Here is a 227044-nt window from a genome sequence, read left to right as displayed (position 1 = left end):
GGGCAGTTCATTGCGGGACCACTGTGTGCCGCGTTGCTGGCCGATTTCGGAGCTGATGTCATCAGGGTCGAGAAGCCGGAGGGGAATGCCGATCGCTTCGTTCAGCCGATGGGCGAGGGGTGGCCTGGCGGTGCGGCGTACTGGCAGGTCAATCGCAACAAGCGCTCTCTTGCCCTCGACCCTTTCGATCACGACAACCGCGCCGCGCTCGATCGGCTCCTCGGTACGGCGGACGTCGTAGTCGTGAACGCGCCGCCCGCGACGCTCTCGGCGATGGGTCTGGAGTATGAGCGCATTTCACAGCTCAACCCGCGCGTCATTCTTTCGATCTGCACGGCCTATGGCCGAAACAATCGCCTTTCCGATCTGCCGGGCTTCGATGGGATTGGCCAAGCCATGTCTGGAGCGGCGTATTTGAGCGGCGAGGCTGGTGAACCGCGCAAGAGCTATTGCCATTGGGTCGACCACATGACCGCCGCCTTTTCTGCCTTCGGGATCATGGCTGCGCTTCGCGATCGAGACAGAACGGGCAGAGGACAGATTGTGGATGCTTCGCTCATCCATACTTCGGTCTTCGCGATGGCTTCCAACCTGATCGAGGAGGACAGCCTTGGAGTCGGGCGGGTCGGAACAGCCAATCGGTCACAACTTGCGGGCCCGGCCGACATCTACCAGACCCGAGATGGCAACGTTCTGTTGCAGGTGATCGGCAAGTCGATGTTTCGCCGCTGCGCCAAGCTGGTGGGCCGGCTGGATTGGTTGGATGACCAACGCTTCGCAACGGACGAGCAAAGGGGACGAAACTCGGACGCACTGAACGCTCATATGGTAGCGTTCTGCTCGGCCCGCACCACAGATCATTGCTTGTCCGAGTTTCGCGCCGCTGGGCTTCCCTGCGCGCCAGTGAACAGCCCTGCCAAAGCCTTGAAGGATCCGGACATGGAGGCGATGCGCCTATGGACTCGCCTTCCGGTGGTCGGCGGTGTCCATCAAGCGTTGCTGGTTCAGCCGCCCGTGCGACTCTCCCGCAGCGCCGCAGGCGTGCGCGCCAGCGCGCCGCATCTGGGTGCTCACACGCCGGAAATTCTCCGCGAACTAGGGCTTGATCCGCCATCGCAAAAGGCCTTTATGAAAGGAATAACCTAGCCGATTCATTTCCCGAACGTTGCCTTGGGTGTCTGTGGCCAACTCGAAACGGAAGAAAAGCTCAGCCCAGGGCATTCCCGCCAGCTCGCTCGTGAGGGCCCTTGAGATCGTCGGCGACGCCTGGACAATCCTGATCCTCAAAGAGGCGTTCCAGGGGCGCCGGCGCTTCCACGAATTTCACGATAGCCTCCAGATCCCCCGGCAGACGCTGATGCTGAGGCTGGCCGCGCTTGCCGACAACCAGGTTCTATTTCGCAAGGCGGTCCGACATCGAACGTTGATCCAGGAGTACCATCTGACGCCCAAGGGCCTGGATCTCTATAACTTCATTGTCTCGGTGTGGGTCTGGCACCGGCGGTGGAGTGACAGGCAGCTTTTCCTGCCCGACACCTTGTACCATCGGCCGTGCGGCAGCGCGCTCAGGGCCGAGTTCATCTGTCGACAGTGTGACAAGCCCGTCGTCCGCCGCGATGTAACCTTGATAGACTCGCCAGAGCGCGGAATGGACCCGCCGCCCGGTCCGAGGCATTCCCGGGAGAACGAGAGCGCCTTCTTGAAAGGTTCGTCCGGACGGCCCGATGATCTCGTTGCGACCAGCATCGTCGGGGATCGCTGGAGCAATCTGGTGCTGTTCAGCCTGTTCCAGGGAACGAGTTCCTATTCGGACATCAAGGATACGCTCGGCATATCCTCGAACATCCTCTCGTCTCGATTGAAGAAGTTGATTGCGCTCGATCTCGTGGAAGCAGAACCGAACGGTCGGCGCGTTGTTTATCGCATTACCCCTCGCGGCGAAGACATCTACCCCATGCTGCATAGTCTGATCGATTGGGCCGATCGATGGCTGGCGGGCAGCAAGGGACCCCCTCAGATCATGATACATTGCTGCGAAGCCGTCACCGAGGCTCGTTTCGTTTGCGCCTCGTGCCGAGCGACGTTGCGGGCCTGGGATGTGACCGTCACGCGCCCGACCTGAACGCGGGCCGCCTGCCGACGTCGAGCTCGTCGAAGTCAATACCTGCATAATGAACGCACTCCCGAACGGTTCAGCGCTTCCGTGTCGTCGCGCACTTGTGCGCACTGCCGAAGCCGAGACCGCCGCACGTCTGCCCGGCGTTGGCCTATCCCTTAATTCTCATAAGTTCAGTAAAGAGACAGGTTCGCAATCCGGTCGCAGGAAGCCAAGTAATCGTAAATTGGAGATAGATTGGCATTTTTGGCTATTTGTGCGAATTCACGATGCTGCGTCAATGAGCTGATTGACAATAGGTCTAGTTATGAAAGATATATCGCTCTATCGTCAATGCCGCATCCCAAGAGGCTAGGTTCCATGAAGAACACCGTGAAATGGCCGGTCGTCGAAAAATGGGTCGAGCGGGAGAACATCTCCACCTACTGGCGGCCTTACGGGTACCCGGCGATCATGAGCGTCGCTTCGTCGGCGTTTTCGGATGCGGAGCAGATGCCTCGCTGGCGGGTGCCACAAAAGGCGATCGTCTCCACGGCGATCAATGGTGCATTCTTTACTAAGCGCGAGAACCCCAGCCAGGCACACTCGGCGAATGAAATCATTGCTTCGGCCGAGGCGTGCATCGAGCGGGGGGCTCAAATCATTCACGTTCACGCGCGCGACCAGCGGGGCTACAACGTCCTGTCGGAATCGGGCTTCAGCGACGTCCTTGCGGAATTGCGGGCGAAACACCCAAGCGTTGCATTCGATGCCTGTCTTGTCGCCGTCAACGGCGAGGAGTGCGATGATCTCAGGAAGATGCTCAAGACCGGCCTGATCGACGCCGTGCCGGTGAATACGACGGCGATCATTCTCGGCGACAATTTGTTTGTTAAGCCGCCGCACGCGATCCTCGAGAAGACGCGGTTGGTGCTCGAAGCCGGGCTCACGCCCCAGATCGCCGTCTACACTGACGCGGATGTTGATAATGCCCGGCGTTTTCTGATCGATTCCGGGTTGGTTTCTGGGCCGCTCACCTGGCTTGTGGTGCCGGGATTGCCGGGGTGCAGCCCCATGTACGACCCGCAGAGCATGATCGACGGTTATCTTCGGATCACGCGACTCATCACCCATGTCGATCCCGGTGCGACGATTGTCGCCTGCGCAGGAGGTCGTGCCAGCCTCTACCTCGCCAATCTCGCATTGTTGATGGGGCATCATGTGCGCGTGGGTTCCGAGGATACCGTCTGGAAGTGGCCCCACCGCGACGAGCTCATTCAAAGCAATGCCGAGATTTTCGAGATCGTGCGCACCATGGTCGCTGGTCTGGGGCGGGAAATCATGAGCGGCGATGAGTTCCGGAGCCTGATGCGGCCAGCCGATACTGCTTCGGCGGCGCTCGGTCAAAGCCAGGTGGGTGCCCGATAGACGAGTGTTCGCAGCACGGCAGCGCGACACTCGCTGACGTCGAAAAGCACCATTGCAGCGATGCTGGTCCGAGCCCACCGCAAGTGCAACGAAGCCTCTCCGATTTCTCGGCGTATAGCTCCAGTTTGATGAGGAAGGTCTCTCATGTTTGGCAAAACAGTCGGCGCAGCGCTGTTGTGGGTGTTTGCGGCAACCGGTGCCCATGCTGCGGAGCAGCCCGCAAAAGGGGAGATCGTCGTTGGCCAGACCATGCCCTACAGCGGGCCCGTGAGTTCTGGAGGAACGGTTGGAAAAGCTCATGCAGCATATTTCGATATGATCAATGAGAGAGGGGGCATCAACGGTCGTAAGGTGCGCCTCTTGAGCCTTGACGACGCCTTTTCTCCGCCGAAGACGGTCGAGCAGACGCGCCGCCTCATTGAGCAGGACGAAGCACTCTTGATCTTCGGATCACTTGGCACTGCGACAAATCGGGCTACGCAACGGTATTTGAACGCCAAGCGCGTGCCGCAACTGTTCCTGGCCACGGGGGCGGATACCTTCAGCGATCCGAAGACCTATCCCTACACGGTACCCGGCGTGCCGAACTACGGGGTAGAGGCCGCGGTTTTCGCCAGGCACATTTTGCAGCGGCTGCCAAACGCCAGGATTGCGATCCTTTTCCAGAATGACGACTACGGCCGTACCTATGTCTCGGCGTTCAAGGCCGCATTGGGCGACGTGGCCGACAAGATGATTGTTGCGCAAGCGGCGTACGAGGTCACTGAGCCGATGATTTCGTCGCAGATCGTAACGCTACGAGCCTCGAACGCCGACATTCTCATGAACTTCAGCCTTGGAAAGTTCACCGCTCAAGCGATTCAGCGCGTGCGCGAACTCGGCTGGAAGCCGATCCAGTTCTTGCCCTACGCTGTCTCGTCGCCGAAGGTGCTTTCGCCAGGTGGAAGTCCCGGCGAACTCGCAGGCCTGATCTCGACGGGATTTGTGAAAACGCCGTCCGATCCGGCGTGGGCGGACGACCCCGAATACAAGGACTATCTCGCCTGGATCAGGAAATACTACCCGGGTGGCGATCCGACCGATGATCTCAATGTTCTTGCCTATGTTTCTGCCGGCTTGCTCACGCATGTTCTGTCGACCGCAGGCGACGATCTGTCGCGCGAGAATCTCATTCGGATCGCTTCCAACCTCAGCGATGTAAGGGTGCCGATGCTGTTGCCTGGTATCACGGCGAACACGTCGCCCGCGAACTATCGAATATTCGAAAGGCTGCAGCTTCTGCAGTTCGATGGAACGCACTGGTCAAGGCTGATGGAACAGAACCCCGGGACGAAGCAGTAGGCGGGTCGCTGGCGCCGCCATGACGACGCACGAGTTGGACGGGGCCGCTGGGCACGCGGGCCAAAGGTCACCTCGTTAGGGGCGTTTGATAGGGTGTCAGTGCCGGCAGATCGAAAAAAGCCGGGAGGCACAGCCACTACGGACGGAATGAGATTCAGAACGACTGCTGCGGTGGCATCCATCGGCGGACGTGAAGGAGGCCGTTGGATCCGGATCGTCTAGACTGAGGGGCACCTTGATGTTCGGCCTTCCGTCCAACTCGACGAGCGAGTGTGCAGCGGCACTTTCACCATGCACGGCATGCCGCGAGGTCCATAGGATCGTGTGTTTCATCGCCGATCCACTTTTGAACGTTCCCATCCATTTCTACGTCGTTGCCGCAACGCATCGGCGATGCAGAGTGCTTGCATTCGTTGCGCTAGATCAAGGTGTTCTCCGTCATGCTGGCGTTAGTTCAGACCAGACGTTCCCAGTGAGATCAAGATTCTGCGGCCGGCTTCCCGTTGTTCACTCGGAAACAGGCATTTGGAAACAGCCCTCCACCGGCGACGAAGATCTTAGTCGTCCCAGCCCCGCATCCGCCTCCAACGTCCTCAGCACCTCTCGTTCGCGTCCATGAATGCCGCAACGAAATCGCAATGAATTGGGTGAAACGACCGTGAACAGAACGGGACTGGTGCGACTGCCACAGCGAGAAAGATCAATAACTTAGAAGATGCTCACTGCGTTCGGGACGCAGGGGTCGCAGGTTCGAATCCTGCCACTCCGACCAAGATTTCATTAGGCTTTTTGCCTTCTTTCCCGGATGCTTTCAAGGCTGACCACCGTTTCAACCACCGGAATGGTCCGGGCTTTAGCTGTGATCGCGGTCGCTGCTCCCTGCATGTAGTCGGGATGATGATGCCCGTAGTTCTCCTGCAAAACCTCGACGGACATCCCTAAGAACCCAGCAGCTTCCCAGAGGGCGGCTCCGCGCTGCATCAGCCATGTTGCAGCCGTGTGGCGGAGGGTGTGAGGGCTGACCTTCCCTGGCAGTCCGGCGAGGCGCACGGCGCTCGCGAACCCCTTCTTGACGGAGCTGATCGGCTTCCCGTTATACTCGACGAAGCACTTGGCGATGAGCTGTCGGCGCTTCCAGCGGCGCATGTGGGCCAACAGTCGGGGCGGGATCGGCGCTGGCGTCTGGCGCTTCTTCGTCGCCTTCTTGCCAATAGCCTTGCGATAGAAGATCCCGCGCTCCAGGTCGACGAACGACATGCCTTCCTCTCGGTCCGGAGAGGCCGTGGCGATGGCGCCGGCCCGCGTGCCTGTGTAGAGGCCGATCAGGATGAACCTGGCTATGTGGCGTAGCGGCCTGCGGTCAGTGTGGACCAGCGAACCCTTGTTCTGTCCGGCGTGAACCGTCTGCTTTTCTCGGTATCGCCAACAGTGCCAGATCAGCGCGGCAGCCTCCTGGCGCTCCAGCCAGCGGTCACGGCGCTCACCCTTTGAAGGCAAGCTCACCCGTACTACGCCACGATGAAGGCCTTCCTTGGCGTGGTGATTGATCGCCGCTCGAAAGGCCTCCAGGTCACGGCGTGCACCACCGGCTCTGCCACGATGCTGCACGTAAGCAGCGCAGGAACTTGAGTTGACGTCGGCGAGCATCTTCCCGCCCCAAAACTGGTTGAGGCGTTCGATCCGGGCTGCCAGATCATCGTTCTCGCTGACCGCCTCGCCGCGATCGGCAAGGTAGATCGCCAGCACGTCGGCGCAATCGATATCCTCGATGTCGCGGTGACGGCGTTCCGGCCGGTACTTGGTCGCGATGTACTCGCTCAGCGCCTGCTGCGCTTCTTTTGGCGGAGCTGTGTCACCTGGGCTTGCAACGCATCCCGTGGCGATATGCTTGCCACCGTCCTTGATGATCCAGACCGCTGACGCGATGAGCTTGCCGTCTTTCCGACGGGATGGGCGTTTCCAGAGTCGTGGTCCTTTGCTTGTACGCGGCATAGCTCTCGCATCTGTTGGATAGCTCTGAGGGTCGTGAACAATTTTCCGGCGATCAGCTCTGCGGTCAAGCGACCACGGGCGATCTCGCGGCGGAGACCTGAGACGGTCATGCCACCGTGTGGAAAGCCGAACTTAACTGCATCGTCGAGACGTAACGGGGTGTCCGCATGGATCATGCGGACTAGATCGTTCTCGGTGAAGATCGGCATCTGGCTCTGCCGATCAAACTGTGGCGCGTCGGGGCCTTGCATCAGGCGGCCTTTTCAGTTTTCGAGGGGTAATTCGAATTACCGGGGATTTTCGAAGGGGACATTTCTGTCGTGAATACAGGTGTTTTGCCGGAATTGCCGTCGTAAATTGAAATTCCCCTTTTATGGGATGCGTAAGTTGTGCTCGCGGCGGACGCGGGCGCCAGTCCCAGATCACGCCTGAGACCACCGCGGACCTCCGCCACCGCGCGGGCCTTGCCGCCGATGTTCGCGGTCGTGCCGAACCGTTTCCCGAGGATGGGACCACCGCTGCGGAAGTATCGCTTCCGCTTGTACGCGGCCTGGGGGCTGTTCTTGGTCAGGTAGTTGAACACGTTCTTGTATCGTCCGGTGTCGGTGACCTTCGTTCCATAGTCGGCCGGCTCGTTCAGGATCTGCTCCGTTCCGCCATCCCACGCCGCCATCAACTCGTCGAATTGCGCCAGCCGCTTCCGGGGAACGTGCATCAGCAAGTGCAGGTGTTCCTTCCGGCCGGTGTCAGGCTCCGATTCCCTCGTCCAGATGCTTGTGAATGGAAAGCCGTTGTCCCGGGCGAATTGGGCCAGTCGGTTTCTCCACCGCTGCCAGATCTCGATCCGCTCCACCGGCGTGCACTCGTCGATGTCGGATGGTCGGATCGTGACGAACCGGTTCATCGGCTTGGCGATAGCCCTGGAAAAATGCCATGCAGCTTCTAGGGCGCGGACAGCCCTTCCCGGGATGCTGCGGGACACCTTCCGCCTTCCGATGCGGCGCTTCGTGGTCCAGTTCTTGAAGCCCTCCTCTGTGGTGTGCACACAGTCCGCGATCAACTCCGAGGATTCTTCCACCGGCATCACTGCATCTCCACAACCGTATAAGACAGACCATCACGCCGCAGGTGGCGCTGAATGTCCTGGAGTTCGCGGAAACTGCGCAGGAACAGGGCGGCGAGCGGTGTTCCTTCTTCGGAACCTGCTCGTTTGCTGCCTTGAACTTTGAGGTTGGTGTTTGGTGTCAGAACTCGACCGGGAGCTTTGGGCCGAAATTCGTCTTTTACGAAATCGTAGTGTGGGGTCGTCTCTCGCACCGGGGGGCCTGTTCAATAAAAAAATGGTCCCGCGATGGTGCGGCGTCGGACTGCCAGAGTCCACGCCGGGGAGGGAGATCGGCCGCCTCGTCCTGCTTTTCCCCACGCGCTGAGCGTCGGTTACTCGTGTGGCCGAACAACCAGGCATTCTCAGCTTGTTTGCCAGTTACTGCGCGCCTGTGGCTAGTGCTTCCGACCGCCGTAGAGCCCGCGCGGCGCGAGGCGGTCTGGTCGAACGGAGGAGGAACGTTGCTCGCTGTTTGTTCTCAGCTTCTTCCACAGACATCTTCGCCATGGCGAGCCAGGCCGGCGAACAGCAGCGTCATAGCCAGCAGGTTGTCAGTCCTCCAGTGCGCGGTACACGGAAGCGCGACCGATCTTGAGAGCCTTGGCGATCGCAGTTGGTCCCATGCCGCTTGCCTTCAGCTCCTTGATCTTGGCGGCGTCCATCGACGCCTTCCGCCCTTTGTACACGCCGCGAGCCTTCGCATCGGCGATCCCTTCAAGCTGCCGCTCCTTCCGCAGGTTGGTCTCGAACTCTGCGAACACGCCGAGCATGTCGAGGAAGGCTTTGCCTGCCGCGGTGCTGGTGTCGATCGGCTGCTCTGTAGCTTTCAGCGAGGCGCCGCGCGCCTTCACGGTGCGGACGATGTCCTGGAGATCGCCGATGCTCCTCGCGAGCCGGTCGATCCGTGTGACCATCAGGACGTCACCGGCTCGCAGGAAATCCAGGATGGTGCGCAGTTCGTCGCGTCCTGTTGTAGAGGTGCCGCTGCGCTTCTCCGATCGGATCAGGTCGCAACCTGCAGCTCGAAGTGCGGCCTCTTGCAGCTCCAAGTTCTGGTCCGTCGTGCTCACCCTGGCGTAGCCAATCACAGTCACCGTCAGCTCCCTTTTGTCTCAGTAGGATCTAGAGTCATGAGATTGACGTCTCAGAAGTCCGAAATCAATCCTATTGAGACATAACTTTCGTCTCAGTCAGACGTCTCGCAGGGGTATACCTCAACGAGGCGTTCACTGATGCAGAAGTGTGCATCTGTGCACAGCCGTGACCAGTCGTTTACATTTCTGCCCCACAGTGCACATGATGACGAACGAAATCGGTGGGCTTGACTGATGGCTCCGAATGTCAAATTCTGCTCGTGTTCACGTTTTGATCCCAGAGGAAGAGGCCGAGCGCTTCGACGCCTATTGCCGGAGCCAGGGCTTCAAGAAGTCGACCCTGATCGTTCGCCTTATACGCGAGCATCTTGACCGCGAAAAGTTTCAGTTGCAGCGCGAGATGTTTCAAAGCTCCGCCCCGCCAGAGCGCAAGCCATGAACCCCTACCTATTGCGAAAGCCCGAGCAAATCCGCATCAAGTCGAAGCCGACCGCCGTCGATCTATTTTCAGGTGCGGGTGGCATCACTCTTGGCCTTCTGAACGCGGGCTTCGACATCGTGTTCTGTTCGGACCGCGATCAGACCTGCGCCGTCACTCATCGCCGCAACTTTCCTGACATCCCATTCGCCGAGGCGTCCGTCGAGCAGCTAAGCGGGCGCGATATACTCCGCGGTGCCGGCCTCAAGCGCGGCGAATTGGACTTGCTGATCGGCGGGCCGCCCTGCCAAGGCTTCAGCATCATAGGTCAGCGCGAAATCTGGGACGTTCGGAACGGCCTCTTTCGGGAGTTCCTGCGGCTGGCGGAGGAGCTGCGGCCCAAGTGCGTGGTAATCGAGAACGTGCCAGGTCTCGCGACGCTGGCGGACGGCGCGGTCCTTCGTCAGATCGGTGGTGCTTTCCGCGATGCTGGCTACTCGATCGATTGCGCCGAGCTTCTTGCCGCTCAGTACGGCGTGCCGCAAATGCGGTGGCGCATGTTCTTTATCGGCTGGCGCAATGATCTTGGGAAGCGCGGCGGTTTCCCGCAGCCCACGCACGGGAGGTCCGGCATTGGTGACCTGTATCCGAACAACACGATCTCCCCGGAGGACTCCGCCGGGTTTGTGACCATCCGCGAAGCACTTGCTGATCTGCCTCGCGTCCAAGCTGGTGAAATCGAAACCAGATATTCCCGAGCACCGCAGAGCCTGTACCAGGAAGCGATGCGGCGGTCCGCGCCCCAGTCGCTTGCGAACCACTATGCACCGCGGCTCTCCGATCAGAACTTGGCGCGCATCAGGGCGCTGAAACCCGGTCAGGACTGGCGTGACCTGCCACGCGAACTGCTGCCGCCGAGCATGCAGCGTGCACTCCGGAAGGACCACACAAGGCGGTTTCGGCGCATGCGCTGGGAGGGGATTGCTCGATCCATCATCACACGGTTCCGCGACCCGAAATCAGGCGAGTACATCCACCCAGAGCAGGACCGAACCATCAGCATCCGCGAGGCGTCACGCATTCAGAGCTTCCCCGACTGGTTTGTATTCGAGGGCGGTTACTCAGCTCAGTACGACCAGGTAGGGAACGCCGTGCCACCGCTGCTTGCGCGAGCTGTCGGCCTCGAAATCCGCGAGATGCTGCGGCGTCGAGGGCCAGTGCAGCAGCCACCTGTCAAGTCCCGATACCAGATCCCGACCGACCTGTTCCAGCTCGCGGCGGAGTAGGAATGGCCAAGAGCAAGTCGGACGCGGGGAATTTTGTCAGTGAGTGGTTCGGTCACCGCGTGTATCCGTCGGTGGTTTCGTCAGCACAGGCGATCGCCGATCAGAACTCGGAGCGGTGCCCCTTCCTCAGCCAGGCGACTGGGGAGGACCGTGTCTGCATCAAGAATGTCAGGTCGAGGGGCGTCTGCTCTGTCAGCTGTCCCAGCAATGGTGTGCGCCAAGACTGGCTTGTCTGTCCGTACCGTGCGCTCAGTCCTGAGATCGTTAATGGCGCCGTGCGGCGCCTGTTCGGCCTCCCTGACCAGGTAGACCCGTTCGTCACTCCGGCGGTCAATCTCGTGAAGGAGGAGGTGCGAAGCGACATCCATCAGCGTCTTGAGGCTGGGCAGCCCGTCTTCACTTACTTCGACGAGAAGATGGGAGGGGAGCTGTCGATCCCAGCGACCGACAAGTCCCCCGAGTTCGCTTTCGACGTCACGATCATCGAAATAACGCTCCAGGAGGGTGTTCCAGAGATCGGGCGCTTTGGCATCCTGGAGATCCAGACGACCGACTTCCACGGCTCCTACCAGCACGCGGTGCGAAACCTGAAGGACGGACTCAGGCTGCACAAGAGCACGTTCGCCGACACGCTACAGAAGAACCAGGGCTGGTTGTCTGACGGGATTGAGGGGCCGAACATCGCGAACGTGTTCAAGCGCACGTTCTACCAGATGATGTTCAAGTTCCAGTTGGGTCAACACGGCCGCTGCGCAGGGTGCATTCTTGCGATCCCTAAGTCCGTCTGGGACAGCTGGGACCGGCACCTTGGAAACCCGCAGGTGATCGCTGAACCTGACGGCACGTTCAGCCTCTTGAAGCCCGGTCAGACCCGGTCCGCCGAGTGTCCTGCCTGGATCTTCGTTTTTGATCCCGATGCGGCATCGGCAACGACGCCGTCGCCCATCATTGTGAACCGCACCATTGGCACGGACGCTCCATCGTTTTCGTATTGGGCTTTGGAAGTCGCACCGGAAGCGGCGGTCTCAAACATCGACGCGGAGGCCGGGTTTCTCGCCAGCCTGTCGCGGCGGATGAAGGGGGTATGGCCAGCGCTGGCCAAAGCTGCCGTCGTCGAGAAGACCACGGCGAAAGGGCGCAAAAAGAAGATGCCGATCCAGGCGCTGGAGAAGGATTCCGACTACGACAAGCCCGGTCCTGAGGCGGTGAAGTCGGATCCGCGGGACACCGACTAGTCTTGAGGCAGGGCCTTGAGCGCCTTAGCGAGACGCCTGAGGCGACTGTGGTCAGCGACTTGGCATTCCCAGACCACGAAGACTTTCCATCCGGCCGATCGCAGAACCTTGAGCGCCACAGCATCACGCGCCTGGTTACGCTTGATCTTCTCGGACCAGTAGCCGGTGTTCGATCGGACTGAGCGAGCACCTACTCGGCAGTGGGGACAGCGATGCCAGAAGCAGCCATGCACAAAGACAATCGCGCTTCTCCGCGGGAAGACCATATCCGGCTTCCCCGGTAGCTGGGCAGCGTGCAGCCGATATCGGAGACCATGGGCGTGAAGGAAACGACGCACCGCCAGCTCCGGCTTCGTGTTCTTTCCCTTGATGGCAGCCATGTTTCGGCTGCGCTGTTCGGGGCTCACGGTGTCCATCTTTTTTGGATGGCCTTCAGATCGCGTTAGGAGGCCCTAGGATCGATTTCCTGGTTTGGGGCTATCCGGCGCATGAACGAAGAGAGAACGAATGGGTGGGCTTCTAATCGCTTCTGGGCGTGCCGGACGAGACTGCCTGGACCAACCCAACCACCGATCAACCACCGAAATGGCGTGAACAGACTGGGATCATTGCGGGCCAGACGAAATGGAAATCCCTGTAGTTACACGATCTTCCGGAAAGCCCCCAACGTTCGGGACGCAGGGGTCGCAGGTTCGAATCCTGCCACTCCGACCATTCTTCCAAAAGTCGACGTTTTCCAGAGGCTTGGCGGACCGGCCGCCAGCGCCTCGGAACGCCTTATTGCAACGATTTTGGGGGCGGGTCCACGGCCGATTTAGCCGGGCAGGGCGGGCTGTGCCTCCGGCATGGCTCTAGCCCGTTTCTCGATCGCAGCTCTACAGCTTGTAAGGCGCCCTGACACCCGGATCGTCATCCGGAAAATCCCTGGTGTTGCGCGTCACGAGCAGCATGGAATGCACCTGCGCTGTTGCCCAGATCACGGCATCCGGCAATTTGATCCGATGGTTTCGACGAAGACCGACGGCACGTTCTGCGACGTGTTCATCGACGGCGATGACATCGAATCCGTTCAGAAAGTTGCGCGTCGCAGCTTCGAGATCGGGAACGGCACCTACCATGACCTCCATCCACGTAATGATGCTGACGGCTTTTTCCCTGTAGCGCCGAAGCTCCGTGCGGGCTTCGGGAACGGCATTGAGGTAGTCGACGAGGATGTTGGTGTCGAATAGCGCCTTCACCATTCGCGACGCGCTTTCGCCTGGTACTCCAGGCCATCTACTTTGCGTTTACCCCAGAGACCAAACGCATCGCCTTCGTTCTTGCCCTGCCGCTTCGCAAGATAGTCGTCGATCGCCTGACGAATGAGCGCGGCGCGCGAACGCTTTTCCTTCTTGGACAACTCGTCCAGCGCCTGAATTTGGTTGTCGCCAAGATCGACTAAGGTCCGCATTGCGACTGTCCCTTGATATATGATATCGTCTATATATATCATATCCGGGGAAGACGCTAGTCTGGTCCGCGTCTACATGCTCGCCTACCACTTGGCTCAGGTGACCGTACGCTACCGCCGCGTCACCAGCACGCCCAGCAAAAACGCCACCATCAGCGACGGCAGCGGCGCCTCGCGCACCATGCCGCGAACAATCTCCGGCCAGTGCTGCTCCGGGACGAGCCTTGGAGACCTGATCTCGGCCATCGGCGTAATGCCCCAGTCCGCGGCGAGCTCAGCGATCTCGCTCGCGGCGAGGCGCACGTCGTCACGCACGCGAAAAATCGCGGCCTCCGCGCGTTCGCGCGGGGCAAGCAACATCACCGTTGCGATCGCAGTGCGCAACGTCATCTCACCGAAACCTTGCAGCCGCACCGACTCCTCGGGGTCGGACATCATGGGAATGTTTCCTCACAGCGCGAAGTGGCGCGCGATGGTGAAGGCCATCGTTGCGCACAGGACCAGCGTGGAAACAGCGCCGGCCACACCGCGCGCGAAATGGGCTCGCGTCAGGTGCCTGGTCATGATTTTGCTCCATGCTCTTCATGGCAATGGCGCGCGCGGGCGTTGGTTCCCTGAGGCCTGTCGAATCGCCGCAACGATCGGCGCGATGGCCCTGCCTCAGGCCCCGCAACCGTCTCCGCGCACGGAGCGCAGCGCCGAGAGCAGGCCCACCAGCTCGGCCTGGCCACGGACGCCGGTCTTGGCGAAGACGCGGCGCAGATGGGTCTTCACCGTGTTCGGTGAAATCTCGAGCCGGACGGCGATGGTGGACACGGAGTGGCCGAGCGAAGCCTGCAGCGCCACCTGCGCCTCCGCCCTGGTCAGCTTGTAGGCGTCCATGATCCATTGCGGCGGCAGCGCCGTTGGCCGGGCCGGGTCGAGCATGAAGATGATCGCCGCGCTCTCGCGATCCCCGAGATCTCCGAAGCCGTCGAGCGCGCGGCCGTGCGCCGGCGTCACCAGAATGGTGATGAGGCGCCCGTCGCCCGGATGGGGAATGGCCATCGTGCCGCCGGGCGCACCAAGCAAGGCAGAACGGGTCATGCGATCGAATTGCCGTGCCGAGGCTGGCCATGTGCTTGAAAGCGTCCGGCCGCGCAGCGCCAGCGCGCCGTCATTCGTCATGGCCCGGAAGGCCTTGTTGGCAAACTGGACGTGGAGCCTGCGATCGAGCAAGGCCACGCCGGCCGAGAGATGGTCCAGAACCGCCGGCACGGCGTGAAAATCATTGTCCGGAAATAGATTTACAATTTCATTGGTGCGCATCTGGTATGCGCTCCTTTCGACGCCGCGACGTGCGGCGGGCAATGTCGCGATTAAACATCGAAATGCGCGCGCCGGCCATCGCGCCGCGTGTGCAGTCTTGGCCAAAGAACGAATAAATCCGGCCAAAGATTGCAACCGGAAGTTTAGGTGCCGTCGCTTGCCGCTTCGTTCTTCTGGAACTGCGCGCGATACCATTGCGGCGTCACGCCGAGCTGACGGACGAAGGCACGCCGCAGGCTGTGCACGGTGCCGAAGCCGCATCGTTTTGCGACAGTCTGGGCGGGAAGGTCGGTATCCTCGATCTGGCGGCGGGCCTCGTCGAGGCGGATCCGCTCGACATATTCGCGTGGTGTCTCGTGCAGTTCGTCGACGAACAGCCGGCGAAAATTCCGCTCGCTCATCCCGACATGGGCCGCAAGCGCCTCGGCGCTGAGGTCGTCAGCGAGGTGAGCCAGCGCCCATTCCTGCGCCTTGCGAAGGGCGGGAACCGCGCTGAACTGCGCCTGAAGATGCGTCGAGAATTGCGACTGCCCGCCCGGGCGCTTGAGGAACACCACCAGGCTGCGGGCCACGCGCAGCGCAAACGTCCGCCCGTGATCTTCCTCGATCAAGGCGAGCGCGAGATCGATCCCGGCCGTGATGCCCGCGGACGTGTAGGTCTGGCCGTCGCGCACGAAGATGCTGTCGATCTCGAGCGTCGTCGACGGAAAACTCTGCGCGAAAGACAGCGCAAGCGCCCAGTGCGTGGTCGCGCGCTTGCCGTCGAGAAGGCCGGACGCCGCGAGCGGAAAAGCCCCGGTGCAGATCGAGCCATACCGTCGCGCCCGGGGCGCGGCTTCGCGCAGCCACCCGATCAGGGCTGGGTCACGCAGCGCGGCGACGTGGCCATATCCGCCCGCGACCAGAAGCGTGTCGATCGGCCCGTCGAGATCGGTGAGTGCGGAGTTGGGGACGATAGAAAACCCCAGCGATGTCGTGATCGGATCGGTCGTGACGGCGGTGACGGACAGGCGGTACAGGACGCGACCGGCCAGCGCATTCGCCATGGCGAAGGCTTCCATCGGCCCGCAGACGTCCATCGCCATGATGTCCGGATAGACGAGAACGACGATTTGGCGTTCAGGGCTGGCCGATGCAGAATTGCTCATGGCTTGGTCAATTTCTGCGATGTGCGGCCATGATTCTGCAGTCAGCTTCCTGGCTCGCGCGCGAGGCCGCGCGCGCGTTCCGGGAGATGTGGCGGCTCGGAATAAACGTTCAAGATGTGGCTGGATTGTGCACAAACGATAGGCGCTCGGCTGATCCCAACCACGCCGCGCCGGCCGCAGACTTATTTGCGCAGCAAGTCCCGCAACGCAGCCGTCGCCTCGGCGCAGCGGATGTCGTCGATCTCCCGCGACAGGCTGAGCGCGCTCGATTTCAGCTCGTCGATCTTCCAGCTCTCCGGATGCTGGCTCTCGAGTTGGCTGAGCCGCTTGTTCAAATCGTCCAATCTGGACTGAAGCTGCCCGATGCTGGCGGCTCCATTCACGTTCCAAACGCGTTGTGCACGCATCGTCGTTCCCCTGCTTGTCTCACGGCGTTGTGAGCAGGGTTCGTGGCCGCAATGGGCGTTTCTTTTGGCCGGTATTAGATCGTCGGGAACCGTTGCAGATTGGCAACGAAAGTTCCGCGCTTACAGGGCGTCCGGAATGGGCCGCGAGGATGCGAAGGTGTATCTGCGAGGCCTACCAACTGCGATTTGAATGTGCACTGGAGGATGCGATGTTGCCCCTTGCTCCGTCATTGCGAACGCAGCGAAGCATCCAGCGTCTTTCCGCGGAGGGATTCTGGATTGCTTCGCTGCGCTCGCAATGACGGAGTCAAAGCCGAGAGCGCTCATCCATCCCCGTCACCCTGAGGTGGCCGCTTCTTCAGCGGCCCTCGAAGGGCGACGGCCCGGCTCCAGCGGGGCCGTGCATCCTTCGAGGCTCCCGATGGGACGCTCCGCGCCCCATCGCTCACACCTCCAGCGACAATGGCTTCGCCATTGCGCGGGGATGACGGGTCTGGCAGCGACGTCGTTGCAAACCGCCCGCCCCCAATCACAACCAAGTGTCTTTATTCGGAAACGATCATTCCCTATTATTCCGCAATGCAAAAAGCCGTCCGCCAATCCCTGCCTGCCCCCCAGCCACCCGGCCGTCCCCGGGAGTTCGACATGGACACCGCCCTCGACGGGGCGGTGCGGGTGTTTTGCGAGCGCGGCTATCATGCCACCTCGATCGGAGACCTCACCGCTGCGATGCGGCTTGCCACCGGCAGCGTCTACAAGGCGTTTCGCGACAAGCATGCCGTATTCGTCGCCGCCTTCGAGCGCTACGTAACGGTGCGCCGGGAGCAGACCCGGTGCGCTGCGGCGCGAGGTGCGAATGGCGCTGAAAAGCTGCGCAACGTGCTGCTGTCCTATGTCGAGCACTCGCAAGGCGCAGAAGGGCGGCGCGGCTGCATCGTGGTCGGCAGCGCTGTCGAGCTGTCGGCGGTCGATCCGGTCATCCGCGCGCGTGTCACGGCGCAGCTCAAGACCAACGAAAGCTTCATCGCCGGCCTCATTCGCGAGGGGCAGGCGGACGGCTCGATCCCCCGCCATGTCGAGGCCGACGACACCGCGCGGCTGATGATCTGCATCACGCAGGGTCTGCGCGTCGTCGGCAAGGCGCGGCTGCCGCTCGACGGCGAGCGCCTGGTCGGCGTCGCGATGAAGCTGCTTGCCTGAATTGTTGTCAAATTAGGAAATGATTGTTTCCTATATCTGGAGACCTTGAAGTGACGAAGATTTTGCAAGTGCCGAAGATTTCGGCAGTGTCGGAGAGTCTGGGATGACGATGAATGCCACGATCGAGGCCGCGCCCGAGAGCGATGCGGTGTCGCAACGACTGACCTTCGTGCTTGCCGCGGCCTGTGGCATGGTCGCCGCCAACATCTACTATGCCCAGCCGCTGATCGCGCCGATCAGCGCCGCGCTCGGCCTGTCGCATGCGGCCGCGGGCCTGATCGTGACCATGACGCAGATCGGCTATGGTACGGGATTGCTGTTCATCGTGCCGCTCGGCGATCTCGTCGAGAACCGCATGCTGATCTGCACCGTGATCACGCTCGGCGCCGCGGCGCTGCTTGCCGCTGCGTTCGCAACCCATGCGCTGCCGTTCCTGGTCGCGGCGCTGTTCATCGGCCTCGGCTCGGTCGCAGTTCAGATCATCATTCCCTATGCGGCCCATCTGGCGCCGGAAGCGATTCGTGGCCGCGTCGTCGGCAACGTCTCGACCGGATTGATGCTCGGCATCATGCTGGCGCGGCCGGCGTCGAGCTTCGTCACCGCGGCGCTGTCGTGGCATGCGGTGTTCTTCTGCTCGGCGGCGTTGATGATCGCGCTCGCGATCGTGCTGCGCATCACGCTGCCGAAGCGCAAGCCGGTCGCACGCATGCATTACGGTGCGCTGTTGATGTCGATGCCGCATCTGGTGCGCACCACCCTGCTGCTGCGGCGGCGCGCGCTCTACCAGGCCGGCCTGTTCGGCGCCTTCACCCTGTTCTGGACGGTGGTGCCGCTCCAGCTCGCCAGCCAATTCGACTTCACCCAGCGCGGCATTGCGCTGTTCGCGCTCGCCGGCGTGTCCGGCGTGCTTTCGGCACCGATCGCAGGCAGGCTCGCCGATCGCGGCCACAGCCGCATCGCCACGATCGCCGCGATGCTGTTCGTCGCCCTGGGCTTCCTGGCGACGCATGTCGGCGCGGCCGGATCGATGCTCAACCTCGCCTGTCTCGTCGTGGCCGCGATCGCCATCGATTTCGGTGTGCAGGGCAATGTCGTGCTGGGCTTTCGCGCCATCTTCGTGCTCGGGCACGCGCACCGCAGCCGCCTCAACGGCCTCTATATGGCGACGTTCTTCACGGCCGGCGCCGCCGGATCCGCGCTCGGCGCCTGGGCGTTCGTGCAAGGCGGCTGGACGCTGGCCTCGGCCATCGGCCTTGCGCTGCCCATAGCCAGCCTGCTCTATGCGACGACCGAATAGCGGTACGATTGTGCGCCGTGGCCCGTTTACCAAGCCTTGGATGAGGCGGCCTGGGTGATGCAATTTGCACCTCGCGGTTTCCCTGCGGCTGTAGTACTTTGGTCGCAAGCGGCCTGGTTAATGGCGGCAGGGAGGGCCTATGAGGCGTGCGGGACTGCATGGCGTACCGCGAGTACGGCCATGGTCATGGCAGGCGTTTCTGCTCGGATTTATCGTCGTCGCGGCGTCGGCTGCGCTTCAGGGCGCCTGTGTCGCACTCGGCGCAAAGCTCTATTTCGCGGCGTTCCTGCCCAGCCTGTTCGTGCTCGGCATCGTCGCGGGCGCACCGGCGGCGATGTTCGCCGCGCTGCTCACCATTCCGCTGGTATGGTGGGCGTTCATCCCGCCCTTCTTCGCGTTCACGACGCTGTCCAGTGCGAGCGCGGATTCCGTCAACCTGTTCTGCCTGCTCGCCCTGCTCGTGATCGGCCTTGCCGATCTCTGCCGCGAGACCATGACGATCACCAGTCGCGGCGGGTTGAAGTCATCCGGCAAGAAGGCGGCTACGAATTCGCAATAAACAGGTGCCGCGCGCGAGAGGCGCGTTGCGCGCGTGCAACAGTCCGGCAACCATCCACGCAGCCGGATGGCGCCGCTAACTTTTCGAAAAAGATTTGGCCGCAATTTCTCCCGCGGGAATGACGAGGGAGTTTTCGACATGAACGGCCAGATCAACGGTCACGCCATTTTTGAGAATGTGCGCCGCTATCGCGGCATCGCATCGCTCTATCGCCAGACCGCGGCGTTTCGGCCGGGCCAGCGCTGGTCACTGCTGGAGCAGGCCAGCGAGTGGGAAGCCCGCGCGCTGTCGGAGCTGGAAGCCTATTTCGCCGGCCGTGCCGACTGCGCCTCACCGCTCGCCGCCTGATCGTTAACCATCTCGATGTTCACGGGCGAACGACAGACGATGGGACCGCAGAATCCCCGAGGATGCAACCGGGAGCTCAGGTCGGCGAGCAGAACCCGTGACGACTACGGAGTTACCCCGCGGCTCGCGCGTGCTAGCAACTTGCCCAGATCTCCTTCACGACGGCCGGGACGCGCGATGACCACCTTCAACCGCATCTTCACGACAGAACGCCTGCTTCAGATCATCGTCATCCTCGCGGCGACGGTCGCAATGAAGCTGATGGGCTGAACGCCAGCGCTATCGCCCGCCGAACTCGGGCAACTCGGGCAGATAGTTCGCTCCCTCCGAGCCGAGAAAATCGAACATCGCCTGCGCCGGCGGCAGCAGCACCTTGTCGCTGCGGCGGATCACGTACCACTGCCGAACAATGGGAAGCCCTGCGACGTCGAGCACGATGAGGCGACCCTCGGCGAGCTCATGCGCCACTGTGTGGGCCGAGATGAAGGCGACGCCGAGGCCTGCAATGACCGCCTGCTTGATGGTCTCGTTGCTGCTCATCTCCATGCCGATGATCGGCTCGAGATCGGACTTCTGGAACATGCCCTCCATCAGCGTGCGGGTGCCGGATCCCGGCTCGCGGGTGAGGAAGGTCTCGTGCACGAGATCGGTCAGGCTGAGACCTCTATCCTTCTCCAGCCAGTGCCCCTTGCGAGCGACGATGATGTGCGGATTGCGCCCGAGCTGACGGACGTCGACGCTGACGTCGGCCGGTGGCCGACCCATCACGGCGAAATCGAGCTCGTAGCCGTGCATGGCCTCGCGGATCTCCTCGCGGTTGCCGACGGTGAGCTTGATCTCGATCTTCGGTGAGCGCTTGGAGAATGCCGCGATCGCATGCGGCACGAAATATTTCGCAGTCGAGACCGCGCCGAGATGCACCGTGCCGCCGGTCTTGCCCGCAAGCAGGTCGAGTGCGCCCTGGCAGTCGGCGATCGCGGCTTCGACGCGCTCGGCGAGCGACAGCACTTCCTTGCCCGCTTCCGTCAGCAGCATGCCGTCGCCGGTCCGCTGCACCAGCGGCAGGCCGGCGAGGTCCTGAAGCTGCCGCAGCTGCTGGGTCACGGCCGGCTGTGTCAGCCCGAGTTGGGTCGAGGCCGCGGTGACGCTGCCCTTGGCCGAAAGCGCCGCAAGGGAGCGCAACTGCCGGATCGTCAGATGCCGGAGCTGGGTCGCTGCATGGCTAGGGCCATTATAAGAAAATTCTTTGGCGCTCATTATGAATAGAAATTTTCCTTATTAAGCTGCCCCTGTCAATCTCCTCGTGCTGGGAATGACCGCGACCTGCCTCCGCCGGGAGGGAACTGGATGCGGCACCCACAAGGGATGGACGCAGATGACCGGGCAACTCAGGCTGGACGACCACCTTCAACGCTATTCCGAGACGGCGCCGCGTGCGTTGGCGGTTGCAGCCGCAGTCGACGCCATCGCGGCGGCGGCGATCGAGATCGCCGACCTCATCGCCACCGGTGATTTCGCGGATGCCTCGGGCCTGACCACCGGCCGTAACAGCGATGGCGATCTCCAGCGCGATCTCGACGTGCAGGCGGACGCGATCCTGCGCCGCTGCCTCAGCAAACTGCCGATCGCGGCGCTGGCGTCGGAGGAGATGCGTGAGCCCCAGATCGGCGACCGCGAAGCCAGGATCTGCGTCGCGATCGATCCGCTCGACGGCTCCTCCAACATCGATCTCAACATGACCGTCGGCACGATCTTCTCGATCCTGCCCGCGCCGGACGATCTCGCGCTCGCCTTCCATCAGCGCGGCTCGGCCCAGCTGGCGGCGGGCTTCGTCACCTACGGGCCGCAGACCTCGCTGGTGCTGACGCTCGGCGAGGGCGTGGACATCTTCACGCTCGACCGCAAGGCCGGCTGCTTCCGTCTCGCGCGCGGCGCCGTGCAGATCGCCGAGGCCTGCGAAGAATTCGCTATCAACGTCTCCAACCGCCGTCATTGGGATCCGCCGGTGCGCGCCTTCATCGACGAGTGCCTCGCCGGCGTCGACGGGCCCGCCAATCACAATTTCAACATGCGGTGGATCGGCTCGCTGGTCGCGGAGACCTATCGCATCCTCACCCGCGGCGGCGTGTTCCTGTATCCGTCCGATGCACGCCCCGGCTATGGCGACGGCCGTCTGCGGCTCACTTACGAGGCACACCCGATGGCGATGATCATCGAGCAGGCCGGTGGCTCGGCCTCGACCGGACGCGAGCGCATCCTCGACCTCGCCGCAGACAGCCTGCACCAGCGCGTACCGCTGGTCATGGGATCGAGCAACGAGGTGCGGCGCGTCGCGGAATTGCACTGCGATCCGCTGTTCGTCGCCAGCGTCTCTGCGCCGCTGTTCGCGCGGCGCGGCTTCTTCCGGCTGTGATGGAGGCAACCCATGTCCAGGAAGCATCCGATCATCTCGATCACTGGCTCCTCCGGAGCCGGCACCACCTCGGTCAAGAAGACGTTTGAGCAGATCTTCTTCCGCGAGCGCGTCGACGCCGTCTACATCGAGGGCGACGCCTTCCATCGCTACGATCGCGTCGAGATGCGCACGCAGATGGCGAACGAGGCCGAGCGCGGCAACAAGCATTTCAGCCATTTCAGCCCCGAGACCAATCTGTTCGAGGAGCTGGAGCGCGCCTTCCGCGACTACGGCGAGACCGGCACGGCGGTGACGCGGCACTACGTTCACGACGCCGAGGAGTCCGCGCTGCATGGCGTAGCACCCGGCACCTTCACCGAATGGGAGCGACTGCCGGAGAATTCGGACCTGATGTTCTACGAGGGTCTGCACGGCGCCGTCGTCACCGACAAAGTGAATGTCGCGCGCTATGCCGACCTCAAGATCGGCGTCGTGCCCGTCATCAATCTCGAATGGATCCAGAAGCTGCACCGCGACCGCAGCGCGCGCGGCTATTCGACCGAGGCCGTCACCGACACCATTCTGCGGCGGATGCCGGACTACATCCACTACATCTGCCCGCAATTCAGCGAGACCGACATCAACTTCCAGCGCGTGCCGACGGTGGACACCTCGAATCCGTTCATCGCCCGCTGGATCCCGACGCCGGACGAATCGATGGTCGTGATCCGCTTCAAGAATCCGCGCGGCATCGATTTTCCCTATCTGCTCTCGATGCTTCCGCACAGCTGGATGTCCCGTGCGAACTCCATTGTGTGTCCCGGCGCGAAACTCGATCTGGCGATGCAGCTGATCCTGACGCCGCTGATCATGCAGCTGATCGAGCGCAAGCGAAATCTGAAGTGAACGAGGGGAGGATCCGATGAACATCTCCGTCCATGCCGACGCCGACCTCACGGCCGTCACGCACAACGATCTCGCCAATGCCGTCCGCTTCCTCGCAGTCGACGCCATCGAGACCTCGCAGTCCGGTCATCCCGGCCTGCCGATGGGTATGGCCGACGTCGCGACCGTGCTGTTCTCGCGCTTCCTGAAGTTCGACTCCGCGCACCCGAACTGGCCGGACCGCGACCGTTTTGTCCTGTCGGCAGGCCATGGCTCGATGCTGCTCTACGCGTTGCTGTATCTGACCGGCGGCGATGTCAGCCTCGACGACATCAAGGCGTTCCGGCAATGGGGCTCGAAAACGCCGGGGCATCCTGAATATGGCCACACGCCGGGCGTCGAGACTACGACCGGACCGCTGGGGCAGGGGATCGCGACGGCCGTCGGCATGGCGCTCGCCGAGCGCATGGCCAACGCGCGGCATGGCGACGGCCTCGTCGATCACTTCACCTATGTGATCGCCGGCGATGGTTGCCTGATGGAAGGCATCAGCCAGGAGGCGATCTCGCTCGCCGGCCATCTTGGACTTGGCCGCCTGATCGTGCTGTTCGACGACAACGGCATCTCCATCGACGGGCCAACGTCGCTTGCGACCTCGGATGACCAGTGCGCGCGTTTCGCCGCCTCCGGCTGGTCGGTACGCCGCGTCGACGGACACGATCCCGAAGCGACTGCGCAGGCGATCGCCGAAGAACGCGAGAGCGCAAAACCGTCGCTGATCGCCTGCCGCACCATCATCGGTTATGGCGCGCCGGACCGGCAGGGCACCGAGAAGGCGCATGGCGCGCCGCTCGGCGTCGAGCAGACGGCGGCGGCGCGTCGGACGCTCGGCTGGGACTATCAGCCCTTCGTCGTGCCGATTCCCATACTGAAAGCGTGGCGGATGATCGGCCAGCGCGGGCAGGTCGAGCGTCTCGCCTGGCTCGATCGCTACGAATGCGCGACGCCTGAGCAGCGCGATCTGTTCGTTGAGGGCAGCCCGGTTGCCCTGCCGAACGCCTATGCCCGGGCTTCGGCCAAATTGCGCGAGCGCTTTGCCACCGAGCGTCCGAAGCTCGCGACGCGGCAAGCCTCGCAACAGGTGCTCGACTGCATCGCAGGGACCATCCCGGGATTTGTCGGCGGCTCCGCCGACCTGACCCATTCGAACCTGACGCATGCCAAGGGGCAGTCGCCCGTCAGGCGCGACGCGTTCGCCGGTGACTACATCCATTACGGCATCCGCGAGCACGGCATGGCGGCGGCGATGAACGGCCTCGCGCTGCATGGCGGCTTCATTCCCTATGGCGGCACATTCCTCGCCTTCTCCGATTACAGCCGGCCGGCGATCCGCCTTGCTGCCTTGATGCGGCTTCGCGTCGTCCATGTGATGACCCACGATTCCATCGGGCTCGGCGAGGATGGCCCGACGCACCAGCCGGTCGAGCATCTTGCCGCACTGCGCGTCATTCCGAACCTTCTGGTCTTCCGTCCAGCCGACGCAGTCGAGACGCTGGAAGCCTGGGACTGCGCGCTCGAAGCCAAGGATCGGCCCTCGGTGCTGTGCCTGTCCCGGCAGGCGCTCCCGACCTTCCGCAGCGATATCCGCGGCAGGAATCGGGTCGCGCGCGGCGCCTATGTGATTGTTTCACCCGATGGCGGACGCGACGTAACGCTGATGGCGACCGGCTCAGAAGTCTCGATCGCGTTGGAAGCTGCGCGCCTGCTTGCAACAGAGCATGTCCGCGCCGCGGTCGTATCCGCGCCGTGCTTCGCTCTGTTCGCAGAGCAACCGGACGATTATCGCGCCGCGGTTCTCGGCACGGCGCCGCGCGTGGGCATCGAGGCGGCCGTCGCCGGTGATTGGCATCGCTGGATCGGTGCTGAGGGCGAGTTCGTCGGGATGCGCGGCTTCGGTGCCTCGGCACCCGCGCCAGTGCTCTATCGCGAATTCGGCATCACACCGCAGAGCGTCGCGGAAGCCGCTCGGCGGGCGATTGCCCGCGCAGGCAAGCAATAACAGGAGGATTTGTCGTGGCCCGTATCACCCTTCGCCAACTGCTCGATCACGCCGCCAATCACGGCTACGCGGTGCCGGCGTTCAACATCAACAACATGGAGCAGGGCATCGCGATCATGCAGGCGGCGGCCGAGGTCGATGCGCCCGTCATCATCCAGGCCTCGCGCGGCGCCCGCAGCTATGCCGGCGATCTCATGCTCTCGCACATGATCGACGCGCTGGAGCGAACCTATCCGGACATCCCGCTCTGCATGCACCAGGACCACGGCAATGACGAAGCGACCTGCGCCTCCGCGATCGCCCATGGCTTCACCTCGGTGATGATGGACGGCTCGCTCAAGGCGGACGCCAAGACCGCGGCCGATTACGACTACAATGTCGCGATCACTCGCCGTGTCGTCGATCTCGCCCATTGGGTCGGCGCCTCCGTCGAAGGCGAGCTCGGCGTGCTCGGTTCGCTCGAGCATGGTGGCGGCGAGCAGGAGGATGGCCACGGCGTCGAGGGCAAGGTCAGCCACGACCAACTGCTCACTGATCCCGATCAGGCCGTCGACTTCGTCCGCGCCACCAAGGTCGATGCGCTCGCCGTCGCCATGGGCACCTCGCACGGCGCCTACAAGTTCAGCCGCAAGCCGGACGGCGACATTCTGGCGATGCGGGTGGTCGAGGAGATTCATCGCCGGCTGCCGAACACGCATCTGGTGATGCACGGCTCGTCCTCGGTGCCGCAGCCGCTCCAGGACATGTTCAACGAGTATGGCGGCGAGATGCCGCAGACCTGGGGCGTGCCGGTGGAGGAGATTGTTCGCGGCATCAACAGCGGCGTGCGCAAGGTCAACATCGACACCGACTGCCGCCTGGCGATGACTGCGGTGTTCCGCAAGGTCGCGACTCAAGCGCGCTCCGAATTCGACCCGCGCAAATTTCTCAAGCCCGCGATGGATGCGATGCGCGAGCTTTGCCGCGACCGCTTCGAGCAATTCGGTACCGCGGGCCACGCCAGCCAGATGAAGGTGATTCCGATGAGCGAGATGGCGCGGCGCTACCGCGCGGGCGAGCTCGATCCGGGCATCGGCACCCGCGAGCCGGTCGCGGCTTAATCATTCAGAGAGAAGAGCAGGAGAGAGCCATGAATGCACATGCTGGAACCGTCCGCGGCAAGGAGCGCTATCGCTCGGGTGTGATGGAATACAAGCGCATGGGCTATTGGGAGCCCGAGTACACGCCGAAGGACACCGACGTCATTGCGCTGTTTCGCGTCACGCCACAGGAGGGTGTCGACCCGATCGAGGCGTCGGCGGCCGTTGCCGGCGAATCCTCGACTGCGACCTGGACCGTAGTGTGGACCGATCGCTTGACCGCCGCGGAGAAATATCGCGCCAAGTGCTATCGCGTCGATCCGGTGCCGGGTACGCCGGGCTCTTATTTCGCATACATCGCCTATGACCTCGACCTGTTCGAGCCGGGCTCGATCGCCAACCTTTCGGCGTCGATCATCGGCAACGTGTTCGGCTTCAAGCCACTGAAGGCGCTGCGTCTGGAAGACATGCGCTTCCCGGTCGCCTATGTGAAGACGTTCCAGGGGCCTGCGACCGGCATCGTGGTCGAACGCGAGCGGCTCGACAAGTTCGGCCGGCCGCTGCTCGGCGCCACGGTCAAACCCAAGCTCGGTCTCTCGGGCCGCAACTACGGCCGGGTCGTCTATGAGGCACTCAAGGGCGGGCTCGACTTCACCAAGGACGACGAGAACATCAACTCACAGCCATTCATGCATTGGCGCGACCGCTTCCTCTATTGCATGGAGGCGGTGAACCGCGCCCAGGCCGCCTCCGGCGAGGTCAAGGGCACTTACCTGAACATCACCGCGGGAACGATGGAGGACATGTACGAGCGCGCGGAGTTCGCCAAGGAACTCGGCTCGTGCATCGTCATGATCGACCTCGTGATCGGCTACACCGCAATCCAGTCCATGGCCAAGTGGGCGCGCCGCAACGATATGATCCTGCATCTGCATCGCGCCGGTCACTCGACCTATACGCGGCAAAAGAGCCATGGTGTGTCGTTCCGCGTCATCGCCAAATGGATGCGGCTTGCCGGTGTCGACCACATCCATGCCGGCACGGTGGTCGGCAAGCTCGAAGGCGATCCCAACACCACGCGCGGCTATTACGACGTCTGCCGCGAAGACTTCAACCCGACCAGGCTCGAGCACGGCCTGTTCTTCGACCAGAATTGGGCGAGCCTCAACAAGATGATGCCGGTGGCCTCCGGCGGCATCCATGCCGGCCAGATGCACCAGCTGCTCGACCTGCTCGGTGAGGACGTCGTGCTGCAATTCGGCGGTGGCACCATCGGCCATCCCATGGGCATCGCGGCCGGCGCGATCGCCAACCGCGTGGCGCTGGAAGCGATGATCCTCGCCCGCAATGAGGGGCGCGACTACGTCCATGAAGGCCCGGAGATCCTGGCGAGAGCGGCCGAGACCTGCACGCCGCTGAAGGCCGCGCTCGAGGTCTGGAAGGACGTCAGCTTCAACTATCAATCCACCGATACGCCGGACTTTGTGCCGACCGCGCTGGAAACCGTTTGAGGAGACGCAACATGAAACTGACCCAGGGCTGCTTCTCGTTCCTGCCTGACTTGACCGACGACCAGATCACCAAGCAGGTGCAGTACTGCCTCGCCAACGGCTGGGCGGTGAATATCGAGTTCACCGATGATCCGCATCCCCGTAACACCTATTGGGAGATGTGGGGCCTGCCGATGTTCGATCTCCAGGACGCCGCCGGCGTGATGATGGAGCTAGCGGAGTGCCGTCGGGTCTGTGGCAACAGTTACATCCGCATCAGCGGCTTCGACTCCAGCCATGGCTGGGAGTCGGTGCGGATCTCCTTCCTCGTCAACCGCCCGCCGCAGGAGGCCGAGTTCGAGCTGGTGCGGCAGGAGGTTGGCGGCCGCGCCATCCGCTACACCACCGTGCGGAAGCCGGCCGCTCACGCTTCGCAATAGCCATTCCTCTCCGCGCGGAGCACTCCCTGCTCCGTATCCTTGGCGGACCACTGCTTCGCCGCTCCTCCCGCGGCGAAGCTCTTTTCTTCGAGGTGCCGATGCTCGACATTCCTCACGCGACCACAACCGAGCCCAACGAGACCAGTTTCGATCTCCGCAAGGAAGCCGAAGCGGCAGGGATCACCGACACGTTGCAACAGCTCGAGCAGGAATTGATTGGGCTCAGGCCAGTCAAGAACCGCGTGCGCCAGATCGCGTCACTATTGCTGATCGAGCGTATGCGGCAGCGCGCAGGGCTGGCCTCCGCGCCGCCGACGCTGCACATGTCGTTCACCGGTAATCCCGGCACCGGCAAGACCACGGTGGCGTTGCGCATGGCCAAGATCCTGCACGGCCTCGGCTTCGTGCGGCGCGGGCAGGTGATCTCGGTGACGCGCGACGATCTCGTCGGCCAGTATATCGGTCACACCGCCCCGAAGACCAAAGAGATCCTGAAGAAAGCGATGGGCGGCGTGCTGTTCATCGATGAAGCCTATTATCTGCACCGGCCAGACAATGAGCGCGACTATGGCCAAGAGGCGATCGAGATCCTGCTCCAGGTGATGGAGAACCAGCGCGAGGACCTCGTGGTGATCCTGGCGGGCTACGGCGAACGCATGACGAGCTTCTTCGCCTCCAATCCCGGCTTCCGCTCGCGGATCGCCCACCACATCGAATTCCCGGACTATGCGCAAGACGAGCTCCTCGTCATCGCCGAGCTCATGCTCCGGGAGCGCGGTTATCGGTTCTCGGCCGCCGCGCGCGAGGCGTTCGAGAAGTACATTGAGTTACGCCGGACCCAGCCGTTCTTCTCCAATGCGCGCTCGATCCGCAACGCCGTCGACCGCATCCGCCTGCGACAGGCCGATCGCCTGGTGTCCGATCTTGATCGAATGCTCGACGTCGCCGATCTCGAGACCATCGACCCGGTTGACGTTCTCGCGAGCCGCGTCTTCAGCGGCGGAGCCGACGTGCGGAGTGCCAAGCCATGAGCAGCGAGATTGTCATTGCGCCCTCGATCCTGGCAGCGGACTTCGCGTGTCTCGGCGAGGAGATCGCGGCCATCGATGCGGCCGGCGCCGACTGGATCCATTGCGACGTCATGGACGGCCACTTCGTGCCGAACATCAGTTTTGGCGCCGATATCATCAAGGCGATCCGTCCGCTGACGAAGAAGGTCTTCGACGTGCATCTGATGATAGCGCCGACCGATCCCTTTCTTGAGGCGTTTGCCAAGGCGGGCGCCGACGTCATCACGGTTCATGCCGAAGCCGGTCCGCATCTCGATCGGTCGCTTCAGGCGATCCGCGCGCTCGGTAAGAAGGCCGGTGTCAGCCTGTGCCCGGTCACGCCCGAGAGCGCGATCGACTATGTGCTCGACCGTGTCGATCTCGTGCTGGTGATGACGGTCAATCCCGGCTTCGGCGGCCAGTCCTTCCTCGAATCCCAGCTCGATAAGATCGCGCGTATTCGAACCATGATCGGCGAGCGGCCGATCCGGCTCGAAGTCGATGGCGGCGTCACGCGCGATAATGCCGCCGCGGTTGCTGCCGCGGGCGCCGATACGCTGGTGGCGGGTTCCGCCGTGTTCCGTGGCAAACGCAGCGTCGACTATGCCGGCAATATCGCGGCCATTCGCATTGCTGCGGAAGCCGGTCGGGTTCCGAAACTGCAGAATATTTCCGCGCCGTCGATGCGCGCAGGAGAAGCCGTGCGCATCCGGTAGACTACGGAGGCGCTGCGCGAGCACGTGACCCTTCTCCGGGGTCTTACGGAGAATATACCGCTAGTCGACTTTATCCTTCATGCCGGGGTAACCAACGGCGGTGAAGCCGATGTCCGATTAACGACGACGCAATGCGCTGCGACACAATCTGTGGTTCAAGGATCGCAGAGAGCGCGTGGGATGCACATTCAATATCTTCACTGGAATGCTGCCCATGGCTGGCGCGGAGCGAATGCCCTGCGCGAGCCAGCCCAACTCGTGCTTTATTTCGGCAGCCGCGAGGGGCTGACCGGTGGCGAGCGCTATCGCGAGCTGCGCGGTCGTTATCCTGACAGTCATGTCATCGGTTGCAGCACCGGCGGCCAGATCCACGGCGATGACATCCGCGATGATGGAGTGGTTGCCGTCGCCTTGCGTTTCGCGCGAACGCAGGTGATGGTGGTGAACGAAATCATTGAATCACGCGAGGCGTCGCGAGCTTGCGGCGTGCGTCTTGCTCGCCAGGTGATGGCGGCGGACCTGGCGGGGCTGTTCGTTCTGTCCGACGGGTTGGGCGTGAACGGTGCCGAGCTGCTCGCCGGTATCACCGAGGTGCTCGGGCCGGATCTGCCAGTCACGGGCGGCTTGGCCGGCGATGGCACCCGGTTCGAGCAAACATTGGTCGGGGCCGATGGCGAGCCCTTGCCGAACCGCGTCGCGGCAATCGGCTTCTATGGAACCTCCTTTCGCATCGCGCATGGTTGCGCGGCTGGCTGGGACGTGTTCGGCCCGCGGCGCAAGGTTACGAAATCGGAGGGGCCCGTGGTGGTTGAGCTCGACGGCAAGCCGCCACTGGATCTCTACACGCGCTATCTCGGCGAGGAAGAGGCCGCGGCGATGCCTGGTTCGGGCCTCGCGTTTCCGTTGCGCATTCACGACGAATCCGAGCCGGATCGGCAGATCGTGCGCTCCGTCTTTGCGGTGGATCGCAGCGCCGGAACGCTGACGTTTGCCGCCGACATTCCGGAAGGGTGTACGGCGCAATTGATGCGTGCCAATTTCGACAGCCTCGCTGCGGGTGCAGGCGAGGCGGGCCGGCAGGCGCGCAACGCGCTTTCCGATGGGATTGCCGGCGACAAGCTCGCGATCCTGGTGAGCTGCACCGGCCGCCGCAAGATCATGGGGCAGCGCACGCAGGACGAGCTGGACGCCGTTGCCGCCGAACTCGGCGACGATGTCGTTCGTATCGGCTTCTACTCTTATGGCGAGATCGCACCGCCCGTGGCCTCCGGCCGCTGCGAACTGCACAATCAGACCATGACCGTCACGATGATCGCGGAGGCCGCCGCTTGACCATGCATCGCCTGTTGGCACGGCAGATTCGCCAGGCGACGGACGAGTCCGGGCAGGTCGATTTGACCAGGCTCGGCGATCTCGTCAGCGCGGCCTATGAGGAGGGCGACAGCGATCGTCGGCGCACCGACCGCGCGATCAAGCTGATGATCGAGGAGCTCGAGCAGACGCACAAGCGTGCCGAGCAGGATCTGCTGCGCGCGCGCGAATTCCTCGACAGCATCATCGAGAATATCCCGATCGCGGTGTTTGCGAAGGACGCCAGGGATTCCCGCTACGTCCTGCTCAACCGCGCCGGCGAAGAATATTTCGGCATGCCCCGCCATCGGATGCTGGGCAAAACCCCTGACCAGATCTTTCCGGAGGATGTTGCCAGCGCCATCAACGAGCTGGATCGCCGCGTCGTCGACAGCGGCGGGCCGTTGATCTTGGAAGGGCATCGGCTCGAAATCGGCGTCAACGGCCATGATCGCCTGGTCAATTCCCGCAAGCTGCTGGTTCGCGACGGCAGCGGCGCGCCGCAATATCTGGTCGGCGTGATCGAGGACGTCACCGAGCGGATCACCAATGAGGCGCATATCAGCCATCTTGCACAGTATGATGCCTTGACGGACCTGCCGAACCGCAGTGCTTTCAACGCGGCGCTCGCCGAACGGCTGGAGCGAGCGCAGGAGACGTCGACCAATTTTGCAGTGCTGAGCCTGGATCTCGATCGCTTCAAGGAAGTCAACGACGTGTTCGGCCACCCCGTGGGCGACATGCTGATGCGGGCAGCCGCCGAGCGCCTTGCTGGGGAAGCCGATGGGGCCTTCGTCGCCCGCATTGGCGGCGACGAGTTCATGATCCTGATGCCGGACGACGTCCGCCGCGACGACGTCCTCTCGCTCGCCGAGCGTCTGGTCGAGGCGATCGGCAACGAACTCGAGGTCGACGACTACCTCTCCCATGTGGGCCTCAGTGTCGGCATCGCCGTCTATCCGGATGACGGCGTGGACGCGGCAACGCTGCTTGCGAACGCCGATTCCGCGCTCTATCGCGCCAAACGCGAAGGCCGGGGCAGGGTCTGCTTCTTCGAAACCGAGATGGACCGGGAGCTGCGCGACCGCAGGCTGTTGCAGCACGATCTGCGCCACGCGCTCGAGCAGAACCAGTTCCTCGTCTACTTCCAGCCGCAGGCGCGGATGGGTGGCGAGATCATCGGCTTCGAGGCGCTGCTGCGCTGGAACCATCCGACCCGGGGCTTCGTGCCGCCCGACCAGTTCATTCCGTTGGCCGAGGAGAACGGGCAGATCATCGAGATCGGCGAATGGGTGCTGCGCGAGGCCTGCCACGAGGCGGCGTCCTGGCCGAAGCCGTTGCAGGTCGCAGTCAATCTGTCGCCTGTCCAGTTCCAGGCCGGCGACCTCGAACGGTCCATCCACCAGATCCTGCTCGAAACGGGGCTGGCGCCGACCCGGCTCGAGGTCGAGATCACCGAGGGCGTGCTGATCGGCGATTTCACCCGCGCACTCAATCTGCTGCGGCGGCTGAAGGCACTCGGCATTCGTATCGCGATGGACGATTTCGGCACAGGGTATTCGTCGCTGTCCTATCTCCAGTCGTTCCCGTTCGACAAGATCAAGATCGACCGGAGCTTCATCTCCAACCTCGAGGCGACGCCGCAATCGGCCGAGATCGTCCGCGCGGTCCTGAGCCTTGCGCACGCCCTGCACATCCCGGTCGTTGCGGAAGGGGTGGAGACGGAAGAGCAGCGCGCCTTCCTGGAATACGAGGCCTGCGAGGAGATGCAGGGCTATTTCGTCGGGCGGCCCGAACCGATCGAACATTATTTCGATCTGATCGGCATCGATGTCGAGCGCCGCCGCTACGCCTAGGCCACCAGTCCACGCAGCCGAGTTCCGCGTGCAAATCGGCGCGATAGGAACCACAGTCTGGGCGCGTATTTCTCAAAAGTTAACTGCGATCGGGCGTGCAGTGCACGCAGCAAATGTTTTGCACAACCGCCATCGGCCTGACGCAAATCAGGGCAATAAGCGCTTGTGAACGCGAGGGAGGGTCTCATGGAGAACGTACGTCGTTACCGCGCGCTGGCGTCCCTCTGTCGTCAGCAGGCGGCCTATCGGCCGCTCCAGAACTGGCAACTGCTCGGCCAGGCCGAACATTTCGAACATCTCGCAGAGATCGCGCTGAAAGCCCATTACGACGCGTGCAATGCGCAACGCGAAGACGATGCCATCGCGGCCGCGGCATGGGAGAGACCCGCCGCGGCGTGAGACCCTGGCTGCAATTCTTCACGATATTGCTCGCTGAGGCATCGCGCACGGTGCGGCGTCTCCTGAGAGAACAAGGCTCCTGAGAGAACAAGGCCTGCGGCTGCTGGCCGCGGCAACTTTTCCAAGAATTAATCGCGTGGACGGGACACCGTAAGGTGGGGGCGCCCATGTTGCGTGCAGGGCGACACCTTCACCAACATGGACATTTCGACATGAAAGATCGCGTCAATTCCGACACCACCACCTCCCGCAGAATTCTGAAGCCGCGCCGGCTGGCGCTGCTCGGCACCGTGGCCGCGCTTGGCGTGGCCATGCTGGCCGCATCTCCCGCTTCAACGCAGTTCGGCGTGACCTCCCTGATTTCGCCTGCGCATGCCGCAGAGGCGGCGACGACACCGCCGGGCTTCGGCGACCTCGTCAGCAAGGTCAAACCGGCCGTCATCTCGGTGCGGGTGAAGATCGACCAGGACAGCGACAAGAGCGCGATGTTGCAACAGAACCGGATGGACCAGGACGAGGATTCCCCGTTCGACCAGTTCTCGCGGCAGTTCGGCTTCCGCTTGCCTAACGGCATGAACGGCATGCCGCGTGAACGCCACCAGATCATCACGGGCGAAGGCTCCGGCTTCTTCATCTCGGCTGACGGCTACGCCGTGACCAACAACCATGTCGTCGACCATGCGCAGTCGGTGCAGGTAACGACGGATGACGGCACGATCTACACCGCGAAGGTGGTCGGCACCGATCCGAAGACCGATCTCGCGCTGATCAAGGTTGAGGGCAAGTCGAACTTTCCGTTCGTCAAGTTCTCCGACCAGAAGCCCCGGATCGGTGACTGGGTGGTCGCGGTCGGCAATCCCTTTGGCCTCGGCGGCACGGTGACGGCCGGCATCGTCTCGGCCAGCGGCCGCGACATCGGCAACGGTCCCTATGACGACTTCATCCAGATCGATGCCCCCATCAACAAGGGCAATTCCGGCGGTCCGGCCTTCGACATGAACGGCAACGTGATCGGCGTGAACACCGCGATCTTCTCGCCCTCTGGCGGCTCGGTCGGCATCGGCTTCGACATTCCGGCCTCGACCGCGAAGCTCGTCGTCGCGCAGCTGAAGGACAAGGGCGCGGTCACTCGCGGCTGGCTCGGCGTGCAGGTGCAGCCGGTGACATCAGAGATCGCCGACAGCCTCGGCCTGAAGGCGGCACGCGGTGCGATCGTCGACAATCCCCAGGACGGCAGCCCGGCGGCGAAGGCCGGCATCGAGGCGGGCGACGTCATCACCGCCGTCAACGGCAATGCGGTCAAGGACTCCCGCGATCTCGCCCGCACCATCGCGACGCTGGCGCCGGGCACGTCCGTGAAGCTCGACATCGTCCACAAGGGCGAGAGCAAGACCGTGACGCTGGCGCTCGGCGAACTGCCGAACGAGCATCAGGCGAAGGCGGATGAAGGCAAGGCGCAGCCGGGTGCCGGCACGCCGCACCTCGGCCTTAGCCTGGCGCCGGCCGGCGATGTCCAGGGCGCAGGCCAGAAGGGCGTCGTCGTCACCGAGGTCGATCCGCAAGGACCGGCCGCGCAGCGCGGCATCCAGACCGGCGACGTCATCCTCAATGTCGGCGGCAAGGCCGTCGCCAATGTCGGCGACGTTCGCTCCGAGCTGGCGCAGGCCAAATCGTCCGGCAAGCACAGCGTGCTGTTGCAGGTGAAAAGCGCGGAGGCGACCCGGTTCGTCGCGGTACCGCTGGCGTAAGTCCCGCGGCTTCGACGGCAAATTCACAAGGCGGCCTGCGGGCCGCCTTTTTCGTGCGCGCCTGCGAGATACCCACAGGCGATCGATAACATTCTCGTTAACGGCAGCAATGATGACTGGTTCGTCCGAAAAAGCCGCGTTCGCTCGTCAGACTTCGAAGGCGCATGCTTGCGCGTTGGCGGCAATGAGGCCGGCAGGGCGAATTGCAGGCGTGGAACTTCGGACGTCCGGCCGCTTTATGGAACCGGCCGGTGGTCCCGCATTGATCGGTGCCGACATGGATCGATTAAAGCTCTCGCTGAGATACGCGCTACTTGTGACGCCGCTCGTTCTGGCGACCGGAAGTGCCATGGGGCGCGATGACGGCCGCTACGCCGACTCGCCGCTGAAGCCCTGGTTTGACAGCCTGCGCAGCCATCTCGGTCCGTGCTGCTCGGATGCCGATGGATTTGCCGTTTCGGATCCCGATTGGGAATCGCACAACGGGCACTATCGGGTGCGGCTCGACGGGCAGTGGGTGGATGTGCCTGACGACGCCGTCATCACCGAGCCGAACCGCGCCGGTCGCACCATGGTTTGGCCGGTCAAGACAGCGTTCGGCATTTCGATCCGCTGCTTCATGCCGGGCACCATGATCTGACGCCGGTCAGGTCACCGCTTGGCGGATTTCCGCTTCGAGCTCTTCTTCTTCTTCTTCTTCTTCTTGGTGGCCTTTTTCTTGGACGTCTTTCGCTTCGACGCCTTCTTCGGGACCTTCTTGCCCTTCTTGCGCGCCTCCGAGAGGCCGATCGCAATCGCCTGCTTGCGGCTCTTCACGCGCCCGCCGCGACCGCCCGGTCCGCTTTTGGCGGTGCCTTTCTTGTAACGGCGCATCTCGCGCTCGACATCACTGCCGGAGCTGCGCGAGTACCGGCGCTTCTTTGCCTTGCGTGCCATCAACTCTCTCCCGTGATCTGGGGAAAGAACCGTAATGCTTACATAACGTTCCAAGAGTGCCGGCCGCGCTCCCTAGAAGGAGTTCGCGAGTTCGATCTCCGCCTCCAGCACCTGGATACGGCGCGCGGCTTCGGAAGAGGACAGACCCCGATTGTATTGCGCGGGCTGGTAGGCCTCTTCACTGAGCCGCTTCAACCGCAGCCCCTGCGCCCGGGTCATCTGCTCGACGAGAAAAGCCTTGGCGTCGTATTTACCTTGAACCTGCATGTCCACTCTCCGTTCTGAATTCGTGGCTTGACTATACGTTCTTATTTTGTTCTAACAAGCCATGGACAACAGAATTAATGAAATTCGACGCAAAATCAGCGCCTTGAGGCTGGAAATGGCCGATGTCGAGGCGTCCGTGCGCGACCTCGTCGACCGCGATCGCGACTGCACCGAAAAAGCCCTGGCGCAGATGGATCTGCGCCGGAAAATCAACCTGCTGATCGCCGAATGGAAGGCCGCGGGTGGCTGCGATGTCCTGCCAGACGTCCGCCACCGGGTGCGTCTTCGCCTGGTGAAGAGCGATAGCCAGCTGGCACGCGCAACCGCGCGCCGCTGAGGCGTTAGAAACACACGGCGGATGGAGGCGTGCGGTGGAGGAAGACCCGGACGCCTACCGGATTCTGAAGTTGCGTGCCGAGATCCTCGAACTGGGCTCCGCGATCCGGCAATTGCAGCGCGAGGGCCTCGACGATGCCACCGCCCAGCTTTTGATCGCGCGCAAGCGGGCGCAGCTTGACTATCTCGTGAAGACGAATTCCGTCAGCCGCCGCCTTAACATCACTGACATCCGACGCAGCTAAAGCGGTCGCGCAACGCGACATGCCCGAGCCCGTCAATGCCGGATGCCGAAATGGCCGCCCTGCTGTGGGCGGTTCTCGATGAGATCTGCGCCGACCTTGCTCCGTCCGAGGCGGCGACGCGCCAACGCGTTGCCGCAAGACTGAGTGATCTTGTTCGGGCGGGGCACTGCTCGGTCGACGATCTGAAGCGGGCCGGTCGGGATGCTCTGATCCGCGCACCGACCATGTGGCCTTGAGAATGTTCGAGCCCGAAGCAAAAGGCCCCGCGTTCGCGGGGCCTGAGCTTCTGGCGAGCTTACTTGGTGTTGCTCGGGGCGCTCTTGTTGTTCGACATGGTGCCGCCCTGGTCTGAACCGGGACCGGAGCCGCCCTGGCCGGAGGCATCGCTGCCCTTGGACTTCATATTAGCGCCCGTCGTGGTCTGCGACATAGAGGAGTGGTGCTTCTTGTGCGACTTGGCCTGCGCGGCGAACGGGGCTGCGGCAAGGCCGGTTGCCAGCATCACGGCGAGAGCGAGCTTGATCGTTTTCATGCGGGGGAACTCCCTGAGTTGAATTGACGCAGGCAGCCAACCGCCAATCGCCGCAGGAGTTCCGAACAAAGCGGCGCATGCATTTCATGCGCGCTTCAAGATTCCTTGTCCTCGTTGAGGATGAACACGATGCCGGTCAGCGCTGCACCGATTGCAAACGTCGTCACCAACGTGACGACAAAGACCAAGAAGGCCCCACTTCCGCCGTGGTTGAGCAATTCCGCGACCGCAGGATTGGCCAGGATGAGCGCAAGCGTGAAGGCAAGACCGAGTGCCGCGCCCATCATCGCATGCGTCATCAGCTTGATGACACCGGTAGGAGAGATCAGCTTTGGCGTCTTTTTTACACGCATGGAACTGCCGCTCGATCTGGCATTCAAACGCGGGCGACGATCGCCGGTTCCATCCCGCATGAACGAATTGTCATCACCCGCTTCATCCGACGTTCATGCCCAGCTTGCGAGGATATACGCCATCAACACGGGAACATTCGATATGGGCAAGGTAGTCTTTCTCTATCGCTCGCTGGCCTACCGCAACGCCGCGGCCGACATGTTGCGCAAGGCGCGCAAGCTGCCGCGCGGGGCCGAGCGCAGCGCGGCCCGCCGCTACGCGACGGCGCTGCGTGATCTCGCAGAAACCGAAGCCTGGCTCGAAGGGCGCGTTGCCGGTGAATCCCGGCCGATGCCACGAATGAGAGTGGCTGCGTCGCGCTAACCCAACGCGCGCTGGAGTTCAGGGGAGGTGCTGGCCTCGAATTTGTCCTGCGCTGCCGGTGTGGTCGCTCCCTTGCGCGTCAACGGCACCTCGAGGCGGCACAACAGGCCCTCGGCGCGCCAATCGAATTGCGCCTGTCCGCCGAGCTGGGATTCGACACTGGCCAGCAGGCTTCTCGTCCCGAAGCCACGCGACTTCGGCGTCCTGACCAGCGGGCCGCCGGTTTCCTCCCAGGTCAATGTCAGGAGTTCGTTCTCGGCCTGCCAGCCGATCGCGAGCCGCCCCGATCGTGCCGAGAGCGCGCCATACTTCGCCGAATTGGTGAAGAGCTCGTGCAGCGCCAGCGCCAGCGTCTGGGCCGTCGCCGGCAGCAATTGCACTTCTGGCCCCGCAAGCTTGATCTGTCCGCCGAGCGAATAGGGCGCAAGCTCTTCCTCGATCAGCTTGGAGAGCTCTGCACCCTGCCAGCTCGACAGTGACAGAATGGTGTGCACGCGCGCGAGCGCATTGATGCGCCCCTCGACGGCGTTGACGTAGGCCTTGACCTCGTCGGCGCGGGTGAGGCGCACGATCGACTGCGCCAACGCCAGCGCATTCTTGGCGCGATGATCGACCTCCCGCGCCAGAAGGTTCTGCCGTTCCTCGGCGCGCTTGCGTTCGGTAATGTCGACGGTGACACCGCTGACCCGCACCACGCGGCCGGCGTGGTCCACGGTTGCGGCTGCCGTGCCCACGCACCAGCGCACCTCACCATCGGGCCGGCTGACGCGAAATTCTCCCTCGTAGGCGTGCGCGCCGGTATTGAACGCGGCAATCGCCTGGTCGAACTGGTCGACGTCATCCGGGTGCAGCAGCGCCTGGATGTTGGCCGAGGTGACGTTGAAGGACTCCGGCGTCACGCCGAAGATGCGGTACTGGCCTTCGTCCCACATCCAGTCGCCGTTGACCCAATCCCAATCCCAGGATCCCATCTTGCCGGCGGCGATCGCCATGGTACGCCGCTCTTCGCTCTCGCGCAGCTTGGCGGTGGAATTCTCCAACTCTGCCGTGCGGGCGCGGACGCGATCCTCGAGATCCTGGTTCAGCCGCTCCAGCTCGCGCGTCTTGCGATAGAGCTCGGCAAACACCTTGACCTTGGCGCGCAGAACTTCCGGCACGACGGGGACCGGCACGTAATCGACCGCGCCCATCTCGTAGCCCCGGAGGCGGTCGATGTCGCTGACTTGAATAGCCGAGATGAAGATCATCGCGGTCTTCTGGAAACGCGGATGCTCGCGGATCATCGCCGCGAGCTCGAAGCCGTCGAGCTCGGGCATGCAGACGTCGACCAGGATCACCGCGATCTCGGTCTTGAGCAGCACCTCCAGCGCCTCGCGGCCCGACGAGGCGATTACGAGGTTCTCGCCGAGTTCCTTCAAGATCACCTCGTAGGCGAGCAGCTTGGCCGGCTGGTCGTCGACGAGGAGGATGTTGACCTTTTCGTGGTCCATTCTCGGATCCAAACTCAGCGGTGCAGCCACATGCGAATCGCAAGCAGCAATTGATCGGTATTGACGGGCTTTGCGAGGTAATCGGACGCGCCTGCCTCCAGGCATTTCTCTCGGTCGCCCTTCATCGCCTTCGCCGTCAGCGCGATGATCGGCAGGCGCAGGAAGGCCGGGTTCTCCCGGATCACGCCGATGGTCTGATAGCCATCCATCTGCGGCATCATGATGTCCATCAGCACGATGGCGATTTCCGGATTGGATTCGACCAGCGTGACCGCCTCGCGGCCGGTGGTCGCCGTCAGCACTTTCATGCCGCGCCGTTCCAGCACGCTCGACAGCGCGAAGATATTGCGGGCGTCGTCGTCGACCAGCAGCGCGGTCTTGCCGATCAAATCCTCGTCGGAACTGTTCAGCTTCTCCAGCATGCGCTGCTTCTCGACCGGGAGTTCCGTGATCACGCGGTGCAGGAACAGCGCGGTCTCGTCGAGCAGACGTTCGGGCGATTCCACGCCCTTGACCACGATGCTGCGCGCCATGGTGTGGAGCTCCGCATCCTCTTCCGCCGAGAGCTCGCGGCCGGTGAATACCACCACGGGAACGTTCGACAGCGTGTCGTCGCAGCGGATTTGCTCCAGCACCTCGAAGCCGCTCATGTCGGGCAGCCTGAGGTCGAGTACCACGCAATCGCAGGGCGCCTCGCGCAGGGTCGATAGTGCACCGGCGCCGGTGTCCGTGATCACGATCTCGATGTCGTCGTGATGCAGCAGCTCCCGGATCGACAGCTGCTCGGCCTCGTTGTCCTCGACGATCAGGAGCCGCTTGCGCCGCGGCCGCGCATATTCCTTGATCTGCGTCAGCGCAGCGGAGACGCCCTCGGTCGTCGTCGGCTTGTTGACGAAAGAGAAGGCGCCGCGCGCCAGCGCATGCTGGCGGTCCTCGTCGAGCGTGATGATCTGCACCGGAATATGGCGCGTCAGCGGGTTGTGCTTGAGCTGGCTCAGCACCGTCCAGCCGAGCATGTCGGGCAGGAACACGTCGAGCGACACGGCACGCGGTTGATACTGCTTGGCAAGCTCGAGCGCCTCCGCGCCGCGCGCGGCGACAAGGACCTTGAAGCCCTTGTCACGCGCGAGGTCGACCAGGATGCGGGCATAATGCGGATCGTCCTCGACGACCAGTAGGATGCTGTCGCCAGGTTCGAGATTGAGGCGGTCGTCGGGAAGCTGCTCGATGACGCGCTGCTGCTCCGGCGCAGTCGGCTGGAGTGCCGGCGGCTGGTTGTGCTGCGACACCGGCGCGGCGCGCGGCGCCAGCGTCGGGCCGGAATATTTCAGCGGCAGATAGAGCGTGAAGGAGGAGCCCTTGCCCGGCAAGCTGCGCAGATGGATTTCGCCGCCGAGCAGGCCTGCGAGTTCGCGGCTGATGGCAAGGCCGAGGCCGGTGCCGCCATATTTGCGGCTCGTGCCGGCGTCCGCCTGCTGGAAGGCCTCGAAGATCAGCTTCTGCTTCTCCAGGGGGATGCCGATGCCGGTATCGGACACCTCGAACGCGATCACGGCCGGCGCGGAGTTCAGCACCGGGTGATCCGTGCCCCAGCCGCCGACTGCCGCGGCGACTTTCAGGCGCACTTCGCCTTCGGCCGTGAACTTGAAGGCGTTGGAGAGCAGGTTCTTCAGCACCTGCTGCAAGCGCTTGGAGTCGGTGACGATGCTGCGTGCGAGGTTTGGATCGACGTCGATCTTGAACGACAGATTGCGGTTCTCCGCCTCGTGCCGGAACGGCCGCCCGACGGTTTCGAGCAGGTTGGCGGTCAAAATCTCCTCGGCGTCGACCGTGACCGTGCCGGACTCGATCTTGGAGAGATCGAGGATGTCGCTGATGAGGTTGAGCAGGTCGGTGCCGGCGCCGTGGATGGTGCGCGCGAACTCGACTTGCTTGCCCGTCAAATTGCCGTCCGGATTGTCGGTGAGCTGCTGTCCCAGGATCAGGATCGAGTTCAGCGGCGTCCGCAATTCGTGGCTCATATTGGCGAGGAATTCGGACTTGTACTTCGAGGTCAGCGCGAGCTCGGTCGCCTTTTCCTCGAGTGCGCGGCGGGCTTGCTCGATCTCCTGGTTCTTGCGTTCGACTTCGACGTTGCGTTCGGCGAGCTGTTGCGCCTTCTGCTCGAGCTGGTCGTTGGTCTGCTGCAATTCGCGCTGCTGGGTCTGGAGCTCGCCGGCGAGCTGTTGCGACTGCTTGAGCAGGCCCTCGGTCTGCATCGTCGCCTCGATCGAGTTGAGCACGATGCCGATGGAATCGGTGAGCTGCTCCAGGAACGTCATCTGCGAGGTCGTGAACGAGGTGAGTGAAGCGAGCTCGATCACCGCCTTGACCTGGCCCTCGAACAGCACCGGCAGCACCACGAGGTTCTTCGGCGCGACGCGGAGCAGGGCCGAGTTGATCGGCACGACGTCGGCGGGAATATCGGCGACCACGCGCGGTCGCCGGTCGAGCGCGCATTGGCCGATCAGGCCGTCGCCGATCGGCAGCACGCGCTGATAGGGATAGATGCCGTCGCCGGCATAGGAGGCGAGCAGCAGCAGCTGCGGATCGTCCTCGTTCTCGACCTGGTAGATCACGCCGGTATGCGCGTTCACCAGCGGCGACAATTCGGTCAGCAGCAGCCGGCCGACGGTGGCGAGATCGCGCTGGCCCTGGAGCATGTTGGTGAATTTGGCGAGGTTGGTCTTCAGCCAGTCCTGCTCGGTGTTCACGTCCGTCGTCAGACGGAGATTCGTGATCATGGTGTTGATGTTGTCTTTCAGCTCGGCCACTTCGCCGCGGGCATCGACCTGAATCGACCGCGTCAGGTCGCCCTTGGTCACGGCGGTCGCCACTTCCGCGATCGCGCGCACCTGCGAGGTGAGGTTGGCCGCCAGCAGGTTGACGTTGCCGGTGAGGTCCTTCCAGGTACCGGCCGCGCCGGGCACGTCAGCCTGGCCGCCGAGCCGTCCTTCGACGCCGACCTCGCGCGCCACCGACGTCACCTGATCGGCGAAGGTCGCAAGCGTCTCGGTCATGTTGTTGATGGTGTCGGCGAGCGCCGCGACCTCGCCCTTGGACTTCACGGTGAGGTTCTGCTTGAGGTCGCCGTTGGCGACCGCGGTCACGACCTTGACGATGCCGCGGACCTGTTCGGTCAGGTTCGCGGCCATGAAGTTGACGGTGTCGGTGAGGTCCTTCCAGGTGCCGGCCACGCCGGGCACCTGGGCCTGGCCACCCAGCTCGCCCTCGGTGCCGACTTCGCGCGCAACACGCGTGACTTCGCCGGCGAACGCGTTGAGCTGGTCCACCATCGTGTTGATGGTGTTCTTGAGTTCGAGGATTTCGCCCTTCACATCCACGGTGATCTTGCGCGACAAGTCGCCGCGGGCCACCGCCGTGGTGACCTCGGCGATGTTGCGGACCTGCGTGGTGAGGTTCGCGGCGAGGAGGTTGACGTTGTCGGTGAGGTCTTTCCAGGTGCCGCCGACGCCGGGCACGACGGCCTGACCGCCGAGCCGGCCTTCGGTGCCGACCTCGCGCGCCACGCGCGTCACTTCGGCGGCGAAGGAACGGAGCTGCTCGACCATGGTGTTCAAGGTGTCCTTGAGCAGCAGGATCTCGCCGCGCACGTCCACCGTGATCTTCTTCGACAGATCGCCGCCGGCGATCGCGGTCGCGACCTCGGCGATGTTGCGGACCTGGGCCGTCAGATTCGAGGCCATGAAGTTGACGTTGTCGGTGAGATCCTTCCATGTGCCGGCGACGCCGGGCACCTCGGCCTGGCCGCCGAGCTTGCCTTCGGTGCCGACCTCGCGCGCCACGCGCGTCACTTCGCCGGCAAACCCGTTGAGCTGGTCCACCATGGTGTTGATCGTGTTTTTCAGCTCGAGGATTTCGCCCTTCACGTCCACGGTGATCTTGCGCGACAAGTCGCCGCGCGCCACGGCGGTCGTCACTTCGGCGATATTGCGGACCTGGGCGGTGAGATTACCCGCCATCGAGTTGACGCTGTCGGTCAAATCCTTCCACGTGCCGGCGACGCCGGGCACGTTGGCCTGACCGCCGAGGCGGCCTTCGGTGCCGACCTCGCGCGCCACGCGCGTCACCTCGCCCGCGAAGCGGTTGAGCTGGTCGACCATGGTGTTGAGGGTGTCTTTGAGCTGCAGGATCTCGCCGCGCACGTCCACCGTGATCTTGCGCGAGAGGTCACCGCCGGCGATCGCGGTCGCGACCTCGGCGATGTTGCGGACCTGGGCGGTGAGGTTGCCCGCCATCGAATTGACGTTGTCGGTCAAGTCCTTCCAGGTGCCGGCGACGCCCGGCACCTGGGCCTGGCCGCCGAGCTTGCCTTCGGTGCCGACCTCGCGCGCCACGCGCGTCACTTCGCCGGCGAAGGCGTTGAGCTGGTCGACCATGGTGTTGAGCGTCTCCTTCAGCTGAAGGATTTCGCCCGACACGTTGACCGTGATCTTCTTCGACAAGTCGCCCTTGGCGACCGCGGTCGCGACTTCGGCGATGTTGCGAACCTGGCCGGTCAGGTTCGAGGCCATCGAGTTGACCGAGTCGGTCAAGTCCTTCCAGGTGCCGGCGACGCCGCGCACCTGGGCCTGACCGCCGAGCTTGCCTTCGGTGCCGACCTCGCGCGCGACGCGCGTGACTTCGCCGGCGAAAGCGTTGAGCTGGTCCACCATGGTGTTGATGGTGTCCTTCAGCTCGAGGATTTCGCCGCGCACGTCCACGGTGATCTTTTTCGACAAGTCACCGCCCGCGACCGCCGTCGTCACCTCGGCGATGTTGCGAACCTGTGCGGTCAGGTTCGACGCCATCGAGTTGACGCTTTCGGTGAGGTCCTTCCACGTGCCGGCGACGCCGAGCACATTGGCCTGGCCGCCGAGCCGGCCTTCGGTGCCGACCTCGCGCGCCACGCGCGTGACTTCGCCGGCAAAGGCGTTGAGCTGGTCGACCATCGTGTTGAGCGTTTCCTTCAGCTGAAGGATCTCGCCCGAGACGTTCACGGTGATCTTCTTCGACAAGTCGCCGCCGGCGATCGCGGTGGCGACGTCGGCGATGTTGCGGACCTGGGCGGTCAGGTTCGACGCCATGAAGTTGACGTTGTCGGTGAGGTCCTTCCAGGTGCCGGCGACGCCGGGCACCTGCGCCTGGCCGCCGAGCTTGCCTTCGGTGCCGACTTCGCGCGCCACGCGCGTCACCTCGGAGGCGAAGGAGTTGAGCTGGTCCACCATGGTGTTGATGGTGTCCTTCAGCTCCAGGATCTCGCCGCGCACGTCAACCGTGATCTTGCGGGACAAGTCGCCGCGCGCCACGGCCGTGGTCACGTTGGCGATGTTGCGAACCTGCGCGGTGAGGTTGCCGCACATCGCGTTGACGGAGTCCGTCAGATCCTTCCAGGTGCCGGCGACGCCGGGCACGATGGCCTGGCCGCCGAGTTTGCCGTCGGTGCCGACCTCGCGCGCCACGCGCGTCACTTCGGAGGCGAAGGAGCGCAGCTGGTCCACCATCGTGTTGATGGCTTCCTTGAGCTGAAGGATCTCGCCGCGGACGTCGACCGTGATCTTCTTGGACAGGTCGCCGTTAGCGACCGCGATCGTCACCTCGGCGATGTTGCGAACCTGGTTGGTCAGGTTGTTCGCCATCGAGTTGACGCTCTCGGTCAGGTCTTTCCAGACGCCGGTCACTTCCGGCACCTGGGCCTGGCCGCCGAGCTTGCCCTCGGTGCCGACCTCGCGCGCGACACGCGTCACCTCGGAGGTGAACACGCCGAGCTGCTTGATCATGGTGTTGACGATGGTCGCCGATTGCAGGAATTCGCCGCGGAGCGGGCGGCCCTCGACGTCGAGCTTGACGGTATCGAGCAAGTCGCCCTGCGCCACGGCCGCGACCGCGCGGGTCACCTCGCGCGTCGGCCATAGCAGGTCGTCGATCAGCGTGTTGACGGAGCCTTCCATGTCGGCCCAGGAGCCAGCGGCGAGGCCGAACTTCACGCGCTGGCGGGTCTTGCCCTCGCGGCCCACCACCTGGCCGACCAGTTCGAGCTGCTGCGCCATGCGCTGGTTGGCGGCGATGATTTCATTGAGGGTGTCGGCGATCTTGCCGTCGATCCCGAGATAGTCGCCGCTCATGCGCACCGAAAAGTCGCCGCTGCGCATGGCCTGAAGCGCGAGCAGCAATTCTGGTCGGGAATCCGAATCCGACATACCATTGGGTTTTGGTTTTGGGACGCGACGACCGGAGCGTGATGCTGTTCCGGGATCGAGGTCGCTCATACTGATTCCCCCGCAGGCGCCTTCCGAATCCGTGGCAGGACGCATTGGTCAAAATAGAGCGTCTGCCGAATCGCAAATCAAGCACCAAGGTTGCGGCGCGAGGAAATGGAACCTGCTTAGCTCAGCCCGACCACACCAACCGCGGGCAAGCCGATTGGTTCCATCCGGTTCCGAAAAAAAGCGCACCTCACGTTTGGCGGAGTCAATTTGGCGTTCCGACAAATGGCTCCGAGGAACGGAGGTCAAGCCCTGTTGTTAGCCCTCGCCGATACAGGGAGAGCGCTATGAAAGCCGGCATTGCCGTCTTTTTTCTCACATTCCTAACCGCAGGTTCCGCGTTGGCGCAGGGCGGCTCCACCGGGCGCGGTGCCGTGACCGGCGATCCCGCCGCAAGCTCCGCCACCCCGCAGGCGGGTTCGCAGACCACTGGGACGGCCCCCAGGTCAAACCCGAGCGGCAGCGGTACCTCGACCTCGGGTGGCAAGGATGCCAACGGCGATGCCGGTCGGGACAAGATGCCCGGCAGCGATCGCACCGTGCGGCCGCTGGAGCAGCAGCATCATCCGGAGGACAAGTAAGGCCGCTATCTATCGGCCATGATGCGCTCCGCGTCTTTCAGCTGCGCGCGCAGGGCCGGCAGGTGCTCGCGCGCGAAGGCGGCGAGGGCTGGGTTATCAGGCGTCCTCAGATAGCGATCGAGCAAGGCGATCGTGATTTCGTATTCGGGTATTTGCGCCGCGTAGAAACTCCTGACATAGGCTGGCCCATCCGTCTCATCGGGCTGGGCGAGGCTGGTGCCGGTTGTTGTCTTGGTGATCCGCGGCTCGGCGCCGATCGTATCTTGAATCTCTTTGAGCGCCTTGTCGCGCTTGGCTGCCTCTTCGGCGCGCAGGGCGGCGAGGTTCTTGACCTCCGCATTGCCTTTCAGGTCGGTGCTCTCCAGCAGATTCTGCTGGAAGCCACTAAAGGCGTAGAGGCCGCTGATGACGTCGGTGGCGTCAGGTGCGCGGTCATTGCGGATGTCCTCGCTGGTGCTGTCGGCAAGCGCAGCGGTGCTGATGAACGCCAGGAGAATCGCGACAAATATCCGCATGGAATATTCAATGACCGATGGCGCGCGAAGTTCCGGAGAAGGTTACGATCCCTTGAAGGTTACGATCCCTTAAGGGCGGTTGCGGGTCGGGAGTTCCGTGCCCACGTTTGGTCCATGAAACAGTCTGACATCTTCAGGGACAACGCCGAGAACTGCCTGCAATTGGCCGAGCGTTCGGAAGGGCGACCCGCCTATAATCGCTATTCGCGCATGGCCGACGCCTGGACGGCATTGGCGAAAGAGCAGGACTGGCTCGATGGCGAGATCCCACCCGTCATGGTCCGCGTCCTGCAAAATTGAGATGCCTCACCGCTCTCCTTCGTGACTGCGTGTGTGAGGCCACTCACGGTGTGAGCAAAACCAAGCGGCAATTATCCGGGAACAGTCGATCGGGTTTATTTTCCGACTCCAGAAGGAGGTTTTGCGATGGCTCCACGTCTGGCACTTCTCTCGCTCATTCTCGCCTTTGGCGTCTCGGTTGCGTTCGCGACGGTGACGACAGTCCGGAAGGTGCATCAGGAAAATGCATCGGTTGCGGTGCATGCGGCGCATAGCTAGCGCGGCGCATCTCTGCACGTTCGGAACATTTGACGCGCCGGAGCGTAAGCGCTCCGAGGCATCGGAACAGGCGAGAGAACAGCATGGCACATTCCGACCAAGGCATCGTCAAAGACCAGCGCGCGGAAGAGCAGCCGCGCGACAAGCAGCGTGCGCAGGCCGTGCACAAGACGAACGAGAAGGGCTCTCCGTCGCGTGAAGCGACGCGCGATCCCAAGCTGAACGATAACAGCAAGACTCCGGGCTCCGGCATGACACCGGATGACTCAGGCACCGCGCCGAGCGGCTAACGACGCGAGGAACGAATGCTCACACGATGAGTCGACTGATTGCTTCCGGTTGACATGCCCCCGGTGCTCCGGAAGCAATCTCCAAGGACGGCCCCGGCACCCCAATTGCCGGGGTCGTTTTGCTTGGCGAGGCCTCTGATCAGTCCGCGCTTCCGCCTTTGGGGTCGCCCTGAGTGTGCCCGTTGGGCCGCGGCCGAACTCGCCGAAGCTGCTCGACTTCACGCCTGCTGCCGCATCAATGTCCGCTGCCGCCAGCCCGAACTTGAGGAGTTCGCGGACCGCCGCGGCGCGCGTCGGCATGCGATGCTTGAACCGGAAATCATCAATAAAAAAACTCGATAAAAATCAAATGGTTACGATTTGAAACGACTCTCGCCGGAACGCATTCTAAAGGAAAGGGAGATTGGTCATGACGGACAAGGTCAGATTACCCCGCAAGCTTTCCGAAGAGCCGGAACCGCCCAAGCCGGTGCGCCCGAGCCATCAGAAAGTCATCGAGCAAGTCGAGCGCTGGGCCAACAGCCCGGGCCTGCAACCCCCGAGGACGGACGATACGAAGACGATCTGAGCCGCACACATTCGAATAGCGTTTGGACGCGCAAAAGTCGCGGTTCGAACATGAACTCGCGAGCCTGCCCGGCACATTAACGCGGCGCTTGTGCTCATTGCGTGCTTTGGAACGATCGTCTCCAGGCCCGGTTGGTCCATACGTTGCCTGAGTGGAGAATCGAAATGTTGAATCAAAGCGAACTAGATCGCGCCGAGATGGGCCGACTGATCGGCAGCGACAAGGTCGAGGGAACGTCGGTCTACGGCGCCGACCGCAACAAGATCGGCTCGATCGAGCGCGTGATGATCGACAAGGTCAGCGGCAAGGTGTCCTACGCCGTGCTCGGCTTCGGCGGATTTTTGGGTCTCGGCAACGATCATTATCCGTTGCCCTGGCAGTCGCTGAAATACGACACCGAGCTCGGTGGCTATGTCACCGGGATCACCGCCAAGGCGCTCGAAGGCGCGCCGAAATACGGCGAGCGCAGCGATTGGAATTGGGGCGATGACGCCGCCACGCGCAGCATCAACGCCTATTACGGCGTTCCCTTCGCTTGACGCGTGACAGACAGAAGGAGATCCGATGAGCCAGGAAAAGCCCAACGACGATCCCCGGCATCAGAATGACTGGGGATCGCACGCCCAAACGGATAAGCCCTGGAAAGGCAATCCGGAGAAGGAGCAGAAGTCCGGCGCGAAAAAGTCTGATCTGGAGAAGTGGCACGAAACCAAGACACACTGAAATGCGCTGACACGTCAATCGAGACCGGCGCGGTACGCAACATACCGCGCTTCTTTTTTGAGCGGCGCAATCACGAAATGGCAGCGGCTCGTTCGAAGCCGGAACCATGCTTTGGCGCTGCGGTTAGGCTCGCGGTGCACAAGCTTGCTACTGCCGATTGAGTGACGAGAAAGGTGTTCACCGTGGATGCTCAGACACGGGAGCGTGAGCCGTCCGCGGAGCAACCGCAGAGGGCCAAGGAAGCTCCAAAGACTTCTCCTGATCAGACAAGCGAGAGCAAGGACCAGCCGAAGAAGCCGGCTCCGTCGCTGCGTGAGCGCCTTGCCGAACACTGGCTGCTCGCGACCGTCGGCGCCATTGCGCTGATCGCAGCGCTGGTCGGAGGTCTGCTCTATTGGCTGGAGGTCCGTCACTACGAATCCACCGACGACGCTTTCGTCGCCGCGCGCAGCTTTTCCGTGGCATCGAAGGTCGGCGGCTATGTGACCGATGTCCCAGTCACGGACAACCAGCACGTCAAGGCGGGCGATCTCTTGGCCAAGATTGACGAGCGCGACTATCGCATCGCCGTCGATCAGGCTGCGGCGCAGGTCGAGGTCTCGAAGGCCAACATCGCCAATGTCGAGGCGCAGATCGTCTCCCAGCAGGAGCAGATCAAGCAGGCCCAGGCGCAGCTCGATCAGGCGCAGGCCCAACTCAAGTTCTCGCAGGAAGAGTTCAATCGCGCCGAGGATTTGGTCGAGAAGGGCGCAGGCACCGTGCAGCGTCAGCAGCAGACGCGCTCCGATCTTCAGGCGCAGCAAGCCAACACCGAGCGCGCCAAAACCGCGGTGACGGCTGCGCAGGTCGGCATCAAGACGCTGCAGGCACAGCTCGAAGGCGCCAAGGCGCAACTCCAGCAGTCGCAGGCGCAACTCGATCAGGCGAAGCTGAATTTGCAATACACCAGCGTCGTCGCGGCGCAGTCGGGCCGCGTCGTCAAGCTCTCGGGCGCCAAGGGGACGTTCGTGACCGCGGGCCAGAGCCTGATGATGTTCGTGCCCGATGAGGTCTGGATCGTCGCCAACTACAAGGAGACCCAGCTTGCCGACATGAGGCCCGGCCAGCCGGTGGAGATCCGCATCGATGCCTATCCCGGACGCAAGCTGACGGGCCATGTCGATTCCGTGCAGCCGGGCTCCGGCACCGCCTTCAGCCTGCTGCCGGCGGAAAATGCCACCGGCAATTACGTCAAGGTGGTGCAGCGCGTGCCGGTGAAGATCGTGGTCGACAACTGGCCGGCCGATCTGCCGGTCGGTCCCGGCATGTCGGTCGTGCCCTGGACCAAGGTGCGATGACTGATGTCGCGCAGGGCGGCGCATCCGCCGGAGGCTGGTCACCGGAACGCTCGGCGGCCGGCGGGCACAATCCCTATCTGATCGCAATTGTGGTTTCGATCGCGACCTTCATGGAGGTTCTCGACACCACGATTGCCAACGTCGCGCTGCGCAATATCGCCGGCGGGCTCGCCGCCGGTCTCGACGAGGCGACCTACGTCATCACCAGCTACCTCGTCGCCAACGCCATCGTGCTGTCGATTTCGGGCTGGCTGTCGACGGTGATCGGCCGCAAGCGCTTTTACATGATCTGCGTTGCGACCTTTGCTCTGGCATCGCTGTTGTGCGGCCTCGCCTGGAATTTGCAGTCGCTGGTGCTGTTCCGCATCCTTCAAGGCCTCGGCGGCGGCGGCATGGCGACCAGCGAGCAGGCGATTCTGGCCGACTCCTTTCCGCCGCAGAAGCGCGGTCAGGCCTTTGCCATCTATGGCGTGGCTGTTGTGGTTGCCCCCGTGATCGGCCCGACGCTCGGCGGCTGGATCACCGACACTTATTCCTGGCATTGGGTGTTTTTTATCAACGTCCCGATGGGCATGCTGTCGCTGTTCCTGGTGGGCACATTGGTCAAGGAGCCGTCGGGTGCGGAAGAGGAGAGGGCGAGGCTTCTGAGCAAAGGGCTGCGCGTCGATTACATCGGCTTTCTGCTGGTCGCGGTCGGGCTCGGCTCGCTCGAATACGTGCTCGATGAGGGCCAGCGCAACGACTGGTTCGGATCGAACGTGATCGTCACGTTTGCGCTGCTTTCGGCGGTCTCGCTGCTCGCGCTGATCCCGTGGGAGCTGACGCGCGAGGAGCCGATCATCGACCTCCGCCTGCTTGGCCGCCGCCAGTTCGCCGCCTGCTTCCTGGTCATGCTCGGCACCGGCGCCGTGCTGATCTCGACCACGCAGCTCCTGCCGCAACTGCTCCAGACCGAGCTGAACTACACGGCGATGCTGGCCGGTCTCGCATTGTCGCCTGGCGGCATTGCGACGCTGATGCTGATGCCGGTGGTCGGCCGTCTCGTCAGCATGGTGCAGCCGAAATATCTCATCATGTTCGGTGCAACCGTCGTCGCCTTCTCGATGTGGCACCTCACCGGGCTGACCGGGGACATCACTTACGGCTATGCGGCGATGGCGCGCATTTTCCTTGCGATTGGTTTGCCGTTCCTGTTCCTGCCGGTCACGACCGCGTCTTATGACGGCTTGCCGCCGGACAAGACCAACCAGGGCTCCGCACTGATCAACGTCGCCCGCAACATCGGCGGCTCGATGGGGGTCGCACTGGCACAGACTGTTCTGGCGCAGCGTCAGCAATTCCATCAGAGCCGCCTGATCGAGCACGCCGCGCCGTCCGATCTCGGCTACCAGCAGGCCATCGACACGATGACGCGCTTCTTCCAGGCCCAGGGCTCGAATGCGAGCGACGCCGCCTCGCAGGCGGTCGCCTGGGTCGGCCGCACCTTGCAGCAGCAGGTCGACTTCCTCGCCTATATCGACGTGTTCTGGACGCTCGCCATCATCGCGGTGCTGATGATCCCGACGGCGGCCGTGCTGCGCCCGATCGATCTCGGTGCGCCGCCGCGGGGGCATTGAGGAGATCCTGCACCAATCCTAACCAGCGTCGTCCCGGCCTAGTGCGCAATTGCGCACTAGGCCGGGACGACATTGGAGATAGGACATCCCGGTCGGCGAGAAATGGTGACCGCGGCGCAAAAGTCCGGCTAGACTGGGCCCCAATACCCAAGCAAAGCTGAAGCAAAATTCCGGGAGGATATGTAAGTGAAGACCGCGATCACCGAGCTGTTCGGCATCGAGCACCCCATCATCCAGGGCGGCATGCATTTCGTCGGCTTTGCGGAGCTTGCCGCCGCCGTCTCCAATGCCGGCGGGCTCGGCATCATCACCGGCCTGACGCAGAAGACCCCGGAGCTGCTCGCCAGGGAGATCGCGCGCTGCCGCGACATGACCGACAAGCCGTTCGGCGTGAACCTCACCTTCCTGCCGGCCTTCTCGGCGCCGCCTTATCCGGAATACATCGCGGCCATCGTCGAGGGCGGCATCAAAGCCGTGGAGACCGCGGGCCGCAGCCCGGAAGCATACATGGCCGCGCTGAAGGCCGCCGGCATCAAGGTGATCCACAAATGCACCTCGGTGCGTCACTCGCTGAAGGCCGAGCGGATCGGCTGCGACGCCGTCAGCGTTGACGGCTTCGAGTGCGGCGGTCATCCCGGCGAGGACGACATTCCGAACATGATCCTGCTGCCGCGCGCGGCGGAGGAATTGAAGATCCCGTTCGTGGCCTCCGGCGGCATGGCCAACGGGCGCAGCCTGGTCGCGGCGCTGTCGCTGGGCGCGGCCGGCATGAACATGGGCACGCGCTTCATTGCCACCAAGGAAGCGCCTGTCCATGAGAACGTCAAGAACGCGCTGGTTGCGGCGACTGAGCTCGACACCCGCCTGATCATGCGGAGCTTACGCAACACCGAGCGCGTCTTGAAGAATGCCAATGTCGATCGACTGCTCGAGATCGAGCGCGAGAAGGGTGGCAAGCTCACCATCGACGACATTCACGACCAGGTCGCAGGTGTTTACCCCAAGATCATGCTGGACGGGCAGATGGATGCGGGCGCCTGGAGCTGCGGCATGGTCGCAGGCCTCATCCACGACATTCCGACCTGCAAGGAACTCGTCGATCGCATCATGACCGAGGCGGAACAAATCATCCGCAGCCGGCTTATGGGGTTCCTGGATGGGACGGGTGCGACGCGAAAGGTCGCCTGACACCGCCGAACTCCTTAACCACGGCGGCATCTGGCCGCTGGAATTGCGCGCGACGCCTCCTAAATAAAGGTAAATTACCCTTTAATAAATCAATTTCAGGAGGCGTCCGTGGTCCTGAAGAGCGTTCCTTTTGCCGTTGCAATTGCCCTCGTGCTCGCATGGGGCGGCTTTGCACGCGCTGACGACTACAAGCCTGACGACTATCTCAGCCTCGATCTCTCCAAGGCCGTGCTGTCGCCGAAGCGGCTCGGGCCGGAGACGCAGTTCGCGCCGGTTGCATTGGAGGCGAAGGGCGGCAACGAGGCGCAAGCCCGTGCCGCGCCGATGGATGTGCCGAAGAAGGTCGCTGCCGAACGCGTGCACGTGTCCCAGCCGAAAGTCGCACATGCGAAGATCGCTCATGCGAAGATCGCGCACGCGAAGAGCACCCAGCCGCGTGGCGCAGCCCGCACGAAGCTCGCGCATCGTCACGGCAATCCGCTCGACGCACAGGCGATGGACACCCGCATCCAGACCTGGCCGTGCCGTTCAGGCGGCATCTGTAACTGGAAGCGCTAGGAGCAGCGCCGCGGTCGCTTCACCTCGCCCCGCTTGCGGGGAGAGGTCGGAATCCGCGCGAAGCGTGGATTCCGGGTGAGGGGGACTCTCCACGAGTCTAACTCTTACCCGTCTTGTGGAGACTCCCCCTCACCCCAATCCTCTCAGCGCGAGCGAAGCTCGTCGCGGCGCCGCACGCGGGGCCAGGGAACGCACCTGCACTGTGGCTGCGCCAGAGTAGTCCGGGCCCGTCATCCCCGCGTCGCAAAACCGTAGGCGCGGAGTCAAGAAACCGTAAGCCGGGAGTCAAACGGCGCAGGCACCTTCCGTCGCGATTCGACGAAGGTTTCCCGAATGGCAGCGCTCCGCGCTTCGCGCGCATGGACCCGGCGACAGTTTTTGGTCCGCTCCACGTCCAGTCTTGCCATCGCCACGCTCGCCAAGCCCCGCATCAGCCGCGCCGCCGACCGCCCGCAGATCGCGGGCGGGATTCAGTCCGGCGATGTCTCGGACGGCTCCGCCATGATCTGGGCGCGCGCCGACCGGCCCGCGCGGATGCAGGTGGAATGCTCGACCGTCGAGAGCTTCAAGACCATCATCGCGTCAGCTTCGCGCGATGCTTTGCCTGATACGGATTTCACATCAAAGCTGCAGCTCGACAACCTTCCGGCCGGTCAGAACATCTTCTATCGCGTCCGGTTCGACGACATCGCGACCGGCATCTCCGGCGAAAGCCGCGTCGGCCATTTCCGCACCGCGCCGCTTGCCGGCCAGTCGATCTCATTCCTGTGGTCTGGCGACGTCGCGGGGCAGGGCTGGGGCATCGACATCTCGCGCGGCGGCTATCGCAGCTATCGCACCATGCTCGACAACAGCCCGGATTTCTTCATCCACTCCGGCGATCACATCTATGCCGACTGTACGATCCCGTCCGAGCAGAAGCTGCCGAACGGCGAGATCTGGCGCAACCTTGTAACCGAGGAGAAGTCCGAGGTCGCCCACACGCTGGCGCAGTTCCGCGGCAACTACAAATACAACCATCTCGACGAGAATTTTCGCGCCTTCCACGCGCAAGTGCCGATGTTTGCGCAATGGGACGATCACGAGGTGACCAACGATTGGTCGCCGACGGGCAGCTATGACGGGGCCGGTTACGAGGACGACGGCACGCCGCGTCTGGTCGCGCGCGCTCGCCGTGCGTTCTTCGACTTCATGCCGATCCGGGAGATTGGCGCGCGCCAAGGCCGCATCTATCGCAAGATCGCTTATGGTCCGCTGCTCGATGTCTTCATGATCGACATGCGCAGCTACCGCGACGAGACCTGGAATAAGGGCGACGATCATCGCGGCTGGATTCTGGGCGCCGAGCAGCTCGCCTGGCTGAAGCGGGAGTTGGCCGCCTCTCGCGCGACCTGGAAGGTGATCGCGGCCGATTTGCCGATCGGCCTGATCAGCCTCGATGCCGTCGCGCTCGGCGATGGTCCGCCCGACCGGCGCGAGCACGAGATCGCCGATCTGCTCGCCTCGATCAAGCGCGCCGGAATCCGCAACCTCGTCTGGCTCACCGCCGACATGCACTACACCGCCGCGCATTATTACGATCCCAACAAGGCGCAATTCAGCGATTTCGATCCGTTCTGGGAATTCGTCTCCGGTCCCCTCCATGCCGGCAGCTGGGGCCCGGGCGAGCTCGACGACACTTTCGGTCCAGTCGCGATGTACCGGAACGGCTGCAGCGAGGCGCAGGGCGAGAACCTCGCGCCCTGCTTCGGCTTGCAGTTCTTCGGCAAGGTCGACATCGATGGCGTGAGCGGCGTGATGACCGTGACCTTGAAGGACGTCGACAACCGCGACCTCTGGTCGGTCGATCTCGTGCCGCAGCCGCAGGTGCGTCCTGCAAGGGTCGCGCAGCATTCGTGAGGGGCGGCGGGCTCCGCCTCTCCCGCTTGCGGGAGAGGCCGACACGCCCCGGGCGATGCGAAGCATCGTCCCGCGCGTGGCGGGTGAGGGTTCTTTCCTCTTGGGGATTGTCCCGTTGCGGAGACACCCTCTCCCTAACCCTCTCCCGCAAGCGGGAGAGGGAGCACGCCTCCCTTGTGGCAACGATCAAACCCAATCGCACCTAACCCGATCTTGATTGGCCGCCGCGCGGCTTCCGCGCTATGGTGTCCCTTCCCGCCACCTCTTTTCCATCACCGAAAAGTCTGCTCACGCGGCATCGCCGCGCGCAGCCGGCGGGCTGAAATATCTCAGGAGCCTGTGCAATGGACAATTTGAAAACACAGGGCATCAGCATGCCCAAGCTCGGCCTCGGCACTTTCCGCATGCAGGGCGATGTCTGCCGCGAAGCGGTCGAGAGCGCGCTGTCGATCGGCTATCGCCACATCGATACCGCCGAAATGTATGGCAACGAGGAGGCGATCGGCGCCGCGCTGGCGGCGGCCTCCGTGCCGCGTGGCGAGCTGCATGTCACGACCAAGGTCTGGCACGAGAATCTGATGCCGGATGCGATCCGTCGCGCCTTCGATACCAGCCTGAAGAAGCTCGGGCTCGACCATGTCGATCTCTATCTCGTGCACTGGCCGTCGAGATCGGCGAACTGGGGCGCTGTGTTCGAGACCCTGATGAAGCTGAAGCAGGAGGGGCGTACGCGGGCGATCGGCGTTGCCAATTTCACCACGGCGCTGCTCAAGATCGCGGTCGAGGACGTCAAGGCGCCGATCGCCTGCAACCAGATCGAATATCATGCGATGCTGGACCAATCGAAGGTGTTGGCCTATCTCAGGACGAAGTCGATCCCGCTGGTTGCGTATTGCCCGCTTGCGCAGGGACGTGTTGCCTCGGATCCGGTGCTGGCCGAGGTCGGCGCGAAGCACAATGCGAGCGCCGCGCAAGTGGCGTTGAAATGGCTGCTCGACCAGGATGGCGTCGCGGCGATTCCGAAGGCGTCACGCCGCGAGAGCCAGCAGGCCAATCTGGATGCGCTGAAGATCACGCTGGAAGATGCCGACCGCAACACAATCGCAGCGCTGCCGAAAGACAGGCGCTGCGTCAATCCCGGCTTCGCGCCGGCTTGGGATTAGAGCTTTTTTCCGTTCCGATAGAATCGGAACGGAAGCTCTAGATTCTTGTTTTGACGCCGTTTTCTTCACGCGAACCGGTATCCACTTCGCTCGAAAACGCTCTAAGGCGTTTATTCATAAAGGCGCCGATGTCGGCCTTCGGGGGCAAGCGGAAATCTCATGCCTTGATCAGAGCATGAGGGCTTGTGACCCGAAGCCGGCGATCCAGGTTCAGCATCCAGCGGGTGCACTGCCCCGACATCAGGCTGAGACCAACGCACCATCTTAACGTGCTCTTGGAACGCATGGATTGATCCTTCGTTAGTCGACCCGAAGGACCGGGGTTTTCACGGGGGTTATTGTCCGTTCGATGAATAAGGAGCGGGAAAAGCGGATCCTGGAAGAGCGCCTTGAGCGCTGCCGGCAGCTCTCCAAGGACTTTCCGGATGGTCTGACCGCAGAGCACCTGCGCCAGATCGAAGCCGCTCTCGTCGACGACCTCAGAGCCCTAGAACAGCACTAACGCGCCCCCGTCTCTACTGGAACAAAGGGGGGTATCACGCGTTGCCGCGCTGCTCTCGAAAGTGACGCGGTAAACTGGGTCGCCCTTGCTCGGCGACGGAAGCTTGAGGCAACTGAAGCAGATGCTTCGTATCCGAATCGTGATAGCGGATCGCCGTCCGATCGTGCTGCAGGGTTTCGCGCCGCTATTTGCTGCGGAGAGTGACTTCGAGATCGTCGCATCTTGCAATAACGGGGCCGACTGCCTCGAGGCAGTTCGGAGGTTGACGCCAGATGTCGCGCTTGTCGAGGACGGATTTTCCGACGTGACGGCGTCTGAGATGCTCGCCGCCGTCAATACCGAAAACCTTCGCACACGACTGGTCTTCTACACCGCATCTATTGCGCAGGGCGATCTCGCTGCCGCCATTGCAACGGGTGCCTGCGCCGGGATTCCGATGCGCGAGGAGCCCGAAGCCTTGATGCAGTCCCTCCGGCTGGTGGCACCGACCGCGGACCGGGTGGCTGCCGGCAAGGCAAGCCATGGCACTTGTGACGACAATGGGCTGACGGCGCTGACGGATATGGAGCGCAAGATCATGCGTCTGGTCGCCTGCGGTATGTCCAACAAGGAGATTGCGCGGCAGCTCAAGGTCACCACAGGCACCATCAACGCGCAAGTCGATCATATCTCTGCACGGCTTGAGATCAAAAGCCGCCGGGAGCTCGCGACGTTTGCTCTGTCGCGCCTGTACGGCGGAGTCGGGGCGCTTGCAGCTCTGATTTGGGCCGCACTGGATGACGTTCAACCCGCAAGCGCGGGCGCAGCTGATCATGCGCATACCGATCCCGTAACGGTATTAGCCGCAGACGGTCGTGGCGAGGTCTTGACGATCAAAATCACTCTCCAGAAGACGACGGCTGTTCCGGGCAAAACGGCCAAAGCTGTTGGCAAGGCCGGCTGCTTTGAGAATTCTGCAGTTGACAGTCCAACGCGGGCCAGCAAGCTCTTTGAACCCCGCACTGATATTGCCGCCAGCACGATCACATCGCTGATGCCCACCGCTCCAAGGCTCAGCTTGAGCAGCTTTGGCTCGTTCGTATTGATGGCGATCGGGGTTTCGATTTACGAATTCCTCGCGAGCCCCGCGCAGGCGTTCACTTTTCCCGATAGCTCGAGCGATTTCTTTGCATCGGATGGCGCAAACGCGACCAGCGAATTTGCCGCCTTCAATATGGCTGGTGGCGTCGATGCGAACCTCAATGGCTTCGATGCCCTGGCCTGGCTTATTTCCGAACCGCACAGGGAATCATTCGCCTTCGAGATCGATCGAGGCGATAGCGTCGGCAGAGGCGACGAACTTCTGATCACTGATGCAGCCGCGAACGAGGATAGCGCTACGGGCAGCGGCAACCTTCACGTTGGAGCCGGTACCGTCGACGCTCTGATCGGTCATGGCGGCTTCGAACAACCGGACGGAACGGGCACGCCCAGGGATACGGAACCCGGCACAACACAGGCAACCGAAGCAGATGGGCCCAATCATGAGCAATTGCAGCCTGATTTCCACCTCTCGGAAGAGGGCGTTGCGAAGGGCGGCCCGCATGCCGGTCAAGAGCCGCCGGGACACGATCCCACTCAAAGGCAGTCGCAGCGTGACTTGCATGTTTCGGAGGAAGGCGCCACAAAAGGCAAGCCGCATGCCGAACACGAGCCGCCGGGACAGGATCCCACTCAAAGGCAATCGCAGCGTGATACGCATGTTTCCGAGGAAGGCCATGCAAAAGGCAAGACGCATGCCGGACACGAGCCTCCGGGGCACGAATCCAACCGTGGACAATTGCATCGCGATGTAGACGCTTCAAAGCACGCCCCACCGGGTAGCCATGCCAGCTCCGACAAATCGCAACCCGACTTGCACAAGGCGCCTTTAAACGCTTTGGAAAATCAGCATGCGGGGCCGAGCGAGAATGCCCGTGGCAACAACCAAGCTGCCGATGACTCCGGACCGACGCACAGGGCAACGGCGCCCGAGCTCGGAGATTCCTTTCATTTCAGGAATGGCATGGCAGAGGCTAGGCATTCGGATCATCTTGAGCCTAGCCAGAGACCACATGCTAATGGGGATGGGCTGCACAATGCCGGGCATCCTGAACTTGCGCTGATCCAGTTTGAAGACCTGATTGGCCCCTCACACGCCGAGCAAGTCGTCGGTGATCACGCAGTCAGTGTCGAGCACCATCCGACGCTTGATCTGTTGATCTAGTCTAGTGGCTGCACTCCTCCGGTACACCGGCATCGGTACTCGGGTTCGAGCGTTCTGCCAGCTGTTTGCCAGTGCCCCAATAGCCGACGTCGATCGATGAACGCAAAGAAATGGCCCCGTGAGGGGCCATTTCCATATTGCGTTGCGCATTAGTACATGTGGTGATGGCCGTGCTTGATCACCACGACACGGTCGTGATGGTGCCAGCCGCGATGCCAGCCATTGTCGCGATGCTCGCGGAATTCGGCGCGCGAACCATACGGGCCGTGATGACCGTGCTTGACCACGACGGTCTCGGCACTTGCCAGCGTCGGCGCCGCAACCGCGAGCGCACCCAGAGCGGCAACGACATAACCAAGCTTCTTCATGATGTCCTCCTCCAATGTAATGCAATTGAGAACGGCGCATTCGCGGGAACGTTCCGGAGGAACGGGAAGAGAATTCTGAATGGATATTCAGGATCAAGACTATTATTAATCGCAGCGCTGTTGTGGAGGCGTCGGCGCGCCGGTCTTAACGTATTTGCCGTCGCTGATCGTGTACTCGCCGCGCTCGCTGCGATTGTAGATCGCCCGCAGGCTGCCGTCCTTCGCAAGCAGCAATCCGAATTCGCGGGTCTGATGCAGCGACGGGAAGAACACCATCAGATTGAGCAGGCCTTCGGCGTTGACCGTGGCCGACACCACTTCGTTCTCGTCCCTGGCGTCGCCGAAATTGCGCCGGTACGTCACCCGGCCATCCTTCTGGATTTCGTAAGTCAGCAGTGCGCCCTTGTCACGATCGGGCCGGGCCGCGCAGTCGACCGCCCATGAGCCGAGCAAGCCCCATTGTTCGACTGTCGCCGCAAGCGTCTCGGCACGCGCAAAGGACGTAAACGCAATCCAAAGCACCGCCGCAATGGTCCAGCGGCTCAAACGACGCGTCATGTCCTGAACAGCCCTGCCTTGAACAATTCCAAAGTGTAGCATCCGGCGCGCAATCGTCCACGGCAGCCGCCAATCGCGCGCGAATTTGATCCGCGTCAATGAGGCCGGCTGTTTCTCCGCTAGGATGGCAATTCCGGAAGGCGAAACTGGTGAGAGCGATGCTGAACCAAGTGATGGATTTTGCGGGCGAGGTGCTGCCGGGAAGCTGTGCTGCGCCGCCTTATTCGGAGGCTGCGTTCCTGACTGAGCTGGGCGAACGCCTGAGGTCGTCACGCGCGCGTTGCGACTTGTCGCGGCGCGAACTGGCCCGCCGCTCCGGGATCTCCGAGCGCTATATCGCCCAGATCGAGGCGGGCAAGGGCAACGTCTCGATCGTCCTGCTGCTGCGGCTCGCCTCCGCGATTCACGGCAGCCAGCCACAGCCCCAGGCGGCCTAAGCGAGCCTTAGGCCCGCTTCTCCACGTTGGCGCTGCGGGCCGGCACGCCGAACTCCTTGCGGCAGACCTCGGCCAGCACCGCGACGCCCTCGCGGATCTGCTGATGCGACGGGCTCGCAAAGCACAGCCGCAGGCGCGAGGCGGAGTGGCGCTTGTTGGTCGACCATTCCGGTCCGGGATTGATCGAGACACCGGCGGCGAGCGCAGCCCGATAGAGTTTGAGCGTATCGACCTGGTCGGGCAGCTTCACCCAGAGGAAGATGCCGCCCTTGGGCTCCTCGAATTCGGCCGCGGTCCCGAACTGCTCGTTCAAGGCTTCCATCAGGGTGTCGAGCTTGGTGCGCAGCGCCTTGGTCAGCGCCGGTACGTGGCTTGCGAAATGCGGCCGGCAATAGGTGGCCAGCACCATCTGCTCCAACGCGCCGGACCCGGCATCCGTCTTCAACGCCAGCATCCGCGACATCACATCCCAGGGCGCCACGATGAAGCCGACGCGCAGCGCCGGCGCAATCGACTTCGAGAACGAGCCGATATGGATCACGCCGCCGTTTCGGCTCATCGCGTGGATCGCGGGCGGCCGCTGTCCCGACCAGACCAGGTCGGCATAGCAATCGTCCTCGAATATAGGCACGCAATATTCGGCCGATAGCTTCAGCAATTCGGCGCGACGGCTCTCCGGCATGATGCTGCCGGTCGGGTTCTGCACGGTCGGGATGGTGTAGATGTATTTCGGCCGGATGCCGCGGCCTTTCAGGTCGACCAGCGTCGAGGCGAGAGCGTCCATGCGCATGCCATCCTCGTCGAGGGGAATGCCGATGGTGTTGACACCCAACCGCGTCAGCCGTTGCAGCGATCCCTGATACGTCTCCTGCTCGACGATCACGGTGTCGCCGCGCGAAAGCAGCGTAGAGTTGACGAGATCGAGCGCCTGGAGCGAGCCGGAGACGATCATGAGATCGTCGACCGTGCAGCTGATGCCGGCATCGCGCTTCAGTTTCGTCACCAGGAATTCGCGCAGGGGCAAGTAACCCTGCGGGCCATGCGCCAGCCCGTAGGTGGCGAGCGACCGGCCTTCGCGTTGCAGGGCCTGATTGGCGGCCTCGATCAGTTCGTCCAGCGGCAGCTGCTCGGAATCGTTGTTGCCGCCGACAAAGCTGTATTTGGCGAGGCCCGTCCAGCGCGCGGAAGGGGCCGGCAGCCCTGTGGGAAACAGCGGCGCGAAATCGAAGCTGGACGTCATGGCAGCGTTCCTCGTTGTTTTTATGGAGCGGCCGGCTTGGTGCCGACCGGGCAGCGCGATTTCGATGTTGCCATCATGCCAGTGTTTTGCCCGACGCGTCAAACAAAATTCGTAAAATCCGCATCTTCGTCGCGCGTGCCGACAAGGCGTTGATTTTGCTTGCGCGGCTACTGTGCATGGGGTTGTTTTGGTGTTTTCGAGCTGCGGCCGCGACAGCACTCATTCGAAAAAGCGGCCGATCGAGGTCCTCGATCCCAGCCGCTGCTTTACTTCTTGCCGACAGTCCTGGTCGGACGGCCCTGACTGATGAAAGCGTAGTGCGCATTGGCAATGCCGCCAACCATCAAGGCCTCGACCACCGGCTCGGTGATCTCGCCTGTGGCGGCCCAATCGACGATGAAATTGGCCCCGGTCCCGCCGCGGACATCGTCGGTCGGAATGAAGATCGAGATCGTGGCGAGCGGCTTCACCGCGACCGGCACCTTCAGATAGCTCTCGACCTGTTTGCCCGCGGTGTCGAAATAGGCGATGCGCCTGACCACCAGCGGCTGGGTCTCCGAAGCATTGTGGACGCTCAGCGTCACCGAAAAATCGACCCGCAGCCTGCCCTGGCTCATCGCGACGCTGGAATAGGCCGGCACGTAGAAGCCGCCGGAGACGCTGAGATCCTCCTTCGGCATCGGGGCAAGCGAGTCGGCAAAGGTCTGCGCGAGATCGGCCTTGGGTTGGGCCGCCGTGGCCGTCGCCAGGCCAAGCGAAAAAAGCAGGCTGGCAATGAGGGGAGCGACAAATCGGATGTTGCGCATTGCTTGTTTCATCTCTGGCGCATCCTGCCCGGCCGCCGCGATCATGACTACCCTATTGTCGGGTCTTGCATAGGTCCATTCTGCACGGCCGGGGCCGGATGGCGAGACGGTTCGGCACCTTCTGCGAGTCGCGGCCGCGCTTATATGGCTGGTATTTCCGGTGCAAGGTATTTCCGTAGCAAGCCTTGGCCCGGGAGCCCGGCCGGCCCGCAGGCATATGCGGTTGCGTCCAGGACACTAGCGCTGGGGCCGAAGTCCGGCTAAGGCGTCCGGCTAAGCCTTCGGCCCATAACCGATAGAGATTGGGAAATGCCCGATACCGTTCAGGAAGTTTTGCAGGCCTTTGCCCGGGGCGAGCTCGTCGTCGTGACCGATGACGAGGATCGCGAGGGCGAGGGCGATCTCATCGTCGCCGCCTCATTCTGCACGGCGGAAAAGATGGCCTTCATCATCCGCCACACCTCCGGCATCGTTTGTGCGCCGATCACGACCGAGGACGCGCGCCGGCTGCGGCTCGACCCGATGGTCGCCCACAACGACTCCGCCCACACCACCGCTTTCACGGTGTCGATCGACTACAAGCCCGACGGCGGCACCGGCATCTCGGCCGAGGAGCGCGCCTCCTGCTGCCGCGCGTTGTCCAATCCCAATGCCGGCGCCAACGACTTCGCCCGGCCCGGCCACATCTTCCCGCTGATCGCCAAGGATGGCGGCGTGCTGCTGCGCTCCGGTCATACCGAAGCCGCGGTCGATCTCTGCAAGCTCTCGGGCCTGCCGCCGGTCGGCGTCATCAGCGAGCTGATGAACGACGACGGCAGTGTGATGAAAGGCGAGCAGGTCGCTCGCTTCGCCACCCAGCACAAGCTCAAGCACGTCACCATTGCGGACATGATCGCCTACCGCCAGGCGCGCGAAAAGCTGATCGAACGGGTCTCGACCTTCACCACCGAAAGCCCGATCGGACCGCTTCAGGGCTATGCCTACCGCTCGCCGTTCGATTCCATCGCCCATGTCGCCTTCGTCTATAACGGCGTCGGTGACGGCAAGAACGTGCTGACGCGCTTCCACAAGCCGAACATCGTCAAGGACATCTTCACCGGCCACAAGCGCATGGCCGCCGTGCTCGAGCATTTCAGGAAATCCGGGTGCGGCGTGCTGGTGTACTTGCGCGATGGCGCAGCCGGTGTCCCCGTGGCGGCGCTGCCGGACGAAACGGCGACGGAGGCCGACCGCAACCGCCAGTGGCGCGAGGTCGGCGTCGGCGCGCAGATCCTGCGCGATCTCGGCGTCACCTCGATCCGCCATCTCACCTCGTCGGTGCACGACTACAAGGGCCTCTCGGGCTTCGGCATCGAGATCGTCGCCAACGAGCAGCTCGAGGCCTGACAATGTCACTCGGGTTCGCGCCGATGCGCGCACCGGAATGACCGAAACCAGGATGCAATTGCACTTGTTGCCGCGGCGCTTTAGTTTGTCGGGCAAATTTTGACGGAACCAGACCCGAAAGGACGTTTCATGAGCGTGCGCCCTCAGACCAAGGACAAGCCGGCTTCGGCTTCCTTCCAGTGGGACGATCCGTTCCTGCTCGACGAGCAGCTGACCGAAGACGAGCGCATGGTGCGCGACACCGCGCGCGCCTACGCCCAGGACAAGCTGCTGCCGCGCGTCACCAAGGCCTATCTCGAAGAGACGACCGACCGCGAGATATTCAACGAGATGGGCGAGCTCGGCCTGATCGGCATCACGCTGCCGGAGGAATATGGCTGCGCCAACGCGAGCTATGTGGCTTACGGCCTCGTCGCCCGCGAGATCGAGCGGGTCGATTCCGGCTATCGTTCGATGAACTCGGTGCAGTCCTCGCTGGTGATGTACCCGATCTATGCCTATGGCGACGAGAACCAGCGCAAGAAATACCTGCCGAAGCTCGCCAGCGGCGAGTGGGTCGGCTGCTTCGGTCTGACCGAGCCGGACGCCGGCTCCGACCCGGCCGGCATGAAGACCCGCGCGGAGAAGGTCTCGGACGGCTATCGCCTGACCGGCAGCAAGATGTGGATCTCGAACGCGCCGATCGCCGACGTGTTCGTGGTCTGGGCCAAGTCGGCCGAGCACGACAACCAGATCCGCGGCTTCGTGCTGGAGAAGGGCATGAAGGGCCTCTCCGCGCCGAAGATCGGCGGCAAGCTCTCGCTGCGTGCCTCGATCACCGGCGAGGTCGTGATGGACGGCGTCGTGGTTCCGGAAGACGCACTGCTGCCCAACGTCTCCGGCCTCAAGGGCCCGTTCGGCTGTCTCAACCGCGCCCGCTACGGCATCTCCTGGGGCGCGCTCGGCGCCGCCGAGGACTGCATGCACCGCGCCCGCCAGTACACGCTCGACCGCAAGCAGTTCGGCAAGCCGCTCGCCGCGACCCAGCTCGTGCAGAAGAAGCTCGCCGATATGCAGACCGAGATTGCGCTGGGCCTCCAGGGTAGCTTGCGCGTCGGCCGCCTGATGGACGAGGGCAAATTCGCCCCCGAGATGATCTCGATCATGAAGCGCAACAATTGCGGCAAGGCGCTCGACATCGCTCGCGTCGCGCGCGACATGCATGGCGGCAACGGCATCTCGATCGAATACCACGTGATGCGCCACGTCCATAACCTCGAGACCGTCAACACCTACGAGGGTACTCACGACGTCCACGCCCTGATCCTGGGCCGCGCGATCACGGGCATTCAGGCGTTTTTCTGAGCTGTACGGATGACGGCAGAGAGTGTGGCGGTACGTACAGGAAGTGCCATGTCCGACAACGACGACGTCCCGTTCAACCGCAACTTTCCGCTCAAGGCAGGTGTCGTCGAAGAGGTCCGGCCCGGCGTGCGGCGGGTGCTCTGTAATAATCCGAGCCCCTTCACCTTCACCGGCACGGTCAGCTACATCGTCGGCACCGGCAACGTCGCCATCATCGATCCCGGTCCGGACGACGAGGCTCATGCAGCCGCACTGCTCGACGCCGTGCGTGGCGAGACGGTGAGCCACATCTTCGTCACCCACACCCACCGCGACCACTCGCCGAACACCGCGCGGATCAAGCAGGCGACCGCCGCGCCTGTTTATGCCGAGGGTCCGCACCGCGCCTCGCGCCCGCGCTTCGAGAGCGAGAAGCACAATCCGGAATCCGGCGCCGACCGCGATTTTGCGCCCGACATCAGGATCGCGGATGGCGACGTCGTCGAAGGCGCTGGCTGGCGGCTCGAGGCCGTGGCAACGCCCGGTCATACCGCCAATCACTTTGCCTTTGCTTGGCCCGAGCGAAAATTCAACTTCGTCGGCGATCACGTGATGGGCTGGTCGACCTCGATCGTGGCTCCGCCCGACGGCTCGATGATCGACTACATGGAGTCGCTCGACCGGCTCGCCGTGCGCGAGGAGGATCTGTATTTCTCCGGCCATGGCCCGGAAATCCCCGACGGTCCGCGCTTCGTGCGCTTCCTGATCCGCCACCGCAAGGCGCGCGAAGCCTCGATCCTGCACCGCCTCGCCAAGGGCGAGGCCGACATTCCGACCATGGTGCGTGCGATCTATATCGGCATCGATCCCAGGCTGACGACTGCTGCCGGCTATTCCGTGCTGGCGCATCTGGAAGATCTGGTCGCGCGCGGCATTGTCGCGACCGACGGCGATCCCGTGATTGGCGGGACCTACCGGATGGCGGACGCCTAGCCCACGCTACTTCTTCACCGTCTTCGCGGGCGCCTTTGGCGGCGCCACCGGGGTCTTCTTCACCGGCTTCAGCGCATCCGCGTCGGCTGCCGTGTTGAGATCGTCGATGAATTTGGTCACGCGTGCGGCGTTGCTGCCGAGGTCGCTCTCGAAATAGCGCGAGGCGGAGCGGATATCGACCCGGGAATCGTCGCCGTCAGGCACGACCCTGATCGAGATGTCCTCGCGAAAGCCCATGATCGGCGTGCGCGCCACCGCCTCGATGCGGCCGATGCGGCGCGGCGCCTGCGGCTCGCGTTCGTCGATGACGGTCCATTTGCGTTTGATGACGAGCTGGCGCGCGATCGCATAGGCGCGGTTGACCGGGATCTCGAGCTCGATCGGCTCGATGTCGGGATAGAACTGCCGCTGCTGCTCGGCCGAATAGAGGCCGGCATAAACAGCGGTGTTGGTGCCGTCGCCGGTGCGCAGGCGCGACAGTGCGTCGAAGCGCGGCGGGTCGATCGGGTCGGTGGTGATGTCATGGATCTTCGGAAGCTTGCGGTATTGCAGGCCTTGATAAGCAGGATAGCCGAGAATCGCCCCGTCGATCAGGAAGGCGAGCAGGATGCGCGCCATGCCGCGCGAGCCGTTCTGCCAGATCGCGGCAAAGCCGGCGAGGCCGAACAGGATGGAAAGGCCGGCAATCGCGAGCCCGCCGAAGAAGGTGGCCAGCGCCGGCTTCATCTCCAGGAAATCGAAGCGGACGATGATGATCGACACGACCACCGCCACCACCGCAAACACGGCCAGATTGCGCGCCCAGCTCGCGAGGCTGGACACGGGCTCCGACTGATAGGGAGCGGAAAACCTGCGGGCCATAGTGCTCGATCACCGATTGGGTCGCCGGCTGTCGGGTCCGATGGCGACGGGAATAAGCTGACCTAGCGCATTTTTCGAGCCGCTGTGAAGCGGTTTATCCGTCGGTAGACCGCGACGTACCGCCGGTAGCGATTGGTATCCGGTGTGCCGCAACCGCGAAAAAAGGGGGGCGCCGGTGAGCGCTCCCCAGTTTTTTCGATCATGTGCGCTGGACGTGAGTGTTAGTGTGTGACCAGCGGGCAGGCCGAGTCGGACAGCTTGCCGAACGCCTCATCGCCCGACATGGTCTGAACGAGCTTGTAGTAATCCCAAGGGTTCTTGGATTCGTCGGGTTTCTTGACCTGCATGATGTACATCTCGTGTTCCATCAGGCCATCGGCGCGGATCTTGCCGTTGCTGGTGAACATGTCGTCGATCTTCATCTTTTTGAGTTCGGCCATCACCTTGTCGGAGTCGGTGGTGCCGGCAGCCTTGACCGCGTTGAGATAGGTCATGGTGGCCGAATAATAGCCCGCCTGATTCATGGTTGGCTCGCGCTTCGTCTTCTCGTAATAGCGCTTGGCGAAGGCGCGGGTCTTGTCGTTGAGATCCCAGTACCAGCCGGTGGTAAGATAGAGGCCCTGTGCAGTCTTGAGCCCGAGGCTGTGAATGTCGCTGATGAAGGCGAGCAACGCAGCGGGCTTCATCGTCTTGGCGATGCCGAACTCGTCGGCGGCCTTGATCGAGTTGGTGAAGTCGTTGCCGGCGTTGGCGAGCCCCAGCACCTGGGCGCCGGAGTTCTGAGCCTGGAGCAGATAGCTGGAGAAGTCGGACGTCGAGAGCGGGACGCGCACGGCGCCGACGACCTTGCCGCCGTTGGCTTCGACGACCTTCGAGGCGGCTTCCTGCAACTGCGTGCCGAAGGCGTAGTCGGCGGTGAGGAAGAACCAGGTCTTGCCGCCTTGCTTCACCATGGTCTTTGCTGTGCCGTTGCCGAGCGAGGTCGTGTCGTAGACATAGTGCACGGTGTAGGGGGTGCAGTCCTTGCCGGTGAGCGACGCGCCGGCGGCGCCGATCGCGATGAATGGAATCTTCTTCTCCTTGGCGACATTGTTCATCGCTAGGCTGACCCCGGTATTCGATCCGCCGAGAATCATCGTGACGTTGTCTCGGTCGGCCCATTCGCGGAATTTCTGGGCGCCGACGTCAGGCTTGTTTTGGTGGTCGGTCTCCATGAACTCGATCTTGTTGCCCAGTACGCTGCCGCCAAAATCGTCGATCGCCATCTTGGCGGCTGTGACGCCACCCGGTCCGATCACGTCGGCGTAAAGCCCGGACATGTCATCGATGTCGCCAATCACGACTTTGTTATTGGCCGCGTGCGCGGCCGTGGCTGCGATTGACGCAGCAAGCAGCCAGGGAATCGTCGTAACCGAAATGAATTTCATCTGGAGCGTTCCTCGTTGTTCTGAAGTTCGGCGCGAAATTAGGGAGAGGATGCGCCGGCTCCAATTGGTCTTTCGTCGCGCTGGCCCAAACAAAAATCCGGCCCCCTGGAAAGGGCCGGATTGGGAGGTCTCGCGCGGTCTCGGGAGCTACGCCGCCGCGTTCGGGAAGCGATATTCCCTGAACTGGTCGCGCAGCGCGGTCTTCAGGATCTTGCCGGTCGCGGTGTGCGGGATGCCGTCGACGAAGGCGACGTCGTCGGGCATCCACCATTTGGCGATCTTGCCGTCCATATACTTCAGGATGTCGTCGCGCGTGGCCTGCTGGCCTTGCTTGAGCTGCACGATCAGCAGCGGCCGCTCGTCCCATTTGGGGTGGAAGACGCCGATCACGGCGGCCTCCGCCACGGCCGGGTGGCCGACCGCGAGGTTCTCGAGATCGATCGAGGAGATCCATTCGCCGCCGGACTTGATCACGTCCTTGGACCGGTCGGTGATGTGCATGTAGCCGTCCTCGTCGATGGTCGCGACGTCGCCGGTATCGAAGAAGCCGTCTTCGTCGAGGATGTCGGTATCGAGACGGAAATAGGCCTTGGCGACGGCGGGGCCGGAGACTTTCAGGCGGCCAAAAGTCTTGCCGTCCCAGGGCAACTCCTTGCCGGAATCGTCGGTGATCTTCATCTCGACCGCAAAGGGCGCATAGCCCTGCATCTGAAGCACGTCGAGCCGCTGCTCGCCGGTCGCATCCTGGAACGGCGGCTTCAGCGCCGAGACGCTGCCGATCGGGCTCATCTCGGTCATGCCCCATGCGTGGCGGACGTTCGAGCCCATGTCGAGGAAGGCCTTGATCATCGAGCGTGGCATCGCCGAGCCGCCGCAGATCACCATCTTCAGGTCCGGCAGCTTCAGGTTATTTGCCGTCATGTGCTGGAGCAGCATCAGCCACACCGTCGGCACGCCGGCGGTGTGCGTCACCTTCTCGGTCGAGAGCAACTCGTAGACCGAGGCGCCGTCGAGCTTGGGTCCGGGCATCACCAGCTTGGTGCCCTGCGAGGGCGCGGAGAAGGCGATGCCCCAGCTGTTGGCATGGAACAGCGGAACCACCGGCAACATCGTCTCGGAGGCGCTGGTGCCGAGCGCGTCGACATTGTTGGCCATCAGCGCGTGCAGCACGTTGGAGCGATGCGAATACAGCACACCCTTCGGGTCGCCCGTGGTGCCGGAGGTGTAGCACATCGCGGCCGCCGTGTTCTCGTCAAAGTCGCTCCATTTGAATTTGCCGTCGGGCTCGGCGATCCAGTCTTCGTAGGCCACGACGTTCTTCAAATTGGTCTCGGGCATATGCGTCTTGTCGGTGAGAATAACGTACCGTTCGACGCTCGGCAGCTTGTCCGCGAGCTTCTCCAGCACGGGAACAAAGGTGAGGTCGACCATCACGATGCGGTCCTGCGCATGGTTGATGATCCAGGCGATCTGCTCAGGGAAAAGGCGGGGATTGACGGTATGGCAGATGGCGCCGATGCCCATGATGCCGTACCAGACTTCGAGATGGCGCCAGGTGTTCCAGGCGATCGTGGCGACACGGTCGCCGAGCTTGATGCCGTCGCGCTCCAGCATCTGCGAGACCTTGAGCGCACGCGTGTGGATTTCGGCGTAGGTGGTGCGATGGATCGGTCCTTCGACCGATCGCGTCACGACCTCCTGCTTGCCATGAATCCTGGCGGCATGTTCGATGATCCGGTGGCAGAGCAGGGGCCAATCTTGCATCAAGCCGAGCATTCAGACGTTCCTCCGAGAAGTCGCTGGGCGCATTGTCGCTCTCAGCGCAGGGCCAAAGAATTGTCATGAGTTTTAGCCTGCCGGACTTTCGCCGCAAATGGTCTTGTCGCGGCAATATGTCCGCCGGCGCGGCAATGGTTACCGCCGGGCTCGGCCTGTCTCTTGTGCTCTCCGCCCCCGCGAATGCACGAAACTATGCTGCACCGCTCGATATCTTTGGTCTTGGCACACCACGGCCGCGCGGGAGCGTTCATTCCATCAGGATACCGCTACCAAAACCTCGCCCCGAGGAGGCCCCGAAAGCAACGGGCGAGGCCGCGCCGGAGGCCGAGGGTAAGCCTGCGCCGGACAAACCCGACGCCAGCAAGCCGGCCGAGGCTGCGCCACCTCCCGAGAAGCAGCTCTCGGCCTGCCGCCGCGCGCTGACCGAGGAGATCGCGGTCGCGCCGTCCATTCCCGATATCCACGGCCCCGGCGCCTGCGGCGGCGAGGATCTGGTGCGGCTGGAGGCGATCGTGTTGCCAGACAAGCGCAAGGTCGCGGTCAAGCCGGCGGCGATCCTCCGCTGCACCATGGCGACCGCGGTCGCCGATTGGGTGCGCACCGACATGGTGCCGCTGGCCGCAAGCCTCGGCTCGACCATCAGCGACCTCGACAATTTCGATAGCTTCGAGTGCCGCGGTCGCAACCGCATTGCTGGCGCGATGCTGTCCGAGCACGGCAAGGCCAACGCCCTCGATGTACGCGCGATCAAGCTCGCCAACGGGCAGTCGATCGGCCTGACCGACCGCACCCTGTCGCGCGACTTGCGCGAGCGCGTGCTGCATTCGGTCTGCTCGCGGTTTTCCACCGTGCTGGGGCCGGGCTCGGACTGGTACCACGAGGACCACATCCACCTTGACCTCGCGCAGCGGCGCAACGGCTATCGGATCTGTCAGTGGAGCGTCTGGGACCCCTTGCCCCAGGTCGCGCCCCTGCTGCCGGCCGAGCGTCCCGAGGAGGCGCCGCCACGCGAGGTCGCGGCCAAATCCGAGACGAAGGAAGGCGCTGAAGATCAAGGCACTGCGAAGCCTGCTGCGCCCGCAGACAGACCGGCAACAAAAAAGCGCCGGTAAAACCGGCGCTTTTGTAGGTCCTCAGATCAGGCAGCGATCAGTTGCTACCCGCCTGGCCCGTGCCGCCGCCCTGGAGCGCGAGCCGCGAATTGTAGGGCGAGTCGCCGTGCTTCGGCTCGAGCACCACGACGATGGTGCCGATCTTGACGCGGCTGTAGAGGTCGATCGCGTCCTCGTTGGTCATGCGGATGCAGCCCGAGGAGATCGAGGCGCCGATATATTCAGGCTGATTGGTGCCGTGGATGCGGAACAGCGTGTCCTTGCCGCCCGAATAGAGATACATCGCGCGCGAGCCCATCGGATTGTCCGGACCGGGCGCAACGAAGGACGGTACACCCAGGCGGGAAATCTCGCCAGGGGTCGGATGCCATGCCGGCCACTCGGTCATGCTGCCGACCTTGGCAATGCCGGACCAGGCCATGGCCTCTTCGCCGACGGTGATGCCGTAGCGGATCGCCTTGCCGCCATCCATCACATAGTAGAGATAGTGGTTGTCGGAATCGACCACGATCGAGCCTGGCAACTCCTTGCGGTGGTAGTCGACGATGGCGCGGCGGAACGGCTCCGCGACCGGGGTGTTCTCGTACCGAATCTTGGCAAGGAGTTCCTTGTCCTTCGGCTTGAAGGCTTTGGTGTCGGTCGCCTCGAAATGTGTGGCCTGCATGCAGCCCGACAGCATCAGGCCCGCGGCCAAAACACCCAGCATAACTTTCAGCGACGACATGATTTGGTTCCAATCGACAACAACAAGCTTTCGTGGAGCTTGAGCGAGCCCAAACACCACGACTCCGTTGACCCCTATTATCGTCGAAATCTGCCACAATTCCAGCGTTTCGGACCTTGTCCCGCGTTGCGAGACCTTAGGTGTGGCTTTTTTGCCGCAAGTTTTGCGGTCTTGGGGCGGATTTTGGGCAGCCGATGCCGAACTGTCGATTCCATGCCACGGTTGAGCCACGGAGCAGCCACAAATGCAAACGCTCCGTTAATGTGCTTGTCATCATCAACTTGTCAGAATCGCGCTAAGGGCTGTCATTCTGTCGCAGGCCGTCCGTTGGAGTTGTTCATGTTTTCTGTGTTCGTTCCCTCCGAATCCTCCCTGAAGAAGGCTGTTGTCGAGGATCTCGCGGCGGTGCCGGAGCACGCGGTGTGGATTGACCTGTTCAACCCGACCGCAGCCGAGGACAAGGCGGTGGAGCGGCTGTCGGGGATCGCGATCCCGACCCGGGAGGACATGCAGGAGATCGAGATCTCCAGCCGCCTTTATATCGAGAACAGCGCCCGTTACATGACGGCGACGCTGATGTGCCAATCCGATACCGACATGCCGCGGACCACGGCAGTGACCTTCATTCTCGGCGACCATCGCCTGGTGACGGTGCGCTACGACCAGCCCAAGCCCTTCGCCCTGGTCGAGGCCAAGCTGGCCCGCTCCTGCGCCCCTGCGATCACTGGCGAGATGGTGCTGATGGAATTGCTGGACGCCGTGATCGACCGCTGCGCTGACATTCTGGAACGCTGCGGCATGGAAATCGACCAGGTTTCGCATGACATCTTCGAGCCCGAGAGCGAGCGTCACGGCCACGCCAAGCAATACTCGCAGATTCTGATCTCGATCGGCCGCAAGGGCGATTTGACCTCGAAGGTTCGCGAGAGCCTGGTGTCGATCGGCCGCGTCGTCACCTTCCTCTCGGCGATCGTCGAGGGCGTGAAATGGTCGAAGGACATGCGCGAACAGCTCAAGACGATGCAGCGCGACGTCGTCTCGCTGACCGACCACGCTTCCTATCTCTCCAGCAAGATCACCTTCGTGCTCGACGCCATGCTCGGCGTCGTCAATCTGGAGCAGAATAACATCATCAAGCTGTTTTCGGTCATGGCGGTTGTCCTGATGCCGCCGACGCTGATCGCCTCGATCTACGGCATGAACTTCAAGGCGATGCCGGAGCTCGAATGGGAGCACGGCTATCCCTACGCGATCGTGCTGATGGTGTTCGCCGCGATCGTTCCGTACTGGATCTTCAAGTGGAAGAAGTGGCTCTGAGCCGGCCTGCGCTCCGAAAATAGTGACCGAGACCTTACGCCGGTCGCAGAGACGGGGCTGATGGTGTCGCAGAATAGATCGCCATTGCGGCTGCGCCGTGATGTGTGTGCCGTGCCCCAATTCCTCCGGTAAAATTTGAGCGGTGGGCTGAACGTTTGCGCGAAACTTGTCTGCGATAAGCAATGCGTAGCCGCGAGGAAAAGCCATGGTTGAGAAACACATAACGACGCCCCGTAACGTCATCGATCTGACGAGCTATCGTCAAATCGTGGCGAGCGGCAAGGCGCCGTCGTTGTCGGCACGCATGTGCCGGCACTGTGGTGCTCCGCTGCTCGACGGCGAGAACGACGACGACTGCTCGAGTGCATTCGACGCAGCTGCTTCACGGCTGCGCGAACGGTCGCGTCGGATTCGAGTCGATTGAGGAGTGGAAGGAAGGGCGGGCGGTCCAGTCTTGCGGCGGCGTTGTCTGGATCGCCTTGCTTCCTTAGCGCAACATATCCAATTTAGTCATTGCGAGGAGCGAAGCGACGAAGCAATCCAGACTGTCTCTGTGGAGGCAGTCTGGATTGCTTTGCCTCGCTCGCAATGACGCTTGCGGCTAGACGTGCTGGCCGCCGTTGATATGGATCTCGGCGCCGTTGACGTAAGAACTGGTGTCCGTGCACAGCACATAGATGATCTTTGCGACCTCGTCGGGCGTGCCGAGCCGGTGCATCGGGATCTGCTGCTCCACGATCTTCTCGGTGCCCGGCGACAGGATCGAGGTGTCGATCTCGCCCGGCGCGATCGCGTTGACGCGCACGCCGACGCGGCCGAAGTCGGAGGCCATTTCGCGTGTGAGCGAAGCCAACGCGGCCTTGGAGGTCGCATAGGCGGCGCCCGCGAACGGATGCACGCGCGAGCCCGCGATCGAGGTGACGTTCACCACCGAGCCCTTGGCCGCCTTCAATTCCTCGATCAAGCCGCGCGCGATCATGATCGGCGCGAAGAAGTTGACATGGAAGACATGCGTCCAGGTGTCGAGGTCGGTGTCGACCGAGCCGAGCCTGGAGCCGCCCGGCCCCTTCGGCGAGATCGCGGCGTTGTTGACCAGCGCATGCAGCATGCCGCCTTCGAGGCGGTTGCGGATGTCGGAGATCGCGCGCGAAGTATCCGCGGGATTGCCGAGGTCGACCTGGATGTGATCCTCCGGGCCTGCATCCCACGGACAGTCTTCGGGGAAGGCATGCCGCGAGCACGTGATCACACGCCAGCCCGCCGACGAGAAGCGAATCACCGTGGCGTGGCCGATACCGCGGCTCGCTCCGGTCAGGAGCAGCGTGCGGCGCGGCGCATTGGACGAATGCGGCATGGACATCTTTCAGGTCGGCCCAAAGATCGAGGCAAAGATCGAGACAAGGCTCAAGGATACATCCGCGTCTTGGACCATGGTTGGCCGGGCGCGTCACGACGAAATTCAATGCGGTCGTGCAGGCGGAATGGGCGGTCGTGCCAGAACTCGATGCGCGCCGGCGTGATACGCCAGCCGCTCCAGCCCGGCGGTCGCGGCACCTCGCCGATGACGTGCTTGGCTGCGACCTTGGCGATGGCCTGCTCGAAGGCGAAGCGGCTCTCCAGCTCTTGCGACTGCTTGCTCGCCCAGGCGCCGATCTGCGCCTGCTTGGGGCGGGTGGCGAAATAGGCGTCGGCCTCGGCATCGGTCACCGGCGTCACGTTGCCGCGGATGCGGACCTGTCGGCGCAGCGACTTCCAGTGGAAAAGTAACGCCGCCTTAGGATTTGCGGCGAGTTCGCGGCCCTTCTGGCTCGCGATGTGGCTGTAGAACACGAAACCCTCGGTATCGAAGCCCTTCATCAGCACCATGCGCACGTCGGGCAGCCCATCCGGATCGACGGTTGCGAGCGCCATCGCGTTGGGATCATTCGGCTCGCTCTTGATCGCCTCGTTCAGCCAGGCCTCGAACAGCGCAAAAGGCTCGTCGGCAGCGGTGAAATCACCGGATGTTAAGGGTGTCTGGTGTTTCATCGAGGTCGTGTCGGTCATGTCTGGAGTCCGAATTGCGTCCCGCGGCCCAAAGCGCGCTGTTGTCTGCTACTGCCCTATATAGGGTATGGCGACGCGTTGGCCTATCGGCGATGCGGCTGTCGGGCCTTGCCGTGACGATGATTCTGATCGGGCTCGGCGCTGGCGGCTGCAGTCTGTCTCGCACGGACGCCTACGCCCAGGCCGACGACAGCGACCTCACCGGTTCGATCGCTCGGCCTGCGAGGGAAGCCGCACCGACCGAGTCTGATCTCGCCTTCGCCCGCAACGCCGCCTCCGACGTGCTGAGCATGGGCGACAAGGATGCCAGCCAGCACTGGGAGAATCCGGAAACCGGCGCGCGCGGCTCGGTGACGCCGATCGCGCAATCCTACGCCGCCGAGGACGGTCGCAAGTGCCGCGACTTCCTGGCGAGCTACGTCAACGGGGCGACCGAAAGCTGGCTCCAAGGCGCCGGCTGCCAAAGCAGCCGTGGCCGTTGGGAGATTCATACGCTAAAGCCGTGGCGGAGCTGAGCATGATCTGGGAACCAGTTTTCCGATAAGATTGTGCCAGAATCGTAATTGGTCGCTTCACCCGACTAGTTGCAAAAATACCACTCTCCCCCCACATGAGGCTCAGGTGGGGTGGGAGCCCTTTGAACATTTGGATTTCCCAGGATTGGAATTCCCGAGAGGAGACGTGACGGATGCGCGACCCCTATGAGGTCTTGGGGGTGCCGCGGAGCGCCAGCGCTGCCGCGATCAAGAGCGCCTATCGCAAGCTGGCCAAGAAGCATCATCCCGACAACAACAAGGGTGATGCCAAAGCCGCCGAGCGCTTCTCCGAGATCAATTCGGCCAACGAGATCATCGGCGACGAGGACAAGCGCAAGCAGTTCGACCGCGGCGAGATCGATGCCGAGGGCAAACCGCGCTTCCAGGGCTTTCCTGGCGGCGGTGGGCCGCGCGGGCGCGCGGGCGCGGGTCCCGGCGGCTTCGAGAGCTATACGTTCCGAAGCGGCGGGGCAGGCCCCGGCCAGGGCGCCGGCGCTTTCGAGGACATCCTCAACAGCATGTTCGGCGGCGCGGCGCGCGGCGCGCGGCCTGGGGCCGGCGGCAATCCCCAGTTCGAGTTCGACACCGGCGGGATCGGGCTCGATCTCGACGTCAACGTCGCCATGTCCGTGTCGTTGGAAGAGGCGGTCAAGGGTGGCGAGAAGCGCGTCCGGCTGCCGAATGGCAAGGAACTCAACGTCAAGATTCCGGCGGGTGTCGTCGAAGGCCAGCAGATCCGGCTACGGGGGCAGGGCGAGAGCGCGCAGGGCCATCCGCCCGGCGATCTCCTGATCACCATCGGCATCGCGCCGCATCCGTTCTTCAAGGTCGAGGGGGCTGATCTCAGGATCGACTTGCCGGTTACGCTTTACGAAGCTGTGCTCGGCGGCAAGGTCCGCGTGCCCACGCTCGGCAATGCGGTGGAATTGTCGGTCCCGAAGAACACCTCCAGCGGGCGCACCTTCCGCCTCAAAGGCAAGGGATTGTCGAAATCCGGCGGAACCGGGGATCTCTTCGTCACCATCAGGATTATACTACCGGACGGGAACGACGCCGAGCTTGAGGCATTGATGGAAAAGTGGCGGGACCAGCATCCCTACAATCCACGTAGCGGGCTTGGTTAGGGCGAGATCGAACTGAAGGGGTTCTCCTAAAGGCCTAGCGCATCTCCCAACGGATGATGCTCATCATACACGTGAAGCGTGGTAGCGCTTCGACGCTCGACGCGTCGGCTGTCCGGCGGACAGCCGATAAAAAGGTGCGGCCTCGAGAGGGGGACCAGCGCGGTACCAAAAACCCCAATCGAGGCCGCCCGCGTCGATCGGCGGATCGAACGCCGCTCATATTCGCGTGATCACCCGGTGCGATAATGAGACGCACACATGTCTTGATTCCAAATTTTCAATGTCGGAATCGAGGCACTGCGTTTGTGCGGTTGTCTAACCGCCGTGTTTCTCTGCCTGGTCGTAGACGGCCTGCGCCACTTTGGTCAGCCGGTCACGGTCGCTGCCGCCGCCGCTGACGACGTAGCCGACGCCGCGGTCGGCCCAGAACAGCGCGCCGTCCTTGTCCTCCTTGGCGTAGCGCATCTGTGTTGCGTCGCTTTCGGTCTTGGCGGTGTAGATGGTGTAGCGCTCGCCCGAGGCGCCCTCATACATCAGGAAGGACGCAGGCCCATTCGGCCCCGGCAGCAGCCGGCCGCCGACGAGTTTCAGCCCGCTCGCCTCCAGATTGGGCGCGAACACGGTCCAGCCGCAGCGCCTGGTCAGCCAGGCCTGGAGATGGTCGCGCTCGTTGCCGCCGACCTCGACGGGATGGCGGACCTCGACGACATAGAGGCGGTGGGCGTCGAGCGCGTCCGTCGTAAAGCTCTGGAAGGTCGAGGGCGCGTTGGCGGCGCCATGCGCGACCCAGCCGGCCGCGCCGCCGGCGACGAAGGCCACCAGCGTAGCCGCGACCGCGCCGTAGAGCCATTGCCGCGGACGGCGCTCGAGCCGCTCGAGCTCCAGCCGGGCCGGCACCGGCTCCTGGGCAACAGAGTCGTAACGCGCGTGCAGCATCTCGGCCATGGTACGCCAGGATTGCACCCGCTCGGCATCATCAGGGTGGGTGGCCAGCCAGGCCTCGATGTCGGTGCGGCGCTCGGCCGGCAGCTCGCCATCGACATAGGCGTGCAGCTCGTCTTCGGTCACGGGAATATTGCGGTCGTTCATATCGGTCGTCTCTGGCTCTGCGGCCCAAAAAATCTTACGCGGTTCACCTGCGCTGCTTCTGTCTCCGTGCAGGAGACGCGGCATGCGCGATGCATCAATCTTGCCATCATTTCACCCGTCTGAGCGCCGGGCGCTGACCCTCCAGCGACGCTTTAACGTGGGCTCTCGCCCGCGCCAGGCGGGACATGACGGTGCCGATCGGCACGCCCTGGATGTCGGCGACCTCGCGGTAGCTCATGTCCTCCAGCATCACCAGCAGCAGCACCGAGCGTTGCTCCTCGACCAGCGTCGAGAGCGCCCTCTCGATGTCGCGCCCTTCAGCCTCCGTCCCGCTGGCATCCGGGTTGTTCTCGGTCAGCTGCATGAATTGCGGACGCCTTGCCAGCGAGCGCCGCCGGTTCTTGTTGAGGTTGGTCAGGATCGTGTAGAGCCAGCTCCTGACGTCGCCTCCGAGAAACAATCGCTCCGAACGCAACGCACGAACCAGCGTGTCCTGCACCAGATCGTCGGCCGCATCTGCGTCGCGCGTCAGCGCGCGAGCGTAGCGGCGCAACGCCGGGATCATGGCTTCCACACTCTGGCGAAACGCACTCATGCCGTCTTTGATGTCCTGCCGTTCGGCGCAAGCGCCATAATCATCATAACACCCGAACGGAACGGCTATTCCGGCGCTCGAAACAGCGTTAACGCAGCGTATTAGGACTGTACCGCAGGGGAGGGCTGGTGTACCTCCAGACCTTAACGAGAGCTACAGGACGTTCGCAGATGGCGCAGAATTCAGGTCTGATGCAGAGACTGATGCAAGGCAAGCGCGGGGTGATCCTGGGCCTTGCCAACAACCGCTCGATCGCCTGGGGCATCGCCAAGGCATGCCACGCCGCCGGCGCCGAGCTCGCCTTCACCTATCAGGGCGATGCGCTGAAGAAGCGCGTCGAGCCGCTCGCCGCCGAGATCGGCGGGCTCGTGCTCGGCCATTGCGACGTCACCGATGCCGCGACCATCGACGCGGCTTTCGCTGTGTTGCAGGAGAAGTGGGGCAAGATCGATTTTCTGGTGCATGCGATCGCTTATGGCGAGCAGCTCGACGGCCGCTATGTCGACACCACGCAGGAGAATTTTTCCAAGTCGATGCTGATCTCCTGCTATTCGTTCACGGCGGTGGCGCAGCGCGCCGAGAAACTGATGACCGACGGCGGATCGCTGATCACGCTCTCCTATTACGGCGCCGAGAAGTGGATGCCGCATTACAACGTCATGGGTGTGGCGAAGGCGGCACTCGAGGCCAGCGTGCGCTATCTCGCCGCCGATCTCGGCGAGAAGAACATTCGCGTCAATGCGATCTCCGCGGGGCCGATCAAGACGCTCGCGGCGTCGGGCATCGGCGACTTCCGCTATATCCTGAAATGGAATGAGAACAATGCGCCGATGCGGCGCAACGTCTCGACCGAGGACGTCGGCGGCAGCGCGCTGTATTTCCTCTCTGATCTCTCGCGCGGCGTCACCGGCGAGGTGCATCACGTCGATTCCGGCTATCACGTGCTCGGCATGAAACGGCCGGACGCGCCGGACATTTCGTTCGGCGGCAAGAACTGATTTTCAACCGGAATGCCCGCGCCCGCGATCTATTATCTTCGCCACGGCGAGACCGAGTGGAATGCGCTTGGGCGGCTTCAGGGCACCAGAGACATTCCGCTGAACGCGCGCGGCCGCGGCCAGGCCGAGCAGGCAGGTGGTATCTTGGCCGACCTCCTCAAGCGCGATGGTAAGGACAAGGCAGCGCTGCCCTATGTGTCCAGCCCGCTCGGCCGGGCGCGCCAGACCATGGAACTCGCGCGCGGCAGGCTTGAGCTGCCGGTGGCGGACTATGCGCTGGATGATCGCCTGCGTGAGATCGGCTACGGCGCCTGGGAAGGGCTGACGCTGGCCGAGAGCGAAGCGGCCGATCCCGAAATCTATGCCAGGCGCCTCGCCGACAAATGGACGGTCGGACCTGAGGGCGGGGAGACCTATGCCGATGTGCAGGTCCGCGTGCGCGCCTGGTACGATCAGGTCCGGACCGATACGGTCGTCGTCGCCCATGGCGGCACCTGCAGAGCCCTGATGGTCTCGCTCGGCCTGGAGACACCGGCGAGCGCCGCCGAGCTCTATATCGAGCAAGGCGCCGTCTACGTGTTCCGCGACGGTCGGCTGGACAGATATCGTTAAGCTCTGACGCTCCTTCCAGAGCAGCGGGTTTGACCCCCGGCCCCTCGCGCGTTACCACACGCCGGAACCGAGCGAGCAGCGATGTCCTTCAACACCTTCGGCCACATGTTCCGCGTCACTACCTTTGGCGAGAGCCACGGGGTGGCGATCGGCTGCGTGGTCGATGGCTGCCCGCCGATGATCCCGCTCACCGAGGCCGACATCCAGCAGGACCTCGATCGTCGCAAGCCGGGCCAGTCGCGCTTCACCACCCAGCGCCAGGAGCCGGACCAGGTCAAAATCCTGTCCGGCGTGATGGCGCACCCCGAAACCGGCGTGCAGGTGACGACGGGCACCCCGATCGGGCTCCTGATCGAGAACACCGACCAGCGCTCGAAGGACTATTCGGAGATCAAGGACAAGTTTCGCCCGGGCCATGCCGACTTCACCTATGAGGCGAAGTACGGCCTGCGCGACTACCGCGGCGGCGGCCGTTCCTCGGCGCGCGAGACCGCCACCCGCGTTGCCGCTGGCGCCATCGCGCGAAAAGTGCTGCCCGACGTCAAAGTGCGCGGCGCGCTGGTGCAGATGGGTCCGCACAAGATCGATCGCGCCAAGTGGGACTGGGACGAGGTCGCCAAGAATCCGTTCTTCTGTCCGGACAAGGACAAGGCCGCGTTCTTCGAGATCTATCTCGACGGCATCCGCAAGAGCGGCTCCTCGATCGGCGCGGTGCTCGAAATCGTTGCGGAAGGCGTGCCGGCCGGCCTCGGCGCGCCGATCTACGCGAAACTCGATTCCGATCTCGCGGGCGCCATGATGACCATCAATGCCGTGAAGGGCGTCGAGATCGGCGCCGGCTTTGGCGCGGCCGAACTCACCGGCGAAGAGAACGCCGACGAGATGCGCACCGGCAATGACGGCACGCGCTTCCTGTCCAACCACGCCGGCGGCATTCTGGGCGGCATCTCCACGGGGCAGCCGGTGGTGGTCCGCTTCGCGGTGAAGCCGACCTCGTCGATCCTGCAACCGCGTCTGACGGTCGATCGCAACGGCGCCGATACCGAGATCATGACCAAGGGCCGCCACGACCCCTGCGTCGGCATCCGCGCCGTCCCAGTCGGAGAGGCCATGATGGCCTGTGTGCTGGCGGATCACTTCATCCGGGATCGCGGGCAGGTGGGGCGATAGCGCAATCGTCTCTTCACCTCTCCCCGTCGGGGAGAGGTGAAGAACTCTTGCTTGAAGCTTTTGTGTCGCGGTACTAGCCCACCGCGCAGCTTGACGATTCCACAACTTCGTCGGCAAATGCACGCATGCGGAATTCCGAGCTCCAGCGCATCATCAACTGGCTGATCGACGGCGCCAGGTCGTCGCGGGGGTCGGCCGAGATGATTGCCGACGCCTGCGAGCAGCTGGTCGCGGCCGGCCTGCCGCTGTGGCGGTTCGGCGTCTTCATCCGCACGCTGCATCCCGAGATCTTCGGCCGCAACTTCATCTGGCGGCAGGGCGAGGAGGTCGAGATCGGCACCGTCGATTTCGAGATCCTGGATACGCCCGAATTCGCCCGCAGCCCGCTTCGCATCGTGTTCGAGGAGGGGCTGGAGGTCAGGGGGCGCATCAACGATGTCGACACCAGGCGCTTTCCGTTCCTGGAGGACATGCGCGCCGAGGGTGTCACGGATTACATCGCAACGCCGATGCGGTTTCTCGACGGCTCGATTCACGCGATCAGCTGGACCACGCGGCATCCCGGCGGCTTCAGCGATGACGACATCGCGACGATCCGTTCCATCGTGGCGCCGCTCGCGCGCGTCAGCGAGATCGTCACCCTGCGCCGCACCGCCGCGACGTTGCTCGACACCTATGTGGGAAATCGGGCCGGCGAGCGCATCCTCGGCGGCCAGATCCGCCGCGGCCACAATGACACCATGCAGGCCGCGATCTGGCTGTCGGATTTGCGCGGCTTCACCGCGCTGTCGGACCGGCTGCCGGCCGAGACGGTGGTCGAGATCCTCAATCGCTATTTCGACTGCCAGGTCACCGCGATCCGCGCCCATGGCGGCGAGGTCCTGAAGTTCATGGGCGACGGCCTGCTCGCGGTGTTCCCGATCGACGAATATGTCGGCGATGCCGCCCAAGTCTGCGTGCGTGTGCTGGAAGCGGCACGCGAGGCCCGCGCCAGCGTCGATGCGCTCGCGCATCCCGTCGGCGACGTCGTCGAGCGCTTCCGCTTCGGCGTTGCGCTGCATGTCGGCAGCATCCTCTACGGCAATATCGGCGGCGGCAACCGGCTCGACTTCACCTGCATCGGCCCCGCCGTCAATCTTGCAGCCAGGATGGAGAAGATCGCGGGTCGCCTGGGGAGGACCGTCGTCGCGTCGGAGGTCTTCGCAAGCTTCTGCCATCACGACTGGCGCGATCTCGGCGATTTTCCGATCGCCGGATTTTCCAAGGCGCAGCGTGTGTATGGGCTTGCGGAGGAGACGCCAGTGGTGATGGCGTAACGTCAAATCATGATCTCGCATGTGAAGCGATGGGCGAGCCTGGCGATCCTGTTGTGCCTGGCTGCTTGCGGATTCGTTGAGGACGCAGCGATCGATGGACCTTATCGTCTGGTCGCCATCGACACCGACGAAGACATGATGCTTTGCCGTTCTATCGAAACCCAGGGAGATTGCGTCAGCGATGGCCTTCCGGGTCCTACGGTCTTTCAGGCCGGCGCGAACGCTCAGTACATTGTGTTCGCTCGCCATCCATGTAAATTGGGAGAGGCACCGGACCGCTCTATCACGGAGTTCTACTATATCGCGCGAAAGGCAAATGAGCGGGACGTTAGTGTGCGGGTTTCCGTGAGCGGCCCTTTCAATGAATCCAAATACCAGGAGGAGAAGCGAAGGTTGCGGCTTCCGGAGTTCACCAAGGTCTTTGCCAAACTGAAGTAAATTGCGACCAGAACGCCTCGAGCGATGACTTTCAAGCAGGGTGCCCTATTCCTCCGGCTCCGTCGTGAACAGCAGCGGGTAGCCCTTGGTGCGGGCGGCGTCAGTGGCACGCGTCGCTTTGGTTTCGGCGACGTCCTTGGTGAACACTGCGACCACGCAGGCGCCCAGCTTGTGTGCGGTGATCATGACCTTGTAGGCCTGATCCTCGGTCATGCGGAATTCGGCCTTGAGGATCATCGTGACGAACTCACGCGGCGTGTAGTCGTCGTTGATCAGGATGACCTTGTGCAGCTTCGGTCGCTCGACCTTGGTTTTGGTCCGCGTTTTCGGTGTGGTGACGGTATTGTTCATCGGCTTCCCGAACGCCCGGCCCCGAGGTTTCAGCCGCGCAGCGCTCAGGGCACGGCCTTCTCACCATATTGCAGGACCTGCACCTTCTCCAAGGTGATCAACCCGCTCGACATCATGCCATCCAGGATGGGCAGGAATGCGTTGATGCTGTCCTCGCCGTCGACGATCTCGATCACCAGCGGCAGATCTTCCGACAGCCGCAGGATTTTCGAGGTGTGCATGCGGCTCGACTTGCCGAACCCCATCGGCCCGCGCAGCACCGTGGCTCCGGCGAGATGGTTTTCGCGCGCCTTCATCACGATCGCTTCGTAGAGCGGCTTACCCTCGAAATCGTCCTCCTCGCCGATGAAGATGCGGAGCAAAAGTGCCTGATGCGGAATTTGCATGGTCAACTCCTCAAGCGGTTGAGCCGGCTGGCGATCATGTGGCCGAGCCACACCGACACCAGCCAACAGATAATCGACGCGGCGATATAGCCAAGAGCGGTATATTTCATGCCGCCGTGGACCAGGCGGAAGGTTTCCAGGCTGAAGGTCGAGAATGTGGTGTAGCCGCCGCAGAAGCCGGTCATGACGAATTGCCGATGCTCGGGCCTCGCCAGCATGCGCCCGTCCGGTCCGGTCAGCGTCGCATAGAAGCCGATGATCAACGATCCCGTGGCGTTGATGAACAGCGTCGCCCAGGGAAAGCCGGGTCCGGTGTCGAGCGCGAGACCGACGAGGTAGCGCGTCAGCCCGCCGACGATGCTGCCGGCAGCAACCCAGGCATAAAGCATCGCGCCGTGCCAGCGGGCGTTGGAGGAGAGGGCGGTCATCGGCCACTAACCTCCAAGACCGTCAGCGAGAAGGAATCCGCAACTGACCGCGGCGAGGCACAGTCCAACCGAGACCACGACGTTGACAAGCGCATGGAGCTGCTCGCCGTTGCGCGCCAGGTTCAGTGTCTGCAGGCTGAACGAGGATACGGTCGTATAGCAGCCGAGGAAGCCGGTGACGGCAAACAGCCATGGCGTCGGCGCCGCGAGTATCGAGCCGGGATGCGTCGCGAGCGCGCCGAAGATGCCGATCAGGAAGGCGCCGGTGATGTTGATGGTGATGGTGCCCCAGGGAAAAGTCTCGCCCAGCCGTCGTGCGATCGCGCCGGAGACGAAATAGCGCGCGCATCCGCCGAGCATGCAGCCGATTGCAATCGAGATCACTCCGCTCAACACGTTCGATGGTCCCCTGTTGCGTCGTTCATCATCACCCCCCTGATCGGCTCTCCTGTGGCGCGATCCCGTCGCCGACGGCGAGCAGCCCCACGAGTGCGACCAGCGCGAAGCCGAGCCCTGCCAGGAACGTGCCGGCCGGGCCATAGGCGTCCCACAGCGCGCCGGCGATCACGCTCGCGGCCAGCAGCGCGAGGCCCGTGAACAGGTTGAAATAGCCGAACGCGGTGCCGCGCAGCGCCGGCGGTGCAGTATCGGCGACGAGCGCCGAGAGCAAGCCTTGCGTCAGTCCCATGTGCAGGCCCCAGAGGACGACGCCGAGCACCAGGCCGGTCAGGTTCGGCAACAGCGCGAGTGCCAAATCGGCACTCGCGAGACACACGAGACCGAACGCGAGCAGGGCGGTCCGGTTGATCCGGTCCGACAGCACGCCGGCTGGATAGGCCGAAAGCGCGTAGGCGATGTTCATGAGCACCAGCACTGCCGGCACCCACATCGCATTGAGGCCGATATTTTGTGCGCGCAGGATCAGGAAGGCCTCGCTGAAGCGGGCGAGCGTGAAGACGATTCCGACCGCGACGACGCGCCAATAGACCGGTCCGAGCTGCCGCATCGCGGCGGTGTTGAGCGGGTTACTTACAGGCTCCCTGCTCGCATCCGGTTCCGGCTCGTTCACCGCGAATGCGATCAGGCCGAAGGACAGGAAGGCCGGCAGCACGGCGACCCAGAACACGGCGACGAAATGATCCGCCGTCCACCACATCAGGCCGATCGCGACGAGCGGTCCGACAAAGGCGCCGACCGTGTCGAGCGATTGCCGCAGGCCGAAGCTCGCGCCGCGCAGGCCGGCCGGCGCGATATCGGCGATCAACGCATCGCGGGGTGCGCCGCGAATGCCCTTGCCGACGCGATCGATGAAGCGCGCCGCGACCAGCCAGCCGATGCTGGGCGCCAGCGGGAACAGGGGCTTTGTGAAGGCGGCCAGGCCATAGCCGAGGGCGGCGAGCAGCTTGCGCCGGCCGAGCCAGTCCGACAACGCGCCGGAAAAGATCTTGGTGATCGAGGCGGTCGCCTCCGCGATGCCCTCGATGAAGCCGACGGTGAGCGTGGAGGCGCCGAGCACGGTGACGAGATAGACCGGCAGCAGCGCGTGGATCATCTCGGAGGAGGTATCCATCAGCATCGAGACGAAGCCGAGCACCCAGATCCCCTTGGGCAACGACATGCGCGCAGCTTTCGGTGTTATCGTCGTCACGCCTTGTCCTTCATCTGGACTTCTCCTTGGCCTTCGTTCTCAGGCAACAAAAAACCCGCCGGCGGCGGGCTTTTCCATGCTCCCGCCAAAGGCAGAGGCTCAATCATTGCCTCACCTCGAGCAGGAGTCATCAGCCCACTACGGTCATTCGACCGCCGGGCGGTTGTCGGGGGACTCCATCCCCATCTGGACAGTCAGCCTAGCATGGAAATAGTGTCGAACAAGTGGGCGGGGGAGCATCGTCCCAAGGTCCGTCGACGCGAACGATCGCGCGTGCTCCTGCGGCACGACCATGGCGGTGCGGCGGCATTCTTGCGCAACACCGCGAATTCCCAACTCGCAATCCCTAACCCAAATGTGAAGCGCAAGCGATCTTCGCGCTTTGCGGCAAGGCGTTTGCATGTCACCATCGCGTCATACGACGGGAGACTGCGATGCGGTTGCTGTTCTCGATCGAGGCTGTGCTGGTGGCCGGCGTGCTTGCCGGAGGGGACGTCGCGGGCATCGCGGCACCAGGACCTAAACTTGACCCACCGAAATCACATCAACCGCAGCGGCAGGCGGCCGACGGCGATGCGCAGTCGGTCGATGTCGAACTGATCCTCGCGGTCGACGTCTCCTACTCCATGGACATGGACGAGCTCGCGATCCAGCGCGAGGGCTATGCGCAGGCGATCCAGTCCAAGGAGTTTCTGCAGGCGCTGAAAGCCGGCCCCAACGGCAGGATTGCGGTGACCTATTTCGAATGGGCCGCGTCCGGCGACCAGAAGATCATCATCCCCTGGCGTCTCATCGAGGGACCGGAGTCGGCGGACGCGGTTGCCGCCGAGATCATGAAGACGCCGGTCCGGCGCGCCTCGCGGACCTCGATCTCCGGCGCGATCGGATTCGCGATGCCGCTGTTCGACGAGAATCCCTATCACGGGCTTCGCCGCGTCATCGACATTTCCGGCGACGGGCCGAACAACAATGGCGGTCCGGTCACCATTGCGCGCGATGCCGCGCTCGAGAAGGGCATCGTCATCAACGGTCTGCCGATCATGGTCAAGGAGCCGTCCTATTCGACCATGGATATCGACAATCTCGATTACTACTACGAGGATTGCGTCGTCGGCGGTCCCGGCTCCTTCGTGATCGCAATCAAGGATCGCGAAAAGTTCAAGGAGGCGATCCGCACCAAGCTCTTGATGGAGGTTGCCGACCGCACGCCCGAACGTCCCGTGGTGCGCGTTGCCGACAAGGACAAGGAGCCGCGCGTGAACTGCATGATCGGCGAGAAGATCTGGTCGGATCGCTGGGGCCGCTGAGGCCCATTCCCGTTTGCGCTGTTTGCCGCATCGCGCCGTCGGTCGAAATTAACCGCCTGTTAACCATGGCGTGGCCCTAATCGCATTGTTTCTGAATGTTTCCGACGATTGTCCCCGGCGCTTGGACGCGAGCGCGCTCGTCGGACTCATTTGCCGAGCAAGCCCAAGCCGAATTCCATGGCCATCGTCACGCAAAGCACCAGCCAGATTTCGCCCGTCAACGAGCGGATGTATCACCAGAGCGCTCTGCTCGGTGAATGGAAGGGCAATTGGGCGGGCAACAACCAGCCCGTCGGCTTCAAGGTCGTGAACATCCGCGGCGCCCGGGCGCAGGTCGAGTACACCCATAACGGACACACCGAACGTGGTTTTGCCCAGATCAGCGGCGCGCTTATCACCTTCGGCTCGGTGACGGTCGGCACCAAGGACGGCAAGAACCTGGTGCTGTTGTTCTCCGCGGGCGGCGCCGGCAAGCAGACCGCGACGCTGGCGAAGCAGGCGCCGCCGGCTTCCGACAGCCGCCTGATGGGAAGCTGGGGCGGTTATTCCAGCGACAACGGCAAGAGCGCGAGCTTTCGCGTGCTCGCCGTCAACGGCAACGAAGCGCAGGTCAGCGTCACCACCGATGGCATCACCCGTCAGGGCACCGGTACCGTCTACAAGAACGTCATCATGTTCGGGCAGTCGCAGATCGCGACCGACGACGGTCAGAACGGCAAGATCATCTACCAGGTCGGCCTGAAGTCCTTTATGGTGCCGGTGACGAAATATCCGCCGGCCGATACATCCTCCTCGGTCGACGTGACGGCGTGAGCTGCTCACGGCTGCTTTCCGCTGGATTGCATCAGCGCTTGCAATTGCCGGTCGACCTCCCGCAAGACATTGCAGGCGGGCCCAAGAGCGCCATCGCCGATCAGCCGCCAAGCTTCTCTAGTTTGCTCAGCCAGATGCGGAAGCGTCAGCGGCAACTGCGCTGCTTCCAACAGCGCGCCCTTTTCATTGATGAGATAGCGCTCGTTCAGTGCGAACAGGACCTGGGCGGTGCAGGCGAGCGATCGGTAGATGCATCCGGCGACATGGTTCTGCTCGCCACGCGCGACGGCAAGCTCGGCATTCTCGATGCCGAACAGCACCTCCCATCGAAAGCGCCGGATGAAAGCATCGCGCAGTGGTTTCGGATAGGGCAGCGCAATCGATTTCAGCCGGGCGATCAGGGACTGCGGATCGTGCAGCGGTTGGCAACAGGCGATCTCGCCCATCCAGATCGCCGAGCAGAAGCCATGCGGGTGGCCCGGCTGGTAATCCATGGTGACGGTTCCGGCGCGGCAGGAGTCCATCACAGCTTCGACGGCGTCGGTGTTGCGGTAGAGCAAATCGACCTTGTGGCCGTCAACCGACAGCCACGCACCGCCGACGATCCACGGTCCCCATTCGCCGATTGGCGTCACCGCCGCGGCCGAGGGGTTGTCGGCGACCGTCTTCGCAGCCGCGAGCAGTCGTTCCGTATCGAGCGGCGCCGCCGCCGTGAAATAGAGACCGATATCGTAGTCGGATGCCGGGTGCGCGCTGCCCCGCGCTCGCGAGCCACCGAGCACGACAGCCGCGACGCCCGGCACCTCGGCAAAGGCGGATATCAGGCGCGTGAGCAAGGGATCGTGCGGCATGACCGGCGTTCGCTGCTTCTATTTCGCCGGAAGCGGCGGCAGCGGTGGCACGCTGTCGTTCGGCGCTTCGGCCTGCATCGTGATTAGCGTCATCGAAACCGCGTCGTAATAGCCGATCAGGCCGATGATATCCATGATGCCGCTTTCGCCGAATTTTTGCTGCGCGGCGCGGTAGATGTCGTCCGACACCTTCTTGTCGCGATAGAGCGCCATGGTGAGGTCGTAGAGGGCGGCCTCGTCGTCCTTCATCGCCTTCGGCCGCACGCCGACGGCGAGATCCTTGGCGACTTGCGGTTCGGGACGTCGACCGGCTTTATGCCGAGCTGTCGGGACGTGGCGCCAGGCTGCTCAACCAGCCGGAGAACCGCGACTATGCCATGCGCGATTTCGATGTCGTCGATGCCGACGGCAATCAGCTCACATTCGGGATGGGCGTCTCTGGAACCGAGTGAAGCATGCCTGCGCCGGCTCCGCTGGCATTTGCGGCATCCATCGCGTATAATTTGCGCGCTATCCTGACGGTCACCTGAATGCCCAGCTCTTTATGCTTCCGTAGTCTCGCAGCACTCTTCGCCGTGCTTTGCTTCGGCGGAACCCAGGTTCACGCGCAAGTTGCGCCGCTGCAATATTTCATACCGGGCGGACCTTTCGGCTTCGGCGGCCAGAGCTCCGATAGCTACGGCAATTTTTCGAGCTTCGATGCCGGCAGGCGCACCAACTTTGCAAACGGCTTCTTTGTCGGAGGCCAACGCGCCAACCTCAATTGGAGCGGCTTCAGCCAGACTGGACCAGCCGGCAATTTCAGCGCGCTGTCCTATGACAGCTCGCAGTTCGGCTACAACACCAAGACCGCCGGTGGGATGCCCGTGACGTTCTTTGCCGGTTTCGACACGCTGAAATACGGCAACGGCATCGGAAGCTCGATTGCGCCGCTGACTTCCAGCGCTGCACCCGGCTACGGCGCATTCGCAGGTGTCGAGTTCAAGCCGACCTCCAACCTCAGCCTTTCGTTCGGGGCCGGTTTCACCCAGCAGCAATCCGGAGGCATGGACAGCGACATCAACTCGTCGATGCTGCCCGGCGAGTCGCCGGTGTTTGGCAGCCTTCGGCGCTAAAGCCGCGTCACCAGTTCCGGGGGACGGCGCAGCGATTTCGGCAGATTCGGGCCGGTGCCGAAACGCATCACGATGTCGGGCCACCGTTGCCCAAGTCCGAGCGAGGCCGCGAATTGCCGGCGCAGCGTTGCCACCTCGACCGGCTGGTTGACGAAGGAATATTTCAGTCCCAGCGCGGTCGCCTGCAAACCGAAACGCTGGCAGGCCCGGCCGACCGCGATCCAGTGCGACGTGTCGCTACGGTCGGCGGCGAGTATGACGACGCCCGCGGAGCTTTCGAGCTCATCGCGATACTTTCTGTTTTCGCCGTCTTCGGTGAGGAAGAACCGCAGGAGCGGGCGAGCGACCCAGGCAGGCAGGGTCGGATTTCCCGAGGCAGCCGAGAACAGCCCGTCCATGGTCGCAAGCGCGTCGGCCTCGTTGAAACGCAGCCAGCTCACGAGTTCGCGCATGAAGGCCTTGTCGCGCATTTGCGCCGAATTGCCCTCGATCACATACTCGGCGACCCCCGAGATTGCACGGCGATCAGTCATCAGGATCGCAGTCACGTTCGGCTCGCGACAGGCGATATCGAGCTGGCGGAGGATCTCGGGCGTGACCGGCCGGCTGTCGAAAGTTGCCCGGGTGCATTGCCTGACGGGAATCGCTTCCGCCAGCGCCGATGCTGCCGGCGGGGCTTCCTCCAGTGCGATCACGATCCGATCGCCATCGACCACCGGATTGGCGCGCCAGCCCAGGGTGGACGCTGCGAGGACGAGGTTTTCGGCGGCGCAGCCGAGACTGACGAAGAGGTGATGATCGTCCGGATCGACGGCCGGACAGCGCCGTGTGAAGTCGGGCGCAATCGCGATCTCGTTGCTACGGGCGGAGAAAATCCACGGCTGGGTGTTGTGGCTGTTGGCCGCGAGCGTCGCAAAGCGCACGAGTTCACGATCCCTCGGCGCGGCCCGCAACGGGCCCCGCGATGTCCTTACGGCCTCGTCGTAGGTCATGGTCGCCGCTGCCGCGGCCGGGACGCCGGAGGCCGCCGCGGAAAGCCCGAGCGCGGTCGTGATGAACTGTCGTCGGTCAACCAAGCTGCCGCTCCACCTGCGATGCGCCGACACGTTTAGCGGAAACGGGGCCAGGACGATTGAGCGGAATCAAGCTTGGATGGCGCCGGCTGAACCTCGGAGTTCGCCTATCGCGTAAAGCGTGCCACCAGTTCCACATGGGGCGTATGGCGGAACTGGTCAACCGGTACGATTGTGTCGATCCTGTAGCCACCGTCGATCAACAGCCGCGCATCGCGGGCGAAGGTGGCGACGTTGCAGGACACAGCGACCACCACAGGCACCTTGCTCGCAGCGAGCTTGAGCGCCTGCGCCTGCGCGCCCTGGCGCGGGGGATCGAATACGACGGCGTCGAAATCGCGCAGCTCCGGCGGCACCAGCGGGCGGCGGAACAGGTCGCGCGGCTCCGCCTTGATCGGCCTCAGGCCCGGCGTGCGCGCTGCCTTCGCAAGCGCTGCGATGGCGCCGGCGTCATTGTCATAGGCCGTGATACGCGCCTTCTCGGCAAGCCTGAGAGCAAACGGACCGACGCCGCAGAAGAGGTCCAGAACTTCTTTGGCCTTGCCGACGCGCTCGGCGACGAGAGACGCAAGCGTCTCTTCGCCCGCGATGGTTGCCTGCAAAAACGAGCCCGGCGGCAGCGTGATCTCGGCACGGCCCATCTGCAGAATCGGCGGCAGGCGTTGCAGCACCAGCTCGCCATGCCGTGTCAGCCGCGCCAGGCGGTGCTGCTCGGCGACGCGCGACAGCGCCGTGACCAGCGGTGTCGGCAGCGGGCCGGAGCCGCGCACGTCGACATCGAGACCGTTGGCGGTGGCGGTGACCTGGATGTCCAGCGGCTTCGTCACTGGCATTTTCGACGTCAGCGGCTCGGCGAGCGCCCAGGCAGCATCGAGCGCGCCGTCGAGCGCGGGATCGAGGATCGGGCAGCGATGGATCGGGATCACGTCGTGCGAGCTCGCGGCCGAGAAGCCGACCTTCAGCACGTCATGGGTGCCGAACCTTCCGTGCAGCGTGACGCGTCTGCGCCCCGCGCCGTGCGCGTCGACCAGCGGCGCCACCTCGCAATCGATGCCGGCCTGCGCCAGTGTCTCGGCCACGATGTTGCGCTTCCAGGCGTGATACGGCTCAGTCGCCCAGTGCTGGATTGCGCAGCCGCCGCAGACGCCGAAATGCGGGCAGAACGGTTCGATGCGCTCGGGGCTTGCGATATCGACCGCGAGCAGCTTGCGGCGATCGGGATGGCTGCCCGCGACATGGTCGACCTCGACGGTCTCGCCGCGAAGCGTGTAAGGCACGTACAGCGCATCGCCCGCCGTGAGCGAGACGCCGTCGCCGCGATGGCCGACGTGATCGATCGTGACGCGCTCAACCACGGCGTGCGCCCAGGAAGAATTCGATGTTGCCGTCGCCACCCGCGATCGAGGAGGGAAACACCTCGATATCGGTGCAGCCGAGCGATGCGGCAAAGGCCGCGATGTCGTCGCAAATCGCCTGACGCACCGCGGCGTCGCGGATGATGCCCTTCTTGTTGTGTTTTCGCTCGGCTTCGAATTGCGGCTTGATCAGCGCGAGCAGGCTCATGGGTGCGGCTGCCAGCGACAGCGACGCCGGCAGCACGGCCTTGAGCGAAATAAAACTGACATCGATGACGACGACATCGGGCCGCGCCGGCAGGCGCTTGCCGTCATAGGCGCGGATGTCGGTCTCCTCCATCGACACGATCTTGGGATGACCGCGCAGCGAGGGATGCAGCTGGCTGGTGCCGACATCGATGGCGAACACCAGGCTCGCGCCGTTCGCCAGCAGCACCTCGGTGAAGCCGCCAGTGGAGGCGCCGACGTCGAGGCAGACATGGTCCTCGATTTCGATCGGGTAGCGCTCCAGCGCGCCGGCGAGCTTGACGCCGCCGCGCGAGACATAGGGGTGCGCAGGCTCGGCCCGGATCACCGCGTCCTCTGCGATCGTTTCCGATGGTTTTGCGACCTGCTTGTCGTCAGCCGTGACGAGCCCGGCCTCGATCGCCGCGCGCGCCCGCGCCCGGCTCTCGAACAGGCCGCGCTCGACCAGCAGAACATCCGCACGCTTGCGGGCAGGGGACATAATCTCTCCGAAGACGACTGAAGCGCTTATATAGCGATCAATCGCGCGGCTGCCATCCGGACGCAAGCCTCGAACGCGACGAGATCGTGCCAGACGTCGATCGGCTGCTCTGCCGGCGTCACCAGCGGGCAGCCGTGCAGCTCGAGGGCATGGATCATCATGAGATTGTCGGCGAGACCGAAATCCTCGACCGTCAGCCCCTGCGCATCGACCAGCCGGCCGTCCTCGGACGTGACGTTCATGAAACGCGTGACGCGGTCGGCATAGGTGGCGCCATCGTTGGAATAGGCCAGACAAAGCTTGCGGCGGCCGGCCATGTAGCCGAGCTCGTAGACGGTGCCGGGATCGGCGCCGGCGCCGCGGAACGGGGTGAGATTGGCGATGATGGCATCGGCCCGATCCATCATCGCCTCGTTGCCGCAAAAGATCTGCCGCGAGGCGTCTGGCGCGGTGAGGTCGATGGCGTGGTCGAGGGGATAGAGGCCGGTGAGGCCGAAACGCGCGCAGATCTCGGCCTTGCGCCGACCGATCTCAACCGCATCCGGCAGGAACACGTCAGGGCCTGCCAGATAGATTTTCATGAGGTCACGCTCTCACGTGGCTCACCCGGATCGCTTGCGCGATCCGACCTCTCCCTACGGGAGAGATAAGGGGCAGCGTCCGCCCGATCAGGCGAGCTTGACCGTCTCGGTCTTGACGTCCTTGCCGAGCGCTTCGAACACCTTGGCGACGATGCCTTTGGCGTCGAGGCCGGCGCGGCCATACATCGCCGCGGGCGTGTCGTGGTCCTGGAACACATCGGGCAGCACCATGGAGCGGAAGCGCACCAGGCCGGTGTCGAGCACGCCCTGGTCGGTCAGGTACTGCGCGACATGCGAGCCGAAGCCGCCGACCGAGCCTTCCTCGACCGTGATCAGGACGTCGTGGTCGCGGGCGAGCTTGAGCACAAGCTCGGTGTCGAGCGGCTTCATGAAGCGCGCGTCCGCAATCGAGGTGGAGAGGCCGTGGGCGGCGAGCTCGTCGGCCGCCTTCTCGCATTCGGCGAGACGCGTGCCGAAGGAGAGCAGGGCGATCTTGCTGCCCTGGCGGATCATGCGGCCCTTGCCGATTTCGAGGGGAATGCCGACCTCCGGCATCTCGATGCCGCGACCTTCGCCGCGTGGATAGCGCAGTGAGCTCGGGCGGTCGTTGATCGCGACCTGGGTCGCCACCATGTGCACCAGCTCGGCTTCGTCGGCGGCTGCCATGATCACCATGTTCGGCAGGCAGCCGAGATAGGCGTTGTCGAACGAGCCGGCATGAGTCGCGCCGTCGGCGCCGACGAGGCCGGCACGGTCGATGGCGAAGCGGACCGGCAGGTTCTGGATCGCGACGTCGTGGACGATCTGGTCGTAGCCGCGCTGGAGGAAGGTCGAGTAGATCGCGCAGAATGGCTTGTAGCCTTCGGTCGCGAGACCGGCGGCGAAGGTCACCGCATGCTGCTCGGCGATGCCGACGTCGAAGGTGCGGTCCGGGAACGCCTTGTTGAAGATATCGACGCCCGTGCCCGACGGCATCGCCGCGGTGATGGCGACGATCTTGTCGTCCTTCTCGGCTTCCTTGACGAGGCTCTGGCCGAACACGTTCTGGTAGGCCGGCGCATTCGGCTTGGCCTTGGCTTGCGTGCCGGTGGCGACGTCGAACTTGACGACGGCATGGTACTTGTCGGCGGAGGCTTCCGCCGGGCCGTAACCCTTGCCCTTCTGCGTCACGACGTGGACCAGGATCGGACCGGTCTCCATGTCGCGGACGTTCTTCAGCACCGGCAGCAGGTGATCGAGGTTATGGCCGTCGATTGGGCCGACGTAATAGAAGCCGAGCTCCTCGAACAGCGTGCCGCCGTCCATCATGAAGCCGCGGGAATATTCCTCGACGCGATTGGCGCGGTTGGCGAGGATCTTCGGCAGGCGCTTGTTGATCTGCTTGGCCGCATCGCGCAGCGTGCGATAGGTCTTGCCCGAGTAAAGGCGCGACAGATAGGCGCTCATGGCGCCGACCGGCGGCGCAATCGACATGTCGTTGTCGTTGAGGATGACGATCAGGCGCGAGTTCATCGCACCTGCGTTGTTCATGGCCTCATAGGCCATGCCCGCCGACATCGCGCCGTCACCGATTACCGCGATAACGTTGTTCTTGCCGCCGGCGAGGTCGCGCGCGACCGCCATGCCGAGGGCGGCCGAGATCGAGGTCGAGGAATGCGCGGCGCCGAACGGATCGTAATCGCTCTCGCTGCGCTTGGTGAAGCCGGACAGGCCGCCGCCGGTGCGCAGCGTGCGGATGCGGTCGCGCCGGCCGGTGAGGATCTTGTGCGGATAGGCCTGATGGCCGACGTCCCAGATCAGCCGGTCACGCGGCGTGTCGAAGACATAATGGATCGCGGTGGTGAGCTCGACCACGCCGAGGCCCGCGCCGAAGTGACCGCCGGTCACCGAAACGGCATCGATGGTCTCCTGACGCAGCTCGTCGGCGACCTGGCGAACCTGTTCGACCTTGAGCTTGCGCAGGTCGTCCGGCGTCCGGATGGTGTCGAGAAGCGGCGTTTTACTGTATTCGTTCACGGCGATTTCCAATTTGTCAGCGCCGGAAAGTCATTCCGGCGCGCGATGGGTTTGCACAATATCGGCGCAGCGCGAGTCCTTAAACCGTCGGAGCCACCTGCCTGGGGCAAAGCCCCTTCTTCAAGCTTAGGTGAGCTTAGGTGCGCTCCGGTTCAGTCTCTGTGATCCCTGTCACTTAGATCGGCTTCGTCCGTCCCAGCAATTTCATTAGCGTTTTGAAGCGCTTGTCGTCGGAAATCGGTCCCCACGCAAGGTTTACAAAAAGCCACACTCCGCGCAGCTTTACACCAAACCTAAGGCCAAAGCCAACCCGGCCGACCGATTGCGGGCATGCAGGGGCAAGCGGCGAGCCAATTGGTTAACCACGGCGCGGAAGGCGTAGTTCCAATCCCGCCCGGTTCCTCGGCCGGATTTTGGGCGCGAGGACAACCGTCTTGGCGGGATTCGATCAGTCCAAAGGTGCCGGCGAGGGAACTCGTCAAGTTCCGGCGCGCGGCCATCCGCCCCGTTAGCGGGGAAGGCGACGGGCGATCTTGCAGGTGGCCGATGCTTGAGATGGGTAGCTGTCGGCGGCGTCCTTTACTGCACGTCGAGCGGCGCGGTGCCGGTGGCCTGGCCGTTGGCGTCCGTGGTGATCTTGTCGACGCGGGCCTCGGCCTGCCGCAAAAGTTCCTCGCAACGCCGCTTCAGGGCTTCGCCGCGCTCATAGATGGTGACGGATTCCTCGAGCGGCACCTTGCCGTCCTCGAGCCGCTTCACGATCGTTTCGAGCTCCTCGATCGCGCGCTCGAAGGTGAGCCGGGAGACGTCGACTTGGGTATTTTCAGCCATATCCGTTTCCGATTGCCCGATTCTCTTGTCTTGCAAAACAGCAGAGTTTTGCGGGCGTAATGTGGCGGGTCTGTCTAAGCGCCCATCAGGGCGCTGACATGCGCCGTAACAGATTCTTTCAGTCCTTGCAGGTCGTAGCCGCCTTCGAGCACAGAAACCACGCGGCCCCCTGCGGATTTGTCGGCGAGGTCCATCAGCTTGCGCGTCACCCAGGCATAGTCCTCCGCGCGCAAATTCAGCGAGGCCAGCGGATCGCGGTAATGCGCGTCGAAGCCTGCGGAGATGATGAGGAGTTCGGGGCTGAATTCCGTCAGCCGCGGCAGGATCAGGTTCTCGAACGCGCTGCGGAATTCGGGTCCGCCGTCTTCGGAAGCCAGTGGCGCGTTGACGATGGTATCGTGGTCGCCGCGCTCGCTCTTCGCGCCGGTGCCCGGAAACAGCGGCATCTGATGTGTCGAGCAGTACATCACGGTCGGGTCCGACCAGAAGATGTCCTGGGTGCCGTTGCCATGATGGACGTCGAAATCGACGATGGCCGCGCGCTTGATGCCGAATTTGCGCTGCGCGTGGCGCGCGGCGATCGCGACATTGTCGAAGAAGCAGAAGCCCATCGGCTTGCCGATCTCGGCGTGATGGCCGGGTGGGCGCACCGCGACGAAGGCGTTGCGATGCTCGCCGTTCATCACCGCTTCGGTCGCAGCCACTGCGCCGCCGACGCCGCGCATCACCGCTTCCCACGTGCCCGGAGACATCGACGTGTCGCCGTCGACATAGACCTGCCCGCTGGTCGGCGCGATGTGGCGCAGCTCGGTGACGTAGTCCTCGTTGTGGCAGAGCGTGACGAGATCGAGATCGCCCTCCGGCGCGAGGGCGCGCGCCAGGAACTGGAAGCGCTCAACCGACAGCGCCTCCTCCACCGCACGCAGGCGGTCCGGGCGCTCGGGATGTCCCGGCGGCGTGACATGGTCGAGGCAGGCCTTGTGGGAGAGAAGGAGTGTGCTCATCAGGTCGGCCTCGCGGGGAACGAACTCTCGACGTCGCTTGGCGCATCCGGCGCCAAAACGCAATGCAAAACCCAATCTATGCGTTCCACCTGGAATGGCAAAGGGCCGTCCCGAGGCGGCCCGTTTGATCTCGATCAATTCACGCGCAGGATGCGGGTGGGCGGTAGCGGGCCGATCGGACCATGCGCTCTGAAGAAGGCAAACAAGGCGTCCGTGTCGTAACCGCCATATTGCGGCGAGGCGCCCTGTTTCGCGATCGTGAAGCCGTCGCCGCCGACGGCGAGATAATCGTTGAGGGTAACGCGATAGCCCGTGGCCGGCTCGATCGGCTGGCCGTTCAGTGTCATCTTGTCGGCCATGATGCGCTCGCCGAGCGGCTTTGATGCGTCCCAAGTGTAGCTGAACCCGATCGACACCTGGAGGATCCGCGGCCGCTTCGGATCGAGCCATTGCTGCTCCAGCATGTCCTTGAGCTGGCTGCCGGTGAGCGTCATGCTGACGAGCCGGTTGCGGAACGGCTGGCTCGCGAACAGCTCGCCATAGGACACCGCGCCATTCTCCTTCGGGGTGATGTCGGTGCGGATGCCGCCGGGATTGGTGAGCGCGATGACAGCGTTGCCATCCTTGGCGTCCCTGGTCGCGGTGAGCTGTGCATCCGCGATGACGTCGCCGAGTGCGCTTTCGCCCGCGTCGTTGGGAGTTCGCGACAGCGTTTGCGTCACCGATCCGGCCGGGCGATTGGCGATCGGCGCCGAGAGCTGGTCGTAGGCGTCGATCAGCGCGGTCTGCTCGGGATCCTTAGGCAATGACGCGTCGGCGACGATGACGTTCTCGGCCTTGGCGCTGACGATGTCGCGTGTTGTCGGATCGAGCTTGAGGTCGATCGCGGTGACGAGCGTGCCGTATTTGTCGCCGCTGGTCACCAGCCTGCCGTCGATGTCGCAAACATAGGCGCGATGGGTGTGGCCGCTGATCACGATGTCGACGGCGCGGTCGAACTTTTTCACGATGTCGACGATGGGCCCCGTGATGGCGGGGCATTCATTGTAGTCGCCCGAGGGCTCACCGCCCTGGTGGATCAGCACCACGATCGCCTCGACGCCCCGCGCCTTCAGTTGCGGCACTAGCGAGTTCACCGTCTCGGCCTCGTCGCGGAATTCGATCCCGGCAATGCCTGATGGCGAGACGATGCCGGCGGTCTCCTTCAGGGTCAGCCCGATGAAGGCAACGGGGATGCCCTCGAATTCCCTGATCTCGTAGGGCGGCAAGATGCTCTTGCCGGTCGCGGTCTCGATGGTGGAGGCGGCGAGATATTGGAATTTCGCACCGGTGAAGGGATGCGGTCCCTGGCATCCGTCCTGCGGATGGCAGCCGCCGTTCTGCATCCTGAGCAGCTCGGTCTTGCCCTCGTCGAATTCGTGGTTGCCGACCGAGGTGATCGCGAGCCCCATCATCGAGAGCGACTCGACGGAAGGCTCGTCGTGAAACATCGCCGACAGGAATGGGCTCGCCCCGATCAAATCGCCGGCGGCAACGAAGATCGTGTTCTTGTGCCCCTCGCGCAATTGCTTGACCAGCGTAGCCATGTACTCGGCGCCACCGGCCGCCACCATCACCTTCTTGCTCTTGTCCTCGGGATCGTTGATGCGGATGCCGCCCGGCGGCGGCCGGAGATTGCCGTGGAAATCGTTGATCGCGAGAATGCGCAGCTCGACGGGCGCGGCGGTCTGCGCCGCGGCGGGGAGGGTTGCGAGTGCAAGCGTGAAGGCGGTCAGGCGGAGAAGATGTCGCATGGAGCAAGATTAGTCGCTCCAGGCGAAGATTTCACGAAACTTCTGCTGTCATTCCGGGGTCGCGCTGCGCACGCTCCGGAATGACAGGGACTTGTCTACCTCTTCTTCCTATTCGCAAACGCCTTGAATGCGGCCGTCGCTTCGTCCGATTTCAGCCGCTCGCCGAACAGATGGCCTTCCTGGTCGATGCGGCGGGTGAGCTCTTCCGGCGCGGCGCGCAGTAATTTGCGCGAGGTTGCGACCGCCTCGGCCGGGAGCTTGCAGATTTCGCGCGCGACCTTGCGGGCCTCGACCTCGGTGTGCCCCGGCGACACCACGGTGTTGACGAAGCCGGCGGCGTGGGCCTCGGCGGCGGTGAAGGTGCGCCCCATCACCAGCATGGCGAAGGCGCGCTGGTAGCCCATGGTGCTCGGCATCAGCAGGCTGGCGGCGCCGACCGGAACGAGCCCGAGATTGATGTAGGGCGCGGAGAAGGTCGCCGCCGTGGAGGCGAGCACGTAGTCGCAGTGGAACAGCATCACGGTGCCCATGCCGATCGACGCGCCGTCCACGGCTGCGATGATCGGCTTGACGTTGAGCGCCAGCGAATAGAGGAATCTGACGCCATCCGACAGCGTTTCGGGGCGCGAGGCGTCGGCCTTCACGAAATCGTCGATGTCGTCGCCGGCCGTGAACACGCCGGAGCCGCCGGTGATGATCATGCAGCGGATGTCGGGATTGTTCTGCGCGGTGTCGATCGCGCGGCTCATCTCGCGGTACATGTCCTGCGTGATTGCGTTCTTCTTGCTAGGGCGGCGCAGGGTGATCACGCGCGTGGCGCGCTCCTCCGTGATGATGATGTTGCCGTTCGGCATGAACACTCCCTGCGGCCGCCGCGGCGCCTGCCGTCGGCGAGTCCTACGAGGCTCAGCCTACATGATCCGGCAGGCGTGCCAATCCTGCGGCTCGACCTTTTCGGCAGTGATACCGGTCCGATGATCGCATTCATCCGGGAACCATGGCGCGAAAGCTGCATCATATCTGCTGCGGCGTTTTGCGCGTTGCAACAATCGGCTACAATGTTTCAATTGAAAAACCGGTGGTTGTGCGGCACGATCAGTCGTCTCGTGCCATCAGGCCAATGCTGATCGATGATTGCCGCAACGGGCGTTGACGAATCCTCGCTGCATTACCGCGGCTGGCGCGTGGTGCTGGCCTGTTTCCTGATGGCCTTTTTCATGTTCGGCTTCGGCCTCTACGGCCAAGGCGTCTATCTTGCCGAGCTCCAGCGCGCCCATGGCTGGCCGGGCACGCTGGTGTCCGCAGCCAGCACCTTCTCGTTCCTGCTGAGCTCAGTCCTCGTCATCTTCACCGATGATCTGCTCGCCCGCATCGGGCTGCGGGCGCTGATCCTGTGCGGACTGTCGGCGCTGGCCGCATCGACCGCGCTGCTGGGACTGATGCAGACGCCCTGGCAGCTCTTTGTCGCCTATGCGCTGATGTCGGTCGGCTGGACCGGCATGGGCTCGGTGGTGATCGCGACGGTGCTGAACACGTGGTTCTCGCGGCGCCGCGGTCTCGCGCTCAGCCTCGCCTTCAACGGCGCCACCTTCGGCGGCATTGTCCTCGTTCCGGTTCTGCTGGCGCTGAGTGCAAGCATCGGCTTCCGCCCCGCCATGCTGGCGGCCACAATCGTGATGGTGGTGCTGGTGTTGCCGGTGGTTATTGTCTTCACCAGCTGGCCGACGCTGAATTCAGCCGGAGATGCACACCGCGATGGCAAGGCCGCGCGTCATTCGCGCCGGGCGCTGCTCGCCAACGCATCGTTCTGGACCATGGTGCTGCCGATCGCGATCGCGCTGTTGGCGCAGATGGGCTTCATCATCCACCAGGTGACGTTCCTCGAGCCGATGATCGGTCGTTACGCTGCGGGTCTCGCCGTCACCATCATGGCGGCGATGGCGGTGGTCGGGCGGTTGTCGCTCGGCCTGTTCGTCGACCGGCTCGATCCGCGGCTCGCCTGCGCGGCATCGATGACCAGCCAGGCGGCGGCGCTGTTCGTGCTGCTGCAAAGCACGAGCCCGACAGTGCTGCTCGTGTGCTGCGCCGTCTACGGTTTCTCCATCGGCAACATGATCACGTTTCCGCCCTTGATCATCCAGCGCGAGATCGGCAGCGCCGCTTTCGCGGCCGCAATGGGGTTGGGGACATCGATCAGTGGTATCGTCAGCGCGTTTGGCCCCGGCATCGTCGGCGTCGTGCGCAGCATCAGCGGCGATTACACGACGGCGTTTGCGATGTGCGTGGTGCTCGATGTCGTCGCGGCCGGAATCGTGCTGTGGCGGCCGGGGAAAAGGGCCGAGGTCACAGCTTCGTAGCCCGGATGGAGCGCAGCGTAATCCGGGATTCGTGCCACGAACGGCGACCGCCCCGGATTGCGCTTCGCTCCATCCGGGCTACGCAGGCCTCGCTTACCCCAACAGCACGGCGTCCGCCGCTGCCACCGATGCCGCGCTCTCCGTCACGGTGCGCTCGAGGGCGCCGGCCTGCACGGTGATGTTCTCGGCGAAGAAGCGCGCGAGCGAGACGTAGCGCGCGGCATCGGTGTTGCCGTCGGCCTTGGCGGCGAGCGCCTCGGACGCCAGCATGCAGCCGCCGAGCGTGGCGCCGAACTGCTGGAGATACGGCGTGGCACCGGCGAGCGCCTCGTTCGGTGCAGAGGCAACACGTTCCAGCAGCCATTTGCTGGTGCGCGTCAGGGCGTCGACCGCCTCGCGCAATTTCACGCCGGTGGTGCCGAAGCCGAGATCGTTCGAGGCCTCGACCTGCTTGACGGTGGCGGAGAGCTCGTCGAGCAGTGCCCACACCGACGCGCCGCCATTGGCCCCGAGCTTGCGGGTGACGAGGTCGATCGCCTGGATGCCGTTGGTGCCTTCGTAGATCGCGGTGATGCGGGCATCGCGATAATGCTGCGCGGCGCCGGTCTCTTCGATGAAACCCATGCCGCCATGCACCTGCACGCCGAGATAGGCGACCTCGTTGCCGATATCGGTGGAATAGCCCTTGGCCATCGGCGTCAGCAGCGCCGCGCGCGCGGCGGCATCGGCGCGGACCTTGGGGTCTTTGGCGCGCGTCGAGACGTCGATCGCGACCGCGGTCGCATAGCAGATGGTGCGTGCGGCCGCTGTCTGCGCCCGCATCCGCATCAGCATGCGCTTGACGTCCGGATGCACGAAGATCGCATCCGAGCCGTCGCCCGTTTTGCCGACGGCGCGGCCCTGCTTGCGTTCCTGCGCGTAACTCAGGGCCTGCTGATAGGCGCGATCGGCGACGCCAACGCCTTCGAGGCCGACGCCGAGGCGGGCCTGGTTCATCATCGTGAACATGCAGCGCATGCCCTGGTTCTCTTCGCCGACCAAAAAGCCGATCGCGCCGCCGTGGTCGCCCATGGTCATGGTGCAGGTGGGGGAGGCGTGCATGCCGAGCTTGTGCTCAACGCCGGAGGCAAAGATGTCGTTGCGCTGCCCCAGCGAGCCGTCGGAATTGACCATGAATTTCGGCACGAGGAACAGCGAAATCCCTTTGGTGCCGGCAGGCGCGTCCGGCAGGCGTGCCAGCACGAAATGCACGATGTTGTCGGTCATGTCGTGCTCGCCATAGGTGATGAAGATCTTCGTCCCCTTGATGCGATAGGTGCCGTCGGCCTGCCTGTCGGCACGGGTTCGCAGCGCGCCGACGTCGGAGCCGGCCTGCGACTCGGTGAGCTGCATCGTGCCGGTCCACTCGCCGGAGACGAGCTTTTCAAGATAGATCTTTTTCAGCTCCGCGCTGCCATGCGCCTCCAGCGCCTCCATTGCGGAGGCCGTCAGCAGCGGGCAGAGGCCAAAGGCGACGTTGGAGGCACTCCAGATCTCGGTGCAGGCGGCATTAATCGCGAGCGGCAGGCCCTGGCCGCCGAAATCCTCGGGGCCGGACACCGCGTTCCACCCGCCGTCGGTCCAGCGCCTGTAGGCATCCGGCCAGCCCGGCGCGGTCGTGACCTTGCCGTCGCTGAGCTTGATGCCGTGCTCGTCGCCGACCTTGTTCAGCGGCGCCAGCACGTCCGTTGCGAACTTGCCGGCTTCTTCCAGCACGGCGGCGACGATGTCGGCGTCGAAATCGCCGTAATGACCGGCCTCCACGGCGGCCTTGAGGCCGGCGCCATGGTTGAGCGACAGCAGCATGTCAGAGATCGGCGCGCGGTAGGTCATGGCTCACTCCCGAGGACAGGTTTGGCGCCGTATTCCCATGAAACGGCCGAGGTCTCAATGGGCGGGAACGAGCCGGGATCGGGGATATGATAGAGCGCGGCCGGGCGGGTCTCCGGGCCGGTGGTATTTTGCCCCTCCAGGCGGTTGAAATGCCGCGCCGCTCCCTATAGACCGACTGCGACCGGAGGGAATCTGCGGGTGCAAGTTCTTGGGGTGCCAGTTCTTGCGTCGTTCCCTTCGTCGCCTGATGGGGCGTAGCCAAGCGGTAAGGCAGCGGATTTTGATTCCGCCATTCGGAGGTTCGATCCCTCCCGCCCCAGCCAGCCAGTCTTGTAATTCGCCAAGGTCTACAACCTGCGCCGAACAGGCCCGGATGTCCGGGCCTTTCGGGCATCCTAGTTAGTCTCCGGACTCCCAGTCTCTATTTCTCTGGGCCGAAAACATTGAAAGTCTCCGGCCGAACTCCGAACAATTCCCGTTTCGCAGAGACGATTGGCGCAGACTGGTGCGAACACGACTGCCGCCCGACCTTGGCGGTCGGTGTGGGGTCGATCTCCGCTACCTACGCGACGAAATCGGGAATCCTTCACGCAGACTGCCGCACGAACTTGACACTGTGCTTAGGCCCATTCTCCTGCGGCGATTGCACAGAATTGATAATTGATCGCGTGGACCGCCGGCCCGGCGGCCAGCAGGTCCAGTTAGAGATCTTTTGAGATCCCCGGTGCCCTTGTCGCTCCAAGCCGGACCATCCCAAACTGCCGTAACGATGGTGGTCACAATGCAATCGCACACTCATCCACTCACCGGCCGCCTTGGCGCATTGGGGGAATCCTGCTCGCCGATGCCACGAGGTGGTCACTCATATTTTGAGGGCATCAAGCGGCACAGAACGTTCTTGAAGTGCGGGGCCTAGAGAACAAGCTGCGCCAGATAGGGCCGCAAATGTTCGCTAACAGATGCAAACTGATTGTCGTCAAGTAGCTGGCGCTTCTGGACCCCCACGCCGATGATATCCGCGTCATCGGTCGTGATACCAACCGCATCTTCTACGCCAAGTATCAGCTGCGCGTTTTCGGGGCGCTTCTTGACCAGGAATGAGATAATAGCGGGCAGATGCTGTCCATCTTGTCCTTGCTGATTGGGGGCATCGATTACAATCGGACAGAATGCCGACGATCCAAATTCCTTTGTCGTGTGTAAGAAAGCGTAGGAATAGGCGGTGAGACCACGCGGCCCTTCACTGCCACGAGCTAGATGCGCATTCGCGATTGAACCTGACTTGGAGCTCTCCACCCTCACATCGAGACTCATCGAAAAGCTTGTGAGACGGCTGAAGAAGAAATCGGTAATCGCGGCAGACCTCTTACGGTCAAGTGATTTGCGCATCGCAAGTTTTAGTTCCTCGATACGGGCGCTAAGCGCACCAACCTTGCTTTCAATTTGGGTCACGCGCTCTCGCAGCACGCGGCTTGCCGCATTGCGGCCCTCCGCAGCCATGACCTCTTCCAGGGTGACATCATTCTTGCGGGTTGAGAGAATCGCCCTAACACGGGAAAGCGCAGTCTCGACATCGCCTAACTCCTTCTGAGCGGCATCGATCTGCTTCTGAAGCCCGTCTTTTTGTTCTTTAGCTTGGTGGAGGATGCCGATCAGGGCTTCGGTATCTGCCGCAATGCCGAATCGTTCAGCAATATCGTTTGTGTAGTGTTCTCCGCAGGTGGGACATTCAACGTCTGCCGGATGCCCAATTGCGCTTTTAAACACTTCATCAAGTTCCGCGAGAGCCGCTTTGGCGATGTCTATCTGTGTCGTCCACAACGCGCGAGCATCGATCAATTCGGATAATTTTGTCCGGTGGGCATTCTGTTGGTTGAGCAGTTCCGAGCACTCGGCCAAGAGGCTGTTCGTCTCGGCCTCGAAATCCTTCAGGTCGAAATAAATTCCCGCCTCGGGTTGCACGGAACGAATTTGCTCCAGTGCATCTCGGAGCCCCTGAAGCTGTGCTTGCACCCCTCGAAGTTCGACGGCTAGTCGATCCCTCTCAGCCCTCGCAACGTAATAGGCGTTGGGTTTAAGACCGGAGTGATACTCGGCGAGGCTTGCATCTGAATTCGGAAGATACATCCCACGAAACGGCTTCCATGGTTCGGACCAGCTCTTATCTTGATCGATACAGAAAGGGGCGAATGCGTAAGCCGGCGGCGGGATAAGAACCTGCTCGCGCTTGTCGGTCATTAGTAGTCGAAAATCGAGAAGGTCGGCCATGAAAGGCGACAGCTCCCGAGTCACGGAGGTCGTTTGGAGGATCTTCTGCCCGGTGGCGTCGAACACCATGTAGGTGCCCGCGATTTTCATAGCGGTATATGCGTCGCCAGCCACTTCGAAATCGACCGCAGAAATAACATGCGCTTTACGCCAACTTTCGTCGATCCGATGCGGGTCGGCCCCAAATGTATCATAGAGGCTCTTTATCAGAGCCGACTTTCCGAAGCCGTTTCCCGCCGCCAGCACCGTTGCGCCCGGGCTGAACTCCATCGTGAAGGCTCGTCGCTCTCCTTGCGATAGAAGAAAGACTCTCTTGAACCTCATCGTGCGCACGTCGCTTGCCCCCGCCAATATTCAATAGCAATCGTCGTAGTCCCAACCCGCGTCGTTTATTTTCCATTCATGGCCTCAAACAATTCGACGAATATGGCGGCATCAATTTCGATTGCGTCATAACTGGATAGTTCGGACATCTGTAACTGAGCTTTGACCGTGTCGACGACCGGCAGCAGCTTGTCACATTCCATCAGGGCAGCTTCGATTGTGGCGAGAGGTTTGTTCACTATTTCGGAGAGCGTCACTGATCTCGCACTGCGATTTGTACAGCCGCGAAGATGAGTGATTGTCTGCGTCTTCAGCCTAATTCGAAATGCGATCGAACGGCCAGCATCCTTGAGTTCGTCTTCAATGATGGACCAGCTATCGAGAATGCCCCGTCTATTCTCAGCAGCAGAAATCACGTCTGCCAGATTTTTCCGAGACAGTGACTTCCGAGCATATATATCTTCAATGCTACTGTATTCCGTCGTGTCGTTTGTTCGCGCTGTAACTTCCTCAACGAGAGTGCGATATAAGGCGCTAATAGCCAGTCCGTCTGTGTTTTCGAGCATCTCGACCAACTTGCCCTTCACCATTGTGTCATAACCCGTCACGGGCACGTCAGTGCGCTCGTAGTTCAGCACGATGCTCTCGCTAGGCGACCGGGGCGCCGCAAAATCGAGGTCGAGCGCCTTAGCAAGTCTGCCTCCGGTGGGGGGCCGTCTTGTGGGGCTGAGCGGATTGCTTTGTAACAGCACTTATGGACAGCCATAAGTTCAGTACTCAGGTTGAGCGTCTCGAGGTGGTCGAGACCGGCCGTCGCCGTCATTGGACGGACGACGAGAAGCTGAAGATCGTGCTTGAGAGCATGCACGCGCCGCGGGCGATTTCGTCGACGGCGCGGCGGCACGGGATATCGCGGTCGTTGCTGCTGACGTGGCGGCGGTTGTTCGCTGCGGGTGGTGGTGGGGCTACCGAACAGCCCAAGCCGTCATTTGTGCCCGCGGTCGTGGTGAGAGCGGCAGCATCGCCGAATGCGCTACCAATACCCGCTGCCACGCGGGCGAGCGGCCGGATGGTGATCGAGCTGGGCAATGATCGCCGGATCATCGTAGATGTTGACGTCGACGCGGCCGCGTTGTCGCGGGTGCTCGGCATTCTGGAGCGCCGATGATCCCGATCGCAGCAGGCGCGCGGATCTGGATCGCGACCGGGCATACCGACATGCGCAAAGGTATGCAGGGGCTGGCGCTCCTGGTGCAGGAAGGCTTCGGACGTGATCCGTTTGCCGGGGACGTCTTCGTGTTCCGCGGTCGCGCCGGCACTTTGATTAAGGCGTTGTGGCACGACGGGATCGGTTTGTCGCTTTACACCAAGCGGCTGGACCGAGGTCGCTTCATCTGGCCTTCGGCGGTGGACGGCGTGGTGGCGTTGACCGCGGCCCAGCTTGGCTATCTGTTGGAAGCGATCGACTGGCGCAATCCGCAACACAGCTGGCGTCCGCAGAGCGCCGGATAGGCTGCGCAAAAATCCTCTGAGATTGTAAAAAGCACGCGCCAAATCGCAGCTTTTATGATTCCATTGAGGCATGGGAGACGGCCTCGAAAAGCTGCCGGACGACATTGAAGCGCTGCACGCGGCATTGCTTGCGGCGCGCGCTGAACTCGCCATCGTGCGCGCCCAGCAGTCCGACGACCAGGCGTTGATCGCGCATCTGAAGCTGCAGATCGAAAGGCTGAACCGCGATCGGCATGGTCCACGCTCGGAGCGCACCGCACGTCTGCTGGATCAGCTTGAGCTAACGCTGGAGGAACTCGAGACCTCTGCGACCGAGGACGAACTGACAGCCGAAATGGCCGCGGCGAAGACTGCGAACGGGACGGCGACCGTGGCGTCGTTCACCCGCAAGCGGCCATCGCGCAAGCCGTTCCCCGATCATCTGCCTCGTGAACGCGTGGTCGTACCGGGACCCATGGCGTGCGCCTGCTGCGGCGGGACGCGGCTGTCGAAGCTCGGCGAAGACATCACCGAGACGCTGGAGGTGGTCCCGAAATCCTGGAAGGTGATCCAGCACGTCCGGGAGAAGTTCAGCTGTCGGGACTGCGAGAAGATCAGCCAGGCGCCGGCGCCGTTCCACGTCATCGCCCGCGGCTGGGCCGGCCCGAGCTTCCTGGCGATGGTGCTGTTCGAGAAGTTTGGCCAGCACCAGCCGCTGAACCGGCAGGCCGAGCGCTACGGCTGGGAAGGCGTGCCGGTCAGCCTGTCGACGCTTGCCGACCAGGTCGGCGGCTGCACGCTCGCGCTGATGCCGCTGTTCAATCGCCTCGAAGCCCATGTGCTCGCCGCCGAGCGCTTGCACGGCGACGACACCACGGTGCCGGTTCTGGCCAAGGGCAAGACCTCGACTGGCCGGATCTGGGTCTATGTCCGGGACGACAAGCCGTTCGGCGGACAGGCCCCGCCAGGGGCTGTGTTTTACTACTCACGCGATCGCGCCGGCGAGCATCCGCAGGCGCATCTGGCGAGCTACAGCGGGATCTTCCAGGCCGACGCCTATGGCGGCTATGGCAGGCTCTACGAGGCCGGCCGCAATGCGGGTCCAATCCTGGAAGCCGCCTGCTGGGTCCACGCTCGGCGGCCGTTCTTCGTGCTGGCTGACCTGGCCGAGAACGCGCGCCGCAAGGCGCAAGGCGGCAAGAAGCCAGCGGTGATCTCGCCCCTGGCGCTTGAAGCCGTGCGCCGGATCGATGCTCTGTTCGAGATCGAGCGCGGCATCAATGGCGAGACGCAGGAACGGCGCCGGGCCGTGCGGCAGGAACTGAGCGCACCGTTGGTTGCCGATCTGGAAGGCTGGATGCGTGAGCAACGTGCCAAGCTATCGCGCGGCAACGACGTCGCCAAGGCGATGGACTACATGCTCAAGCGTTGGAGCGCGTTCACCCGCTTCCTCGACGACGGCCGTATCTGTCTATCCAACAACGCTGCAGAACGGGCGCTGCGCGGCATCGCGCTCGGCAGGAAGTCCTGGCTGTTCTGCGGCTCCGACCGCGGCGGCGACCGCGCCGCGCTGATGTACAGCCTGATCGTCACCGCCAAGATGAACGACATCGACCCGCAAGCCTGGTTGGCTGACGTTCTGGACCGCATCGCAGAGCATCCCGCCCACCGGCTCGACGAGCTTCTGCCGTGGAATTGGCGCGACACGATCCGGCGTGTCGATCAGGCCGCCTGAGTGGTCCTGCCGCGGTTCTCACCGAATGCTTACCTTAGCAATCACTTCGCTGTCCTTGGGACCAAGGCTCGCATGCGCAATGTTCCGATGGTCGCTGCTAGTCTTGGTGCCATCCGCCAGCGTGAAGCTGAAAATTGCGTTCGTTAGGAATGTGCAGCGCGTAACGGCCGATCCGAAAATGGTAGTGTGATGATACATCTTGCCAACCGGCGTGCCGGGGCTCTCGCCTTCCTTCTTGGCGAGGTTGGCAGCGGTCCATGGCTTCGACTGCTTGCCCTTGATCTGGAAGAACGCGATCTTATCGGGATCATCGGGGCCGGTGAGAATCGCGAGGTCGTCGAAATGATCAAATACGGCACGATAATCGGAGCCCGCTGCATGCCACTCTAGGACTTTGGCTAAACATACGTGCACCTGAAACGCATACCTTGCGCCTGTTCGGGGTCCCGACTTCTCGCGCGGCCTTGCTGTAACAAGCGCTGTCGCTAGCGTCATACCTTCCCCACTGCCCAAGGTTTTGCTCCCCGGCTGATGCTACTTTGCAGCCCGAGCCGCGCCAAGGGTTGTTCGTCTTCAAATGGATAACGGCAACAAGCCTTTAGGATAACTTGGATGCATCCTAAGTTCAGTCCGTGCGAACCAAAGGAACTTCACTGTGTAACACTCTCTGGGCAGAAGCGAAATTATACAGTAAAATCAACGGCGGATGGGCCGTCTTTCGCAATCCTTTCCTGGGCACCAGCAAGGCCCAGCTCTTGATAGAATTCCATAACACGCGAATCAGCGAAACCAGGCGATGCGCTGATACGTGTTGTGGGCAGATCGGCCTAAGCTGACATCGCCAGCAGCATGCCGCCCGGTCCGGCACGCAAATCCTGCTCGTAAATGAAAATTCGTCGGTGTGATAGCTGAAAACTGAAGCCGCGGCCAAGCGGCGCGTCGTCAACGATTCTGAGTAACTTGGCGTTCATGAGCTCTTGGCTGGCCACCAATTCTATCAGGTAGGTTTCACCTTCGCTTAGAAGCGGAGGGCTTACATTGACCACCGCGCTGGTCTTCAACTTGGCACGCAATGCTTTGATTGCTTGAACGCGATGCGGCATTAGGCGCTCCTGTTGTCGTAGAGCGGCTTCGCAGACTCTGTCCAATGAGCAGCCGGCCATACCCGGCCATTGTACGAAACGTGAGCTACAACAGATCCAGTATGGTCAACTATAAACGGTGCCGGCGTATTGCTGGCACCTTCACCGAATTTATCCCGTGCAGCACAGAACATCCGGGAAGCATGCTCGAATGTTGCCACCTCATAAGCGGTGTTATTGATGCACAAGAACATCACCCCGGTCCGGTCTTCGAGAAGTGCAATCCCTGTTCCAGAATAGCGAACGGCAGCTATCTCCGTTCGTTGGTTGACCTTCCTCGTCGAATTGGCGTCGCCCTCTCTCTCAGCATCCGTTCTGGTGACGTCCACCGGCCGTTTGCGCGACATGTGTGCCTCTTGATTCGCGGCGCCTGCTTCGGCGACCGGTCTGCCGTTAGCGCCTAACCAAGGCTTGCCGAGAGCAGGAAGTCGAGAGAAAACGGAGCAATCTTGTTGCTCTTTCAAGGGCATAGCGGAGAAATTTCTGCAATTGAGCTTGCAAGTGGGCCGCAAACCAGGGAAAAACGCGACGCGCGCGCCACGCCGGCTCGTTCGCCGTCAATTCCGGACCAATGGCAGAAAGTCCAAGAACAATACCCATCATTGACATCTTTGCTGGCCCAGGCGGGCTTAGCGAGGGGTTTCATTCGGTAAATTCAACGCGACACGAGGTAGACTTTTCGAGCGTACTTTCGATCGAGAAGGATCCTGTCGCGTGTGAGACGCTGCGGCTTCGCAGCTTTTTTCATCGGTTTTCTCCGGGGCGCGTTCCGGACGCGTACTACAAGTTCGTTCGTGGAGAAGTTTCACAGGAAGAGCTTCATCGATTCCCGCAATGGCACCAGGCGACGTGTCAAGTTTGGAACGCCGAATTGGGAAAGGTGCCTGCCGCTGAACTGCATATGCGGATTAGAGAGAGGTTGGGCCATGTCCAGGACTGGGTCCTGCTCGGCGGTCCACCGTGTCAAGCCTACTCTCTCGTCGGACGCGCGCGCATGACAGGTGTTGGGCATGCCGGCCGGACTAAAGGTGGCGATCTTGATTCATTGAAGCTGGATCGTCTTTCCAAATTCGCGAAGGATGTTCGTCACACGCTTTATCTCGAATATCTGAGAGTGGTGGCAGTGCACCAACCCGCAGTTTTCGTGATGGAGAATGTCAAAGGGATATTGTCGTCCAAGATATCAAAGGGCGACATGTCAGAGTTGGTATTCTCGCGCATACGGCGAGATCTTGCATCCCCTTGGGATGCTTTGGCGGAGGATCGTCTGCTACCGGAATTGGAAAAATTCAGAAGGGGCAGCAGGAAAAAGTATCGTCTGTATTCGTTCACTGTCGAGACAAGTAAGGATCCTGTATCCGACTCAGAGTTCCTTATCAGATGCGAGAAACATGGCGTCCCGCAGTCGAGACACCGCGTAGTTTTGCTGGGTGTCCGAGACGATATCCAAGGCAGACCTGCGATACTGAAGCAATACGGCACTGTTCGTGTCCGCGATGTCATTCGCGGGATGCCGGCGCTGAGAAGCGGGCTTTCGAGAGAGCAGGATAGCGCAAAATCTTGGCTCGATGCGCTGCGAGAATGTTTTCCCCGTAGTTTGCGAACTCAGGTCGCCAATAAGGGTGTGAGGAAGGTAATAACGAAGGCAATAGGCAGAAAGACGGTCAGGTCCTCTCGCGGACTGCCATTCCTTGATGCCTCCATACCGAAGGTCGAAACCAGCACGGCATTGCATCGCTGGTTGACGGACCGCAGGCTGGGCGGAATTCTCCAGCACGAATCCAGGTCACACATGAACTCCGATCTTGGGCGGTATTTATTTGCGGCAGCCAGCGCGTCTCGTATGGAACACAGTCCTAGGCTGCCCGACTGGCCGCGGTTTCTGCTGCCCAAACACCGTAATGTTGGCGGCTATCGATCTGGCCGCGGGAGGGCGGGAGGCATGTTCGTCGATCGATTCAAGGTCCAGATGTGGAGCCGGCCATCGTCAACGATAACTTCTCATATCGCAAAAGACGGACACTATTTTATTCATCCCGATCCGTTTCAGTGCCGCAGCTTGACTGTCAGGGAGGCGGCCCGGCTTCAGACGTTTCCGGATAACTACTTCTTCTGCGGAAATCGCACTCAGCAATATCATCAGGTCGGAAACGCCGTCCCCCCGTTTCTGGCGCTGCAAATGGCGGACGTGATCGCGGAGTTCTTATCAGGACAACAGTTCCGCGAGCGGTGATTCGTTGGGGAGTTATCGCCTACGGATTGGCGTTTCTGCCTCTGTATACCTAAATTATCTGCAAATGCCGGACGTTCATACCCCAGCGCAACGCAGCTACAATATGTCGCGAATTCGCGGCAAGGACACCAATCCTGAGAAAGTTGTTCGGTCGCTGCTTCGTGCCGAGGGATGCCGTTGTAGGGCCAATGTCAGGAATTTGCCGGGTAAGCCTGATCTCGTGCTGCCTTCCCTGAGGATTGCAATCTTCGTGCACGGATGCTTTTGGCACCGTCACAAGAACTGCCGGTTCACCACAAATCCAGTGTCTAACAATGAGTTCTGGATGAAAAAGTTTGCTCGCACGGTCGAGCGGGATCGCGAAAACGTCCGGGCTCTAAGAAAATCTGGCTGGAAAGTTCTTACCGTGTGGGAGTGCGCTGCAAAGCGGCGTCCTGATGAAGTGCGCAATAGATTGCTCCGCGCAATAAGTGCCAGTCGCTCGCTCAAACCAAAGTAGCAAAAGATCCTGAAAATTATGCCACTCTCAACCCCCGGTTGGTGCTATTCAATCTGAGTCTATGCGGGGGCGCTTAGGGTTGTCGACACGTTCAGTTCCTCCATCAGCTTCGGCGCTGGTCGCTTCGCTCCGCGGAGTGGGCTACTCGCTGGAAACGGCCGTCGCGGATCTGCTGGATAATTCCATTTCAGCGGGCGCGTCGAATATCGAGATTCACTGGGACTGGAACGACGGTCATCCTGTTGCGAGCCTTCTCGACGACGGCCACGGGATGACTGAAACCCAACTCGTTGAAGCTATGCGTTTTGGTGGCGTTGGGCCGGACGTCCAACGAGGCGAAGGTGATTTGGGCAGATTCGGTCTGGGTCTGAAGACGGCCTCGCTATCTCAATGTCGGCAGCTCACGGCAATATCCAAGTCCAAACCGAGGAACCCGGTTACCGCGTTCACTTGGGATATCGACCGCATTCGTCCGTCCGGAAGCGGCTGGAATTTGATCGAGGGAGATGAAGAATTTGATGGTGAGCTTTTACCAGCGCTGAAACGGGCAGCTAGTGGAACGCTCATCGTTTGGAGGAAGATCGACTTCGGCCGTAAAGTCGACAGGCCCGATCATGCAGCCTTCATGGCCGATTTGGAGCGCTTAGATCGTCACCTTGGAATGGTTTTTCACCGTTTCCTTGCCGGAGATGCGCGCAGACTGTCGATCAGAATTAATGGCAAGCGAATTGATGGCTGGGACCCCTTTCTCGAAAAGCATGAAGCGACAATTCGTAATCCCGAGCAGCCAATTCAAGGTCCGGGAGGTCGCGTTTTGGTGCGAGGGTATGTTCTTCCGCACCGTGACCGTTTCAGGAATTCGGACGAATTCGAAAGTGCAGGCGGCCCGGAAGGCTGGACTGCTCAGCAGGGTTTCTATGTCTATCGCCAGAAGCGACTGCTTTCTGCTGGAGGATGGCTTGGTCTCGGCGGAAGTCGGACCTGGACGCGCGACGAATCCAGCAGGCTCGCGCGCATCCGTGTGGACATCCCAAACAGTGCGGACCACGACTGGCGCATTGATATCCGCAAGGCCATAGCACGCCCTCCCGACGCTATCAGAAGGCGACTGCAGGGACTCGCCGAGGATATCCGGCGGAAGGCCCGAGAGGTCTTCGTTCACCGAGGGCAGTACGCTCCGCGGACGGCGGAAGGAGCGGTATCAAGAGTCTGGCAGATAAATCCAGCTGGATCGAAGCGACGCTATGTCATTCGTCCAGAACATGAGCTAATCGCGCTTTTGAAAGAGCGTCTCTCCATCGGGAATTACAAACTTCTCGAATCCCTGCTTGATCTGATTGAGAGGACCGTGCCGGTTGATCGGGTCTGGCTGGACGTAACAGAACAAGGCGTTCCTGCCGAAGAAGAAACAGACAAAAAGGAGCTGTTCAGTGCAGCCCTGTCCATGACCCGACTGATGGAAAAGGCTGGGATGACACTGCACGAGGCGACCGCGAGAGTCTCTGCAATGGACCCGTTCAACAAAGTTGAACATCTCGCAACCCAACTTACTCAGAAGTCGAGCGAGGTGCGAGAATGACGCCGATTGAGCAGACGGTTGCCTCCATGGCTCTGGTGACGCTGCGCCAGCGGCATGCCGCAAACGCCATTGGTGCTGATCAGATTCGGACTGCCGTTCAAGACTGCATGAAGCTGCTGTCACAGAGCTGGCCGGATGATGAGACTGCAAAGATCGTTGCCGATCTCGAGACCAAGCTCGTCATAAAAGTGGGCAGCGCCACTCTGCTTGTGGATAACAGAGGTCACGTGCCTTGGTACTTCGGCGATCGGAAGGCAGGTCGTCGATTCTTCAATAGATACATTGAGTATCTGAAACACGATCAAGGTTGGGCGCCCGCGGCGATAGATTCCATCGACGCCACCACCGATCTGGTTATGGAACAGCTCGAGGATCCGAACCGTGAAGGCAGCTGGGACCGAAGAGGTTTAGTTGTCGGTCACGTGCAGTCCGGTAAGACCGCCAATTATGCAGCCCTGGCAAATAAGGCCGCTGACGCCGGATTTAAGCTCATCGTCGTGCTGGCCGGAATGCACAACGCTTTGCGGCAGCAAACGCAGCGTCGTCTGGATCGAGATGTGCTGGGATACGACACTACGCCAGCGAGCGGCGGGCAGGCATACCGGGTTATTGGAGTAGGCGATTTCGACGGCAGCATTCATGCGGAACACGCCACGACCCAAGTCGTCAACGGTGATTTCAACCGGGCTTTTGCTGATAATCTGGGAATGGGAGTTCAGCAGCGGCCGGTCCTTCTGGTCGTAAAGAAAAATGCGCGAATTCTGCAGAATCTGAACACTTGGGTGAGTGAGGTTCTCAAGCGGCGCGGCGATACAGATTCACGGCCCCTTTTAATTATCGATGATGAAGCTGACCAGGCGTCCGTCGATACTGGAGAGCAGGAGTTTGACGCGAACGGACTGCCCGATCCCGACTACGAGCCCAAAAAGATCAATGGTCAGATCCGCCGCCTTCTCGTGGCCTTTTCGCGACGTGCTTACGTTGCTTACACGGCGACCCCGTTCGCAAATGTATTGATTCATGACGCCGCTGCTGCTGACGGGTTTGGCGATGATCTGTTTCCGAGAAGCTTTATTGTCAACCTTCCGACTCCATCTAATTATGTCGGCCCAGGTCTGGTATTTGGGCTCGACGGGGCCAAAGAAGAGTTGGAGACGATCGATTGCGTCCGACATGTAGATCAGGACGAAGAAAAGTGGCTTGAGCCGGGTCATAAGAAGATAGCTGTTCCGACCTACGACAGTGATTCTGGTCTTCCTCCCTCATTGGAGAAAGCAATTCTGGCGTTCATTCTCGCCTGCGCTGCCCGCTCGGCCAGAGGTCAGTCGAAGTCTCACAATTCAATGCTGATACATGTCTCGCGTTTTAAAGATGTGCACCAGCGGGTATTTGCGCAGGTCGATGGTTGGGTAAGCGGCGTCAAGCGTGTTCTCAAGTACAGAACGGGTGGCCGTCAACTATTCGATCAATTGAGGACTCTGTGGATCGAGGACTTCGAGAAAACATCGGCTGATGTACGAGCCCTTTCGGTCGGCGGATCGCTTCCGATCACTACGTGGGCAGAAATCGAGCAAGAACTTGCGAACGCTGCCGACAAAATACGAACGCAGGTCGTGAACAGCGAAATGCGAGATGCGATCGATTACGACGGCAACTCTGACGTCGGTCTAAGCATTATCGCCATAGGTGGCGATAAATTATCAAGAGGGCTCACGTTGGAGGGACTAACGGTCAGCTATTTCCTGCGTGCTTCAAAGATGTACGACAGTCTGATGCAGATGGGCCGTTGGTTTGGGTATCGACCAGGTTACATTGATCTTTGCAGGCTCTATCTTACTCCTGAGCTTGAACTGTGGTTTCGGCACGTTGCCAACGCCGCAGAGGAACTACGTGATCGCCTGGATCACATGGCGATGATCGGCTCGACCCCGGAGTCGTATGGTCTCCGAATCCAGTCGCATGAGATCATGCTGGTTACTGCGCAGAATAAGATGCATCACTCGGAGGAGTATCAGGTTTCCTTTGCCGGAGAGGGAAAGATTCAGACAGTGTTCTTTGACGACCCTGCCACCAACGGCAGAAATGCGCGTTCGGTTGTGGCATTTCTTGATCGCGCGGGTTGGGCGGCCGACCCGGAGGGAAATAAGATGAGCGGAGATGCGCTCAGAAAGTTCGGAGGGCGAAGAACGTTCTCAGGCGTGGCCGGTACCGATGTGGCATCGTTTCTTGCCGGCCTGGAATTCCACGAAGATTCACGTGACGTAAACGGTGGTCGTCTCGCCGATTACATTCGAGCGCAGCTCCTGTCTAACGAGCTGGTCAGCTGGACCGTTGTAGTGCTTCCGGGCGCAGGTGAAACCCTCAGCGTAGACGGCTGGGACTTCGTAACAGTGGAACGAGCGCCTGTATCGACGCACCCGCGGTACGTAATCAAAACGGTACTCTCGCCTCCCGACGAGGCCCTCGATCTTACGAAGGAAGAGCTTCAGCTTGCTCTTGAACTCACAAACAAGAAGCGCCTGGAAAAGAACAAGTCAGAAGCTACTGTTCCCGACGGACCTTCGATTCGAGAGGTTCGCGGCAGAGGGTCGAAAGGTGGCCTTCTCCTTCTTTATCCTCTGTCTCCTAAAAACGCCGGTCTCCCGGAAATAGACGTGCCTATCTTTGGAATCGTAGTAAGTTTCCCTGAATCCAAAAGCGCCAAGTCTGTCAAATACCGGTTCAATACCGTCGGACAGTATCAGCTGCTGGCATGAATATTGTTGCAGAACTGAACGCCAGGTGGAATGAAGCTGCGCGCACGGCTCCGAGTGGTCATGAGTGGCGCGGGGTCGCTCTCTCGGTTTACGCACCGGTACGCTTGCTGGCGGCCGTTCGCGAACCCGATGGGCATATCACGCTGCTGATCGAAGCACCCATGAGCGCGGCGCCTTCCGTAAGGCTGCGCTTCGAAACTCAGGGCCTTAGTCTGACCGAGCATAGACGCCCGGCGGAAAATGTCTTCCGTATCGCCGTTACGCTCGAACGACAGGAGCTCAAGGACGTATTTGAAGCGCTGTGTGCGGACCTTGTAGCGGTTGTGTCACCCGTCGTGACGGCGGTTGCAGCCTTTGCAGCCATGACCAAGCGACTGGAGGCGTGGCAGGCCTGCCTTCGCGTGCGAAAAGGTGGCCTGTCGCGAGAGGAACGGATTGGACTTCTCGGTGAGCTTGTGATGCTGCGGCTTTTCGCCGAGGTGGCTGGATATAATACCGCGGTCGAAGCCTGGAAGGGACCTATAGACGGAATACACGATTTCATGGCGGGCGGAGCGGCTGTTGAGGTCAAGAGCGTCTTGGGCATCGGATCCCATCTTCATATTTCGCGCTTTGACCAGCTTGAGATGACTGGATTGTCGAGTCTTACGATTAGCCGCGTGCGTTTCCGTGAGGGACAGGACGGGATAAGTCTGCCGGGCCACATCGAAGGCATTCGTCGAGAAATCGCTAACGCTTCACCGGCTGCAGTTCCGGACTTCGATAACAAACTTCTTCGCGCGGGATACCTGGATCTTGATGGGCAGCTGTACAGTTCGGCCTGTTTTGTCCAAGAGGTTCTGTACTGCTACGCGGTGGATGAGAAATTTCCCAGAATTGCGCGAGAAGACATCCCGCCTGCTGTGGTGGACGGATCTTACATCTTGGACGAAAGGGCACTTTCCAGCTTTCGACAGGGTCGCGATTATCTTTGTCAGGTTGTTCGCATGAATGTCGGAGCTGCGCATGATTGATCTCCCCTTGGAAACCTTCGCAAGGGAGCTGGCTTCCGAAGTAGATGAAGCTGTTCTGTCAGGGCAGGAGAGTCCGTATCACGAACAGGAGTTTACAAGAATTGTTCTGGATCGGCTAGCGGATGATGGCGCGCTTGAGAATCCGATTGCACTTTGGCAGGAAGGTAGCTTTGGGCGTACGGTCTACAAAATCAACGGCTATTCGATTCCCGAAGACGAGGAGCGTCTCGTATTGATCACGACGGTCTATACCGGAGAATCAATTCCCCGTGCTTTGTCTCGCGACGAAATACTGAGGGCCTGCTCGCAGGCGATGAAGTTTTACGAATGTAGCCGCAAAGGACTTCACAGGCAGATTGAGCCGGCAAATACTGATGCCAGCGATCTGGCACGGCGCATTTTCGATGCTGGAGAACGGATTGGTGTGCTGAGGGTGATCGTCATCTCGGACGGGCTGACTGGTCTGAAATCGATTGACCTCAGAGACGCCTATGATGGCACGCGGGCGATTGTTGACCTCTTTGGTATTGAGCAGCTGCACCGCATACTGGGTGAAGGTTTAACTCGGGACGATATTTCTATTGATTTGGAGGCCGATAGCCAAGCGTTGCCTTGCTTGAAGGCAACCACTGAAAGCGCCGACTATGAGGCCTATCTTACTGTCATTCCTGGAGCAGTTCTTGCCGATATCTACGAAAAATATGGTACGCGGCTTTTGGAACTGAATGTTCGTGCGTTTCTAGGCCTGCGGGGAAGGAAAAGCGTAAACGCAAACTTGCGCCAGACGATCCGCGAAGAACCAGCCCGGTTTCTTGCATACAACAATGGCATTGTTGCAACTGCGGATTCGATGGAAATCGGAGTTGCTCCGTCAGGCTTACTAGTTATCAGATCTCTGCGAGGATTTCAGATCGTGAACGGTGGGCAGACTACCGCCAGCCTCCATCGGGCGCTTCGGCAGGATAAAGCGGATCTGAGCGATATCCAGGTGCCTGCGAAGATCATCCGGGTCGGAGAAAGTGCCAATCTCGATAATATGGTTGCGGCTGTCTCTCGTTCGGCAAATAGTCAAAACACCGTTCAACCCGCCGATTTTTCCGCCAACGAGCCTTTTCATGTTGCCGTGGAAAGCCTTGCTAACAACATTTGGCTGCCGGATGGCAGCGGTCGTTGGTTTTATGAACGAGCTCGCGGAAGCTATGGAGCGGCGGAATTCGCATCATCCGCAAAAGCGGAGAGAAGCCGGCGTTTCGCACGGGAGACGCCTAAGGAACGACGTTTTTCAAAGACGGATTTGGCGAAATACCTGAACGCGTGGAATGGTGCACCGCATCTGGTAAGCTATGGAAGCCAGAAGAATTTCCAATATTTCATGCAGTCGATGAAGGAAATTCATCCCGACGGATTTTTGCCCGACGAAAATTGGTACAAGGCATTCATAGCGAAAACGATTCTGTTTCGTTCCGTGCAGAAAATAGCAAAGGCGCAGAAATTCCCCGCCTATCAGGCGAACATTGCGGCCTATTCCGTTGCGTGGCTAGCTTGGGCAGCCGAAGAAGCGATGGATTTTGACCTGATCTGGAAGAAGCAGCAGATTTCGCTCGAACTTGCGGATATGACGGCGGATTGGGTAACGAAGGCCGATGTGGCCCTTCGCAGATCCGCCGGAAACCGGATGCCAAGCGAGTGGGCCAAAAAAGAAGATTGCTGCGAGGATATGCGCGAGCGAGCTCCGCGGCTGCTAAAGCGGAGACCTCCGGAACTTGCGAGAGCTCCATAATGCGAGAGCCCGTAAGACAGGAGGTCGGTCGTCCGGCCAGAATTTTTAAGATCGAGAGATGAAAGCTCAGTGCGATACTCGACTCGGACACTAGATATTTGTAACAAATTGAACCATGCCCGCAAAGCCCGGCCATGATCGTTTTCAGGCAAATGATTGATCGGTAAGGCTAACTCGCAACGTGAATTCAGTTCGAGCGTACGCGAAGAGACCTGACAACTGAGGCGTGGTCCGGTCGAATATGCTTCGGTTTGGCCAAACCGCGCCCTGCGAGCCACGCGCCAAGATCCGAGAACTACCCGAGAGACTTCCGTTGCTCGCACCACGCTAGTGGCAGCAGCTTCGGGATCTTACTGAGTGAAACTGAACTTTCCCCGCGCAAGACGGCAGTCAGCATCTCGGGACTGAGATAGGCAAGCCTGAGGCTTTGGCGAATGACCTTTGGGTTGTAGTTTGCTGATCCCGCGAGCTCTTCGATGGAAGCGTGATTGCCGCTGGAAAGCGCGGCAAGCCATGCATGAGCTCTGATGATCGATTTCAGAAGCTTGGGATCAGATTTGACGTCGCCCGCCGCTTGTAGGACTTCCGCTCGCTCTCTTGGTTTTGCGGCCCAAGGGACATTGATCTCGCCTTTGCTGATCGAGTCGTCGTTCAACTTAATCTGAACGCTGCCGTCTGAAACGGTTACGCAGTCGACGTGGGCAAGCAGTTGTTCACCCTTCATCTCGTCTGCATTCAACTCATGGCGCACTGCTGCTTGAACGAGGCCTTATTTCCGGAGCGGAGACCCGAGTAACAGATCCGGCTTTATGAGTCCGGCCCCGCAATGCGGTGCTGGTATAGAACCGATATCGGACACCGTTCTTGCTGGAGAAGGTCGGACCCATCCGGTTGCCCTTGTCGTCAAAGAGCTTGCCTTTGAGCAAAGCGTCGCTATTCGAGAACTTCGTGCCGCGCCTGGCATTGTTGTCTGCAAGGAGCTGCTGCACTTGATCGAAAGTCTGCCGGTCGAGTATTGCGGCATGCTCTCCCTTGAACCATTTGCCGCCATGATGGATCTCTCCGAGATAGACCCGATTCTTAAGGAAGTAGGCGAGGGGACCATAGGTAAAGGGAATGCCGCCCTGGTATTTCGGATCTTTCGTCGTGCGGCGCTTGCTGACGATGCCCCTGCGGTCGAGTTCGGCGACCAGCTTTCCGAAGGAGCGATGCTCCAGATACAGCTGGAAAATCGTCCGGACCCTCTCGGCCTCGGCCTTATTGACGACGAGCTTCTTGTCCTTGGCGTCGTAGCCCAGCGGGACGGTGCCGCCGGTCCATTTGCCCTTCTTGCGCGAGGCCGCCACCTTGTCCCTGACCCGCTCCGAAGCGAGCTCTCGCTCGAACTGAGCAAAAGACAAGAGGATGTTGAGGGTGAGGCGACCCATCGACGTCGTGGTGTTGAACTGTTGTGTGACTGCCACGAATGAGACGGATCGGGCGTCGAAGGTTTCGACCAGCTTTGCGAAGTCCGCCAGCGATCGGGTTAGGCGATCAATCTTGTAGACCACGACGACATCGATCCGGCCGAGTTCGATCTCTGTGATTAACCGCTTCAGCGCGGGGCGATCGAGATTGCCGCCGGAATAGGCCGGATCGTCAAAATGGGCTGGGACTAGCTTCCAGCCTTGTGAGGCCTGACTCTTTATATAGGCCTCGCAGGCCTCTCGCTGCGCATCGAGGGAATTGAACTCTTGGTCGAGCCCGTGCTCGGTCGATTTGCGGGTGTAAACGGCACAGCGCAGCGTTCGGGGAGGACTAACCGGCATTGCCCGCACCCTCGCTACTGGACTTGGTCGACCTCAAGCCGAAGAACCGTGGCCCATTCCACTTCGTGCCAGTTATCAAGGTTGCGATCTCGGATAAACTGGCAAAAGTCTTCCCGCCGTAGGCAAACCCGTTTTCCATTACGATGACCCGGTAGGTCTGTCGGTTCCACATCCGCACGAGCTCGGACCCAGGCTTGATACGGCGGGGCAATTCCAGGCGCGCGCCAGGGTTTGCGGCTGCCGCCCTGACCAACTGATCGAGAAGTCGCCTCATCGGGGAGGGCAGACCCCCGTAAGCTCTCTCCTGAATGCGGTGAGCGATGCTCCGCCGGAGCAGGTCCGGCCCGAACGCTCTTGGCGGCTCGGACTTGAAGAGATCTCGGTAGCGCTTGCGAAGCTCGACGATTGGTGTGCCCGGCAGACGTTCCAGTTCGGCCTCGACTTCCGGGTTCAGTTTGGCGCCCGCCGGCCACGCTTGCCTCATGCGGCGGCCCCAGCTTTCGCGATACGGTAGTAACGCTGGTCGCCAACCTTCTGGGAGGTAAGCGCCAACCCGAGCTTCTTCTTCACCACGCCCGCGAAGAAACCGCGGACCGAATGAGGCTGCCAGCGCGTCGCTTTGACGACGGCATCGATCGTTGTGCCCTTGGGTTGCCGGAGCAGCACGAGGACCTTTTCCTGCTTGGAGGCTGACTTGCGGGCAGCGGGTTTGGTACCCTTGGCTGCCGCAGATTTGGCCTTCGCCATTCTGTTCTCCTGTCATCAACGACAGCATAATGTGCTGCCACTGAGACAAGCTCCGCAAACTGCGGAGCGAGAACCGAAACCGAATCCCTCAGTCCTGCGAGATGCGGTTCATCAGGCAGATGGCATCATGAAGCCGGCCGGCCTCGTAAAGCAGCTGCTCGATGTCCATCGAGACTTCGACCCCCTCGGTAACACTGCCGGCGGCGACGCAAGCCGCGGCGGCCCGCGCAATGCGCGAAGCCTCAGTCAAATTCGTGTTGATTTGCGTGATGCAGACACTGATGGCTTGATGCAGGGACGTCGTATCGGCCATAGGCCCTCCTTGTAGGACCCAGTACCGCTCCAATCGACGAAGAAGTCGAGCAGATCGCGAGCAATCATATGGCTCATTTGGGGGCCAATCGGGCATAAGATGCTCGGCCCAGAATAGCCGACCATCCTATTCGAAAGTGCGCGTCTCTCTTGGATTAAGCGCGAGCCCGGCGTTTTGGCGACTTAAGCGTTTCGCCCGCCAAAAACTCTTTGAATAGCTTCGTCGGATCAGCGTCCATTGCCCTGGCGATAGCGACAAATTCAACGAGATCGATGCGACGCTCGCCCCCTTCGTATTTAGCGACAAAAGACTGCGGCTTGCCGAGCTTTTTCGCCAGCCCATGCTGCCGGATGCCTGCTTTTTGTCGCACTGCGACAAGAAGGGCAACCAAACGGGCATATTCCGCTGATTTGAGGGACTTTTCCATGGCCGCCGGACAGAGGAATCGGCGGCAGAGAATTTGATCCCGGAAGTGGATTATCCCAAAAGCGGATAATATTAACTCTGCGCTGCGAGACTGGCCTTGCTACGCCGCTGTCTCGTGGACTTCCCGCGCGAAGGAAGCGTACTGGCCGGGCGGAGGAAATCGCTCATGACCATGCAATTGACGGAAACGAACAACCAGACGCAGACCGCCGGGCACTCGCAGGACTCAAGCCTGCGGGAGCAAGCGCTCGTCCATCTCTTTCTCGGAGAGCTTCTGGCCGAGATGTGGCGTACCCATCGGCGGGACATCGAGGTTTTGAAAGGGGAGGTCGATCGCGGCGGATACGATATTGTTTTAGAATCCAACGGCCTGATCCGGCACGTTCAGCTGAAGTCCAGCTTCATCGGCTCGAAGGTGCGGAACGTCAACGTCGGCACCAAACTTTCGACCAAACCCGGCGGTTGCGTGATCTGGCTCGAGTTCAACGCCGACACCCTGAAGATTGAACGTTACCTCTGGCTCGGCGGCGACCCGGGGCAGGCGCTGCCTGATATTGGATCCCGGATCGCGAAGCATTCAAAGTCCAACAGCGCGGGCCAAAAGACCGAACGACCGATGCATCGCGAAGTCGCGAAGAGCAGGTTTCAATCAGTCGCGAGCGTCGAAAGTCTCATACATCGGCTTTTTTATGAATAGACGGCATCTCGACGACTTCGACACCGTAGAACGCCAAGAGCTCTTCTGTGCTTTCGAACTTTTCGACGACGCCGATCGGCCTTCCGACTACATCGGGATTGGTCCAATCCTCGAACTCACCGCAAACTTCCGCGAGCATCAGGATGTTGCCCATCGCGGCGGGGTTATGCTTCAAGGCCGCCATGATGTTTCGCAAGATGACAACTTCTGCCGTCGTCATTCTCTTCTTTACGCCGTCGAGTGTCACATTGACCGTACGGCTGACATACCGCTTAAACCCTGTGATGAAGTTTTCGCCGGGCTTCTTACGTGCGCGTGGGTTGTACCTCTGTCCCTTTCGAAAGCGCGTCGACTTCGGCGGCTTGCCATAACCCACTTCATAGTCCGTACTTTGACTTGATCTTGTCTGCCTCTTCATATCGTCCTTCCTTTCGTAACCACGCTTCATAAGTCACAGGCGATTCCGGTGAACTTCTGTCAATCGGGATAATGAAATTCTTGACAGCAAGTTGGTTGGCCGCCTTTCGAAGTAAGCCGGCCTGCTGGAGCAATTTCACGAACTTCAAGAATGCCTTTGGTTTACCGTTCATCGCGTCCCGGCACAGCTCAGCCACTACGCCATCCCGCAGTGTAGCGTTGTCGCCGTTCTTGGTGCGCTGTGTGACGTCGAGCAGCTCCGTAAGACTGACCCCTTCCGGACGCTTGGGCCGCCCAAGACGATTTCCGCACTGTCCCTTGACGAACTTGTACTTGTCAGGCGGTCTTCCGTAACCGATCTCGTAATCTGAGCGCGGAGGCTTGGTCACTTCTAAACTCCCGGTTTGCACGGCGAATTTCGCCGCGAGTTCTGATTAGCATTGTGCGAAGACGGACTTCACTCACCGAAAATCGGGCCTAAAGCGATGAGTTCGCCGTAGCAGAGGGTACGACTGCCGGAATGACCGGCAACTGTTCGACCAACCTGGCCTCACTTACCTCATCGAAGGTCTCATCGAGAGGAGCGAGCCGCGCGACCTTGCCGGTGTAAGTCTGCCAACGACGAATGGCGACGTCGACGTAATGGGGATCAATCTCGATGGCGCGTGCGCGGCGGCCCGTCTTCTCCGCGGCAATCAGGATAGTTCCACTCCCGCAAAAGGGATCGAGAACGATATTGCCGCGCTTTGAGCAGTCGCGGATGGCGTCGGCGACGAGAGTCACCGGCTTGACCGTGGGGTGCATGGCCAGCTCATCCATACGACCGGGACGCATCGTATTAACACCGTCGTAGTCCCAGACATTGGTCCGATGGCGCCCGTGCTGGCCAAGTTCGAACGTGTTGATGTGAGGTGCGTCGCCGTTCTTCCACACAAAAACTAACTCGTGCTTTGACCGGTAGAAAGACCCCATACCGGCATTGCTCTTGTTCCAGATGCAGAGATTCTTGAGCTCCGAATAATGGATGTCGCCGGCGGCGAGCATTTCGCGCATGTGGCGCCAGTCCATGCAAATCTGGTGAATTGACCCGTCTACCGAATAGCGGCAGAGCAACTCGTAGACGGATGCCAAGAACCTGACGAACTGATCTTCTGTCATCTCGCCGGAGGCCATTGCGAACTCGCGATGCCTGATACTGCCCAGACCGGAAACGTGACCGTCGATCCGGACATTATAAGGCGGATCGGTGAACACGAAGGCGGCCTGCTCGTCTCCCAAAAGCAACTGGTATGACTCGGCGTTCGTCGAATCTCCGCACGCGAGGAGATGCTTTCCCAGCTGCCAGAGATCGCCTGGCCGGCTGGTCAGAGGCGTGTCTGAGGCCTCAGGGAGCTGGTTTTCGGGCTGGTCGCTTTCGTCGCCGATTCCTTCGATAATGAGGTCGGTCTCTGCCGGTTCAAATCCAGCGAGATCGACGTCAAAGCCGACATCGATGAGATTCTGTAGTTCGATCGCGAGGAGCTCCTTGTCCCAGCCGGACTTTTCCGCCAGGCGATTGTCAGCGAGCACGTAAGCGCGCTTATCTTCTTTGCTCAGATGCGACAGCCGCACGCACGGGACTGTCTTCATCTTGAGCTGCTTGGCGGCTTCGACTCGACCGTGACCTGCGATGATCTGGTCATCGTCGTCGATCAGGACGGGATTGTTGAAGCCAAAGCGCTCAATGCTCCGCGCAATCTGCTTGATCTGCTTCGGCGAATGCGTGCGAGCGTTATTCGCGTAAGGCGTGAGGCTAAGAGTAGGGCGATGTTCGAAGTTCATAAATTAGCTCCTTGAAGGCGGGTTGTTGCCGCGTTCTTAGAAGCCACGTCGTGTTGCTGAAATAACTCATCTGAAATCACTCCTTATCTAATGTGGAAGGAAACTGAAGGTCGATCTCGACATCGAAATCGTCCGATTCGACATTCTTGCCGCCATCGTAAAGTGCGCCGCTGCGCCAGGCCGAGTGGATATTCTGCAGGCTGCGCCAGTCAAGCAGAACCCCGAGTTCCTGCTTCATGTCATACGCAAGCGTTTGATACGCGCGTTCACTCGGGGACTGACCATCTGCGCCCGCCTTTTCGGCTTTGAAGTCGCCGAGAAGGCGGCGATACTTCCTGTCGAGCTGCCTCATCGTGAAGTCATGAACGGCACGTTCGTGAGGAGTGGGGGCCGGCCGGCCGCGCTTCTTCGCGGTCGGATCGGTAAGCGCGGCAATACGTTCCCGCAAACGTTCAGGAAGCGAACGACTTGTCGTGCGCTCTAGCGCGTCCAAAACATCGTTTCCGCTCAGGGTGCCGCGAAGCTGCAGTGTGCTGGAAAGGATTTCGATCGGATCTCGCTGCAAACGCTGGTGGTCGATGGGGGTCTTCATTGGTTCTTCCCATGAGAATTTCACGAGAAAACAATATCTTGCGTGTCGTTTTGATCAAGCACTGAGAGAATTGCGGTATGCGCTCACGGGAGGAAAATATGGGATTCTGCCCGCTGTCACCCCAGCGGCGATCTCGCAAAACGAATGTAGAGCCTTCCTACGAGGTCGGCGATTTTAACCATTAACTGAAGTTGCTTCGCGTGAGAGCGGCCCGGCGCGTAATGGATGTTTATGGAATGCGGCGGCTCGGGGACACTATCGGACCGAGACCGGACTTCAGACGATCCACGTGTCACTGCTGCTTATGACCCTGGCTGTGTGAAAACGCTGTGCTGCTATGATTCCCGCACTGATTCGGCGGGGGCTGGGCATGAGGCGCTTCGTTCAAGGGGCTGACCGCGGGCAATCGACTTTGTTGCCGGAATGCCTGGATGATTGGGTCGCGGACGACAATCCGGTTCGCGTGATCGACGCCTTCGTTGCGGGCCTCGATCTGGCTGAACTTGGGTTCGGCGGCGTTGAGCCTGCCGGCCCAGGTAGGCCGTCGTATCATCCGGCCGCGCTCTTAAGGCTCTACATTTACGGGTATCTCAACCGTGTGCATTCGAGCCGCCGGCTCGAGTGTGAAGCTGGCCGCAACGTCGAAGTGATGTGGCTGCTCGCCCGGCTTGCGCCCGATCACAAAACGATTGCCGATTTCCGCAAGGACAATGGTCCCGGCATCAAAAAAGTCTGCGCGCGCTTCGTCGAGGTGTGCCGCAAGATGGGATTGCTCGCGACAGCCAGCGTCGCCATCGACGGCAGCAAATTCAAAGCCGTCAACAATCGCGATAAGAACTTCACGCGCGGCAAGGTCGAGCGGCGGCGCACGCAATTGGAGGAGAGTGTTGCGCGCTATCTCGCTCAGCTCGATACCGCCGACCGGCAGGAGCCTTCGGAAGCGCTGGAATTGAAAAAGACGCGGATCAAAGAACGGCTCGAAAATCTAACGGTTGAAATGGCGAAACTCGCAGCCATTGAACAACAGGTCCTGGCGTCGCCAGATCAGCAGATATCGTTCACCGATCCCGACAGCCGTTCGATGGCCACGAGCGGCCGTGGTTCCGGTGTCGTCGGCTACAACGTGCAGACGGCGGTCGATACAGAAAACCATCTGATCGTCGCGCACGAGGTGACAACAAGCGGGTCAGACCGGTCGCAACTTGCAAACATAGCCCAGCAAGCCAAGGCCGTTCTTCAGGCCGACACGCTCGATGTTGTCGCCGATCGCGGCTACTTCAAGGGCGAAGAAATCCTGGCGTGCGAGCAATCTGGCATCACGGTGACGTTGCCAAAGCCGATGACATCGGGTGCGAAGGCTTCGGGGCGCTTCGGCAAACAGGACTTTGCCTATCTGCCGGACGAGGATGTTTATCGCTGCCCGGCCGGTGAGAAACTCAAATATTACTATACCAACGAGGAAGACGGCCAGAAGCTGCGCAACTATTGGACGAACGCCTGCAAAACCTGTCCGCTCAAATCGAAGTGCACGCCGAGCCCGCAACGCCGTATCAAGCGATGGGTACACGAGGACGTTCTCGAACGCGCGCAGGCGCGGCTCGACAAGAATCCAAGCGCCATGCGCACACGCCGCGAGACCGTCGAGCATCCATTCGGCACACTGAAGATGCGCATGGGCGCGACGCACTTCTTGTGCGTGACGCTGCCGAAAGTTGCGACCGAGATGGCGTTGTGCGTGCTCGGCTACAATCTGACACGCGTGCTGAACATCGTCGGGATGAAACCGCTGCTGGCGGCAGTGAGGGCGTGATACGGGCGCCGGCGCGCACCGTTACGGTTCATGGGGCGCGAAAGGATCCCGACGTCGCGCCAGGATGAGTTCTGGTCGAATGGCCGTAAAATCTGCCCAAATTGATCGGACTGCGGTAGCTGAGTTCGACCGCGCCGGCCGGCCGTCACGCAACAGGGTTTTTACACGACCAAGACCCAAAGCGGGCTGGCGAACTATGGCGCGTCGTCCTCGCCTTCCAGAGTTAGGCAATGATGACGCCACCAAGATGGACCGCTGTTCATGTTCCGCTTCTAGTGGCCCGTACGATGATCGTTTACCTTCGCGGTCCCGTTTCCGGTGCTGTGATCTTGGTTCTGAGCCGGCCGCGTATCCCCTAGGCCGCCTTGACCCACACAGCCACCATAGCAAGGCCCGCCGACGGTGTTGCCGATTGCCTCCTCCGGACCCCGATGATCGCGCACAACGGGCGACCCATTTGAGGCGTTCGAACCGCTGTGTCCGCCGCCGGCATAGGCCGCGGTGGTCAATGTCGCGGTGAGCAGAATGAACAAGCTTGATTTGGCAAGGAGCGAAACGGCAACCATGGTGAGGTTCCTTTTATTCATCAAAGATGCAAGACGGTATCCTGATTGGCGGGGTCGTGAAGTGACGGTGCTCACAGTTGGCCGAGCCTGCAGGCCAATTAGTCAAGCACGCATTATCGGACTTTCAATTTGAAGCTGATCGGCTCCGAGCGACGGAGCGTCGGGACCCAGTACTTGTGCTCTGATGGCTAGACGCGTGAACATGAATTTCCGCTTGTGGTCTATTCCGGTCATGCTGGGCGCGCTCTGCTGAATGTCGGCTTTCAAAGGTGAAGCGGACCTCGAGCGGGCGTCCGACGTCGCATTTTGACCGAAGCAGACCTCACCGGTGCATTCAAAAGTTGAGCATTTGGTGCAAATTCGCGCTTAGCCAGCGAGTATGCATCGGCGCGTCCGGCACGTTCCGAATTAGACTGTGGTCAAATTGGCACAGTCATCGGCGAACACACTCTTCTCAACCTTCCGGTTGATGTGGCGCGCAGGAGGTTCACCCACTTTGCTCCCCGATATTTTGGGGAGACCTTAACATGAAAAAACTTGCCCTTGTTGTCGCGGCTCTGGCATTCAGCTCCGTCGCCGCTGCGGCAGCCGACCTAGCAACTAAAGCGCGTTCGGCTGCCGTCGTCGCTTTGCCGTCCTGGACCGGCTTCTATGTCGGCATCAACGGTGGTGGCGCATTCATGTCGGATCCATCGATGTCCTACGTCGATGGCGCCATTAACGCCATTACCCCCATTACGGTGACCGGCTCAAGCAGCGCGAACGGCATTGCGGGATTTCACGCTGGCTACAATTTCCAGATGCCGAGCAGCAGCTGGTTGGTTGGCATCGAAGGCGACTGGGACTGGACTAACCTGAAGTCCAGCGCCGCGCCGGGAATCATCTGCTCGAATCTCTTTGGCATGCGCGCGCAGTGCGGTGGCGTTTCCAACCTGACCGACAACGCATTTCTGCAGACCCAGGTAAACTGGCTCGCGAGTGTGCGCGGCCGCTTAGGTTATGCGACGAGCCAGTGGCTGGTCTACGGCACCGGCGGCGTTGCCTTCGCTGATGTCCAATACACCGGGAACATCAACTGTACCGGTACCCCGGCGACCCTTTGCCCTGGTGGCGGGCAGGTCCTGCGTAGCCGGGCAAGCAATACGCGCGTAGGATTCGTCGTGGGTGCCGGCGCCGAATTCAAGCCGACGCGGAACTGGGTGGTCGGTGCGGAATATCTCTACTACCGCTTTGATGGCGATGCCTCCTCGACCGGAGGCTACACGACCGTTGCCACAGGTGCGCCGGCTCCATTCTACGAGTGCAGCGTGGCTGGCCAAAACTGCGGCAAGTTCACCTATCGTGGTTTTGACGTTCAAACGGTGCGTGCGCGCCTGAGCTACCAGTTCGACTGACAAGGCGGACGACTTAATTTCATAGTGTGAAGGCCCCCTGGCAACTAGGGCCTTTTCAGTTTTTGGGGGTGCCGTTTTTTGTTGGGCCGAAAAGTATTTCGGATGTTGGTCGGGTTCTGCCCCTTAGCGGATTAACGCGGCCCGACCGACTGTCAACTTTGACCCAAAGCGGACGTGGCGCATTTCGACGTGGTGCCAGCATCTTATGTCATGGGGAGGTCGATCTCACGCGGCTTGTAATATCAACTCGCTGACGCGGTCTGGTGCATCGAGCATGACTATGTGCCCCACGTCCGGCAGTTCAAATGTGGCCCAAGACTTGTCGCCCTTGCAGTCTGCAAGTGCCTTGTCAAAGAGCGGTTGTGGAAATTTTGGCAGGCGGACGTATGTCTTCTTCGCAATCTTTTGGAGCGCCCCGGAAACCTTGATTGGCTGGAGATAGGTGCCGACTGGATGCGGAGTAGCTTTGGATTCGACGAATGCCCGATCGCGTTCGGCAACAATAGCGTCGGTGGAAATCTTCACCAATCCGCGAACGCCTGGTTCGCCCTTGTCGATGGCCGCTTGTATGGCTTTACGAACGGCCTCGGCTGCGGTGTCCGCCGCCCTTTGTCCGTCGGCTGGAATGAAGGCATCAAGCCATACAGCCGATGAGACGCGATCGCCGACGCTTTCGAGCGCGCCGGAGCCTACGTAGCCGGCATAGGACCACGCCACAAGGCAGACGTTCTCGAGACTTTCCCATTTGATCAGGTTGACGACGTCGGCGATGTGAGTGTCCAGATTGACGTCCTTGCTCAGCAAATGCGAGCGGTCGCCCAAACCCGTGAGTGACGGAGCGAACACTTTGTGGCCGCCCTGTTCGAGCCGGTCCGCGACCCGGCGCCATATCCAGCCACCGCAAAAAGCCCCGCTGACAAGGACGAAGGTCTTTCGCACCGATTGCGCGCGGGCGGTACCGATCGCGCCGGGGGCCGCTGCTGTCACGAGACCGCCAGCGGCAGCACTGTGGAGCACGCGGCGACGTGTAATGCCACTTTTCGTCATGACAAAATTCCTATTGTTCAAAGAAGATCTGACTGTCAGCGGATGCAACCTGAAGAATATCCGCGCATCGGCTCGCGGCCAATGTGCGCTTCTGGCCCGTTGAAGGTTTCGAAGTTGCGCGGAGGCGTACGCTAAGCCCTAGCATCGCGGGCAACCGACGCAATTGACCCAAAGCTGACCACTTCTAGACCCGCCGCCAAAAGTGGGGCGGACTGTTCATTTCGATCGCGAGAAGGATAAAATGCCTTTAACCAAACCGGGCACCTGTTGATTGGGGCCCGGTGCTGGCAGCGTTTCCACGAAGAGCTTGTCTCCGTCGAGTTGGAAAGTGCGCACCTGATCGGTACCCGTCCAGATCTCATTCCACGAAACGTCCACTTTCGTCGTGAGATGGTCGCCCTCGACGGTGTAAGGGCCCGTGTATGCAAACATTGATCGCAAAAGCACCGATCGTTCCTGATCGGTCTGGGCCGGCTTTCGACCTTGACCTGTGATGATGGCCGTAAATCGTTCGGGTGTGACGATCAGATAACCGTTGGGCTTTTCGCCATAGACGTATCTCCGTTCCTTTGTCTCGATGCTCTCGACAACAAAGCTTTCCAGCTTCCACACACCGCGCAGCTTCTGTTTGGTGTCATCGCTGGCATGAGCCAGTGAGAAAGATAAAACAATGAAAAGCAATGAAACAATGACGCGCATGTCACAAGCTCCCTTATTTTGCTAGCCTTTGAAATGGTGGCACTCGCACCAGAAGATTTCGTCACCCAATCGGGTGAAACTCATGCCTGTCAAAATCGGCAAACGTCCTGTCATGTAGGAAGAGCAGCCGACCGGATTATCGGCTTGTGCCCTAGTTAGCTTTCCGCGGATCTTCATCTGGATTGAGGTACGTGATGCCGGTCGGTCCGATACCAGTGACCTGAAAGACGACTTCCTCATCCCGCGTTTCGGCAAATTGCCACGCCTTCGCTGACACGCTTGAAACCGTGCCCGCCGGAAACGCCATCAACTTCGAGTTATCTACTTTATCGCCGAGCGCAGAATAATACGTTCCCGAAATGATCGTACGGACCCGCTCGTCCGGATTGAAGTGCACGGGCACCTTGGAGTGGGCAGGTATCTTCAAGCGGAGCGTAAACAAGCCATGTGCGGCAGGGTTGCCATACAGAATAGCGATTTGTGTTCCCTTCGGCATAGATGGAATCGGGCTCCACTTGATGTCGGCGTCCGTAACGCGGACGTATCGTGCTGCCGGTTCCTGCGCCTGCGCTGCTCCGAGCGAACTGACTGCAATGAGGACACCAAAAATCAGCTTGGCGGAAAGCATTGTAGCGCTCCTGCTGGACTTGGGTCTGCGGAGACTACACCAAGACGCTGGCTTGCGCCAACCTTAAGTAGCGAAGGATTTGGAGGCACCGGCGGTTAGACGATGTGTGCTTTACTCAAACTACACCGTTGCCGGCGTCGAGCTACGCGCATTATTATTTTTGGTCGGACGAAGGTGATCAAGTCTGCCAGACTGCGGTTTCGAAACCTGCGGTATGAACGCCTGAACAACAAGGAGCGCAATTGAGCCGATGCCGCACGAAAGGCGCGTCGCGTTCCTCAAGTAAACGACCGTCGTCCTGCGATGGCGACGCGCCAAATTTGCGTTCAACTCTGTAGTTTTCGATCAACTCGCCCCAATCGGGCCATGGCTGCGAAAAAATGAGTTCGCGCCCTACTTCGCGACGAATTGCACTCGCAGGCGGCCTTTGTGATAGCCATCGGCAGGCGGCTTACCTGCCAAAGTCCCAATCGCAACGGCGAGAGCGATTGTCGTTGCCAGAAGGCGGATGACACATGGGCGATGCACGAAGAGTCTCGGCCTCGAGGTTGAACCCAGACGATAATCTTCCTTTCAACCTGCGACGAAACTATGACAGGACTTGCGTCGAATAAGCGTGGTTGCATTTCAGATGAATACAATTAGTTGGGTTTCAGCCTATTTGCGCGCCTGACCGCGCATGCTTTCTGAGCAGAAGACCCGTCGTCAGAGCGATCGGCATTCGTGAGCACCGCATTTTCAACGCTGTTCCGTTATTCGTCACCCGGTTGGGTGACGTCTTGTCGCGATCCAAAGGTTAGCCTGCTATTCGACGAGAATTTCAAATGACTCGCTTGTGGTGATTTCGTTCACACGCATACTTCGGCATAGCGCGTAAAATGCCATTCGCGCCTGCAGCTGGATTTGAGGGTTGGAAGTATTGCCGTAACGGAGGTTTTTATGCAGCCAACGGATCAAAAGGCAGCTTCCGCGTTCTCCATTCTTCGCGCACTTCCGACAGTTCCGACGACCTGCTTGCTCCTTTTCGCACTAGCGATTGTTGTTCCGTTTAGCGGCACTGCGACGGGGACTGCTTCCTGGATCGTCTTGTTCTCCGCTTTGCTCTCGAGCATCGCAGGTTTTGCGTTCTCCCCAATAGCAGGCGCATTTCTCTTCCGCACTTTAAGCGAGCCGCTTGCCGTCGTGAAGATTCTGTTGGTCGCGTCAATCGCTCAGCAGCTGTATTGCGTGTGGCGTCTGCGTGAAACAATTCGCCTGCGCGAGTGCGCTCCTTATCTCGTCGGAAGTGTGACAACCTTGCCGATCGGCCTTTATCTCCTCTGCGACACTTCCGCGTCGATCTTCCTGCCGCTCCTTGGGGCGCTCCTGATCACCTACGGGATCTTCTCGGCGCTCAAGCCGGACCTGCGCGCCGGGAGAAATCCCGTGTGGGGACGAGTCCTGTCGGGAGCATTGGGAGGCATCACCGGCGGCCTTGCCGCATTTCCCGCCGCGTTCGTTACAATGTGGTGCCTTATCCAAGGGTTCGACAAGCACCAAACGCGTTCAATCGTCCAGCCGTTCATCCTCATCAACCAGCTCTTGTCCATTTCGGTACTGATGGCAGTGAGGCCTACGCAGATTGTACCGTTCGATGCTCTTCGCTATGCGGCACCGGCCGTGTTGGGCGCATATTTCGGACTGATGATCTTCAATCGCGTGGATACGTCGACATTCAATCGCATCGTAGGGCTGTTTCTGATCGCCGCTGGGCTTGGATTTGTCAGGCCCCTATAGGGCTGGTGGAGTATTTCATGCAGAAGTTCTCATCCGATCTCGCTGCTTCAGACCGTCGCGTCGTACGCAAGTGGCGGCTGGTGGTCGTCGGCTTCTATGGATCTCTGCTGGCCATGGTGCTGATATTCGCTCTCATGTCGAGCCGGGATGTCCAGATTGCGCGCACTGGTCCGCTGTTCGAAGCTCAGGCGAAGTGATAGCACATAGTGTAAAGCGACATCCAAAGATCGCACACATGGACCGTATCCTCGACTTGATCTATGACGCTGCAGGGGAGCACGAGCTGTGGCCGGCCGTTCTCACAGCGATCGCCGATCTTACCCAGAGCGAGGGTGGAATCCTTTTCGGGCAGTCTTTAGCGGCGGAGCAGGTCTACTTCGATTTCAATGGCCGTTTAAATCAAGAGTGCAGTCGTATCTACCAGGAACGACATATGCAGAATCCCTGGTCGCTGGCGATGGAGCAGCAGCCCGTTGGACACCTTGTCCTATCAGACGAGGTCGTTGCTTTAGGCGATCTTAAGAAGTCCGGCTTCTACGATGATGTCCTGCAACCGCAGGGCATCGGCCACAACGCAATGATTGCCCTCGCTGCGAGGGATGACTTCCGTGTGGCCTTCAATATCTGCCGGAGCAAAAGCCGTGGCGAATTTGAGACCACGGAACGGAAGTTGTTGGAGGCGTTGGCACCACACTTGCGGCGATCGGTGACCTTGGGTTTTAAGCTGACGGGGTATCGTGCCCTTCGCAACGCTGCATTTGATGTGATCGATAAACTATCAGACGGCGTCGTTGTGATGGGACTTCACGGACGGGTGTTGTTTGCCAATCGAGCGGCATGTTCTCTGGAAGCCGAGGGCACGTTGAAGCTCAAGCCTTCGATCGCAACGTGGTCTCCAGCACACTCGAGACGGCTCGCAAGCCTCGTCAGATCGGCATTGGCGGGAGGGGCCGGCGGTACAGCAAGTGTGCCCTCAAGCGACCGGACGCGACTTATCACGGTGGTGGTCGTGGGTTTGCGGAGCCGGGAAGTGAGCAGCCTCAGCTGGGTGCATATTTCCGATGGTGCATGTGCCGCTTTCATAATCGACCCGCTACAGAGAGACACGGTAGGCGCACAGCAGTTGATGGATGCGTATGGATTGACAAAGGCGGAAGCGCGCGTGGCGGTCACGGCGTGTTCTGGCCGGACTACGGCAGAGGCCGGACTTGCTCTGGGTCTTTCCCCGAACACCGTAAAAACCCACCTTAGGCGTGTCTTCGCTAAGACCGACACCGGTGGGCATGCGGGACTGGCAGCTCTCCTGGCGACGCTCGGTGTTGTGAAGGCGGCCGGCAAAGAGACGACCTGAGGCTGGTGGTTTACTCGACCGAGACGATGAAAGGATGGCGCAACGCCGGGGCGTATGCAGGAAAGAGTTTCAGAGGTGCCAAGCCCCGTGATCTGCCTATCGTGCAGGCGAGCGAAGGTCTTTTCGTGATCAATCAAAGAACGGCAAGATCGCTTGGCATCGTCGTGCCTCCGGCTCTTCTGGCTCTCTCCGATGAGGCCGTTGAGTAGAATTGAGATGTCAGCTAGTGGCCCCCAAGCAGACGTCGTGAGGAATCCCAATGAACCTCTCCGCCCACACCGATACCTAACCATTGGGATCCCGGAGTAATTGGTCACCGTCACTGTCACGAAGGTGTCGTTACTGTCACGAAGTTGTCGCTCGCTGATGATCTCATTTTTCTTCAAGAGCGGCCAGGGTTGGTAGTCTCAGGATCCTTCTGCTGTCGTTGATTGCGGTTACCGATTCGGTTTTTGTTTCCACGGGACCCTGAAGATTGCAGGGCGTCTCTCGGAGTTCGCGCAGGCAGGATGGGGGCCGCGCCTCCCTCATTCACCACCCCATCGCACCAGAGGAGCAGCACAATGAACGTCAAACGGCGAATTCTTTCGTGTTCGATCAGCGCTCTCGTTACCATGGTGACTGTTCCGGCCTTTGCGGATTGCTCCGCTCTGCCGGATTTTTCGCAACTTCGTTCGGCGCTCGTCGGCGCCATCACACCCGCCAATGCGGGCCTCGGCTTCCATATGTGGGGAACGTTGGTGGCCAATGACGGCACCGTCTGCGCGGTCGCGTTCTCGGGCAGCCAAGGCACCTCGCAATGGCTGGGCAGCCGCGTGATTTCCGCGCAGAAGGCAAACACCGCGAACGACTTCAGTCTGGGTCACAACGCGACGCCTCCCGGCAGTCTGTTTCCGACCGGCCTTGCCTTGTCGACCGCTAACCTTTTCACCGCGGTGCAGCCGGGTGGCAGCCTCTACGGACTGCAGCACAGCAATCCGGTCGATACGGAAGTTGCCTACGGCAACCGTCCGCCGTTTTCTGGCAACGGGATCAGCACGGCAAACTTCAACCCCGGCCCGTCCAGCGGTTCGTCGTTCGGTACGCCGAACGATCCAATGGTTGGCCACCGCGTCGGCGGCGTGAACGTGTTCGGCGGCGGCCTCGCGCTCTACCGTAACGGAGCCAAGGTCGGCGGCGTCGGCGTCAGTGGGGATACGTCCTGTACCGATCACATGGTAGCATGGCGGGTCCGAAGTGCTCTCGGCCTAGATCAATTGCAGGGTGTCAAGGGCGTGACCACGGATCCGGCCCATCCCGACAACATCATCTTCGACATCACACCGAACGCAGACGGAACCGGCGGTACGGGCCAAGCGCCCAACGGACAAGGCGGCGTCGGCCATAGCGCTAGCGGCTTCGGCCATCCGAAGTGCCTGAACAATCCTTCGGACGCTGCCGTGGCCGGTCTTCCGCCCGTGAAGTGAGAGGCGCCGTCGCGTGGGAAGCACTTACTGTTTCCCACGCGCGAGGCGGCGTGATTTGTAACGCTTCTGACGCGCTCCGTCTTGATCGAGTGCTATTTGCAATGCGCACTGGGGTCCGGTTGTGGCCCAGGCCGTGTGAAAGTCCCGCACCTTGGGGCGCTCCGGCGCATTTCGCGGCCGCCGCGCTTCTAATTCGGTGGAACCGATCTCCTGTCATCTCAGTGGCGACCAGGAGCTGTATGCAGGCGCTGATTTGGTCGCACAGGCCGGCCTCACGCCTGCATCGCCTCCAGCAATCCGCCGACGCCCACGATCATCATCACGCGCTTCATATTGTAGGCGAGCACGTTGAGCGCCATCTCGGTGGCCACCTTTGGCAGATTTTTCGTGAGAAAGTGCGTTGCTCCCATCCAACACTTCATCGTGCCGAACGGATGCTCCACTGTCTGACGGCGGACACCCATTGCGTTGGGGTTGTGGTCGAGCCGATCCTGAACTTTTTCCAAAACAACCTCATGCTCCCAGCGTGAGATGCGGCGCTCGGGGCCGGTCGTGCACTGAGCTTTTAGCGCGCAGGTCTTGCAGGTGCTTGTCCAATAGCGGCGCAGTGTCTTTCCGTCCTCTACGTTCGCATAGTGATAAGTTAGCCGCTCGCCGGCGGGACAGCGATAAACATCGTCGGCGGCGACATAGACGAAGTCCTGTTTGCCGAAGCGGCCAGCAGCTTTGGCGCCCGAAGTCATCGGCTTCGGCAACGTCACCGTAATGTCGGCTTCCTCGCAGGCCCTGATCTCCTCTCCATCGTAATAGCCGCGATCTGCCACGACTTCGAGCGTCTCGACAGCCATCTCATCGCGAGCCTGCCTGGCCATGTTGGCGAGTTGGTGGCGGTCGGTACCCACGTTGGTCACCTCGTGAGCCACAATGAGATGATGCTGCGTATCAACTGCAATCTGCACGTTATAGCCAACGATCCCGGTGTCCTTGCCGCTTGTCGCCATCGAGCGCGCGTCAGGATCGGTTAGCGAGATTTGCTTGTCCTCGCTCTTCATCATCTCCGCATTGATCGCATTAAGACGGACGATCTCCTCCTTCAGCTTCTCGATTTTACCCTTCAACCGCTCAACCTTCGCCTCTGGCACTGCATCGCCGTGCCGATCGGCGGTCTCGAGCTGCGAGAGATAGCGGGCGATGCTCTCGTCGATCCGCTCGAGGCGCCGCTTCATCTTCGCCTCGGTGAAGTTCTTGTCCCGCGCATTGACAGCCTTGAACTTCGATCCATCGATGGCGACGCTCGCTGCAGCAAGCAGCTCAAGCTTGCGGCACAGCGCGACGAACTCGCGGCAGACCTCACGAATGGCCTTGCCATTGTCCTTGCGAAAATCCGCGATGGTCTTGAAGTCCGGCGCCAGCTGCCTGGTCAGCCAGATCATCCCGATATTGCGCTGGCATTCCCGCTCCAGACGTCGGCTCGACGGCACGCGATTGAGGTAGCCGTAGATGTAGAGCTTGAGCATCATGCCTGGATGGTAGCCGGGTCGACCGGTGTCGAGCGGCTGGACACCGACAAATCCGAGCTTGTCGAGATCGAGACAGTCGACAAACACGTCGACCGCTCGCACCGGGTTGTCCTCGGTCACATAGTCGTCGAGCGATGCCGGAAACAGTGTGCTCTGCCCGCGATCCAAGCCTTCAACAAAGCGCTTCATCAGATACCCCGCAAAATCACCGGGGATCCTAGCGAGCGAATCACAGCAAACAGAGCCTTTTCACACAGCCTGGGCCCTCAGCTGACCTAGGCTCAAAACGTCCCGACGTCTGCTTCCGGGAGGTGAGCCGACCAAAGCCGTGTCGGCGAGCAAAGGCAGCCTTTGACCCTGGCTGTGTGAAAACGCTGTGCTGCTATGATTCCCGCACTGATTCGGCGGGGGCTGGGCATGAGGCGCTTCGTTCAAGGGGCTGACCGCGGGCAATCGACTTTGTTGCCGGAATGCCTGGATGATTGGGTCGCGGACGACAATCCGGTTCGCGTGATCGACGCCTTCGTTGCGGGCCTCGATCTGGCTGAACTTGGGTTCGGCGGCGTTGAGCCTGCCGGCCCAGGTAGGCCGTCGTATCATCCGGCCGCGCTCTTAAGGCTCTACATTTACGGGTATCTCAACCGTGTGCATTCGAGCCGCCGGCTCGAGTGTGAAGCTGGCCGCAACGTCGAAGTGATGTGGCTGCTCGCCCGGCTTGCGCCCGATCACAAAACGATTGCCGATTTCCGCAAGGACAATGGTCCCGGCATCAAAAAAGTCTGCGCGCGCTTCGTCGAGGTGTGCCGCAAGATGGGATTGCTCGCGACAGCCAGCGTCGCCATCGACGGCAGCAAATTCAAAGCCGTCAACAATCGCGATAAGAACTTCACGCGCGGCAAGGTCGAGCGGCGGCGCACGCAATTGGAGGAGAGTGTTGCGCGCTATCTCGCTCAGCTCGATACCGCCGACCGGCAGGAGCCTTCGGAAGCGCTGGAATTGAAAAAGACGCGGATCAAAGAACGGCTCGAAAATCTAACGGTTGAAATGGCGAAACTCGCAGCCATTGAACAACAGGTCCTGGCGTCGCCAGATCAGCAGATATCGTTCACCGATCCCGACAGCCGTTCGATGGCCACGAGCGGCCGTGGTTCCGGTGTCGTCGGCTACAACGTGCAGACGGCGGTCGATACAGAAAACCATCTGATCGTCGCGCACGAGGTGACAACAAGCGGGTCAGACCGGTCGCAACTTGCAAACATAGCCCAGCAAGCCAAGGCCGTTCTTCAGGCCGACACGCTCGATGTTGTCGCCGATCGCGGCTACTTCAAGGGCGAAGAAATCCTGGCGTGCGAGCAATCTGGCATCACGGTGACGTTGCCAAAGCCGATGACATCGGGTGCGAAGGCTTCGGGGCGCTTCGGCAAACAGGACTTTGCCTATCTGCCGGACGAGGATGTTTATCGCTGCCCGGCCGGTGAGAAACTCAAATATTACTATACCAACGAGGAAGACGGCCAGAAGCTGCGCAACTATTGGACGAACGCCTGCAAAACCTGTCCGCTCAAATCGAAGTGCACGCCGAGCCCGCAACGCCGTATCAAGCGATGGGTACACGAGGACGTTCTCGAACGCGCGCAGGCGCGGCTCGACAAGAATCCAAGCGCCATGCGCACACGCCGCGAGACCGTCGAGCATCCATTCGGCACACTGAAGATGCGCATGGGCGCGATGCACTTCTTGTGCGTGACGCTGCCGAAAGTTGCGACCGAGATGGCGTTGTGCGTGCTCGGCTACAATCTGACACGCGTGCTGAACATCGTCGGGATGAAACCGCTGCTGGCGGCGGTGAGGGCGTGATACGGGCGCCGGCGCGCACCGTTACGGTTCATGGGGCGCGAAAGGATCCCGACGTCGCGCCAGGATGAGTTCTGGTCGAGTGGCCGTAAAATCTGCCCAAATTGATCGGACTGCGGTAGCTGAGTTCGACCGCGCCGGCCGGCCGTCATGCAACAGCGTTTTTACACGACCAAGACCCGAAGCGGACTTGCACACCAGCCCGCGTCAGCCTTGTCGCGGCCACTGATTGCGGGCAGACTAGCCGTGGCATGAGAGGGCAAATGTCATGCAGCGCCGGCTTGCAGCCATTTTAGCAGCAGATGTGGTCGGCTACAGCCGGCTGATGGGCGTCGACGAGATGGGGACCCTCAAATCCCTCAAATCGCACCGCCGCGAACTGGTCGACTGCGGCATTTCCGAGCATCGCGGCCGCATCGTGAAGACCACCGGCGACGGGATGCTGGTGGAATTTGCGAGCGTCGTGGATGCGGTCGCCTGCGCAGTCAAGATCCAGCGCAGCATGGTCGGGCGCAACGCGGGCATCGCTGTGGAACGGCAGATCGTGTTCCGAATCGGGATCAACGTCGGCGACATTATCATCGACGGGGACGATATCTTCGGCGACGGCGTCAACATCGCAGCGCGCTTGGAAACACTCTGCGAACCCGGCGGAGTATGCATATCGAGGGCGGCGAAGGACCAGATCAGGGATAAGCTGTCGATGGCCTTCGCCGATCTGGGCGAGCAGGCCGTAAAGAATATCTCGCGCGCGGTCGGCGTGTTCGGGCTCACCGCCAAGGACATCGAGGCAATTCCGGAGGCGGCGATTCCCTCGTCTGCGGAAGACACGGTGGCGGCGTCGACCGTCAGATACTAGCAGGAAATCCACTTCTCAGACCCGCGACGGCGTGCAGCTGGCCTACGCCCGCATGGGCCGGGGGCATCCGCTGGTAAAGACCGGGCACTGGATGACCCACATTGAATTCGACTTCGAAAGTCCAATTTGGCGGCATCTCTACCAGGAACTGTCCCGCGAGCACGATTTCGTCCGTTACGACGCAAGAGGAAATGGGCTTTCGGATCGTGAGGTCCCGGACGTTACATTCGAGCGGTTCGTGGACGACCTCGAAGCGGTGGTCGACGCAGCGGGCATCGAGCGGTTCGCGCTGCTCGGCATATCGCAGGGGTGCGCGGTTTCGATCGCTTGCGCGGTCCGGCATCCGGAGCGGGCTTCGCATCTAGTTCTCTACGGAGGTTACGTCGTCGGCTGGAAGAAGCGCGCTAGTACCGAGGCGGAAAAGGCGGCCGGAGATGCGATGCTGACGCTGATGCGGCTGGGATGGGGGCAGGAAAACCCAGCCTTCAGGCAGATGTTCACGTCTCAGTTCATTCCGGACGCCAGCAAGGAGCAGGCCGACTGGTTCAACGAGTTCCAACGCATCTCGAGCTCGGCCGAAGACGCCGCACGCAATCTCCTGGCGAATGGCGAAGTGGAAATAAGTTCGCTGCTGCCGCAGGTCAAGGTGCCGACCCTCGTCATGCATTGCCGCAATGATGCGAGGGTGCCGTTCGAGTCGGGTCGCCGGCTGGCCGCGGGAATTCCCGGCGCGCGCTTCGTCCCGCTCGAGGCCCAAAATGTATTCTAGTGCTCGATACCGCAAGGAAGTCGAGCGTCTGTGTTCGGTCGCGGAGGCCCAGCTTCGCCACCAACCGTTCCTGGCCGGATCGGAGTTTACAATCGCCGATATTGCGAGTTTCGGATGGCTCGTCATCCACGAACGCATTGGCATCGACCTGAAGTCGTATCCGAGCATCGATCGCTGGCTCCTGACCGTCAAGGAGCGCCCCGCTGTGCAACGCGGCATGGCCGTTCTCAAAGAGGTCAGGCCCGATCTGCAAAAGTCGGTCACGGGTTAGCTCGCGACACGTCATCAGCCGTACACGCGTCGTTCAGGTCGTCTTCAAAGCGGCTCTCGCGGCAGATCGATGCACGCAACCTGTTATTCGGCGCACAGTTGACCCCCGATCGGCACGGAAGGTTGACCCCGGCCGACACCGCCGAATTCGTCGAACTATCTCCGGAATATTCATCACATGTGGGGTCAATGTTGGGCTCTGACTCATTTCTGATGAAGTTCGCCGGCGACTGTGATTCTCCAACGGAGAATCGGCGCCATGCGGAGAGGCTTTCGAATTTCATCGCTAGTACCGAGTGGTTTGGTGTTTGACGGCGTAAGTGATTCAGAGGATTCGGTTATTCTGGCTGTCCGGTCAGAGGCTGAGGAGGCCCAGTGCCCTTTGTGCGCGACAGCTTCGCGCCGAATCCATAGCCGTTACATCCGGCACGTGGCCGATTTGCCATCCGCGGGCAGAAGGGTACGCCTCCGATTGCTCACGCGGCGCTTTACATGTGAGGTGCCGCATTGCCGCCGGCGGATCTTCGCGGAGCGGTTCGGAGAAGACCTCGTCCCACTTCGACGGCGCCGAACGGCACGGCTGGAATACATCGTCCATCACTTGGGGTTGGCGCTCGGCGGCCGGCCGGCGGCAAGCTTCGCCAAGCGGCTCATGCTGCCTGTCAGCAACGATACCTTGCTACGGGTGGTCCGCCGGCGGACAGCGATGCCGACAGATCCATTGCTTGTTGTGGGCATCGATGACTGGGCGTTCCGGAGAAACCATCGGTACGGGACGATCGTGTGCGATTTGGAGCGTCGGCGGATCGTTACCCTGCTGCCCGACAGGGAAACTGCGACCGTTCGGGCGTGGCTATCGAAGCACCCAGCGATCAACATTGTGTCGCAAGATCGCGGTGGTGGATACGGCGAGGCAGTAGCCAAGGCGCTGCCGAACGCCATCCAAGTCGCCGACCGCTGGCATCTGATGGAAAATGCGAGCGCGGCCTTCCTTGATGCGGTGCGCCGCTCCATGAACAGAATCCGAACCGCAATCGGAGCGACGACGATCAACCCCGAATTGCTGACCTGTGCGGAAAAGCTGCGCTATCAGGGCTATCTGCGGCGCCAGGACAGTCATGCCGCAATTGCGGCTCTCGTCAGCGACGGTGTGCCACTCAAGGAGATCGTCCGCCGCACAGGACATAGTCGCAATCTGGTTCGCCAAATTAGCCGCGGCGGCGGTACGGATATGTTCCGCACCCGTCAAGGCACACTTGACGGGCATCTGCCGTTCCTGGACGCGCAGTGGTCAGGCGGCTGTCGCAACGGTGCCGAACTCTGGCGCCGTTTGAAGGGACAAGGCTTCGAGGGGTCGCTGCGCGTGGTGGCGGAATGGGCAACGCGACGGCGGCGTGCCGAGACTATCAGCCATCAACAATTGCAGAAGGTCCCCGCCACCAGGACGATAGCGCAGTTGATGACGACGAAGCGCGACCACCTAACCAATGCCGAGACCGTCACGCTTGCCGTCATCGAACAAAACGTTCCTATGCTGGCCGACGCCCAAGCTCTCGTTGGCCGCTTCCACGCGATGATCCGAAAGAAGGCCGAGATGGAGCTCGAACCCTGGATTGATGAATCCAAGCGTAGCCTCATTGCCTCGTTCGCGAATGGAATCGCCAAAGATAAGGGCGCGGTGCGCGCCGCTATTACGCAACCATGGTCCAATGGCCAAGTGGAAGCTCAAATTACCAAGCTCAAGCTGGTCAAACGGCAGATGTACGGGCGCGCCAAGCTCGATCTCCTTCAGGCTAGACTGATTGGCGCGCCATAAAGACAATCACGATCATCGAATATGCGTCAGAGCCAATGTTGGAAGCCGATGGGGGGCAAAGTTCGGCGCTTGTTTACAACTTTACGAGGATACGCTCACCCGCGAGCGCCTCCGCGACTAAGGGCCCGGCGCAGCGGGGCTCGTACCACCACCAACAACAGCACTGGGCTGCGGTGCATATTTGGCCGCGAACTCCGAGCAGAGCCTGTTTCGATACTCGACAGGCAGGGACGCCAACACTGATGCGGCCGCTACCGCCCTTGCATCCCCCTTCGACTTCACGGCGAGGTAAGCGATCATTCGATGAAGTGTGAGAAAGATCGAGAAGAAATTCCGCGTGTTAACGTAAAAACAATGATTGCTTTCCAGCTTGCCAGGCCGGTCCTGTCGATGCCGCTGGACAATTGCTGTTCCCGCATCGAAGTCGGTAACGGCAAAATTGCCATCACCAAGCGGAGTAAATAAAGGAGGATTGCTGAGAAACTTGCTTTGATCAAGTTCCTGTCCACGCATAGCCCCGATCAGCGACATCCGATCCGCCATGGAAATGTTGCGGCGAACCTGAAATCCCTTCGACAGTTCAAGCGCGCAGACAACGTAGCGCGGAAGACGAGTAGATTCCATCGCCTTTCCCTGAGCAGCCGGCGTGCACAGATCCTGCCTGACGAGCTCAGCCAGATGGGCAAGCGCGATCGATACCGCAACCGCCTTCCCCTTCAAAAGCAAGGGAGCCGGATCCTTCTGACGAAGCTTGATGCCAATGTCTAACAGGTCGTCAAACTCATCGCCTGCTGCAATGTCGATCTCGAGCAGAGAAGACCAGCCGAACGGCCAAAGCCAGATCGTAGACCGCACTTTCTTGTTCGTATTCCACACAACTTCATTCAGCGTCAAATCAAGGTTCTTGGGCCTGCAGCGCAGAGGCCACATGAGATCACAGGCATCTCCAAACGACGTTATGCTTCCGGGAATGCTGCTCGCGACCGCCTGATAGCGCGGCCAGAAGTGATTTCGGCGCAGATCAAATTCATCGTTCAGAGGAAGCAGGACAAGGTTTGCCAGTTCGATTTTGGCGCCGTTGCCGCGCATCTGACGATAGGCGGAAGAGGACCAAAGAAAGTGAACCCTTGGATCAAAATCGGCAGCAGCGAAAGGTTGCGACCAGAGGTGAACGTCAAACACACAATAGATCACGCGCGCCATTTCCAGATCCCTCACAAGCGCCGCCGCATCGCGGGTAACAACCTTCTATCGGCCAACTGCAAACCATTGTCTTCCCGCACTTTGCACGATATCCTCACAGTGCTGTACAGCTGGGCGACTGCCCAAATATGCCGCCACTGCTGACCAAACCGGTCGAGCAAGGTGGCAACGATCTCCTGGGGCCGGCCGCAAGGCCGGTCCCAGCCGTTATCAGCCCACGATGAGCGGTTTGCTCCCTTCAAGATCCTTTCGCTCGGCTGCCGAACGCACGGCTTTCTCATCAAAGTACATCCAAACATTTCCGCCGGCTTTGAGACCGCCGTTTTCCGGTACCTTGACCGGATCCACCATCTCCGGTTGAATTTTCCAACGAGCTGCTTTTTTAGCGAGTTTGACGAATTCGTTCCGCGCTACCAATCCTTCCGCTTTCGACCGGCGTCTACCGATGGGCATCTTGAGCTGAAACCATCCGAGCAAGATCTTGCCACCGTCGCTTGTAGGCACCGCAAGCGAGCCGAAGAACTGCTTATTGTCCGCGGTCATCATAACAGCATCAAAATTGCCGCCGGCAGCACGCAGAGCTTTCTGAATCATCGTGGGGAGATTGTCGTTTGGTTGGACAATACGAGCGTTGCGTCTGCGATTGGCTATGCAGACTGCGATAAAAGCGAGCGCGATCGCAATGCCACACAGCGTAAGAAACGCGATCGCGCTTATATTTGACCCGATCCCTGCGAAATGCAGCTGTAAAAAAGGAAATCCGAACGCCGCCAAAAAGAACAAGAAAACCGAAATAAAAATGCTGAGTGTAACGGACTCCGTCGCACCGAGCTCAACGGTCCACTCCTTGGGGCCGAACAATCGCAAAATCATCAAAAAGAACGTGCCTGGAATGAGGTACGCCGCGAGGCGCAGCGAAACGCCGCCAACGCTTTCGGTCCCGAAAAGGCCGATGCTCACCTTCTTTTCCGAAACCAGTGCGCCGGCAGTCGCTTTTTTGTCCTTCTCAAGTGAATAACTGACGCCGAATCCTAGGTTCTCGTCTCGCTCTTGAATGCTTGAACCTGCCTGCAGGCACAATTTGTTCCGCACTAAGGTCGACCCGGGGTCAACGTTATCGAGGTCGATGGTGTCTTTCGTGGAGCACGTGCCCTTTTGATCGAGCGTCCCGATCTTCAAAAAGGAAGGACCGAATAAGCTGAGAGCCGCGTTGATTATCTTTGCGTCTGTCGCATTCTCAATCCACACGCTGAAGCTCATCGTCTGACCGGCGAGAATTTCATTGCGCTCAAGAATAACCGTCAACGCCGGCTTGCCAGGAGTATCAGCAAACGCTAAGCCGGCAAGCACACCGATCAGCAGCTGGAGGACGACGGTCCAAAACAACCCGCCGAGCCTACGAATTAGCAAAGAGCACACGTCCGGCCTCCATCTATTTCGCTGGCATGCTCCGTGGCGTGTTGACAGCATCAAATTGTTTTCTATCCAAAATTGCAAGCGCAAAATAGGCGCGCAAACGATCAGAGCTTGACGGCCGGGAACGCGCCGCAGCCCAGTTCGAGAGTCGGGATTGCTCGCGCACGCGCTTGCCGGGTGTGGCCGCCTAGATACAACTCGAAATTTTCCGTCAAGGCTTCTGCTACTGGGACTTGCCAAGGCTGCATTGGGGCCTGATCGTATCGATTGCGACGAAAATCTATTGCGAGGAAACACTTTATCGGGAGACGGATATGGCCCCTCATCCACCGCCTTGCTACGCCAATGAAGTCTTGTGGGGAAACACGTGTTACCCACGTATCGATACGTTTCGTATCGAGAAGGTCGGCGCCAACTATAAGTTTATACTAGAGGAAGTGCCCGGCGATCTGCTTCACGGTCTAGCCGACAAAGCGGGCGACCAGGCCAATTTGCACGTCAAGAAGGCGGGCCCTGGTTTTGAGGTAACGATCACCTCAATCCCGCATGGGGATGCGACCGATCTGCTCAAGCAGCTACGGCCCGATGATCCGAACCTCCAGCTGCCAGACTGAGGCATGCCATAATGTTCAATTTGTCCCTCAGGGCGAGCACGGCAGCGCTGCTCCTGACGATCCCCCTTGTCGGTTGCGGCGTTGTCCCGCCCACGCTCACAGAAGCGTGGGAGGCACAAGATGTCGGCGCGGATATGGTGCTCAAGATCAAACGCAATATCTTGTGCGAAACCATCAAGGGGATACGCAAGGTCAATCAAACCCCAACTGGCTTCGGACCGCCGATACCGCCAGACTATGGGGTTCAGCTGCAGTTGACCCTTAGCGTCGTGGAAAGCTCGGGCTTCACGCCGAACCTGACTTACAATTGTACGCTTACGAACGGATCAGAATCGGGCCTCTCGATCGGTAGGAGCTGGAGCTTAGGCCTTTCGGGAGAGCTTTCATCGACCGCAACACGAACGGATACAGCCTACTCCTACTGGAGTGTCGGCAGCATTGCGGGCCCCGGGAAGAACAAAGACATGTGCGACGAGCAAGCATGGCCTATCGAACGGGACGCCAGCTCACTTCTCGTGAAGTCGGATTTGGGTATAGCGCGGTTTCTGGAAGACCACGTAAAGGCTGCCGATCTGCTCCATTCATCAAAGCCGCAGGGCGCGAAGAAGCCTGAAAAGATCGACGTTTACAGTTACGATCTGAAGTTTGTGGTTGTCTCCAGCGGCGGCGTAACCCCTCAATTTAAGCTTATTCCGCTGTCGGGCGGCGGGACGCCGATCCTGAACCTGAACCGCTCCCGCACGCACGAGCTGCTGCTTACCTTTGGTCCAACGGGTCCCAATGGCTTCGCCCCGTCACAGATCTCGTTTTACCAGCACATCAATACTCAGCTGGGATCGACCCTTGCGCGCCGGCCTGGGCCATAGGACCAAAAAGCAGAGCGCTGCGGCGGTCGACGTGTAGGTCGGCTCGGTGAGATCAACATGGGTCTGCTGAGTGGGATCGCGCTTGTGGCCTTGAGCCACATAGCGGCCGAATCTTACGAATCGATCCAGCCAATATTTTCATAAAGCCTCACCTGAAAAAAGAACTGTTAGCGAAGCCACGCATCGGCACACGCTAGCGCGTTACGTCCGCAGCGAAGTAAACTTCCCGCAGGCCTTTGTGATGGGGCATCGATTGGAGGCTTTCCAGCGAGCGTTGAAATCGCGGGCGCCAAGCCGATGATGGTCAGCAGAAGAGCCGGAAGAGACGGTCCTTGCATGAGTCTCCTTGAGCCGTGCGAGGCACCCGGCGAACAGCTAGGCAATCAATTCGATCGCAGGTCGTTCAATTTGTTCGATGATATCTCGTCTTGCGGGACGATCGCCATCGTCGGACGGCGCCTTCGCTGTGCCCTGTTCACTGTTAACGTGTTTCCGTACCCTGTTAATCTTGAAATTTTCCCTGTTATTTGACGTAGGGAATTACAGTGGAAACGCCATTGTTCAGGCTTTTTTGGCACAGCGTCTCTTCAACAAGCCCTCTAAATCCGCTGTTTTCCCTGCAAAGATCCCTGTTTTCAGGGAATTAGCCTGGAGACAGGTGGGAGCAGCACTGCGTCGCCAGCCAGCGCCCTATCCCTCATATTGATCCGGCCCCATCGCCCAGGACGCCTGATCATGTCCGAACGCGTAGTTGCGGTTATTGACCGCGGGATTGCGATTGACCATCGGCCGTATGAGCATCGGATGCGTCGCGCTGCGCACCTCGTGCTCGACCGTGAACAGGTGCTTGCCGTTGTCGAGGTCGACGATGTCGCAGAACCGGTACTGATACTGGTTGTCCTCGCGCGAGATCAGGTCGCGCGCCAGCAGCTTGCGGTAGGGGCCGGAGAAATCGGTGATGTACATCTGCACATGGTGGCCGTCATAGTCGGGTTGCGGCCGATCGGTCTCGCGAAACAGCAGATGCTGGTCGCGGCCGGTCCTCACCGCGGCGACCTTGCCGTCGCCGTTGCGCAAAGCCGCGGGCATCCCCATGATCTCCGGATAGAAGGCGCAGATCGCTTGCGCCGATCCGGCCGGCACATCGAACTCGACATAGGGGATGCCGAGCGTGATGCGACCGAAGCGTGCTGCGTCGGGTTCATGGATCCGCATGCGGTTGCCCCACGGGCAGGTCGCCTCGACATGGTCGTTATGCTCGGCGAACGCGAAGGCCGTGCCTTCGAGCTTCTTGGCGACCGCGGCCAATCGCGCCAGCAGCGCCTCGCGGCCTTCGATGACGAGGCCGGTATGGCCGCGCAGCACCTGCGCCTTGCCATCAGGCAAATGAAACTGGCTCCGACCGGCATTGATCCACATGTTGGTGTCAGACACCATCAGATAGGGATCACGGGTCAGCCCGAGGCCGGTGACGTAGAACAGCGCGGCGAGGCGCTGATCCGGAACCGTGATGTTGACGTGCTCGAAATGGATGGCGTTGCCGAGATCTTCTGCGGATCGATCGAATTGTTGCGGCATAGGTGTGCGCTTCCGGCTGGAGGGACTGCTGGCTCCATACTAGAGCAGAATTTCCGCCAGCCGAAACGGGGGTGACCGATCACATCTCGAGAGCAAGGCCGGTTGTGGGCTGCCGCCTTGCCGCCGCACCCATTCCCTGTAATCTGCCTTGAAAGTCATAAGGAAAGAGAGCCGATGGGGGGAGTTCTGGAAGGCGTGCGCGTCCTCGATTTCGGGCGCTACATCGCCGGGCCGTATTGCGCGACATTGCTGGCCGAGTTCGGTGCCGAGGTCATTCGCGTCGAAAAGCGCGATGGCAGCGAGGATCGGTTCGTGGCGCCGGTCGGCGAAGGCGGCGAGGGTGCCCTGTTCCTCCAGGTCAACCGCAACAAGAAGTGCATCACGCTCGATCCGATGACGCCGGAGGGGCAGGAGGTGATGCGCCGGCTGGTCAAGACCGCGGACGTCGTCGTCGCCAACCTGCCGCCGCAGACGCTGCGCGCCATGAAGCTCGACTACGACTCCTTGAAGGCGATCAAACCGGACATCATCCTGACCACCGCAACCGCATTCGGCGGGCCGGGGCCTTGGTCCGACCGCGTCGGCTTCGATGGCGTAGGCCAGGTCATGTCGGGCTCGGTCTACATGACCGGCGCCGGCAATCCGCCTTACCGCGCGGCGGTGAATTGGGTCGATTTCGGCACCGCGCTGCACTGTGCCTTCGGGACGCTTGCCGCGCTGATCGAGCGCGGCAAATCCGGGCGCGGGCAGATCGTCGAAGGCGCGTTGCTGGCGACCGCGCTGTCCTTCACCAACGCCACGCTGATCGAGCAGGCCGTCATCAATGTCAATCGCGTTCCGACCGGCAATCTCGGCCAGACCGCGGCGCCCGCCGATATCTACCGAACCAAGGACGGCTGGGTGCTGTGCCAGGTTACGGGTCACCCGCTGTTCAAGCGCTGGGCCAAGCTGATGGGTGAGGAGGAGTGGTTGAACGATCCGCGCTTTGCCGACGACATCAGTCGCGGCAACAACGGCCCCGTCATCAGTGAGCGGATGGCGCGCTGGTGCGCCGAGCGCACCACGCAGGAGGCTGTCGACACGCTCGGAAGTGCGATGATTCCGACCGGGCCCGTGCTGAGCCCGCAGCAGGCGCTGGATCATCCGCACATTCGCGCCGCCGGCTTTTTGCAGGACGTCGATTATCCCGGCTTGCCAAAGCAGGCACCGGTGGCCCGCGCCGCCATCCGGCTGTCGGAAACGCCGGGTGAGATCGCGACGCGTCCGCCGACGCTCGGCGAGCATACCGATGCCGTGCTGGCCGAACTCGGCTACGACACGGCCGCGATCGTGGCGCTTCGGCAGAGCGGCATCGTCTAGTTGGATGCCTCACGTCCGGACGAATGACATCCGGGCATGACGCCGCGATCAGGCCGAGATGGCGAGGGGAATGCCGGTCTTACGCCGCGCTCGACGCCCTCGCGTTGACGCCCTTGCGCAGGGCCACCGTGTTCAGCTTGGTATTGGCGGCCTTTTCCTCGTTCAGGTTCGTCGTCAGGAAGCGCACGATCTCGTCGTGGCCGAGTTCCTCGGCCCATGCAATCAACGTCCCGTAGCGGCACATTTCGTAATGTTCGACCGCCTGCGCGTTTGCGACGATGGCGGCGTCCAGCACCGCCTTATCCTCGATCTCGCCCGCAGTCTCGTCGGCTTCCTCGATGATGCCGTCGATGGCCGGGCACTGCGTCCCGCTCGGCTCCTTGCCCAGCTTCGCGAAGGCCTTGTCGAGCCGCTCGACCTGCTTGTTGGTCTCTTCGAGATGGGTTTTGAGACCGGTCACGAGGTCCCGGTTGGTGGCCTTGTCGATCATCTTTGGCAGAGCTTTCAGGATCTGCTGCTCCGCGTAATAGATATCCTGCAGCCCATGGATCAGCAGGTCTTCCATCGATTTTATGTCTTTGGTGAACAGTCCCATGTCTGATGTCTCCGTTTTCGCAATGAATGTCATGGAACGCTTGCACGGGGCCGCAGTTCCTCTTGTCGGGCCGCGGAGAGAGTATCGACATGGTTGACGAACACTTTGCCAAGTTGCTGGGGCAGGCTGCCATGGACGTATGGGGTGATATGCCGCGCGACGTTCAGGAAGCGCTGTTCGAAACGGCGATGAAAGAGCACGCCTCGGAACGCGAGGCCTTGGCGCGCCTGTTGCACGAGCGCCATCCGCGGACGGCGCATCCTGCCAAACCTGTTCAGCCTTCCAAGCCTGCCTGAAGGTGTCGACATATGGAGCTGATGGAAGCCGAGTCCGCCTCCGAGCTTCCACGCGGGGCGCAGTGGCAATACGAGCCGAAATGGGATGGATTCCGGTGCCTGCTGATCCGCGACGGCAAGCGCGTCAGCATGCAGTCCAAGGGCGGCCGCGATCTCGTCCGCTATTTTCCGGAAGTCGCCACCGCTGCATCGGCCCTGTCCGCCGATTGCTTCATCCTTGACGGCGAGCTGATCATTCGGCTCGACCAGGGTTATTCGTTCGACGCCTTGCTTCAGCGCATTCACCCGGCCGCCAGCCGTGTGAAGCGCCTCGCCGTCGAAACTCCCGCAACCTTCATGGCTTTTGATTTGCTGCGGTCGGGAGACGCAGATCTAGCAGCACTTCAGCTCGCCAAACGGCGGTCCGCACTCGAAAAATTCTCGCGGCATCACTTCGGTCGCGGCGACCCGTTCGCGCTGTCTCCGGCGAGCCGCAACTACGCCGAGGCGAAGAAGTGGCTCCAATCCGTCGAGGCGGGCCACGATGGCGTGGTCGCAAAGCGCCTCGACCTCGCCTACCGCAGCGGCACCCGCGACGGAATGCAGAAGATCAAGTTGATGCGATCGGCCGATTGCGTGGTCGGCGGCTTCCGATATGGCGAGAAGAAGCAGGGCAGGCGAAAGCTGATCGGCTCGCTTCTTCTCGGACTTTACGATGACGCGGGGCTTCTGCATCACGTCGGCTTCACATCGGCCATCAAGACATCCGACAGGTCTGCTCTGACCGAGAAGTTCGAGAAGATCGCCAGCAGCGAAAGTTTTACCGGCAAGGCGCCGGGCGGTCCGAGCCGATGGTCCACCAAGCGGTCCGCCGAGTGGCAGGCGGTGCGTCCTGTTCATGTCGTCGAGGTTTGCTACGACCACGTCTCGGGCGGCCGGTTTCGCCACGGCACGAAAATTCTGCGCTGGCGTCCGGACAAGAAGCCGTCTCAATGCCGCCTGGATCAGCTCCAGCAGACATCGGCGAAGTTGCGGCCGCGGAAGGCACGCGAAAACGCATGATCCGTCTCCGACGACAGGCGCGGATTGGAACGAGGCACCCGGGCAAGATGTTGGAACCGGCAGATGTTCACGGAGAAATCGATGTCGAAGCCAACGGAAGATCAAATCCGCTCCCGCGCGCACGAGCTTTGGGAAGCGGCGGGCAGGCCAGAAGGGCAGCAGGACGAGTTCTGGCACAAGGCGGAGCAGGAGCTTTCCAATGATCCTGCCGCCAATGCCGAGGAGGGATCGTCGAAGTTTGTCGAATAGCGAGGTGTGTCCCGAAGTAGGGGGATACATGGTGGAGAACGATGAGGGACAGCCAATCGGACGTCGCCCGCATCCGGGATGCCGTTCACCTCTGCATTGACATGCAGAATATCTTCGCTCCTGGCGGTCTCTGGGAAACGCCATGGATGCAGAAGGTTTTGCCGACCATCGTGGCGATTACTTCGCACTATCAGGTCAGAACCATCTTTACGCGCTTTATCACGCCGCAGGACCCCGAAGATCGTCCCGGGCAATGGCAGAGCTATTTTCGGCGGTGGGAGCAGGCAACCCGCAGCCGCCTTCCGCCGGCCGCGCTCGACCTCGTGCCGGCGCTGGCGCGGTTCGTTCCTCCGGCCCGCATCATCGACAAGCCAGCCTATTCCGCGTTCAGCAACTCCGGCCTGGCGAACCTGCTGATTGACAAGAGCATCGGCACGGTGGTTATCACAGGGGCGGAGACGGACGTCTGCGTTCTGTCGACTGTGCTGAGCGCCGTCGACCTCGGCTTCAGAGTGGTCATTGTCGAGGATGCGCTTTGCAGCTCGTCCGACGTCGGGCACGATGCGCTGATGACGATGTACCGCACCCGCTTCCACGGCCAGGTGGACCTGGTGACGATGGAGGAGCTCGTAGAGTTCTGGCAAGAATAGAACAAGAATAGAAGGAAAAGAGACGTCACCTTCTGTTGACGATCACTTCGCGCGAGACGTGATCGGAGGCGTGCGTTCGCACGGCAAATCCCATATGCATGACGATCGGCGGCCGAATCGACATGAGCTCGGCGCCCGTGCAATCGACAATCTTTGACGACCAGAAACGGATGAACGTGCGGCATTCCACAAAAGTGCGCCGAGCCAAAAGCTCGCCGAACAAGAGCTCACTGACCAAGAGCGCGCCAAAAAATAGCTCGCCCAGGAAGAGCCAAGGGGCACGGCGCGCCACGATCTCGTCGTCGTCGCCGCTCGGCATGATGGCGCTGCATCTGCTAGCCCAATGGAAGGACTCCGGCCGTAGCGGTCTCGTGTTTCTCGCCGAGAGCGAGAACAGGGCGGAGCGGCTCGGCAGCGTCATTCATGCGCTGGACCAGTCCTGCGAGGTCCTGGTCTTTCCGCGGCTGAACACCCTGCCGTTCGATCAATTGGAGCCGTCGCGCGAGATCGCCGGGCGCAGAGCCTCGGTCTTGAGGCGTCTTGCCAAATCGAAGCAGCCGATCTTTCTCGTCTCGACGGCGGAAGCCGTGATGGAGCGCTTGCCGCCGCCAGCGAGCCTGTTGCGGCTGAACACGAGTTTGAAGGTCGGCGGCGCGTTCTCCGAGAGCGAGCTTCGCGTTCGTCTCGAAGCGCTGGGCTACGATCTCGATGACGAGCCGGATTATCCGGGCGGTGCGCTGTTTCACGGCCAGACCTTCGAGATTTTTCCCGCGGGCGCGCTGGGCCCGTTCCGCGTCGAGCATTCCGCGCGCGCCATCCGCCGGATCGTAGCGTTCGACCCGCAACAGCACGAGATCATCTTCGAGACCAAGGAGCTTCTCGTCGATCCCATGTCGGACCGGCTCGCCATCTCCGGTGCACGGGCCAAGCGCGCGACGCTGTTCGACTATTGCGGCAAGGCCAAATGGATCGCGGATGCCGGTGTGGCGCTGCATGCCGACGGCTGGCTGAGCACGATCGAGGAGGCCGCGGGCCGCGCGGACAGGGAGCGCGAATATCTCGGGCGGAGCGACTGGAAGCAGGCGACCCGTGGCATGAAAGTGCTGCCGCGCAATGCTCCGTTCCAGGCGACGCCGGAATTCTCCAAGCTCTCATCCGCCAGGAAGGCGCTTCGCACCTTCGTCGACGAGATCAGACGTTCAGGGGCGCGTCTGATCTTCGTCGCGGCGCAGGAGGAAGATCTGCGCGCGATGGAGCGGATGAGCGGCGTCAAGGCGGAACGCGCCGCAGATTGGGCGGCGGTGGAGAGTGCGCGCCCTCGCGATGTGGCGCTGCTCGCCGACCTTGATGCGGGCTTCGTCATTTCGGGAAAGAAGCCTGCTGTCGTCCTGACCGCGGCCGACGTGCTCGGCAGCAGGGCCCATCATCCGCAGCCGATGGCGCGAAGCTGGATCGCCGCCTTCGATCATGCCGACGTGCCGGAACAGGGCACCGTGGTCGTGCATCTCCAGCGCGGCATCGCCGTGCTCGACGGCCTGCAGACCGTGAACACCGGCGGCGGCGCATTGCGGGAGATGGTCAGGCTCTCGTTTGCTGGGGACAATGCGGTTCTGGTGCCGCCGCCCGATCTGGCGCAGATGTGGCCATACGCGGCAGAGCGCGGCAAGCTGGCGCTCGACAAGGCGGACGGCAGCACCTGGTGGGCGCGCCGCAGCGAGGCTGAGCAGGAGATTCAGGTTGCTGGCAAGGTGCTTGCCAAGCACATCAGTCAGCGCAAGCGGCGCAAGGCAGTCAAGCTGGTCCCGCCGGGCTCGGTTTACGAAAAATTCGTGGCGCGCTTCCCTTATTTCACGACCATCGATCAGGCCAAGGCCATCGACGACGTGCTGGACGATCTTGCATCCGGTCATCCGATGGACCGGGTGATTTGCGGCGACGTCGGTTTCGGCAAGACCGAGGTGGCGCTGCGGGCGGCGGCCGCCGTGGTGCTGTCCGGAAAGCAGGTGGCGATCGCGGTGCCGACGACCGTGCTGGCACGGCAGCACGTCGCGACCTTCCGCAAGCGCTTCGCTCCGTTCGATATCGAGGTCGGAAGCCTGTCGCGCGCCATTTCGTCTGCGGAGCTGCGGGAGACCAAGGAAGGCCTGCGCAGCGGCCGGATGAAAGTCGTGGTCGGCACGCAGGCGCTCAGCTCGAAGGACGTGAAATTCGATGATCTCGGCCTCGTCATCATCGACGAGGAGCAGCATTTTGGCGCCGCCGAGAAGGCAAAGCTCTCTGGGCTCGCCAAGAATGTCCATACGCTCTGGATGAGCGCCACGCCGATCCCGCGGACGCTCGCCGCGGGTCTCGCCGGCTTCAGGGATCTGAGTCTCATCGCCTCGCCCCCCGTTCACCGGCTTCCGGTCGCGACCAAGATCGCGCCGCTGTCGGATGCCGCCATCGCGTCGGCCCTGCTGCGCGAACAGCGGCGGCACGGGCAAAGCTTTCTGATCTGCCCGCGCATCCAGGATCTCGATCCGATGCTGGCGCGCGTGCAGGCGGTGGCGCCCGATCTCAAGATCGTCTGTCTGCACGGCAGATTGCCGGCCGACGAGATCGACGACCGGATGATGACCTTCGTCGAGGGCAAGGCCGACGTTCTGCTCGCGACCAACATCGTCGAGAGCGGCCTCGACATCCCGCGTGCCAACACCATCGTGGTGTGCTGGCCCGAAAAGTTTGGCCTTGCCCAGCTGCACCAGTTGCGCGGGCGCGTGGGCCGCGGCGGCATCCGCGCCTTCGCCTTTCTGCTGACGGAGTCAGCCTCGGTGCAGTCCGAAAAGCGGCTGGCCGTGCTGGAGGAGTTCAGCCGGCCGGGCGCGGGCTTCGCCATCAGCGAGCGCGACCTCGATCTCAGGGGCGCGGGCGATCTGTTCTCGGAACAGCAATCCGGCCATGTCCAGGTCTTCGGCCCCGTGCTCTACAGCCACCTCCTGAAAATGGCCTCGGAAAAGATCGATGACGGCAGGTCGATGGTGTGGGTGCCCGACCTCAATCTGCCGGTCGCGGACATGCTGCCCGCGAGCTATGTGCAATCCGCGCCCGTGCGGCTGGAGCTCTATGCCCGTGCCGCACGCTGCGCCAGCGAGGACGGTCTCGACGACCTCGAGGAGGAAACCTCGCGCCGCTTCGGTCCCCTGCCGCAGGCCGCCCGCGACTTTTTTGCGGCTGCGCGATTGAGGATGGATTGCAAGCGCAGAGGCATCGTTCGCCTCGACGTCGGGACGGAGGCGGTGGCCGCGACGTTCCTGCCGGGACGGTTGCGGAAGTCCAAAGGAAAATCCAAGGGGAAATCGTTGCAGCGTGATGGCGATCGCGTCGTCCACCACAGTCCGATGCGCGATGCCCCGTTCGACCGGGTCGAAGAGCTGTTCGATCTTCTCGACGAGACGTGATGGCGCGAACGCGGGCGGGATAATTCTCTAGTTCGCCGCCAGCGCCGTCTTGGCGACTTCGGCCATCCAGGTCGAGGCGACCGGCAGAATCGCGTCGTTGAAATCGTAGCGTGGGCCGTGCAGCTCGGCGCCGTCGCGCAAGGGACCGTTGCCGATCCAGACAAACGCGCCTGGCCGCTGCGCGAGATAGTGCGCAAAATCCTCACCCGCCATGCTCGGCGCGAGGTCGCGCCTGACCTGCGCCCGCATCTTCTCCGCCGCCATGCGCGCAAAACCGGCTTCCTCCGGCGTGTTGATGACGACGCCGACGCCCATGACAATGTCGGGCGTGACCTTGACGTCGAAACTCGTGGCGATGCCGGCGCAGATCTCGCCGATCCGCGCGAGGATGATGTCCTTCACGTCGTTGCGATGATGCCGCAGTGTGCCGCGGATTACGACCTTGCCCGCGATTTGATTGGGCGCGGTGCCGCCCTCGATCGTGCACAGCGAGAGCACGGCGGTGTCGAGCGGATCGACGCTGCGCGACACGATCGATTGCATGGCGACGATCAGGTGCCCCGCCGCCATCACCGGATCGCGCGTCAGATGCGGCATGCCGGCATGTCCCGCATGGCCCTCGATGGTGATGGTGAGGCGTCCGCCGGAGGCCATGACCACGCCGTCATGGACCGCGATCGTGCCGGCCTCGAGGCCCGGCCAGTTGTGGAAGCCGAACACGCGATCCATCGGGAAGCGCTCGAACAGCCCGGCCGCGACCATTGCGCGCGAGCCGCCATAGCCTTCCTCGGCCGGCTGGAAGATGAAGTCGACGGTGCCGCTCCAGCCGGTGTCCGCAGCGAGCAGCGCGGCGGCGCCGAGCAGCGAGGCGGTGTGCCCGTCATGCCCGCAGGCATGCATCACGCCGGGATGTTTCGAGGCGTAGGAAAGCCCGGTATCTTCGGTGATCGGCAGCGCATCCATGTCGGCGCGCAGGCCCACGCGCCCCTCAGCCGGCCCGCGCGCCAGTGTCGCGACGATGCCGTGGCCGCCGATGCCCGCCTCGAAGGGAATGCCGAGTTCGGCGAGCCGCTCCTGCACGAAGGCGGAGGTCTCCTTTTCCTGCAAGGACAATTCGGGGTGGGCGTGCAGATGCCGGCGCCACGCGGTGAGTTTCTGGTGCAGCTCAGGTGTCAAGGCGGGCGTCTCTCGCAAGGGTGTCGGCACCGCCACCATAGCGGATAATCCGCGCGCCGCATCAAGCGCCTCGGAATGCCTCGCGTGCAGCAACGCGTCCCTACGCCGCCAGCTTCGCCAGCCCCTTCCAGTCAAAGCTGATGCCATGGCCCGGCCGCGCCGGGGCCAGCGCCTTGCCGTCTTCGAGCACCAGCGGATGCTCGATATATTTGTCCAAGCCAAAGCCGTGCGCCTCCAGATAGGAGCGGTTCGGGCAGGCCGCGAGCAGATGCACGGTGATGTCGTGGGCGCCATGGCTGGTGACGGGCAGGTTGAATGCCTCCGCCAGCCGCGCGATCTTCATGAACGCGCTCACGCCACCGCAATTGGTGACGTCGGGCTCGGGATAGGACACCGCGCCTGATGTGATGTAGTTCTTGAACTCCCACAGCGAACGCAAATTCTCACCCGCCGCGATCGGCACGCCACCGGCCTGCATGATGCGGGCGTGTCCGGCGACGTCGTCAGGAATGATCGGCTCCTCGAGCCAGGTGAGATCGAACGGAACGAACGCGCGCGCGGCGCGGATCGCTTCCTCGACCGTCCATTTCATGTTGGCATCCGCCATCAGCGGAAAGCCGTCGCCGAGACGCTCTCGCATCGCCGCGACGCGCGCGACGTCGGATTTGAGGTCGGGCCGGCCGACCTTCATTTTGATGGCGCGAAAACCTTTTGCGAGATTGCCGTCGGTCTGCTTCAACAGCGCCTCGACCGGGAGATCGAGGTCGATGCCGCCGGCGTAACACGGCACGCGCGCATCGAAGCCTCCGAGCAAGCGAAATAGCGGCAAATTGGCGCGCCGCGCCTTCAAATCCCACAGGGCGATGTCGAGCGCCGACAGCGCCAGCACCGCCGGCCCGCCGCGGCCGCCATAATGCAGCCCCCACCAGACGTGATGCCAGACAGCCTCGGTGTCGTCGGCCTCGCGTCCCTCGACCAGCGGTGGGATCTCGCGCCCCAGAATATCGGCGACGGCGCCGCCATTGCGCCCCACGGTATAAGTGTAGCCCACACCTTCAGCGCCATCGGCATCGCGGATGCGGCAGGTGATCAGCTCGAACGCCGCGATCTCGCCATGGGTGGAGTCGGACAGCGTGACGGGCAGGGGGATCCGGTGGAATCCGGTCTCGATATTTGCGATGCGCGGCATGTGGCCTCCCGATTTTTCTTTTTGTTTCGTAGGGTGGGTTAGCCCTGCAGATGCGTGAAGCGCATCTGCTCGGCGTAACCCACCAACTTCGTTCTGCGGTCGCGGAAGCATGGGTTACGCCAGCGGACTGCGCTTCGCGCAGCCGCGGGCTAACCCACCCTACCGCTTACCTCACCGCATCGTCGCAAGCTGAACGGCCAGCGCACACGCGCGGTCGTATTCATCGAGATTGATCCACTCGTCGATCGTGTGCGCCTCGTTCTGGCCGGCGCCGAAGGTCACGGTCGGGACGCCGTGGCGGACCATCCAGTTGGCATCGAGACCGCCATTGGCGGTGCGGACATTCGGGGTGCCGCCGATCGCGGACACGGCCTCGACCGCGCGCTTGATGACGGGCTGGCTGTCCTTCATGCGGAACGGGTAATAATCGGTCTCGGCCTTGAACTTGACCTTGCCGGATTTGCCCTGCGCGTTCGTCACCTTCTTGGCCGCCTTTTCGAACGCGGCCTTGTATGCCTTGGTGATCTCCTTGAAGAATTTTCCGTCATGGCTGCGGCTTTCGCCGCGCACATGCACGTAATCGGTGACGACATTGGTGGCATCGCCCGCGGGGCGGCCTTCGCCGCCGGTGACGGGACCGACATTGCTGGTGCCTTGCCGCGCGCTTGCGCCTTTGCCTTTCACCACCTTGCCGAACCAGCCGCCGGCCTTCACGTCGGCGAGTGCCAGCGCCATGATCATGGTCGAGGAGATGCCGCGCTCCGGCGCGACGCCGGCATGCGAGGCGCGGCCGAAGATCTCGACGTTCCAGCGATCGGCGCCGACGGCGCCGATTACGACGTTGGAGGCCGAGCCGCCATCATAGTTGAACGCCATTACCGGCGAGCCGAGCTCGTCCAGCTTGACGTGGCGCGCGCCATAGAGCCCGCTCTCCTCGCGCACACAAAATAGAAGCGTGATCGGCGGATGGTCGAGCTTCTGCTTCTCGAGCTCGGCCGCCAAGGTCACCAGTACGCCGCAACCGCAGCGATTGTCGCCGCCGAGCGCGGTCTTGGCGTCGTTGACGATCTTGCGGCCGGATTTCTTGGGCTTGGCGCCGGCGCAGAGCGGCACGGTGTCCATATGGGTCATGAACATGATCCGCGGCTGGTTGTGCAGCGCGCCGCGGCCGGGCAGGTCGACGATGAGGTTGCCGGTCTCGGTCGGCACCGGAATGCGCGTGTTGGCATCGTCGAGCCGGATTGCCTTGGCCGGCACGCCGCTCTCCTTCAGCGCGGCGGTGAGCTCACGCCCGATCGCCGCCTCCTGTCCGGTGACGCCTTCCACGGAAAGGAAGCGCATGAGGCGGTCGGTGGCGGCTTTGGTGTCGACAGGCATGAGGTGGTCCTTTGATGCACGATGCCTGTCAGCATCCCCTGCGGCATGCCGCAGCGCAAGGCCTCAGAGTCTCCGTGCAAGCCGGACAGATCGGCACTCCCTCGACAAGCGTCTAGATTTCGAGAACCTCCTGAACGGTCTCGAAGATGTCTTCGGCGTTTCCGTCTATCCGGCCTTCCGCCCAGGCCTGGAACGCCCTGGCGTAGACGATTTTTTCCGCATCCTGATCATTCGTCGGGTTGATCTCCGCTTCGCTCTCGCTGCGCGTGACGGCCTTCGCCTCGATCGCGATCGTCGTAATCGTCGCTACGCGGCCTTCGTGTTCGTCGTAAACGGTCTTTGCAGTGCCCATGACGGCCGCTCCGTTTTGTCCAGTTGCAACAGGTGCCCTTGAATAACGGGTGATGCGAAGATGCTCGGCTTTAATCCCGGATCACAACATCGTCAAACCCGACGAAAGGCGGCTCCCTGTTCTGGCGTGGCGGCACTTGCGGGGCTATCGGGGGAGGGGGCGTGTCTCACAAACCGATCCAGGCATTGCGATGGCGCGACCATCGTTTCGGGGGACGACGATGGAACCGCGTTATCGCAAGAACCTGAACGTTGTTATTCCTTGCGTTATGACGCTTGCAGTCATGACCGGTCTGGTCGCCTACTCGCCGGTGCTCTACCGCGTATTTTGCGGCGCAACCGGATATGGGGGAACAACGCAACGAGCCTATTCAGATCCGCTGACCAGCTCCAAACGAACGGTGACAGTCGCGTTCGATGCCAATGTCGCGCCCGGGTTGCCCTGGAGGTTTGCACCCGAGCAGCGCTCCGTGCAGGTTCATCTCGGCGAGCAGAAGCTCGTCTTCTTCAGCGCCGAGAATCTGGGTGACGAGACGACGGTCGGACACGCGACGTTCAACGTCACGCCGGAAACGAGCGGCATCTACTTCAACAAGATTCAGTGCTTCTGCTTCAATGAGGAGCGGCTTGATCCGCACCAGAAGGTGGACATGCCGGTCGTGTTCTATGTCGACCCGGCCTTTGGCAAGGACGCCGACACCGAGCATGTCGACACGATCACGTTGAGCTACACCATGGGCCGCTCTCCGAGCCCGTCCGAGGCCAAGAACCTGTCGCGCTTTCTTGCCGGTGCGCCGCCCGATGCCGCCCATGGCCAGGAGCTCTTCACCCAGCGTTGCAGCGCCTGCCACGCCCCCGACAGGAATATGACCGGCCCCGAACTGGGTGGGGTGGTGGGCCGCCCGGCGGGCTCCGTCGCCGGCTACGACTATTCGCCGGCGCTCAGGACGGCCCACCTGAGCTGGACCCGGGACAAGTTGGACGACTGGCTGGCTGGCCCGCAAAAACTGTTGCCGGGAGCGAAAATGCCGGTGCGCGTGCTCGATGCGCCCTCGCGCCACGACATCATCGCTTATCTGGAGACGCTCGGTCCAAAGCATGACGCGAGCGCGCCTGCGGGCGGATCAGCGCCGGAATACTAGAGCGTTTTCGAGCGAAGTGGATGCCGGTTCGCGTCAAGAAAACGCGTCAAAACAAGAATCTAGAGCCCCGTTCCGATTCCATCGGAACGGAAAGGGCTCTAGAGCGCAGATCAATCCTCATAGCTGGCGATGACGGCATCCGCGATCACGCGCTTGGTGACGATACCGACGATGTCGTTCACGCGCGGGCGTGAGCCGCCGCGAAAGACGATCGCCGCACCGGCGCGGTGGCGACGCAGCCTGGCAAAGACGAGACTCAACAGGTCCTCGTCCCGGCAAACCACCAGCCGCCGTTCGGCGAAGGCTTCGACGAGAATGTCGGGGTTGGTGTGAGACGCGGCCCACAGGCCCGAACGCGGCGGGATAAGTCCCATGATCCGGCCGTCCCTTTCGACCACGATGGCGCGGGCGTCATCGATATCTTCCGCGGTCAGGGCCTGCTTCAGCGTCGTGCCGGCCGTGGCGACGATGAAACGCTGCTCCATGATGTCCTGGGCCTGCTTGACCAAATAGAGATTGATGTGCCGCTCCTTGGGAATGCGATGCCCGCGATGGCGCAGCTTGACGGTGTAGATCGTCTCGTTGACGAGCGCGCGCCGCACGCCGGCAGCCAGCGCGACCGCGACGATCACGGGAACGATGATCGCGTAGTCGCGGGTCATCTCGAACACCATGACGATCGCCGTCATCACGCCGCCGGTTCCGGCACCGACGATGGCCGCCATTCCGACGATGGCGGCGGAAGACGGCGTCAGCCCGGAATGCGGAAGGATCGAACTCGTCGCGGCAGCAAAAGCGGCGCCCAGGGTGGCGCCGAGGTAGAGCGACGGCGAGAAGATGCCGCCCGAGGCGCCGCAGCCGAGGCTCACGGTCGTTGCGATGAGCTTGAGTGCAAACAGCAGCGCGAGCAGGCCGGCTGTCGTCATCTTGTGGTCGAGAATGTCCTGGATGACCGAATAGCCGACGCCGTCGACGTAGGAGTGTCCGAAGGTGCGGGTGAGACCCACCATCATCAGGCCGATCACCGTCATGCCGAGAACGTTTTGGACATATTCGTTCTGCGCCAGCTTTGGAAATCCGTCCTCCATGAAAACGAGCACCCGGATGAAGGCCCAGGCCGCCACGCCGCACAACAATCCGAGCAGGACGAACGCGATCGCCTCCTGGATGTTGAACGAGGCGACCATCGGGAATTGAACGTCGGGCACGGCAAAGGCGGGGTCAGGGCCGATCAGGATGCGCCCGATCGTGGTCGCGGCCCCCGTCGCGACCACGACGGGAAGGAAAGTCCGGTTCGATACCTCCGGCAGAAGGATTTCAAGGGCGAACAAGACGCCGCCGAGCGGTGTGTTGAAGGTCGCGGCGATGCCTGCGCCGGCGCCGGCGGACAGCAGCGTGATCTTCTGCCGGGTCGAAAGTCCGAGGAACTGCGAGAAGGCCGAGCCGAGCGCCGAGCCGATTTGGATGATCGGCCCTTCGCGTCCGACGGCTGCACCGCTGCCGATCGATATCGCCGAAGCCAAAGCCTTGATCACCGCTACGGTGCCGCGAATGTTGCCGCGCTTGTAGAAGATCGCATCCATCACCTCGGGAACGCCATGGCCCTTGGCCTCCGGGGCAAAGCGCCTCACGAGAAAAACGACGATCAACCCGCCGATGATCGGCGCAAACAGGATGAGGTCGCCGAAGCGGCTGGCGCCTTCGCTGATATTGGCGTCGTACACCAGGCTCAATCGGCCATTGTAGAACAAATTGTGCACCAGCCCGATCAGGGCGCGAAACACCACGGCGCCCACGCCCGTCATCACGCCGATCACCAGCGCGAGGCCACAGAGCACGAGCAGGCTCACGCGCCGCTCCTCGGACAGCGGCTTGAGGCCGCTGGATGCAATCGGCTTGGCTGTTTCGGACATCATTGCTGCAGGCATTCGTATCACGGAAGAATGAGGGGAGGTGGGACCTCATTAGCAGGAAACTCCGCCATTCGAAAAGCGGGGTGACGCCCTTGATGGCTAATTGATGAGGCCTTTGTTCGTTTCGTGGCGGTGAGGGCCCTGGGGCTCGTCGCGCGCCGGGCTTCTGAACGAATTAGGAATTGCGGGAATGACGGCGCTCCGCCTTAGGTCTCTCCCTGCGCTTCCATCGCCGGCAATGTGCAAGCGAGGAAGATCACCACGCCCACCATCAGCGCAGCTGCCATGAACAGTAGCACCGTCGGCAGCCCCGCGAACGCCGCGACCGCGCCGGTGATCGACTGCATCAGGGCCGTGCCGAGGAAGAAGGCGAGGTTCACCGCCGCCAGCGCCCTGCCCGCGGTCTGCGCGTCGACCAGTTGCCGGCACATGCCGAACAGCAGCGGCTGAGCCGACGTCGCAAGGCCAATGAGCACGAACAGCACGAGATCATATTGCGGCGGCATGACGGGTACGCCGAACAGCCATGCAACCGCGTAACGCGGCGCGCCGAGCGCCATCAGCGCGACCAGCAGCGCCGCGACCGTGTGCGTGCCGGCCACGAGCTCACGGCGGCGGCCGACCTTGCGATCGATCAAGCCCATCAGCAGCGGGCCTGCGATCATCGCCAGCGTATACGCGCCGAGCTGGTTGCCGGCCTCGACCCGGGTCAATCCCTTGACCTGCATCAGCCATGGCCCGCCCCACAAGCCGCGCAGCACCAGCGAGGTCGCCAGCGACACCAGCGCCAGCGCGATCAGCCCGCGCAGCGGCCGCGACAGGCCGAGCCTGAGCACCTCGGTCATCTGCGACAGTGGCGAGGCATCGTCCTTGTGCTCGGCCTTCTGGTTCGGCACCAGCGCGAACACCGCAAGCGCCACCGCGATTGCGCCGAGTGCTGCGATCCAGAACCCGGCGCGCCAACCGTAGTGATCGACCACGAAGGCGAGCGGGCTCGACGACAACAGCATGCCGATATTGCCGATCGACAGGATCGCGCCCGACCACAGCCCGAAGCGGGTCGCTGACAATTGCTTGGCCGCCAGCGTCATCGGACACATCAGCATGCCCGAGGTCGCAATGCCCAGCAGCAATTGCCCGAACGCAAAGCTCGAAGGCCCCGTCGCTAAGCCGGACGCGATGGCGCCGACGATGGTGCCCGCAAGCAGGCTCAGCGACACCGGCCGCACGCCAAAACGGTCCATCGCCGCGCCGACCGGGATCTGCGAGGCCGCAAAGGCGAAATGATAGACCGAGGTGAGGCTCGCCAGCGCCTGCGGCTGCACGTGGAAATCCGCCGCCATCAGATCGAGGCTGAGCGCCGGGATCGTGCGCAGCAAGGTCGAGAGCATGTGCCCGCAGGCGAGCGCGACCAGCGCAAAGATCAGCGCGCGGGTGCCATGTCCCGCTTCATCATTGGCAACCGCACTCATCAGCGTCCCGTCCCGGCAAGGATTTTGGGTCGGGTTACATGATTGGGCGAGGCGTGCCAATGGCGGGAAGGGCAGCCCCCTTATTCCGGATTGAGGCCTTCGACGTGCGGTGACAAGCGGGCCCGCATCTCAGATCACAGCCCGAAAGACCAGATACAGGCATCCCGAGATAAGCATTGCGGCCGGCAGCGTCAGGATCCACGCCAGCACGATGTTCCTGATGGTGGCCGTTTGCAGCCCGGAGCCGTTCGCGGCCATGGTGCCGGCGACACCACTCGACAGGATGTGCGTGGTCGAAACCGGCATGCCGTAGAACTCGGCCCCCAGGATGGTGCCGGCGGCCACGATCTCGGCCGAGGCGCCTTGCGCGTAGGTCAGATGCTGCTTGCCGATGCGTTCGCCGACCGTCACGACGATTCGCCGCCAGCCGACCATGGTGCCAAGACCAAGCGCGATCGCGACCGAGACCTTGACCCAGGTCGGAATGAAGCGCGTGCCATGTTCGAGGTCGGTGCGATACTGTTTCAGAATCGCGCCGTCGGCCGCGTTGAAGCTGGCGCCGGCCTCCGGCAACAGGCGGACCGCGTCGGCCACCAGATACATGTCGTTGCGCATGTTCGCGGTGGCTGCGGCCGGGATGCGGCTGATCGAGCCATAGTTCTTGACCCCGTTGGCGATGTCATCGGACAGCGTGGCCAGCGCAGCGAACACCTCCGGGCGGTTCAAATTCCGGGTTTTCAGCGCATCACCGATCAGGCCTCGCGCGTCGCCGGGCTTGCCTTGTTGTGCACCTTGCGCATGCCCCGCGAAGACGGCCTTGGCTTTGCCGGTGACGTCGACGAACGCCGGCGTGCTCGAGTCCGGCATGGTTCGGTTCAGCGCATAGGCGGTCGGCGCCACGCCGATCAGGATCAGCATGATCAGTCCCATGCCCTTCTGGCCGTCGTTGCCGCCATGCGCAAAGGACACGCCGGTGCAGGTGAGGATCAGGATGCCGCGAATCCACCATGGCGTCTTGCCCTTGGGCTCCTCGTAGAGCTTTCGCACGGGAACGATCACCTTCAGCAGGAGCAGCAGCAGTGCGGACAGGACGAAGCCGACGACCGGGCTGAACAGCAGCGCCTTGCCAACGCTGATCGCCTGCGACCAGTCGACGCCCGACGTGGCCCGGCCTGCTGGCGCGACGAGTTGATTGGCGAGCCCGACGCCCATGATCGAGCCGATCAGGCAGTGCGAGGAACTGTTCGGGATGCCCATCGACCACGTCGCCAGATTCCAGATGATGGCGGCAATCAACAGAGCGAAGATCATGGCGTAGCCGGCGGTGCTGCCGACCTGGAGGATCAGGTCGACCGGCAGCAGCGTGATGACGCTGTAGGCGACCGCCCCGGTGGAGACGAGAACGCCGAGGAAGTTGAACACGCCCGACCAGATCACGGCCGTGAGGGGTGGCAGACTGTGGGTATAAATGACGGTCGCCACGGCATTGGCTGTGTCGTGAAAGCCGTTCACGAACTCGAAGCCGAGCGCAATCATGAGGGCGACGCCCAGAAGAAGCAGCACGCTGATCGCAAGCGGTTCGCCGACGTTGTGCGTATCCGTGAAGATGCCGTACGCGGCGTAACCGATCCCGCTGACGAGGAAGAGCAGAAACACCGCGACCACGCTCACATGCGGCTTCCGGTGCAGGTCGGGTTTGGCGGCGGTTTGCGAATCCAGCCGTGCATCGTTCAGCGCGAGATCAGACATGTGTTTTGCTCATCAGGCAGACATTCGGAATCGCTGTTCGGAGCGCAGAGTCACGCGAGAGGCTCGCACCTGTTCAAAATCACGCTCACGTGCTGGGCTCGACGCGCAAGGGCCGCAGCCGATGAAGTTGCCTGGCGGCCTTCCTCATCAGGCGGTTGGCCGCTTCGCGTTCCTGGCCGACGATGAAGCCGGACGCAAAGGCCTGGGCGCGCCGGTTCGCGCGCGGAGCTGTCAATGCGGCCTCCGCGGCCAGCTCGCGATGCGTCATGAAATCGTTCAACGATCCCAGCGCGGACTGGATCTGTTTCAAGAGATCGGAAAGGCTCGCGAGGGCCGTCTGGTCGCGATCCCGATAGAGGCTTTTGAAGAAGTCGACGGCGTAGCGGATTTTCTTCACCTTGATCCGCAGCTTGTGACGCTGCATCGGATCGAGCTGGTCGAGATGCTTGCCTTGCTTGCGCACCTTCTTGATCCGATGCTCGAGCACCGCGGCTGCATAAGGTGCAATCGACTGATCGCCCTCGGCGCGGGGCCGTCCGGTCTCGATCCACTCGAGCACGTCGATCAGCAGGCGGCGGTAGCGGGCCGAGGCAACGGCGTCGCGGGCGCGTCCGAAGGCCTCCTTGCGCTGTGCGGAGAATTTCTGGCCGAGCGCGCGCGCGCCGCGTCTGGGCACGCCGCGTCCGGCAACCGGTCGAACGCTCTCCTTCAGGAACACGTCGAGCTCCCGCGCCGGCGCAAGCTCACCGGTCAGCCATTTCAGTTCAGCCTTGATCCGCGCGGTGCCGGCTCGGGGCAGAATGTCGTCGAACAGCGAGATGGCGGCCCGCAGCCGCCGCAAACCGACTCGCATCTGATGGACCGCCTCGGAATCCTCCGCCCGCACCGCATCTGCATTCGCCGTGAAGTGACGGAAGGTCGAACGCCCGATCGTGCGGAAGGCGTCATGCGGCGAGAGCTCGTGACCAAGCGTGATCGGCTCGGCACGCTGCGCGTCCGCACCGTCCCCCGCGACAAGCTGAAAACCTCTCTCGGATTTGGAGTGCAGATCGAGTTCGGCTCCCGTTCTGCGCTCGAGATCCCGCGCCAGCCGGAACAGATCAGCCGCACGTCCGGACTTCAGTTCCAGCTCGACTTCGGCAATGGGACTGGAGCGGCGGCCGGCCCCGATTCGGCCACGGTCGACCGCGATCTCGACTCGGCTTTTCCGCACGCGCCTCGTCTGGGCCGTGCGATGCACGTCGGTCTGGAACACCGGTCTTAGCTTGCGTGGAAGTTTTTTGCTGGCGACGTCGTCGAGCGGTGTCTTCCTGGTCTTTTTGAGATCAGGCCGTTTGCCAGCGACCTCGTTCTCCCATTCGCCGCGTGTCATGCCGCCCGCGCCGCTTGCTTTCACGGTCTGGACATAGCGATCGTCGATCTTGCGGACCCGAAGCGTGAGACCATGTCGCCTGAGCTTCTGCTTATTCGTATCGTAGTAGGTCGACAGCAGCGTCTGGTCAGACCGATTGCCGCGCCCAGGTGATGCGCCATTCCGCAGCACGGAGGACAACTTTGCTGGCGTAACGTGGAATTTCAGTTCCGTTTCCGTCGTCATGGGAGGCTTCCGTTGTGGCATTCAAAGCGGTGCAACGGCGAGAAGTTCCGATGTCGACGAACATTCCAGCATGGAATCGTCGCAGGAAAAGGGAGCGTTGAAGCAGGGTTCGCCGTCATGAAAACTTCACGGAACTGGACGACCCGGCCATCACTTGGGAATCCCAGCAGAACGGCGGAGGATCATCCCTTGAGCAGCAAGAACGCGATTGCGATCGTCGTCATCGTCCTGGTGCTGGCCGGCGGCGCCATGGCGCTTTATCGTCTGGACACGGGCCAGGGTACCCGGACGAGCCCGTCGATCGCCGCCAAGACGGCGTCGGACTGAACAAGACAGCGTCGGACTGACGGCAATCCCGCGAACTGGGGCGTGCTGGCCGTTAGACTCCGTGGCCCGCACCGAAGCCGGGTTCGATTTAGCTCAAGTCGCGCAGCAAAGCCTCCGCCTCACTCAGCACGGCGCGAACAAACTTCCGTTCATCGATGGCCTCACTGGTAAAGAAGCCGTGCTTGACGGCATTGTTGTTTCCAAATGGCGCCCCCGATCCCGCTGCTCCGCCGTGCATGCGGCAACGCGTCCTGCCGCGCAGCGCCGGCGCCCGGCAGGTTTCACCGTTGCGTGTCTGCGCGCCGCAGCGCGGGCTCGCCTGCATCGGGCCGGTGTTGCGGGCGTGGCTCATGCGGTGACCGCCGCCGCGTCCGTCCGGCCCGGCTGGGCAGCAATCAGGCTCGTGTGTTGCGTGAAGTTGCCGACAACCGCCTTGCCGCCATCCTGCACCGACAAATTCTGCACCGTGATCGCACACGCACCACTGCTGCGATGACGGTTCAGGGCTTCCATCTGGGCTGCGTAGGTGCGGGCCAGCCGAGTCAGTGCGCGCGTGAGGCTCTCCTGCTGCGGCACGTCGTCGGTGCAGGCGAGGCGGCAGGCGCATCGCATCGACGCGACGTGAATGCTCACCATCTGCGCCGCCAGCATGGCCTCGAGCGAGTCCTTCGGGGCGACGCTCTTCAGCATCGAGACCATGAAGGCGAGATTGCCCTGGTCGGGCCTGCGCGCGACCACGCTGGCTTTCACCAGCTGGCTGAGCAGGCCATGCAGCGCGTCGCGGTCCACGGCGCCGAGCGCCTCGGCCAGCAGCTTTTCGCCGGTGCGCGGATCGGGATGGTCGATGACAATGCGCCTGCGGCGGAGTTTTACCTTCGGGCTCGCGATGAGGGCGGCACGATCATTGGCGGCGATGGGCATGGTTTCGTTGCTCGTCAGGGACGTCGTCATGCGATGTGTCCTTTGCCGGCGCAGGCACGAGGCCTCGCTGCGAGCGAAGCCGATTGTGCATCTGCTGAGCGGCGCTTGAGATTCTCAGATGTCGATGAGAGGTTTACGCGCACGGCCGGGTCGAGCACCCCAGACGGGGGCGGCGGTGGACACCGGCGATTGTCGCGATGATGCCATCGTGCACCTGTTTTGCCCGACGTGTCAAACGGATTTTCGGGATTCGCGAAATCGCGTTCGCGCAACTCCTTGTTCCGACTGGCGTCGGCTATCGTGCATGGGGTCGTTTTCGCGGTCTTGTCTGGATGCCGGCATTCACCTGCCGTGCGACGGAATGCCCAGCATGGCGCACACGGAAACGCGATTGCGGAATCTGATGCGGCCGCTAATCATGATTGGCGAACGTGTTGCATCGACGGCGCGTCGAACACGACACGCCGTCGACCGGTCAACAGATCAATCAGTATTTGGCAACGAGCGGGGCAAGGCCGGTGTTGAAGCGCCGTTTCACGCCGAGCATGACGGTTTGCATGTTCTGCCGGACGCTGACCGGGAACATGGGGGTGCCGGCGCATGCTGGGTTGCCGGAGCAGTTCAGGGTGTAGCCGTTCGTTCCAAAGTCGAAATAGTTGTACTCGGCCGTCAACGACAGGTTCGGCAGCAGCGCATACTCGAAGCCGCCACCGACCACGAATCCCGCCACGTCGCGCGAGCCCTTGAAATCAATCGCAAGGGCGGCGAAATCGGTCTGAGTAAACTGATGGTTGAAGTGGGCGAAGGCGGCGCCGCCCTTGGCGTAGAACAGCACGCGGTCGAAGGCGTAGCCGATGCGGCCCGTCGCGGTGGCGACGCGATCGAGCTGGGTCGTCAGCAGGAAGCCAACGGCAGCACCCGGCATCAAGGTCGCCGTGGTGTCCTTTATGTCGGCCCAGTCGAACCGGCCTTCGACGCCGACCACGAGGGCGCCGACCTGATAGTCGCAGCCGCCCTGCACGCCGGCGAGCCAGCCGCTGTTGTGATCGGCATTGAATGTCAGCCCTGCGATGGGCTGCTGCTCGTTCACCCCGCGGCCGCCGCCGCCATTGCCGCCGATATAGCAGCCGGTCCAGGAAAACGCCGGAGCCGCGGGTGCCGCCTTGTACGGCATCGACACGTCCGCCGCCATGGCAGAGGTGAACGTCAAAGCTGCAAGCGCAATGGCGCCGGAAATGGTTTTGATGGTCATGGGGGAATCTTCCTTCGACGAACGACTGAGGCTTGGAACGTGCGAGCCGGGATCGCGTCCAGGTGAACAGCTCATCACGTGAGCTGCTCGACTTGGCTACCGATTCACATTATCCGGCAGGCCACTCGGCGGCTGTAACCAGCGGGCCACAGCAGAAATAACCACCACTGCGGGTTGCGACATTTCACGGAGGCTGACGCGACAAGAAAAATCGAAAATGAAAAATCGGGGAATGTCGCTAGAGCCAAAGGATCTGCTTGCGATAGCCGAGATCGTCGAGCAGCGGCGCCGCCGGTCCCTGGTGGAATACGGCGCCGCGCTCGAGCGCGAAGACGCGATCGGCGAGCGCCAGCACGAGGTCGAGATTGTGCTCGACGATCACGATCGACATGTGTCGGCGGAGCGCATCGAACACCTTGAACAGCTCCAGCGTCACGGCCGGCGCGAGGCCCTCGAAGGGCTCGTCGAGCAGCAGCAGGCGGACATTGCCCGACATGGCGCGGGCGACCGCGACCATCTGCTGCTCGCCGCCGGACAGATAGTCGGCCGCGATGTTCATCCGCTCCTTCAGGCGCGGGAAGTAGCTGAGGATCTGTTCCTCGTCCCAGACCACGCCGTCGCTGCCGTCGGTCTTGCGCGCCAGACGCCCGAGCGCGAGGTTCTCGCGCACGGTCATGCCGGCGAACAGGCCGCGGCCCTGCGGCACATAGCCGATGCCACGGCGGGCGATGTCGGGCGCGGGAAGCCTTGCGATATCCGCGCCGCCATATTCGATGGTGCCCGATGCCGCAGGGACGAGGCCGGCAACGGTCTTGAGCAGCGTCGATTTGCCGGCGCCGTTGCGCCCGAGGAGCGCGACGATCTCGCCCTCGCGCACGTCGAGCGCGGCGTCGTTGAGGATGTGGCTCTTGCCGTAGAAGGTGTTGACGCGCTCGAGCCGCAGCACGGTCTCGTGCGCGCCGGCCTCCGCGTCGGTGCGTCGATGCTCGACGGCGGGGATGCCCTTGCCGGTATAGATCTCCTGCACGCGCAGATCGGCCCGCACTGCGCTGGGGCAGGCGGACATCAGCACCTCGCCCTGGTTCATCACGGTGACGATTTGCGAGAAGCCGAGCACGCGGTCGATGTCGTGCTCGACGATCAGCACGGGAATGTTCGCCGCGATGTTCTTGACGAGGTTCGACACCCGCTCGCGCTCGGCGGCGGCAAGGCCCGCGAGCGGTTCGTCGAGCAGCAGCACCTGCGGTTTCGAGCCGAGCGCGATGCCGAGATCGACCAGCCGCTGCCCGCCATAAGAAAGCTCGCCGCCCTCGATCGCCTCGATACCCTCGAGGCCGAGGAATTTTGTCAGCGCGGCCGTCTCGGCATGGATCTCGGGATATGCGTCGACGTCGTTCCAGATGTTGAAGCGCATGGCGCGACGCGCTTGCAGCGACAGACGCAAATTCTCGTAGATGGTCAGCCCGCGAAACAGGTTTGTGATCTGGAACGAGCGCGCCAGCCCCTGGTGACAGACGGCATTGGCCGGCACGCCGGCGATGTCGCGTCCCCTCAGGCGGATCGTACCCTGGTCGGGCGCGTAGAGGCCGGAGACGAGATTGAACAGCGTGGTCTTGCCGGCGCCGTTCGGCCCGATCAGCGCGTGGATCTCACCGGCGGCAACGGTGAGACTCGCATTCTCCACGGCGTGAATGCCGCCGAACCTTCGCGACACGCCGCTGACCTCCAGCACCGTGCCCTTCAACGCCTCCGGTCGCAGAAAGTCCGGCAGCGGCAGGCCGTCATAGATCTTGCGCCGGCTCATCGCAGCCGTCTCTTCCGCTGGCGGACGGAAGCGGCGCATGAGCAGCGAACCGATGCCGACAAGGCCGCCAGGCGAATACATCACGAAGGCCACGAAGGTGAGGCCGAACCAGAACAGCCAGTCCGACGTCCAGATCGAGAACAGCTCTCGGAACAGGATGAAGAACACCGCGCCAAGTGCGGGCCCCAACAGGCTGCGCATGCCGCCGATCACGACCATCGCCAGCAGCTCGCCGGCGAACGGCACCGAGACGGCTTCGGCGGAAACGAGATAGTTCAGGAATGCGATCAGCGCGCCGGCGACGCCGGTGACGACGGCTGAGATCACGAACACCGCGAGCTTGTAGCGCTCGACCGGATAGCCCTGAAAGCTCGCCCGCAACTGGTTCTCGCGGATCGCCACCAGCACATGCCCGAACGGCGAGCGCACCAGGCGCATCAGAACGTAGAGCACGGCCAGCCCGATCGCCGCGACCACGACGTAATAGTTGAGCGCGCTGTCGAAGCTGATGGGGCCGATGCCGCCGCGCTTCAGCCCGCCAAGCCCGTCCTCGCCCCCGGTCAGGCTCGTCCAGCGGAAAGCGGTGGTGTAGACGAGGGCGGCCAGCGCCAGCGTCAGCAGCGAGAAATAGACGCCGCGCCGGCGCAGGATCAGCATCCCGATCACGGCCGATGCGATCGCGACGACGAGCATCGATCCCAATAGCGGCAGCCAGATCTCGCCCGGGAAGAAGTGCAGCTGGATCAGGCCAGCCGCATAGGCGCCGATGCCGAACCAGGTGCTGTGGCCGAACGAGACGAGGCCGGTGTAACCGATGCAGAGATTGAGCCCCATCGCCGCGATGGCGAGGCCGAGCATCCAGGTGCCGGTGTTGAGCGACAGGCCGAGCGCGCGCAGCAGGAACGGCAGTGCGATCACCGCGACTATCGCGATCAGCAGCGGCCTCAGCCTGTCGATGGTCGAAGCATTTCTCATTCGAACTTCTCGATGCGTTCGCCGAGCAGGCCGCGCGGGCGCACCAACAGCACCACGAACATCAGGATGTAGATCGAGGCTTCGCCGGCCGCCGGCTCGAAATGAATGGCGATGCCGCGCACGACGCCGACGAGAAGCGCCGCAATGATGACGCCCCAGAAGCTGCCGAGGCCACCGATCACGACCACCACGAAGGCGATCGTCATGATGTCTGCGCCCATCGCGGGGTGCACGGTCGTGATCGGTGCGAAGAACGCCCCGCCGAGCGCCGCGAGACCGACGCCGAGCATCACGACCGCCGTCATGTAGGGCTGGAGGCGGATGCCAAGTGCTGCGACCATGTCCGGCCGCTGGATGCCGGCGCGCACCACGCGTCCGAACGAGGTCTTGTGCAGCAGCAGCCAGACGCAGACCAAAATCGCAGCCACCACGGCGAGGATCAGCAGGCGATAGCGCGAGAACAGGAAGTCGCCGACGATGACCGAGCCGCGAAAACTCTGCGGGATTTCGGTCGACACGGGTGCGGCGCCCCAGATCATGCGGATCGCCTGCTCGGCAACCATCGCCAGCCCAAAGGTCACGAGCAGGCTGAGGATCGGATCAGCCGTATAGAAACGCCGCAGGATGAAGCGCTCGAACAGGATGCCGAGCAGCGCGACCGCGAGCGGCGAGATCACCACGGCGGGGCCGAAGCCGAGGCGTTGCGTCAACTCGACGCAGACATAAGCGCCGAGCGCATAGAACGCCCCATGCGCGAGATTGACGATGCCGCCGACGGAGAAGATCAGCGACAGCCCGAGCGCGATGAGCAGGTAATAGCCCCCGAGCACGAGGCCATTCACCACCTGTTCCAGCAGGAACTCAAGCTGCATGTTGCGTCCGTTGTCTTTGATAAACAACGGCGCCGGCTTGGCCGGCGCCGTTGACGCCTATCGGCTCTACCGCGTGTGCGCGTCAGGCCTTCATCTGGCAGGGATTCTGTTCCTTGGTCGGATAGATGGTCTCCAGCGGTTCGTTCGCCGCCGGCACCGCATCGCCGAGCACCAACATGTCCCACTGGTCCTTCATCTGGTCCTTCGGCTTGACCGTGAACGGATAGGCCTCCTGCACCAGCTGGTGATCCCAGGAGCGGAAGTACGCCTTGCGTGCCTTGCCGATGTCGAACTGCGCCTGCTTCTCGAAATACGCGATCAGCTCGTTACTGTCGGTGGATTTGGTGGTGTTGATCGCTTCCGCCAGCAGCTTCAGCGTGACGTAGTCGATCCAGGCGTGGTTCTCCGGCGGCTTGCCGTATTTCTTGCTGAAGGCCGCGACGAAGGCTTTCGATGTGGGATTGTCCAGCGTGTGATACCAGACCGTCGGCCAGGTGCCGCTGAGATTGCCCGCGCCCGCGGCCCAGGCATCGCCGGTATTGAGGTTGAAGCCGACCAGCGGATAGGGGAAACCGAACTCGGCATATTGCTTGACCAGGTTTGTCACCTGGTTGCCGGCGAGATTGCAGCAGACGACGTCGGGCTTGGCCTGCCGGACCTTCAGCAGATACGGGCTGAAATCGGTGACGTCGGTTGCGATCAGCTCGTCGCCGATCAGGTTGGCGTCATGGGCGGCAAAGAAGGTCTTTGCCGCCTTCAGCAGGTCGTGGCCGAAGATGTAGTCGGCGGTGAGCGTGAAGAACTTCTTCCCCTTCACCATGCCCTTCTGCATCAGCGCGGTGCCGACCGCATTGACCATCACCGTGTTCGGGATGTCGCAGTGGAAGGAGTATTTGTTGCAATCCTTGCCGCGCAGCGCGTCCGAGCGGGCGCCGGTCGAGAAGAACACCTTCTTGTTGCGCTCGGCGACCTGCATGATGGTGAGCGAGGAGGCCGACGAGATCTCGCCGAGCAGCAGCACCGCGCCGTCCTGCTCCAGCATGCGCTGGGCCTTGGTCGCGGCGGTCGCCGGATTGATCGAGTCTTCGGAGAGCAGGTCGATCTGCTTGCCGAGAATGCCGCCGGACGCGTTGATCTCGTCGGCGGCGAGCTTCACGCCGAGCTGGGCGTAGCCGCCGATCACGCCGAGAAAGCCGGTGAGCGGTGTCAGGTGCCCGATCCTGATCTTCTCGGTCTGGGCGCGCACGATCGCCGGAAATCCCAGCGCCGAGGCGCCGGTAAACGCGGCGCTCGCCTTCAACAATGTGCGTCGGCTGTAGCGGGTCATCGTCAGGTCCTCCTCCCGGGGTGCATCGGCGGTCTCCCTTCAATCTCGGCTATGCGATATTGTGAGAGACCTTTTTTTAATGCTGGAGGATAATCCCGAACGCCGTCGCCGGTGTCAACCGGCAAAATCACCGCTTGCGCGCGAGTTAGACTTTTTTCGCAGCCGTCCTGCTCGTGGCGTCCTTCGCACCGAACTCGGCGGATAGACGATTGGCGGCAGCCAGCACGACTTGCGCGCTCGCGTGCAACGCCTGGTTGGACAGCCGCCAGATCGGGCCGGAGATGCCGAGCGCGCCGATCACCTGTCCCGTGAAATCGGTGACGGGCACGGCGACGCAGCGGACTTCGGCGTTGAATTCGCCGTCGTCGAAGGCAATTCCGGTGCGCTGCACCTCGGCGATCTCGTGCACGAGCACGTCGACATCGGTGATGGATTTGGGCGTCGACGGCTTCAACTCGGCCCGCGCGATGAAACGCTTGAGCTGCTCGGGCCGGAGCGAGGCCAGGATGATCTTGCCGAGCGCGGTGCAATGGGCCGGCCGCACGACGCCGACGCGGTCGGTCAATTGGAACGCACCGGGCCCGCTGGTGCGCGCGATGACGACGACCGCATCGCCCATCCGCACGGCAAAATGGCTGCTTTCGCTGGTCTCGCGCGAGAGATCCTCGAGCACGGGCGTTGCGACATTCACCATCTCGATCTCGTCCAGGGCGCTCGCCGCAAGCGCAAACAGGGGACGCCCGACGCGGTAGCGCTTGTTGTCCTTTTCCTGGCGGAGATAGCCGAGCGAGACCAGAGTCTTCGCCAGATGAAAAGTGGTCGAGTTGTGCAGGCCGACGAGCTTGCTCAATTCCGCAAGGCCAATCCCTTCGCGATGGCGCGCTACTTCCTCGAGGATCGAGAAGGCACGGCCCAGCGACTGGACGCCGCCGCCGCGCTGCCGGTCCTCGGCCTCGTCGCCGGCATCGGCTTGCGGCCGCGGGACCAGTTCTGCGATCGCGGCCTTGCGCGGGCTCGCCTGCTTCTCGCTGGTCTTCTCGTTCGGCTTTTCGCTGGCCTTGGGTGTGGTGCGCGGTCTCAAGGAAGAGGCCCCCTTCTCGTAGCGGTCGTGGCTCTAGTAATTGAACAGTACCATGCGTTCCTCGGTCATGTCGCGGATGGCGTAGCGCGGCCCCTCGCGGCCGATGCCGGAATCCTTGACCCCGCCATAGGCGAGCTGATCGGTCCGCCAGGTCGAAGAGCCGTTGATGATGACGCCGCCGGTGCGCAAGGCGCGCACGGCGCGAATCGCAAGCGCGGTGGAGGCGGTGAAGATGCCGGTCTGCAGCCCGAACCGGCTCTCGCTGACCGTACGAAATACGTTCTCCACATCATCATAAGGGCACAGGCTGATGACCGGCCCGAACACCTCGTCGCAGACGACCTTCATCTCGGGCTTCGCACCCGCGATCACCGTCGGCTCGATCTGCGCGCCGTGGCGCTTGCCGCCGGTCAGCACCTTGGCGCCGCCGCCTGTTGCCTCTGCGATCCAGGATTCGACGCGCCGCGCGGCGGCCTCGTCGATCAGCGTGCCGACGTCGGTTGCGGGATCGAGGGGATCGCCGAGCTTGAGCTTTCTGACCTCGGCGACGACAAGGTCGACGAACTCCTCGTAGCGGCTGCGGTGCACATAAACCGTCTGTACGGAGATGCAGCTCTGGCCGGCGAGCCGCATCGAATTGCGGGCGCAGACCGGGGCGGCATCCGCGATATTCGCGTCGGCGTGGACGATGGTGACGCCATTGCCGCCGAGCTCGAGCGCGACGCGGCGCAGGCCGGAGGCGGCCTTGATCTGGGCGCCAGCGCGCGGCGAGCCGGTGAAGGTGACGAAGTCGACGCGGGGGTCGCGGACCAGCGCCGGGCCGACGATGTCGCCGTAGAGCACGTTCAGCGCGCCCGCCGGCGTACCCGCGTCGACGAAGATTTTTGCGAGCTCGTGGATCACGCCGGGCGATTGCGGAGGCGCCTTCAGCACCAGCGCGTTGCCGGCTGCGATGGCGGGCGCGATCTTGTGGCAGGCGAGGTTGACCGGGGCGTTGAACGGCGTGATGCCGGCGATCACGCCGACCGGAAAGCGCAGCATGAAGCAGATCTTTCCGGCGCCCATGGCGCTGGCGTCGAGCGGGATGTGTTCGCCCTCGATCCGCACCGCCTCTTCCGCCGACAGCGACAGCGTATCCTGGGAGCGGACGATCTCGGCCTTGGCGTCCTTGATGGCCTTGCCGGTCTCGCGCGACATGATCTCGGCGATGCGATCGGCGCGCTCGACGAGCAGGTTGCCGGCGCGGCGAAGCAGCGTGGCCCGCTCGTATGCCGGCATGGCCGCGATGACGGATTTCGCCGCGACGGCGGCATTCAGGGCGGCGTCGAGTTCGGCGAGGCTCGAGCTCGGCGCGTGCGCGACGATGGTGGTGCGATAGGGATCGCGCACGGCATAGACGTCCCTGGCCGCGCGCCACTCGCCGCCGATCAGCATCGGAATTTCGGCGGGCGCGGCAACCGCAGCGGATGTCTCGGCGGAAATGGCGCTCATGCGGACCTCCCGGGGTGGCGACGGCGTTGGTCTTGTATCGAGGCGGGCCCGTCCACCGTCCGCGGCAATCTACCACAATATAAATTGACGTACAGCATTATGAGAAATAGGGTGCCGGCGGCTCGAGGGCGACCGGCGGCGCTGATCGCACCGATGAAGAAGACGGCGAGCCGCAGGGAGACGAGTTGATGTCGAAAAACATGCTCAATGGCGCCCAGGTCATTGTCGATTACCTGATCCAGGAGAAGGTGCCGCAGGTGTTCGGGCTCTGCGGCCACGGCAACATCCAGTTCATCGACGCGCTGTACGAGCGCTCCTCCGAAATCAAGACCATCTCCGTGCATCACGAGAGCGTCGCCGGCTTCATGGCCGACGTCTATTACCGTGTCTCCGGCAGGCCGACCGCGACCTTCACCTCCTGCGGACCAGGCTCCGCCAATCTTCCGATCTCGCTTGCGAACGCCTTCCTCGATTCCGTGCCGTTCATGGCGATTACCGGCAATGTGCCGACCAGCCAGTTCAACCGCGGCGCCTTCCAGGAGATGTATCGGCACTATCAGGCCGACTTCCCGTCGACCGTGCGCACGATGTGCAAGAAAGTGTTCCAGCCGACGCGCGGCGAGATGGTGCCGCTCGCGGTACGGCAAGCCTGGAAGACCATGGTCACCGGACGGCCGGGGCCCGTGGTGATCGACGTTCCCTTCGACGTGTTCATGGAAGCCGCCGCCGAGGAGGCGCCCAAGGTGGCCGAGTGGAGCGCCAACATCTCCAGCCGCTGCGGCGCCGATCCGGAAGGTGTCGAGAAGGCTGTCGACATGCTGCTTGCGGCCGAGCGGCCGGTGATGCTGGTCGGGCAGGGCGTGCGCTATGGCGGCGCGGCGGAGGAACTGCGCAAGCTGGCCGAGCGGCTTCAGATTCCCGTAGCGGCGTCCGCGAGCGGGCTCGGCGCGCTCGATGTCAATCATCCGCTCGCGCTTGGCCTCGTCGCGCGCGCGGGTCATTACCAGGCCAACCACGCAACCCGCCAGGCCGACGTGCTGCTCGCGCTCGGCGTTCGCTTCGACGACCGCACCTCGAGCTCATGGATTCCCGGCTATTCCTTCACCATCCCGCCGACGCGGCTGATCCACGTCGACATCGACCCCGAGGAGATCGGCCGCAACTATCCCGTTGCGCTCGGGCTGATGGCCGACGTCCGCACCTTCCTGCGCCAGGTTCATGCCGAGCTCGATCGACGGGACAACCTCTTCAAGAAAGCCGATGCCCGCAAGAAATGGCTGGCGCAGATCGACGGTTATCGCAAGGAGTGGGACAAGTTCGTCGCGCCCGGTTTCTCCGACGACACCACGCCGATCAATCCGCAGCGCGCAGCCGTCGAGATCGACAAGGCGCTGCCGGAGGATGCGATCCTCGTCTCCGATATCGGCGTGCACCACAACTGGCTGCTCGGCTTCTGCAAGCCGAAGCGGCCGGATTCGCTGATCGGCTCGATGGGCTTTGGCCCGATGGGCTTTGGCGTCGCCGGCGTGATGGGCGCGAAATTCGCGGCCCCCGATCGGCCCTGCGTGTCGGTGTGCGGCGACGGCGCCTTCTTCATGCACGCCAACGTGCTGGGCACCGCGGTCGAGTACAATCTGCCCGTGGTCTGGGTGGTCTGGAACAATTACGCCTATGCCTCGATCCGGGGCTTGCAGCGCGGCTATCTCGGCGGACGCGAGTTGGCGACCGACTTCAAGCATCCGGAAACGGGCGAGCGTTACAATCCCGATTTCGCGGCGATGGCGCGCTCCTGCGGCGTCGAAGGCGTGCGCGTCGATCGCGCCGGCGACCTCGGCGAGGCGATCCGCAAGGGCATCGCCGCCAACAAGCCCTATCTGATCGACGTCGACATCGCCGCCGACGTCAATCCGTCCGGCGCCGGCGTCTGGGAGTTGCCCGGCCTTGGCCAGAGCAAGGCCGGTATCGGAACGCGCTTCCAGCCGGGCTGATCACACGGCCCGCACATCGACAATCAACGAGATATCGGGGAGATCAGAATGATGCTCGCAGGCAAGAAGGTCGTCGTGATCGGCGGCTCCTCAGGCATTGGCCTCGCTACGGCGGAGCTGGCAAAGGCTCAAGGTGCGGACGTCGTGATCGCCTCGCGCAGCGCGGCCAAGCTTGATCCCGTCGCCCAGTTGCTGAAGGTGACGGCCATTCCTACCGACGTCACCAATGATCAGAGCATCGCAGACCTGTTCCGTCGCACCGGCCCTGTCGATCACGTCGTGCTGACGGCGGCGCAGCTCAAGACGGGCCCATTCAAGACGGTCGCGATGGACGATGTGCGCGCGACGATGGAAGCCAAGTTCTGGGGCGCCTGGCGCGTCGCGCGCGAGGCCGAGATCCGGCCCGGCGGCTCGCTGACTCTTGTCACCGGTTTCCTCAGTGTCCGGCCGCGGCCGAATTCGGCGATCATCAGCGCGGCCAATGGTGCGCTGGAATCGTTGGCCCGTGCGCTGGCGCTCGAGCTTGCGCCGGTGCGTGTGAATGCGGTCTCGCCCGGCGTGATCGACACGCCGATCCGGGCCGCGATGCCAGAGGCGGCGCGGAAGGAGATGCTGGCGAAGACGGCGGCCGCGCTGCCGGTCGGTCGCGTCGGCACGGCCGAAGATATCGCCCAGCAGATCGCGAGCTTCATGACCAACGGCTTTGCCACGGGCTCGATCGTCTATATCGACGGCGGCGCGCTGGTGAACTGATCACCCCGACCGGTGAGCAGGGATGACAGAGGAGGGAATACCGATGAGCGCGATTGGGTCGAGTGGTCAGACGGTAACTGCGTCGGCGGCAATGGACGAACCTGACGTCAGGCAGAGGATCCAGGCAGGGTTCACCGGCGGGCTCGTGGGCGGGGTCACCATCTGGATCTACGAGGCCATCGTCTGGGTTGGCGTCCAGCATCTCATGCCGATGGCCGGAATTCCGCGCAATGCCACGGGGCTGGTGTTTGGCAAGGCGGTTCAGGACAGTCTGGGCGGATTGGCCTACGTCGTCGGCACCGGAATCCATTTTTTCTTCTGCCTCGCCTGGGGCGCGGTGTTTGCCTTGGCATGGCCCTGGTTTCGGCGCCGTGGATACGAAGCGACGCTGGTCGCGATGTTCTTTGCCATCTTCGTCTGGATCGTCATGCACGCCGCGATCGCGCTCGCGACCGACAATCATCCGAACTATCTCGACCCCATGGTGATTATCGGTGGCTTCATGTCGCATTTCTTCTACACGGTGCCGCTCGCGCTGATCGTGAAGCACCGCCTTGGATGACCTGAACACGGAGGATCAGCGATGACTGCCGACAACAGCGGCGCCTTCATCCGCAACATTGCCGAGGTGCCCTGGCGCGAATTCCCCAACCATTTTGGCGGTGCGCTGTCAAAACCGCTGGTGATGCCGGAGACCGCGGGCTCGCGCCACATCGACTACCGTATCTCGATGTACCAGCCGATGGCCCATGTCGCGCGCCATCATCACAAGGTGCAGGAGCAGGTCTATCACGTGCTCGACGGCGAGGGATTGATGGAGATCGCGGGCAAGACCCATGTCGTGCGCAAGCATGACGTGATCTTCCTGCCGCCCGGTGTCGAGCACGCGATCTCGAATTCGGGGCTGACCGATCTCGTGTTCCTGGTGGTGACCTCACCGGTGACGGATGATGAGAAGCCGATCTGAAGGCTCAGCCCTCGCTGGACACGCGGCGGAGCGGGCGACCTGTCGCATGCCATCATTTTGAGGCGGCCACGAAGGAACCGGGGGTAATGCCAAGGTGAACCCGGAACTGATTGATAAGGTGGCTCTGGTCGAAAAATCCGACACTGAGTGCCGTTTCAGCCGCGCTGACGCCGCGCGCGAGAAGTGCCTTGGCTCGACGAATTCGAACCTGAGTCAGGTAACGGTGAACGGACAGGCCTGTCTCGGCGCGGAAGCTGCGCATGAAGTGATATTCGCTGAGGCCCGCGACGGCTGCTATTTCGCCGACGGTCATTGGACGGTCATGGTGCTCTTCCAGGAAGGCTACGGCATGTCTCATAGTCGCGCGCGATGAACTCCGACCCGGACGTCGTCGCGTTCGCTGGCCGTAGCGGGCAATCACGGCGCCGAATGTCTCGTAGGCTGCGCATTGTCTCTCCAGCACGTCCGTCGAGGCAGCCATCATTGTATTGGCGCGCAGAAGGTCGCGCGCGATGGTTGGATCGTGGCGCAGTACGTCGCGGCCGAAATCGATGCCGCCATGCCCGCCCAGTGCGTCTTCGGCGATCTGCTCGAGAAATCGGGCCGAGGGATAGAAGGCACAATAGTCCCATCCCTGGTCGCGTTCGACGGCCTCGCCGCGATGAACTTCGCCCGGCTGGATAATCATCACGGTGCCTGCTTCCGCAATGCCCTCGTGACGCGAGACGCGATGCCTCTGTGCTCCGCGCACGAAGGCTGCGATGGTGAACTCGGTGTGAAAATGAGCCGGATAGCTGAAGTCGAAGCACGAGGCACGTAGAAGCTCCAGCCCGTCGGTAAGGCTGGAATCCCGCCACAGCCTCATGACATCGCGCCGCCGGTTTGTCGAAGACATGCCACGAGTTCCGCTGACTTGCGCCGTTCCCGATGCGCAGGAATCTCCAATCATTGGGCTCTCACTTGTCGAAGATGCCACCTGTCTGCAGGCGGAGAGGGCTTCGAATATGACGAAGGACAGTAACGTAGCACGGCCGCTACGGCAAAAAGTAATCGGTATCCTTGGCGGCATGAGCAATCAGGCCACGGGTGAATACTACCGCATGCTCAACGAGCGGCTGAACTCCCGGCTGGGCGGTTGGGACAATGGCGAGATCATCATTGTCTCGGTCAATTTCGGTAATATCGAATATTTTGTGCGTCAGAATTTGTGGGCAGAGGCGCACAGCTATCTCCTCGAGAAGGTGGAGCGATTGGAGCGCGCCGGTGCCGACGTGATCGCATGTGTCTCGAACACCATGCACAGGGTTGTCGAGCCCATCATGGCCACCCGGCAGACGCCATTCTTTCATATCGCCGACCCAACCGCCGACGCTATTCGCAAGGCGGGCCTTCGCAAGGTTGGCCTTCTCGGCACGATGTCCGTCATGCAGTCGGATGCTCTGCGGCAGCGCTACAGTCAGCGCTACGGCATCGAACTCGTGGCGCCTTCGGACGCTGACAAGCAGATTGTCGATCGTGTCATATTTGACGAGCTGGTACGAGGCGACCTTCGAGACACTTCGAAGCGGGAGTATCTTCGGATCGTCGCAGGGCTGCGCGCCGATGGGGCGGAGGGTGTTATTCTCGGTTGTACCGAAATATTCCTGCTGATCGGCCAAAGCGATTTGCCGAATTTCCCCGTGTTCGACACGACCGAGTTGCACGTCGATGCGCTGGTCGATTTTGCGTGTTCCACGTCTGTCCCTTAGCTTCAATCGCACGCTAACCGGAAGAACGTTCACGCGATGCGAGGTGGATGGCGCGCGCCTTTGCACTCTTTCCGGCCGCGCGGGCCGCGATCATATTGCGCGCCTTGCCGTGGGTTGCGCCATTCTTGTGGAGCAGGGCAACCAGGCGCTTGCGGGCGCGGTTCGCCGAGAGCCGCGCTGCAAATTGCTCGGCCTTGCGAATGATGGTGACGACCGACGGCGTCAGATTCACCGGAACCCAGGCGACGTCCTTGGTCTTGGACAGGCTGCCGACGCCTTCGCAGGGTGCTTCGCGCGGCAGGTCGATCCGGATCGCCAAGGCTTCCGAACGCTCGGTCCAGTCTTCCGCCTTGGTGCCGGTGATGATGCGGACGTAGTCGCGGGTCTCGCGTGGCAGCTCGCTCTCCTTGGCGAGCCACTTCTGGATGCGGCCGGGGCCTGCGTTGTAGGCGGCTGCGGCGAGGCCGAGATTGCCGAAATCGTCGCGAAGCTTGCGCAGGAACTTTGCCGATGCGGGCAGCGCCTTCATGGCGTCGAAGGGATCGTCTAACCCGACTTCGGCCGCCGTCTCCGGCATGAACTGCGCCACGCCCTGGGCGCCGGCCTGGCTGACCTCGTTGGAACGAAAGCGGCTCTCTTGCCAGAGCAGGCGGGCGAAGAACGGCACGGGAATGCCGCTCTCCTCGGCCGCTTCCTTGAGCGCACGGCAGAATTGTTCGGTCGGTGAAGCCGGAGCCTGCACGGCCGTTTCGACCGCGCGCGGCGGCTCGATCGTCTCCTCGTACGATGCGCGCGCATTGGCGAGCTCGATGGCCTGCACGCTCGCGAGGAAAAGCTCGGCGAGAGGGACCAGTGAGGGAGCGCGATCGGCTTTGGGTGTGGAGCGGTCGAAGTGTGATACTTGCCAGGTCGGCTGTGAGCTGACATCGCACATCAGAATCAGGAACGCAGCACAAGCCGCGACGAGAAATCGCATCTCGGTAAAAATCCTCGAACTGTGGGGGAACGACCAGCGCGCACCGGTGACAAGGGGTTCTTAACCGTAATTGCGGCGAAGCTGCGATTCCAACGGGTCAGCCGGTGTTAGTACGGTGTTCCCGCAGCAGAAAATGCGATTTCAGGCCGCGGTTCTACGGAACGCCGGGAGAATTGCAGGCCATTGCGAAGGCTGGCCTCCTAAAATGCCGCGCGAGACCGCTTCTGTCAGAGAAGAGAAGTGGCTTGGGGACTGCGAGCCTGGCCAAAGGCCGGACCATCTGACGGGGGACTTCGGTCTCAAGATCATCGAGCTGGATATTGAGGACCTTAGGACAGTGCCGTCGGATCTGTAGAAACCGAAGCGTCCCTTTGCAGGTTCCGGCAGGTGCTTGCTGCGGATTATCCGATGTTGGCATCGTGCGCCTGTTTTGCCCGACGTGTCAACTGATCTTGCGGACCGGGCAAGACGTCATGCCAACATCCCCTGGCTACTGTGCATGGGGTTGTTTTTCCATATTTCGTCGCAGGGTGAATTCAGCGATGCCGCTTCTTCAATTCAGCCGGCGCGTCGTAAGCGATCGGCGATCCCTGTTTGAACAGGTGCGCGGCCCGGCCGTCCGGTAAACACGCGTTAAAGAATTAGCTCAAATCACCCGGCGATGAAGGCGAGCAGAGTGCCGTTGGCTTTCGCGGGCGGCACGCAGAGCGCAGCTCCGCTGCGGACGGCAGCCGAGCCCAACGCCTTTTCGGTCGCCGTGAGATCGCCGCTCACGAGCACCAGCCCCGCGCCGCCACGCTCGGAAAGGCCGGCGAGCGGTACGCCCGGATAGCGTCTGCCGAGCTGGTCCAGTGTCAGATAGACGAAGTCGGCGCGGTCGCCGCCGGAGGTCACGGTCACCGCGCCGTCGGTCTCTGCCCTCGGTTTGCGATCGATCAGCCGCGCCAGATGGGCTGCTTCCTTGGCGGGCTCGGGCGTCGCGATCAGAACCTCGCTAATCCGCTTGGCCGCATTGGCGTGTGTCATCAGTTCGGGGATCCACACCGTCTCGCGGGTCTTGTGCTGGCAGGCGAAGATGCGCACGCCGCCCGGCGCTTCTGCGGTCGGCCACATGAAGGTGCGGAATTTGGCGGCCGAGACCGTGCCGTTCGGCAGCGTCACCGGCCGTTCGAAATCGGTCGGGCCGATCGGCGTGAGGCCGCGCGCGCGGATTTCCTCGGCGCCGGCGGCGGAATCGACTGCGGTGAAGGCGATACGCTCGATGCCTTCGCCGTGCCGGTCGATGAAGGCGCGCGCGGGCGCGTTGTGTTCGGTTGCCTCAAGCACGCCGAGCAGCTCCATGTAGTCCGGGTCGAACATGATGGTGTAGTTGCCGGTGCCCATATGCGCGCTGTGGGTGCCGCGCGGCGAGAGGGTGAAGCCGAGCTGCCGGTAATTTTCGGCGGCCTTGTCGAGGTCCCGCACCATGACCACGGCGTGGTCGATACCGATGATGTTCTTGAGGGCCACAGCTATTCCTCGGGACAATTGCAAACAGATTATGAGACCGCTCGAGCGGGCGCTCGCCCTATCTACGCTGGATGGGCGCGCAAGTCATTTTCAAATCGGCGGGAGAAGCGAAATTTCATTCCGCGAAGCGCGGCATCCGCGCACGACGGCGTCAGCGATCCTGCTCGCTGATAAAGGCGGCGAGGACGGCGCGCTCCTCGCTGGTCATTTCGGTGATGTTGCCCGGCGGCATCGCATTGGACCACGCCGCCACGCGCCCGATCAGACGGATGTTGCGGTCGATGTGCTCGGGCGCGTCGAGCAAAATGCCCTTCGGCGCGGTCACGATGCCGGCCCAGACCGGCTCGGCCGCGTGGCACATGCTGCAGCGGGACATCACGATCTCCTCGACATCGGCGACCGTCGGTTGCGCCGACAGTGCGCCCGCCTTGATCTCGCGCGGGCCGGCGGCAGACAGGAAAAGGATCGCGATCACGCCCACGGCGGCGACACCCCACACCCACCACGGCGATTTGCGTCCGGCATGACCTTCGTTGAAGAAGTGGCGGATCACCGGCCCCAGCGCCAGCGCGATCGCGACGATGATCCAGTTGAAGCGCGTGGCATAGAGCAGGGGGTAGTGGTTGCTGATCATCAGCACGACGACCGGCAGTGTCAGATAATTGTTGTGGACCGACCGCTCCTTGCTGGTCTTGCCGAGCTTCGGGTCGGGCGCCTGTCCCGCGATCAGGCTGACAACGATCTTCTTCTGGTTCGGAATGATCACCGCAAAAACGTTGGCGACCATGATGGTGCCGATAAGCGCGCCGATCTGGTTGAAGGCGCCGCGGCCGCTCAGCACATGAGTGAAGGCGTAGGTCAGCGCGACCAGGAACAGATAGCCGCCAATCGCAAAGGGCAGCTCGCGCTGTGCGAGGCCGGTGCGGCAGGCGACCTCATAGAGCAGCCAGGCCAGCGCGAGGCTCGAGAGGCTGAACAGCCCGGCCTGGAGCGGCGTCAAATCGAGGATCGACTTGTCGACCAGGAACAGATCGGCGTCGAGATAGTACACCACCACCATCAGCGCGAAGCCGGACAGCCAGGTAGTGTAAGCCTCCCATTTGAACCAGGTCAGCTCGTCCGGCATCCGGGTTGGCGCCACCAGATATTTCATGATCCGGTAGAAGCCGCCGCCATGGACCTGCCAGGCCTCGCCATGCACGCCGTTCGGCAGATCGCTGTTCGGCTTGAGGCTGAGGTCGAGGGCGATGAAATAGAAGGAGCTTCCGATCCAGGCGATCGCCGCCACCACATGCAGCCAGCGCAGCAGCAGGCTCGCCCATTCCGATACGATCGATCCCCACATGATCACTCCATCAATCGCGGCATCGATGCCGCAGCTTTGATGACCGCAACCGGCGGCCGCGCCCTTACAATGTGTCGCACCGATCCGTGCTGTTTTCCAGTACGATGGGTCACGCCAAATGCACATCGTGACGGCATGAGCTGACGTGGGATTTGGCAGATAAGTCCGGGAGGAAGGCGACGTGAAGATTCATGTTTCGTACGTGATGGTGCCCATATGGCTTTTGGTCGCCTGCATCGGCGCGCAGGCCGAGCCGGTGCTGCAAGGCAAGGATGCCTATGGCAGCTGGCAGGCCGACAAGCCTGGCGTGGTCAGGCTGATCCGTCCGGAGGATCTGGCCAAGCCCGGCGCCTCGCGGTCAGTCTCCAATTCTGCGCGCGTGACGGCACGCGGCGAGATGACGCCGCAGGTGCCCCAAGGATTCAAAATCGAGCTTCTGGTTGACAGTCTGTCCGACCCGCGGGTGCTGCGTGTTGCGCCGAATGGTGACATTTTCGTCGCCGAGACTAGGCCAGGGCGCATTCGCGTGTTGCGTCTCGGCGAGGGCGCCAAGGTCGCGACGAACGAGATCTTTGCCAGCGGGCTCAACCGTCCCTTCGGCGTCGCGTTCTTCCCGAACGGCGACGATCCGCAATGGGTCTATGTCGCCAATGCGAACAGCGTCGTTCGCTTCCGGTATCGCGTCGGCGACCTCAAGGCATCCGCCAAGGCGGAGACGGTGGTTGCGAGCCTTCCGGCAGGATCGGGCCATTCCACCCGCGACATCGTGTTCACGCCGGACGGGAAGCGCATGCTGGTCTCGGTCGGCTCCGCCAGCAATGTCGGCGAAGGCATGGGGAGCCCGCCCGGCGGGCTCGAGGCCTGGTCGAAGGCGCAGCCCGTGGGCGCATCCTGGGGCTATGAAGCCGAGCGTGCGGCGGTGCTCACCTTCGATCCCGAAGGCAAGGACCGCAAGCTCTATGCCACTGGCATCCGCAATTGTGTCGGCCTCGCGATCCAGCCGCAGACGGGCCAGCCCTGGTGCTCGACCAACGAGCGCGACGGCCTTGGCGACGATCTCGTGCCCGACTATGTCACCAGCGTGAAGGAGGGCGCCTTCTACGGCTGGCCATGGTTCTACATCGGCAACAACGAAGACCCGCGCCACCCCGGCGCGCGGCCGGACCTGAAGGACAAGGTGACTGTGCCGGACGTGCTTGTGCAGCCGCACTCGGCGTCGCTCGGCATGACCTTCTATCAGGGCACGCAGTTTCCATCCGAATACCAAGGCGACGCCTTCGCCGCCGAGCATGGCTCCTGGAACCGGTCAAAGCGCACCGGCTACAAGGTGATCCGCATCCGGATGAAGGACGGCAAGCCGACCGGGGAGTATGAGGATTTCGTCACGGGCTTTGTCGTGAACGACACCCAGGTGTGGGGACGGCCGGTCGGCATCGCGGTGGCCAAGGATGGCGCGCTGCTGATCTCGGAGGATACCGGCGGCACGATCTGGCGGGTGACCAGCGTGCCGAAGTGACGCTTCACCCTCCGTGGAGGGGTCCCCTCCAGGGTAGGGTAAGCGAGGCGCTTGCTTCGCTAGCCCCGTCTCACACTCGCGCCACCATCCACCGGCAGCGTCACACCGGTGATGAAATTCGCTTCATCCGAGGCCAGGAACAGCGCCGCGTTCGCGACGTCCCACCCCGTGCCCATCTTCCTGCGCAGCGGTACTTTGCTGTCGCGTTCGGCTTCGACTTCGGCGCGGCTCTTGTGCCATTCGCGGGCGCGGGTATCGACGGCCATCGGCGTGTTCATCAGCCCGGGCAGGATGACGTTGGCGCGGATGCCGTATTCGGCGTTCTGGTAAGCGAGCTGCTCGGTGAACGCGATCATCGCCGACTTCGTCGCCTTGTAGGCGACGTAGGGATAGGTGGTGATCGCAGCCATCGAGGAGATGTTGATGATGGCCCCGCTCTTCTGCGTGCGCATGATCGGGATGACTTCCTTGGCCGCCAGGATGCAGCTCTTCAAATTGATGGCGACGACGCGGTCGAAGGCTTCCTCGGTGATTTGAAGCAGCTCGGCATCGCCGCCAGACAGGCTGACGCCGACATTGTTGTGCAGCACGTCGATCCGGCCCCAGCGCACCTGCGCCTCCGCAACCATCGCCTTGATGTCCGCGGATTTCGTGACGTCGGCCTCGAAGGCCGCGGCGGTGCCTTGCGTCGCGGCGATCATGGCGGCGGTTTCCTGCGCCGATTCGAGGTGACGATCGACGCACAGCACTTTCGCGCCCTCGCGCGCGAAAGTGAGTGCGGTGGCGCGGCCGTTGCCCATGCCTTCGCCCGGGCTCTGGCCGGCGCCCACGACGATCGCAACCTTGTCTTTCAAGCGCATGTCAGTTCACTCCCGGGATCGGGTACTGCTGGAGTACCTCTTTGTAATATGGCTCGTTGTCGATCTTCATGGTGGCGAGCACGCGCACCACGCCGCAGTAGAAGGCGATGGTGAGGACGAGATCGACCATATGCTCGTCGGAAAGATGTGTCTTGATCTCTGCGAATGTCGCGTCCGACATCGCGAGGTCACGCACCATCTCGCGGGCGCCTTTCAGGATCGCTCTTGCCAGCGGCTCGAGCTTCGACGGTTTGCCCTCGGTCTCCGCCATCAGGCCGGCGATGTCCTCGTCGGTCACGCCGAACTCCTTGCCGATCTTCACATGATGGGTGAATTCGTATTCCGATTTCTCGATCCAGCCGACCTGGAGGATCGCGAGTTCGCGCAGGCGCGGATCGAGCTTGCTCTTGAAGCGGATGTAGCCGCCGATGCCGTTGAAGGCGCGTGCCATGTCCGGCGAATTGACCAGCAGCTTGTGCAGATTGGTATTGCGCTTGAGCATGTCGCGATGTTCGGGTGCGACTTGGTCGGCCTCAAGATAGGGCAGGCGGGCCATGGTGTGTTTCCTCAGGTTCTTGTGACTCGCGTTCGGGCGCTTGCAGCGTCACGCCGCCGTCGACCACCAGCACCTGTCCGGTGATGTAGCGCGCAAAATTGCTGAGCAGGAACTTGACCGCGTGGCCGACGTCCCAGCCGGTGCCTTCGGTCTTGAGCACGGAGGCCTTGGCGCGCTGAACGCGGGCCTGTTCGCTCATGCCGCGGGCATAGACCATTGGGGTGTACATGGGCCCGGGGCAGATGCAATTGACGCGGATGTTGTCGCGGCCGTGATCGACCGCCATCGCGCGCGTGAGGCCGATGACGGCGGCTTTCGACGTCGTGTAGGTCGTGAGGCCGCGTGGCCGCAGCGCGGAGATCGAGGAGATGTTGACGATCGCGCCGCCCTTGGCGGTTTTGATCATGGCGGGGATCGCATGCTTCGAGAGCAGGAACATGGCCTCGACATTGACCTGCATGACGCGGCGGTATTGCTCGGGCGTCTCGTCAACCACGCTGCCGCGGCTGCCGATGCCGACATTGTTGTCCAGAAAATCGAGCCGGCCCCAGCGATCGAGGGCGGCCTCGACGAGCCGCTTGCAATCGCCTTCGCTGGTGACGTCGCCGTCGTGCGCCGCGGCCGTGCCGCCTTCGGTTGTGATCATCTCGACGGTGCGCTCGGCGAGTTTGAGATCCCGATCGGCCACCAGCACTTTAGCGCCGGCGCGGGTGAGCAGAATTGCTGCAGCGCGACCGTTGCCGATGCCGTCGCCCACTGCACCGCCGCCACTGATCAGCGCCACCTTGCCGGCGAGTCCGGCATCGTCCTCAGGGCCCTGCATGTCGTTTCATCCCAAATATTTTCGTGCAACTTAGCAATGGAGCGCAGGGGTGAGAAGGCCGGCCGTCCCGTGCAGATGTCATTGACATCGCACGGAATTGCATGCCGCCGCACGAGATGAGACGCGGTTGAGCGGCGATTGTCCGGGGAACCCTCTTCACGCAACTGCGTTTTGGGGCAGGGGCGTTTCTCGCGTTACGCTCACCGTCGGGGTTTCCCAATCGCCAGTGGCTTTCCAATGAATCTGCTCGATCCACAAGGGCCGGTGGCTGCCGCCAACAGCACCATCCTGGTCGATTCCGTCTTCATCATGCTTGCGATCGTGGTGCCGACGATCATCGCGATCCTGGCGTTCGCGTTCTGGTTTCGTGCCTCCAATCCGAAGGCGCGATTTCAGCCGGACTTCGTCTATTCCGGCCGCGTCGAAATGGTGGTCTGGGCGATTCCCGCGCTGACGGTCATCCTGCTCGGCGGCGTCGCCTGGATCGGATCGCATAAGCTCGATCCGGCAGCGCCCGTGCCAGGGACCGGCAGTCCGCTTCGCATCCAGGCCGTCTCGCTCGACTGGAAATGGCTCTTCATCTACCCGGATCAGCGCATCGCCACCGTCAACACGCTGACTGTGCCGGCCGGCGCCGAGCTGAATTTCCAGCTGACATCGGCGAGCGTGATGAACGTGTTCTTCATCCCGCAGCTCGGCAGCATGATCTACACCATGAACGGCATGGTGACGCGGCTGAACCTGCGCGCCGACAATGAAGGCGACTTCAAGGGTCTGTCGGCGCATTTCTCCGGTGACGGCTTTCCCGAGATGATGTTCGACGTGCACGTGGTTTCGCCGTTGGCCTTTCCAGATTGGGTCGCGACGACAGCGAAGACCGACGCCGTGCTGAACGAGGACAGCTACAAGAAGCTGATGCAGCAGTTCGTGCAGAAGGGAACGCTGACCTATCGCCTCGACGATCCCCGCCTGTTCGACCTGATCGCGACCCAGCACATTCCGCCAGGGCCCGGGCCGGAGCTGCTCTCGGATGCTGGCCGTCCGCACAGTGGAGGCCACGATGCTCGGTAAGCTCGATTGGTCGGCCATCCCGTTCGACCAGCCCATTCCGCTCATTGCCGGAGCCGTGGTGCTGATCGGGATCCTCGCCGTGCTGGCCTGGGTCGTGGTGAAGGGGCATCTGCCCTATCTTTGGCATGAATGGATCACCAGCGTCGATCACAAGCGCATCGGTGTGATGTACATCCTGCTCGCGTCGGTGATGCTGCTGCGCGGCGGCAGCGACGCCATCATGATGCGAATCCAGCAGGCCATCGCCTATCAGTCGCAGGGCTATCTGCCGCCGGAGCATTACAACCAGATCTTCTCTGCGCACGGCACCATCATGATCTTCTTCGTGGCGATGCCGTTCGTGATCGGGCTGATGAACCTGGTCGTGCCGCTCCAGCTTGGCGTACGTGACGTCGCGTTCCCGACGCTCAATTCAGTCGGTTTCTGGCTGACCGCGACCGGCGCGCTGCTGGTCAATCTCTCGCTCGTGATCGGCGAGTTTGCGCGCACCGGTTGGCTCGCCTTTCCGCCGTTATCGGAATTGTCCTACTCGCCGGGCGTCGGGGTCGATTATTACGCCTGGTCGCTCCAGATCTCCGGCGTGGGCACGCTGGTGGCCGGCATCAATCTCGTCACCACCGTGCTCAAGCTGCGCACCAAGGGCATGAACTATCTGCGCATGCCGATGTTCTGCTGGACCACGCTGGCCTCGAACCTGCTGATCGTCGCGGCGTTCCCGATTCTTACCGCCACGCTCGCAATGCTGCTGCTCGACCGATACCTCGGCTTCCACTTCTTCACCAACGAGGCCGGCGGCAACGTCATGATGTTCATGAACCTGATCTGGGCCTGGGGCCATCCGGAAGTCTATATCCTGGTGCTGCCGGCGTTCGGCATCTTCTCGGAGGTGGTGTCGACCTTCTCCGGCAAGGCGCTGTTTGGCTATCGCTCGATGGTGCTCGCCACCATGGCGATCTGCGTCATCTCCTTCATGGTCTGGCTGCACCATTTCTTCACGATGGGTGCGGGTCCCGACGTCAACGCCATCTTCGGCATCGCCAGCATGATCATCGCGATACCAACCGGGGTGAAGATCTACAACTGGTTGTTCACGATGTATGGCGGTCGCATCCGTTTTGCGACGCCGATGCTGTGGGCGGTCGGCTTCATGGTCACCTTCATCATCGGCGGCTTGACCGGCGTGCTGGTCGCGGTGCCGCCGGCCGATTTCATGCTCCACAACAGCATGTTCCTGGTGGCGCACTTCCACAACGTCATCATCGGCGGTGTGCTGTTCGGTGCCTTCGCCGGCTTCGAATACTGGTTTCCCAAGGCGTTCGGCTTCCGCCTCGACGAGCGCTGGGGCAAGCGCGCGTTCTGGTTTACCTTCACAGGCTTCTACATCACCTTCGTGCCGCTCTATGTCGCCGGCATGCTCGGCATGACACGGCGCATGCAGCACTACGACGTCGCGGCGTGGCGGCCCTGGATGATCGCGGCGGCGATTGGGATGGCCGTGCTGACGACCGGCGTGATCTGCCAGATCGTGCAGCTCGTCGTCAGCATCCGCAACCGCGAGGCACTGCGTGACCGCACCGGCGATCCCTGGGACGGCCGTTCGCTGGAGTGGGCGACCTCGTCGCCGCCGCCGGTGTTCAACTTCGCCTTCCATCCCGATGTGCGCGGCGAGGATGCCTATTGGGATCTGAAGGCGCACGCCAAGCAGCAATCGCTTGAGCATGAATCCCCAGAGTATCACGACATCGAGATGCCCCGGAATTCGCCGACGGGCTTCGTCTGCGCTTTCTTCGCCACCATCATGGGCTTTGCGCTGATCTGGCACATCTGGTGGATGGTGATCCTGGGCGGCATCGGCGCGTTCGCGACGTTCGTCGTCTTCGCCTGGCGCGACCATGACGAATACGTCATTCCGGCCGCCGAAGTCGCGCGCATCGACCGTGTCAATCTCGAGGAACGGCGCAGCCTCGTCAGCATGGCGGGGGCGGTCTGATGGCGGTGACGGCGACCTATGGCGATGCACATGCCGATCCGCATCATGTCGGCCGCGCCGCCGAGCATCCAGGGCCGGCATCAAAACGTATCGTGACGGCGTACGGTTTCTGGATATTCCTGCTCTCCGACATCGTGATGTTTTCCTGCTTCTTTGCAGCCTATGCGGTGCTGGCCGACCAGATCGCAGGCGGCCCGAAGGGCTCGGAGATATTCGACCAGCGCAACGTCGCCATCGAGACGGTCTGCCTGCTGCTCTCGAGCTTCACCTGTGGCATGGCCAGCATCGCGGCCGACGTCCGCAGCCGGTTCTGGTTCTATCTCGGCATGGCCGTGACGTGCTTGCTCGGGCTGATCTTCCTGGTCATCGAGTTCAAGGAATTCGCCGATCTCGTGTCTCGCGGTTATGGCCCGTCACGCAGCGCCTTTCTGACGTCGTTCTTCTCGCTGGTCGGATGCCACGGCCTGCACGTCTCGGCGGGCGTGTTGTGGCTCCTGACCATGATGGCCCAGGTCTTCGCAAAGGGCTTTCGCGCCGACGTCCTTCGCCGGATGATGTGCTTTGCGCTGTTCTGGCATGCGCTCGACATCATCTGGGTCGGGGTGTTTTCCGTCGTTTACCTGCTTGGGAGTGGCGTATGAGCGATCAGACCCGCGCGCGGATCGAACATGACCTCGCACCGGGCGAGGAGGAGCAACACAGTGTCGGTGAGCGGATCGTTGGCTATGTCGTTGGTCTCGGCCTCGCGTTGCTGCTCACGGCGACCTCGTTCTTCATCGCCGGAACGGATCTGGTCTGGCAACCCTCGATCCCCGTTGCGCTGATCGTGCTCGCAATTGCGCAGATGGGCGTGCATCTGGTGTTCTTCCTGCACATCACCACGGGTCCGGACAACACCAACAACGTGCTTGCGCTCGCCTTCGGCCTGCTGGTTGTCTTCCTGTTGGTTGGTGGCACCGTCTGGATCATGGGGCATTTGAATCAGAACATGCCGCCGATGGATCAGTTCATTCGGATGCACAGTTAGCGCCGCACAAAAAAGAGGAGCCGCTTGTGGTGACAAGCGGCCCAAGTCTAGGGAGGAAACGCCCGAGCAAAGACAATCCGAAGAGGATCGTCTGCCAAGGATGCGCTCGCGCAAGGCGCGTGCGCACGTTCATAAGTGCAGCAACTCGCGCAAGAGTTCAATTCCGGATCAATACTGTCTCCGGCTACCACTCACGGCTGCGTGAACCAATTGTTCACTTTGGCCGGCGGCAATTATAGGCCTTGCGGAAGCCTGAGGCCTGCGCGTCCTCCTCCGAGCAGAACCAGCGGTCCGGCTTGGTGGTCGCGGCATAGCTCGGGCAACCCCGCAGATGGTAGATGCCGATATTGCCGGTGACGCGCGCGCGCACCGCCAGCTTGCCCTTGATGCTGCAGCTCGGCGGCGCCGTCAGCTCGTCCGGAAACAGCACCGCGCGAATCTCCTTGTCGCGGTCGGAGCGGCACGCGGCGCCGAGCAGGGCGCCGTCCTTCTTGCCGGTGCGGAAGTCTTGCGGCGCAACAAAGCAGCCCTTCCAGATCCCGGCCGAGGCCGTCCTGGCGTCGGCCGCCGCCGGCTTGACGTTGGCCTTGAGGGGCTCACGCGCAATGGCAAAGCCCAGCCTGACCAATTGCTCGTTCAACGAAACCTTGTCGCCCTCGACCGTGCAGATCGCACGGTGGCGCTTGCCAAAATTCTTCTCGGGACCGACATCGTCGCAGCGCACGGGCTTTCCGCCGATCAGCTTGGTGAGCTGGTCGCGGGCCTCGATGCCGCAGCTCCAGGCATCGGCGTGGTCGTCGATACAGACCTGGTCCAGTTCGGGTGCGTCAACGCCGTCGAGCCGGTAGGTGACGTCGCCGAGCTGGATCGAATTGGCGTCCCGGACCGTCGCAGCTGCGGTCAGCGCGGCGGCAGGGCTGGTAACCCCCAGAAATCCGGACAAAGCGAGAAATAAAACGAGCGCGAAGGCGCGGGCGGCGGCAAATGAATTCTCGACGGACATAATTTCTCGCTATCGATTGCTCTAGCTCCTCGTTCCTAGCATCCGGATGGGACGATACCAATGGTCTGCGCTGTGCGAAGTGCGACATTCGCCCGCCAGCCTTTACTCGCTGGCCGGTCTGCCCCTATCGTTTGTCGGCCTTGTGAGCCGTGACGGCCGAATCGCCCGGGAAGCGGCGAGGGCGGGAGGAAGATTTTTTGATGAAAGACCCCGTGGACGTCCTGATCATCGGCGCCGGCGCCTCGGGCGCGGCGATGGCGTGGTCGCTGGCCGAGACCAAGATGCACATCCTCTGCCTGGAGCAGGGCGGCTGGATGAACCCGGCGGAATATCCGAGCACGGGCCGCGATTGGGAAGCCAAGTTCTACGGCGAGTGGTCGTCGAGCCCCAATGTCCGCGGCCGGCCCGAAGACTATCCCATCAACGACGACAATTCGCCGATCAAGGTCGTCAATTACAACGCGGTCGGCGGCTCGACGGTGATGTACACCGCACATTGGCCGCGGCTGCACCCCTCCGACTTCAAGGTCAAGACGCTCGACGGTGTCGCCGACGATTGGCCGATTGATTACGACGCGCTGACGCCGTTCTTCGAAGAAAATGACCGGATGATGGGCACGTCGGGGCTGTCAGGGGATCCGTTGTCGCCGCTGACGCATCCGCCGATGCCGCAGCAGCCGATGGGATTGTCCGGCGCCATCATCGGCAAGGCCATGAACAAGCTCGGCTGGCATTGGTGGCCGTCGGATACGACGGTCGCGACCACCGACTATGAGGGCCGGGCACGCTGCGTCAATCTCGGCCATTGCACGCCCGCCTGCGCGCAAGGCGCGAAATCCTCGACCGACATCACCTATTGGCCGCATGCCGTCCGCGCCGGCGTCGAGTTGCGCACCCACTGCCGGGTGCGCGAGATCACCACCGACGAGAACGGCATGGCCTCGGGCGTGGTCTATTACGACAAGGACGGCGTCGAGCAGTTCCAGCCGGCGCATGTCGTCATCGTCGCCTGCAACGGCGTAGGCACGCCGCGCCTGCTGCTCAACTCGGCGTCCGCGCGTTTTCCGAACGGCCTCGCCAATTCATCGGGTCTCGTCGGCAAAAACCTGATGTTCCATCCCTATGCGCAGATCTATGGCTATGTGAAAGAGCCGACCGACAGTAACCGCGCGCCGCCGACCTGCCTGTGGAGCAAGGAGTGGTATGACACCGACCTCTCGCGCGGCTTTGTGCGCGGCTACGGCGTCCAGTTCGTGCGCGGCGCCGGGCCGGTGTTCGAGGCCGTCGTCAGCGAGCAGAAGGGCATTCTGCCCTGGGGCGCGGATCATCACCGCGTGTTCCGCAAGCTCAACGGCCACCGGCTGGGATTTTCCGCGATCTGCGAGGATCTGCCGGAAGAGCACAACCAGGTCACGCTTGATCCCGTGCTGAAAGACAGCCACGGCATTCCTGCGCCGAAGATCAACTACACAATTTCCGAGAACAGCCGGAAGATGATGGACCACGCGCTCGCGCGCGGCCGGGAGGTTCTCGAGACCGCGGGTGCGACGGACATCTGCGTCAACTCGCCGATCCCGTGGGGCGGCTGGCACCTGCTCGGCACGGCGCGCATGGGCACCGACTCCGAACGCTCGGTCGTCAACGAATGGGGCCGCACGCACGACGTGAAGAATCTCTTCATCGCGGACGGCAGCATCTTCGTCACCTCCGGTGGCGTGAACCCAACGTCCACCATTCAGGCCCTCGCGCTCTACATCGCCGACCAGATGAAACAGCGCCTCGCCAATTTGTTCGACTGAGGCCGTCATGTCCACAGACCATCAACTCACGCGCGCCCAACGCGACGACCTCCGCACTATCGCCGTGATGATCGTGCCCGCCAGCGACGAGTACAAGGTGCCCGGCGCCGACGACTCCGCGATCCAGGCCGATATCCTTGCCACGCTCGGCCGCGACATCAGATTGGTGACGGCGGCGCTGGACCATCTGGCGCGCCTTGCAAGCCAGCCGCTCGCGGAGCTCGATGCCGCCAGGCGCGACGCGGTGGCGAAGGAATTTCGCAAGCACGGCGGCGCGGCTGCCGCAACGCTCGTCCGCGTGGTGCTGCAATGCTACTACCGCGACGACCGCGTACTCCGCTCGCTCGGGCTCGAGCTGCGCGCGCCATTCCCCAAGGGCTATGTGCTCCCGGACGGCGACTGGTCGCTGCTCGACCCCGTCAAGGCCAGGTCAGGCACGCTGCGGCAAGCGCCCTAGCCACCTCGGCAGCCCAGCCTTGCGCGCCCCAGGCGGGCCACTTGCGCGGGAGGGAACAGGCCACCATCTGTGTGAGCCTCAAGGACTTTTACCATGTTGGATTTCACCTCAGATGTCGTCGATGACGGATCGTCATCGCGAGCGGCGGTGGCTACCCCGGACAACGACCGGGCCTTGCTGGACGCCTATTCCAATGCCGTGATCGACGTGACCGACCGTGTCGGACCCGCGGTCGTGCGCGTCGAGACCGGGCCAAAAGTGCCGAACGGCCGCGAGCGCGGCGGGCTTGGTTCCGGCATCGTGATCTCGCCGGATGGGCTCGTGCTCACCAATAGCCACGTGGTCGGCGCATCGAAAGAAATTCGCCTGCGGGACGTCGAGGGCAACGTGGGCGACGCAAGGGTGCTCGGCGTCGATCCCGACACCGACCTCGCGTTGTTGCGCGCCAACGGCGTGCGCGACTTGCCCTATGCCGCGCTTGGCAACTCCAAGAACCTACGGCGCGGCCAGCTCGTGATCGCGATCGGCAATCCGCTGGGCTTCGAATCGACCGTGACCGCCGGCGTCGTCTCGGCGCTCGGGCGCTCGATCCGCTCGGTGAGCGGGCGCACCATCGAGGACGTGATCCAGACCGATGCCGCGCTCAACCCCGGCAATTCCGGTGGACCGCTGGTGTCGTCGAAGGCCGAGGTGATCGGCATCAACACCGCCATCATCAATGGCGCGCAAGGCATCTGCTTTGCGGTCGCGAGCAATACCGCGCAATTCGTGCTGTCGGAGATCATCCGCCACGGCTATGTCCGCCGCGCTTATATCGGCGTCGCCGGACAGACCGCACCGGTCCCGCGGCGTCACGCAGTGCTGGCCGGTGTCGAGAACAACATGGGCGCGCTGCTGGCGCAGATCGAGCCGGATGGCCCCGCAGCGAAAGCGGGCCTGTTGCCGGGCGACGTCGTCATCAAGCTCGACGGGGTCGAGATCAACGGCGTCGACGATTTGATCCGCGTGCTCGACCGCGACCGGATCGGCCGGCGGCTCGCCATCGACGTGCTGCGGCTAGGTCGCCTGCGGGGGATCGACATCGACCCGATCGAGCGCAAGCCACAGCGCTAGCTGCGAGCCCGTAGGCGGGGTATGACGATGTCATGCCTCGCCTTCGGATATTTGCCGCATGATGCCGGCGTATGAGACCTACGACGTCATTGTCATCGGCGCCGGCGCCGGTGGCATGACGGCTGCCGCTGTTGCTGCCGCCGAAGGCCTGCGAGTGCTGGTGATCGAGAAGACCGCCTTCGTCGGCGGTACCACGGCCTGGTCCGGCGGCATGGTCTGGATTCCGGCCAATCCCAAGATGAAGGAGGCGGGGCTTTCCGACAGCGTCACGGATGCGGTCCAGTATCTTGCGAGTACCGTGCCCGAGCCCGCCAATGCGGGCTTGCGTGCCGCCTTCCTCGCGCGCGGGCCGGAGGCGGTCGCCTATCTTGAAGCCAACACCGAAGTTCGCCTTCAGCCGGTGAAGGCCTATCCGGACTATTATCCGGAACGGCTGGGCGCGACGGCCGGCGGGCGCGTGCTGGAGCCGGTCGCTTTCGACGGCACGCGGCTGGGCGATGCTTTCGCCCGATTGCGACCGCCTCTGCCGGAGTTCACGCTGTTCGGCGGCATGATGGTCAACCGTCTCGACATCCCGCATCTGCGCCGGATTGGAAAATCCCTGCGTTCGACATTACGGGCGGCGCGACTGGTGTCCGAATACGCATTGCAGCGGCTGCGCAATCCGCGCGGCACGACACTGCATCTCGGCAATGCTCTCGCGGCACGGCTGTACGCCTCGCTGCTGGCACGGCAAGTCGAGATCCTCTTCAGTGCTGATGTCGAGGATCTGACGACGCAGGACGATCGCGTCAGCGGCGTCGTGATCCGCCATGGCTCGCGTGATCGCCTGATTGCGGCACGCCGCGGCGTGGTGCTAGCGACTGGCGGCTTCTCGCACGACGTGGCTTTACGCAAGCGCTTCTTCCCGCCTGCGGCCGGATTTGTCTCGGCGACCAACACGTCCAGCACGGGCGACGGACTTCGCTTCGCGACCACAGCCGGCGCTGCGCTCAATACGGACGCATCGAGCCCGGCCTATTGGGTGCCCGCCTCGCTATTCAGACGCGCCGATGGCAGCCGCGGCGTGTTCCCCCACACGGTGACCGACCGCGCCAAGCCCGGCGTGATCGCCGTCAATGCCGCAGGCCGCCGTTTCGTCAACGAGGCGCTATCCTACCACGAGTTCGTGCTTGCCATGCTGCGCGACGGCAATGGCGAGCCGGATCGGCCGTTCTACCTGGTCTGCGACCGTCCGTTCCTGTGGCGCTACGGCCTCGGCCGCATCAAGCCGTTCACGCGCAACGTCCGACACTACGTGGCGAGTGGTGAGTTGATCGAGGCGCCTGATATCGCGCAGCTCGCGGCGAAGATTGGAATCAACCCGTCCGCACTCGCCGCGACGGTCGCGAGCTACAATTCCGACGCGAAGGACGGCCGTGATCCCGAATTCGGTCGCGGCAGCACCATCTATCAGCGGCATCTCGGCGACGCCGCTCACAAGCCGAACCCATGCGTCGCGCCGATCCTCCGCGCGCCGTTCTTCGCGATGCGCATCTATCCGGCCGATCTCGGTACGGCCATCGGCATGAAGGTCGATGCCCATGCGCGCGTGCTGCGCGAAGACGGGACAGCGATCGCGGGTCTCTACGCCTGCGGCAACGACATGGCCTCGATCATGAACGGCAATTATCCGGGGCCGGGGATCACGCTCGGTCCAGCACTGACATTCGGGTATATTGCGGGACGGCATCTGGCGGAGGGGAGTGTGACGACGACACTCGGCGCCGCAAAGACATCCGTTTGATCGGATCCCCGCTGCATCCGCGTCATTGCGAGCGTAGCGAAGCAATCCAGAAATCGCGGAGGCAGTCTGGATTGCATCGTCGCATGGGCTTCTCGCAATGACGCGTGGAGGGAGCTCGGGTCCTAACTGCTACTCCGCAGCCGCAGCAAAGCGGCTGTTCTCCAGCTCGGCTTCCAGCCGCGCCTTCTCGGCCGCCGCGAGCCGGATGTTGGATTCCTTGACGTGACCGAAGCCGCGGATGGTCTCCGGCACACGGGCGAGGCGCGCCAGCAGCGGGAGCTGCTCCGCCTTCAGTCCGGCGATCCGCTGATCGATCATGCCGAGATAATCTTCGATCAGCTTCCGCTCCGACTGGCGCTCCGCGGTGCGCCCGAACACATCGAACGCGCCGCCGCGCAAAAACTTGAGCTTGGCCAGCACGCGGAAGGCGTGGATCATCCAGCCGCCGAACTCCTTCTTCTGGAGATGTCCGGTTGTCTTGTCGCGCTGCGCGAAGATCGGCGGTGCGAGGTGGTATTTGAGCGTGAAATCGCCGTCGAATCTCTCCGATACCTTCTTCGCGAAGCTGCCGTCGGTGTAGAGCCGTGCGACCTCGTACTCGTCCTTGTACGACATCAGCTTGAACAGATTCTTCGCCACGGCCTCCGTAAGCTCGCTGGATGCGGGCGAGGCGGCATTCTCTGCCTTGCGCACTTTGGCAACGGCCGCGAGGTAACGATCAGCATAGGCCTTGTCCTGATAGCCCCTCAGAAACTCTGCGCGGGTCGCGATGATGTCGTCGAGCGACTTTGTCGGCGCGGAGGCGCGGTTCTTGAACTGAAGCACGCTGCGCACCCGCGACATGTCGTGGGCGGCCAGCCGGCCCCAGGTGAAGGCGAGCTTGTTCATCTCGATCGCGGCGCCGTTGATCTCGATGGCGCGGAGCAGGGCCTCCAGCGACAGCGGGATGGCGCCCTTCTGGAAGGCGAAGCCGAGCATGAAGGAATTGGTCGCAATCGAATCGCCCATCAGCGCAGCCGCAATGCCGGTCGCATCGATGATGTCGAGGTTGTTCTCGCCGATCGCGTCGCACAGCACGGTCTGCATCGTGCCCATCTCGAAATCGAGGTCGGGGTTTTGCACGAAGCTCGCGGTCGGCTGGAGGTCGGCGTTGATATAGGCCTTGGTCACGCCGCGCTCGGCGCGGCTGAGCGCGGAGGGGCCTGCCGAGACGATCATGTCGCAACCGAGGATGACGTCGGCGCCGGCGGTGGTGATGCGGACGGCAGAGATATCCTCCGGCCTCGGTGCGATGCGCACATGGCTCATCACGGCGCCGTTCTTCTGCGACAGGCCGGTGAAATCCAGCGCCGAGCAGCCGCGGCCGTCGACATGGGCGGCCATGCCGAGCAGGGCGCCGATGGTGATGACGCCGGTGCCGCCGATGCCGGTGACGAGGATGTTGTAGGGGCCGTCGAGCTCTAGCACCGGAGGCAGCGGCAGGTCGGCGAACAACTGCCCGGAATCGACCGAAGAGGTCTTGACGCGCTTGAGCGTGCCGCCATGCACGGTGACAAAACTCGGGCAGAAACCTTCGACGCAGGAAAAGTCCTTGTTGCAGTTCGACTGGTCGATCTGCCGTTTGCGGCCGAATTCGGTCTCCAGCGGCTGCACTGAGACGCAGTTCGAGGCCTGCGAGCAATCGCCGCAGCCTTCGCAGACGAACTCGTTGATGAAGGCGCGCTTGGCGGGATCGGGATAGAGCCCGCGCTTGCGGCGGCGGCGCTTTTCCGCGGCGCAGGTCTGGTCGTAGATGACGACGGTCAGGCCCTTGATGTCGCGCAGCTCGCGCTGAACGGCATCGAGCTCGCGGCGGTGGTGGATGGTCGCGCCCTGCGGGAAGTAGTTGCTGTCAGGATATTTGGTCGGGTCGTCGGAGACGATCGCAAGCCGCTTGACGCCCTCGGCCCAGACCTGATGCGCGATCTGCGCGACGTTGAAGCCGCCCTCGGCGGGCTGACCGCCGGTCATCGCGACGGCGTCGTTGTAGAGGATCTTGTAGGTGATGCTGATCCCTGCAGCGGAAGCCGCGCGCAGGGCCAGCAGCCCCGAATGCGTGTAGGTGCCGTCGCCGAGGTTCTGGAAGATATGCTTCTCGCTGGTAAAGGGCGCCTGCCCGATCCAGTTCACGCCCTCGGCGCCCATATGCGAGATCAGATCGGTCCGGCGGGTCGGCATGCTCAGGGCCATGCCGTGGCAGCCGATTCCGGCCATGGCGCGGCTGCCTTCCGGCACGCGGGTCGAAGTGTTGTGCGGACAGCCCGAGCAGAAAAACGGCGTGCGGGCGAGTTTGATCGGGGCGCCGGTGGTGACGGGATGGTCGAAGGCTTCGAGCCGCGCAAGGCGCTGCTCCAGCACCGGGCTGTGATGCCCGAGCTTGCGCAGCCGCGCCACCAGTGCGGACGCAACGATGGTCGGCGTCAGCTCGCCTTCGCTCGGCAGCAGCGGCGCGCCGCGCTCGTCGCGTTTGCCCGTGACGGTCGGGCGCCTCGATGCATCGATGTTGTAGAGGATGCGCATCAGCTGGTCTTCGATGAAGCCGCGCTTCTCCTCGACCACCAGCACGTCCTGAAGACCGTCGGCGAAACGCTTCGCGCCGCTTTCTTCCAGCGGCCAGGTCAGCGCGACCTTGTAGATGCGCAGTCCCAGATCCTGCGCGTCCTTGTCGGTAATGCCGAGGTCAGCGAGCGCCTGGCGCAAATCGAGATAGGCCTTGCCGGTTGCGACGATGCCGAGCCGCGCCGGCCTGGAGTCGAGCACGATGCGGTCGAGCTGGTTGGCGCGGGCAAAGGCCTGCACCGCAGCCATCTTCGGACCGAACAGGCGCCGCTCGGCGTCCAGCGGCGGATCGGGCCAGCGGATGTTGAGGCCGCCGGGCGGCATCTCGAAATCATCGGGAAGCTTGATCTGGATCCTTTCGGGATCGCTATAGATGGAGGCCGAGCTCTCCACGGTCTCGCTGATGGCCTTGAAGCCGACCCAGCAGCCGGAGAAGCGGGACAGCGCGAAGCCATAGAGACCGAGATCGAGATAGTCCTGCAGCGTCGCCGGATTGATCACCGGGATCAATGCCGCCGCAAACACCTGCTCGCTCTGATGCGCCAGGGTCGAGGACTGGCAGCCGTGGTCGTCGCCGGCGAGCGCCAGCACGCCGCCGTTAAGTGAAGTACCGGCCGCGTTGGCATGCTTGAGCGCATCGACCGAGCGGTCGACGCCAGGGCCCTTGCCGTACCAGATGCCGAACACGCCATCGACCTTGGCGCCGGGAAAGAGGCCGATCTGTTGGCTGCCCCAGACTGCGGTCGCCGCCAGATCCTCGTTGAGGCCGGGGACGAAGGCGATGTCGTGCTGCTGGAGGTGCGACTTCGCGCGCCACAGCGCGTGGTCGTACATGCCGAGCGGGGAACCGCGATAGCCGGAGATGAAGCCGCCTGTGTTGAGCCCCTGAAGCCGGTCGCGTTCGCGCTGCAACATCGGCAGGCGGACCAGGGCCTGGGTGCCGGACAGGAAGATCCGCTTCGATTCGAGCCGGTATTTGTCGTCCAGCTCGACCTGCATCAGCGTCATTTCGGAAGTCCTTGTCTGTCGCTCGGCTCGAATTCGACTTGGGGTTTGCGCTGCGGGAGGGATTGCGGCTGCGCGACGTGAATTGTGACAGTCAAGGGGATGGCCCGGCGAAGTCAATATGGCTAGCCGCATCCGTGGCGCTCCTGCTAGTCATGGCTTGCGCAACGCCTCGAAGGTCAGGAGGTGGAGGCGATCCTGTCCAAGCCACTTCACCTTGCGTGCTGCCGCGTGATGATCCCGGGCTCGACGCTTCGCGCCGCCGCGGAATGATGTCGGGAGAGCGTCGCGGTCCGCTCATCCTCTAGGCAATTGCACGTCGCAAAGTCGTCGCACAGGGAATAAGCAGACGCCAGCGTCTCGCGTAACATTTTGAGCGCGCAACGAATTCCATCGCCGCCCATGCTCACCCACTATTGTACACAATGGCACGGTGTTTGCAGAACTCCTGGCAAAGAGAGTTCTCGCCAGGGCCTGCGTCATGTTGAACTCAACCAAGCCGACACTGGGCGTCATCAGCGCCGAGCCCGAGCCGATAAAGCTCGACTGGTCGAGCACCGCGCTCGTCATCATCGACATGCAACGCGATTTCATGGAGCCCGGCGGCTTCGGCGAGACGCTTGGCAACGACGTCAGCCAGCTTGCGCGCGCTGTGAAGCCGATCGGTTCGCTGCTCAAGGCGGCGCGCGAGACCGGCATGTTGGTGGTCCATACGCGTGAGGGGCATCTGCCCGATCTCTCGGACGCACCGCCGGCGAAAGTCGCGCGCGGCGCGCCGAGCCTTCGCATCGGCGATCCCGGCCCGATGGGTCGCATCCTGATCCGCGGCGAAGCCGGTCACGACATCATCCCGGAGCTCTATCCGCTCGACAGCGAAGTGGTGATCGACAAGCCCGGCAAGGGCGCGTTCTACGCCACCGAGCTCACCGACGTGCTGGAGAAATACGGCATCGAGAATCTTCTGGTGTGCGGCGTCACTACGGAAGTGTGCGTCAACACCACCGTGCGCGAGGCCAATGACCGCGGCTATCGCTGCGTCGTTATCTCGGACGGCTGCGCATCCTATTTCCCCGAGTTTCACGAGATGGGCTTGAAGATGATCAAGGCCCAGGGCGGCATCTTCGGCTGGGTCGCGGACTCGGCCGCAGTATTGGAGGCGATGAAGACTTCGACCACATAGGGGTATGACCATGAGCACATTGACGGGGACGGCCGGCAAATCCGAGTTCAAGCCGGTACTATGGACATCGGGCGACTGGAACGCGTTTTTCGGCTTCGGCACCAACATCCTCGTCAACATGCTGGTGCTCACGGGCCTGCTGCGCTTCGTACTGAAGATGCCGGACTCACTCGTGTTCGGCCGCATCCTGCCCGCGCTGGGGCTGATGATGTGCCTGTCCACCTTCTACTATGCGTATCTCGCCTATCGGCTGGCGCAGAAGACCGGCCGCAGCGATGTCTGCGCGCTGCCTTCTGGCGTCAGCGTGCCGCATATGTTCATCGTCACCTTCGTGATCATGCTGCCGGTGACGCTCAAGACCGGTGATCCGCTCAAGGGCTGGTCGGCGGGTCTCGTCTGGGTGTTCTTCCAGAGCTTCATCCTGATGATCGGCGGCTTCATCGCGCCCTTCATCCGGAAAATCACGCCGCGCGCCGCGCTGCTCGGCACGCTTGCGGGCGTCTCGCTGACCTTCATCGCGATGCGTCCGGCGCTCGAGATGTACATGACGCCGCAGATCGGTCTTGTCTGCTTCGCCATCATTCTGGTGAGCTGGTTCGGTGGCGTGAAATACCCGAAGAGCATTCCGGCCGGTCTGGTCGCGATCGTGGTCGGCATGATCATCGCCTGGGGCTCGAACCTGTTCGGTCTCGGCCTCGGCGGATTGAGCGTCAAGGGCGTCGGTGACGCCTTCGCCAATTTCGGCTTCTTGGTGCCGATCCCAGCAGCGAATTATGTCTTCTCCGGCTTCGAATTCCTCGGCGTCATCCTGGTCACGGCCGTTCCGTTCGGTATCTATGACCTCGTCGAGGCCATGGACAATGTCGAGAGCGCGGAGGCCGCCGGCGATGAATATCCGACCACGCGGGTGCTCACCGCCGACGGCGTGGTCAGCCTGATCGGCTGTCTGATGGGCAATCCCTTCATCAATGCGGTCTATATCGGCCATCCCGGCTGGAAGTCGATGGGCGGCCGGATCGGCTACTCGGCAGCGACCGGCATCATGGTGGTGGTCCTGTCCTGGTTCGGCGTCATCTCGGTGCTGCTGGCGCTGGTGCCTGTCGTCGCGATCTCGCCGATCCTGCTCTATATCGGCATGCTGATGACCGCGCAGGCATTCCAGACCACGCCATCGAAGCACGCGCCGGCCGTGGCGCTGGCCTTTACGCCGCATCTCGCTGCCTGGGCCAAGCTCCAGATCGACACCATGCTGGGCTCGACCATGAATGCGGCAGCAACTGTCGGGGGCATGGCTGCCGACAAGGCCGACGCGGTCAAGGCCGCCGCGATCGCCGCCCTTCCGCAGCAAGGCGTATTCTATCACGGCCTCGAAGTCATGGGCGGCGGCTCCATCCTCGGCGGCCTGATCCTGGGTGCGATCGGCGTCTTCATCATCGAGCGAGATTTCGAAAAGGCGTCAGCCTTCGCCCTTGTCGGCGCAGTGCTGACCTATTTCGGCTTCATGCACGGCGAAGCGGTCGGCATCGGCGGCTTTGGTGTGACGCCTGCGGTCGCGTTTGCCTATGCTGTGGTGGCGTCCGGCCTGTTTGCCGCGAGCAAGCTTGGCAGCACCGAGCATTATGTCGCGCATCCGGAGATGCACGCCGCGCCGGCGGAGTAGGCCGGATGGCAACAAAAATGCCCGGGCGACCTCGTGTCGTCCGGCCATTTGGTTGCGGTGCCATTACCCGCCCTTGACCGCTCCCACAGTGAGCCCGGCCACGATCTGCCGCTGAGCAAATACCGTGAGCAGCAGCACGGGAAGCGTGACGATCAGCGCGGCGGCGGCAAGCGGTCCCCAGCTCAGCTGGTCGAACGAGATCATGTTATAGACGGCGACGGGCAGGGTGCGCGTCTCGCGTCCCGCCAGCACGATGCCGAACACAAAATTGTTCCAGGAGAAGATCACCGCGAGAATGAAGGCGACCGCGATGCCCGGTTTTGCGATCGGCAGCGCGACGTGACGGAACACCTGCCAGCGCGTGGCGCCGTCGATGAGGGCCGCTTCCTCCAGCTCCATCGGCGTCGTTTCGAAATAGCCGATCATGATCCAGATCACGATGGGCACCGTCACCACCAGATGGATGATGATCTGCGACACCAGGGTGCCGAGCAATCCCAGCCACTGGAACAGCAGGAACAGGGGAATCAGGTAAGACAGGCCTGGCGTGATGCGGGCGATCAGGATCACGATCGCGGATTTATGCGCGGCCATGCGCGCGATGCCGTAGCCGGCGGGAACGCCGACGATCAACGCAAGCATTGTCGCGCTGCCGGTCACGATCAGGCTGTTGATGAAATAGGTCAGAAAGCGGTTGGAGGCGAGCACGTCGGCATAGTTCTTCCAGGCGATATGTTCCGGAAAGAACACCGGCGGGTAGGCGGCGTTGTCGATCTCGAATTTGAGCGACAGCGACAGCATCCAGAGGAAGAACAGAATCGCCGGCGACACGATGACGAACACAGAAAGCCACAAGCCGATTTGGCCAAGGATCTGCCTTGGATCGATTTGACTTGGATTGATTTGTCTTGGGTTGATTTGACTTGGGTTCATGCGCCGCTCGCGATTTCGGTCCACAGCATACGCTGCCGGACGTAGAGCATCACCGCGGCAAGCAGGACGATCAGCAGGAAGAACACGACCGCGATCGCCGAGCCGTAGCCGAGGTCGTAGTAAGAGAAGGCGACGCTGTAGAGATAAATGTTGATTGTCTCCGACGCCGAGCCAGGTCCGCCCTGCGTGATCGCGAAGATGATGTCGAAGCTTTTTACGGCGTCGATCATGCGGATCATGCCGGCAATGAACAGGAATGGCATGATCAGCGGCAACGTGATGAAGCGGAAAACCTGCCACACGCCGGCGCCGTCGATCTGCGCGCTCTCGTAAGGTTCGGTCGGGATCGCAGCGAGGCCGCCGAGCACGATCAGCATCACCAGCGGCGTCCATTGCCAGGTCTCGACCAGCACCAGCGAGGGAATCACCGTTGCCGGATGAAACACCCAGAGCTGCGCGGGGATGCCGACCAGCGACAGCAGATAGTTGAGCACGCCGAGTTGCGGGTGGAACATCATGGTCCAGACCAGCGCGATCGCCACCGGGGTCGCCATCATCGGCATGATGAAGACGCCGCGTAGCAAGCCACGCCCGGCGAATTTCTGGTGAAACACCACGGCTGCGAATGTGCCAAGCACGAGCGGCAGCAGCACGGACAGCACGGTGTAGACCAGTGTATGTCCGATCGCCTCGATAAAGCGGGGATCGTTGGTCAGCCGAAGATAATTGGAGAATCCGACGAAGGTGGTCGATGAACCGACCTTCCATTCGTTCAGGCTCATCCAGATGGTGAACACCCACGGGAAGATGATGATCGCAAGCACGACGACCAGCGCCGGCACCACGAACGGCCAATAGGACGGTGGCCGCAATTCCTTCCCCGGCGCGGCATCAGACGGTGCCGCGCCCGGAGTCGCTTGTGTCAACGTACTCACGCCTTTTCGCTGCGCTCCAGGATCGGCCGGTACTGATCGTTGGCCTTCTTCAGTTCGGCTGCGGGATCGGCGCCGGACAGGGTCGCGGTGAGTGCCGCGCCGACGATGTCGCGGAATTCGGCGACCGGAATCACGACGGGAAGGCCGAGCTTGCTGATCTTGCCGGAGTCGATCACCGACTGCAGCCATTCCTTCGGCATCTTGACGCCGCTCTGGACCTCCGCATCGTTCAGGATCGAGTTGCGGAACGGCACGCCGCCGCCAGCCTGCAACAGCCGCGCGCCTTGCTTCTTCGAAACGATCCACTGGCAGAGCAGATAGGCGGCTTCCTTGTTCTTGCTCGCCGCGGCGATGCCGATGCCGTCGCCATAGGTCGCCGAATATTGGCCCTTCGGTCCGGCCGGCACGACCGTGTAGCCGACCTTGCCGACCACGCGTGATGCGGCCGGATCTTCCAGCGGCGGCGCCCAGCCGACGCCGTCGATCCACATCGCCGAACGTCCTTGCGTGAACGAAGCCATCGACTCCATCCAGTTGAAGCCAGCGACGCCGGGCGGGGCGACTTTCGTCAGCAGCTTTTGATAGAGTTTCGTCGCAGCGACCGCTTCTGGGCCGTCGGTCAGGATGTTGCCCTTGGCATCGAGGAATTCGCCGCCATAGTCGAGGAAGAAGTTGGTCCACAACGTCATGTTGGCGTTGCGCAAGCCGCGCCCGACGAAGCCGAAGATGCCTTCCTTGGTGTCAGTGAGCTTCTCCGCTGCCGCGGCCATCTCGTCGAGGGTCTTGGGGACGGCGACACCCTTCTTCTGGAAGAGCTCCTTATTGTAGTAGAGGATGAAATAGTCGACCGACCAGGGCAGCGACAGCATCTGGCCCTTGTCGTTCTTGGCGTATTGCAAGCCGGCGGCCGAGAAATCGTTCTCGACGAGATCGGGCGCGGTCAGCGTCGGATCCTTCATGAAGGGTGTCATGTCGGCGAGCCAGCCGGCCTTCTCGAACTGTCGCTTCTGCACGTGATAGCTGATATGGACCACGTCGAAGCTCGGCCGGCCCGAGGTGAGCTCAATGACGCATTTCTGGCGCTGCTGCTGCTCGGGGATCTGCTCGGATTCGACCTGGATGCCGGTGAGGTCGGTGAACTCCTTGACGTATTTTTGCAGGTTGTCGCCGCGCGGCCCCTTGGCGAGGATCACCTCGAGCTTGGTCCCGGCGTATTTCTTCCAACTCACTTCGGCGCGCGCGGGAAGCCCGGTGAGGCTGAGCGCGCCAGCCGCCGCGGTCCCCGTCAAAAGCGTACGGCGCGAGATCTTATGGTCAGCCACGTTAGTCCCTCCCTATGATTCAATTCTTTGGGAGGGATACTAGCGACCGTTCCACGCCTGCCTAGTCCTAATTTGCGCGTTACGGTCGCACCGCCGGCGCTTCCATCGGCATGCCGCGCGCCCGCGACATCAGATAGAGCTCGAGCGCGACCAGCTCGGGCGCGCCGTAGTCATAGGCCTGGGCCCGGACACCGATCATGCAGCTGCGCAAGCGCCGCTCCAGCGATCCCAGCGTCTGCCACTCCAGCCGATAGAGCGGATAGCCGGTCGGCTGCGCTTGCGTGATCGGCGAGCCTGCGAGGCGCTTGTCAAAATTGTCGTCATGGCAATTGGTGCAGGCGAGGTTGAGTTGACCTTCGCGCTGCATGAAGAGGTTGCGGCCCTGTTCGACGAAGGGCTTTGCTTGCGGATCGTCGCCTGCGGTGATCGCGACGCCGCGCGACTGGCGGGCAACGAAGGCGGACAGCGCCAGAATGTCGCGGCTCTCGTAAGACAGCGGTGTTGCCTGCTGATGATTGGCACGGCAGAGATTGATGCGCTGGTCGAGCGTGACGGGGCGCGCCAGCGCCTTGTCGAAAGCAGGGTAGCGCGCCGCGACGCCCTTCATGCTGCTCCGCGCATCGGCGATCCAGGCCTCCTGCACCTTGTGCAGCGAGGCACCGGAGGCGAGCCCTTCGATCGTGGTGATTCTCTTGCCCTCGGCCTCGGCGACCGAAATCCCGCAGGAGCGGGTGGCGACCCCGTCCATGTGAACGGTGCAGGCGCCGCATTGTGCGATGCCGCAGCCATATTTTGGTGCCGGTCAGCCCGGCATTCTCGCGGATCACCCAGAGCAGCGGCGTATCCGGCTCGACGTCGAGCGTGAAGGTTTTTCCGTTGATTGTTAGGTTTGCCATCGCAAGTCCCCTGATCGGTCCATCCACCGAAGGATCCAAGGGTGCAATTTGTCCGGCATACTGGAACTGTTCAAATCAAGAGTCCGAGGGATGGTTGCCGAAGATTTTAGCGGTGGCGGGAAGATTTTTGATCCGGCGGGGTTGTGCGCGCTGTGCGAAGGTCGCCCAAATCGCGCCATCTCCCTGAACGCCAATGGCGCAGTCTGGAGGGACGTCAGGGGTCTCGATAGATTGTCCCTTTTGCCGGGGTGCAAGACGGTCGTGCTCTGATACACTGCGGCCAGACAAAAGGAGTTCCATGAAGGTGCCGAGCCCCTGCAACGTGTTGATGCTCTATCCGCTGTTCACGGCGGAGTCGTTCTGGAGCTTTGGTGAGTCCTGCAAGCTGATGGGTGTGCGGCGTCCCGCCGCGCCCTTGGGCCTGATCACCGTTGCGGCGATGTTGCCGGAGAACTGGACCGTTCGCCTGATCGACTGCAATACACAGCCCTTCAGTGAGGGCGACCTGGCCTGGGCCGACGTCGTCTTCACAGGCGGAATGCTGCCGCAGCAGGCGGACACGCTGCGGTTGATCGAGCTCTGCCGCGCGGCCGGCAAGCCGGTGGTCGTCGGCGGTCCTGATCCGACGTCGAGCCCCCACATCTACGAGCAAGCGGATTTTCGGGTGCTCGGCGAGGCCGAGAGCGTCATCGACGAATTCATCGCGGCCTGGGACAGCGGCGCGCGCTCCGGCGTTTTCACCGCGCCGAAATTCCAGGCCGACGTCACCACGACGCCGGTGCCACGCTTCGACCTGCTCAAATTCGAGGACTATCTCTATCTCGGTGTGCAGTATTCCCGTGGTTGTCCGTTCACCTGCGAGTTCTGCGACATCATCGAGCTTTACGGCCGCGTGCCGCGGACCAAGACGACCGAGCAGATGTTCGTCGAGCTCGAGCGGCTCTACCAGATGGGTTACCGCGGCCATCTTGATTTCGTCGACGACAATTTCATCGGCAACAAGAAGTCGCTGCGCCAGTTCCTGCCTCAACTCGCCGAATGGCAGCGCGCGCACGGCTATCCCTTCGAATTGTCCACTGAGGCCTCGGTCAATCTGGCCGACGATCCCGAACTGCTGGAGCTGATGGGCGCTGCGAATTTCTTCGGCATCTTCGTCGGCATCGAAAGTCCGGACCCCGCAACGCTGGTCGCGATGCGCAAGAAGCAGAACACCCGGCGGAACATTGCGGAGAGCATCCACAAGATCTACCGCGCCGGCATGCTCGTCACCGCCGGCTTCATCGTCGGCTTCGACAGCGAGAAGGTCTCGATGGCGGACGCGATGGTCGATTTCATCGAAGAGGCCGCCATCCCGGTCGCCATGGTCGGCTTGCTCTATGCGTTGCCGAACACGCAGCTGACGCGGCGCCTTGCCAAGGAAGGCCGGCTGCACGCGGACCACGATCTTGCATCGACCACGGGCGGCGACCAGTGCACCGGCGGCATCAATTTCGATCCGGTCCGCCCGCTGCGCGACATCCTGACGGACTACAAGATGGTGCTGGAGCGCGTCTACAGCCCGGCGGCCTATGCAAGTCGTGTCGACAAGTTGATGACGCTGCTCGACCGTTCGAGGCAGCGCCCCGAGCTCGCCGAGGGCGACATTCGCGCGCGGGTCGGGGCGATGGAGACGGTGCACCGCGTGGTCACTGCGATCCCCGAGGCGCGCGGACCGCTCTGGCAGACCTTCATGAATTGCGCCAAGCGCGACACCTCGTCGGCACGCATCGCAGTGCAGATGATCGCGGCCTATGCGCATCTCGGACCGTTCTCGCGCAAGGTCATCGATGCCATCGACGCACGGCTGGCCGCACTGGACGAGGAGATGCCGGGTCCGGTCGTTGCTGCCAGCGCGGCCGTGGCACCAAATCTGGCCTGACCTCCGAAAAACCAAGAACGCTTGCTCGCCGGCACTGCATCAATTGCGGCGGCCTATGGCGAGACATTGCGTCAATGTGCCCCCGCTGCCGGCGCCGAAATTCGCGGTCGCAAGTGTGAGCCCCTCGCTTGACACTGCAACAACCTGGAGGTGATCGTGGTTCGACATAACACCGATTGTGGCGGCAACAGCTTCAGCGGAGTGCGGCATGCCTTGGAAGGTGATCGGCTGGTCGGTCGCGGCGATCGTTGCGATCTTTCTGACATTCAACTATCTGCCCTCGTTCGTCGCCGACTCCCTCTACAAGAATGTCGACGACATCACTGACGGGGAGATGCCTGCCACCGTCACCGCCTTTCAATCGGGACCGGAGGTCGTCAGCACGATCGGCGGTGGCGGCGAGGGGCTGAACTGCAGCCTTCCGGCCGCGACCAACATCTTTTTTGATGGAAGCGGAGACTCCGGGGGCAAGCGCCACTTGGTCCTGCAGCGCTTCCGGCAGGCCTGCGTCTTTCATGACCTCTGCTACCGCCATGGCCTTGCCACTTACGGCTATAACCAGAACGATTGCGATCGCATCCTGCAAAATGCCGCGTTCCGGCTCTGCCTCTATATCCGCAACGGCAGCGAGGCGAGCAGCGCGACGCGCTGCCAGACCGACTCGAAGATGGTGCTGGCAGGCGTCAGCATGGGCGGATACAACGCTTTTCGCGGCTGGGATCGATCGACCTATTTCGAGTTCGAATCCGATCCATTCCGCTCGGACGGCTTCGAGGCCAGCCGCGTCGTGGATCATCCGTTCAAGTCCGTCGATCCCGTCAAATATCGCAACGACCCGGATCAGGTCATTCTGTCGTTCGAGAACGTTCGATCCGACATCGCCGTCACGTGCATGACTTGCGCGAAGCTGCCGGTCTTCCGCTATACGCAGGATCCGAACGAGGTCAGCGCCGAACTGCGTTCGGTGGGCGTGACGAAGCTGCCGGAAGCGCTGCTCAAGCGCGAGCCCATGCTGTCGGAAACCGTCCCGATATGGCTGCCACCACGTCGTCATCATGCGGCGCCGCACTTGCTGGTCGACGGTGCCGGCAAGGATCACCTGATCTGGATGAGCCGGAACGATCCGCAGAACACCGTGTCCTGCATCGTTCTTGCGGACGCGGCGCGACTCCTCACCACGACCTTGCCGACGCGCGATCTCTGCTCGAAGGATGCCGGCCCGTCCCTGACCATGGTGGAGGTCGACATGTTCGCGACATCGCCACTTCCGATGGAGCTTCCCGGCGCTGCCGACCCGATCTACGCAACCGCAATCAGTCCGCAGATGACGCTCGATCACGACCTCAGCTTCTGCGCGCGCTCGGCATCCCGGCCGATCGATCCTGCCGGCAATGACGACCGGTCCAAATGCATCAACTTCTCCGGAGACGACGTCAGCAAGGGCGCAGCGCTCGGGGCATTCCAGAATTTTCCAATTGTGCGCTCCGGGCAGCAGATATTCTTCGCGCGGGATGTCGACCAACGGACGTCCTCGCCGCTGACGGCGATCCGGCAGCGTGCGCTCGGCAATACTTATTCACCAGGTGGGGCGCTGCTCGTGATCGACGTCGCGCCGCCGGTGACGCCCAAGGGACCCGTCTCGGCCAAGCTGAAAAAGATCGTCCGGTTCAACATCGACGATCGCTTCGATCCGATGATGCCGATTACCCGCAAGGTCGACGATTTGCGCTTCCTGAGCCTGGAGGCATCGAAACAGACCATGCGCCTTCACATGATCGATTTCGCCATGGACAACCCTGCCGTCGGCGATGTCCGGCTGACGATGGGCGGCGGTGATGTGGAACTGGATCGCTCGTGGGCGGCAAGACCCCCGATGGTGCTAGAAACCAGGGAAGCTCATCCCAGAACCAAGCTGGTGTTCTCGCGTGGCGACATCGCGATCGAAGAGCGTAAGCCCGTCGACCCCGACGCGACGACGGAAGCGTTGACATTACAGACTCTGGTGTTCGAGCGCGACGCGGCTGCGCCTTCTGACGCGCCATTCGTGAAAACGGCGGGCGCAGCTTGCACGATTACTTACGAGTTCGCACCGCATCACACCGACTGGCCCTGTTATCGTGCGTTCGATCCGGAACGTTCGATGCGGGCATCGCCGGCTGCGAGAATGCAGGCATCCCAGATGCTGGTCGGGCATTTCTCGCAGGGCGGTGGACACGGCATCGCGTTTCCCGATGCGTGCCTGAAGTCGGAGCCCATCATCCTGATGCCGCAAGGAGGGACCTTCGCACCCGTGAGCGACACTGCAGGTTGGGCCGGTCCGCCGAAGCTGAGACGGACGGTCAAATGCGAGCCGCTCGATGGTACCGCCATCGTGAGCCGGCCGATCGCGCAGAAGGCACCGTGAAAGACGGCTTACTTCACCGCCAGCCGCAGGAAACTCATTACGCTGCCGAGTGCAGCAAAGCCTGCACCTAACGCCAGCGCGACAATGGCGCCGTTGTGACCGGCCGTCGCAAAGCAGGCGGCGGCAAGGGCTGCACCGGTCGTCTGTCCCGTCAGGCGCGCGGTGGCGACGATGCCCGAGGCGCTGCCGCTGCGGTGCGGCGGCGCGCTTCCCATCACCGCCTTCATGTTGGGCGCCTGGAAGAAGCCAAAGCCCATGCCACACATCGCCATCCGCCAGATGATGTCGGGAATGGCGGGATTGGCAGGGAGCAGGGCCAGCAGCGCCATGCCGATGCCGAGCAGCACGAGGCCGATGCCGCCCAGCAACCCGACCTGATGGCGATCGGAGAGGCGGCCGGCGATCGGCGCCATGATGCCGACCACCAGCGGCCATGGCGTCATGAAGAAGCCGGTCTCGACCTGCGAACGTCCGAGCACGTCCTCGAAATAGAATGGCAGCGAGACGAAGGCGAGGCCTTGCACGACGAAGGAGCAGACTGCCGTCGCGGCCGACAGCGCGAACATCGGCCGGGCGAACAGGTCGATCGGCAGCATCGGCGCCGGATGGTCGGCATGACGGCGCGTTAGGATAAAGCCGAGCACGAGCGCCGTGACGAGCTCGATGCCTACGACGACCGGCGACAGCTTATGCGCGGCGCTGCCGATGCCCGTGATGAACAGGCCGAGGCAGGCGGAGGCGAGGGCCGCGCCGAGAAAATCAAAACCGTGATCGGCCCGCGGCGTCTTCGGCAGCATCGCAAAGCCGATGCCGATCGCGACGAGGCCGAACGGGATGTTGACGGCGAACAGCCACGGCCACGGCCCGACCGCGAGGATGGCCGACGCGATCGACGGGCCGAAGGTGAAGGCGGTTGCAACCACCATTGCATTGTGACCGAAGCCGCGGCCCTGCATCCGGCCGGGATAGACGAAGCGCACCAGCGCGGTATTGACGCTCATGATGCCGCTGGCGCCCAAGCCTTGCAGCGTACGCGCCACCAGCAGGCTGTCCAGCGACCAGGCGACCGCGCAGAACAGCGAGGCGATGGTGAACAGCACGAGGCTGCCGAGATAGATGCGCTGGTGCCCGACGATTTCGCCGAGCGCGCCGAGCGGCAGCAGCGTCGCCACCAGCGCGATCTGGTAGACGTTGACGACCCAGACCGACTGCTCCGGGCTGACATGCAGATCGGCGGCAATGGCAGGCAGCGCGATGTTGGCGATCGCGGTATCAAGCGAAGCCATCGCCAGCGCGGTGAAGATCGCGGCGATCGCCCAGCGGCGCTGGTCGGCCGGCAGGCCATCGGCAACGGGATGATCGGGCGCACGCGCAGCGGCAGGTAACGTGATTGTCATTGCCTTGCGCGTTCTCCGACAGCGGGGCCCAAATGGTCTGTCCGGCTGTACTACGCCGAAGGTCGCTTCCACAGGCATATGCTTGCATGCATTGTATGCGCGAAGGTCAGGCGATGAGCCTGCGTGCCGGTCGTATGATCGCGCCAGCTACCGCTTCGCAGGGGATCGCCATGCAAATCGTCGTTCTGCCGGGAGACGGCATCGGACCCGAGATCACGACCGCGACAACGGGCGTGCTGCGCGCGGCGTCCGAACGTTTCCAGCTCAATCTGCGGCTGGAGGAGCATGCGGTCGGGCACGCGAGCCTGAAGCTATCAGGCACGACCGTGCGCCCCGAGCTGCTCGATATTGTCCGCGCCGCCGACGGCCTCATCCTCGGGCCGACCGCGACGTTCGACTTCAAGGACGAGGCGCATGGCGAGATCAATCCGTCGCGCCACTTCCGTAAGAGCCTCGATCTCTACGCCAACATCAGGCCCGCGCGCACTTATGCGGGACGGCCCGGCCGGTGCGGGGATTTCGACCTCGTCGTGGTGCGCGAGAACACCGAGGGGTTTTACGCCGACCGCAATATGGAGCAGGGCAACGGCGAGCTGCTGGTCACATCAGACGTTGTGATCTCGCTGCGGCGGATCACTCGCCTCTGCTGCGAGCGCATCGCGCACGCCGCCTGCCGTCTGGCGATGAAGCGGCGCAAGCACCTCACCATGGTGCACAAGGCCAATGTGCTCAAGATCGGCGACGGCATGTTTCTCGACATCTGCCGCGCGGCGGCGAAGACCTATCCCGGCCTCGCAGTCGACGACATCCTGGTCGACGCCATGATGGCGCATGTGGTGCGCAACCCCGACCGCTTCGACGTCATCGTCGCCACCAACATGTTCGGCGACATCCTGTCCGATCTCACCGCCGAACTCTCCGGCAGCCTCGGCCTCGGCGGTTCGCTGAATGTCGGCGACCGCTACGCCATGGCGCAGGCCGCACACGGCTCGGCGCCTGACATCGCCGGACAGGACGTCGCCAACCCGGTGTCGCTGATCCTCTCGACGGCGCTGCTGCTCGCCTGGCACGGCGAGAAGAGCGGTGCCGTCCGCTACGAGGAGGCCGCGCGTGCGATCGAGGCGGCGGTGGCGAAGGCGGTCGGCGAGGGCAGGGCGACGCGCGATGTCGGCGGCAAGCTCGGCACGATCGCGGCGGGCGCTGCGATCGCCGAGATCCTGCAGGCGGAGTGAGCTGCGGCTGATTTTTTTGATGAGGCTCGAAACATAAGTCGAAAACAACCCCATGCACAGTAGAGCGCCCTTTGAACAACAAAGGGTTTTTCAGGCGATGTCGCGACGGCATTTTTGGCGGAGCGAAGTTGACACGTCGGGCAAAACACCTGCACGATGTCATCATGGCGGCGATCGTAGCCCTCCGTCGAAAGAGCAGTTAACCAGGTCGATATTGCTATTGGTCACGCGAAATCAGGCCAATCCCAAGCCGCCGTCGATGGCGATTACCTGGCCGGTCATCCACCCCGAAGCGGGCCCGGCGAGTTGGACGATCCATTCGGCGACATCGTCGGGTACTCCGCGGCGGCCGAGCGGTATGCTGGCGCGCTCCTGTTCCTCGACCGCTGCGGCTTGTTGAGCGGACAATCCCATCATGCCGGTCAGCGCGCCTGTCTCCGTTGGGCCTGGGGCGACGGCGTTCACCCTGATGCCGAATGGCGCCAGCTCCAGCGCCCAGCACCGCGTCAAATGCTCCACGGCCGCCTTGCTGGCTGCGTAGTGAGACAGTCCGGCCGCCGCCTTGTGCCCGAACGTGCTGGAGATGTTGACGATCGTGCCGCGGGTGGCCTTGAGGTGAGGAAGCGCGGCAGAGGCGAGCAGACTTGGACCTGATATGTTGACGGAGGAGATGTCCGCGATGCGATCGGCAGTCGCGTCGGCCAGCGACAGGATCGCACCGGCGCCGGCATTGTTGACCAGCGCATCGAGGCGCCCCCACGTGTCGAGTGCTTTCGCAATCGTTCGCTTGGCATCTTCGGCGGAAGCCGCGTCCGCCGTCATCCCGGCGATATTTGCGTGTTGCAGCATTGCCTCTTGGATCGGGCCCGCACGGCGGCCGGTGACGAGCACCTGGTAACCCTGTTTCGCGAAGCGTAACGCCGCCGCCCGCCCGATGCCTGAACTTCCGCCTGTAATGACAACGACTCTTCGATCTTGCATGTTCGAATCTCTTGCGCGGTCGACCGCACTGTCCGGTTGGATTGAAGACGAGTTTATAGATTGCCGCGGTCCGTTTCGATTTTCGGCACCCCGGCAGTTGCGAAGGATTTGAACCAGAGCGCGACCTCACTCATCCCGTGAGCGCGCGCCCTGGTTCGGTCTGGCTCAATAGCGGTCAGTAGTCCCAGAAGACCGGCACCCAGCGAAAGGCATCGCCGTCGACCGCGACATGGCCGACAGATGGGAACGGCATGTGAGTAGCGACCAGCAGTTCGCCGGTCTTCGCAAGCTCTCGCAAGAGACGGACGCGAACGCGCGCCGCTTCCTCTGGATCATGTTCGAAACCGTTGTGCCACTCTGGATGTTCGAACCCGACAGCAAACACGGCGTCGCCGGCGAATGTCAGTGCGTCGCCGCCGGACGCCACGCGAACCACGCTGTGTCCGGGGGTGTGACCGCCGGTGCGGCGGACGACGACGCCAGGTGCGACCTCGTGCTCCTGGTCGAACTGCCGCAACTGATCGCCGTACTCCTTCACAAACTGCTTGGCGGTCGCCCGAAGCGCGTCCGGAAATCCGGGCGGCATGGAGACGCGCGAAAAATCGGGCGACTCCCAGAACTTCACCTCCGCCGCGGCCACGTGGATCCGCAGGTCCTTGCGCAGCCGCGCCTTCACGCCGTCGACGAGCAGCCCGCCCACATGATCCATGTGCATGTGGGTCAGCACCAGGTCGGTCACGGACGCAAGATCGATCCCGGCCGCCTCCAGTCGCTTGATCAACTGCCCGGCCCGGGGCAAGTGCAGGTCCGGGTCGGACCCCAGTCCAGCATCGATGAGGATGGTCCTGTCGCCGCTTCGCACCATCACTGCATTGAGTGCCCAGTCGAAGGCGTCCGGCGGCAGGAACATGTCGTCCAGCCAGGCTGCGCGGACCGCGGGGTCGGCATTGTGCGCCAACATGGTGGTTGGAAGCGGCAGCACGCCGTCGCTAACCACCAGCACGTCGATCTCGCCGATACGCACCGCGTAGCGCGACGGGACGAGCTCTTCGGGTTTCGATGTAACGGGGGAGGATGCGTTGTGCAGGTTCATGTTTGTCTCCTGTTGAAGATTGTGGATGGTAGATGCCTAGAGAGCGGTGACGCGCTCCGGATCGGCCGAGGCGAGCGCAGCTGCGCGCTCGGCTTTGGGCGGATAGATCCAGACCGTGTTGATTTCCTGCTTTGTCTTCTTGGCGACGTCGCCGACCATCTCGACCGTGCGCTCCCAGCCGCGGGTGAACAGCGCGCCGGCTTCGCCGAGGTCGAGGCAGGTGACGTAGGGCTTTTGGTGGTACGGCCTGGTCGGAACGCCCAGGAGCTCGGCGGCGGCGTTGTTGCCGGCAAAGGCGCCCATTCGGGTCGCATGCTGACACGACATCAGCGCGTAATTGCCGACATCGTCACACGCGGCCCGTGCAGCATCGCCGGTGGCAAAGACGCCATCCACCGAAGGCACGCGAAGAGCACGGTCGACCAGCAGCCGGCCGAATTGGTCGCGCTCGGCGGGGATCTGTGCCGTCAGCGGAGCGGCGCGCATACCGGCGGCCCAGATGACCGTTTCGCATTCAATCCGTTCGCCGCTGGAGAGCGTGACGCCGGACTTGTCGAGCGAGGCGACGCCGACGCCGAGCCGGGTCTCGACGTCGAGCTTGCGCAGCGCATCCTCGATGACGGGGCGAGGGCCTGCGCCCATGTCGGGGGCGATCGCCTCGTTGCGGTCGACAATGACCACGCGCAACCGCGCGTCATTGCCGAGAATCTCGCGCAGCCGCGATGGCACCTCGGTTGCGGCCTCGATCCCGGTGAAGCCGCCGCCTGCCACGACAACGGTATTGCGCGCCTTCGTGGCCGGGCGGCTCGACAGGCTATGCAGGTGACGATCGAGCGCGATGGCGTCATCAAGCTGGTCGACGCTAAAGCCGTGCTCGGCCAGGCCGGGAATGTCCGGGCGGAACAGGCGGCTGCCCGTTGCGACGACCAGCCGGTCATAGGACAACTTCTTCTTGGTCCCCTTGTTGGCGGCAGCGATCTCGACCACCCTTGCCCTGGTATCGATCACCTCGGCATGGCCTTGGACGTAGACGACGTCGATCGCCTTCAGGACGTCCTGCAACGGTGCCGTCAGGGTTTCGGGTTTCGGTTCATAGAGCCGCGGGCGAACGACCAGCGTCGGCTCGGGTGCTACGAGCGCGATCTCGAGCTTTTCGGGCGAGACACCCTGGATGTCGCGAAGGCGGGCAGCGGAAAGTGCGGCATACATGCCGGCGAAGCCGGCGCCGATGATGACGATACGCATGTCGATTGTTCCTTGATTGAGGTGATTGCGATGAAGATGCGGTTCACGCCGTCGCGAATTTGAGCAGGTCGGCGTTGACGATGTCGGGATGTGTCGTGCAGACCCCGTGCGGCAGCAGGTCGTAGATCTTCAGGCTGCCGTGCTTCAGAAGCCGGGCCGACATCGGTGCCGAGTCGGCAACAGGGACGATCTGGTCGTCGCTGCCGTGCAGGACGAGCGTCGGCACGCCGATGCTTTTCAGATCTTCGCTGAAGTCGGTTTCGGAGAAGGCCTTGATGCCGTCGTAATGGGCCTTGCTGCTGCCCATCATGCCTTGACGCCACCAGTTCCAGATCGCCGCCTGCGAAGGCTCCGCGCCCGGACGATTGTAGCCGTAGAACGGGCCGCTCGCGAATTCGAGGAAGAACTGCGATCTGTTGGCGGCAAGCTGTCGGCGCAAGCCATCGAAGACCTCAAGAGGCAATCCGCCGGGATTTGACTCGGTCTTCAGCATCAGGGGCGGCACGGCGCCGATGAGCACCATCTTGGCCACACGATCCCGGCCATGACGCGCGACGTAGCGCGTGGCCTCACCGCCACCCGTCGAATGGCCGATGTGAATGGCGTTGCGAAGATCGAGATGCTCGGCGAGCGCCGCAACGTCGGCCGCATAATGATCCATATCGTGTCCGTCGCTGACGTGGCTCGATCGGCCATGGCCGCGGCGATCATGCGCGATTACGCGAAAGCCCTTGCCGAGGAAGAAGAGCATCTGGGCATCCCAGTCGTCGGCGCTGAGCGGCCAGCCGTGATGGAAGACGATCGGCTGCGCGGATTTCGGTCCCCAGTCCTTGTAGAAGATATTCACACCGTCGCTTGTGGTGACGGCAGTCGCGACGTCATTCCTCCCGGTCGAGAGGGCCGCGGCTTTCATGTCGCCGCCCGCTGCCGAGGTGGAGCGGACGGTCATGGAAGCCGCGTACATGAGCGTTGTTGCGAGAATGTTTCGCCGCGAGGTGGTCGCGAGCCGGCTGACAGAACTGATCAAGGCCATTTGCAATTTCCGTTTCAGTGGTGTGGCGCCACGATTCCTAGCGAACCGCATGTGCTGATGCCCCAGCGCGATTGACGCGATTGCAGCGCGATTGCTGCTAACGCGTGCGCCGCCGCCAATCGCGCGGCGATTCCCCGGTCAACTTTCGAAATGCGGCGGCAAAGGCGGTCTGCGAGGAGTAGCCGAGCGTGGCCGCGATCGAGACGACGGATACATCACTATCGCGCAGCATGTTCATGCCCTGCTCGAGTCGGTGCTGGCGCAGCCAGGCATGAGGAGAAAGCCCGGTACTGTCCTTGAATGCGCGGCAGAAGTGAAAGCGCGACAGGCTGGCCTCTGCAGCGAGAGCTGCGAGCGAGACGTCGGCATCGCTGTCTGAGCGCAGCCGCTCGATCGCGCGGAGCAGCGTCTTCGGCGCAAGGCCACCCCTGGTTGGCGCGATCATGTTCGGCGAGCCGGTGTGCGCAACAAGGAGACGCGTCGCCAACAGATCCATGAGTTGCTGCCTGAACAGGGTGTCCAGCGCCTGGTTGCCCTCCAGTACATCCGCTGCACTCAAGAGCAATCGGGACGTCACGGGATCGGGATGCGCGGTTCGCTCCAGGAGATCGGCCGGTGAGCCGGCTTC

General features: G+C 62.4%; 217 protein-coding genes, 1 tRNA gene and 1 riboswitch (2 of these 219 only partly in view). Of the genes, 111 read left to right on the top strand and 107 right to left on the bottom strand.

Annotation, left to right across the window (positions count from 1 at the left end; all coding sequences use genetic code 11):
* The 4 genes from JJE66_RS27215 to JJE66_RS27200 all read left to right on the top strand — a co-directional run.
* Positions 1-1146, top strand: the 3' portion of a protein-coding gene (locus tag JJE66_RS27215) for a CaiB/BaiF CoA-transferase family protein (RefSeq protein WP_200517530.1). Its footprint begins 66 nt before the window's first position; the window shows 1146 of its 1212 coding nt (coding positions 67-1212); its start codon lies off the left edge, out of view; it ends in the stop codon at positions 1144-1146.
* A 34-nt stretch (positions 1147-1180) separates the two neighbouring features.
* Positions 1181-2122, top strand: coding sequence for a helix-turn-helix domain-containing protein (locus tag JJE66_RS27210; RefSeq protein ID WP_200517529.1), 942 nt, complete (start codon positions 1181-1183; stop codon positions 2120-2122).
* A 354-nt stretch (positions 2123-2476) separates the two neighbouring features.
* Positions 2477-3523, top strand: a complete 1047-nt coding sequence (locus tag JJE66_RS27205) for a 3-keto-5-aminohexanoate cleavage protein (RefSeq protein WP_246756543.1) — start codon at positions 2477-2479, stop codon at positions 3521-3523.
* Between the two features lie 144 nt (positions 3524-3667).
* Positions 3668-4864, top strand: a complete 1197-nt coding sequence (locus JJE66_RS27200; RefSeq protein ID WP_200517528.1) for an ABC transporter substrate-binding protein — start codon at positions 3668-3670, stop codon at positions 4862-4864.
* 780 nt (positions 4865-5644) lie between these two features.
* On the opposite strand, the gene JJE66_RS27195 is transcribed toward JJE66_RS27200, so the two are convergent.
* The 4 genes from JJE66_RS27195 to JJE66_RS27180 form a co-directional block, all read right to left on the bottom strand.
* The gene (locus JJE66_RS27195) at positions 5645-6856 is read right to left on the bottom strand and encodes a site-specific integrase (protein ID WP_200517527.1); all 1212 of its coding nucleotides are present in this window, start codon (positions 6854-6856) and stop codon (positions 5645-5647) included.
* 250 nt (positions 6857-7106) lie between these two features.
* Positions 7107-7940, bottom strand: coding sequence for a hypothetical protein (locus JJE66_RS27190; protein ID WP_200517526.1), 834 nt, complete (start codon positions 7938-7940; stop codon positions 7107-7109).
* Positions 7940-8173 (bottom strand): hypothetical protein, encoded by a 234-nt coding sequence (locus tag JJE66_RS27185; RefSeq protein ID WP_200517525.1) that lies wholly within the window; start codon positions 8171-8173, stop codon positions 7940-7942. Before JJE66_RS27185 ends, JJE66_RS27190 begins: the two co-directional genes overlap by 1 nt.
* A gap of 339 nt (positions 8174-8512) precedes the next feature.
* Entirely contained in the window at positions 8513-9055 is a 543-nt protein-coding gene (locus JJE66_RS27180) for a recombinase family protein (protein ID WP_200517524.1), read from the bottom strand.
* A 435-nt stretch (positions 9056-9490) separates the two neighbouring features.
* Here JJE66_RS27180 and JJE66_RS27175 point away from each other — a divergent pair, with 435 nt between their 5' ends.
* Both JJE66_RS27175 and JJE66_RS27170 read left to right on the top strand, forming a co-directional pair.
* Positions 9491-10759 (top strand): DNA cytosine methyltransferase, encoded by a 1269-nt coding sequence (locus JJE66_RS27175; protein ID WP_200517523.1) that lies wholly within the window; start codon positions 9491-9493, stop codon positions 10757-10759.
* A 2-nt stretch (positions 10760-10761) separates the two neighbouring features.
* On the top strand, positions 10762-11994 hold the full coding sequence (locus JJE66_RS27170; protein WP_200517522.1) for a hypothetical protein: 1233 nt from the start codon (positions 10762-10764) through the stop codon (positions 11992-11994).
* On the opposite strand, the gene JJE66_RS27165 is transcribed toward JJE66_RS27170, so the two are convergent.
* The 7 genes from JJE66_RS27165 to JJE66_RS27135 all read right to left on the bottom strand — a co-directional run bounded on the left by JJE66_RS27165 (position 11991) and on the right by JJE66_RS27135 (position 16307).
* Positions 11991-12410, bottom strand: coding sequence for a very short patch repair endonuclease (locus tag JJE66_RS27165; protein WP_200517521.1), 420 nt, complete (start codon positions 12408-12410; stop codon positions 11991-11993). The two genes, JJE66_RS27170 and JJE66_RS27165, sit on opposite strands and share 4 nt — an antisense overlap.
* A gap of 459 nt (positions 12411-12869) precedes the next feature.
* A complete protein-coding gene (locus JJE66_RS27160; RefSeq protein ID WP_200517520.1) occupies positions 12870-13235 on the bottom strand; it encodes a type II toxin-antitoxin system VapC family toxin in 366 nt (121 codons plus the stop codon).
* A complete protein-coding gene (locus JJE66_RS27155) occupies positions 13229-13444 on the bottom strand; it encodes a CopG family transcriptional regulator (RefSeq protein ID WP_200517519.1) in 216 nt (71 codons plus the stop codon). The genes JJE66_RS27160 and JJE66_RS27155 overlap by 7 nt, the downstream gene beginning before the upstream one ends.
* 111 nt (positions 13445-13555) lie before the next feature.
* Complete coding sequence (locus JJE66_RS27150; RefSeq protein ID WP_200517518.1) at positions 13556-13882, bottom strand: hypothetical protein; 327 nt, start codon at positions 13880-13882, stop codon at positions 13556-13558.
* A 222-nt stretch (positions 13883-14104) separates the two neighbouring features.
* Positions 14105-14752, bottom strand: a complete 648-nt coding sequence (locus JJE66_RS27145) for a PAS and helix-turn-helix domain-containing protein (protein ID WP_200517517.1) — start codon at positions 14750-14752, stop codon at positions 14105-14107.
* 143 nt (positions 14753-14895) lie between these two features.
* Positions 14896-15900, bottom strand: coding sequence for a GlxA family transcriptional regulator (locus JJE66_RS27140; RefSeq protein ID WP_200517516.1), 1005 nt, complete (start codon positions 15898-15900; stop codon positions 14896-14898).
* 182 nt (positions 15901-16082) lie between these two features.
* On the bottom strand, positions 16083-16307 hold the full coding sequence (locus JJE66_RS27135) for a hypothetical protein (RefSeq protein WP_200517515.1): 225 nt from the start codon (positions 16305-16307) through the stop codon (positions 16083-16085).
* Positions 16308-16952: 645 nt separating this feature from the next.
* Between JJE66_RS27135 and JJE66_RS27130 the strand changes: the two genes are divergently transcribed.
* The 4 genes from JJE66_RS27130 (at position 16953) to JJE66_RS27115 (ending at position 19711) form a co-directional block, all read left to right on the top strand.
* Entirely contained in the window at positions 16953-17507 is a 555-nt protein-coding gene (locus JJE66_RS27130) for a TetR/AcrR family transcriptional regulator (RefSeq protein ID WP_246756539.1), read from the top strand.
* Between the two features lie 103 nt (positions 17508-17610).
* Positions 17611-18804, top strand: coding sequence for an MFS transporter (locus JJE66_RS27125; protein ID WP_200517513.1), 1194 nt, complete (start codon positions 17611-17613; stop codon positions 18802-18804).
* A 139-nt stretch (positions 18805-18943) separates the two neighbouring features.
* Positions 18944-19363: a DUF4118 domain-containing protein gene (locus tag JJE66_RS27120; protein ID WP_200517512.1), complete on the top strand. Its 420-nt coding sequence runs from the start codon at positions 18944-18946 to the stop codon at positions 19361-19363.
* Positions 19364-19501: 138 nt separating this feature from the next.
* The gene (locus tag JJE66_RS27115; RefSeq protein WP_200517511.1) at positions 19502-19711 is read left to right on the top strand and encodes a hypothetical protein; all 210 of its coding nucleotides are present in this window, start codon (positions 19502-19504) and stop codon (positions 19709-19711) included.
* A 279-nt stretch (positions 19712-19990) separates the two neighbouring features.
* Here the strand turns inward: JJE66_RS27115 and JJE66_RS27110 are convergent, their stop codons facing one another.
* Positions 19991-20968 (bottom strand): LysR family transcriptional regulator, encoded by a 978-nt coding sequence (locus tag JJE66_RS27110; protein ID WP_200517510.1) that lies wholly within the window; start codon positions 20966-20968, stop codon positions 19991-19993.
* Between the two features lie 118 nt (positions 20969-21086).
* Here JJE66_RS27110 and JJE66_RS27105 point away from each other — a divergent pair, with 118 nt between their 5' ends.
* The 13 genes from JJE66_RS27105 to JJE66_RS27045 all read left to right on the top strand — a co-directional run bounded on the left by JJE66_RS27105 (position 21087) and on the right by JJE66_RS27045 (position 35817).
* On the top strand, positions 21087-22124 hold the full coding sequence (locus tag JJE66_RS27105) for a class 1 fructose-bisphosphatase (RefSeq protein ID WP_200517509.1): 1038 nt from the start codon (positions 21087-21089) through the stop codon (positions 22122-22124).
* 12 nt (positions 22125-22136) lie between these two features.
* On the top strand, positions 22137-23012 hold the full coding sequence (locus tag JJE66_RS27100) for a phosphoribulokinase (RefSeq protein WP_200517508.1): 876 nt from the start codon (positions 22137-22139) through the stop codon (positions 23010-23012).
* 16 nt (positions 23013-23028) lie between these two features.
* Complete coding sequence (tkt, locus tag JJE66_RS27095) at positions 23029-25050, top strand: transketolase (protein ID WP_200517507.1); 2022 nt, start codon at positions 23029-23031, stop codon at positions 25048-25050.
* A 14-nt stretch (positions 25051-25064) separates the two neighbouring features.
* Positions 25065-26150 (top strand): class II fructose-bisphosphate aldolase, encoded by a 1086-nt coding sequence (gene fba, locus JJE66_RS27090; RefSeq protein ID WP_200517506.1) that lies wholly within the window; start codon positions 25065-25067, stop codon positions 26148-26150.
* A gap of 29 nt (positions 26151-26179) precedes the next feature.
* A complete protein-coding gene (locus JJE66_RS27085; protein WP_200517505.1) occupies positions 26180-27640 on the top strand; it encodes a form I ribulose bisphosphate carboxylase large subunit in 1461 nt (486 codons plus the stop codon).
* 11 nt (positions 27641-27651) lie between these two features.
* Positions 27652-28059 (top strand): ribulose bisphosphate carboxylase small subunit, encoded by a 408-nt coding sequence (locus JJE66_RS27080; protein WP_200517504.1) that lies wholly within the window; start codon positions 27652-27654, stop codon positions 28057-28059.
* A gap of 98 nt (positions 28060-28157) precedes the next feature.
* Complete coding sequence (cbbX, locus tag JJE66_RS27075; protein ID WP_200517503.1) at positions 28158-29090, top strand: CbbX protein; 933 nt, start codon at positions 28158-28160, stop codon at positions 29088-29090.
* Positions 29087-29824 carry a ribulose-phosphate 3-epimerase gene (rpe, locus tag JJE66_RS27070; protein WP_200517502.1) on the top strand — a complete coding sequence of 246 codons (738 nt, stop codon included), beginning with the start codon at positions 29087-29089 and terminating at the stop codon, positions 29822-29824. Before cbbX ends, rpe begins: the two co-directional genes overlap by 4 nt.
* Positions 29825-30004: 180 nt before the next feature.
* On the top strand, positions 30005-31156 hold the full coding sequence (locus JJE66_RS27065; protein WP_200517501.1) for an FIST signal transduction protein: 1152 nt from the start codon (positions 30005-30007) through the stop codon (positions 31154-31156).
* A gap of 2 nt (positions 31157-31158) precedes the next feature.
* Positions 31159-33030 carry a bifunctional diguanylate cyclase/phosphodiesterase gene (locus JJE66_RS27060; RefSeq protein ID WP_246756670.1) on the top strand — a complete coding sequence of 624 codons (1872 nt, stop codon included), beginning with the start codon at positions 31159-31161 and terminating at the stop codon, positions 33028-33030.
* A 186-nt stretch (positions 33031-33216) separates the two neighbouring features.
* On the top strand, positions 33217-33429 hold the full coding sequence (locus tag JJE66_RS27055; protein ID WP_200517499.1) for a hypothetical protein: 213 nt from the start codon (positions 33217-33219) through the stop codon (positions 33427-33429).
* A 212-nt stretch (positions 33430-33641) separates the two neighbouring features.
* Positions 33642-35177, top strand: a complete 1536-nt coding sequence (locus JJE66_RS27050; RefSeq protein WP_200517498.1) for a Do family serine endopeptidase — start codon at positions 33642-33644, stop codon at positions 35175-35177.
* 277 nt (positions 35178-35454) lie between these two features.
* Positions 35455-35817, top strand: coding sequence for a hypothetical protein (locus JJE66_RS27045; RefSeq protein WP_409362851.1), 363 nt, complete (start codon positions 35455-35457; stop codon positions 35815-35817).
* Between the two features lie 11 nt (positions 35818-35828).
* On the opposite strand, the gene JJE66_RS27040 is transcribed toward JJE66_RS27045, so the two are convergent.
* Together JJE66_RS27040 and JJE66_RS27035 are read right to left on the bottom strand one after the other, a co-directional pair.
* Positions 35829-36113 (bottom strand): DUF6496 domain-containing protein, encoded by a 285-nt coding sequence (locus JJE66_RS27040; RefSeq protein ID WP_200517497.1) that lies wholly within the window; start codon positions 36111-36113, stop codon positions 35829-35831.
* A 72-nt stretch (positions 36114-36185) separates the two neighbouring features.
* Positions 36186-36380 carry a DUF3072 domain-containing protein gene (locus JJE66_RS27035; RefSeq protein WP_200517496.1) on the bottom strand — a complete coding sequence of 65 codons (195 nt, stop codon included), beginning with the start codon at positions 36378-36380 and terminating at the stop codon, positions 36186-36188.
* 115 nt (positions 36381-36495) lie between these two features.
* On the opposite strand from JJE66_RS27035, the gene JJE66_RS27030 reads away from it, so the two are divergent.
* The 3 genes from JJE66_RS27030 to JJE66_RS27020 are packed head-to-tail and all read left to right on the top strand — an operon-like array spanning position 36496 to position 37197.
* Positions 36496-36717 (top strand): hypothetical protein, encoded by a 222-nt coding sequence (locus tag JJE66_RS27030; protein WP_200518795.1) that lies wholly within the window; start codon positions 36496-36498, stop codon positions 36715-36717.
* A 34-nt stretch (positions 36718-36751) separates the two neighbouring features.
* A complete protein-coding gene (locus JJE66_RS27025) occupies positions 36752-36961 on the top strand; it encodes a hypothetical protein (RefSeq protein WP_200517495.1) in 210 nt (69 codons plus the stop codon).
* Positions 36962-36996: 35 nt separating this feature from the next.
* Complete coding sequence (locus JJE66_RS27020; RefSeq protein ID WP_200517494.1) at positions 36997-37197, top strand: hypothetical protein; 201 nt, start codon at positions 36997-36999, stop codon at positions 37195-37197.
* 59 nt (positions 37198-37256) lie between these two features.
* Here the strand turns inward: JJE66_RS27020 and JJE66_RS27015 are convergent, their stop codons facing one another.
* Together JJE66_RS27015 and JJE66_RS27010 are read right to left on the bottom strand one after the other, a co-directional pair.
* Positions 37257-37493 carry a hypothetical protein gene (locus JJE66_RS27015; RefSeq protein WP_200517493.1) on the bottom strand — a complete coding sequence of 79 codons (237 nt, stop codon included), beginning with the start codon at positions 37491-37493 and terminating at the stop codon, positions 37257-37259.
* A 95-nt stretch (positions 37494-37588) separates the two neighbouring features.
* Complete coding sequence (locus tag JJE66_RS27010; RefSeq protein WP_200517492.1) at positions 37589-37846, bottom strand: hypothetical protein; 258 nt, start codon at positions 37844-37846, stop codon at positions 37589-37591.
* On the opposite strand from JJE66_RS27010, the gene JJE66_RS38210 reads away from it, so the two are divergent.
* Positions 37845-38210 carry a hypothetical protein gene (locus JJE66_RS38210; RefSeq protein ID WP_246756538.1) on the top strand — a complete coding sequence of 122 codons (366 nt, stop codon included), beginning with the start codon at positions 37845-37847 and terminating at the stop codon, positions 38208-38210. The genes JJE66_RS27010 and JJE66_RS38210 overlap by 2 nt on opposite strands.
* On the opposite strand, the gene JJE66_RS27000 is transcribed toward JJE66_RS38210, so the two are convergent.
* Positions 38207-39700 carry an HWE histidine kinase domain-containing protein gene (locus JJE66_RS27000; RefSeq protein WP_200517491.1) on the bottom strand — a complete coding sequence of 498 codons (1494 nt, stop codon included), beginning with the start codon at positions 39698-39700 and terminating at the stop codon, positions 38207-38209. The two genes, JJE66_RS38210 and JJE66_RS27000, sit on opposite strands and share 4 nt — an antisense overlap.
* A 14-nt stretch (positions 39701-39714) precedes the next feature.
* A complete protein-coding gene (locus JJE66_RS26995; protein WP_200517490.1) occupies positions 39715-46008 on the bottom strand; it encodes a HAMP domain-containing protein in 6294 nt (2097 codons plus the stop codon).
* A 284-nt stretch (positions 46009-46292) separates the two neighbouring features.
* Here JJE66_RS26995 and JJE66_RS26990 point away from each other — a divergent pair, with 284 nt between their 5' ends.
* A complete protein-coding gene (locus JJE66_RS26990; protein ID WP_200517489.1) occupies positions 46293-46586 on the top strand; it encodes a hypothetical protein in 294 nt (97 codons plus the stop codon).
* A gap of 5 nt (positions 46587-46591) precedes the next feature.
* Here the strand turns inward: JJE66_RS26990 and JJE66_RS26985 are convergent, their stop codons facing one another.
* The gene (locus JJE66_RS26985; protein ID WP_200517488.1) at positions 46592-47101 is read right to left on the bottom strand and encodes a DUF4142 domain-containing protein; all 510 of its coding nucleotides are present in this window, start codon (positions 47099-47101) and stop codon (positions 46592-46594) included.
* Positions 47102-47215: 114 nt separating this feature from the next.
* Here JJE66_RS26985 and JJE66_RS26980 point away from each other — a divergent pair, with 114 nt between their 5' ends.
* From JJE66_RS26980 to JJE66_RS26920, 14 genes are all read left to right on the top strand, one after another.
* Entirely contained in the window at positions 47216-47401 is a 186-nt protein-coding gene (locus JJE66_RS26980; protein WP_200517487.1) for a hypothetical protein, read from the top strand.
* Between the two features lie 126 nt (positions 47402-47527).
* Positions 47528-47659 carry a hypothetical protein gene (locus tag JJE66_RS38515; RefSeq protein ID WP_283818519.1) on the top strand — a complete coding sequence of 44 codons (132 nt, stop codon included), beginning with the start codon at positions 47528-47530 and terminating at the stop codon, positions 47657-47659.
* Between the two features lie 83 nt (positions 47660-47742).
* The gene (locus JJE66_RS26975) at positions 47743-47949 is read left to right on the top strand and encodes a hypothetical protein (RefSeq protein ID WP_200517486.1); all 207 of its coding nucleotides are present in this window, start codon (positions 47743-47745) and stop codon (positions 47947-47949) included.
* Between the two features lie 409 nt (positions 47950-48358).
* Complete coding sequence (locus JJE66_RS26970; protein ID WP_200517485.1) at positions 48359-48517, top strand: hypothetical protein; 159 nt, start codon at positions 48359-48361, stop codon at positions 48515-48517.
* 164 nt (positions 48518-48681) lie between these two features.
* Positions 48682-49056: a PRC-barrel domain-containing protein gene (locus JJE66_RS26965; protein ID WP_200517484.1), complete on the top strand. Its 375-nt coding sequence runs from the start codon at positions 48682-48684 to the stop codon at positions 49054-49056.
* Positions 49057-49081: 25 nt separating this feature from the next.
* Complete coding sequence (locus JJE66_RS26960; RefSeq protein WP_200517483.1) at positions 49082-49240, top strand: hypothetical protein; 159 nt, start codon at positions 49082-49084, stop codon at positions 49238-49240.
* Positions 49241-49422: 182 nt separating this feature from the next.
* A complete protein-coding gene (locus tag JJE66_RS26955; RefSeq protein WP_200517482.1) occupies positions 49423-50577 on the top strand; it encodes an HlyD family secretion protein in 1155 nt (384 codons plus the stop codon).
* Positions 50574-52193 (top strand): DHA2 family efflux MFS transporter permease subunit, encoded by a 1620-nt coding sequence (locus JJE66_RS26950; RefSeq protein WP_200517481.1) that lies wholly within the window; start codon positions 50574-50576, stop codon positions 52191-52193. The genes JJE66_RS26955 and JJE66_RS26950 overlap by 4 nt, the downstream gene beginning before the upstream one ends.
* A gap of 186 nt (positions 52194-52379) precedes the next feature.
* Complete coding sequence (locus JJE66_RS26945) at positions 52380-53381, top strand: nitronate monooxygenase family protein (protein ID WP_200517480.1); 1002 nt, start codon at positions 52380-52382, stop codon at positions 53379-53381.
* Between the two features lie 108 nt (positions 53382-53489).
* A complete protein-coding gene (locus tag JJE66_RS26940; protein WP_200517479.1) occupies positions 53490-53939 on the top strand; it encodes a hypothetical protein in 450 nt (149 codons plus the stop codon).
* Between the two features lie 333 nt (positions 53940-54272).
* On the top strand, positions 54273-55838 hold the full coding sequence (locus tag JJE66_RS26935) for an alkaline phosphatase (protein WP_200517478.1): 1566 nt from the start codon (positions 54273-54275) through the stop codon (positions 55836-55838).
* A 344-nt stretch (positions 55839-56182) separates the two neighbouring features.
* Complete coding sequence (locus JJE66_RS26930) at positions 56183-57001, top strand: aldo/keto reductase (RefSeq protein ID WP_200517477.1); 819 nt, start codon at positions 56183-56185, stop codon at positions 56999-57001.
* A 349-nt stretch (positions 57002-57350) separates the two neighbouring features.
* A complete protein-coding gene (locus JJE66_RS26925) occupies positions 57351-57503 on the top strand; it encodes a hypothetical protein (RefSeq protein ID WP_200517476.1) in 153 nt (50 codons plus the stop codon).
* Positions 57504-57606: 103 nt separating this feature from the next.
* Positions 57607-59748, top strand: a complete 2142-nt coding sequence (locus JJE66_RS26920) for a LuxR C-terminal-related transcriptional regulator (RefSeq protein ID WP_200517475.1) — start codon at positions 57607-57609, stop codon at positions 59746-59748.
* 149 nt (positions 59749-59897) lie between these two features.
* Here JJE66_RS26920 and JJE66_RS26915 read toward each other — a convergent pair whose 3' ends face one another.
* Positions 59898-60116 carry a hypothetical protein gene (locus JJE66_RS26915; protein WP_200517474.1) on the bottom strand — a complete coding sequence of 73 codons (219 nt, stop codon included), beginning with the start codon at positions 60114-60116 and terminating at the stop codon, positions 59898-59900.
* A gap of 105 nt (positions 60117-60221) precedes the next feature.
* Complete coding sequence (locus JJE66_RS26910; RefSeq protein ID WP_200517473.1) at positions 60222-60674, bottom strand: hypothetical protein; 453 nt, start codon at positions 60672-60674, stop codon at positions 60222-60224.
* 158 nt (positions 60675-60832) lie between these two features.
* On the opposite strand from JJE66_RS26910, the gene JJE66_RS26905 reads away from it, so the two are divergent.
* Positions 60833-61111, top strand: coding sequence for a helix-turn-helix domain-containing protein (locus JJE66_RS26905; protein ID WP_200517472.1), 279 nt, complete (start codon positions 60833-60835; stop codon positions 61109-61111).
* A gap of 7 nt (positions 61112-61118) precedes the next feature.
* Here JJE66_RS26905 and JJE66_RS26900 read toward each other — a convergent pair whose 3' ends face one another.
* Entirely contained in the window at positions 61119-62351 is a 1233-nt protein-coding gene (locus JJE66_RS26900) for a PLP-dependent aminotransferase family protein (RefSeq protein WP_200517471.1), read from the bottom strand.
* A 266-nt stretch (positions 62352-62617) separates the two neighbouring features.
* Positions 62618-63169, bottom strand: a complete 552-nt coding sequence (locus JJE66_RS26895; protein ID WP_246756537.1) for a DUF3124 domain-containing protein — start codon at positions 63167-63169, stop codon at positions 62618-62620.
* A gap of 297 nt (positions 63170-63466) precedes the next feature.
* On the opposite strand from JJE66_RS26895, the gene ribB reads away from it, so the two are divergent.
* The 3 genes from ribB to JJE66_RS26880 all read left to right on the top strand — a co-directional run bounded on the left by ribB (position 63467) and on the right by JJE66_RS26880 (position 66859).
* Positions 63467-64543 carry a 3,4-dihydroxy-2-butanone-4-phosphate synthase gene (ribB, locus tag JJE66_RS26890; protein ID WP_200517470.1) on the top strand — a complete coding sequence of 359 codons (1077 nt, stop codon included), beginning with the start codon at positions 63467-63469 and terminating at the stop codon, positions 64541-64543.
* 129 nt (positions 64544-64672) lie between these two features.
* Positions 64673-65887, top strand: a complete 1215-nt coding sequence (locus JJE66_RS26885) for an acyl-CoA dehydrogenase (protein WP_200517469.1) — start codon at positions 64673-64675, stop codon at positions 65885-65887.
* 48 nt (positions 65888-65935) lie between these two features.
* Entirely contained in the window at positions 65936-66859 is a 924-nt protein-coding gene (locus tag JJE66_RS26880) for an MBL fold metallo-hydrolase (protein WP_200517468.1), read from the top strand.
* Positions 66860-66865: 6 nt separating this feature from the next.
* Here the strand turns inward: JJE66_RS26880 and JJE66_RS26875 are convergent, their stop codons facing one another.
* From JJE66_RS26875 to JJE66_RS26865, 3 genes are all read right to left on the bottom strand, one after another.
* Positions 66866-67720 carry a DUF1499 domain-containing protein gene (locus JJE66_RS26875; RefSeq protein WP_200517467.1) on the bottom strand — a complete coding sequence of 285 codons (855 nt, stop codon included), beginning with the start codon at positions 67718-67720 and terminating at the stop codon, positions 66866-66868.
* Between the two features lie 221 nt (positions 67721-67941).
* The gene (locus tag JJE66_RS26870) at positions 67942-69147 is read right to left on the bottom strand and encodes an ABC transporter substrate-binding protein (RefSeq protein WP_200517466.1); all 1206 of its coding nucleotides are present in this window, start codon (positions 69145-69147) and stop codon (positions 67942-67944) included.
* Positions 69148-69294: 147 nt separating this feature from the next.
* Positions 69295-70923, bottom strand: a complete 1629-nt coding sequence (locus JJE66_RS26865) for a fatty-acid--CoA ligase (protein WP_200517465.1) — start codon at positions 70921-70923, stop codon at positions 69295-69297.
* Positions 70924-70988: 65 nt separating this feature from the next.
* On the opposite strand from JJE66_RS26865, the gene JJE66_RS26860 reads away from it, so the two are divergent.
* Complete coding sequence (locus JJE66_RS26860; RefSeq protein ID WP_200517464.1) at positions 70989-72038, top strand: extensin family protein; 1050 nt, start codon at positions 70989-70991, stop codon at positions 72036-72038.
* A gap of 37 nt (positions 72039-72075) precedes the next feature.
* Here JJE66_RS26860 and JJE66_RS26855 read toward each other — a convergent pair whose 3' ends face one another.
* Complete coding sequence (locus JJE66_RS26855; protein WP_200517463.1) at positions 72076-72762, bottom strand: L,D-transpeptidase; 687 nt, start codon at positions 72760-72762, stop codon at positions 72076-72078.
* A gap of 339 nt (positions 72763-73101) precedes the next feature.
* Between JJE66_RS26855 and JJE66_RS26850 the strand changes: the two genes are divergently transcribed.
* Both JJE66_RS26850 and JJE66_RS26845 read left to right on the top strand, forming a co-directional pair.
* Positions 73102-74079, top strand: coding sequence for a magnesium transporter CorA family protein (locus tag JJE66_RS26850; protein WP_200517462.1), 978 nt, complete (start codon positions 73102-73104; stop codon positions 74077-74079).
* A gap of 205 nt (positions 74080-74284) precedes the next feature.
* Positions 74285-74503: a hypothetical protein gene (locus JJE66_RS26845; RefSeq protein WP_200517461.1), complete on the top strand. Its 219-nt coding sequence runs from the start codon at positions 74285-74287 to the stop codon at positions 74501-74503.
* 177 nt (positions 74504-74680) lie between these two features.
* Here JJE66_RS26845 and JJE66_RS26840 read toward each other — a convergent pair whose 3' ends face one another.
* Both JJE66_RS26840 and pdxH read right to left on the bottom strand, forming a co-directional pair.
* The gene (locus JJE66_RS26840; RefSeq protein WP_200517460.1) at positions 74681-75433 is read right to left on the bottom strand and encodes an SDR family NAD(P)-dependent oxidoreductase; all 753 of its coding nucleotides are present in this window, start codon (positions 75431-75433) and stop codon (positions 74681-74683) included.
* A 50-nt stretch (positions 75434-75483) separates the two neighbouring features.
* Entirely contained in the window at positions 75484-76125 is a 642-nt protein-coding gene (gene pdxH / locus JJE66_RS26835) for a pyridoxamine 5'-phosphate oxidase (RefSeq protein ID WP_200517459.1), read from the bottom strand.
* A gap of 119 nt (positions 76126-76244) precedes the next feature.
* Between pdxH and JJE66_RS26830 the strand changes: the two genes are divergently transcribed.
* Both JJE66_RS26830 and JJE66_RS26825 read left to right on the top strand, forming a co-directional pair.
* Positions 76245-76640 carry an RT0821/Lpp0805 family surface protein gene (locus JJE66_RS26830; protein ID WP_210349974.1) on the top strand — a complete coding sequence of 132 codons (396 nt, stop codon included), beginning with the start codon at positions 76245-76247 and terminating at the stop codon, positions 76638-76640.
* A 173-nt stretch (positions 76641-76813) separates the two neighbouring features.
* Positions 76814-77785: a DnaJ C-terminal domain-containing protein gene (locus tag JJE66_RS26825; RefSeq protein ID WP_200517457.1), complete on the top strand. Its 972-nt coding sequence runs from the start codon at positions 76814-76816 to the stop codon at positions 77783-77785.
* A gap of 315 nt (positions 77786-78100) precedes the next feature.
* Here the strand turns inward: JJE66_RS26825 and JJE66_RS26820 are convergent, their stop codons facing one another.
* Together JJE66_RS26820 and JJE66_RS26815 are read right to left on the bottom strand one after the other, a co-directional pair.
* Entirely contained in the window at positions 78101-78874 is a 774-nt protein-coding gene (locus tag JJE66_RS26820; RefSeq protein WP_200517456.1) for an anti-sigma factor, read from the bottom strand.
* Positions 78875-78980: 106 nt separating this feature from the next.
* Positions 78981-79469 (bottom strand): sigma-70 family RNA polymerase sigma factor, encoded by a 489-nt coding sequence (locus JJE66_RS26815; RefSeq protein WP_200517455.1) that lies wholly within the window; start codon positions 79467-79469, stop codon positions 78981-78983.
* Between the two features lie 170 nt (positions 79470-79639).
* On the opposite strand from JJE66_RS26815, the gene fabI reads away from it, so the two are divergent.
* The 5 genes from fabI (at position 79640) to JJE66_RS26790 (ending at position 84003) form a co-directional block, all read left to right on the top strand.
* Positions 79640-80467, top strand: a complete 828-nt coding sequence (gene fabI / locus JJE66_RS26810; RefSeq protein ID WP_200517454.1) for an enoyl-ACP reductase FabI — start codon at positions 79640-79642, stop codon at positions 80465-80467.
* A 12-nt stretch (positions 80468-80479) separates the two neighbouring features.
* Positions 80480-81079, top strand: coding sequence for a histidine phosphatase family protein (locus tag JJE66_RS26805; protein ID WP_200517453.1), 600 nt, complete (start codon positions 80480-80482; stop codon positions 81077-81079).
* Between the two features lie 81 nt (positions 81080-81160).
* Complete coding sequence (gene aroC, locus JJE66_RS26800; RefSeq protein WP_200517452.1) at positions 81161-82249, top strand: chorismate synthase; 1089 nt, start codon at positions 81161-81163, stop codon at positions 82247-82249.
* 125 nt (positions 82250-82374) lie between these two features.
* Positions 82375-83565, top strand: a complete 1191-nt coding sequence (locus tag JJE66_RS26795; RefSeq protein WP_200517451.1) for an adenylate/guanylate cyclase domain-containing protein — start codon at positions 82375-82377, stop codon at positions 83563-83565.
* Between the two features lie 9 nt (positions 83566-83574).
* Positions 83575-84003 carry a hypothetical protein gene (locus JJE66_RS26790; RefSeq protein ID WP_200517450.1) on the top strand — a complete coding sequence of 143 codons (429 nt, stop codon included), beginning with the start codon at positions 83575-83577 and terminating at the stop codon, positions 84001-84003.
* 45 nt (positions 84004-84048) lie between these two features.
* Here the strand turns inward: JJE66_RS26790 and clpS are convergent, their stop codons facing one another.
* Genes clpS through JJE66_RS26765 form a run of 5 tightly spaced genes read right to left on the bottom strand, consistent with a single transcriptional unit; the run spans position 84049 to position 86786 of the window.
* A complete protein-coding gene (gene clpS, locus JJE66_RS26785) occupies positions 84049-84354 on the bottom strand; it encodes an ATP-dependent Clp protease adapter ClpS (RefSeq protein ID WP_200517449.1) in 306 nt (101 codons plus the stop codon).
* A 44-nt stretch (positions 84355-84398) separates the two neighbouring features.
* Positions 84399-84740, bottom strand: coding sequence for a DUF190 domain-containing protein (locus tag JJE66_RS26780; RefSeq protein WP_200517448.1), 342 nt, complete (start codon positions 84738-84740; stop codon positions 84399-84401).
* A 2-nt stretch (positions 84741-84742) separates the two neighbouring features.
* Positions 84743-85168, bottom strand: a complete 426-nt coding sequence (crcB, locus tag JJE66_RS26775) for a fluoride efflux transporter CrcB (RefSeq protein ID WP_200517447.1) — start codon at positions 85166-85168, stop codon at positions 84743-84745.
* 6 nt (positions 85169-85174) lie between these two features.
* Positions 85175-85564: a fluoride efflux transporter CrcB gene (gene crcB, locus JJE66_RS26770; protein ID WP_311979959.1), complete on the bottom strand. Its 390-nt coding sequence runs from the start codon at positions 85562-85564 to the stop codon at positions 85175-85177.
* Between the two features lie 31 nt (positions 85565-85595).
* Positions 85596-86786: an MFS transporter gene (locus tag JJE66_RS26765; protein ID WP_200518789.1), complete on the bottom strand. Its 1191-nt coding sequence runs from the start codon at positions 86784-86786 to the stop codon at positions 85596-85598.
* A 144-nt stretch (positions 86787-86930) separates the two neighbouring features.
* Positions 86931-87009, bottom strand: a riboswitch (Fluoride riboswitch).
* 241 nt (positions 87010-87250) lie between these two features.
* Between JJE66_RS26765 and JJE66_RS26760 the strand changes: the two genes are divergently transcribed.
* Entirely contained in the window at positions 87251-88123 is an 873-nt protein-coding gene (locus JJE66_RS26760; protein WP_200517445.1) for a DUF1194 domain-containing protein, read from the top strand.
* A 177-nt stretch (positions 88124-88300) separates the two neighbouring features.
* A complete protein-coding gene (locus JJE66_RS26755; protein ID WP_200517444.1) occupies positions 88301-88936 on the top strand; it encodes a hypothetical protein in 636 nt (211 codons plus the stop codon).
* A gap of 5 nt (positions 88937-88941) precedes the next feature.
* Here JJE66_RS26755 and JJE66_RS26750 read toward each other — a convergent pair whose 3' ends face one another.
* Complete coding sequence (locus JJE66_RS26750) at positions 88942-89787, bottom strand: nucleotidyltransferase domain-containing protein (protein WP_200517443.1); 846 nt, start codon at positions 89785-89787, stop codon at positions 88942-88944.
* An 18-nt stretch (positions 89788-89805) separates the two neighbouring features.
* Positions 89806-90051 (bottom strand): hypothetical protein, encoded by a 246-nt coding sequence (locus JJE66_RS26745; protein ID WP_246756535.1) that lies wholly within the window; start codon positions 90049-90051, stop codon positions 89806-89808.
* 266 nt (positions 90052-90317) lie between these two features.
* On the opposite strand from JJE66_RS26745, the gene JJE66_RS26740 reads away from it, so the two are divergent.
* The gene (locus JJE66_RS26740; RefSeq protein ID WP_200517442.1) at positions 90318-90902 is read left to right on the top strand and encodes a hypothetical protein; all 585 of its coding nucleotides are present in this window, start codon (positions 90318-90320) and stop codon (positions 90900-90902) included.
* Here JJE66_RS26740 and JJE66_RS26735 read toward each other — a convergent pair.
* The 9 genes from JJE66_RS26735 to JJE66_RS26695 form a co-directional block, all read right to left on the bottom strand.
* Entirely contained in the window at positions 90899-91978 is a 1080-nt protein-coding gene (locus JJE66_RS26735; protein WP_200517441.1) for an Acg family FMN-binding oxidoreductase, read from the bottom strand. The genes JJE66_RS26740 and JJE66_RS26735 overlap by 4 nt on opposite strands.
* A 104-nt stretch (positions 91979-92082) precedes the next feature.
* Positions 92083-93330 (bottom strand): methyltransferase, encoded by a 1248-nt coding sequence (locus JJE66_RS26730; RefSeq protein WP_200517440.1) that lies wholly within the window; start codon positions 93328-93330, stop codon positions 92083-92085.
* Positions 93323-94057 (bottom strand): TlyA family RNA methyltransferase, encoded by a 735-nt coding sequence (locus JJE66_RS26725; protein WP_200517439.1) that lies wholly within the window; start codon positions 94055-94057, stop codon positions 93323-93325. The genes JJE66_RS26730 and JJE66_RS26725 overlap by 8 nt, the downstream gene beginning before the upstream one ends.
* A 26-nt stretch (positions 94058-94083) precedes the next feature.
* Positions 94084-94638: a nucleoside 2-deoxyribosyltransferase gene (locus JJE66_RS26720; protein WP_200517438.1), complete on the bottom strand. Its 555-nt coding sequence runs from the start codon at positions 94636-94638 to the stop codon at positions 94084-94086.
* Between the two features lie 87 nt (positions 94639-94725).
* On the bottom strand, positions 94726-96654 hold the full coding sequence (gene dxs / locus JJE66_RS26715) for a 1-deoxy-D-xylulose-5-phosphate synthase (protein WP_200517437.1): 1929 nt from the start codon (positions 96652-96654) through the stop codon (positions 94726-94728).
* 579 nt (positions 96655-97233) lie between these two features.
* Positions 97234-97485 (bottom strand): exodeoxyribonuclease VII small subunit, encoded by a 252-nt coding sequence (locus JJE66_RS26710; protein WP_200517436.1) that lies wholly within the window; start codon positions 97483-97485, stop codon positions 97234-97236.
* Between the two features lie 74 nt (positions 97486-97559).
* On the bottom strand, positions 97560-98489 hold the full coding sequence (locus JJE66_RS26705; RefSeq protein ID WP_200517435.1) for a histone deacetylase family protein: 930 nt from the start codon (positions 98487-98489) through the stop codon (positions 97560-97562).
* A 134-nt stretch (positions 98490-98623) separates the two neighbouring features.
* A complete protein-coding gene (locus JJE66_RS26700) occupies positions 98624-100282 on the bottom strand; it encodes a bifunctional UDP-sugar hydrolase/5'-nucleotidase (protein WP_200517434.1) in 1659 nt (552 codons plus the stop codon).
* A 95-nt stretch (positions 100283-100377) separates the two neighbouring features.
* Positions 100378-101136, bottom strand: coding sequence for an enoyl-CoA hydratase-related protein (locus tag JJE66_RS26695; protein WP_200517433.1), 759 nt, complete (start codon positions 101134-101136; stop codon positions 100378-100380).
* A 276-nt stretch (positions 101137-101412) separates the two neighbouring features.
* On the opposite strand from JJE66_RS26695, the gene JJE66_RS26690 reads away from it, so the two are divergent.
* Positions 101413-102639 (top strand): MFS transporter, encoded by a 1227-nt coding sequence (locus JJE66_RS26690; RefSeq protein ID WP_200517432.1) that lies wholly within the window; start codon positions 101413-101415, stop codon positions 102637-102639.
* Positions 102640-102732: 93 nt separating this feature from the next.
* On the opposite strand, the gene JJE66_RS26685 is transcribed toward JJE66_RS26690, so the two are convergent.
* Positions 102733-104511, bottom strand: coding sequence for an acyl-CoA dehydrogenase (locus tag JJE66_RS26685; protein WP_200517431.1), 1779 nt, complete (start codon positions 104509-104511; stop codon positions 102733-102735).
* 248 nt (positions 104512-104759) lie between these two features.
* On the opposite strand from JJE66_RS26685, the gene JJE66_RS26680 reads away from it, so the two are divergent.
* Positions 104760-104834 (top strand) — tRNA-Gln (locus tag JJE66_RS26680).
* A gap of 589 nt (positions 104835-105423) precedes the next feature.
* On the opposite strand, the gene JJE66_RS26675 is transcribed toward JJE66_RS26680, so the two are convergent.
* Together JJE66_RS26675 and JJE66_RS26670 are read right to left on the bottom strand one after the other, a co-directional pair.
* On the bottom strand, positions 105424-107049 hold the full coding sequence (locus JJE66_RS26675; RefSeq protein ID WP_200517430.1) for a hypothetical protein: 1626 nt from the start codon (positions 107047-107049) through the stop codon (positions 105424-105426).
* Between the two features lie 119 nt (positions 107050-107168).
* A complete protein-coding gene (locus tag JJE66_RS26670) occupies positions 107169-107741 on the bottom strand; it encodes a hypothetical protein (protein WP_200517429.1) in 573 nt (190 codons plus the stop codon).
* A 158-nt stretch (positions 107742-107899) separates the two neighbouring features.
* Between JJE66_RS26670 and tnpA the strand changes: the two genes are divergently transcribed.
* The 3 genes from tnpA to tnpC all read left to right on the top strand — a co-directional run bounded on the left by tnpA (position 107900) and on the right by tnpC (position 110329).
* Positions 107900-108271: an IS66-like element accessory protein TnpA gene (gene tnpA / locus JJE66_RS26665; RefSeq protein WP_311979958.1), complete on the top strand. Its 372-nt coding sequence runs from the start codon at positions 107900-107902 to the stop codon at positions 108269-108271.
* Complete coding sequence (tnpB, locus tag JJE66_RS26660; RefSeq protein ID WP_200517427.1) at positions 108268-108615, top strand: IS66 family insertion sequence element accessory protein TnpB; 348 nt, start codon at positions 108268-108270, stop codon at positions 108613-108615. The genes tnpA and tnpB overlap by 4 nt, the downstream gene beginning before the upstream one ends.
* Before the next feature lie 70 nt (positions 108616-108685).
* Positions 108686-110329 carry an IS66 family transposase gene (tnpC, locus tag JJE66_RS26655; protein ID WP_200517426.1) on the top strand — a complete coding sequence of 548 codons (1644 nt, stop codon included), beginning with the start codon at positions 108686-108688 and terminating at the stop codon, positions 110327-110329.
* An 18-nt stretch (positions 110330-110347) separates the two neighbouring features.
* On the opposite strand, the gene JJE66_RS26650 is transcribed toward tnpC, so the two are convergent.
* The 3 genes from JJE66_RS26650 to JJE66_RS26640 form a co-directional block, all read right to left on the bottom strand.
* On the bottom strand, positions 110348-110824 hold the full coding sequence (locus tag JJE66_RS26650) for a dsDNA nuclease domain-containing protein (protein WP_200517425.1): 477 nt from the start codon (positions 110822-110824) through the stop codon (positions 110348-110350).
* A gap of 332 nt (positions 110825-111156) precedes the next feature.
* Complete coding sequence (locus JJE66_RS26645; RefSeq protein ID WP_200517424.1) at positions 111157-111432, bottom strand: hypothetical protein; 276 nt, start codon at positions 111430-111432, stop codon at positions 111157-111159.
* The gene (locus JJE66_RS26640) at positions 111432-111818 is read right to left on the bottom strand and encodes a hypothetical protein (RefSeq protein ID WP_200517423.1); all 387 of its coding nucleotides are present in this window, start codon (positions 111816-111818) and stop codon (positions 111432-111434) included. Before JJE66_RS26640 ends, JJE66_RS26645 begins: the two co-directional genes overlap by 1 nt.
* Before the next feature lie 224 nt (positions 111819-112042).
* Between JJE66_RS26640 and JJE66_RS26635 the strand changes: the two genes are divergently transcribed.
* From JJE66_RS26635 to JJE66_RS26610, 6 genes are all read left to right on the top strand, one after another.
* The gene (locus JJE66_RS26635) at positions 112043-113704 is read left to right on the top strand and encodes a DNA cytosine methyltransferase (RefSeq protein WP_200517422.1); all 1662 of its coding nucleotides are present in this window, start codon (positions 112043-112045) and stop codon (positions 113702-113704) included.
* Between the two features lie 64 nt (positions 113705-113768).
* The gene (locus tag JJE66_RS26630; RefSeq protein ID WP_200517421.1) at positions 113769-114203 is read left to right on the top strand and encodes a very short patch repair endonuclease; all 435 of its coding nucleotides are present in this window, start codon (positions 113769-113771) and stop codon (positions 114201-114203) included.
* Between the two features lie 79 nt (positions 114204-114282).
* Positions 114283-115782, top strand: coding sequence for an ATP-binding protein (locus tag JJE66_RS26625; RefSeq protein WP_200517420.1), 1500 nt, complete (start codon positions 114283-114285; stop codon positions 115780-115782).
* The gene (locus JJE66_RS26620) at positions 115779-118538 is read left to right on the top strand and encodes a Z1 domain-containing protein (RefSeq protein WP_200517419.1); all 2760 of its coding nucleotides are present in this window, start codon (positions 115779-115781) and stop codon (positions 118536-118538) included. Before JJE66_RS26625 ends, JJE66_RS26620 begins: the two co-directional genes overlap by 4 nt.
* Positions 118535-119551: a PD-(D/E)XK motif protein gene (locus JJE66_RS26615; protein WP_200517418.1), complete on the top strand. Its 1017-nt coding sequence runs from the start codon at positions 118535-118537 to the stop codon at positions 119549-119551. The genes JJE66_RS26620 and JJE66_RS26615 overlap by 4 nt, the downstream gene beginning before the upstream one ends.
* Positions 119544-121331 carry an AIPR family protein gene (locus JJE66_RS26610; protein WP_200517417.1) on the top strand — a complete coding sequence of 596 codons (1788 nt, stop codon included), beginning with the start codon at positions 119544-119546 and terminating at the stop codon, positions 121329-121331. Before JJE66_RS26615 ends, JJE66_RS26610 begins: the two co-directional genes overlap by 8 nt.
* A gap of 295 nt (positions 121332-121626) precedes the next feature.
* Here the strand turns inward: JJE66_RS26610 and JJE66_RS38705 are convergent, their stop codons facing one another.
* The 6 genes from JJE66_RS38705 to JJE66_RS26580 form a co-directional block, all read right to left on the bottom strand.
* A complete protein-coding gene (locus JJE66_RS38705) occupies positions 121627-122055 on the bottom strand; it encodes a hypothetical protein (protein WP_200517416.1) in 429 nt (142 codons plus the stop codon).
* 16 nt (positions 122056-122071) lie between these two features.
* Complete coding sequence (locus JJE66_RS26600) at positions 122072-123139, bottom strand: recombinase family protein (RefSeq protein ID WP_200517415.1); 1068 nt, start codon at positions 123137-123139, stop codon at positions 122072-122074.
* Positions 123129-123623, bottom strand: a complete 495-nt coding sequence (locus tag JJE66_RS26595) for a DUF2924 domain-containing protein (protein WP_200517414.1) — start codon at positions 123621-123623, stop codon at positions 123129-123131. The genes JJE66_RS26600 and JJE66_RS26595 overlap by 11 nt, the downstream gene beginning before the upstream one ends.
* Entirely contained in the window at positions 123620-123886 is a 267-nt protein-coding gene (locus JJE66_RS26590) for a DUF3489 domain-containing protein (protein WP_200517413.1), read from the bottom strand. The genes JJE66_RS26595 and JJE66_RS26590 overlap by 4 nt, the downstream gene beginning before the upstream one ends.
* Before the next feature lie 88 nt (positions 123887-123974).
* Positions 123975-124199, bottom strand: coding sequence for a hypothetical protein (locus JJE66_RS26585; protein WP_200517412.1), 225 nt, complete (start codon positions 124197-124199; stop codon positions 123975-123977).
* A gap of 154 nt (positions 124200-124353) precedes the next feature.
* Positions 124354-124626 (bottom strand): helix-turn-helix domain-containing protein, encoded by a 273-nt coding sequence (locus JJE66_RS26580; RefSeq protein ID WP_200517411.1) that lies wholly within the window; start codon positions 124624-124626, stop codon positions 124354-124356.
* Between the two features lie 165 nt (positions 124627-124791).
* Here JJE66_RS26580 and JJE66_RS26575 point away from each other — a divergent pair, with 165 nt between their 5' ends.
* Positions 124792-125322: a hypothetical protein gene (locus tag JJE66_RS26575; RefSeq protein WP_200517410.1), complete on the top strand. Its 531-nt coding sequence runs from the start codon at positions 124792-124794 to the stop codon at positions 125320-125322.
* Here the strand turns inward: JJE66_RS26575 and JJE66_RS26570 are convergent.
* The 4 genes from JJE66_RS26570 to JJE66_RS26555 all read right to left on the bottom strand — a co-directional run bounded on the left by JJE66_RS26570 (position 125297) and on the right by JJE66_RS26555 (position 128152).
* Positions 125297-125740 carry a DUF5681 domain-containing protein gene (locus tag JJE66_RS26570; protein ID WP_200518958.1) on the bottom strand — a complete coding sequence of 148 codons (444 nt, stop codon included), beginning with the start codon at positions 125738-125740 and terminating at the stop codon, positions 125297-125299. The genes JJE66_RS26575 and JJE66_RS26570 overlap by 26 nt on opposite strands.
* The gene (locus JJE66_RS26565) at positions 125700-126128 is read right to left on the bottom strand and encodes a DUF5681 domain-containing protein (protein ID WP_200517409.1); all 429 of its coding nucleotides are present in this window, start codon (positions 126126-126128) and stop codon (positions 125700-125702) included. The genes JJE66_RS26570 and JJE66_RS26565 overlap by 41 nt, the downstream gene beginning before the upstream one ends.
* An 88-nt stretch (positions 126129-126216) precedes the next feature.
* Positions 126217-127560: a site-specific DNA-methyltransferase gene (locus tag JJE66_RS26560; protein WP_200517408.1), complete on the bottom strand. Its 1344-nt coding sequence runs from the start codon at positions 127558-127560 to the stop codon at positions 126217-126219.
* Between the two features lie 76 nt (positions 127561-127636).
* The gene (locus tag JJE66_RS26555; protein ID WP_200517407.1) at positions 127637-128152 is read right to left on the bottom strand and encodes a hypothetical protein; all 516 of its coding nucleotides are present in this window, start codon (positions 128150-128152) and stop codon (positions 127637-127639) included.
* Positions 128153-128522: 370 nt separating this feature from the next.
* Here JJE66_RS26555 and JJE66_RS26550 point away from each other — a divergent pair, with 370 nt between their 5' ends.
* Positions 128523-129962: an IS1182 family transposase gene (locus JJE66_RS26550; protein ID WP_200518787.1), complete on the top strand. Its 1440-nt coding sequence runs from the start codon at positions 128523-128525 to the stop codon at positions 129960-129962.
* A gap of 1093 nt (positions 129963-131055) precedes the next feature.
* Positions 131056-131922 carry an outer membrane protein gene (locus JJE66_RS26545; protein WP_200517406.1) on the top strand — a complete coding sequence of 289 codons (867 nt, stop codon included), beginning with the start codon at positions 131056-131058 and terminating at the stop codon, positions 131920-131922.
* Between the two features lie 225 nt (positions 131923-132147).
* Here the strand turns inward: JJE66_RS26545 and JJE66_RS26540 are convergent, their stop codons facing one another.
* The 3 genes from JJE66_RS26540 to JJE66_RS26530 all read right to left on the bottom strand — a co-directional run bounded on the left by JJE66_RS26540 (position 132148) and on the right by JJE66_RS26530 (position 134296).
* Positions 132148-132969, bottom strand: coding sequence for an alpha/beta fold hydrolase (locus JJE66_RS26540; RefSeq protein WP_200517405.1), 822 nt, complete (start codon positions 132967-132969; stop codon positions 132148-132150).
* 216 nt (positions 132970-133185) lie between these two features.
* Positions 133186-133668, bottom strand: a complete 483-nt coding sequence (locus tag JJE66_RS26535; protein ID WP_200517404.1) for a lipocalin-like domain-containing protein — start codon at positions 133666-133668, stop codon at positions 133186-133188.
* A 151-nt stretch (positions 133669-133819) separates the two neighbouring features.
* Positions 133820-134296, bottom strand: coding sequence for a cupin domain-containing protein (locus JJE66_RS26530; protein WP_200517403.1), 477 nt, complete (start codon positions 134294-134296; stop codon positions 133820-133822).
* Positions 134297-135235: 939 nt separating this feature from the next.
* Here JJE66_RS26530 and JJE66_RS26525 point away from each other — a divergent pair.
* From JJE66_RS26525 to JJE66_RS26510, 4 genes are all read left to right on the top strand, one after another.
* Complete coding sequence (locus JJE66_RS26525; protein WP_200517402.1) at positions 135236-136072, top strand: sulfite exporter TauE/SafE family protein; 837 nt, start codon at positions 135236-135238, stop codon at positions 136070-136072.
* A gap of 17 nt (positions 136073-136089) precedes the next feature.
* Positions 136090-136269, top strand: a complete 180-nt coding sequence (locus tag JJE66_RS26520) for a hypothetical protein (protein ID WP_200517401.1) — start codon at positions 136090-136092, stop codon at positions 136267-136269.
* Between the two features lie 38 nt (positions 136270-136307).
* Positions 136308-137423: a helix-turn-helix transcriptional regulator gene (locus JJE66_RS26515; protein WP_200517400.1), complete on the top strand. Its 1116-nt coding sequence runs from the start codon at positions 136308-136310 to the stop codon at positions 137421-137423.
* A gap of 563 nt (positions 137424-137986) precedes the next feature.
* Positions 137987-138889 (top strand): heme-binding protein, encoded by a 903-nt coding sequence (locus JJE66_RS26510; protein ID WP_200517399.1) that lies wholly within the window; start codon positions 137987-137989, stop codon positions 138887-138889.
* Between the two features lie 272 nt (positions 138890-139161).
* On the opposite strand, the gene JJE66_RS26505 is transcribed toward JJE66_RS26510, so the two are convergent.
* Positions 139162-140598 (bottom strand): IS1182 family transposase, encoded by a 1437-nt coding sequence (locus tag JJE66_RS26505; RefSeq protein WP_200517398.1) that lies wholly within the window; start codon positions 140596-140598, stop codon positions 139162-139164.
* Positions 140599-140826: 228 nt separating this feature from the next.
* Here JJE66_RS26505 and JJE66_RS26500 point away from each other — a divergent pair, with 228 nt between their 5' ends.
* From JJE66_RS26500 to JJE66_RS26485, 5 genes are all read left to right on the top strand, one after another.
* Positions 140827-142266: an IS1182 family transposase gene (locus JJE66_RS26500; protein ID WP_200518785.1), complete on the top strand. Its 1440-nt coding sequence runs from the start codon at positions 140827-140829 to the stop codon at positions 142264-142266.
* 265 nt (positions 142267-142531) lie between these two features.
* Positions 142532-143122 (top strand): adenylate/guanylate cyclase domain-containing protein, encoded by a 591-nt coding sequence (locus tag JJE66_RS26495; protein WP_200517397.1) that lies wholly within the window; start codon positions 142532-142534, stop codon positions 143120-143122.
* 31 nt (positions 143123-143153) lie between these two features.
* Positions 143154-143891: an alpha/beta fold hydrolase gene (locus tag JJE66_RS26490; RefSeq protein ID WP_311979957.1), complete on the top strand. Its 738-nt coding sequence runs from the start codon at positions 143154-143156 to the stop codon at positions 143889-143891.
* Positions 143881-144162, top strand: a complete 282-nt coding sequence (locus JJE66_RS38205; RefSeq protein WP_246756534.1) for a glutathione binding-like protein — start codon at positions 143881-143883, stop codon at positions 144160-144162. The genes JJE66_RS26490 and JJE66_RS38205 overlap by 11 nt, the downstream gene beginning before the upstream one ends.
* Before the next feature lie 258 nt (positions 144163-144420).
* The gene (locus JJE66_RS26485) at positions 144421-145977 is read left to right on the top strand and encodes an ISL3 family transposase (RefSeq protein WP_200517396.1); all 1557 of its coding nucleotides are present in this window, start codon (positions 144421-144423) and stop codon (positions 145975-145977) included.
* A gap of 117 nt (positions 145978-146094) precedes the next feature.
* Here JJE66_RS26485 and JJE66_RS26480 read toward each other — a convergent pair whose 3' ends face one another.
* Both JJE66_RS26480 and JJE66_RS26475 read right to left on the bottom strand, forming a co-directional pair.
* Entirely contained in the window at positions 146095-147180 is a 1086-nt protein-coding gene (locus tag JJE66_RS26480) for a hypothetical protein (RefSeq protein ID WP_200517395.1), read from the bottom strand.
* Positions 147181-147390: 210 nt separating this feature from the next.
* A complete protein-coding gene (locus JJE66_RS26475) occupies positions 147391-148566 on the bottom strand; it encodes a hypothetical protein (RefSeq protein ID WP_200517394.1) in 1176 nt (391 codons plus the stop codon).
* Between the two features lie 344 nt (positions 148567-148910).
* Between JJE66_RS26475 and JJE66_RS26470 the strand changes: the two genes are divergently transcribed.
* Together JJE66_RS26470 and JJE66_RS26465 are read left to right on the top strand one after the other, a co-directional pair.
* Complete coding sequence (locus JJE66_RS26470) at positions 148911-149210, top strand: hypothetical protein (RefSeq protein ID WP_200517393.1); 300 nt, start codon at positions 148911-148913, stop codon at positions 149208-149210.
* Positions 149211-149221: 11 nt separating this feature from the next.
* A complete protein-coding gene (locus JJE66_RS26465; protein WP_200517392.1) occupies positions 149222-150076 on the top strand; it encodes a hypothetical protein in 855 nt (284 codons plus the stop codon).
* A gap of 690 nt (positions 150077-150766) precedes the next feature.
* Here JJE66_RS26465 and JJE66_RS26460 read toward each other — a convergent pair.
* On the bottom strand, positions 150767-151654 hold the full coding sequence (locus tag JJE66_RS26460) for a hypothetical protein (RefSeq protein ID WP_200517391.1): 888 nt from the start codon (positions 151652-151654) through the stop codon (positions 150767-150769).
* 174 nt (positions 151655-151828) lie between these two features.
* Here JJE66_RS26460 and JJE66_RS26455 point away from each other — a divergent pair, with 174 nt between their 5' ends.
* Positions 151829-153013 carry a CaiB/BaiF CoA-transferase family protein gene (locus tag JJE66_RS26455; protein ID WP_200517390.1) on the top strand — a complete coding sequence of 395 codons (1185 nt, stop codon included), beginning with the start codon at positions 151829-151831 and terminating at the stop codon, positions 153011-153013.
* A 79-nt stretch (positions 153014-153092) separates the two neighbouring features.
* On the opposite strand, the gene JJE66_RS26450 is transcribed toward JJE66_RS26455, so the two are convergent.
* The gene (locus JJE66_RS26450; protein ID WP_200517389.1) at positions 153093-153608 is read right to left on the bottom strand and encodes a ferritin-like domain-containing protein; all 516 of its coding nucleotides are present in this window, start codon (positions 153606-153608) and stop codon (positions 153093-153095) included.
* A gap of 89 nt (positions 153609-153697) precedes the next feature.
* Between JJE66_RS26450 and JJE66_RS26445 the strand changes: the two genes are divergently transcribed.
* The 4 genes from JJE66_RS26445 (at position 153698) to JJE66_RS26430 (ending at position 155844) form a co-directional block, all read left to right on the top strand.
* Positions 153698-153904 (top strand): hypothetical protein, encoded by a 207-nt coding sequence (locus tag JJE66_RS26445; protein WP_200517388.1) that lies wholly within the window; start codon positions 153698-153700, stop codon positions 153902-153904.
* A 21-nt stretch (positions 153905-153925) separates the two neighbouring features.
* On the top strand, positions 153926-154945 hold the full coding sequence (locus tag JJE66_RS26440; RefSeq protein ID WP_200517387.1) for an ATP-dependent DNA ligase: 1020 nt from the start codon (positions 153926-153928) through the stop codon (positions 154943-154945).
* Between the two features lie 81 nt (positions 154946-155026).
* The gene (locus tag JJE66_RS26435; RefSeq protein ID WP_200517386.1) at positions 155027-155194 is read left to right on the top strand and encodes a DUF2934 domain-containing protein; all 168 of its coding nucleotides are present in this window, start codon (positions 155027-155029) and stop codon (positions 155192-155194) included.
* A 41-nt stretch (positions 155195-155235) separates the two neighbouring features.
* Positions 155236-155844 carry a cysteine hydrolase family protein gene (locus JJE66_RS26430; RefSeq protein ID WP_200517385.1) on the top strand — a complete coding sequence of 203 codons (609 nt, stop codon included), beginning with the start codon at positions 155236-155238 and terminating at the stop codon, positions 155842-155844.
* Positions 155845-155869: 25 nt separating this feature from the next.
* Here the strand turns inward: JJE66_RS26430 and JJE66_RS26425 are convergent, their stop codons facing one another.
* Positions 155870-156163, bottom strand: a complete 294-nt coding sequence (locus JJE66_RS26425; RefSeq protein ID WP_200517384.1) for a hypothetical protein — start codon at positions 156161-156163, stop codon at positions 155870-155872.
* On the opposite strand from JJE66_RS26425, the gene JJE66_RS26420 reads away from it, so the two are divergent.
* A complete protein-coding gene (locus JJE66_RS26420; RefSeq protein WP_200517383.1) occupies positions 156162-159281 on the top strand; it encodes a DEAD/DEAH box helicase in 3120 nt (1039 codons plus the stop codon). The two genes, JJE66_RS26425 and JJE66_RS26420, sit on opposite strands and share 2 nt — an antisense overlap.
* Positions 159282-159308: 27 nt before the next feature.
* Here the strand turns inward: JJE66_RS26420 and JJE66_RS26415 are convergent, their stop codons facing one another.
* The 4 genes from JJE66_RS26415 to JJE66_RS26400 all read right to left on the bottom strand — a co-directional run bounded on the left by JJE66_RS26415 (position 159309) and on the right by JJE66_RS26400 (position 163375).
* Entirely contained in the window at positions 159309-160457 is a 1149-nt protein-coding gene (locus JJE66_RS26415; RefSeq protein ID WP_200517382.1) for an amidohydrolase, read from the bottom strand.
* Positions 160458-160557: 100 nt separating this feature from the next.
* Complete coding sequence (locus tag JJE66_RS26410) at positions 160558-161646, bottom strand: mandelate racemase/muconate lactonizing enzyme family protein (protein WP_200517381.1); 1089 nt, start codon at positions 161644-161646, stop codon at positions 160558-160560.
* 171 nt (positions 161647-161817) lie between these two features.
* Entirely contained in the window at positions 161818-163023 is a 1206-nt protein-coding gene (locus JJE66_RS26405; protein ID WP_200517380.1) for a M20/M25/M40 family metallo-hydrolase, read from the bottom strand.
* A 112-nt stretch (positions 163024-163135) separates the two neighbouring features.
* Entirely contained in the window at positions 163136-163375 is a 240-nt protein-coding gene (locus JJE66_RS26400; protein WP_200517379.1) for a hypothetical protein, read from the bottom strand.
* 136 nt (positions 163376-163511) lie between these two features.
* Between JJE66_RS26400 and JJE66_RS26395 the strand changes: the two genes are divergently transcribed.
* Positions 163512-164516: a cytochrome c oxidase assembly protein gene (locus tag JJE66_RS26395; protein ID WP_246756533.1), complete on the top strand. Its 1005-nt coding sequence runs from the start codon at positions 163512-163514 to the stop codon at positions 164514-164516.
* Between the two features lie 110 nt (positions 164517-164626).
* Here the strand turns inward: JJE66_RS26395 and JJE66_RS26390 are convergent, their stop codons facing one another.
* From JJE66_RS26390 to JJE66_RS26375, 4 genes are all read right to left on the bottom strand, one after another.
* Positions 164627-166432 carry a chloride channel protein gene (locus JJE66_RS26390; protein ID WP_246756532.1) on the bottom strand — a complete coding sequence of 602 codons (1806 nt, stop codon included), beginning with the start codon at positions 166430-166432 and terminating at the stop codon, positions 164627-164629.
* Between the two features lie 203 nt (positions 166433-166635).
* Complete coding sequence (locus JJE66_RS26385; RefSeq protein WP_200517377.1) at positions 166636-167901, bottom strand: MFS transporter; 1266 nt, start codon at positions 167899-167901, stop codon at positions 166636-166638.
* A 129-nt stretch (positions 167902-168030) separates the two neighbouring features.
* A complete protein-coding gene (locus tag JJE66_RS26380) occupies positions 168031-169650 on the bottom strand; it encodes an inorganic phosphate transporter (protein WP_200517376.1) in 1620 nt (539 codons plus the stop codon).
* An 85-nt stretch (positions 169651-169735) separates the two neighbouring features.
* Positions 169736-171247 carry a CYTH and CHAD domain-containing protein gene (locus tag JJE66_RS26375; RefSeq protein WP_200517375.1) on the bottom strand — a complete coding sequence of 504 codons (1512 nt, stop codon included), beginning with the start codon at positions 171245-171247 and terminating at the stop codon, positions 169736-169738.
* A 189-nt stretch (positions 171248-171436) separates the two neighbouring features.
* Between JJE66_RS26375 and JJE66_RS26370 the strand changes: the two genes are divergently transcribed.
* Positions 171437-171574 (top strand): hypothetical protein, encoded by a 138-nt coding sequence (locus JJE66_RS26370; protein ID WP_200517374.1) that lies wholly within the window; start codon positions 171437-171439, stop codon positions 171572-171574.
* A gap of 88 nt (positions 171575-171662) precedes the next feature.
* Here JJE66_RS26370 and JJE66_RS26365 read toward each other — a convergent pair whose 3' ends face one another.
* The 8 genes from JJE66_RS26365 to JJE66_RS26330 all read right to left on the bottom strand — a co-directional run bounded on the left by JJE66_RS26365 (position 171663) and on the right by JJE66_RS26330 (position 181297).
* Entirely contained in the window at positions 171663-171926 is a 264-nt protein-coding gene (locus JJE66_RS26365; RefSeq protein WP_200517373.1) for an HGGxSTG domain-containing protein, read from the bottom strand.
* A complete protein-coding gene (locus JJE66_RS26360; RefSeq protein WP_200517372.1) occupies positions 171923-172525 on the bottom strand; it encodes a hypothetical protein in 603 nt (200 codons plus the stop codon). Before JJE66_RS26360 ends, JJE66_RS26365 begins: the two co-directional genes overlap by 4 nt.
* 457 nt (positions 172526-172982) lie before the next feature.
* Positions 172983-173747, bottom strand: a complete 765-nt coding sequence (locus JJE66_RS26355; protein ID WP_200517371.1) for an outer membrane protein — start codon at positions 173745-173747, stop codon at positions 172983-172985.
* 238 nt (positions 173748-173985) lie between these two features.
* Positions 173986-176526 (bottom strand): branched-chain amino acid ABC transporter ATP-binding protein/permease, encoded by a 2541-nt coding sequence (locus JJE66_RS26350; RefSeq protein WP_200517370.1) that lies wholly within the window; start codon positions 176524-176526, stop codon positions 173986-173988.
* A complete protein-coding gene (locus JJE66_RS26345) occupies positions 176523-177398 on the bottom strand; it encodes a branched-chain amino acid ABC transporter permease (RefSeq protein ID WP_200517369.1) in 876 nt (291 codons plus the stop codon). The genes JJE66_RS26350 and JJE66_RS26345 overlap by 4 nt, the downstream gene beginning before the upstream one ends.
* 82 nt (positions 177399-177480) lie before the next feature.
* On the bottom strand, positions 177481-178725 hold the full coding sequence (locus JJE66_RS26340) for an ABC transporter substrate-binding protein (RefSeq protein WP_200517368.1): 1245 nt from the start codon (positions 178723-178725) through the stop codon (positions 177481-177483).
* Positions 178726-178870: 145 nt separating this feature from the next.
* Positions 178871-179806 carry an IclR family transcriptional regulator gene (locus JJE66_RS26335; protein WP_200517367.1) on the bottom strand — a complete coding sequence of 312 codons (936 nt, stop codon included), beginning with the start codon at positions 179804-179806 and terminating at the stop codon, positions 178871-178873.
* Positions 179807-179839: 33 nt separating this feature from the next.
* Positions 179840-181297, bottom strand: coding sequence for an aldehyde dehydrogenase family protein (locus JJE66_RS26330; protein WP_200517366.1), 1458 nt, complete (start codon positions 181295-181297; stop codon positions 179840-179842).
* Between the two features lie 188 nt (positions 181298-181485).
* On the opposite strand from JJE66_RS26330, the gene JJE66_RS26325 reads away from it, so the two are divergent.
* From JJE66_RS26325 to JJE66_RS26310, 4 genes are read left to right on the top strand one after another with little or no spacing between them, the layout of a single operon-like run.
* A complete protein-coding gene (locus JJE66_RS26325) occupies positions 181486-183285 on the top strand; it encodes a thiamine pyrophosphate-binding protein (protein WP_200517365.1) in 1800 nt (599 codons plus the stop codon).
* A 48-nt stretch (positions 183286-183333) separates the two neighbouring features.
* The gene (locus tag JJE66_RS26320; RefSeq protein ID WP_200517364.1) at positions 183334-184038 is read left to right on the top strand and encodes an SDR family oxidoreductase; all 705 of its coding nucleotides are present in this window, start codon (positions 183334-183336) and stop codon (positions 184036-184038) included.
* Positions 184039-184081: 43 nt separating this feature from the next.
* Positions 184082-184600 (top strand): hypothetical protein, encoded by a 519-nt coding sequence (locus tag JJE66_RS26315; protein WP_246756531.1) that lies wholly within the window; start codon positions 184082-184084, stop codon positions 184598-184600.
* Between the two features lie 21 nt (positions 184601-184621).
* Entirely contained in the window at positions 184622-185005 is a 384-nt protein-coding gene (locus JJE66_RS26310; RefSeq protein WP_200517363.1) for a cupin domain-containing protein, read from the top strand.
* 52 nt (positions 185006-185057) lie between these two features.
* Here the strand turns inward: JJE66_RS26310 and JJE66_RS26305 are convergent, their stop codons facing one another.
* On the bottom strand, positions 185058-185954 hold the full coding sequence (locus JJE66_RS26305) for an AraC family transcriptional regulator (protein ID WP_200517362.1): 897 nt from the start codon (positions 185952-185954) through the stop codon (positions 185058-185060).
* A gap of 55 nt (positions 185955-186009) precedes the next feature.
* Here JJE66_RS26305 and JJE66_RS26300 point away from each other — a divergent pair, with 55 nt between their 5' ends.
* Positions 186010-186753, top strand: a complete 744-nt coding sequence (locus JJE66_RS26300; RefSeq protein WP_200517361.1) for an aspartate/glutamate racemase family protein — start codon at positions 186010-186012, stop codon at positions 186751-186753.
* A 13-nt stretch (positions 186754-186766) separates the two neighbouring features.
* Here the strand turns inward: JJE66_RS26300 and JJE66_RS26295 are convergent, their stop codons facing one another.
* The 3 genes from JJE66_RS26295 to JJE66_RS26285 form a co-directional block, all read right to left on the bottom strand.
* Positions 186767-187729, bottom strand: coding sequence for a lytic transglycosylase domain-containing protein (locus tag JJE66_RS26295; protein WP_200517360.1), 963 nt, complete (start codon positions 187727-187729; stop codon positions 186767-186769).
* A 651-nt stretch (positions 187730-188380) separates the two neighbouring features.
* Positions 188381-189238, bottom strand: a complete 858-nt coding sequence (locus JJE66_RS26290) for a VOC family protein (RefSeq protein ID WP_200517359.1) — start codon at positions 189236-189238, stop codon at positions 188381-188383.
* Between the two features lie 151 nt (positions 189239-189389).
* A complete protein-coding gene (locus JJE66_RS26285) occupies positions 189390-190583 on the bottom strand; it encodes a urate hydroxylase PuuD (protein ID WP_200517358.1) in 1194 nt (397 codons plus the stop codon).
* 205 nt (positions 190584-190788) lie between these two features.
* Between JJE66_RS26285 and JJE66_RS26280 the strand changes: the two genes are divergently transcribed.
* Positions 190789-192099 (top strand): sorbosone dehydrogenase family protein, encoded by a 1311-nt coding sequence (locus JJE66_RS26280; protein ID WP_200518781.1) that lies wholly within the window; start codon positions 190789-190791, stop codon positions 192097-192099.
* Between the two features lie 59 nt (positions 192100-192158).
* Here the strand turns inward: JJE66_RS26280 and JJE66_RS26275 are convergent, their stop codons facing one another.
* From JJE66_RS26275 to JJE66_RS26265, 3 genes are read right to left on the bottom strand one after another with little or no spacing between them, the layout of a single operon-like run.
* Positions 192159-192959, bottom strand: coding sequence for an SDR family NAD(P)-dependent oxidoreductase (locus JJE66_RS26275; RefSeq protein ID WP_200517357.1), 801 nt, complete (start codon positions 192957-192959; stop codon positions 192159-192161).
* 1 nt (position 192960) lies between these two features.
* Positions 192961-193515, bottom strand: coding sequence for a carboxymuconolactone decarboxylase family protein (locus tag JJE66_RS26270; RefSeq protein ID WP_200517356.1), 555 nt, complete (start codon positions 193513-193515; stop codon positions 192961-192963).
* Positions 193493-194338, bottom strand: a complete 846-nt coding sequence (locus JJE66_RS26265) for an SDR family NAD(P)-dependent oxidoreductase (RefSeq protein WP_200517355.1) — start codon at positions 194336-194338, stop codon at positions 193493-193495. The genes JJE66_RS26270 and JJE66_RS26265 overlap by 23 nt, the downstream gene beginning before the upstream one ends.
* 237 nt (positions 194339-194575) lie before the next feature.
* On the opposite strand from JJE66_RS26265, the gene JJE66_RS26260 reads away from it, so the two are divergent.
* The 4 genes from JJE66_RS26260 to cyoD are packed head-to-tail and all read left to right on the top strand — an operon-like array spanning position 194576 to position 198426.
* A complete protein-coding gene (locus JJE66_RS26260) occupies positions 194576-195409 on the top strand; it encodes a cytochrome ubiquinol oxidase subunit II (RefSeq protein ID WP_200517354.1) in 834 nt (277 codons plus the stop codon).
* On the top strand, positions 195399-197399 hold the full coding sequence (gene cyoB, locus JJE66_RS26255) for a cytochrome o ubiquinol oxidase subunit I (protein WP_200517353.1): 2001 nt from the start codon (positions 195399-195401) through the stop codon (positions 197397-197399). The genes JJE66_RS26260 and cyoB overlap by 11 nt, the downstream gene beginning before the upstream one ends.
* Complete coding sequence (locus tag JJE66_RS26250) at positions 197399-198040, top strand: cytochrome (ubi)quinol oxidase subunit III (RefSeq protein ID WP_200517352.1); 642 nt, start codon at positions 197399-197401, stop codon at positions 198038-198040. The genes cyoB and JJE66_RS26250 overlap by 1 nt, the downstream gene beginning before the upstream one ends.
* Complete coding sequence (gene cyoD, locus JJE66_RS26245) at positions 198037-198426, top strand: cytochrome o ubiquinol oxidase subunit IV (protein ID WP_200517351.1); 390 nt, start codon at positions 198037-198039, stop codon at positions 198424-198426. Before JJE66_RS26250 ends, cyoD begins: the two co-directional genes overlap by 4 nt.
* A 214-nt stretch (positions 198427-198640) precedes the next feature.
* Here cyoD and JJE66_RS26240 read toward each other — a convergent pair whose 3' ends face one another.
* On the bottom strand, positions 198641-199429 hold the full coding sequence (locus JJE66_RS26240; RefSeq protein WP_200517350.1) for a thermonuclease family protein: 789 nt from the start codon (positions 199427-199429) through the stop codon (positions 198641-198643).
* A gap of 200 nt (positions 199430-199629) precedes the next feature.
* Between JJE66_RS26240 and JJE66_RS26235 the strand changes: the two genes are divergently transcribed.
* From JJE66_RS26235 to JJE66_RS26220, 4 genes are all read left to right on the top strand, one after another.
* Positions 199630-201228, top strand: coding sequence for a GMC family oxidoreductase (locus JJE66_RS26235; protein WP_200517349.1), 1599 nt, complete (start codon positions 199630-199632; stop codon positions 201226-201228).
* Between the two features lie 7 nt (positions 201229-201235).
* Complete coding sequence (locus JJE66_RS26230; protein WP_200517348.1) at positions 201236-201685, top strand: hypothetical protein; 450 nt, start codon at positions 201236-201238, stop codon at positions 201683-201685.
* A gap of 93 nt (positions 201686-201778) precedes the next feature.
* On the top strand, positions 201779-202798 hold the full coding sequence (locus tag JJE66_RS26225) for a S1C family serine protease (protein WP_200517347.1): 1020 nt from the start codon (positions 201779-201781) through the stop codon (positions 202796-202798).
* A 58-nt stretch (positions 202799-202856) separates the two neighbouring features.
* Entirely contained in the window at positions 202857-204584 is a 1728-nt protein-coding gene (locus tag JJE66_RS26220) for an FAD-dependent oxidoreductase (protein WP_200517346.1), read from the top strand.
* 129 nt (positions 204585-204713) lie between these two features.
* On the opposite strand, the gene JJE66_RS26215 is transcribed toward JJE66_RS26220, so the two are convergent.
* Positions 204714-208190, bottom strand: a complete 3477-nt coding sequence (locus JJE66_RS26215) for an indolepyruvate ferredoxin oxidoreductase family protein (RefSeq protein ID WP_200517345.1) — start codon at positions 208188-208190, stop codon at positions 204714-204716.
* 478 nt (positions 208191-208668) lie between these two features.
* On the opposite strand from JJE66_RS26215, the gene JJE66_RS26210 reads away from it, so the two are divergent.
* Both JJE66_RS26210 and JJE66_RS26205 read left to right on the top strand, forming a co-directional pair.
* Positions 208669-209367, top strand: a complete 699-nt coding sequence (locus JJE66_RS26210; protein WP_200517344.1) for a cysteine hydrolase family protein — start codon at positions 208669-208671, stop codon at positions 209365-209367.
* A 10-nt stretch (positions 209368-209377) separates the two neighbouring features.
* Positions 209378-211027: a regulator gene (locus JJE66_RS26205; RefSeq protein WP_200517343.1), complete on the top strand. Its 1650-nt coding sequence runs from the start codon at positions 209378-209380 to the stop codon at positions 211025-211027.
* A gap of 63 nt (positions 211028-211090) precedes the next feature.
* Here the strand turns inward: JJE66_RS26205 and JJE66_RS26200 are convergent, their stop codons facing one another.
* The 4 genes from JJE66_RS26200 to soxA form a co-directional block, all read right to left on the bottom strand.
* Positions 211091-211915 (bottom strand): carbohydrate ABC transporter permease, encoded by an 825-nt coding sequence (locus tag JJE66_RS26200; protein WP_200518779.1) that lies wholly within the window; start codon positions 211913-211915, stop codon positions 211091-211093.
* 41 nt (positions 211916-211956) lie between these two features.
* Complete coding sequence (locus JJE66_RS26195; RefSeq protein WP_200517342.1) at positions 211957-212895, bottom strand: carbohydrate ABC transporter permease; 939 nt, start codon at positions 212893-212895, stop codon at positions 211957-211959.
* Complete coding sequence (locus tag JJE66_RS26190; protein ID WP_200517341.1) at positions 212892-214217, bottom strand: extracellular solute-binding protein; 1326 nt, start codon at positions 214215-214217, stop codon at positions 212892-212894. The genes JJE66_RS26195 and JJE66_RS26190 overlap by 4 nt, the downstream gene beginning before the upstream one ends.
* 79 nt (positions 214218-214296) lie before the next feature.
* Positions 214297-214965: a sulfur oxidation c-type cytochrome SoxA gene (soxA, locus tag JJE66_RS26185; protein ID WP_246756530.1), complete on the bottom strand. Its 669-nt coding sequence runs from the start codon at positions 214963-214965 to the stop codon at positions 214297-214299.
* Between the two features lie 446 nt (positions 214966-215411).
* Here soxA and JJE66_RS26175 point away from each other — a divergent pair, with 446 nt between their 5' ends.
* Positions 215412-217031 (top strand): B12-binding domain-containing radical SAM protein, encoded by a 1620-nt coding sequence (locus JJE66_RS26175; RefSeq protein WP_200517340.1) that lies wholly within the window; start codon positions 215412-215414, stop codon positions 217029-217031.
* Positions 217032-217239: 208 nt separating this feature from the next.
* A complete protein-coding gene (locus JJE66_RS26170) occupies positions 217240-219435 on the top strand; it encodes a hypothetical protein (RefSeq protein ID WP_200517339.1) in 2196 nt (731 codons plus the stop codon).
* Positions 219436-219443: 8 nt separating this feature from the next.
* Here JJE66_RS26170 and JJE66_RS26165 read toward each other — a convergent pair whose 3' ends face one another.
* Positions 219444-220832: an MFS transporter gene (locus tag JJE66_RS26165; RefSeq protein WP_200517338.1), complete on the bottom strand. Its 1389-nt coding sequence runs from the start codon at positions 220830-220832 to the stop codon at positions 219444-219446.
* A 170-nt stretch (positions 220833-221002) separates the two neighbouring features.
* On the opposite strand from JJE66_RS26165, the gene JJE66_RS26160 reads away from it, so the two are divergent.
* Complete coding sequence (locus tag JJE66_RS26160) at positions 221003-222064, top strand: isocitrate/isopropylmalate dehydrogenase family protein (protein ID WP_200517337.1); 1062 nt, start codon at positions 221003-221005, stop codon at positions 222062-222064.
* Between the two features lie 234 nt (positions 222065-222298).
* Here the strand turns inward: JJE66_RS26160 and JJE66_RS26155 are convergent, their stop codons facing one another.
* From JJE66_RS26155 to JJE66_RS26135, 5 genes are all read right to left on the bottom strand, one after another.
* Complete coding sequence (locus JJE66_RS26155; RefSeq protein ID WP_200517336.1) at positions 222299-223045, bottom strand: SDR family NAD(P)-dependent oxidoreductase; 747 nt, start codon at positions 223043-223045, stop codon at positions 222299-222301.
* Between the two features lie 175 nt (positions 223046-223220).
* Positions 223221-224138 carry an MBL fold metallo-hydrolase gene (locus tag JJE66_RS26150; RefSeq protein ID WP_200517335.1) on the bottom strand — a complete coding sequence of 306 codons (918 nt, stop codon included), beginning with the start codon at positions 224136-224138 and terminating at the stop codon, positions 223221-223223.
* Positions 224139-224174: 36 nt separating this feature from the next.
* Positions 224175-225383: an NAD(P)/FAD-dependent oxidoreductase gene (locus JJE66_RS26145; RefSeq protein WP_200517334.1), complete on the bottom strand. Its 1209-nt coding sequence runs from the start codon at positions 225381-225383 to the stop codon at positions 224175-224177.
* A gap of 43 nt (positions 225384-225426) precedes the next feature.
* A complete protein-coding gene (locus tag JJE66_RS26140; RefSeq protein ID WP_246756661.1) occupies positions 225427-226296 on the bottom strand; it encodes an alpha/beta fold hydrolase in 870 nt (289 codons plus the stop codon).
* 217 nt (positions 226297-226513) lie between these two features.
* A protein-coding gene (locus JJE66_RS26135; protein WP_200517332.1) for a helix-turn-helix domain-containing protein crosses the window boundary here: on the bottom strand, positions 226514-227044 show its 3' portion. 420 nt of this gene lie beyond the right edge of the window; 531 of the gene's 951 nt are visible here — the last part of the coding sequence; its start codon lies off the right edge, out of view; its stop codon occupies positions 226514-226516.

Origin of the sequence: Bradyrhizobium diazoefficiens (assembly GCF_016612535.1) — a bacterium.
Taxonomy (GTDB): domain Bacteria; phylum Pseudomonadota; class Alphaproteobacteria; order Rhizobiales; family Xanthobacteraceae; genus Bradyrhizobium; species Bradyrhizobium diazoefficiens_C.
Note: the sequence above shows the minus strand (reverse complement) of the source record. Positions and strands in the feature narration are given on the sequence as shown.

Excerpts from the sequence above, each read along its gene's own strand:
- JJE66_RS27205 (WP_246756543.1), top strand. The coding sequence starts at position 2,477 with ATGAAGAACACCGTGAAATGGCCGGTCGTCGAAAAATGGGTCGAGCGG.
- JJE66_RS27200 (WP_200517528.1), top strand. The coding sequence starts at position 3,668 with ATGTTTGGCAAAACAGTCGGCGCAGCGCTGTTGTGGGTGTTTGCGGCA.
- JJE66_RS27195 (WP_200517527.1), bottom strand. The coding sequence starts at position 6,856 with ATGCCGCGTACAAGCAAAGGACCACGACTCTGGAAACGCCCATCCCGT.
- JJE66_RS27190 (WP_200517526.1), bottom strand. The coding sequence starts at position 7,940 with ATGCCGGTGGAAGAATCCTCGGAGTTGATCGCGGACTGTGTGCACACC.
- JJE66_RS27175 (WP_200517523.1), top strand. The coding sequence starts at position 9,491 with ATGAACCCCTACCTATTGCGAAAGCCCGAGCAAATCCGCATCAAGTCG.
- JJE66_RS27170 (WP_200517522.1), top strand. The coding sequence starts at position 10,762 with ATGGCCAAGAGCAAGTCGGACGCGGGGAATTTTGTCAGTGAGTGGTTC.
- JJE66_RS27165 (WP_200517521.1), bottom strand. The coding sequence starts at position 12,410 with ATGGACACCGTGAGCCCCGAACAGCGCAGCCGAAACATGGCTGCCATC.
- JJE66_RS27160 (WP_200517520.1), bottom strand. The coding sequence starts at position 13,235 with ATGGTGAAGGCGCTATTCGACACCAACATCCTCGTCGACTACCTCAAT.
- JJE66_RS27155 (WP_200517519.1), bottom strand. The coding sequence starts at position 13,444 with ATGCGGACCTTAGTCGATCTTGGCGACAACCAAATTCAGGCGCTGGAC.
- JJE66_RS27150 (WP_200517518.1), bottom strand. The coding sequence starts at position 13,882 with ATGATGTCCGACCCCGAGGAGTCGGTGCGGCTGCAAGGTTTCGGTGAG.
- JJE66_RS27145 (WP_200517517.1), bottom strand. The coding sequence starts at position 14,752 with ATGCGCACCAATGAAATTGTAAATCTATTTCCGGACAATGATTTTCAC.
- JJE66_RS27140 (WP_200517516.1), bottom strand. The coding sequence starts at position 15,900 with ATGAGCAATTCTGCATCGGCCAGCCCTGAACGCCAAATCGTCGTTCTC.
- JJE66_RS27135 (WP_200517515.1), bottom strand. The coding sequence starts at position 16,307 with ATGCGTGCACAACGCGTTTGGAACGTGAATGGAGCCGCCAGCATCGGG.
- JJE66_RS27130 (WP_246756539.1), top strand. The coding sequence starts at position 16,953 with ATGGACACCGCCCTCGACGGGGCGGTGCGGGTGTTTTGCGAGCGCGGC.
- JJE66_RS27125 (WP_200517513.1), top strand. The coding sequence starts at position 17,611 with ATGACGATGAATGCCACGATCGAGGCCGCGCCCGAGAGCGATGCGGTG.
- JJE66_RS27120 (WP_200517512.1), top strand. The coding sequence starts at position 18,944 with ATGAGGCGTGCGGGACTGCATGGCGTACCGCGAGTACGGCCATGGTCA.
- JJE66_RS27115 (WP_200517511.1), top strand. The coding sequence starts at position 19,502 with ATGAACGGCCAGATCAACGGTCACGCCATTTTTGAGAATGTGCGCCGC.
- JJE66_RS27110 (WP_200517510.1), bottom strand. The coding sequence starts at position 20,968 with ATGAGCGCCAAAGAATTTTCTTATAATGGCCCTAGCCATGCAGCGACC.
- JJE66_RS27105 (WP_200517509.1), top strand. The coding sequence starts at position 21,087 with ATGACCGGGCAACTCAGGCTGGACGACCACCTTCAACGCTATTCCGAG.
- JJE66_RS27100 (WP_200517508.1), top strand. The coding sequence starts at position 22,137 with ATGTCCAGGAAGCATCCGATCATCTCGATCACTGGCTCCTCCGGAGCC.
- tkt (WP_200517507.1), top strand. The coding sequence starts at position 23,029 with ATGAACATCTCCGTCCATGCCGACGCCGACCTCACGGCCGTCACGCAC.
- JJE66_RS27085 (WP_200517505.1), top strand. The coding sequence starts at position 26,180 with ATGAATGCACATGCTGGAACCGTCCGCGGCAAGGAGCGCTATCGCTCG.
- JJE66_RS27080 (WP_200517504.1), top strand. The coding sequence starts at position 27,652 with ATGAAACTGACCCAGGGCTGCTTCTCGTTCCTGCCTGACTTGACCGAC.
- cbbX (WP_200517503.1), top strand. The coding sequence starts at position 28,158 with ATGCTCGACATTCCTCACGCGACCACAACCGAGCCCAACGAGACCAGT.
- rpe (WP_200517502.1), top strand. The coding sequence starts at position 29,087 with ATGAGCAGCGAGATTGTCATTGCGCCCTCGATCCTGGCAGCGGACTTC.
- JJE66_RS27065 (WP_200517501.1), top strand. The coding sequence starts at position 30,005 with ATGCACATTCAATATCTTCACTGGAATGCTGCCCATGGCTGGCGCGGA.
- JJE66_RS27060 (WP_246756670.1), top strand. The coding sequence starts at position 31,159 with ATGCATCGCCTGTTGGCACGGCAGATTCGCCAGGCGACGGACGAGTCC.
- JJE66_RS27055 (WP_200517499.1), top strand. The coding sequence starts at position 33,217 with ATGGAGAACGTACGTCGTTACCGCGCGCTGGCGTCCCTCTGTCGTCAG.
- JJE66_RS27050 (WP_200517498.1), top strand. The coding sequence starts at position 33,642 with ATGAAAGATCGCGTCAATTCCGACACCACCACCTCCCGCAGAATTCTG.
- JJE66_RS27045 (WP_409362851.1), top strand. The coding sequence starts at position 35,455 with ATGGATCGATTAAAGCTCTCGCTGAGATACGCGCTACTTGTGACGCCG.
- JJE66_RS27040 (WP_200517497.1), bottom strand. The coding sequence starts at position 36,113 with ATGGCACGCAAGGCAAAGAAGCGCCGGTACTCGCGCAGCTCCGGCAGT.
- JJE66_RS27035 (WP_200517496.1), bottom strand. The coding sequence starts at position 36,380 with ATGCAGGTTCAAGGTAAATACGACGCCAAGGCTTTTCTCGTCGAGCAG.
- JJE66_RS27030 (WP_200518795.1), top strand. The coding sequence starts at position 36,496 with ATGGCCGATGTCGAGGCGTCCGTGCGCGACCTCGTCGACCGCGATCGC.
- JJE66_RS27020 (WP_200517494.1), top strand. The coding sequence starts at position 36,997 with ATGCCGGATGCCGAAATGGCCGCCCTGCTGTGGGCGGTTCTCGATGAG.
- JJE66_RS27015 (WP_200517493.1), bottom strand. The coding sequence starts at position 37,493 with ATGAAAACGATCAAGCTCGCTCTCGCCGTGATGCTGGCAACCGGCCTT.
- JJE66_RS38210 (WP_246756538.1), top strand. The coding sequence starts at position 37,845 with ATGGAACTGCCGCTCGATCTGGCATTCAAACGCGGGCGACGATCGCCG.
- JJE66_RS27010 (WP_200517492.1), bottom strand. The coding sequence starts at position 37,846 with ATGCGTGTAAAAAAGACGCCAAAGCTGATCTCTCCTACCGGTGTCATC.
- JJE66_RS27000 (WP_200517491.1), bottom strand. The coding sequence starts at position 39,700 with ATGGACCACGAAAAGGTCAACATCCTCCTCGTCGACGACCAGCCGGCC.
- JJE66_RS26995 (WP_200517490.1), bottom strand. The coding sequence starts at position 46,008 with ATGAGCGACCTCGATCCCGGAACAGCATCACGCTCCGGTCGTCGCGTC.
- JJE66_RS26990 (WP_200517489.1), top strand. The coding sequence starts at position 46,293 with ATGAAAGCCGGCATTGCCGTCTTTTTTCTCACATTCCTAACCGCAGGT.
- JJE66_RS26985 (WP_200517488.1), bottom strand. The coding sequence starts at position 47,101 with ATGCGGATATTTGTCGCGATTCTCCTGGCGTTCATCAGCACCGCTGCG.
- JJE66_RS26980 (WP_200517487.1), top strand. The coding sequence starts at position 47,216 with ATGAAACAGTCTGACATCTTCAGGGACAACGCCGAGAACTGCCTGCAA.
- JJE66_RS38515 (WP_283818519.1), top strand. The coding sequence starts at position 47,528 with ATGGCTCCACGTCTGGCACTTCTCTCGCTCATTCTCGCCTTTGGCGTC.
- JJE66_RS26975 (WP_200517486.1), top strand. The coding sequence starts at position 47,743 with ATGGCACATTCCGACCAAGGCATCGTCAAAGACCAGCGCGCGGAAGAG.
- JJE66_RS26970 (WP_200517485.1), top strand. The coding sequence starts at position 48,359 with ATGACGGACAAGGTCAGATTACCCCGCAAGCTTTCCGAAGAGCCGGAA.
- JJE66_RS26965 (WP_200517484.1), top strand. The coding sequence starts at position 48,682 with ATGTTGAATCAAAGCGAACTAGATCGCGCCGAGATGGGCCGACTGATC.
- JJE66_RS26960 (WP_200517483.1), top strand. The coding sequence starts at position 49,082 with ATGAGCCAGGAAAAGCCCAACGACGATCCCCGGCATCAGAATGACTGG.
- JJE66_RS26950 (WP_200517481.1), top strand. The coding sequence starts at position 50,574 with ATGACTGATGTCGCGCAGGGCGGCGCATCCGCCGGAGGCTGGTCACCG.
- JJE66_RS26935 (WP_200517478.1), top strand. The coding sequence starts at position 54,273 with ATGGCAGCGCTCCGCGCTTCGCGCGCATGGACCCGGCGACAGTTTTTG.
- JJE66_RS26930 (WP_200517477.1), top strand. The coding sequence starts at position 56,183 with ATGGACAATTTGAAAACACAGGGCATCAGCATGCCCAAGCTCGGCCTC.
- JJE66_RS26925 (WP_200517476.1), top strand. The coding sequence starts at position 57,351 with ATGAATAAGGAGCGGGAAAAGCGGATCCTGGAAGAGCGCCTTGAGCGC.
- JJE66_RS26915 (WP_200517474.1), bottom strand. The coding sequence starts at position 60,116 with ATGAAGAAGCTTGGTTATGTCGTTGCCGCTCTGGGTGCGCTCGCGGTT.
- JJE66_RS26910 (WP_200517473.1), bottom strand. The coding sequence starts at position 60,674 with ATGACGCGTCGTTTGAGCCGCTGGACCATTGCGGCGGTGCTTTGGATT.
- JJE66_RS26905 (WP_200517472.1), top strand. The coding sequence starts at position 60,833 with ATGCTGAACCAAGTGATGGATTTTGCGGGCGAGGTGCTGCCGGGAAGC.
- JJE66_RS26900 (WP_200517471.1), bottom strand. The coding sequence starts at position 62,351 with ATGACGTCCAGCTTCGATTTCGCGCCGCTGTTTCCCACAGGGCTGCCG.
- JJE66_RS26895 (WP_246756537.1), bottom strand. The coding sequence starts at position 63,169 with ATGAAACAAGCAATGCGCAACATCCGATTTGTCGCTCCCCTCATTGCC.
- ribB (WP_200517470.1), top strand. The coding sequence starts at position 63,467 with ATGCCCGATACCGTTCAGGAAGTTTTGCAGGCCTTTGCCCGGGGCGAG.
- JJE66_RS26885 (WP_200517469.1), top strand. The coding sequence starts at position 64,673 with ATGAGCGTGCGCCCTCAGACCAAGGACAAGCCGGCTTCGGCTTCCTTC.
- JJE66_RS26880 (WP_200517468.1), top strand. The coding sequence starts at position 65,936 with ATGTCCGACAACGACGACGTCCCGTTCAACCGCAACTTTCCGCTCAAG.
- JJE66_RS26875 (WP_200517467.1), bottom strand. The coding sequence starts at position 67,720 with ATGGCCCGCAGGTTTTCCGCTCCCTATCAGTCGGAGCCCGTGTCCAGC.
- JJE66_RS26870 (WP_200517466.1), bottom strand. The coding sequence starts at position 69,147 with ATGAAATTCATTTCGGTTACGACGATTCCCTGGCTGCTTGCTGCGTCA.
- JJE66_RS26865 (WP_200517465.1), bottom strand. The coding sequence starts at position 70,923 with ATGCTCGGCTTGATGCAAGATTGGCCCCTGCTCTGCCACCGGATCATC.
- JJE66_RS26860 (WP_200517464.1), top strand. The coding sequence starts at position 70,989 with ATGAGTTTTAGCCTGCCGGACTTTCGCCGCAAATGGTCTTGTCGCGGC.
- JJE66_RS26855 (WP_200517463.1), bottom strand. The coding sequence starts at position 72,762 with ATGTCGTCGCTGAAAGTTATGCTGGGTGTTTTGGCCGCGGGCCTGATG.
- JJE66_RS26850 (WP_200517462.1), top strand. The coding sequence starts at position 73,102 with ATGTTTTCTGTGTTCGTTCCCTCCGAATCCTCCCTGAAGAAGGCTGTT.
- JJE66_RS26845 (WP_200517461.1), top strand. The coding sequence starts at position 74,285 with ATGGTTGAGAAACACATAACGACGCCCCGTAACGTCATCGATCTGACG.
- JJE66_RS26840 (WP_200517460.1), bottom strand. The coding sequence starts at position 75,433 with ATGCCGCATTCGTCCAATGCGCCGCGCCGCACGCTGCTCCTGACCGGA.
- pdxH (WP_200517459.1), bottom strand. The coding sequence starts at position 76,125 with ATGACCGACACGACCTCGATGAAACACCAGACACCCTTAACATCCGGT.
- JJE66_RS26830 (WP_210349974.1), top strand. The coding sequence starts at position 76,245 with ATGATTCTGATCGGGCTCGGCGCTGGCGGCTGCAGTCTGTCTCGCACG.
- JJE66_RS26825 (WP_200517457.1), top strand. The coding sequence starts at position 76,814 with ATGCGCGACCCCTATGAGGTCTTGGGGGTGCCGCGGAGCGCCAGCGCT.
- JJE66_RS26820 (WP_200517456.1), bottom strand. The coding sequence starts at position 78,874 with ATGAACGACCGCAATATTCCCGTGACCGAAGACGAGCTGCACGCCTAT.
- JJE66_RS26815 (WP_200517455.1), bottom strand. The coding sequence starts at position 79,469 with ATGAGTGCGTTTCGCCAGAGTGTGGAAGCCATGATCCCGGCGTTGCGC.
- fabI (WP_200517454.1), top strand. The coding sequence starts at position 79,640 with ATGGCGCAGAATTCAGGTCTGATGCAGAGACTGATGCAAGGCAAGCGC.
- JJE66_RS26805 (WP_200517453.1), top strand. The coding sequence starts at position 80,480 with ATGCCCGCGCCCGCGATCTATTATCTTCGCCACGGCGAGACCGAGTGG.
- aroC (WP_200517452.1), top strand. The coding sequence starts at position 81,161 with ATGTCCTTCAACACCTTCGGCCACATGTTCCGCGTCACTACCTTTGGC.
- JJE66_RS26795 (WP_200517451.1), top strand. The coding sequence starts at position 82,375 with ATGCGGAATTCCGAGCTCCAGCGCATCATCAACTGGCTGATCGACGGC.
- JJE66_RS26790 (WP_200517450.1), top strand. The coding sequence starts at position 83,575 with ATGATCTCGCATGTGAAGCGATGGGCGAGCCTGGCGATCCTGTTGTGC.
- clpS (WP_200517449.1), bottom strand. The coding sequence starts at position 84,354 with ATGAACAATACCGTCACCACACCGAAAACGCGGACCAAAACCAAGGTC.
- JJE66_RS26780 (WP_200517448.1), bottom strand. The coding sequence starts at position 84,740 with ATGCAAATTCCGCATCAGGCACTTTTGCTCCGCATCTTCATCGGCGAG.
- crcB (WP_200517447.1), bottom strand. The coding sequence starts at position 85,168 with ATGACCGCCCTCTCCTCCAACGCCCGCTGGCACGGCGCGATGCTTTAT.
- JJE66_RS26765 (WP_200518789.1), bottom strand. The coding sequence starts at position 86,786 with ATGTCGTTGCCCAAGGGGATCTGGGTGCTCGGCTTCGTCTCGATGCTG.
- JJE66_RS26760 (WP_200517445.1), top strand. The coding sequence starts at position 87,251 with ATGCGGTTGCTGTTCTCGATCGAGGCTGTGCTGGTGGCCGGCGTGCTT.
- JJE66_RS26755 (WP_200517444.1), top strand. The coding sequence starts at position 88,301 with ATGGCCATCGTCACGCAAAGCACCAGCCAGATTTCGCCCGTCAACGAG.
- JJE66_RS26750 (WP_200517443.1), bottom strand. The coding sequence starts at position 89,787 with ATGCCGCACGATCCCTTGCTCACGCGCCTGATATCCGCCTTTGCCGAG.
- JJE66_RS26740 (WP_200517442.1), top strand. The coding sequence starts at position 90,318 with ATGCCCAGCTCTTTATGCTTCCGTAGTCTCGCAGCACTCTTCGCCGTG.
- JJE66_RS26725 (WP_200517439.1), bottom strand. The coding sequence starts at position 94,057 with ATGTCCCCTGCCCGCAAGCGTGCGGATGTTCTGCTGGTCGAGCGCGGC.
- JJE66_RS26720 (WP_200517438.1), bottom strand. The coding sequence starts at position 94,638 with ATGAAAATCTATCTGGCAGGCCCTGACGTGTTCCTGCCGGATGCGGTT.
- JJE66_RS26710 (WP_200517436.1), bottom strand. The coding sequence starts at position 97,485 with ATGGCTGAAAATACCCAAGTCGACGTCTCCCGGCTCACCTTCGAGCGC.
- JJE66_RS26705 (WP_200517435.1), bottom strand. The coding sequence starts at position 98,489 with ATGAGCACACTCCTTCTCTCCCACAAGGCCTGCCTCGACCATGTCACG.
- JJE66_RS26700 (WP_200517434.1), bottom strand. The coding sequence starts at position 100,282 with ATGCGACATCTTCTCCGCCTGACCGCCTTCACGCTTGCACTCGCAACC.
- JJE66_RS26695 (WP_200517433.1), bottom strand. The coding sequence starts at position 101,136 with ATGCCGAACGGCAACATCATCATCACGGAGGAGCGCGCCACGCGCGTG.
- JJE66_RS26690 (WP_200517432.1), top strand. The coding sequence starts at position 101,413 with ATGATTGCCGCAACGGGCGTTGACGAATCCTCGCTGCATTACCGCGGC.
- JJE66_RS26685 (WP_200517431.1), bottom strand. The coding sequence starts at position 104,511 with ATGACCTACCGCGCGCCGATCTCTGACATGCTGCTGTCGCTCAACCAT.
- JJE66_RS26675 (WP_200517430.1), bottom strand. The coding sequence starts at position 107,049 with ATGGAGTTCAGCCCGGGCGCAACGGTGCTGGCGGCGGGAAACGGCTTC.
- tnpB (WP_200517427.1), top strand. The coding sequence starts at position 108,268 with ATGATCCCGATCGCAGCAGGCGCGCGGATCTGGATCGCGACCGGGCAT.
- tnpC (WP_200517426.1), top strand. The coding sequence starts at position 108,686 with ATGGGAGACGGCCTCGAAAAGCTGCCGGACGACATTGAAGCGCTGCAC.
- JJE66_RS26650 (WP_200517425.1), bottom strand. The coding sequence starts at position 110,824 with ATGACGCTAGCGACAGCGCTTGTTACAGCAAGGCCGCGCGAGAAGTCG.
- JJE66_RS26645 (WP_200517424.1), bottom strand. The coding sequence starts at position 111,432 with ATGCCGCATCGCGTTCAAGCAATCAAAGCATTGCGTGCCAAGTTGAAG.
- JJE66_RS26640 (WP_200517423.1), bottom strand. The coding sequence starts at position 111,818 with ATGTCGCGCAAACGGCCGGTGGACGTCACCAGAACGGATGCTGAGAGA.
- JJE66_RS26635 (WP_200517422.1), top strand. The coding sequence starts at position 112,043 with ATGGCAGAAAGTCCAAGAACAATACCCATCATTGACATCTTTGCTGGC.
- JJE66_RS26630 (WP_200517421.1), top strand. The coding sequence starts at position 113,769 with ATGCCGGACGTTCATACCCCAGCGCAACGCAGCTACAATATGTCGCGA.
- JJE66_RS26620 (WP_200517419.1), top strand. The coding sequence starts at position 115,779 with ATGACGCCGATTGAGCAGACGGTTGCCTCCATGGCTCTGGTGACGCTG.
- JJE66_RS26615 (WP_200517418.1), top strand. The coding sequence starts at position 118,535 with ATGAATATTGTTGCAGAACTGAACGCCAGGTGGAATGAAGCTGCGCGC.
- JJE66_RS26610 (WP_200517417.1), top strand. The coding sequence starts at position 119,544 with ATGATTGATCTCCCCTTGGAAACCTTCGCAAGGGAGCTGGCTTCCGAA.
- JJE66_RS38705 (WP_200517416.1), bottom strand. The coding sequence starts at position 122,055 with ATGAAGGGTGAACAACTGCTTGCCCACGTCGACTGCGTAACCGTTTCA.
- JJE66_RS26600 (WP_200517415.1), bottom strand. The coding sequence starts at position 123,139 with ATGCCGGTTAGTCCTCCCCGAACGCTGCGCTGTGCCGTTTACACCCGC.
- JJE66_RS26595 (WP_200517414.1), bottom strand. The coding sequence starts at position 123,623 with ATGAGGCAAGCGTGGCCGGCGGGCGCCAAACTGAACCCGGAAGTCGAG.
- JJE66_RS26590 (WP_200517413.1), bottom strand. The coding sequence starts at position 123,886 with ATGGCGAAGGCCAAATCTGCGGCAGCCAAGGGTACCAAACCCGCTGCC.
- JJE66_RS26585 (WP_200517412.1), bottom strand. The coding sequence starts at position 124,199 with ATGGCCGATACGACGTCCCTGCATCAAGCCATCAGTGTCTGCATCACG.
- JJE66_RS26580 (WP_200517411.1), bottom strand. The coding sequence starts at position 124,626 with ATGGAAAAGTCCCTCAAATCAGCGGAATATGCCCGTTTGGTTGCCCTT.
- JJE66_RS26575 (WP_200517410.1), top strand. The coding sequence starts at position 124,792 with ATGACCATGCAATTGACGGAAACGAACAACCAGACGCAGACCGCCGGG.
- JJE66_RS26570 (WP_200518958.1), bottom strand. The coding sequence starts at position 125,740 with ATGAAGAGGCAGACAAGATCAAGTCAAAGTACGGACTATGAAGTGGGT.
- JJE66_RS26560 (WP_200517408.1), bottom strand. The coding sequence starts at position 127,560 with ATGAACTTCGAACATCGCCCTACTCTTAGCCTCACGCCTTACGCGAAT.
- JJE66_RS26555 (WP_200517407.1), bottom strand. The coding sequence starts at position 128,152 with ATGAAGACCCCCATCGACCACCAGCGTTTGCAGCGAGATCCGATCGAA.
- JJE66_RS26550 (WP_200518787.1), top strand. The coding sequence starts at position 128,523 with ATGAGGCGCTTCGTTCAAGGGGCTGACCGCGGGCAATCGACTTTGTTG.
- JJE66_RS26545 (WP_200517406.1), top strand. The coding sequence starts at position 131,056 with ATGAAAAAACTTGCCCTTGTTGTCGCGGCTCTGGCATTCAGCTCCGTC.
- JJE66_RS26540 (WP_200517405.1), bottom strand. The coding sequence starts at position 132,969 with ATGACGAAAAGTGGCATTACACGTCGCCGCGTGCTCCACAGTGCTGCC.
- JJE66_RS26535 (WP_200517404.1), bottom strand. The coding sequence starts at position 133,668 with ATGCGCGTCATTGTTTCATTGCTTTTCATTGTTTTATCTTTCTCACTG.
- JJE66_RS26530 (WP_200517403.1), bottom strand. The coding sequence starts at position 134,296 with ATGCTTTCCGCCAAGCTGATTTTTGGTGTCCTCATTGCAGTCAGTTCG.
- JJE66_RS26525 (WP_200517402.1), top strand. The coding sequence starts at position 135,236 with ATGCAGCCAACGGATCAAAAGGCAGCTTCCGCGTTCTCCATTCTTCGC.
- JJE66_RS26520 (WP_200517401.1), top strand. The coding sequence starts at position 136,090 with ATGCAGAAGTTCTCATCCGATCTCGCTGCTTCAGACCGTCGCGTCGTA.
- JJE66_RS26515 (WP_200517400.1), top strand. The coding sequence starts at position 136,308 with ATGGACCGTATCCTCGACTTGATCTATGACGCTGCAGGGGAGCACGAG.
- JJE66_RS26510 (WP_200517399.1), top strand. The coding sequence starts at position 137,987 with ATGAACGTCAAACGGCGAATTCTTTCGTGTTCGATCAGCGCTCTCGTT.
- JJE66_RS26505 (WP_200517398.1), bottom strand. The coding sequence starts at position 140,598 with ATGAAGCGCTTTGTTGAAGGCTTGGATCGCGGGCAGAGCACACTGTTT.
- JJE66_RS26500 (WP_200518785.1), top strand. The coding sequence starts at position 140,827 with ATGAGGCGCTTCGTTCAAGGGGCTGACCGCGGGCAATCGACTTTGTTG.
- JJE66_RS26495 (WP_200517397.1), top strand. The coding sequence starts at position 142,532 with ATGCAGCGCCGGCTTGCAGCCATTTTAGCAGCAGATGTGGTCGGCTAC.
- JJE66_RS38205 (WP_246756534.1), top strand. The coding sequence starts at position 143,881 with ATGTATTCTAGTGCTCGATACCGCAAGGAAGTCGAGCGTCTGTGTTCG.
- JJE66_RS26485 (WP_200517396.1), top strand. The coding sequence starts at position 144,421 with ATGCGGAGAGGCTTTCGAATTTCATCGCTAGTACCGAGTGGTTTGGTG.
- JJE66_RS26480 (WP_200517395.1), bottom strand. The coding sequence starts at position 147,180 with ATGGCGCGCGTGATCTATTGTGTGTTTGACGTTCACCTCTGGTCGCAA.
- JJE66_RS26470 (WP_200517393.1), top strand. The coding sequence starts at position 148,911 with ATGGCCCCTCATCCACCGCCTTGCTACGCCAATGAAGTCTTGTGGGGA.
- JJE66_RS26465 (WP_200517392.1), top strand. The coding sequence starts at position 149,222 with ATGTTCAATTTGTCCCTCAGGGCGAGCACGGCAGCGCTGCTCCTGACG.
- JJE66_RS26460 (WP_200517391.1), bottom strand. The coding sequence starts at position 151,654 with ATGCCGCAACAATTCGATCGATCCGCAGAAGATCTCGGCAACGCCATC.
- JJE66_RS26455 (WP_200517390.1), top strand. The coding sequence starts at position 151,829 with ATGGGGGGAGTTCTGGAAGGCGTGCGCGTCCTCGATTTCGGGCGCTAC.
- JJE66_RS26450 (WP_200517389.1), bottom strand. The coding sequence starts at position 153,608 with ATGGGACTGTTCACCAAAGACATAAAATCGATGGAAGACCTGCTGATC.
- JJE66_RS26445 (WP_200517388.1), top strand. The coding sequence starts at position 153,698 with ATGGTTGACGAACACTTTGCCAAGTTGCTGGGGCAGGCTGCCATGGAC.
- JJE66_RS26440 (WP_200517387.1), top strand. The coding sequence starts at position 153,926 with ATGGAAGCCGAGTCCGCCTCCGAGCTTCCACGCGGGGCGCAGTGGCAA.
- JJE66_RS26435 (WP_200517386.1), top strand. The coding sequence starts at position 155,027 with ATGTCGAAGCCAACGGAAGATCAAATCCGCTCCCGCGCGCACGAGCTT.
- JJE66_RS26430 (WP_200517385.1), top strand. The coding sequence starts at position 155,236 with ATGAGGGACAGCCAATCGGACGTCGCCCGCATCCGGGATGCCGTTCAC.
- JJE66_RS26420 (WP_200517383.1), top strand. The coding sequence starts at position 156,162 with ATGATGGCGCTGCATCTGCTAGCCCAATGGAAGGACTCCGGCCGTAGC.
- JJE66_RS26425 (WP_200517384.1), bottom strand. The coding sequence starts at position 156,163 with ATGCCGAGCGGCGACGACGACGAGATCGTGGCGCGCCGTGCCCCTTGG.
- JJE66_RS26410 (WP_200517381.1), bottom strand. The coding sequence starts at position 161,646 with ATGCCGCGCATCGCAAATATCGAGACCGGATTCCACCGGATCCCCCTG.
- JJE66_RS26405 (WP_200517380.1), bottom strand. The coding sequence starts at position 163,023 with ATGCCTGTCGACACCAAAGCCGCCACCGACCGCCTCATGCGCTTCCTT.
- JJE66_RS26400 (WP_200517379.1), bottom strand. The coding sequence starts at position 163,375 with ATGGGCACTGCAAAGACCGTTTACGACGAACACGAAGGCCGCGTAGCG.
- JJE66_RS26390 (WP_246756532.1), bottom strand. The coding sequence starts at position 166,432 with ATGATGTCCGAAACAGCCAAGCCGATTGCATCCAGCGGCCTCAAGCCG.
- JJE66_RS26385 (WP_200517377.1), bottom strand. The coding sequence starts at position 167,901 with ATGAGTGCGGTTGCCAATGATGAAGCGGGACATGGCACCCGCGCGCTG.
- JJE66_RS26380 (WP_200517376.1), bottom strand. The coding sequence starts at position 169,650 with ATGTCTGATCTCGCGCTGAACGATGCACGGCTGGATTCGCAAACCGCC.
- JJE66_RS26375 (WP_200517375.1), bottom strand. The coding sequence starts at position 171,247 with ATGACGACGGAAACGGAACTGAAATTCCACGTTACGCCAGCAAAGTTG.
- JJE66_RS26365 (WP_200517373.1), bottom strand. The coding sequence starts at position 171,926 with ATGAGCCACGCCCGCAACACCGGCCCGATGCAGGCGAGCCCGCGCTGC.
- JJE66_RS26360 (WP_200517372.1), bottom strand. The coding sequence starts at position 172,525 with ATGACGACGTCCCTGACGAGCAACGAAACCATGCCCATCGCCGCCAAT.
- JJE66_RS26355 (WP_200517371.1), bottom strand. The coding sequence starts at position 173,747 with ATGACCATCAAAACCATTTCCGGCGCCATTGCGCTTGCAGCTTTGACG.
- JJE66_RS26350 (WP_200517370.1), bottom strand. The coding sequence starts at position 176,526 with ATGAGAAATGCTTCGACCATCGACAGGCTGAGGCCGCTGCTGATCGCG.
- JJE66_RS26345 (WP_200517369.1), bottom strand. The coding sequence starts at position 177,398 with ATGCAGCTTGAGTTCCTGCTGGAACAGGTGGTGAATGGCCTCGTGCTC.
- JJE66_RS26340 (WP_200517368.1), bottom strand. The coding sequence starts at position 178,725 with ATGACCCGCTACAGCCGACGCACATTGTTGAAGGCGAGCGCCGCGTTT.
- JJE66_RS26330 (WP_200517366.1), bottom strand. The coding sequence starts at position 181,297 with ATGAGCGCCATTTCCGCCGAGACATCCGCTGCGGTTGCCGCGCCCGCC.
- JJE66_RS26325 (WP_200517365.1), top strand. The coding sequence starts at position 181,486 with ATGTCGAAAAACATGCTCAATGGCGCCCAGGTCATTGTCGATTACCTG.
- JJE66_RS26320 (WP_200517364.1), top strand. The coding sequence starts at position 183,334 with ATGATGCTCGCAGGCAAGAAGGTCGTCGTGATCGGCGGCTCCTCAGGC.
- JJE66_RS26315 (WP_246756531.1), top strand. The coding sequence starts at position 184,082 with ATGAGCGCGATTGGGTCGAGTGGTCAGACGGTAACTGCGTCGGCGGCA.
- JJE66_RS26310 (WP_200517363.1), top strand. The coding sequence starts at position 184,622 with ATGACTGCCGACAACAGCGGCGCCTTCATCCGCAACATTGCCGAGGTG.
- JJE66_RS26305 (WP_200517362.1), bottom strand. The coding sequence starts at position 185,954 with ATGATTGGAGATTCCTGCGCATCGGGAACGGCGCAAGTCAGCGGAACT.
- JJE66_RS26300 (WP_200517361.1), top strand. The coding sequence starts at position 186,010 with ATGACGAAGGACAGTAACGTAGCACGGCCGCTACGGCAAAAAGTAATC.
- JJE66_RS26295 (WP_200517360.1), bottom strand. The coding sequence starts at position 187,729 with ATGCGATTTCTCGTCGCGGCTTGTGCTGCGTTCCTGATTCTGATGTGC.
- JJE66_RS26285 (WP_200517358.1), bottom strand. The coding sequence starts at position 190,583 with ATGTGGGGATCGATCGTATCGGAATGGGCGAGCCTGCTGCTGCGCTGG.
- JJE66_RS26280 (WP_200518781.1), top strand. The coding sequence starts at position 190,789 with ATGGTGCCCATATGGCTTTTGGTCGCCTGCATCGGCGCGCAGGCCGAG.
- JJE66_RS26275 (WP_200517357.1), bottom strand. The coding sequence starts at position 192,959 with ATGCGCTTGAAAGACAAGGTTGCGATCGTCGTGGGCGCCGGCCAGAGC.
- JJE66_RS26270 (WP_200517356.1), bottom strand. The coding sequence starts at position 193,515 with ATGGCCCGCCTGCCCTATCTTGAGGCCGACCAAGTCGCACCCGAACAT.
- JJE66_RS26265 (WP_200517355.1), bottom strand. The coding sequence starts at position 194,338 with ATGCAGGGCCCTGAGGACGATGCCGGACTCGCCGGCAAGGTGGCGCTG.
- JJE66_RS26260 (WP_200517354.1), top strand. The coding sequence starts at position 194,576 with ATGAATCTGCTCGATCCACAAGGGCCGGTGGCTGCCGCCAACAGCACC.
- cyoB (WP_200517353.1), top strand. The coding sequence starts at position 195,399 with ATGCTCGGTAAGCTCGATTGGTCGGCCATCCCGTTCGACCAGCCCATT.
- JJE66_RS26250 (WP_200517352.1), top strand. The coding sequence starts at position 197,399 with ATGGCGGTGACGGCGACCTATGGCGATGCACATGCCGATCCGCATCAT.
- cyoD (WP_200517351.1), top strand. The coding sequence starts at position 198,037 with ATGAGCGATCAGACCCGCGCGCGGATCGAACATGACCTCGCACCGGGC.
- JJE66_RS26240 (WP_200517350.1), bottom strand. The coding sequence starts at position 199,429 with ATGTCCGTCGAGAATTCATTTGCCGCCGCCCGCGCCTTCGCGCTCGTT.
- JJE66_RS26235 (WP_200517349.1), top strand. The coding sequence starts at position 199,630 with ATGAAAGACCCCGTGGACGTCCTGATCATCGGCGCCGGCGCCTCGGGC.
- JJE66_RS26230 (WP_200517348.1), top strand. The coding sequence starts at position 201,236 with ATGTCCACAGACCATCAACTCACGCGCGCCCAACGCGACGACCTCCGC.
- JJE66_RS26225 (WP_200517347.1), top strand. The coding sequence starts at position 201,779 with ATGTTGGATTTCACCTCAGATGTCGTCGATGACGGATCGTCATCGCGA.
- JJE66_RS26220 (WP_200517346.1), top strand. The coding sequence starts at position 202,857 with ATGATGCCGGCGTATGAGACCTACGACGTCATTGTCATCGGCGCCGGC.
- JJE66_RS26215 (WP_200517345.1), bottom strand. The coding sequence starts at position 208,190 with ATGACGCTGATGCAGGTCGAGCTGGACGACAAATACCGGCTCGAATCG.
- JJE66_RS26210 (WP_200517344.1), top strand. The coding sequence starts at position 208,669 with ATGTTGAACTCAACCAAGCCGACACTGGGCGTCATCAGCGCCGAGCCC.
- JJE66_RS26205 (WP_200517343.1), top strand. The coding sequence starts at position 209,378 with ATGAGCACATTGACGGGGACGGCCGGCAAATCCGAGTTCAAGCCGGTA.
- soxA (WP_246756530.1), bottom strand. The coding sequence starts at position 214,965 with ATGGACGGGGTCGCCACCCGCTCCTGCGGGATTTCGGTCGCCGAGGCC.
- JJE66_RS26175 (WP_200517340.1), top strand. The coding sequence starts at position 215,412 with ATGAAGGTGCCGAGCCCCTGCAACGTGTTGATGCTCTATCCGCTGTTC.
- JJE66_RS26170 (WP_200517339.1), top strand. The coding sequence starts at position 217,240 with ATGCCTTGGAAGGTGATCGGCTGGTCGGTCGCGGCGATCGTTGCGATC.
- JJE66_RS26165 (WP_200517338.1), bottom strand. The coding sequence starts at position 220,832 with ATGACAATCACGTTACCTGCCGCTGCGCGTGCGCCCGATCATCCCGTT.
- JJE66_RS26160 (WP_200517337.1), top strand. The coding sequence starts at position 221,003 with ATGCAAATCGTCGTTCTGCCGGGAGACGGCATCGGACCCGAGATCACG.
- JJE66_RS26155 (WP_200517336.1), bottom strand. The coding sequence starts at position 223,045 with ATGCAAGATCGAAGAGTCGTTGTCATTACAGGCGGAAGTTCAGGCATC.
- JJE66_RS26150 (WP_200517335.1), bottom strand. The coding sequence starts at position 224,138 with ATGAACCTGCACAACGCATCCTCCCCCGTTACATCGAAACCCGAAGAG.
- JJE66_RS26145 (WP_200517334.1), bottom strand. The coding sequence starts at position 225,383 with ATGCGTATCGTCATCATCGGCGCCGGCTTCGCCGGCATGTATGCCGCA.
- JJE66_RS26140 (WP_246756661.1), bottom strand. The coding sequence starts at position 226,296 with ATGAAAGCCGCGGCCCTCTCGACCGGGAGGAATGACGTCGCGACTGCC.